Origin of the sequence: Siccirubricoccus sp. G192, assembly GCF_019084075.1 — a bacterium.
GTDB lineage: Bacteria > Pseudomonadota > Alphaproteobacteria > Acetobacterales > Acetobacteraceae > G192.
Genome location: NZ_JAHREN010000001.1, coordinates 4485093 through 4710451, shown reverse-complemented (window position 1 = coordinate 4710451; position 225359 = coordinate 4485093). Strand labels below are relative to the sequence as shown.

193 protein-coding genes, 2 tRNA genes and 24 pseudogenes (2 of these 219 cut by a window edge) are annotated in these 225359 nt (G+C 70.9%); 119 read left to right on the top strand and 100 right to left on the bottom strand.

Annotated elements, in window-relative coordinates; translation table 11 throughout:
• Positions 1-1125 carry the 3' portion of a PhoX family phosphatase gene (locus KSF81_RS22760; RefSeq protein ID WP_217380900.1) on the top strand. 450 nt of this gene lie to the left of the window's left edge, so 1125 of the gene's 1575 nt are visible here — the last part of the coding sequence; its start codon lies beyond the left edge, outside the window; its stop codon occupies positions 1123-1125.
• Positions 1126-1249: 124 nt separating this feature from the next.
• Here the strand turns inward: KSF81_RS22760 and KSF81_RS22755 are convergent, their stop codons facing one another.
• The 5 genes from KSF81_RS22755 to trxB all read right to left on the bottom strand — a co-directional run bounded on the left by KSF81_RS22755 (position 1250) and on the right by trxB (position 8800).
• Positions 1250-1672, bottom strand: coding sequence for a hypothetical protein (locus KSF81_RS22755; protein ID WP_217380899.1), 423 nt, complete (start codon positions 1670-1672; stop codon positions 1250-1252).
• 107 nt (positions 1673-1779) lie between these two features.
• Positions 1780-3438, bottom strand: coding sequence for a peptide ABC transporter substrate-binding protein (locus KSF81_RS22750; protein ID WP_254453701.1), 1659 nt, complete (start codon positions 3436-3438; stop codon positions 1780-1782).
• A gap of 447 nt (positions 3439-3885) precedes the next feature.
• Entirely contained in the window at positions 3886-5724 is a 1839-nt protein-coding gene (locus KSF81_RS22745; RefSeq protein ID WP_217380898.1) for an HWE histidine kinase domain-containing protein, read from the bottom strand.
• Positions 5725-6929: 1205 nt separating this feature from the next.
• Complete coding sequence (locus tag KSF81_RS22740) at positions 6930-7823, bottom strand: LysR family transcriptional regulator (RefSeq protein WP_217380897.1); 894 nt, start codon at positions 7821-7823, stop codon at positions 6930-6932.
• Positions 7823-8800, bottom strand: coding sequence for a thioredoxin-disulfide reductase (gene trxB / locus KSF81_RS22735; protein ID WP_309139652.1), 978 nt, complete (start codon positions 8798-8800; stop codon positions 7823-7825). Before trxB ends, KSF81_RS22740 begins: the two co-directional genes overlap by 1 nt.
• 137 nt (positions 8801-8937) lie before the next feature.
• Between trxB and KSF81_RS22730 the strand changes: the two genes are divergently transcribed.
• Positions 8938-9417 (top strand): Lrp/AsnC family transcriptional regulator, encoded by a 480-nt coding sequence (locus tag KSF81_RS22730; RefSeq protein ID WP_217380895.1) that lies wholly within the window; start codon positions 8938-8940, stop codon positions 9415-9417.
• Positions 9418-10091: 674 nt separating this feature from the next.
• Complete coding sequence (locus KSF81_RS22725; RefSeq protein WP_217380894.1) at positions 10092-11036, top strand: transglycosylase SLT domain-containing protein; 945 nt, start codon at positions 10092-10094, stop codon at positions 11034-11036.
• 201 nt (positions 11037-11237) lie between these two features.
• On the opposite strand, the gene KSF81_RS22720 is transcribed toward KSF81_RS22725, so the two are convergent.
• From KSF81_RS22720 to carA, 8 genes and pseudogenes are all read right to left on the bottom strand, one after another.
• Positions 11238-12488 (bottom strand): threonine ammonia-lyase, encoded by a 1251-nt coding sequence (locus tag KSF81_RS22720; protein ID WP_217380893.1) that lies wholly within the window; start codon positions 12486-12488, stop codon positions 11238-11240.
• Positions 12489-12501: 13 nt separating this feature from the next.
• The gene (greA, locus tag KSF81_RS22715) at positions 12502-12975 is read right to left on the bottom strand and encodes a transcription elongation factor GreA (RefSeq protein WP_217380892.1); all 474 of its coding nucleotides are present in this window, start codon (positions 12973-12975) and stop codon (positions 12502-12504) included.
• A gap of 120 nt (positions 12976-13095) precedes the next feature.
• The gene (gene carB / locus KSF81_RS22710) at positions 13096-16341 is read right to left on the bottom strand and encodes a carbamoyl-phosphate synthase large subunit (RefSeq protein ID WP_217380891.1); all 3246 of its coding nucleotides are present in this window, start codon (positions 16339-16341) and stop codon (positions 13096-13098) included.
• Positions 16342-16354: 13 nt separating this feature from the next.
• Positions 16355-16651 (bottom strand): hypothetical protein, encoded by a 297-nt coding sequence (locus KSF81_RS22705; RefSeq protein ID WP_217380890.1) that lies wholly within the window; start codon positions 16649-16651, stop codon positions 16355-16357.
• A complete protein-coding gene (locus KSF81_RS22700; RefSeq protein ID WP_217380889.1) occupies positions 16648-16911 on the bottom strand; it encodes a hypothetical protein in 264 nt (87 codons plus the stop codon). Before KSF81_RS22700 ends, KSF81_RS22705 begins: the two co-directional genes overlap by 4 nt.
• A 10-nt stretch (positions 16912-16921) precedes the next feature.
• On the bottom strand, positions 16922-17554 hold the full coding sequence (locus KSF81_RS22695) for a LysE family translocator (RefSeq protein WP_217380888.1): 633 nt from the start codon (positions 17552-17554) through the stop codon (positions 16922-16924).
• A gap of 578 nt (positions 17555-18132) precedes the next feature.
• A complete protein-coding gene (locus KSF81_RS22690) occupies positions 18133-18900 on the bottom strand; it encodes an SDR family NAD(P)-dependent oxidoreductase (protein ID WP_217380887.1) in 768 nt (255 codons plus the stop codon).
• Positions 18897-20310 (bottom strand): annotated as a pseudogene (carA, locus tag KSF81_RS22685) (glutamine-hydrolyzing carbamoyl-phosphate synthase small subunit). The gene KSF81_RS22690 and the pseudogene carA overlap by 4 nt, the downstream one beginning before the upstream one ends.
• A gap of 138 nt (positions 20311-20448) precedes the next feature.
• Here carA and KSF81_RS22680 point away from each other — a divergent pair.
• From KSF81_RS22680 to KSF81_RS22650, 7 genes and pseudogenes are all read left to right on the top strand, one after another.
• Positions 20449-20910: pseudogene (locus KSF81_RS22680) on the top strand (GatB/YqeY domain-containing protein); the annotation flags it as partial.
• A gap of 108 nt (positions 20911-21018) precedes the next feature.
• A pseudogene (dnaG, locus tag KSF81_RS22675) lies at positions 21019-22849 on the top strand (DNA primase).
• A gap of 77 nt (positions 22850-22926) precedes the next feature.
• Positions 22927-24849: an RNA polymerase sigma factor RpoD gene (rpoD, locus tag KSF81_RS22670; protein WP_217380886.1), complete on the top strand. Its 1923-nt coding sequence runs from the start codon at positions 22927-22929 to the stop codon at positions 24847-24849.
• A 27-nt stretch (positions 24850-24876) separates the two neighbouring features.
• Entirely contained in the window at positions 24877-25449 is a 573-nt protein-coding gene (locus KSF81_RS22665; protein WP_217380885.1) for a GNAT family N-acetyltransferase, read from the top strand.
• A 212-nt stretch (positions 25450-25661) separates the two neighbouring features.
• Entirely contained in the window at positions 25662-25868 is a 207-nt protein-coding gene (locus KSF81_RS22660) for a cold-shock protein (RefSeq protein ID WP_217380884.1), read from the top strand.
• 194 nt (positions 25869-26062) lie between these two features.
• Entirely contained in the window at positions 26063-26536 is a 474-nt protein-coding gene (locus KSF81_RS22655; RefSeq protein WP_217380883.1) for a hypothetical protein, read from the top strand.
• Positions 26537-26799: 263 nt separating this feature from the next.
• The gene (locus tag KSF81_RS22650) at positions 26800-27018 is read left to right on the top strand and encodes a hypothetical protein (protein WP_217380882.1); all 219 of its coding nucleotides are present in this window, start codon (positions 26800-26802) and stop codon (positions 27016-27018) included.
• An 82-nt stretch (positions 27019-27100) separates the two neighbouring features.
• On the opposite strand, the gene KSF81_RS22645 is transcribed toward KSF81_RS22650, so the two are convergent.
• A complete protein-coding gene (locus KSF81_RS22645) occupies positions 27101-29221 on the bottom strand; it encodes a sodium-translocating pyrophosphatase (RefSeq protein ID WP_217380881.1) in 2121 nt (706 codons plus the stop codon).
• Positions 29222-29524: 303 nt separating this feature from the next.
• On the opposite strand from KSF81_RS22645, the gene ppa reads away from it, so the two are divergent.
• A complete protein-coding gene (ppa, locus tag KSF81_RS22640) occupies positions 29525-30058 on the top strand; it encodes an inorganic diphosphatase (protein WP_217380880.1) in 534 nt (177 codons plus the stop codon).
• 54 nt (positions 30059-30112) lie between these two features.
• Complete coding sequence (locus tag KSF81_RS22635) at positions 30113-31303, top strand: homoserine O-acetyltransferase (protein ID WP_217380879.1); 1191 nt, start codon at positions 30113-30115, stop codon at positions 31301-31303.
• 24 nt (positions 31304-31327) lie between these two features.
• Here the strand turns inward: KSF81_RS22635 and KSF81_RS22630 are convergent, their stop codons facing one another.
• The 4 genes from KSF81_RS22630 to KSF81_RS22615 all read right to left on the bottom strand — a co-directional run bounded on the left by KSF81_RS22630 (position 31328) and on the right by KSF81_RS22615 (position 35308).
• A complete protein-coding gene (locus KSF81_RS22630) occupies positions 31328-31753 on the bottom strand; it encodes a response regulator (RefSeq protein ID WP_256444363.1) in 426 nt (141 codons plus the stop codon).
• 296 nt (positions 31754-32049) lie between these two features.
• Positions 32050-33243, bottom strand: a complete 1194-nt coding sequence (locus KSF81_RS31655) for a glycosyltransferase family 4 protein (RefSeq protein ID WP_217380877.1) — start codon at positions 33241-33243, stop codon at positions 32050-32052.
• Positions 33240-33923, bottom strand: a complete 684-nt coding sequence (locus tag KSF81_RS22620) for a DUF4214 domain-containing protein (RefSeq protein ID WP_217380876.1) — start codon at positions 33921-33923, stop codon at positions 33240-33242. Before KSF81_RS22620 ends, KSF81_RS31655 begins: the two co-directional genes overlap by 4 nt.
• Entirely contained in the window at positions 33920-35308 is a 1389-nt protein-coding gene (locus KSF81_RS22615) for a glycosyltransferase family 1 protein (protein WP_217380875.1), read from the bottom strand. Before KSF81_RS22615 ends, KSF81_RS22620 begins: the two co-directional genes overlap by 4 nt.
• A gap of 234 nt (positions 35309-35542) precedes the next feature.
• On the opposite strand from KSF81_RS22615, the gene KSF81_RS22610 reads away from it, so the two are divergent.
• The 3 genes and pseudogenes from KSF81_RS22610 (at position 35543) to bla (ending at position 39053) form a co-directional block, all read left to right on the top strand.
• Positions 35543-35701, top strand: coding sequence for a hypothetical protein (locus KSF81_RS22610; protein WP_217380874.1), 159 nt, complete (start codon positions 35543-35545; stop codon positions 35699-35701).
• A gap of 125 nt (positions 35702-35826) precedes the next feature.
• Positions 35827-38076 carry a glycosyltransferase family 1 protein gene (locus tag KSF81_RS31185; RefSeq protein WP_217380873.1) on the top strand — a complete coding sequence of 750 codons (2250 nt, stop codon included), beginning with the start codon at positions 35827-35829 and terminating at the stop codon, positions 38074-38076.
• A 148-nt stretch (positions 38077-38224) separates the two neighbouring features.
• A pseudogene (gene bla / locus KSF81_RS22600) lies at positions 38225-39053 on the top strand (class A beta-lactamase).
• Between the two features lie 55 nt (positions 39054-39108).
• Here bla and KSF81_RS22595 read toward each other — a convergent pair.
• The 5 genes from KSF81_RS22595 to KSF81_RS22575 form a co-directional block, all read right to left on the bottom strand.
• Entirely contained in the window at positions 39109-40608 is a 1500-nt protein-coding gene (locus KSF81_RS22595; protein WP_254453698.1) for a polysaccharide biosynthesis/export family protein, read from the bottom strand.
• A gap of 278 nt (positions 40609-40886) precedes the next feature.
• Positions 40887-42101, bottom strand: coding sequence for a capsule biosynthesis protein (locus tag KSF81_RS22590; protein ID WP_254453697.1), 1215 nt, complete (start codon positions 42099-42101; stop codon positions 40887-40889).
• The gene (locus KSF81_RS22585) at positions 42058-42705 is read right to left on the bottom strand and encodes an ABC transporter ATP-binding protein (RefSeq protein WP_217380872.1); all 648 of its coding nucleotides are present in this window, start codon (positions 42703-42705) and stop codon (positions 42058-42060) included. Before KSF81_RS22585 ends, KSF81_RS22590 begins: the two co-directional genes overlap by 44 nt.
• Positions 42706-42708: 3 nt before the next feature.
• Positions 42709-43464 carry an ABC transporter permease gene (locus tag KSF81_RS22580; RefSeq protein ID WP_217380871.1) on the bottom strand — a complete coding sequence of 252 codons (756 nt, stop codon included), beginning with the start codon at positions 43462-43464 and terminating at the stop codon, positions 42709-42711.
• Between the two features lie 69 nt (positions 43465-43533).
• Positions 43534-43977 carry a DVU3141 family protein gene (locus tag KSF81_RS22575; protein ID WP_217380870.1) on the bottom strand — a complete coding sequence of 148 codons (444 nt, stop codon included), beginning with the start codon at positions 43975-43977 and terminating at the stop codon, positions 43534-43536.
• A 1118-nt stretch (positions 43978-45095) separates the two neighbouring features.
• Here KSF81_RS22575 and KSF81_RS22570 point away from each other — a divergent pair.
• Positions 45096-46022 (top strand): hypothetical protein, encoded by a 927-nt coding sequence (locus KSF81_RS22570; RefSeq protein ID WP_217380869.1) that lies wholly within the window; start codon positions 45096-45098, stop codon positions 46020-46022.
• Complete coding sequence (locus KSF81_RS22565; RefSeq protein WP_217380868.1) at positions 46019-46822, top strand: SDR family oxidoreductase; 804 nt, start codon at positions 46019-46021, stop codon at positions 46820-46822. The genes KSF81_RS22570 and KSF81_RS22565 overlap by 4 nt, the downstream gene beginning before the upstream one ends.
• 87 nt (positions 46823-46909) lie before the next feature.
• Here KSF81_RS22565 and KSF81_RS22560 read toward each other — a convergent pair whose 3' ends face one another.
• The 3 genes from KSF81_RS22560 to KSF81_RS22550 form a co-directional block, all read right to left on the bottom strand.
• The gene (locus KSF81_RS22560; protein WP_309139651.1) at positions 46910-47743 is read right to left on the bottom strand and encodes a dihydrodipicolinate synthase family protein; all 834 of its coding nucleotides are present in this window, start codon (positions 47741-47743) and stop codon (positions 46910-46912) included.
• Between the two features lie 298 nt (positions 47744-48041).
• Positions 48042-49442: an amidase gene (locus KSF81_RS22555; RefSeq protein WP_217380867.1), complete on the bottom strand. Its 1401-nt coding sequence runs from the start codon at positions 49440-49442 to the stop codon at positions 48042-48044.
• Positions 49439-49645, bottom strand: a complete 207-nt coding sequence (locus tag KSF81_RS22550) for a hypothetical protein (RefSeq protein ID WP_217380866.1) — start codon at positions 49643-49645, stop codon at positions 49439-49441. Before KSF81_RS22550 ends, KSF81_RS22555 begins: the two co-directional genes overlap by 4 nt.
• A gap of 203 nt (positions 49646-49848) precedes the next feature.
• Here KSF81_RS22550 and KSF81_RS22545 point away from each other — a divergent pair, with 203 nt between their 5' ends.
• The 3 genes and pseudogenes from KSF81_RS22545 (at position 49849) to KSF81_RS22535 (ending at position 52375) form a co-directional block, all read left to right on the top strand.
• Positions 49849-50133, top strand: a complete 285-nt coding sequence (locus KSF81_RS22545) for a hypothetical protein (protein WP_217380865.1) — start codon at positions 49849-49851, stop codon at positions 50131-50133.
• Positions 50134-50242: 109 nt separating this feature from the next.
• Positions 50243-51479: pseudogene (locus KSF81_RS32420) on the top strand (CaiB/BaiF CoA transferase family protein).
• Positions 51476-52375: a hydroxymethylglutaryl-CoA lyase gene (locus KSF81_RS22535; RefSeq protein ID WP_217380864.1), complete on the top strand. Its 900-nt coding sequence runs from the start codon at positions 51476-51478 to the stop codon at positions 52373-52375. Before KSF81_RS32420 ends, KSF81_RS22535 begins: the two are co-directional and overlap by 4 nt.
• Before the next feature lie 96 nt (positions 52376-52471).
• On the opposite strand, the gene KSF81_RS22530 is transcribed toward KSF81_RS22535, so the two are convergent.
• On the bottom strand, positions 52472-53041 hold the full coding sequence (locus KSF81_RS22530; protein ID WP_217380863.1) for a hypothetical protein: 570 nt from the start codon (positions 53039-53041) through the stop codon (positions 52472-52474).
• A complete protein-coding gene (locus KSF81_RS22525; RefSeq protein ID WP_217380862.1) occupies positions 53038-53580 on the bottom strand; it encodes a hypothetical protein in 543 nt (180 codons plus the stop codon). Before KSF81_RS22525 ends, KSF81_RS22530 begins: the two co-directional genes overlap by 4 nt.
• 262 nt (positions 53581-53842) lie before the next feature.
• On the opposite strand from KSF81_RS22525, the gene KSF81_RS22520 reads away from it, so the two are divergent.
• Positions 53843-54382, top strand: a complete 540-nt coding sequence (locus tag KSF81_RS22520; RefSeq protein WP_217380861.1) for a CHAP domain-containing protein — start codon at positions 53843-53845, stop codon at positions 54380-54382.
• A gap of 85 nt (positions 54383-54467) precedes the next feature.
• Here KSF81_RS22520 and KSF81_RS22515 read toward each other — a convergent pair whose 3' ends face one another.
• Positions 54468-55070, bottom strand: coding sequence for an OmpA family protein (locus KSF81_RS22515; RefSeq protein WP_217380860.1), 603 nt, complete (start codon positions 55068-55070; stop codon positions 54468-54470).
• Positions 55071-55249: 179 nt separating this feature from the next.
• Between KSF81_RS22515 and KSF81_RS22510 the strand changes: the two genes are divergently transcribed.
• Positions 55250-57421, top strand: coding sequence for a DUF6600 domain-containing protein (locus KSF81_RS22510; RefSeq protein WP_217380859.1), 2172 nt, complete (start codon positions 55250-55252; stop codon positions 57419-57421).
• Between the two features lie 349 nt (positions 57422-57770).
• Here the strand turns inward: KSF81_RS22510 and KSF81_RS22505 are convergent, their stop codons facing one another.
• The 3 genes and pseudogenes from KSF81_RS22505 to phaR all read right to left on the bottom strand — a co-directional run bounded on the left by KSF81_RS22505 (position 57771) and on the right by phaR (position 59882).
• Entirely contained in the window at positions 57771-58526 is a 756-nt protein-coding gene (locus tag KSF81_RS22505; RefSeq protein ID WP_217380858.1) for a hypothetical protein, read from the bottom strand.
• Positions 58527-58683: 157 nt separating this feature from the next.
• Positions 58684-59139 carry a helix-turn-helix domain-containing protein gene (locus tag KSF81_RS22500; RefSeq protein WP_375293346.1) on the bottom strand — a complete coding sequence of 152 codons (456 nt, stop codon included), beginning with the start codon at positions 59137-59139 and terminating at the stop codon, positions 58684-58686.
• A gap of 112 nt (positions 59140-59251) precedes the next feature.
• Positions 59252-59882 (bottom strand): annotated as a pseudogene (phaR, locus tag KSF81_RS22495) (polyhydroxyalkanoate synthesis repressor PhaR).
• A 369-nt stretch (positions 59883-60251) separates the two neighbouring features.
• On the opposite strand from phaR, the gene KSF81_RS22490 reads away from it, so the two are divergent.
• Both KSF81_RS22490 and KSF81_RS22485 read left to right on the top strand, forming a co-directional pair.
• Positions 60252-61667 carry an alpha/beta fold hydrolase gene (locus KSF81_RS22490; protein ID WP_217380857.1) on the top strand — a complete coding sequence of 472 codons (1416 nt, stop codon included), beginning with the start codon at positions 60252-60254 and terminating at the stop codon, positions 61665-61667.
• Positions 61664-62836, top strand: a complete 1173-nt coding sequence (locus tag KSF81_RS22485) for an acetyl-CoA C-acetyltransferase (protein WP_217380856.1) — start codon at positions 61664-61666, stop codon at positions 62834-62836. Before KSF81_RS22490 ends, KSF81_RS22485 begins: the two co-directional genes overlap by 4 nt.
• Positions 62837-62912: 76 nt before the next feature.
• On the opposite strand, the gene KSF81_RS22480 is transcribed toward KSF81_RS22485, so the two are convergent.
• Entirely contained in the window at positions 62913-63128 is a 216-nt protein-coding gene (locus KSF81_RS22480; RefSeq protein WP_217380855.1) for a hypothetical protein, read from the bottom strand.
• 208 nt (positions 63129-63336) lie between these two features.
• Entirely contained in the window at positions 63337-63888 is a 552-nt protein-coding gene (locus KSF81_RS22475) for an NADPH-dependent FMN reductase (RefSeq protein ID WP_217380854.1), read from the bottom strand.
• A gap of 254 nt (positions 63889-64142) precedes the next feature.
• Here KSF81_RS22475 and KSF81_RS22470 point away from each other — a divergent pair, with 254 nt between their 5' ends.
• Positions 64143-64574 (top strand): low affinity iron permease family protein, encoded by a 432-nt coding sequence (locus KSF81_RS22470; RefSeq protein ID WP_217380853.1) that lies wholly within the window; start codon positions 64143-64145, stop codon positions 64572-64574.
• Positions 64575-64850: 276 nt separating this feature from the next.
• Here KSF81_RS22470 and KSF81_RS22465 read toward each other — a convergent pair.
• Both KSF81_RS22465 and KSF81_RS30375 read right to left on the bottom strand, forming a co-directional pair.
• Positions 64851-65632: pseudogene (locus tag KSF81_RS22465) on the bottom strand (IS5 family transposase).
• A 155-nt stretch (positions 65633-65787) separates the two neighbouring features.
• Positions 65788-66000, bottom strand: coding sequence for a hypothetical protein (locus KSF81_RS30375; protein WP_254454295.1), 213 nt, complete (start codon positions 65998-66000; stop codon positions 65788-65790).
• Between KSF81_RS30375 and KSF81_RS30370 the strand changes: the two are divergent.
• Positions 65906-66133, top strand: a pseudogene (locus KSF81_RS30370) (transposase); the annotation flags it as partial. The gene KSF81_RS30375 and the pseudogene KSF81_RS30370 overlap by 95 nt on opposite strands.
• Positions 66134-66311: 178 nt before the next feature.
• Here the strand turns inward: KSF81_RS30370 and KSF81_RS22455 are convergent.
• Positions 66312-68525, bottom strand: coding sequence for a molybdopterin cofactor-binding domain-containing protein (locus KSF81_RS22455; RefSeq protein ID WP_217381820.1), 2214 nt, complete (start codon positions 68523-68525; stop codon positions 66312-66314).
• Positions 68526-68542: 17 nt separating this feature from the next.
• The gene (locus KSF81_RS22450; protein WP_217380851.1) at positions 68543-69013 is read right to left on the bottom strand and encodes a (2Fe-2S)-binding protein; all 471 of its coding nucleotides are present in this window, start codon (positions 69011-69013) and stop codon (positions 68543-68545) included.
• 771 nt (positions 69014-69784) lie between these two features.
• Here KSF81_RS22450 and KSF81_RS22445 point away from each other — a divergent pair.
• The 5 genes from KSF81_RS22445 to KSF81_RS22425 all read left to right on the top strand — a co-directional run bounded on the left by KSF81_RS22445 (position 69785) and on the right by KSF81_RS22425 (position 74807).
• A complete protein-coding gene (locus tag KSF81_RS22445) occupies positions 69785-71284 on the top strand; it encodes an FAD-dependent oxidoreductase (RefSeq protein WP_217380850.1) in 1500 nt (499 codons plus the stop codon).
• Between the two features lie 188 nt (positions 71285-71472).
• The gene (locus KSF81_RS22440) at positions 71473-71886 is read left to right on the top strand and encodes a DUF5602 domain-containing protein (RefSeq protein WP_217380849.1); all 414 of its coding nucleotides are present in this window, start codon (positions 71473-71475) and stop codon (positions 71884-71886) included.
• 1 nt (position 71887) lies between these two features.
• Positions 71888-72433 carry a plastocyanin/azurin family copper-binding protein gene (locus KSF81_RS22435; protein ID WP_217380848.1) on the top strand — a complete coding sequence of 182 codons (546 nt, stop codon included), beginning with the start codon at positions 71888-71890 and terminating at the stop codon, positions 72431-72433.
• A gap of 149 nt (positions 72434-72582) precedes the next feature.
• A complete protein-coding gene (locus KSF81_RS22430) occupies positions 72583-73740 on the top strand; it encodes a patatin-like phospholipase family protein (RefSeq protein ID WP_254453696.1) in 1158 nt (385 codons plus the stop codon).
• Between the two features lie 236 nt (positions 73741-73976).
• Entirely contained in the window at positions 73977-74807 is an 831-nt protein-coding gene (locus KSF81_RS22425; protein ID WP_217380847.1) for an alpha/beta fold hydrolase, read from the top strand.
• Positions 74808-74902: 95 nt separating this feature from the next.
• Here the strand turns inward: KSF81_RS22425 and tnpC are convergent.
• Both tnpC and KSF81_RS22415 read right to left on the bottom strand, forming a co-directional pair.
• Positions 74903-75486: pseudogene (gene tnpC / locus KSF81_RS22420) on the bottom strand (IS66 family transposase); the annotation flags it as partial.
• A 132-nt stretch (positions 75487-75618) separates the two neighbouring features.
• Positions 75619-76332, bottom strand: a complete 714-nt coding sequence (locus KSF81_RS22415) for a class I SAM-dependent methyltransferase (protein WP_217380846.1) — start codon at positions 76330-76332, stop codon at positions 75619-75621.
• Between the two features lie 58 nt (positions 76333-76390).
• Here KSF81_RS22415 and gloB point away from each other — a divergent pair, with 58 nt between their 5' ends.
• The 4 genes from gloB (at position 76391) to KSF81_RS30365 (ending at position 79896) form a co-directional block, all read left to right on the top strand.
• A complete protein-coding gene (gloB, locus tag KSF81_RS22410) occupies positions 76391-77122 on the top strand; it encodes a hydroxyacylglutathione hydrolase (protein WP_217380845.1) in 732 nt (243 codons plus the stop codon).
• 19 nt (positions 77123-77141) lie between these two features.
• Positions 77142-77744 (top strand): glutathione S-transferase family protein, encoded by a 603-nt coding sequence (locus KSF81_RS22405; protein ID WP_217380844.1) that lies wholly within the window; start codon positions 77142-77144, stop codon positions 77742-77744.
• Positions 77745-77915: 171 nt separating this feature from the next.
• Positions 77916-78731 (top strand): adenylate/guanylate cyclase domain-containing protein, encoded by an 816-nt coding sequence (locus KSF81_RS22400; RefSeq protein ID WP_217380843.1) that lies wholly within the window; start codon positions 77916-77918, stop codon positions 78729-78731.
• The gene (locus KSF81_RS30365; RefSeq protein WP_254453695.1) at positions 78691-79896 is read left to right on the top strand and encodes a hypothetical protein; all 1206 of its coding nucleotides are present in this window, start codon (positions 78691-78693) and stop codon (positions 79894-79896) included. The genes KSF81_RS22400 and KSF81_RS30365 overlap by 41 nt, the downstream gene beginning before the upstream one ends.
• Positions 79897-80026: 130 nt before the next feature.
• Here KSF81_RS30365 and KSF81_RS30360 read toward each other — a convergent pair.
• Both KSF81_RS30360 and KSF81_RS30355 read right to left on the bottom strand, forming a co-directional pair.
• Positions 80027-80347 (bottom strand): annotated as a pseudogene (locus KSF81_RS30360) (EamA family transporter); the annotation flags it as partial.
• A 103-nt stretch (positions 80348-80450) separates the two neighbouring features.
• Positions 80451-80795 (bottom strand): annotated as a pseudogene (locus KSF81_RS30355) (EamA family transporter); the annotation flags it as partial.
• Positions 80796-80860: 65 nt separating this feature from the next.
• On the opposite strand from KSF81_RS30355, the gene KSF81_RS22390 reads away from it, so the two are divergent.
• Entirely contained in the window at positions 80861-81217 is a 357-nt protein-coding gene (locus KSF81_RS22390) for a phage holin family protein (RefSeq protein ID WP_217380842.1), read from the top strand.
• Between the two features lie 182 nt (positions 81218-81399).
• On the opposite strand, the gene KSF81_RS22385 is transcribed toward KSF81_RS22390, so the two are convergent.
• On the bottom strand, positions 81400-82134 hold the full coding sequence (locus KSF81_RS22385; protein WP_217380841.1) for a CHRD domain-containing protein: 735 nt from the start codon (positions 82132-82134) through the stop codon (positions 81400-81402).
• A 728-nt stretch (positions 82135-82862) separates the two neighbouring features.
• On the opposite strand from KSF81_RS22385, the gene KSF81_RS22380 reads away from it, so the two are divergent.
• Together KSF81_RS22380 and KSF81_RS22375 are read left to right on the top strand one after the other, a co-directional pair.
• Positions 82863-83510, top strand: coding sequence for a sigma-70 family RNA polymerase sigma factor (locus KSF81_RS22380; RefSeq protein ID WP_254453694.1), 648 nt, complete (start codon positions 82863-82865; stop codon positions 83508-83510).
• Complete coding sequence (locus tag KSF81_RS22375; protein ID WP_217380840.1) at positions 83507-84133, top strand: ChrR family anti-sigma-E factor; 627 nt, start codon at positions 83507-83509, stop codon at positions 84131-84133. The genes KSF81_RS22380 and KSF81_RS22375 overlap by 4 nt, the downstream gene beginning before the upstream one ends.
• Before the next feature lie 74 nt (positions 84134-84207).
• On the opposite strand, the gene KSF81_RS22370 is transcribed toward KSF81_RS22375, so the two are convergent.
• The 5 genes from KSF81_RS22370 to KSF81_RS22350 form a co-directional block, all read right to left on the bottom strand.
• The gene (locus KSF81_RS22370) at positions 84208-84453 is read right to left on the bottom strand and encodes a hypothetical protein (protein WP_217380839.1); all 246 of its coding nucleotides are present in this window, start codon (positions 84451-84453) and stop codon (positions 84208-84210) included.
• A 73-nt stretch (positions 84454-84526) separates the two neighbouring features.
• Positions 84527-85249 (bottom strand): acetoacetyl-CoA reductase, encoded by a 723-nt coding sequence (phbB, locus tag KSF81_RS22365; protein WP_217380838.1) that lies wholly within the window; start codon positions 85247-85249, stop codon positions 84527-84529.
• A 265-nt stretch (positions 85250-85514) separates the two neighbouring features.
• Positions 85515-85874, bottom strand: a complete 360-nt coding sequence (locus KSF81_RS22360; protein ID WP_217380837.1) for a c-type cytochrome — start codon at positions 85872-85874, stop codon at positions 85515-85517.
• A 54-nt stretch (positions 85875-85928) separates the two neighbouring features.
• Positions 85929-86282, bottom strand: coding sequence for a c-type cytochrome (locus KSF81_RS22355; protein ID WP_217380836.1), 354 nt, complete (start codon positions 86280-86282; stop codon positions 85929-85931).
• Positions 86279-87250, bottom strand: coding sequence for a hypothetical protein (locus KSF81_RS22350; protein ID WP_217380835.1), 972 nt, complete (start codon positions 87248-87250; stop codon positions 86279-86281). Before KSF81_RS22350 ends, KSF81_RS22355 begins: the two co-directional genes overlap by 4 nt.
• A gap of 272 nt (positions 87251-87522) precedes the next feature.
• Between KSF81_RS22350 and KSF81_RS22345 the strand changes: the two genes are divergently transcribed.
• Positions 87523-88506, top strand: a complete 984-nt coding sequence (locus KSF81_RS22345; protein WP_217380834.1) for a tripartite tricarboxylate transporter substrate binding protein — start codon at positions 87523-87525, stop codon at positions 88504-88506.
• Positions 88507-88532: 26 nt separating this feature from the next.
• On the opposite strand, the gene KSF81_RS22340 is transcribed toward KSF81_RS22345, so the two are convergent.
• Positions 88533-89243: a hypothetical protein gene (locus KSF81_RS22340; protein WP_217380833.1), complete on the bottom strand. Its 711-nt coding sequence runs from the start codon at positions 89241-89243 to the stop codon at positions 88533-88535.
• 169 nt (positions 89244-89412) lie between these two features.
• Positions 89413-90552 (bottom strand): M20/M25/M40 family metallo-hydrolase, encoded by a 1140-nt coding sequence (locus KSF81_RS22335; RefSeq protein ID WP_254453693.1) that lies wholly within the window; start codon positions 90550-90552, stop codon positions 89413-89415.
• A 57-nt stretch (positions 90553-90609) separates the two neighbouring features.
• On the opposite strand from KSF81_RS22335, the gene KSF81_RS22330 reads away from it, so the two are divergent.
• The 7 genes from KSF81_RS22330 (at position 90610) to KSF81_RS22300 (ending at position 96550) form a co-directional block, all read left to right on the top strand.
• Positions 90610-91737, top strand: coding sequence for a pyridoxal-phosphate dependent enzyme (locus tag KSF81_RS22330; protein ID WP_217380832.1), 1128 nt, complete (start codon positions 90610-90612; stop codon positions 91735-91737).
• Positions 91737-93260 carry a M81 family metallopeptidase gene (locus KSF81_RS22325; protein ID WP_217380831.1) on the top strand — a complete coding sequence of 508 codons (1524 nt, stop codon included), beginning with the start codon at positions 91737-91739 and terminating at the stop codon, positions 93258-93260. The genes KSF81_RS22330 and KSF81_RS22325 overlap by 1 nt, the downstream gene beginning before the upstream one ends.
• A gap of 36 nt (positions 93261-93296) precedes the next feature.
• Positions 93297-93680 carry a DUF427 domain-containing protein gene (locus KSF81_RS22320; protein WP_217380830.1) on the top strand — a complete coding sequence of 128 codons (384 nt, stop codon included), beginning with the start codon at positions 93297-93299 and terminating at the stop codon, positions 93678-93680.
• Positions 93681-93790: 110 nt separating this feature from the next.
• The gene (locus KSF81_RS22315) at positions 93791-94897 is read left to right on the top strand and encodes an alanine racemase (RefSeq protein ID WP_217380829.1); all 1107 of its coding nucleotides are present in this window, start codon (positions 93791-93793) and stop codon (positions 94895-94897) included.
• Positions 94898-94923: 26 nt separating this feature from the next.
• Entirely contained in the window at positions 94924-95307 is a 384-nt protein-coding gene (locus KSF81_RS22310; RefSeq protein ID WP_217380828.1) for a RidA family protein, read from the top strand.
• The gene (locus KSF81_RS22305; protein WP_217380827.1) at positions 95304-95711 is read left to right on the top strand and encodes a 4Fe-4S dicluster domain-containing protein; all 408 of its coding nucleotides are present in this window, start codon (positions 95304-95306) and stop codon (positions 95709-95711) included. The genes KSF81_RS22310 and KSF81_RS22305 overlap by 4 nt, the downstream gene beginning before the upstream one ends.
• Positions 95702-96550: a (Fe-S)-binding protein gene (locus KSF81_RS22300; protein ID WP_217380826.1), complete on the top strand. Its 849-nt coding sequence runs from the start codon at positions 95702-95704 to the stop codon at positions 96548-96550. Before KSF81_RS22305 ends, KSF81_RS22300 begins: the two co-directional genes overlap by 10 nt.
• A 107-nt stretch (positions 96551-96657) precedes the next feature.
• On the opposite strand, the gene KSF81_RS22295 is transcribed toward KSF81_RS22300, so the two are convergent.
• The 5 genes and pseudogenes from KSF81_RS22295 to KSF81_RS30340 all read right to left on the bottom strand — a co-directional run.
• Positions 96658-97236 carry an MFS transporter gene (locus KSF81_RS22295; protein WP_309139650.1) on the bottom strand — a complete coding sequence of 193 codons (579 nt, stop codon included), beginning with the start codon at positions 97234-97236 and terminating at the stop codon, positions 96658-96660.
• Positions 97164-97991, bottom strand: coding sequence for an MFS transporter (locus tag KSF81_RS31650; protein WP_217380824.1), 828 nt, complete (start codon positions 97989-97991; stop codon positions 97164-97166). The genes KSF81_RS22295 and KSF81_RS31650 overlap by 73 nt, the downstream gene beginning before the upstream one ends.
• Positions 97988-98791 (bottom strand): dienelactone hydrolase family protein, encoded by an 804-nt coding sequence (locus KSF81_RS22285; RefSeq protein ID WP_217380823.1) that lies wholly within the window; start codon positions 98789-98791, stop codon positions 97988-97990. The genes KSF81_RS31650 and KSF81_RS22285 overlap by 4 nt, the downstream gene beginning before the upstream one ends.
• Before the next feature lie 738 nt (positions 98792-99529).
• Positions 99530-99874, bottom strand: a complete 345-nt coding sequence (locus tag KSF81_RS30345; RefSeq protein WP_254453692.1) for a tripartite tricarboxylate transporter substrate binding protein — start codon at positions 99872-99874, stop codon at positions 99530-99532.
• Positions 99875-99902: 28 nt separating this feature from the next.
• A pseudogene (locus tag KSF81_RS30340) lies at positions 99903-100484 on the bottom strand (Bug family tripartite tricarboxylate transporter substrate binding protein); the annotation flags it as partial.
• A 511-nt stretch (positions 100485-100995) separates the two neighbouring features.
• Between KSF81_RS30340 and KSF81_RS22270 the strand changes: the two are divergent.
• A complete protein-coding gene (locus KSF81_RS22270; RefSeq protein ID WP_217380820.1) occupies positions 100996-101580 on the top strand; it encodes a hypothetical protein in 585 nt (194 codons plus the stop codon).
• A 10-nt stretch (positions 101581-101590) separates the two neighbouring features.
• Here the strand turns inward: KSF81_RS22270 and KSF81_RS22265 are convergent, their stop codons facing one another.
• The 6 genes from KSF81_RS22265 to KSF81_RS22240 form a co-directional block, all read right to left on the bottom strand.
• Positions 101591-102250 (bottom strand): trimeric intracellular cation channel family protein, encoded by a 660-nt coding sequence (locus tag KSF81_RS22265; protein ID WP_309139649.1) that lies wholly within the window; start codon positions 102248-102250, stop codon positions 101591-101593.
• Position 102251: 1 nt separating this feature from the next.
• On the bottom strand, positions 102252-103487 hold the full coding sequence (locus KSF81_RS22260) for an MFS transporter (RefSeq protein WP_217380819.1): 1236 nt from the start codon (positions 103485-103487) through the stop codon (positions 102252-102254).
• 110 nt (positions 103488-103597) lie between these two features.
• On the bottom strand, positions 103598-104095 hold the full coding sequence (locus KSF81_RS22255; RefSeq protein ID WP_217380818.1) for a DUF29 domain-containing protein: 498 nt from the start codon (positions 104093-104095) through the stop codon (positions 103598-103600).
• A 43-nt stretch (positions 104096-104138) separates the two neighbouring features.
• The gene (locus KSF81_RS22250; protein ID WP_254453691.1) at positions 104139-105026 is read right to left on the bottom strand and encodes a LysR family transcriptional regulator; all 888 of its coding nucleotides are present in this window, start codon (positions 105024-105026) and stop codon (positions 104139-104141) included.
• 80 nt (positions 105027-105106) lie between these two features.
• Positions 105107-105889: a DUF2076 domain-containing protein gene (locus KSF81_RS22245; protein WP_217380817.1), complete on the bottom strand. Its 783-nt coding sequence runs from the start codon at positions 105887-105889 to the stop codon at positions 105107-105109.
• A 141-nt stretch (positions 105890-106030) separates the two neighbouring features.
• Positions 106031-106450, bottom strand: a complete 420-nt coding sequence (locus tag KSF81_RS22240) for a CoA-binding protein (protein ID WP_217380816.1) — start codon at positions 106448-106450, stop codon at positions 106031-106033.
• A 108-nt stretch (positions 106451-106558) separates the two neighbouring features.
• Here KSF81_RS22240 and KSF81_RS22235 point away from each other — a divergent pair, with 108 nt between their 5' ends.
• The 4 genes and pseudogenes from KSF81_RS22235 (at position 106559) to KSF81_RS22220 (ending at position 110624) form a co-directional block, all read left to right on the top strand.
• Positions 106559-108235 carry a glycosyl hydrolase family 17 protein gene (locus tag KSF81_RS22235; RefSeq protein WP_217380815.1) on the top strand — a complete coding sequence of 559 codons (1677 nt, stop codon included), beginning with the start codon at positions 106559-106561 and terminating at the stop codon, positions 108233-108235.
• Positions 108226-108298, top strand: a tRNA-Ile gene (locus KSF81_RS22230). Before KSF81_RS22235 ends, KSF81_RS22230 begins: the two co-directional genes overlap by 10 nt.
• 109 nt (positions 108299-108407) lie before the next feature.
• Positions 108408-110088 (top strand): annotated as a pseudogene (gene ettA, locus KSF81_RS22225) (energy-dependent translational throttle protein EttA).
• A gap of 8 nt (positions 110089-110096) precedes the next feature.
• On the top strand, positions 110097-110624 hold the full coding sequence (locus tag KSF81_RS22220; protein WP_217380814.1) for a GNAT family N-acetyltransferase: 528 nt from the start codon (positions 110097-110099) through the stop codon (positions 110622-110624).
• Here the strand turns inward: KSF81_RS22220 and KSF81_RS22215 are convergent.
• On the bottom strand, positions 110600-111589 hold the full coding sequence (locus KSF81_RS22215; protein ID WP_217380813.1) for a hydroxyacid dehydrogenase: 990 nt from the start codon (positions 111587-111589) through the stop codon (positions 110600-110602). The genes KSF81_RS22220 and KSF81_RS22215 overlap by 25 nt on opposite strands.
• A gap of 294 nt (positions 111590-111883) precedes the next feature.
• Between KSF81_RS22215 and KSF81_RS22210 the strand changes: the two genes are divergently transcribed.
• The gene (locus KSF81_RS22210) at positions 111884-113476 is read left to right on the top strand and encodes a 2-isopropylmalate synthase (protein WP_217380812.1); all 1593 of its coding nucleotides are present in this window, start codon (positions 111884-111886) and stop codon (positions 113474-113476) included.
• Between the two features lie 368 nt (positions 113477-113844).
• Here KSF81_RS22210 and KSF81_RS30335 read toward each other — a convergent pair.
• Both KSF81_RS30335 and KSF81_RS22200 read right to left on the bottom strand, forming a co-directional pair.
• Positions 113845-114369, bottom strand: a pseudogene (locus KSF81_RS30335) (sigma-70 family RNA polymerase sigma factor); the annotation flags it as partial.
• 70 nt (positions 114370-114439) lie between these two features.
• On the bottom strand, positions 114440-114889 hold the full coding sequence (locus KSF81_RS22200; protein WP_254453690.1) for a sigma-70 family RNA polymerase sigma factor: 450 nt from the start codon (positions 114887-114889) through the stop codon (positions 114440-114442).
• Positions 114890-115010: 121 nt separating this feature from the next.
• Between KSF81_RS22200 and KSF81_RS22195 the strand changes: the two genes are divergently transcribed.
• From KSF81_RS22195 to KSF81_RS22180, 4 genes are all read left to right on the top strand, one after another.
• On the top strand, positions 115011-115778 hold the full coding sequence (locus KSF81_RS22195) for a PhyR family response regulator anti-anti-sigma factor (protein ID WP_217380810.1): 768 nt from the start codon (positions 115011-115013) through the stop codon (positions 115776-115778).
• 86 nt (positions 115779-115864) lie between these two features.
• A complete protein-coding gene (locus KSF81_RS22190) occupies positions 115865-116029 on the top strand; it encodes a DUF1328 domain-containing protein (RefSeq protein WP_217380809.1) in 165 nt (54 codons plus the stop codon).
• A gap of 24 nt (positions 116030-116053) precedes the next feature.
• On the top strand, positions 116054-116776 hold the full coding sequence (locus KSF81_RS22185; RefSeq protein ID WP_217380808.1) for a hypothetical protein: 723 nt from the start codon (positions 116054-116056) through the stop codon (positions 116774-116776).
• A gap of 8 nt (positions 116777-116784) precedes the next feature.
• Positions 116785-118653 carry an ABC transporter ATP-binding protein/permease gene (locus tag KSF81_RS22180; protein WP_217380807.1) on the top strand — a complete coding sequence of 623 codons (1869 nt, stop codon included), beginning with the start codon at positions 116785-116787 and terminating at the stop codon, positions 118651-118653.
• Positions 118654-118750: 97 nt separating this feature from the next.
• Here KSF81_RS22180 and KSF81_RS22175 read toward each other — a convergent pair whose 3' ends face one another.
• Entirely contained in the window at positions 118751-118993 is a 243-nt protein-coding gene (locus tag KSF81_RS22175) for a YMGG-like glycine zipper-containing protein (RefSeq protein ID WP_217380806.1), read from the bottom strand.
• A gap of 318 nt (positions 118994-119311) precedes the next feature.
• Here KSF81_RS22175 and KSF81_RS22170 point away from each other — a divergent pair.
• From KSF81_RS22170 to KSF81_RS22115, 11 genes and pseudogenes are all read left to right on the top strand, one after another.
• Positions 119312-119387 (top strand) — tRNA-Lys (locus KSF81_RS22170).
• 938 nt (positions 119388-120325) lie between these two features.
• Positions 120326-120466, top strand: coding sequence for a hypothetical protein (locus KSF81_RS22165; protein WP_217380805.1), 141 nt, complete (start codon positions 120326-120328; stop codon positions 120464-120466).
• Positions 120467-120649: 183 nt separating this feature from the next.
• Positions 120650-122055: pseudogene (locus tag KSF81_RS22155) on the top strand (amidase).
• Positions 122056-122113: 58 nt separating this feature from the next.
• The gene (locus KSF81_RS22150; protein ID WP_217380803.1) at positions 122114-122929 is read left to right on the top strand and encodes an IclR family transcriptional regulator; all 816 of its coding nucleotides are present in this window, start codon (positions 122114-122116) and stop codon (positions 122927-122929) included.
• A gap of 150 nt (positions 122930-123079) precedes the next feature.
• Positions 123080-124051 carry a tripartite tricarboxylate transporter substrate binding protein gene (locus tag KSF81_RS22145; protein ID WP_217380802.1) on the top strand — a complete coding sequence of 324 codons (972 nt, stop codon included), beginning with the start codon at positions 123080-123082 and terminating at the stop codon, positions 124049-124051.
• A gap of 53 nt (positions 124052-124104) precedes the next feature.
• Positions 124105-124860 carry an SDR family NAD(P)-dependent oxidoreductase gene (locus KSF81_RS22140; protein ID WP_217380801.1) on the top strand — a complete coding sequence of 252 codons (756 nt, stop codon included), beginning with the start codon at positions 124105-124107 and terminating at the stop codon, positions 124858-124860.
• 27 nt (positions 124861-124887) lie between these two features.
• A complete protein-coding gene (locus KSF81_RS22135; protein ID WP_217380800.1) occupies positions 124888-125646 on the top strand; it encodes an SDR family NAD(P)-dependent oxidoreductase in 759 nt (252 codons plus the stop codon).
• A 161-nt stretch (positions 125647-125807) separates the two neighbouring features.
• Entirely contained in the window at positions 125808-126641 is an 834-nt protein-coding gene (locus KSF81_RS22130) for a tripartite tricarboxylate transporter substrate binding protein (RefSeq protein ID WP_217380799.1), read from the top strand.
• Positions 126642-126681: 40 nt separating this feature from the next.
• Entirely contained in the window at positions 126682-128442 is a 1761-nt protein-coding gene (locus tag KSF81_RS31645; protein WP_217380798.1) for a M28 family peptidase, read from the top strand.
• Positions 128439-129395, top strand: a complete 957-nt coding sequence (locus KSF81_RS22120) for a tripartite tricarboxylate transporter substrate binding protein (protein WP_217380797.1) — start codon at positions 128439-128441, stop codon at positions 129393-129395. The genes KSF81_RS31645 and KSF81_RS22120 overlap by 4 nt, the downstream gene beginning before the upstream one ends.
• A 25-nt stretch (positions 129396-129420) precedes the next feature.
• On the top strand, positions 129421-130929 hold the full coding sequence (locus KSF81_RS22115; protein WP_217380796.1) for a M81 family metallopeptidase: 1509 nt from the start codon (positions 129421-129423) through the stop codon (positions 130927-130929).
• A 23-nt stretch (positions 130930-130952) separates the two neighbouring features.
• Here KSF81_RS22115 and KSF81_RS22110 read toward each other — a convergent pair whose 3' ends face one another.
• From KSF81_RS22110 to KSF81_RS22090, 5 genes are all read right to left on the bottom strand, one after another.
• A complete protein-coding gene (locus KSF81_RS22110; RefSeq protein WP_217380795.1) occupies positions 130953-131642 on the bottom strand; it encodes an alpha/beta fold hydrolase in 690 nt (229 codons plus the stop codon).
• 86 nt (positions 131643-131728) lie between these two features.
• A complete protein-coding gene (locus KSF81_RS22105) occupies positions 131729-132193 on the bottom strand; it encodes an NUDIX hydrolase (protein WP_217380794.1) in 465 nt (154 codons plus the stop codon).
• Positions 132194-132321: 128 nt separating this feature from the next.
• Positions 132322-134295: a PhoX family phosphatase gene (locus KSF81_RS22100; protein WP_217380793.1), complete on the bottom strand. Its 1974-nt coding sequence runs from the start codon at positions 134293-134295 to the stop codon at positions 132322-132324.
• Positions 134296-134411: 116 nt separating this feature from the next.
• The gene (locus KSF81_RS22095; RefSeq protein WP_217380792.1) at positions 134412-135212 is read right to left on the bottom strand and encodes a hypothetical protein; all 801 of its coding nucleotides are present in this window, start codon (positions 135210-135212) and stop codon (positions 134412-134414) included.
• A 29-nt stretch (positions 135213-135241) separates the two neighbouring features.
• Positions 135242-137086, bottom strand: a complete 1845-nt coding sequence (locus tag KSF81_RS22090; RefSeq protein WP_217380791.1) for an alpha/beta hydrolase — start codon at positions 137084-137086, stop codon at positions 135242-135244.
• Between the two features lie 547 nt (positions 137087-137633).
• Here KSF81_RS22090 and KSF81_RS22085 point away from each other — a divergent pair.
• On the top strand, positions 137634-138992 hold the full coding sequence (locus KSF81_RS22085) for an ABC transporter substrate-binding protein (RefSeq protein ID WP_217380790.1): 1359 nt from the start codon (positions 137634-137636) through the stop codon (positions 138990-138992).
• Between the two features lie 149 nt (positions 138993-139141).
• On the opposite strand, the gene KSF81_RS22080 is transcribed toward KSF81_RS22085, so the two are convergent.
• The 3 genes and pseudogenes from KSF81_RS22080 to KSF81_RS32415 form a co-directional block, all read right to left on the bottom strand.
• A complete protein-coding gene (locus KSF81_RS22080; protein ID WP_254453688.1) occupies positions 139142-139879 on the bottom strand; it encodes a GntR family transcriptional regulator in 738 nt (245 codons plus the stop codon).
• Positions 139880-139881: 2 nt separating this feature from the next.
• On the bottom strand, positions 139882-141243 hold the full coding sequence (locus KSF81_RS31640; RefSeq protein ID WP_217380788.1) for a thiamine pyrophosphate-dependent enzyme: 1362 nt from the start codon (positions 141241-141243) through the stop codon (positions 139882-139884).
• Between the two features lie 67 nt (positions 141244-141310).
• Positions 141311-141523 (bottom strand): annotated as a pseudogene (locus tag KSF81_RS32415) (thiamine pyrophosphate-binding protein); the annotation flags it as partial.
• Between the two features lie 93 nt (positions 141524-141616).
• Here KSF81_RS32415 and KSF81_RS22065 point away from each other — a divergent pair.
• From KSF81_RS22065 to KSF81_RS22035, 7 genes are read left to right on the top strand one after another with little or no spacing between them, the layout of a single operon-like run.
• On the top strand, positions 141617-142366 hold the full coding sequence (locus tag KSF81_RS22065; RefSeq protein WP_254453686.1) for a succinate dehydrogenase/fumarate reductase iron-sulfur subunit: 750 nt from the start codon (positions 141617-141619) through the stop codon (positions 142364-142366).
• Positions 142363-142710 (top strand): succinate dehydrogenase, encoded by a 348-nt coding sequence (locus tag KSF81_RS22060; protein WP_309139648.1) that lies wholly within the window; start codon positions 142363-142365, stop codon positions 142708-142710. The genes KSF81_RS22065 and KSF81_RS22060 overlap by 4 nt, the downstream gene beginning before the upstream one ends.
• Positions 142707-143051 (top strand): succinate dehydrogenase, encoded by a 345-nt coding sequence (locus KSF81_RS22055; RefSeq protein ID WP_254453685.1) that lies wholly within the window; start codon positions 142707-142709, stop codon positions 143049-143051. Before KSF81_RS22060 ends, KSF81_RS22055 begins: the two co-directional genes overlap by 4 nt.
• A gap of 15 nt (positions 143052-143066) precedes the next feature.
• A complete protein-coding gene (locus tag KSF81_RS22050; RefSeq protein ID WP_217380787.1) occupies positions 143067-143801 on the top strand; it encodes a sulfite exporter TauE/SafE family protein in 735 nt (244 codons plus the stop codon).
• A gap of 19 nt (positions 143802-143820) precedes the next feature.
• Entirely contained in the window at positions 143821-144729 is a 909-nt protein-coding gene (locus KSF81_RS22045; RefSeq protein WP_254453684.1) for a fumarate hydratase, read from the top strand.
• 3 nt (positions 144730-144732) lie between these two features.
• Positions 144733-145356: a fumarate hydratase C-terminal domain-containing protein gene (locus KSF81_RS22040; protein WP_217380786.1), complete on the top strand. Its 624-nt coding sequence runs from the start codon at positions 144733-144735 to the stop codon at positions 145354-145356.
• Complete coding sequence (locus KSF81_RS22035) at positions 145353-147083, top strand: L-aspartate oxidase (RefSeq protein ID WP_217380785.1); 1731 nt, start codon at positions 145353-145355, stop codon at positions 147081-147083. Before KSF81_RS22040 ends, KSF81_RS22035 begins: the two co-directional genes overlap by 4 nt.
• Before the next feature lie 43 nt (positions 147084-147126).
• On the opposite strand, the gene KSF81_RS22030 is transcribed toward KSF81_RS22035, so the two are convergent.
• The gene (locus KSF81_RS22030) at positions 147127-148074 is read right to left on the bottom strand and encodes an aldo/keto reductase (protein WP_217380784.1); all 948 of its coding nucleotides are present in this window, start codon (positions 148072-148074) and stop codon (positions 147127-147129) included.
• On the opposite strand from KSF81_RS22030, the pseudogene KSF81_RS32410 reads away from it, so the two are divergent.
• From KSF81_RS32410 to KSF81_RS22005, 5 genes and pseudogenes are all read left to right on the top strand, one after another.
• Positions 147983-149211, top strand: a pseudogene (locus tag KSF81_RS32410) (Bug family tripartite tricarboxylate transporter substrate binding protein). The gene KSF81_RS22030 and the pseudogene KSF81_RS32410 overlap by 92 nt on opposite strands.
• Before the next feature lie 39 nt (positions 149212-149250).
• Positions 149251-150252 (top strand): tripartite tricarboxylate transporter substrate binding protein, encoded by a 1002-nt coding sequence (locus KSF81_RS22020; protein ID WP_217380782.1) that lies wholly within the window; start codon positions 149251-149253, stop codon positions 150250-150252.
• A gap of 307 nt (positions 150253-150559) precedes the next feature.
• A complete protein-coding gene (locus tag KSF81_RS22015) occupies positions 150560-151711 on the top strand; it encodes a Re/Si-specific NAD(P)(+) transhydrogenase subunit alpha (protein WP_217380781.1) in 1152 nt (383 codons plus the stop codon).
• 73 nt (positions 151712-151784) lie between these two features.
• Positions 151785-152189: an NAD(P) transhydrogenase subunit alpha gene (locus KSF81_RS22010; protein WP_217380780.1), complete on the top strand. Its 405-nt coding sequence runs from the start codon at positions 151785-151787 to the stop codon at positions 152187-152189.
• Positions 152190-152193: 4 nt separating this feature from the next.
• A pseudogene (locus KSF81_RS22005) lies at positions 152194-153598 on the top strand (NAD(P)(+) transhydrogenase (Re/Si-specific) subunit beta).
• A 27-nt stretch (positions 153599-153625) separates the two neighbouring features.
• Here the strand turns inward: KSF81_RS22005 and KSF81_RS22000 are convergent.
• Positions 153626-154315 (bottom strand): glutathione S-transferase family protein, encoded by a 690-nt coding sequence (locus KSF81_RS22000; protein WP_217380779.1) that lies wholly within the window; start codon positions 154313-154315, stop codon positions 153626-153628.
• 141 nt (positions 154316-154456) lie between these two features.
• Here KSF81_RS22000 and mgtA point away from each other — a divergent pair.
• A pseudogene (gene mgtA / locus KSF81_RS21995) lies at positions 154457-156625 on the top strand (magnesium-translocating P-type ATPase); the annotation flags it as partial.
• Positions 156626-156755: 130 nt separating this feature from the next.
• Positions 156756-157076, top strand: a complete 321-nt coding sequence (locus KSF81_RS32405; RefSeq protein ID WP_375293345.1) for a hypothetical protein — start codon at positions 156756-156758, stop codon at positions 157074-157076.
• 11 nt (positions 157077-157087) lie between these two features.
• On the opposite strand, the gene KSF81_RS21990 is transcribed toward KSF81_RS32405, so the two are convergent.
• Together KSF81_RS21990 and KSF81_RS21985 are read right to left on the bottom strand one after the other, a co-directional pair.
• On the bottom strand, positions 157088-157873 hold the full coding sequence (locus tag KSF81_RS21990; protein ID WP_217380777.1) for an SDR family NAD(P)-dependent oxidoreductase: 786 nt from the start codon (positions 157871-157873) through the stop codon (positions 157088-157090).
• A gap of 78 nt (positions 157874-157951) precedes the next feature.
• The gene (locus KSF81_RS21985; RefSeq protein WP_217380776.1) at positions 157952-158173 is read right to left on the bottom strand and encodes a hypothetical protein; all 222 of its coding nucleotides are present in this window, start codon (positions 158171-158173) and stop codon (positions 157952-157954) included.
• Between the two features lie 401 nt (positions 158174-158574).
• Here KSF81_RS21985 and KSF81_RS21980 point away from each other — a divergent pair, with 401 nt between their 5' ends.
• Both KSF81_RS21980 and KSF81_RS21975 read left to right on the top strand, forming a co-directional pair.
• On the top strand, positions 158575-160536 hold the full coding sequence (locus KSF81_RS21980; protein ID WP_217380775.1) for an elongation factor G: 1962 nt from the start codon (positions 158575-158577) through the stop codon (positions 160534-160536).
• Positions 160537-160848: 312 nt separating this feature from the next.
• Positions 160849-161040 (top strand): KGG domain-containing protein, encoded by a 192-nt coding sequence (locus tag KSF81_RS21975; protein ID WP_254453681.1) that lies wholly within the window; start codon positions 160849-160851, stop codon positions 161038-161040.
• Between the two features lie 209 nt (positions 161041-161249).
• On the opposite strand, the gene KSF81_RS21970 is transcribed toward KSF81_RS21975, so the two are convergent.
• Positions 161250-162518 carry a tripartite tricarboxylate transporter substrate binding protein gene (locus KSF81_RS21970; protein ID WP_217380774.1) on the bottom strand — a complete coding sequence of 423 codons (1269 nt, stop codon included), beginning with the start codon at positions 162516-162518 and terminating at the stop codon, positions 161250-161252.
• A gap of 127 nt (positions 162519-162645) precedes the next feature.
• The gene (locus tag KSF81_RS21965) at positions 162646-163791 is read right to left on the bottom strand and encodes an ISAs1 family transposase (RefSeq protein ID WP_217380773.1); all 1146 of its coding nucleotides are present in this window, start codon (positions 163789-163791) and stop codon (positions 162646-162648) included.
• 180 nt (positions 163792-163971) lie between these two features.
• On the opposite strand from KSF81_RS21965, the gene KSF81_RS21960 reads away from it, so the two are divergent.
• The 3 genes from KSF81_RS21960 to KSF81_RS21950 all read left to right on the top strand — a co-directional run bounded on the left by KSF81_RS21960 (position 163972) and on the right by KSF81_RS21950 (position 167475).
• The gene (locus tag KSF81_RS21960; RefSeq protein WP_217380772.1) at positions 163972-165042 is read left to right on the top strand and encodes an amidohydrolase family protein; all 1071 of its coding nucleotides are present in this window, start codon (positions 163972-163974) and stop codon (positions 165040-165042) included.
• A complete protein-coding gene (locus KSF81_RS21955; protein WP_217380771.1) occupies positions 165039-166145 on the top strand; it encodes an amidohydrolase family protein in 1107 nt (368 codons plus the stop codon). Before KSF81_RS21960 ends, KSF81_RS21955 begins: the two co-directional genes overlap by 4 nt.
• Positions 166146-166272: 127 nt before the next feature.
• The gene (locus KSF81_RS21950) at positions 166273-167475 is read left to right on the top strand and encodes a CaiB/BaiF CoA-transferase family protein (RefSeq protein WP_217380770.1); all 1203 of its coding nucleotides are present in this window, start codon (positions 166273-166275) and stop codon (positions 167473-167475) included.
• Here the strand turns inward: KSF81_RS21950 and KSF81_RS21945 are convergent.
• Entirely contained in the window at positions 167472-168317 is an 846-nt protein-coding gene (locus tag KSF81_RS21945; RefSeq protein WP_217380769.1) for a TauD/TfdA family dioxygenase, read from the bottom strand. The genes KSF81_RS21950 and KSF81_RS21945 overlap by 4 nt on opposite strands.
• Before the next feature lie 213 nt (positions 168318-168530).
• Between KSF81_RS21945 and KSF81_RS21940 the strand changes: the two genes are divergently transcribed.
• The 3 genes from KSF81_RS21940 to pdxY are packed head-to-tail and all read left to right on the top strand — an operon-like array spanning position 168531 to position 172304.
• On the top strand, positions 168531-170237 hold the full coding sequence (locus KSF81_RS21940; RefSeq protein ID WP_217380768.1) for a tripartite tricarboxylate transporter substrate-binding protein: 1707 nt from the start codon (positions 168531-168533) through the stop codon (positions 170235-170237).
• A 2-nt stretch (positions 170238-170239) separates the two neighbouring features.
• Positions 170240-171433, top strand: coding sequence for an NAD(P)/FAD-dependent oxidoreductase (locus KSF81_RS21935; protein ID WP_217380767.1), 1194 nt, complete (start codon positions 170240-170242; stop codon positions 171431-171433).
• Between the two features lie 22 nt (positions 171434-171455).
• Positions 171456-172304 (top strand): pyridoxal kinase PdxY, encoded by an 849-nt coding sequence (pdxY, locus tag KSF81_RS21930; RefSeq protein ID WP_217380766.1) that lies wholly within the window; start codon positions 171456-171458, stop codon positions 172302-172304.
• A gap of 472 nt (positions 172305-172776) precedes the next feature.
• Here pdxY and KSF81_RS21925 read toward each other — a convergent pair whose 3' ends face one another.
• Positions 172777-173286 (bottom strand): hypothetical protein, encoded by a 510-nt coding sequence (locus KSF81_RS21925; RefSeq protein ID WP_217380765.1) that lies wholly within the window; start codon positions 173284-173286, stop codon positions 172777-172779.
• Positions 173287-173387: 101 nt separating this feature from the next.
• Here KSF81_RS21925 and KSF81_RS21920 point away from each other — a divergent pair, with 101 nt between their 5' ends.
• Both KSF81_RS21920 and KSF81_RS21915 read left to right on the top strand, forming a co-directional pair.
• Positions 173388-174437 carry an amino acid ABC transporter substrate-binding protein gene (locus KSF81_RS21920; protein ID WP_217380764.1) on the top strand — a complete coding sequence of 350 codons (1050 nt, stop codon included), beginning with the start codon at positions 173388-173390 and terminating at the stop codon, positions 174435-174437.
• A gap of 211 nt (positions 174438-174648) precedes the next feature.
• The gene (locus KSF81_RS21915) at positions 174649-174903 is read left to right on the top strand and encodes a hypothetical protein (RefSeq protein WP_217380763.1); all 255 of its coding nucleotides are present in this window, start codon (positions 174649-174651) and stop codon (positions 174901-174903) included.
• Between the two features lie 42 nt (positions 174904-174945).
• Here the strand turns inward: KSF81_RS21915 and KSF81_RS21910 are convergent, their stop codons facing one another.
• The 7 genes and pseudogenes from KSF81_RS21910 to aroQ all read right to left on the bottom strand — a co-directional run bounded on the left by KSF81_RS21910 (position 174946) and on the right by aroQ (position 180950).
• Entirely contained in the window at positions 174946-175638 is a 693-nt protein-coding gene (locus KSF81_RS21910) for a CBS domain-containing protein (RefSeq protein WP_217380762.1), read from the bottom strand.
• 118 nt (positions 175639-175756) lie between these two features.
• Positions 175757-177004: a phosphoglycerate dehydrogenase gene (serA, locus tag KSF81_RS21905; protein WP_217380761.1), complete on the bottom strand. Its 1248-nt coding sequence runs from the start codon at positions 177002-177004 to the stop codon at positions 175757-175759.
• Positions 177005-177033: 29 nt separating this feature from the next.
• A complete protein-coding gene (locus KSF81_RS21900) occupies positions 177034-177816 on the bottom strand; it encodes a hypothetical protein (RefSeq protein ID WP_217380760.1) in 783 nt (260 codons plus the stop codon).
• Positions 177813-178489, bottom strand: a pseudogene (gene aat / locus KSF81_RS21895) (leucyl/phenylalanyl-tRNA--protein transferase). Before aat ends, KSF81_RS21900 begins: the two are co-directional and overlap by 4 nt.
• 78 nt (positions 178490-178567) lie before the next feature.
• Positions 178568-179917: pseudogene (gene accC, locus KSF81_RS21890) on the bottom strand (acetyl-CoA carboxylase biotin carboxylase subunit); the annotation flags it as partial.
• A 9-nt stretch (positions 179918-179926) separates the two neighbouring features.
• Complete coding sequence (accB, locus tag KSF81_RS21885) at positions 179927-180451, bottom strand: acetyl-CoA carboxylase biotin carboxyl carrier protein (protein ID WP_217380759.1); 525 nt, start codon at positions 180449-180451, stop codon at positions 179927-179929.
• Positions 180452-180464: 13 nt separating this feature from the next.
• Positions 180465-180950, bottom strand: a complete 486-nt coding sequence (aroQ, locus tag KSF81_RS21880) for a type II 3-dehydroquinate dehydratase (RefSeq protein ID WP_217380758.1) — start codon at positions 180948-180950, stop codon at positions 180465-180467.
• A 133-nt stretch (positions 180951-181083) separates the two neighbouring features.
• Here aroQ and thiS point away from each other — a divergent pair, with 133 nt between their 5' ends.
• Together thiS and KSF81_RS21870 are read left to right on the top strand one after the other, a co-directional pair.
• Positions 181084-181287 carry a sulfur carrier protein ThiS gene (thiS, locus tag KSF81_RS21875; RefSeq protein WP_217380757.1) on the top strand — a complete coding sequence of 68 codons (204 nt, stop codon included), beginning with the start codon at positions 181084-181086 and terminating at the stop codon, positions 181285-181287.
• Between the two features lie 2 nt (positions 181288-181289).
• Positions 181290-182117, top strand: coding sequence for a thiazole synthase (locus KSF81_RS21870; protein ID WP_217380756.1), 828 nt, complete (start codon positions 181290-181292; stop codon positions 182115-182117).
• A gap of 79 nt (positions 182118-182196) precedes the next feature.
• Here the strand turns inward: KSF81_RS21870 and KSF81_RS21865 are convergent, their stop codons facing one another.
• Complete coding sequence (locus tag KSF81_RS21865; protein ID WP_217380755.1) at positions 182197-184350, bottom strand: PAS domain-containing protein; 2154 nt, start codon at positions 184348-184350, stop codon at positions 182197-182199.
• Positions 184351-184442: 92 nt separating this feature from the next.
• On the opposite strand from KSF81_RS21865, the gene KSF81_RS21860 reads away from it, so the two are divergent.
• A complete protein-coding gene (locus KSF81_RS21860) occupies positions 184443-184967 on the top strand; it encodes a hypothetical protein (protein WP_217380754.1) in 525 nt (174 codons plus the stop codon).
• A 293-nt stretch (positions 184968-185260) separates the two neighbouring features.
• Here the strand turns inward: KSF81_RS21860 and KSF81_RS21855 are convergent, their stop codons facing one another.
• Positions 185261-185587, bottom strand: a complete 327-nt coding sequence (locus KSF81_RS21855) for a hypothetical protein (RefSeq protein ID WP_217380753.1) — start codon at positions 185585-185587, stop codon at positions 185261-185263.
• A gap of 202 nt (positions 185588-185789) precedes the next feature.
• Positions 185790-187175 carry an aspartate aminotransferase family protein gene (locus tag KSF81_RS21850; RefSeq protein ID WP_217380752.1) on the bottom strand — a complete coding sequence of 462 codons (1386 nt, stop codon included), beginning with the start codon at positions 187173-187175 and terminating at the stop codon, positions 185790-185792.
• 130 nt (positions 187176-187305) lie between these two features.
• Between KSF81_RS21850 and KSF81_RS21845 the strand changes: the two genes are divergently transcribed.
• From KSF81_RS21845 to KSF81_RS21830, 4 genes are read left to right on the top strand one after another with little or no spacing between them, the layout of a single operon-like run.
• Positions 187306-188178 (top strand): MaoC family dehydratase N-terminal domain-containing protein, encoded by an 873-nt coding sequence (locus tag KSF81_RS21845; protein WP_217380751.1) that lies wholly within the window; start codon positions 187306-187308, stop codon positions 188176-188178.
• Between the two features lie 8 nt (positions 188179-188186).
• On the top strand, positions 188187-189389 hold the full coding sequence (locus KSF81_RS21840; RefSeq protein ID WP_217380750.1) for a CaiB/BaiF CoA-transferase family protein: 1203 nt from the start codon (positions 188187-188189) through the stop codon (positions 189387-189389).
• Between the two features lie 8 nt (positions 189390-189397).
• Positions 189398-189859, top strand: coding sequence for a tRNA (N6-threonylcarbamoyladenosine(37)-N6)-methyltransferase TrmO (gene tsaA, locus KSF81_RS21835; RefSeq protein ID WP_217380749.1), 462 nt, complete (start codon positions 189398-189400; stop codon positions 189857-189859).
• 57 nt (positions 189860-189916) lie between these two features.
• A complete protein-coding gene (locus tag KSF81_RS21830) occupies positions 189917-190195 on the top strand; it encodes a hypothetical protein (RefSeq protein WP_217380748.1) in 279 nt (92 codons plus the stop codon).
• A 24-nt stretch (positions 190196-190219) separates the two neighbouring features.
• On the opposite strand, the gene KSF81_RS21825 is transcribed toward KSF81_RS21830, so the two are convergent.
• Genes KSF81_RS21825 through KSF81_RS21815 form a run of 3 tightly spaced genes read right to left on the bottom strand, consistent with a single transcriptional unit; the run spans position 190220 to position 193123 of the window.
• Positions 190220-190894: an RraA family protein gene (locus KSF81_RS21825; protein WP_217380747.1), complete on the bottom strand. Its 675-nt coding sequence runs from the start codon at positions 190892-190894 to the stop codon at positions 190220-190222.
• A gap of 55 nt (positions 190895-190949) precedes the next feature.
• Positions 190950-191936: a tripartite tricarboxylate transporter substrate binding protein gene (locus tag KSF81_RS21820; RefSeq protein ID WP_217380746.1), complete on the bottom strand. Its 987-nt coding sequence runs from the start codon at positions 191934-191936 to the stop codon at positions 190950-190952.
• Positions 191933-193123: an ATP-grasp domain-containing protein gene (locus KSF81_RS21815; RefSeq protein WP_217380745.1), complete on the bottom strand. Its 1191-nt coding sequence runs from the start codon at positions 193121-193123 to the stop codon at positions 191933-191935. The genes KSF81_RS21820 and KSF81_RS21815 overlap by 4 nt, the downstream gene beginning before the upstream one ends.
• A 10-nt stretch (positions 193124-193133) precedes the next feature.
• Between KSF81_RS21815 and KSF81_RS21810 the strand changes: the two genes are divergently transcribed.
• Together KSF81_RS21810 and KSF81_RS21805 are read left to right on the top strand one after the other, a co-directional pair.
• On the top strand, positions 193134-194975 hold the full coding sequence (locus KSF81_RS21810) for a hydroxymethylglutaryl-CoA lyase (RefSeq protein ID WP_217380744.1): 1842 nt from the start codon (positions 193134-193136) through the stop codon (positions 194973-194975).
• 1 nt (position 194976) lies between these two features.
• Positions 194977-195717 carry an enoyl-CoA hydratase/isomerase family protein gene (locus tag KSF81_RS21805; RefSeq protein ID WP_217380743.1) on the top strand — a complete coding sequence of 247 codons (741 nt, stop codon included), beginning with the start codon at positions 194977-194979 and terminating at the stop codon, positions 195715-195717.
• A gap of 69 nt (positions 195718-195786) precedes the next feature.
• On the opposite strand, the gene KSF81_RS21800 is transcribed toward KSF81_RS21805, so the two are convergent.
• Complete coding sequence (locus KSF81_RS21800; protein ID WP_217380742.1) at positions 195787-196179, bottom strand: hypothetical protein; 393 nt, start codon at positions 196177-196179, stop codon at positions 195787-195789.
• A gap of 59 nt (positions 196180-196238) precedes the next feature.
• On the opposite strand from KSF81_RS21800, the gene KSF81_RS21795 reads away from it, so the two are divergent.
• The 5 genes from KSF81_RS21795 to KSF81_RS30305 all read left to right on the top strand — a co-directional run bounded on the left by KSF81_RS21795 (position 196239) and on the right by KSF81_RS30305 (position 200899).
• Entirely contained in the window at positions 196239-197576 is a 1338-nt protein-coding gene (locus KSF81_RS21795; RefSeq protein WP_217380741.1) for a sulfite oxidase, read from the top strand.
• 4 nt (positions 197577-197580) lie between these two features.
• Positions 197581-197967, top strand: coding sequence for a cytochrome C-552 (locus KSF81_RS21790; RefSeq protein ID WP_217380740.1), 387 nt, complete (start codon positions 197581-197583; stop codon positions 197965-197967).
• A gap of 134 nt (positions 197968-198101) precedes the next feature.
• The gene (locus tag KSF81_RS21785; protein ID WP_217380739.1) at positions 198102-199115 is read left to right on the top strand and encodes an extracellular solute-binding protein; all 1014 of its coding nucleotides are present in this window, start codon (positions 198102-198104) and stop codon (positions 199113-199115) included.
• 34 nt (positions 199116-199149) lie between these two features.
• The gene (locus KSF81_RS30310) at positions 199150-200079 is read left to right on the top strand and encodes an iron ABC transporter permease (RefSeq protein ID WP_254453678.1); all 930 of its coding nucleotides are present in this window, start codon (positions 199150-199152) and stop codon (positions 200077-200079) included.
• A 34-nt stretch (positions 200080-200113) separates the two neighbouring features.
• Positions 200114-200899, top strand: coding sequence for an iron ABC transporter permease (locus tag KSF81_RS30305; RefSeq protein WP_254453677.1), 786 nt, complete (start codon positions 200114-200116; stop codon positions 200897-200899).
• Positions 200900-200935: 36 nt separating this feature from the next.
• On the opposite strand, the gene KSF81_RS21775 is transcribed toward KSF81_RS30305, so the two are convergent.
• Both KSF81_RS21775 and KSF81_RS30300 read right to left on the bottom strand, forming a co-directional pair.
• On the bottom strand, positions 200936-202270 hold the full coding sequence (locus tag KSF81_RS21775; protein ID WP_254453676.1) for an LLM class flavin-dependent oxidoreductase: 1335 nt from the start codon (positions 202268-202270) through the stop codon (positions 200936-200938).
• Positions 202218-203792, bottom strand: coding sequence for an ABC transporter substrate-binding protein (locus KSF81_RS30300; RefSeq protein WP_254453675.1), 1575 nt, complete (start codon positions 203790-203792; stop codon positions 202218-202220). The genes KSF81_RS21775 and KSF81_RS30300 overlap by 53 nt, the downstream gene beginning before the upstream one ends.
• 178 nt (positions 203793-203970) lie before the next feature.
• Here KSF81_RS30300 and KSF81_RS21770 point away from each other — a divergent pair.
• The 5 genes and pseudogenes from KSF81_RS21770 (at position 203971) to KSF81_RS30290 (ending at position 208694) form a co-directional block, all read left to right on the top strand.
• A pseudogene (locus KSF81_RS21770) lies at positions 203971-204988 on the top strand (NAD(P)H-quinone oxidoreductase).
• Between the two features lie 6 nt (positions 204989-204994).
• Complete coding sequence (locus tag KSF81_RS21765) at positions 204995-205756, top strand: SDR family NAD(P)-dependent oxidoreductase (protein WP_217380737.1); 762 nt, start codon at positions 204995-204997, stop codon at positions 205754-205756.
• Between the two features lie 13 nt (positions 205757-205769).
• Positions 205770-206636, top strand: a complete 867-nt coding sequence (locus tag KSF81_RS21760; protein ID WP_217380736.1) for a DMT family transporter — start codon at positions 205770-205772, stop codon at positions 206634-206636.
• 107 nt (positions 206637-206743) lie between these two features.
• Positions 206744-207790: pseudogene (locus tag KSF81_RS32400) on the top strand (FUSC family protein); the annotation flags it as partial.
• A gap of 31 nt (positions 207791-207821) precedes the next feature.
• Entirely contained in the window at positions 207822-208694 is an 873-nt protein-coding gene (locus KSF81_RS30290; protein WP_254453673.1) for an FUSC family protein, read from the top strand.
• Between the two features lie 284 nt (positions 208695-208978).
• Here the strand turns inward: KSF81_RS30290 and KSF81_RS21745 are convergent, their stop codons facing one another.
• Entirely contained in the window at positions 208979-209395 is a 417-nt protein-coding gene (locus tag KSF81_RS21745) for a DoxX family protein (protein ID WP_217380733.1), read from the bottom strand.
• A gap of 389 nt (positions 209396-209784) precedes the next feature.
• Here KSF81_RS21745 and KSF81_RS21740 point away from each other — a divergent pair, with 389 nt between their 5' ends.
• Complete coding sequence (locus tag KSF81_RS21740; protein WP_217380732.1) at positions 209785-210771, top strand: tripartite tricarboxylate transporter substrate binding protein; 987 nt, start codon at positions 209785-209787, stop codon at positions 210769-210771.
• A 222-nt stretch (positions 210772-210993) separates the two neighbouring features.
• Here KSF81_RS21740 and dctP read toward each other — a convergent pair whose 3' ends face one another.
• Positions 210994-211980, bottom strand: coding sequence for a TRAP transporter substrate-binding protein DctP (dctP, locus tag KSF81_RS21735; RefSeq protein ID WP_217380731.1), 987 nt, complete (start codon positions 211978-211980; stop codon positions 210994-210996).
• 410 nt (positions 211981-212390) lie between these two features.
• Here dctP and KSF81_RS21730 point away from each other — a divergent pair, with 410 nt between their 5' ends.
• The 3 genes from KSF81_RS21730 (at position 212391) to KSF81_RS21720 (ending at position 217623) form a co-directional block, all read left to right on the top strand.
• Positions 212391-214133: a sensor histidine kinase gene (locus tag KSF81_RS21730; RefSeq protein ID WP_217380730.1), complete on the top strand. Its 1743-nt coding sequence runs from the start codon at positions 212391-212393 to the stop codon at positions 214131-214133.
• Between the two features lie 114 nt (positions 214134-214247).
• Positions 214248-215090 (top strand): response regulator, encoded by an 843-nt coding sequence (locus tag KSF81_RS21725; protein ID WP_217380729.1) that lies wholly within the window; start codon positions 214248-214250, stop codon positions 215088-215090.
• Positions 215091-215178: 88 nt separating this feature from the next.
• Positions 215179-217623 carry a hybrid sensor histidine kinase/response regulator gene (locus tag KSF81_RS21720; RefSeq protein ID WP_217380728.1) on the top strand — a complete coding sequence of 815 codons (2445 nt, stop codon included), beginning with the start codon at positions 215179-215181 and terminating at the stop codon, positions 217621-217623.
• A gap of 39 nt (positions 217624-217662) precedes the next feature.
• On the opposite strand, the pseudogene KSF81_RS21715 reads toward KSF81_RS21720, so the two are convergent.
• Positions 217663-218402 (bottom strand): annotated as a pseudogene (locus KSF81_RS21715) (crotonase/enoyl-CoA hydratase family protein).
• Positions 218403-219044: 642 nt separating this feature from the next.
• Between KSF81_RS21715 and KSF81_RS21710 the strand changes: the two are divergent.
• The 4 genes from KSF81_RS21710 to KSF81_RS21695 form a co-directional block, all read left to right on the top strand.
• Positions 219045-220298 (top strand): sodium:proton antiporter, encoded by a 1254-nt coding sequence (locus KSF81_RS21710; protein WP_217380727.1) that lies wholly within the window; start codon positions 219045-219047, stop codon positions 220296-220298.
• Between the two features lie 117 nt (positions 220299-220415).
• Positions 220416-221633 carry an efflux RND transporter periplasmic adaptor subunit gene (locus KSF81_RS21705; RefSeq protein ID WP_217380726.1) on the top strand — a complete coding sequence of 406 codons (1218 nt, stop codon included), beginning with the start codon at positions 220416-220418 and terminating at the stop codon, positions 221631-221633.
• On the top strand, positions 221630-224791 hold the full coding sequence (locus tag KSF81_RS21700; RefSeq protein WP_217380725.1) for an efflux RND transporter permease subunit: 3162 nt from the start codon (positions 221630-221632) through the stop codon (positions 224789-224791). Before KSF81_RS21705 ends, KSF81_RS21700 begins: the two co-directional genes overlap by 4 nt.
• A gap of 36 nt (positions 224792-224827) precedes the next feature.
• A protein-coding gene (locus KSF81_RS21695) for a DUF4410 domain-containing protein (protein WP_217380724.1) crosses the window boundary here: on the top strand, positions 224828-225359 show its 5' portion. Its footprint extends 227 nt past the window's final position; only the first 532 of its 759 coding nucleotides appear in the window; the start codon lies at positions 224828-224830; its stop codon lies off the right edge, out of view.

Here is a 225359-nt window from a genome sequence, read left to right as displayed (position 1 = left end):
GTGGTGGTGGATGGCGGCTTCCAGAGCCGCCGTCTCGGCGCCGACACGCTCTGCCGCATGGCCGGTCCGGTGGCGGCGGGCGGCAGCGTGATCGGCGTGCTGGGGCCGCAGGGTGGTTGCGTCACCCCCTGGGGCACGCTGCTGCTGGCCGAGGGCGACCCCAGGCCCTGGCAGGCCCGGCTGGCTGGCGTCGACCCGCGCTTCGCCGATGCCGGCGGCTTCGGCTGGATGGTGGAGTTGAACCCCTTCGACCCGCAATCCGTGCCGGTGAAGCGCACCGCGCTCGGCCGCTTCCCGCATGGCGACGCGGCGGCGACCCTGGCGCGGGATGGCCGCGCGGTGGTCTATATGACCGACCGGCGGGTGGGCGGCTGCCTCTATCGCTTCGTCTCCGCCGGGCCGGCGACGGGCGAGGAGGCGCTGGATGCCGGCAGCCTCGCGGTGGCGCGGCTGGAGGAGAACCGGCTGGCCTGGCTGCCGCTGCCGCAGGGCACCGCCGCCCTGCTCGACCTGGCCGGCGCGGCCCGGCAGGTGGGCGGCAGCCCGTTGGACACGCCGTCCGGCCTCGGCCTCGACCCCACCCGGCCGCGGCTGCTGCTGGCCTGCCATGGCAGTTCGGCCCGGCCCTCCGGCCATGTGATCGAGATTTCGGCGGCGGGCGGGGATGACGGCGCCGATACCGCCTCGGCCCTGCTGCTCTTCGCCGCCGGCGACCCGCGCGACCCGCTGGCGCATTACGGCCAGGGCGGGCTGCCGGCGGGCAGCGCCTGGCCGGAGAACCCGGATACGGTGGCGGTCGATGCGCGCGGCCGGGCCTGGATCGGCACCGATCGCGGCGGCCAGGTGGGGCAGCAGGCGGAGGGGCTCTATGGCTGCGACCTGGATGGGCCAAGCCGTGGCGTGCCGCTGCCGATCTATGGCGCGCCGCGCGCGGCCTCGGTCGGCGGCGCGGCGCTGACGCCGGATGGGGAGGTGCTCTTCGCCGCCATCCGCCACCCCGGCGCGGAACCGGGGGCACGCTTCGAGCGGCCGGGCACGCGCTGGCCCTCCTTCCAGCCGGGGGTGCCGCCGCGCAGCACCCTGATCGGGCTGCTGCGGCAGGCAGGCGGGCCGGTCGGCGGCTGAACCGGCCTTTGGCTGTTCGGGGCGCCGCTTCAGACTTCCGCGCCTGGCGGCGCTGCGGTCATCGGGGCCTTTGGGGCGCCGATTCAGGCCTCCGCGCCTGACGGCGCTATGGTCATCGGGGCCCTCAGCCTGCCCCGGGGATCGGGCGGGCGTGGGGTGCTTGCAGGACGGCACGCACCGCATCGGTCACCGCCGCACAGGCGCGGCTGGGGCGGCCATTCGCCATCTCCTCCCGCGCCCGGGCGATGCTGGCCAGTGCCGAGTCCAGGGCCTGGCTTGGGCCGTCACGGTTCACGGCCAGGCGGAGCCGCGTCTCTGCCAGTTCCAGGTTGATGCCGGCGGCCCTGCCATGGTCCACGCGCAGATCGTGGTCGGCGCCGACCAGCAGGTCGAGCAGGGCGCGGGTTTCCGGCGTGGCCGCGGTCAGCGGCAGCAGATGGTCCACCGGCGGCGGATCATTCGCATGCCCCGGGCCGCGCTGCATGGAGGGTACCAGGCTGGCGGTGAAGATATCGAGATAAGGGTGACGGCCGGATCGTGCAGGCATGGGGCGGTTCTGCCCTCCCGTTGCTGTCGGCGGAGCCTAGGCCGGGCGGGATCGCCAATGGCATGCACTTGGTCGTGACCGCGGCGCGGGAGCATCGGCCGGCCCGCCTACCGCACCCGCCACTCCTCCACCCAGAGCGAGGTGGGGTTCAGATGCCCGGTAGGCCGCACGCCTTGCAGCCAGGACGGCCAGACATGCGCATCGGCGCGGAACCACAGTGGCAGGGAGGGCAATTCCTCCGCATAGATCGCCTGCAGCCGTGACCAGAGGGCGCGGCGCTTTTCGCGGTCGAGCTCCTGCGGCAGCGCCTCCAGCAGCGCATCCATCTCGGCATTGTGCCAGCCGCCGTAATTCTGGCCGGACCAATTGCGCTCGGCACGCGGTATCTCCTCCGAATGCAGGCTGCTGCGCGGCACGCTTTCCGGCCCGCTGATCCAGGCGAACAGCGCCAGGCCCTGGAAGCGCCGGCGGGAGAGGGTTTCCGCGAAGAACACGCGCGGCGGCTCGTTCCTGATGCGCGTCTCGATGCCCACCGCGCGCCACATGCCCTGCAGCACCTGCTGCACCGCCTCCCGCGCGCGGTTGCCGGCGGTGGTCATCAGCTCGAAGCCCAGGCGCTCGCCGGCGGCGTTGCGGCGGATGCCATCGGGGCCGCGCCGCCAGCCGGCCTCCTCCAGCAGCGCATTGGCGCGGGCGGGGTCGAAGCCCCATTGCCGCACGCCCGGGTCATGCATGGGATCGAGCGGATTGACGCTGCCATGCGCCACCGTCTGCCGCCCCTCGAAGAGCCGGGCCACGATCTGCGCACGGTCGGCGGCCAGCAGCAGCGCCTGCCGGACCCGCAGATCGGCCAGCGCCGGGTTGTCGTGCTGCAGGTCGAGATGCTCATAGATCAGGCCGGGCTTGTAGGTGATGCGGAAGCGCTGGCCGGTGCGGCGTTCCAGCGCGGCGGCCTGCTCCACCGGCAGGCCCAGCTCGCCGCTGATCATGTCGAGCTGGCCGGCGAGCAATTGCGCCTCCAGCGCCGCAGTATTCTCGATGCTGCGGATCTGGATGCGGCGGAAGGCGGGGGCGGGGCCGGGCCAGGCCGGGTTCCGCTCCAGCGTCACGCCGGCACCGGGCTGCACCGCGGTGATGCGGTAGGGGCCGTTCCAGAGGCCGGGATTGGCGGTTTCGGTGTCATAGGCGGTGCGGTTGCGATAGGCGCGCGGCTCGGCCTCCCAGCGGGCGCGTTCGAGATGCGTGGGCAGGGGCTGGAAATCGCCGGCGCTGGCGAAATCGAAGGTTACGCGGTCGAAGCGGAGGGTGACGCTGCGCGCATCCTCCACGATCAGCTCATAGGCGGAACGGTAGAATTCGGCGGGGCCGAAGCCGGTGGCCGGGTCGCGCCCGGCCTCCCAGGCGAAGCGCAGGTCTTCCGCCGAAACCGGCGTGCCATCGCCCCAGCGGGCATCGGCGCGGAGGCGCCAGGTGACGCGGATGCCGGGCTTGCCCTCCGGCGTGGTCTCCAGCCGGGCACCGCCATTCTCCAGGCTCGGCACCTGCTCGCAGAGCAGGCAGGCGAGTTGCCAGTCCGGGTCATAGGCGGTGAGTGGCCGGCGGGCGAAGCCGAGCACATAGGACTTCGCCGCCATGTTCTCGATATTGGGGTGGAAGGTGGAGGGGAACTGCGTGATGCCGATGGTGAGGGTGTCACGCGGCGTCTGGGCCTTGGCGGGCGCGAAGACCGCAAGGCCCGCCAGCAGCAGCGAAGCCCGGCGCATCATCGCGGCGCGCCGGCGGGGGTGGCGCAGTCCATGTGTGGTGCGGTGCCTGATGGATCGGCCATGCCGGGTATGTTCGGGACTGGTCCTGATGCGGTGCAGGGGATCGCCCATGCCATCATCCTTTCCGCAGGCCCGCAAGCAATCCGATGGCCCATCCTGCAATACCGGCGAGGCCGAGGGCGATCCGCTCCGCATCCGTGAATCCGCCGGCGTCGGCAATTCCGGGGGGCGCAACCCCTGGTGGTGCAAATCCAACGGAAAGGACCGTTGGATTTGCACCACGAGCCTTGGTTTGGTGGGCCGATTCACCTGGCGCTTGGGGACCAAGCGTCAGGATCGGGCCACTAGAGCGTGATCGCTTGAGGTGCTCGCACCGAAAAGCGTGAATCACGCGATCAAACAAAGGCCTGGAGCATGATGCGTGAACGAAGGTGAACGCATCATGCTCTAGGCGGCAACCTCCTCGGGCATGCTGTTGTCGTGCCTGAAGGCGACATGGGCCCGCAATCCCTCCGGCGCGAAGACAAGGCGAACCTCGGTTCCCGAGCCGAGATCCGAGACCAGGGCCCGTTCCAGGAGGCGCGTTCCGAAGCCCCGCTTCTCGTGGGGCGGCTCGACCACGGCCGGTCCGCCGGTCTCGACCCATTCCATGATCGTCTGCCCGTCGGATTCCGTGCGCCACCGGAGGCTGGCGCATCCCGCCTCGCGGGAGAGCGCGCCATGCTTCGCCGCATTGGTTGCAAGCTCGTGCAGCGCCAGGACCACAGCCTGCGCCTGCCGGGGGCGCAGGAAAACGCCGGACGGTCCATCGATCATGAGCCGCGCCGGCATGCCGTCCAGCCAGGGCGCCAGGGCGGCGCGGGCGATCTCGGCAAGGTCGGCGGCCTCCCATGCATGGGTGGTGAGCAGGTCATGGGCGCGGGCCAGCGCCCGCAGCCTCGCCCCCAGGTCGGCGCTGAGGCGCTGGGGATTCGCGCCGGTGCGGCGGAGGGTGGCATTGGCGATGGACTGCACCGTGGCCAGGGTGTTCTTCACCCGGTGGTTCAGCTCCCGAACGAGGAGCTCGCGCCCCTTCTCCGCCCGGATGCGCTCCGTCACATCCTGCAGGACGATGCTGACGCCGGTATTGCGCCCTTCGCCGTCCTGGACGGGGTGGCAGCTCGCAAGGAAATGGCGGGTATTGCGCACCGTGCCCGGCGCCTCTCCGGACAAGGGGAGTTCCATGACCGGCCGCCCGGTGGCAAGGACCCGGCGATGCGCATCCTCGATCGGCTCCGCGATGCCTGGCGGGAGCACATCCGATGGGCAGCGTCCGATATGCTCGGCCCCGGAGATGCCGGCCACGGCGGCGAGCTTCGCATTGACCGAAAGGAAATGGCGGTCCCGGCCGAGCAGGGCGAGGCCGACGGGGATGGTGTCGTGCAATCGCTTCAGCTCGGAGAGCGTCCGCAGCGCCTCGGCCTCGCTGTCCTCCGCCGCGGCACGCGCCCTTTCCGCCACGAGAATTCCCTCGGCAACCCGCTCCCGAGGACGGCGGCGGCGTGCCGATCCGATCGCCAGCACCGCGATCGATGCGGCAAGACCCGCTCCGAGAAAGCTGGGCAGGGCCGCAGACCAGAGGGGTATCGCCCGCGCCGGCTCACTGGTGATGAGCGTCCAGCCAGGGACCGTCCGAAGAGGGCTGGTCGCGTAGAGGAAAGCGGTGCCGTCTGCGGCGCTTGCCCGGCCCGATCCGGTGGGGCGGGCTCCCTGGCCGGAGGTGGCGGGCAGCGCGCGATATGGCAACCGGGTATTCGAGGCGATGACGCGCCCATTCCGGTCGGCAAGGGCTGCTGCCCTTCCCTCGCGCGCCATGGTGCCGACAGCGCGTCCGAGTTGCGATGCCTCGATCCGGGTGGCCACCACCGCGACGTCTGCGCCATCGCGCCTGACGGGGGCGGCAACCACGGCCGCGGGAGGGGCCTGGTCCGCCCCGGCGGCAAGCTGCTCGCCATAGGCAACCGATCCGGATTCCAGCGCCCTCAGTGCAACGGCGGCGTCGCCAAGGCCGGGCAGCAAGGTTCCGAACGAGGCGGCCGTATTGACGAGTTGCGCAAGCGACGTATCGGCGACCGCGACCGGAACCCCGAGCACTCCCGCGGTCGCCCTGGCCTGGGCATCCAACTCCCGCAGGTTCGCCGCCGGACGGTCCAGCAGGGGAGAGGCGGCCAGGATCGCGAGGCTTTCGGCGTAGCGTGAGAGTTCGGCGTCAGCCGCCGCAGCCAGGCTCCGGGCGGACTCCGCCAAGGCCTCGAGGCGAGCAGTCCCGGCCTGATCCCCCTGGAATGCCGAAAGCCCGGCGACAACAGGCCCTATCCCGACCGCGACGGCCACTGCCAGGTATTTGGCTGCAAGCCGGGCTCCTGCGCCTCTTCCGGGCGCGGGCGGAAGATTGCCTTTGGGCCGCACTTCAGGCATGTCCCCCCATGTGCCGCTGCCGCATAGCTGTAGCATTCGCCGCTGTGGATGCCACTGCGGATTAGACATTTCGGATGCCTTCTGCAATCCATGGTTCCCATGCGCATCGCACTGCCGATGGCGGTTTCAGCCCTGCTGGCTGCCTGCACTGCCCAGCCCTTGCCGCAGGAGCGGGTGCGGCCGGCTGCGGTGCGGCAGCACAAGCCCGCCCCGCCCGCGCCGGCCTCCCCTCCTCGGGCGACGAGCGCCGAGCAGGCTGAAAGCGATACCCCTTCGGAGGCCGAGGCTTCAAAGACCCCCGAAGGGGCGGACCAGCCCATGCCGGGCCCCGAATCGGTCTATCGGGTCACCGCGGACGGCATCGTCGGCTGTGCGGATCCGCAGGCGCTCCTCATCCTGCGCAGGCTACGCGAGACAGGCGGGGCCAGCCCTCGATTGTTGGTGCAGGCGCATCAGGATGGCCGGTGCATGACGGTCTTCCGCGTCAGCCGATGGACTCCGGAAAGCGTGCAGGGGGGAGGTTATCAAGCTCCGCCTCACCGACGGGCCGGAACAGGACCGGCCCATCTCGCTCTACTTCCTGCGCGATGAGGTTGAGCGCATCTAGGCCCGCCCGCTTGGTGCGCCGATGCGGGGCGCCGGCGGGCCAGAGGCGGAGAGGCGGCTGCCCCCGGTTGCGGGTTGCCATCCGGGCGGTGCGCTTGCGCCGTCCTTGCGTGAGCATGCGAGCACTGCGGCCAATGCAGCCCATGGGCCATCGCCCGGCGGAGATTTTGCGGAATTGGCAATGAAGCCGCCAGGCCCGGGACTCGCCGCATCCGCGTCGGGCCGCCTTTCGCAATGCCATCGCCTGTGAAAAGAAAGCCCGCCAACCCATTGGATTGGCGGGCAAGTCAACAGGGAGGCTTCACGTCTGGGAGACGAAGGATCCGAAGACCCTATCCGGCGGAACCCGCCGGAACGACCATAGGCTACTCCTGGTGGTGTTATGTTGGCTTGGTGAAACCGGCCATCACCCATGCAGCCAGCGCATATCAGGCGGGGGGTGTCGCCAGCTCCGCCACCAGGAAGTCCCGGAACACCGATACCCGCTTGGAGTGCCGCATTTCCTCGGGATAGACGAAATAGGCGTCGAGGCGGGGGGCCTTCAGCTCCGGCAGCACCTGCAAAAGCCCATCCAGGTCCCGGCCCATGTAGTCCGGCAGGGCGGCCAAGCCGAGGCCGCTTTGCACCGCGCGCAGCATGCCGGTGAGGCTGTTCACCTCCACCGCGGTGCGGCGCGGCGCGCCGGGGCGACGGCCGGCTTCGGAAAGCCAGTTCACCTCGTCGATCGGCGGCCGATGGTCGCCCCAGACGATCAGCCGATGCGCGTCCAGATCCTCGGCGCGCTGCGGGATGCCGGCGGCTTTGAGATAGGTGGGGGCGCCGCAGACCCGCCAGCCGAAGCCGGCTAGGTGGCGCTGGATCAGGTCCGGCTGGCGCGGCGGGTGCATGCGGATCGCCACATCGGCCTCCCGCATCGCGAGATCGAGGTCGGAATCATCCAGCAGCAGCGTCACCGAGACATCTGGATAGAGCACCAGGAAGCGCTGCAGCCGCGGCGCCAGCCAGCAACTGCCGAAGCCGGTGGTGCTGGTGATCTTGAGGCGCCCGGCCGGGCGTTCCCGGCTTTCCGTCAGCAGCGCCTCGGTCATCGCCAGCTTGGCGAAGACCTCGCGGACCGTGCGGTTCAGCGTCTCGCCCGGCTCGGTCAGGATCAGGCCGCGGGCGTGCCGGTGGAACAGCGGCACCTGCAGCGATTCCTCCAGCGCCTGGATCTGCCGGGAGACGGCGGATTGGCTGAGGTTCAGCGTCTCCCCGGCATGGGTGAAGCTGCCGGCCTCGGCCACCGCGTGGAAGACGCGGAGCTTGTCCCAATCCAGCGGCATCAATCGTAGGCCGCCAGGGACGGCGCATCCGCCGGCATATGCGCCAGCCACTTCTCCGCCTCCAGCGCCGCCATGCAGCCGGTGCCGGCGGCGGTGACGGCCTGGCGGAAGATGCGGTCCTGCACATCGCCGGCGGCGAAGACGCCGGGCTGGCTGGTGCGGGTGCTGCCTGGTTCGGTCAGGATATAGCCCTCCGCATCCATGCCGAGCTGGCCGCGGAACAGCGCGGTGGCGGGGTCGTGGCCGATGGCCACGAAGACGCCATCGAAGGGCAGCTCGCTGCGCGCCCCGGTTCTGGCGTTGCGGAGCGCCAGCGCCCGCACGGCGCGGAACCGGCCCTCGGTGCCCAGCACCTCCTCCGCCACCAGGTCCCAGAGGACGGTAATGTTCGGTTTGGCGAAGAGGCGTTCCTGCAGGATGCGCTCGGCCCGCAGGCTGTCGCGGCGATGGATCAGCGTGACCTTGGCCGCCAGGTTGGAGAGATAGAGCGCCTCCTCCACCGCCGTATTGCCGCCGCCGATCACCGCGACCTCCTTGCCGCGGAAGAAGAAGCCGTCGCAGGTGGCGCAGGCGGAGACGCCGAAGCCCGACAATTCCTTCTCCCCGGGGATGCCGAGCCAGCGCGCCTGCGCGCCGGTGGCGATGACCAGCGAATCGCCCCGGTAGATGTCCCCCGAATCGCCCTCCGCCAGGAAGGGCCGGGCGGAGAGGTCCACCCGGGTGATCACGTCCTGGATGACGCCGGCGCCGACATGCTCGGCCTGGGCGCGGAACTGGTCCATCAGCCAGGGGCCCTGGATGGTCTCGGCGAAGCCCGGGTAGTTCTCGACATCGGTGGTGATGGTGAGCTGCCCGCCGGGCTGCAGTCCGGCCACGACCAGGGGCTTGAGCCCGGCGCGCGCGGCATAGATGGCCGCGGTATAACCGGCGGGGCCGGCGCCCAGGATCAGCAGGCGGGTGGCATGGGTGACGGACACTGGCGGATTCCCGGCGGAATGAACTGGAACAGCATATTTGGCAGATGGCGGCCTTCCACAAGCGGAAGCCTTGCGGCCGCGGCGCCGTGCAAGGATATTGCGCCAGAAGCCTGATCGCGGCAACGAAACACGAGCGCATGACCATCGACCACGACCCATCCCTCGACGAAGTCGACCTGCAGATCCTGGCGGAGCTGCAACAGGACGGCCGCATGACCAATGTGGAACTGGCCCGCCGGGTCGGCCTCTCCGCGCCGCCCTGCCTCCGCCGCGTGCGCCGGCTGGAGGAGGAGCGGATCATCCGCGGCTACCATGCCGATCTCGACCCCGTGGCGCTGGGCTATGAGATCACCTTCTTCGCCCTGGTCGGGCTGGAGAGCCAGAAGGAGGCGGTGCTCACCGCCTTCGAGGGCATGGTGCAGGACTGGCCGGAGGTGCGGGAATGCCACATGATCCGCGGCGGCGGCGATTTCCTGCTGCGCCTGGTGGCGCGCGACACGGCGCATGAGAATGCGCTGACCGCGAAGCTCACCGCAGCCGGGCCGGTGGCGCGGGTGCAGACATTGCAGACCATCCGCACGGCCAAGGACGAGGCGGGGGTGCCGGTGGCGGGCTGAGCGACCGATGACCACAGGGCCGCATGGCCCGGAGGTCTGAATCGGCCCGAGGGTGCAAGGCCCGTGCCGCATTCCAGGCCGCCGGCGAGGCCGAAATACCTGGCAGGGCGGGATAGCCCCAGGGGGCGTCCACTGGTTCCTGGAATCCTGCGGCCGGGGCGGGCCGGAAGCGCCCCTGCCTGCCGGCCCCGCTGCATGATTTCCGGCCAGGACGGGCGAAATCCGTCGCAGGGCCGGCGGAGCCAGTGGCGAAATGGGCTGAACGGCGAAGCGTAATGATCGGACGCGCCGATGCCGATGCCGGAAATTTTCCATTGGAACCGAAAGACATCCGATTGTAGGACCGCAGGAATACACGGAACATCAGCAGCAGAACGAAGGAGAGCATAAAGAAAACGCGGTATTTCCCGCTATTCCATAACGCTTTTCGGTAGAGGGGTCGCTCTGGATACGATCCCATCAGCCCCCCCCGGCCACCGATAAAGCTACGGGACGTTGAAATCCGGCCGGTTCTTCCGGCGTTCCTGCTCCCGCACACAGGCTTCGCCACCTCCCCAGCCCCCCAGGGAGACCACTGCTTTGCCCCTTCCGGACCTTCGCGCCGCCCCCCGCGGCGCGTTTCGAATTCCTGTGCTCCCGGCTTTCCGCGGCGGCGCGGTGCCCGCCTTGCCGGCGTGCTCGCCGTCGCCGCCTCCCTCCTGGCGGCCTCCTGGGCCGCCCCGGGCGTGGCAGCCGCGGGCAGCGCCGGCACACGCGCCGGTGAGGGCCATCATCGCCGGGCCGCGCCCGCACAGGCGGCGCGGGCACGGCCGGCGGCCCAGGCCAGGCAGGCGCCCCGCAGCGCCCCGCGCCGTGCCGTAACGGCACCCCGCGCCCCGGCGAGCCCGCCGCCCGCCCCGGCGGCCGATGGCGCGGCGGAGGTGGATCCCGCCATCCTCTCTGCCCTAGCTGGGGCGGCCCGTGCCACCGGGGCGGACCCGGCCCTCCTGCTGGCCCTGGCCTGGAAGGAAAGCCGGTTCGACCCGAAGGCCCGGAACTCACGGTCTTCCGCCCGCGGGCTGATGCAATTCACCCGCGCGACCTGGCTCGAGGTGGTGCGGGACTTCGGCCCCCGGCATGGGCTGGCGCGACATGCGGCGGCACTCTCGACCAACCCCCGGGATGGCTCCATCACCACCCGCGACAGGCGGCTGCTCGCCGAGATCCTGGCCTTGCGCGACGACCCGCGCCTGTCTGCGGTGATGGCGGCGGAGCGGATCACCCAGGAGCGGCCTGGCTTGGCGCAGGTTCTCGGCCGCCCGGCCGCGGCGGCCGATCTCTATGTCGTCCACCTGCTTGGCCCGGCTGGCGCGCGCAACTTCCTGACCACCTTGCGGCAGGCGCCCTCCCGTTCCGCCGCCGAGGTCGTCGGGCGCGACAGTGCCGGCCCGAACGGGGGCGTGTTCCTGGCGCGCGGCAGCGGCCGGGCCTTCAGCCTCCGTGAGGTCTATGCGGCGATCGAGGCTCTCCTGGCGGAGCAGCGCGAGACCCGCGCGACCGTGCTCGCGGCGCTGGACCCCGCCCTCACCGAGGATGCCGCCGGAAGCACCGAGCCGGTCGAGCTTGCGGAGGCCCGATGACACCCGCGGCGAGAGCCGCTGGCAGGCAGGTTTCCCGGGCCTTCGGGCCTGATTCCTACAGCGGCGTGCCGAATTGATGGTTCGGCACGCCGCTGTAGCCTGTTGTTTGTAGAGCAGATTCACGCCTCCGGGCGGTTCCGCCCTGCAGCGATCTGCTCTAGCCGGAACCGCTTCCGCGCTTCATGGCAGGGCAGGGCGGGGCTACCCCCGCCGCACCGCATATTGCGCCGCCTCCAGCGCGGCGACGATGGCATTGCCCTGGGCCGTGTCCCGCACCTCGATCATCAGCTCCAGCTCGGCGCTCTGCACCGAGGGGGCGGCGAAGAGGCGCTGGTGGCTGACCTCGATGACATTGCCGCCGGCCGCGGCGACCCGCATGGCGATATCCGCCAGCACCCCGGGCCGGTCCGGGATATCGAGGTGCAGGCGCAGGATGCGGCCGTCCCGCAGCAGGTTGCGCAGCAGCACATTGGCCAGGATGCGGGCATCGATATTGCCGCCGCAGACCACGGTGCCCACGGCATTGCCGGCGAAGCGTTCGGGGAAGGCGAGCAGGGCCGCGACCCCGGCCGCGCCGGCCCCCTCCGCCACCACCTTGGCGCCCTCAGCCAGCAGGGCGATGGCCTGTTCCACCGCGCGTTCCGGCACCACCAGCACCTCCAGGCCGAGGCGGCGGATCAGCGCCAGCGGCGCCTCCCCCACATCGCGCACGGCGATGCCCTCTGCGATGGTGGGGCCGCCGACCACGACGGGCTGGCCGGCCAGGCGCTGCGCCATGGCCGGATAGCCCTCCACCTCCACGCCGAAGATCGGCATGGCGGGGCGCAGCTCCCGCGCCGCGGCGGCGCAGCCGGCCAGCATGCCGCCGCCGCCCACCGGCAGGATCAGCGCCTCGATGCCGGGCGCGTCCTCCAGCATCTCCAGCGCCAGGGTGCCCTGGCCGGCGATCACCGCGGGGTCGTCATAGGGGTGGATGAAGGTGAGTCCGTCGCGAAGCGCGAGTTCATGCGCATGCGCGGCGGCCTCGGCCAGGGTCTCGCCATGCAGCACCACGCAGGCGCCCCAGCCCTCGGTGCGGACCACCTTGGTTGCCGGGGTGAATTTCGGCATGACGATGGTAGCGGCGATACCGGCCAGCGCGGCGTGGCGCGCCACCGCCTGGGCATGGTTGCCGGCCGACATGGCGATGACGCCGGCCGCCCGCTCCCGCGGCGAGAGCAGGGCGATGCGGTTGGCGGCGCCGCGTTCCTTGAAGGCGCCGGTGGCCTGGAGATTGTCGAGCTTCAGGAAGACCCGGGCCCCGGTGGCGCGGGAGACGGCATCCGCGGGCAGGGTCGGGGTCCGCAGCACGGCGCCCTGGATGCGCGCCGCCGCCGCCCGCACATCCGCCAGGGTGACGGCGGAGGGCACCGGGGGTTCCGGCGCCGCGGCCAGGCCACGCAGGGGCGTCATGCCAAATCTTCGGCTAGCGGAACTGGACGCCGGTGATCTCATAGGCGCGGGCGCCGCCGGGCGCCGGCACCTCGACGCTGTCGCCCACCTTCTTGCCGATCAGCGCCTTGGCGAGCGGCGAGGAGATGGAGATGGACCCCACCTTCATGTCGGCCTCATGCGCGCCGACGATGCGGTAGGTCTTCTGCTCCTCGGTTTCCTCGTCGAGGACGGTCACGCGGGCGCCGAATTTCACCTGGTCCCCGGAGAGCTTGGAGACATCGATCACCTCGACGGCCGGGATGACCGTCTCCAGCTCGGCGATGCGGCCCTCGACGAAGGACTGGCGCTCCCGCGCCGCGTGGTATTCGGCATTCTCGGAAAGATCGCCATGGGCGCGGGCCTCGGCGATCGCGCGGATCACCGCCGGGCGCTCCTCCGCCTTAAGCTGCTTCAGCTCCTCCTCAAGCTTCGCCAGACCTTCCGCGGTCATGGGGAACTTCTGCACGGCAAGCCCTTCCTTCGAACCTTCCCCGCCAGCGGCCGGCTGGCGGTTGCATCGGAGCCTTGATGGCGAGGAGAAACACGGGCGGCGGGAGGGCGGTTCCGCGCCGCTCCCCCGCCCCCATCAGAACGAGTGTTTAAAGTAGGATTGCAGCGGAGCGACATCAAGTGTTCCGGCCCTGAGCGCGGCGATGGCATGGACCGCCGCCCGGGCCCCGGCCGCCGTGGTGTAATGCGGCACGCCCTGGGTCAGGGCGGAGCGGCGGATGTCGAAACTGTCCGAAACGGACTGGCCACCGCCGGTGGTATTGATGACCAGCTGGATGTCGCCGGACTTGATGGCATCGACGCAATGCGGCCGGCCTTCCAGCACCTTGTTCACCACCTGGCAGGCCAGCCCGGCATCCCGGATGCGGGCGGCGGTGCCGCGGGTCGCGAGCAGGGTGAAGCCCATCTCCAGCAGCCGCCTGGCCAGCACCACGGCGGCCGGCTTGTCGCTGTCCTTCACCGAAATGAAGGCGGTGCCGGAGACCGGCAGCTTCACCCCGGCGCCAAGCTGGGATTTGGCGAAGGCACGCTCGAAACTGGCATCGAGGCCCATGACCTCGCCGGTGGATTTCATCTCCGGCCCCAGGATCACGTCCACATGGGGGAAGCGGTTGAAGGGGAAGACCGCCTCCTTCACCGCGACATGGCGATAGACCGCATCGTCATCGAGGCCGAATTCCGCCAGCTTCGCCCCGGCCATCACCCGCGCGCCGATCTTGGCCACCGCCACCCCGGTAGCCTTGGCCACGAAGGGCACGGTGCGCGAGGCCCGGGGATTGACCTCAAGGACGAAGATCTCCCCGTCCTTCACCGCGTATTGCACGTTCATCAGCCCGCGCACCTTGAGCGCCTTGGCCATCGCCTCCGTCTCCGCCTTGAGTTCGGTGACGATGGCGGGCGGCAGGGAATAGGGCGGCAGGGAACAGGCGCTGTCGCCGGAATGGATGCCGGCTTCCTCGATATGCTCCATCACGCCGGCGACATAGACACTGCCATCCTCGTCGGCGATGCAGTCCACATCCACCTCGATCGCATCGGCCAGGTACTGGTCGATCAGGATCGGGTTCTCGCCCGAGACCTTCACCGCCTCCGCCCCGAAGCGGAGCAGTTGTTCGCGGTTATAGGCGATCTCCATGGCGCGGCCGCCGAGCACGTAGCTCGGCCGCACCACCACGGGATAGCCGATCCGCTCGGCCTCGACCGCGGCCGCCTCCAGGCTGCGGGCGGTGCCGTTCTGCGGCTGCTGCAGGCCGAGGCCGCGCAGCAGGTGCTGGAAGCGCTCGCGGTCCTCGGCGATGTCGATGGCTTCCGCGCTGGTGCCGAGGATCGGGATGCCCGCCTTGTGCAGCGCCTGGCTGAGCTTCAGCGGCGTCTGCCCGCCATATTGCACGATGCAGCCGAGGAGCGTCCCCTTCTCCTGCTCCTTGCGGATGAGGGCGATGACGTCCTCATCGGTCAGCGGCTCGAAATACAGGCGGTCGGAGGTGTCGTAGTCGGTGGAGACGGTTTCCGGGTTGCAATTGACCATGATGGTCTCGAACCCCGCCTCCTTCAGCGCATAGGCGGCGTGGACGCAGCAATAGTCGAACTCGATCCCCTGGCCGATGCGGTTCGGGCCGCCGCCGAGGATGATGACTTTCTGCCGCTCGGTAGGGCGGGATTCGCAGGCGGGGGTGCCGTAGCCGCCCTCATAGGTGGAGTACATATAGGCGGTCTCGGAGGCGAATTCCGCGGCGCAGGTATCGATGCGCTTGTAGACGGGCAGCACGCCGAGGCGCTGCCGCAGCGCCTGCACCGCCGCCGGCGCCACGCCGCCAAGCTGCGCCAGCCGCGCATCCGAGAAGCCGAGCGCCTTCAGGCGGCGCAGCGCGGTCGCGCCCTGCGGCAGGCCGGCGGTACGGACCTCCTGCTCGGCCTGCACGATCTTCTCGACCTCGCGCAGGAACCAGGGGTCGAAGCGGGTGGCCTCGTGGATCCGCTCGACCGGAACGCCGGCGCGCATGGCCTGGGCCGCCATGACGATGCGGTCCGGCGTCGGCGTCGCCAGCGCGGCATGGAATGCCTGGGCGCTGCCATCGCCGGGCGCCGGGACCTCGTCCAGGCCGGAGAGGCCGGTCTCCAGGCTGCGGAGGCCCTTCTGCAGGGCTTCCGCGAAGCTGCGGCCGATCGCCATCGCCTCGCCGACCGACTTCATGCTGGTGGTGAGGGTGGCGGGGGTGCCGGGGAATTTCTCGAAGGTGAAGCGCGGGATCTTCACCACCACGTAATCGATCGTCGGCTCGAAGCTCGCCGGCGTGACGCGGGTGATGTCGTTCGCCAGCTCGTCCAGCGTGTAGCCGACCGCGAGCTTGGCGGCGATCTTGGCGATCGGGAAGCCGGTGGCCTTCGAGGCCAGGGCGGATGAGCGCGAGACGCGCGGGTTCATCTCGATGATGACCATGCGCCCATCGGCGGGGTTGACGCCGAACTGCACGTTGGAGCCGCCGGTATCGACGCCGATCTCGCGCAGGCAGGCGATGGAGGCATCGCGCATGCGCTGGTATTCGCGGTCGGTCAGGGTCAGCGCCGGGGCGACGGTGACGCTGTCCCCGGTATGCACGCCCATGGCGTCCAGGTTCTCGATGGAGCAGATGATGATGCAGTTGTCCGCGCTGTCGCGGACCACCTCCATCTCGTATTCCTTCCAGCCGAGCACGCTTTCCTCGACCAGCACCTCATTGGTCATGGAGGCGTCGAGGCCGGCGGCGACGATCTGCTCGAATTCCTCCTTGTTGTAGGCGATGCCGCCCCCGGTGCCGCCGAGGGTGAAGGAGGGGCGGATGACGCAGGGCAGCTTCACCTGCTCCAGCGCGGCGCGGGCTTCCTCCATGCTGTGGGCGATGGCGCTGCGCGGGCTCTCGATGCCGATCTTCGCCATGGCATCGCGAAGTTTCAGCCGGTCCTCGGCCTTGTCGATCACCTCGGCGCGGGCGCCGATCAGCTCGCAGCCGTAGTTGGTCAGGGTGCCGGCGGCATCCAGCCGCATCGCCGTGTTCAGCGCAGTCTGCCCGCCCATGGTGGGCAGGATGGCGTCGGGGCGTTCCTTGGCGATGATCTTCTCGACCATGTCAGGCGTGATGGGTTCTATATAGGTGGCATCCGCCAGGCCCGGATCGGTCATGATCGTGGCCGGGTTGGGATTCACCAGGATCACCCGGTAGCCCTCGGCGCGCAGCGCCTTGCAGGCCTGGGCGCCGGAATAGTCGAACTCGCAGGCCTGGCCGATGACGATCGGACCGGCGCCGATGATAAGGATGGACTTGATGTCGGTGCGCTTCGGCATGATGGGATTCCGGTCAGGCGCCAGGGCGTTTCGGGACGGCGATAAGGAGAACGAGCAGGAGAATCCCCTGCATGGTGGCGGAGAAAAGCAGTGCGAAGATCGCCGCTTCCTCCAGCGTCGGTTGCAGCGAGAAGGGCAGGGCGATCAGCCCGGCGAGGCCGAGGCAGGCAAGATTCGCCAGCAGTGCCCGCCGGCGGCGCACCAGCGGCACCGCCATGCGCCAGAGCAGCGGCGTGCCCAGCAACGCCACCGCCAGCGCAATGCCGGCGCCAAGGAACAACTCGGTGAAGTCGAGCGAGATATCGCTCATTGCCCACCTGCCTGCCGTCGGGCGGCGAGCAGCAGCAGCGGCAGGATCAGCAGATGCGGCACCAGCCAGAACAGGGTCAGCGGCACCCAGCGCTCCGGCTCCGCCAGGAAGACCGTGCCGCCATGCACCGCGGCGGAAAGGCCGAAGGCGCTCCAGGCGGCGCGCCGCGGCGGATAGGCCCGCTTCAGCGCATGCGCCAGCGCGAAGAGCACCAGCCCCGAATAGGCGAGCGCAAACAGGCCAAGCGCAGGCAATGGCAAGCCGCCCATCTCAGCCACGGCCTTCGCCGGCCAGCTTCACCGCCAGCAGCCCCAGCGCGCCGCCCAGCACCCAGCGCTGCGCCGCCATCCAGGCGGGGCGCGTGCCGAGGAAGCGGGCGGTGCCGGCGGCGCCCCAGACCAGCACCGCATCGCTCGCCGTGCAGACCGCGATCTGCACCAGGCCAAGCGTTGTGCCCTGGAGGAACAGGCTGCCACGCTCCGGGTCGAGGAAGGGCGGCAGCACCGCCATGTAGAAGAGCGCCACCTTGGGGTTCAGCGCCGCGGTGGCGAAGCCGACGCCAAGCAGCCGCGCTGCCGGCTCTCGCGGCATCGGCCGCGGCGCAAAGAGCGGCTGGCCGCCGGGGCGCAGGCATTGCCAGGCCAGGAACAGCAGATAGGCAGCGCCGCCGAGCCGCAGCACATCCCAGGCATAGGGCACCGCCAGCAGCGCCGCGGTGATGCCGGCCGCGGCGCAGAGCATGATCGCCAGCGAACCGCTCTGGCAGCCGATGAGCGAGACCATGCCGGCACCCGTGCCCTGCGCCAGCGAGCGCGAGACGAGGTAGAGCATGTTCGGCCCCGGCGTCAGCGCCAGGCCGAGCGAGAGCGCGGCGAAGGTCAGCAGGGTGGCGAGGTCGGGCATGACGTCATTAGGCTGTGCGGTATGGGACTGACGCAGACGTACCAAGAAGCTTCGCAGCGAGTGCAGTCATGTCTGAGAGACACAGACACTCTGATTTCGGCAATAAATATGTATTGGGACGAATTGGCTTTATTCCGAAAGCATTTGCCGTAGTGCGTTTAGCGGGCTTGAGTTTCTGGATGGCGGGGGGCAGATCGCCTAGCGGAGCGCCATACCAGAGGAATGGACCGAGCTTCAAAGTCTCAGGGTCATATTGGATCCAGACAACGCATCCTCCTACCTTGTCCTGCAACTTAGCGTTGACCGGCACATGACGAGTGGCTGAGTTCTGCTTGCTGGACTTAAGTTGGATATGCCGAAGCCCACTGCCTCGCGCGAGCACAAGGTCATACCCCCAAGCATCGACATTGGACCGTAAGACCTCGACATCGCGGACCCCCTGTACCCACAGCAGGCGTAAGAGATCACCGACGAAGGCAAGCTCGATAATGTTCTCAAGATAACTAGAGAGCTTGAAGAAGTCGTCGTCACCAGTGTCGGTAGGATCAGCCTCCGATGGCTGTGCGACCTTCATCTGCTTAACCGTGCACCGAGAACCCGCCATCCACGGGAATGGCCGTGCCGGTGATGAACCCCGCCGTGTCGCTCGCCAGGAAACCGGCGATGCCCTCGAAGTCGCGTGGGTCGCCCCAGCGGCCCGTGGGCGTGCGCGCCAGCACGTTGGCATTGAGCGTCTCCACCTGCTCGCGCGCGCGCTTCGTCAGGTCGGTGTCGATCCAGCCGGGCAGGATGACATTCACCGTAATGCCGTCCCGCGCCCAGGCCACGGCGAGGGATTTCGTCAACTGCACCACGCCGCCCTTGCTGGCGCCATAGGCCGCCGTGAAGGGCAGGCCGAAGATCGAGAGCATCGAGCCGTTGTTGATGATCCGCCCATGCCCTGACGCCTTCAGATGCGGATACGCCGCCTGGCTCGCCAGCATGGCGCTGGTGAGATTGGTGGCGATCACGCTCTGCCATTCGGCCAGGGTGTATTCCTCCGGGCGCTTGCGGATGTTGATCCCGGCATTGTTCACCAGGATGTCCAGCCGGCCGAACCGCGCCACCGTTGCCGCGACCATGGCGGCGATGGAATCGGGTTCCGTGACATCCGCCGCCACCGCCTCCGCCGCCACGCCCAGCGCGGCGAGTTCGGCCACGGCGGCCGCGTTCTTCTCCGCATTACGCCCGGCCACCATCACGCTGGCGCCGCAGCGGGCCAGGCCGCGCGCCAGGCCGAGGCCGATGCCGCCATTGCCGCCCGTCACCAGGGCGACGCGGCCGGCGAGGTCGAACAGCGCGGTCATGCCGCCTTCTCCTTCTCGATCATTGCGACGAAGCGGTGGAACAGGTGGTGGCTGTCGGTCGGGCCGGGCGAGGCTTCCGGGTGGTACTGCACGGAAAAGGCCGGGCGGTCGGTGCAGGCCAGCCCTTCATTCGAGCCGTCGAAGAGCGAGACATGCGTGACCTGCACGGAGGCGGGCAGAGTCTTCTCATCCACCGCGAAGCCGTGGTTCTGGCTCGTGATCTCCACCTTGCCGGTGGCCAAGTCCTTCACCGGCTGGTTGGCGCCGCGATGACCGCGATCCAGCTTGTAGGTGGAGGCGCCCAGCGCCAGGCCCAGCAATTGGTGGCCGAGGCAGATGCCGAAGACCGGCACCCTCTGCTCCAGCACCTCGCGAATCACAGGCACGGCGTATTCGCCCGTCGCTGCCGGGTCGCCGGGGCCGTTCGAGAGGAACACCCCATCCGGCTTGTGCCGCAGGATTTCCTCGGCCGTTGCGGTGGCGGGCACCACCGTTACGTCGCAGCCGGCGGCGGCGAGGCAGCGGAGGATGTTGCGCTTGGCGCCGTAATCCACCGCCACGACCTTGTGCTTCGGCGCCGCCTGGCGGCCGAAACCATCCGGCCAGGCCCATTCCGTCTCGTCCCAACCATAGGACTGGCGGCAGGAGACTTCCTTCGCCAGATCCATCCCCTCCAGCCCCGGCCAGCCCGCCGCCTGGGCTTGCAGCGCCGCAAGGTCGAAGCGGCCATCCGCAGGGAAGCAGAGCACGCCATTCGGCGCGCCGCCGTCGCGGATGCGGATGGTGAGCGCACGGGTATCGATGCCGGCGATGCCGGGCACGCCATGCGATTTCAGCCAGTCATCCAGGTGCCTCGTGGCGCGCCAATTGGCCGGCTCGGTCAGGTCCTGCTTCACCACCAACCCGCGGGCGGCGGGGGTGATGGCCTCGATATCCTCCGGGTTGGCTCCGACGATGCCGATATGCGGGAAGGTGAAGGTGATGATCTGCCCGGCATAGGAGGGGTCGGTCAGCGTCTCCTGGTAGCCGGTCATGCCGGTATTGAAGCAGACCTCGCCCACGCTGCCGGAGCCACCCGGGGTATGCGCCCCGAAGCCGCGGCCCCAGAAGACCGTGCCATCGGCCAGAACGAGCGCGGCGGTCGCGCCATCGGGCGCGGCGCCCCCCGGGGGCCTGGTCTTGGGCGGAAATGGGGCTCGGCATGGGGGTCTCCGTAGCGGGGGCACCGGCGGCGGGGGTGGCGAGGTCGGCCAGGGAAAGGGTCGTGGCCTCTAGGATGGCGGGCCAGTGCCTGGCCGGGATGGCCCGTGCCTGCCGCCATTTCCGCACGGCCTCGGTGCCGATGCCGCAACGTGCGGCGGCGGCCTCCGGGCCACCAAGCAGGGTGATGATGTCTTCGACCGTCCGCATGACGGGGTTATGTGGGAAAAGACTTCCCAGTTCAATGCAAACCGAACATCTGGGAAATTCTTTCCCAAGCCTCCCGGCCCGCCGGCGCCCATGCTACAGCCCCGCCACCAGCCCCGATAGCAACAGAGGAGTTCCGCCATGGCCGAGAGCCTGCGCAGCCGCTTCACCGCGGCGATGAAGGCCGCGATGCTCGCCAGGGATGCGGCGCGGACCTCCACCATCCGCATGATCCTGGCCCGGCTGAAGGAAGTGGACATCGCCGCCCGCCCCTCCGGCGTGGAGCAGGTGCCGGAGGAGCAGATCACCGCCATGCTGCGGAGCATGGTGAAGAGCCGGCGCGAGAGCGTGGAACTCTACCGCCAGGGCAACCGCCCCGAATTGGCGGCGAAGGAGGAGGCCGAGATCGCGGTGATCGAGGGCTTCCTGCCGCAGCAGATGGACCCGGCGGCGATGGAGGCGGCGGTGCGCGAGGCGGTGGCCGAGGCCGGCGCCACCAGCGTCAAGGACATGGGCAAGGTCATGGCGGTACTGCGGGCGAAGCACGCGGCGACCATGGACCTGTCCCGCGCCGGGCCGCTGGTGAAGGCGGCGCTGGGGGGGGCTGAGCCGTCCGGTCGTCCGGAGGCGCAGCCGGAGGGCGTGAACCGGCCGGCAGGATACAAGCCGGCTGGTGCCCAGGCCGCCGAGGTCCTTACAGTAGCGGCGCCGATGGCCCTCCCTCCCGCCTTCCTCGATGAGCTTCGCGCCCGCACGCCGCTGCCCTCGCTGATCGGGCGGCGCGCGAAGCTCGTCCGCAACGGCCGGCAATGGAAGGGCTGCTGCCCCTTCCACAACGAGAAGACGCCGAGCTTCTATGTCTATGACGACCATTTCCACTGCTTCGGCTGCGGCGCGCATGGGGATGCCATCACCTTCCTGATGCGGGCCGAGGGCGCCTCCTTCCCCGAGGCGGTGGAGCGCCTGGCCGGCGAGGCCGGGCTGGAGGTGCCGAAACCCACCCCCGAGGCCCGCGCTCGCGAGCAGCGCGCCCGCGACCTGCATGGCGTGCTCGCCGCCGCCGAGGCCGCCTTCCGCCGCCGCCTGCATCTGCCGGAGGGGCGGCCGGCGCTGGACTATCTCCGCCGTCGCGGCCTCACCGACGAGACCATCGCCCGTTTCGGCCTGGGCTGGTCCGGGGAGGGAAGGGGGGGCGTTGGCCGCCGACCTCCGCGCCGAGGGGATCGAGCCGGCGCAACTGGCCGAGGCCGGGCTGGTGCGGCCGCGGGAGGAGGGGGGATTCTCCGACTTCTTCTTCAACCGGGTGATGTTCCCGATCCGTGACCGCCGCGGCCGTACCATCAGCTTCGGCGGGAGGCTGCTCGGCGATGGCCAGCCGAAATACGTGAACGGGCCGGAAACCGCGCTGTTCCAGAAGCGGCGCGGCCTCTATGGCCTCGATCTCGCGCGCGAGGCCACCTTCCGCGGCGCTAGGCTGGTGGTGGTGGAGGGCTATATGGATGTCATCGCCCTGCACCAGGCCGGCTTCGGCGGCGCGGTGGCGCCGCTCGGCACGGCGCTGACCGCCGAGCAGATGGGCGCGCTCTGGCAGCTCTCGCCCGAGCCGGTGCTGTGTTTCGATGGCGATGCGGCCGGCGCCCGGGCCGCCGCGCGGGCCGCCGAACTCGCCCTGCCGCTGCTGGCGCCGGAACGCAGCCTGCGCCTGGCCTCGCTGCCCGGGGGTGAGGACCCGGATACCATGGTGGCCAAAGGCGGCCCGCGTGCCTTCCAATCCGTGCTGGAGGCCGCCCGCCCGCTCTCCGAGGCGCTCTATGGCCTGCTGGCGGAAGGGAGTGCGGCCACCCCGGAGGGCCGGGCCGGGCTGCGCGGTCGCCTGGAGGCGGCGGCCCGTGCCATCCCGGACCGGGCGCTGGCCGGTGAATACCGCCGGGTGCTGCTGGAACGGTTCTTTGCCGCCAGCCGCCGGCCCGGCCCCCCGGGTGGCGCCCCCTGGCGGCCCGGCGGGGGCGGCATCGGGCGGCCCGCCCCCGTGCTCCGGGTGCAACGGGTGCCGGTTGATCCGCCAGCGATCCGACTGGAACGCGCTCGCAACCTGCTGGCGATCCTGATCCGCCACCCCGCCATCCTGGCGGAGGTGGAGGAGTCCCTCGCCGGGCTCGACCTGCCGGAAGGGGACTGCTCGCGACTCAGGGGCGCGCTGCTGGCGTGGCTTGCTGACGCCGATGTGCTTGACTTCACGGGTTTGATGGACCAACTCGCAAGCTCCGGACTCGGGGATGCCGTGGCCTGGGCGACCCGCGGCGCGGGGCTCGCCGCGGCGGCGCATCCCGAGGCGCAGCCGAAGGAGGCGCTGGACGGCTGGTGGCACTTCTTCGGGCTGCTGCGTGGCGAGGCGGAACTGATCGAGGACCGGGCCGAGGCCCAGAGGATGCTGGTTGCGACGAACGACCCGGCCGCGGAGCAGCGCCTGCGCCGGCTGACGGAGGCCTTGCTGTTCCTTCGCAGCGGCGAGGCCGATCAGGGCGCCGACCAGGCGACATAATATAGAGGGTGTTTTTTTCGGATGTCCGGCCTCCCCGGGCACCTGGGAAGCCCCGTGAAGGCGATGTGGAGCAGGGCATGGCGAGCAAGGCGGCGGGCGGCACCGATACGGTCGAGAATCGTGACGAGGCGGTGGAGGGCGTGCTGCTCGATACCCTGACGGCCGGGGTGAAGAAGCTCATCGCCCGCGGCAAGGAGCGTGGCTACGTCACCTATGACGAGTTGAACGCGGCCCTGCCCCCTGAACAGGTTTCCTCCGAGATGATCGAGGACACCATGGCGATGCTGAGCGAGATCGGCATCAACATGGTGGAATCCGAGGAAAGCGAGGATGGCGAGGGCGCCGCCGCCGCCAAGCCCGCCGCCAAGGCCGAGGAGGAGGAGGAGGAGGAGGAATCCGGCGGCAACGTCAACGAGGAGACCCTCGGCCGCACCGACGACCCCGTGCGGATGTACCTGCGCGAGATGGGCTCGGTGGAGTTGCTCTCCCGTGAGGGCGAGATCGCCATCGCCAAGCGGATCGAGGCGGGGCGGGACATGATGATCGGCGGGCTCTGCGAGAGCCCGCAGACCTTCAAGGCGATCATCTCCTGGCATGATGCGGTCAAGGAAGGCCGCATGCTGCTGCGCGACGTGATCGACCTCGAAGCCACCGCCGCCGCCGAGAACCCCGATGCCGCCGCGCCCGACCCGGACGAGGAATTCGAGGAAGGCGAGGAGGGCGAGGGCATGGGCCTCTCCCTCTCCGCGCTGGAGGAGAAGCTGAAGCCGGAGGCGCTGGCCGCCTTCCAGGCGATCGAGGCCAATTACGGCAAGCTGCAGAAGATGCAGCTCAAGCGGATGGAGGCCTATACCGCCGGGGAGGAACTGCAGACCCGCTCCGAGAAGACCTATGAGAAGACCCGTGCCGAGCTGGTCGGCATGGTGCAGAAGGTGCACCTGCACAACAACCGGATCGAGGAACTGGTCGAGCAGTTGAAGGGCCTCAACCGCAAGCTCACCGCGCTGGAGGGCCAGGTGCTGCGCCTGGCCGAGGGCAGCAAGGTGAAGCGGGAGGAATTCCTCCAGCATTGGCGCGGCAGCGAGCTGGACCCGGCCTGGTTCGACCGGCTCTCCAAGCTGCCCGGCAAGGCCTGGAAGACTTTCGTCGCCAGGTCGCGCGAGGATGTCGAGGCGGTGCGGGCCCAGATGGCCACCATCGCCAACGAGACCAGCCTGCCGGTCGGCGAGTTCCGCCGCGTCTATGCCACGGTCAGCCGCGGCGAGCGCGACATGACCCAGGCGAAGAAGGAAATGATCGAGGCGAACCTTCGCCTGGTGATCTCCATCGCCAAGAAATACACCAATCGCGGCCTGCAATTCCTGGATCTGATCCAGGAGGGCAATATCGGCCTGATGAAGGCGGTCGATAAGTTTGAATACCGCCGCGGCTACAAGTTCAGCACCTATGCCACCTGGTGGATCCGCCAGGCAATCACCCGCAGCATCGCGGACCAGGCGCGGACCATCCGCATCCCGGTCCATATGATCGAGACGATCAACAAGCTGGTCCGCACCTCGCGCCAGATGCTGCACGAGATCGGCCGCGAGCCGACCCCGGAGGAATTGGCGGAAAAGCTCGGCATGCCGCTTGAGAAGGTGCGGAAGGTGCTGAAGATCGCCAAGGAGCCGATCAGCCTGGAGACGCCGATCGGCGACGAGGAGGACAGCCATCTCGGCGACTTCATCGAGGACAAGGCGGCGATCATCCCGCTCGATGCCGCCATCCAGTCCAACCTGCGCGAGGCCACCACGCGGGTGCTCTCCAGCCTGACGCCGCGCGAGGAGCGGGTGCTGCGGATGCGCTTCGGCATCGGCATGAACACCGACCATACGCTGGAGGAGGTCGGGCAGCAGTTCAACGTCACCCGCGAACGCATCCGGCAGATCGAGGCGAAGGCGCTGCGCAAGCTGAAGCACCCCTCGCGGTCGCGGAAGCTCCGCAGCTTCCTCGACAACTGAGGTGGGCATCGCGCGGGGGCGCGTGGGATGAGTATCGCGGCGGAACGGACGATCCCGGTCGCCGTCGACGTCACCTTCCTGCGCATGGACCGGCGGCCGGCGGTGCCCCCGCCGGCCCTGCCGCGGGATGCGCGGGTGGTGCGGGCGGCGCATTGCACCGGGCCCTTCTACCGCTACCTCTATGACACAGTCGGGCATGACTATGTCTGGTGGCTGCGGCGCACCCTGACCCCCGCGGAACTCGCCGGCATCCTGGCCGACCCCGGCAATGCCGTGCATGTGCTCTACCGCGGGGGCGAGCCAGCAGGGTTCTACGAGCTGGACCGGCGCAACTGGCCGCTGGTGAACCTTTCCTATTTCGGGCTGCTGCCGCATGCGGTGGGGCAGGGGCTCGGCCGCGCCTTCCTTGGCCAGGCGGTGGCGGAAGCCTGGGAAGGGGGCGCGCGGGTGCTCACCGTGAATACCTGCACCGCCGACCACCCGCGGGCGCTGCCGAACTACCTGGCGGCGGGCTTCCACCCGCTGCGGACGGTGCGGGAGGTCTGGCGCGTGCCGGCCAGGCTGGGGTTGCCGATCCCGGAGCGCCTGCGGATCAATTGAAGCGGCGGATCGAGCGCATCATCGTGAGGCCCGCCAATCCCGGTTGCGCATCGGCGGGGGAGCGCCCATATAGGCACTGTCAACTCGTCTGGTTCGGCCCGTCCCGTCAGCTCGTTACCGAGCCCCGAGCCTGGTTTCCGTCCCGCATAGGCAGATTGGCCCGTCCCGCGATGTCGTGGGGCGGAAACCCCGCATGTATGGGAAAACCAGCAATGTCCACCGGCACCGTGAAGTGGTTCAACGCAACCAAGGGCTACGGCTTCATTCAGCCTGAGGATGGCACCTCCGACGTGTTCGTCCACATCTCCGACGTCGAGCGTTCGGGGATCGGCAGCCTGAAGGAAGGCCAGAAGATCAGCTTCGACGTGCAGCGCGGCCAGCAGGGCAAGCTGTCCGCCTGCAACCTGAAGCAGGCCTGATCCAGTCCGGCAACCGGGGCGCCCGCGCGAGCGGGGGTTCCAGCCAGGATTGAGACTACCCCGGCGGGGCGGCAAACCCGCCCCGCCGGCCGGTCGTCCCGGGGCACCGCCCGGGGGCACCAGGCCCGGGACCGCGGCCGGGAGCGGGAACGCTTCGGCAGGCGAGGCCCAGGGCAACAATGCCGGGAGGCAGCATGTCACCGCATCGCTTCGCCGTGGGCCAGAACGTCGAGTTCGTGCCCCGCCAGTTCGACGGCAATGTGCCGCGCGGCGCCTATACCGTCGTGCGCCAATTGCCCGGGCCGCCGAATGACCGTGAATACCGCGTGAAGCATACCAAGGACGGGCATGAGCGCGTCGTGCTGGAAAGCCAGTTGCGAAGCGGCCCGCCCCCCCCTCCTCGGCTAGACAGACAAGGACCGAGGCCGGCCGCCGCGACCCGCCCTGGTGGTGGTGGTCCCGTGGCCGCAACCCCCAAGGACAGCGAGCGAAGCGTGGCGCGCAAACCGAATTATGGCCTGCAGCGGGCCGATGTGAACCGTTCCAAGCAAGCAAAGCAGGAAGCCAAGCAGCGGGAGCGCGAGGAGGCCGTCGCCCGCCGCAAGGCCGAGCGCGAGGGACCGCAAGCCGCAGCGTCCCCTCCGGCCGAGGAGCCGAAGCAGGACTAGGCGAACCCGCCCAGGCTGGACCCGTGCGAGCCGCCCCGGCCCGGGCGGCAAAGCCGGTTCTCGGCCTGGCGTCAGGCAGTGGCCTGAAACACCGATCCCGCCAGCGGAGTCGCGTTGCGCTTCCACGGCGGAGGAACGTCCCGGGGACAGGCCCTTGCCGGCCCGATCGCGCCGGGCTCTGCCGTGCAGGCCCGCCCCGGATTCCAGTCTGCATGCAAACCCGCGGGGGTTTGCCTTTGGCGCCGCTGGCGCAGGAGGTTCCCATGGCCAAGCGACGCGATGACGGCAAATTCGTGCTGTTCGACGTGCTCTATGAAGACGGCACCCGCACCTCCAACCGCAAGGTGCCGACCGAATTGCTCGGTGGCCTCGATGGCGACGAGCCGGCCCGCACCACGATCGAGGAGCAGGACCGGCGCATCGCCACGGCCTCCGGCCGGCCGCTCAAGGGCGTCGTCTCGGTGACGCGTTCGGGGCGGTAGGTTTCACTCCCCCAAAAGAATGGGGCCGGCGGATCGCTCCGCCGGCCCCTTTTTCATGCCCGATGCGTGATGCCGGGCGCGCTCAGCTATGCGCCAGCATCGCCAGCAGCAGCAGCGCCACGATATTGGTGATCTTGATCATCGGGTTCACCGCCGGGCCGGCGGTGTCCTTGTAGGGGTCGCCCACCGTGTCGCCGGTGACCGCGGCCTTGTGGGCCTCGCTCCCCTTGCCGCCGTGGTGGCCGTCCTCGATGTACTTCTTGGCGTTGTCCCAGGCGCCGCCGCCGGTGGTCATGCTGACCGCGACGAAGAAGCCGTTGACGATCACGCCGAGCAGCATCGCGCCCAGCGCCGAGAAGGCCGCGGCCTTGCCGGCGATGGCATTCACGACGAAGTAGATCACCAGCGGGCTCAGCACCGGCAGCAGGGAGGGGATGATCATCTCCCGGATCGCCGCCTTGGTGAGCAGGTCCACCGCGCGGGCATAGTCCGGTCGGTCGCGGCCTTCCATGATGCCAGGCTTCTCGCGGAACTGCCGCCGCACTTCCTCGACCACGCTCATCGCCGCGCGGCCCACCGCCGTCATCGCCATGCCGCCGAAGAGATAGGGCAGCAACCCGCCGAACAGCAACCCCACCACCACATAGGGGTCGGCCAGCGAGAAGGTCAGCGGGCCGATCCCGGTGAAGTAGGGATAGGTCGCCGCATTGGCGATGAAGTAGTTGAGGTCCTGGGTATAGGCCGCGAAGAGCACCAGCGCGCCGAGGCCCGCCGAGCCGATCGCATAGCCCTTGGTCACCGCCTTGGTGGTATTGCCGACCGCGTCCAGCGCATCCGTCGTGTGGCGGATCTCCTTCGGCAGCCCGGCCATCTCGGCGATGCCGCCGGCATTGTCCGTCACCGGGCCGAAGGCATCGAGCGCCACCACGAAGCCGGCCAGCGCCAGCATGGTGGTGACGGCGATGGCGATGCCGTAGAGCCCCGCCAGGTTGTAGCTGCTGAGCAGGCCGGCGATGATGATGAGCGCCGGCACCGCCGTGCTCTCCATGCTCACCGCCAGCCCGCGGATCACATTGGTGCCGTGGCCCGTGACGGAGCTTTCGGCGATGGCCCGCACCGGGCGGAAATTGGTGCCCGTGTAGTATTCAGTGATCCAGACGATGGCCCCGGTCACGGCCAGGCCGATCACGCCGCACCAGAACAGCGCCATCGGGCTGAAGGTGGCGCCCCCGGCGGTGATCGGCGCGGAGCCGAAGACCAGGTAGGTCAGCGGCAGCAGCACGATCAGGGACAGCACGCCGGTGGCGATGAAGCCCCGGTACATGGCGCCCATGATGGACTGGTTGGCCGGCAGCTTCACGAAATAGGTGCCGATGATGGAGGTGACGACGCAGACCGCGCCGATCGCCAGCGGGAAGAGCATGCCGGCCCAGCGCATGGCGGGGTCGGTGAAGGCGATGGCCGCCAGCACCATGGTGGCCACCATGGTCACCGCATAGGTCTCGAAGAGGTCGGCCGCCATGCCGGCGCAGTCGCCCACGTTGTCGCCCACGTTGTCGGCGATGGTGGCGGGGTTGCGGGGGTCATCCTCGGGGATGCCGGCCTCGACCTTGCCCACCATGTCGCCGCCGACATCGGCGCCCTTGGTGAAGATGCCGCCGCCGAGACGGGCGAAGATGGAGATCAGGGAGGCGCCGAAGCCCAGCGCCACCAGCGCGTCGATCACCACCCGGTCATTGATGGCATGGCCGCCGATCACCACCAGGATGAAGAAATAGATCGCGACGCCGAGCAGCGCGAGGCCGGCCACCAGCATCCCCGTGATGGCGCCCGACTTGAAGGCCACATCCAGCCCCGCGGCCAGGCTGTTCATGGAGGCCTGGGCGGTGCGGACATTGGCGCGGACCGAGACGTTCATGCCGATGAAGCCGGCCAGCCCCGACAGCACGGCGCCGAGGGCGAAGCCGATCGCCACCGTGATGCCGAGCCGCCAGGCCACCAGCAGGAACAGCACCACGCCGACCGCGCCGATGGTGGTGTACTGGCGCTTCAGATAGGCCGAGGCGCCTTCCTGGATGGCTTTCGAGATCTCCTGCATCCGGGCGCTGCCGGCATCCAGGCTCATCACCTGCTTCGCGGTGACCACGCCATAGGCGATCGACAGCGCCCCCAGCAGGATCACGAGCAATAATGCAATCGTCATAGAGACCCTGTTCCCCCCTTGTGTCCCCGCGGCCCGGAATTGCCGATCCGGCATCGCCCCTGGAGCCGCCGGCTACCCGATTCCAGTCAAACCGATGCAGCCTATGCGGCCGGCCCCAGGGGCGCAACGGTGGGCGCAACGGTGGGCGCAACGGTGGGCCGGCAGCCCGGGCCGGCACCGCCGCCGGTCCAGGAGGGCGCTTCCGCCACCTGCCTCTGCCGCGCTATAGCTGCACCGCCGCAGGGACCCGGCGGCATCCTTTTCCGCCGCCAGCCTCGGCCCCACCCGTTCCGGAGACGCCTGATGCGCCTCGATGCCATTCCCATCGGCAACAACCCGCCGGATGACGTCAATGTCGTCATCGAGGTCGGAATCGGCGGAGAGCCGATCAAATACGAGATGAACAAGGAGGCCGGGACGCTCTTCGTCGACCGCTTCCTGTACACGCCGATGCGCTACCCCGGCAATTACGGCTTCGTGCCGCATACCCTCTCGGAGGATGGCGACCCGATCGACGTGCTGGTGGCGAATACCAGGCCGATCGCGCCCGGCGCGGTCATCAATGTCCGGCCGGTCGGCGTGCTGAAGATGGAGGATGACGGCGGCGGCGACGAGAAGATCATCGCGGTGCCCTCGCCCAAGCTCACCAAGCGCTACGTCAATGTGACGAACCACACCGACCTGCCGCGCATCACGCTTGAGCAGATCCAGCATTTCTTCGAGCACTACAAGGATCTGGAACCCGGCAAATGGGTGAAGATGCTCGGCTGGGGCGATGCGGCGGAAGCGCGGCAGTTGATCCTTGCCGCGATCGAGCGGGCGAAGGGCGAGGCCTGAGGTCCAGGCCGGCCGCGCGGAACCAGGGCGGCAAGGGGCAGAGGGGGAATGCGGATGCTGCGGCGCGAAGTGCTGACGGCGGCCCTGGCGCTCGGCATGGCCGGCGCGGCGGCGGCCCAGGGGACGACCCCGGAGGCAACCCAGCCGACAGTGGAGAAGCGGGTCTTCGAGGCCGGCGCCTACCAGACCAGGGGCGGCGCCAGCCTCCCCGCCGTCCGGGTCGGCTACCAGACCATGGGTCGGCTGAACCCGGCCGGCGACAATGCCGTGCTGATCGCACATTTCTTCAGCGGCAACAGCCACGCCTTCGGGCGGCTCGCGGCCGGCGGCCCGCCCGGCTGGTGGGATGCGATCATCGGCCCGGGAAAGGCGATCGACACCGACCGGTTCTTCGTCGTGGCCTCCGACACGCTGGTCAATGTGAACGTGCCGGACCCGAATACCACCACCACCGGCCCGGCCAGCATCAACCCCGATACCGGCCGCCCCTACGGCATGAGCTTCCCGGTGGTCTCCATGCGGGACTTCGTGGAGGTGCAGAAGCGGCTGCTGGACAGCCTCGGCGTGAAGCGGCTGGCCCTGGTCGCCGGCCCCTCCAATGGCGGGTTGCAGGCCATCGAATGGGCCGCGGCCTATCCGGATTTCGTCGAGAGGGTGATGCCGGTCGTTGCCGCCGACATTGATGCCTGGATGCAGGGCTGGCTCGATATCTGGGAGGCGCCGATCCGCCTCGACCCCGCTTGGCGGGAGGGCGACTACTACGGCTTGGGCCGGGAGCCGCCGCTGCGCGGCCTGGCCGAAGCCTGGAAGATCGTGACCTTGCAGGCCCGCGACCGTGCCTGGGCCCGGCAATATGACCGCCGCGTGCCGGAGGGCCAGGACCCGGCCCGGCGCATCGGCGACCGCTTCGCGATCGAGCGCTGGCTGGACGACGCGGCCGCCGCCCGCGCCCGCACCTCGGATGCCAATGCCTTCCTCTACATGGTCCGTGCCAACCAGCTCTTCCTGAACGAATACCCGAGCTTCGAGGCGGCGCTCGGCCGCAGCCAAGCCCGCTGGCTGGTGGCCTCCGCCCCCACCGACCGGGTCTTCCTGGCCGAAGGCGTGCGGGAGATGGTGGAGATCCTGCGCCGCGCCGGCCGCCCGGTGGAGGTGGCGGAGATCACGGGGCCGCTCGGCCATCTGAACGGGGTGGTGGGCATGGCGCCGCTCACCGATCGGATCCGCGCCTTCCTGGCGCAATAGGCGCCAGGGGAGGGGGCGCGGCCGTCAGGTCGGCGCCTCGGTCTCCAGGGCGAGCGCTTGCGGCAGGGAGGGCAGCAACCCGGCCAGGGCGGCGACCAATTGGCCCATGGCGAAGGGCTTGTGCAGCAGGGCGAGCGGCCCGCGCTGGCCGGCGAAAAGAACCTCGGTGCCGCCGGGCGGCATGTAGCCGGTCATCACCACGACAGGCAGGTCCGGCCGCTGCGCCCTGAGGCGGGGAATCAGATCCCAGCCTGTCATCCGCGGCATGGCGAGATCGGTCACCAGCACGTCGAAGCGCGTATCGGCCGCGAGGTCGAGCGCGGCCTGGCCATCGCCGGCCAGCATCACCGAATAACCCTCCTCGGTGAGGACATCCTCGATGACCATCGCCGCCAGGGATTCGTCTTCTGCAACCAATACACGAAGTGCGGGTTCACTTTTTCCAGTCATGCTCATCGGAGCCACCTCTGATGGCCGCGGCAATGCAACGCTGCGGCAACGAGTTACCTCTTAACCTTAACGAAACATGTTAGTTCTCACGAACACGTGAGTCCCGCCGGGGTCGTTGGAACCGTTTCGGATAGTTGCAAAAAAGCCACGCCGCCCACGGCGATCCGCGACCGGCATCCTGCGGCTCAAAGGTTTCGGACCGGTTCATGCCCTGGCTACGACTCTGGACGACCGGGCCACTTGCATCTTGCGGGCCGGTTCACGCCCTCGGCTTCGCCTTCGGACGACCGGGCCACTCAGCCCCAGGCCCGGATCGCCTCCAGATAGGAGGTGCAGGAGGTCTCGACGCTGCAATGCCGCCGCATGAATTCCCGCGCCGCCTGGCCGCGCGCTGCCAGGCCGGCAGGGTCCGCGAGCAGCGCCGCGATCGTCGCCGCTACCGCCGGCACCCGCTCCGGGCCGAAGGGGAGCTTGGCCAGGATCGCGTCAGGGTATTCGGCCAGGGGGCCGCAGTCATAGACCAGCGCCGGCAGGCCCGTGCCGAGCGCCCGGGCCAGCGCCCCGGAACTCTCGCCCCCCGGCGGGAAGCGCAGGTTCAGCAGCAGGTCGGCGGCGCGGGCATGGGCGAAGAAATCCGCCTCCGTCAGCCAGCCGGTGAGCTGCACGCAATCCTCCAGCCCGGCCTGGCGGATGAGATGCGGCAGGTCCAGCCCCGCGCCCGGCTCGCCGCCGATCACGTAGCGGAACGCCTGGCCCTGCCGCCGCAGCAGGGCCAGCGCCTCCAGCACCACATCGATCTGCTTGGCCGGCGTCGCATGGCCGAGCGAGAGCAGCATCGGCACCCCCTCCGGCAGGCCGAGCCGCTGCCGCGCCGCCGCCCGGCTCAGCCCGTCGAATTCCGCGACCCGCGGCGAGAGGTGATGCGGCACCACCCGCACCGGCAGGCCCCGCGGCGCCTGCAACCGGGCCGCGGCGTAGCGGCTGTGCACCAGCACGCCGCGCGCCCGCTCCAGCACCTGGGCATGCAGCGGCAGCAGGAAGCGCTGCCCCGGCTGGAACAGCCCGAGCCGCCGGAGCCGCGCCAGCCGCCGCCCGGCCGGGCCGTGGTTCTCCGCCAGCACCGCCTCGTAGCCGGCCGCATCGCCGCGGCCGAGCGTCAGCGCCTCCACCAGATGGTGCAGCACCAGCTCATGCAGCACGACGATGCCGGGGGTCCGCAGCGCCGCGCGATAGACATGCGCGTGGTCAAGGTTGTTGCCGATCTGGAAGAGGTGCGGCAGCCCGGCCAGCGCGGCGCTGCGGCGGTATTCCGCCTCGCTGACCACCTCGGCGTCGGGCTGCGCCACCACGTCGCTCGCGCGCGCCACCACCGCCACGATCCGCAGCGCCTGGCCGAGATGCGGCAGCAGTTCCGCCACATAAGCCGCGATGCCGGAATGGCTGGGCGGCAGCGGCGTGAAGACCACCAGCTCCGGGCTGCGGGTGTTCACGTGCCGCCGCTGCCGCCCTGCGCCAATAGCCGCGCCTCGATGGCCCTGAGCCGGGCCTCGAACCGCGTCTCGGCGATGGCCAGCAGGTCGCCCACGTAATCGGCCACGAGGCGGGACACCGCCTGCGCGGCGCGTTCCTCGGGCGTTGCGACGGGCGCTTCCGGACCGGCCGCCGGGGCACCCAACACCACGCCCTGCTGCCGCAGCAGGTCGAGGATCGCCTCCAGCCGCTGCCCGGTCTCCCGCCGCAGCGCATTGATCTCCGAGCGCAGCGCCGCATCGCGCCCCTCGATCAGCTCGGCGCCGAGCCCGGCCAGTTCCGGCCCGCCGGGGCCGGAGAGCAGCTCCACCGCCTCGCGCAACTGCGCCACCTGCTCCTGCAGCCAGCCGGTGCGGAGTTCCAGCATCGCCGCCAGCGCCCTACGGGGGTCGGAGGGCAGCACCGGGTCCGGCCCGATGGCCACTGCCGCGCCGGCCCGCCGCGCCTCCTCGGAGCCGGCCATCAGGCGGATCGCCTCCACCCGGCGCTCCGGGCGGTTGGCAACCATGTCGAGGTGGTGGCGGTAGCCGCCGGGGTCGGGCCAGCGACGCAGCAGGGCGAGGTAGAGGTTGACCACGAAATCATGGTCCTCGCCATGCAGCAGGTCGCCGGCCTCGATGCTGCGGCCTGGCAGGGTCATTCCGCCGCCAGCCTTTCCGGCACTGGGGCAGGCGCGGCGGCGACGCCGAGCCTGGCATAGAGCGCCTCCAGCCGCGCCGCGTAGCGGTCCGGGCTGAAGAAGGCGGCCTGGCGCGGCCCCGCCTCGGCCAGCCGGGCGCGCAGATCGGCATCCCCGTCCATCGCCTGGATCGCCTGCACGAGCTGGCCGATATCATAGGGATCGACGGTGAGCGCGGCCTCTCCCACCACCTCCGGCATCGAGGCGGTATTGGAGGTGATGACCGGCGTGCCGAGCAGCATCGCCTCCAGCGCCGGCAGGCCGAAGCCCTCATAGAGCGAGGGAAACAGCACCGCGCGGGCGCCGCGGATCAGGTTCACCAGCAGCCGGAAGGGGGCATAGTCCAGCAGCACGATCTTGTGCCGGGTGCGGAGCGTGGCGCCGTCCTGCACGAGGTAGCGGATATGGTCGTCGAACAGGAGGCGCAGCTCCTCCTCCGACTTCCAGGCCTTCTTGCCGACGATCACCAGCGGCCCCTCGACGCCGCTGGCCAGGAAGGCCTGGATCATCCGGCCCACATTCTTCTTCGGCTCGATGGCGCCGAAGAACAGCCAGTATTTCCCGGCGGTGAGGCCGAAGCTGCCCTGCACCTCGTCCCGCACCGCCTGCATCGGCACATCGGTGAATTTGCGCGGGATGTCGACCGCCTGCCAGGTATTCGTCACCCGCTCCGGGTCGACGCCGAGCAGGCTGACGATGTCGCGCTTCGAGGCTTCCGAGACGGTGACGATATGGTCCGCCTGCTGCCCCAGCATCCGGTTCAGCCGGAAGTAGCGGCGCTTGTTATCGAGGGTGGTATAGGGCAGGCGCAGCGGCACCAGGTCATGCAGGGTGTAGATGTTGCGCGCACCGGGGATGTGCAGCGGCAGCGGATAGGTCCAGTGCATCAGTTCCGGCCTGGGGCCCTTGAGGCGGAGCGCCAGCCGGTTGCCGAAGATCCGGAAATGCGCGACCGACTGCTGGAACAGTTCCTGCGCGTTCCAGATCTCGTCGAAATGCGGCAGCCGGTCGCGGAAGGTGGTGGCGATCACCTGGCCGGTGATGGGCACCCGCACCCCCACCTCGCCCAGCGGCGCCCGCAGCATGCGGCGGGAGCGGCGCAGCGCCACCAGCCATTTCGGCGGGTCGCCCACCCTTTCGTCGAAGAAGGCGATTTCGCGGATCAGCGGGTTGAAGGAAGGCGCGGCGCGGGTGCCATAGACCACCCCCACTTCGAAGCCGAGCCGCGCCATGCCGAAGCTGAGGTTGCGGGCATAGGTGGCGACCCCGGTGCCCTGGTCGAGCGCCAGGTTGTAGCCATCCAGGAAAACTCGCGGCCGTCCCGTGGCGCTGCCGGACGGGGTCATCGGCGGATCATCCGGCCGGGCCGCCAAGGTTCGGCCCGGAACCGCGGCGTCGGCAGGCGGCGTTTCGATGCATCAACACAGGATACCGCAAGAGAAGGTCGGGGGGTCCGGGGCAATGTCGCCTTATCGTCACCGGGGCACTGAATTCGCTTGATGATGGAAGCAGCCCGGCGTCTTATCCCGTCCTGGATGCAGGAACCCGGCGTGGCACCGTCCTCGGAAGACATTCCCGGCATGGCCCAGAGCCTTACCCAAGGCCGGGCCGCGGCGGTGCCGCTGCACAAGGGCATGGCGCTCCGCCTTGCCGAATTCGCCGTGCTGCTGCTGCGGGCGGCCGCCATCGTCCTGCTCCTGTCACCGGTCGTGCTCCTGGCGTTCCTGCTGCTGCGCTGACCAGCGGCCGGCAGGGATTTCCCCCGCTGCCGGTTTTTCCTTTGGCCCCGCATGCGCTATCTCCCACCTGCCGGGATCGCCGGCCCTACTTCTACCGTTGATCTTCTACCCGCAGGAGCCCCTGGATGGACATGGCGTCGTCGGCCGACCCCGCGCCTTCCGACCCCGCCGAACTCCTCGCGGCGGCCGATGCGCTGCGCGACCGGCAGGACTGGTCGGAGGCGGCACAGGCCTATGCCGCCTATCTGCGGCTGCGCGGCGGCCACTGGCAGATCTGGGTGCAATACGGCCATTGCCTGAAGGAAAGCGGCGATCCCAAGGCCGCCCTGCTGCTCTACCGGGAAGCCGAGCGACTGCAACCGGGGGATGCGGATACGCATCTCCAGATCGGCCATGCGCTGAAGCTGCTGGGGCGGCATGAGGAGGCCTTCCAGGAATATGCCCGGGCGTTGACGCTCGACCCCGGCAATGCCGCGGCGCGGGTGGAACTGATGGCGGAGGGGGCCGGGGCATCGGAGCCCCCTGCCTCCAGCGAGGCGCCTGTTCCGCCCGGCCCCGTCACGGCAGCGGCTTCACCGGCGGCCGAGGCACCGGCGCCCGCCGCGCCGCCTGCCATGCCCGGCCCGGCGGCCAGCCTGGCCCTGGCCTTCGACGCCTCCGACCTGCTGGCCTATTTCCAGGGCGACCGGGCGCCCACCGGCATCCAGCGCGTGCAGATGAACATCATCGAGCAGGCGCTGGACCGCCCCGGCGGCGAGGACATGGCCGCGATCGTCGCCTTCGACGCGGCGGGCGGCACCTGGAAGCCGATCCCGGCCGTGCTGTTCCGCCGCCTGGTCGCTCTCTCCCGCAGCGGCGCCGAGGTGGCGGACCCCGCCTGGGCGGAGGCGGTCGCGGCGGCCCAGGAGGCGCTTCGGCAGGGGCCGGCCATGGAATTCGCCACCGGCGGCGTGCTGGTCAATCTCGGCACCTCCTGGTGGATCCCGGACTACCTGCGCCGGGTGCGGGAGGCCAAGGCCAGCCGCGGCCTGCGCTACGTGCCGCTGATCTACGACTGCATCCCGCTGGTGGTGCCGGAGCATTGCGCCGCCGGGCTGGTGGATGAATTCGCCTGCTGGTTCGCCAGCGTCTGCCTGCATGCCGATGCCATGCTGGCGATCTCCGACTGCACCCGCGACGACGTGCTGCGGCTGCAGCGCCGCCTGCTGCCCGATCTCGCCCTGCCGGTCGGCGTGCTGCCGCTGGACGCGGCGCCGCTGCTGCCGCCGGGCCTCCCCGGCACCGCCCTGCCGCCCCGCGCCCGCCCCTATGTGCTCTTCGTGGCGACGATCGAGAGCCGCAAGAACCACCTGCTGGTCTTCAATGCCTGGCTCAGCCTGATCCGCCGGCATGGCGCCGAGGCGGTGCCGGACCTGGTCTGCGTCGGCAAGCGCGGCTGGCTGGCCGAGGCGGCGCTGGCGCTGCACGCCAATTCCCCGGGATTGCGGGAGCGGGTGGCGCTGCTGCATGGCGTGCCCGATACGGAACTGGACGGGCTGTATCGCCACTGTCTCTGCACCGTCTTCAACAGCTTCTACGAGGGCTGGGGCCTGCCGGTCACGGAAAGCCTCAGCCATGGCAAGGTGCCTGTCGTGGCAGACAACTCCTCGCTGCGCCAGGCCGGCGGCGAGGCGGCGGTCTATTTCACGCCGCAGAGCGAGCCGGAGCTGGTGGCACGGCTGGAGGCGATGATCTTCGATCGTGCCTTCCGGGCCGGGCGGGAGGCACGGCTGCCGCGGGCGGCACGGCTGCGAAGCTGGGCGGAAGTGGCGGACCAGCTTCGCAGCGAGGTGGCGGCGTTGCTGCCGGCGGAGTCCCCGCCGCCACTGTCGCGCATCACCCTGCATCCCGGCACCGCCTACGAAACCCGGTTGCTGCCCGGGCCGGAGCCGCGGCTGGAGGCGGCGATCGCCGATGCGGTGCGGGAGGGCCCGGCCTGGGGCCGGCTGAAGCCCTGGGGCGTCCGCACCCTGCAAGGCCGCGCCCTGCTGCGTCTGCCCCTGGCCGAGCGCGGCGCCCTCCGCATCACGCTGGAGATGCAGGGCCAGCCCGGCGGCGGCCGCTTCGGCCTGCGGGCCGGGCGGTATGGGGCGCTGGAAGGGCCGTTCCGCTGGATCGAGGCCAGCGACCATGAACGGCTCTTCTGCGTGTTGCAGGTGCTGGATGGGGCGGGCGACCTCGCGGTGGAGATCGAGACGCCGGCCGGCACGCGGCTGGAGGATGGAAGGCTGGTCGGCCCCAACCTGCTCGGCTTCATGCTCTGCCGCGCCGACGACCTCGCCGCGCGGCTGGATTATCTGGAGCGCCGGGCCCTGGTGCGGATGGTCGCGGCGTAATAGCCGGAGTGGAGACTTGTCCGGCCCCCGGGTGCCGGTGCATCTGCTGCCGCGACCAAGGACGGGCGGAGCGGGACGGATGATCGACAGGCGACGACTGGCATGCAGCGCAGGTGCGGCCATGGCCGGACTCACGCTGGCAGGCAGGATGCGGGGCGCCAGGGCCGCCGGCGACGTTTTCGGCGCATTGCCGGCAACCCTCGCGCGGATCGAGGCGGCCAGCGGCGGCCGCCTCGGCGTCGCCGTGCTCGATACCCTGACGGATACCCGGTCGGGCCACCGGACCGACGAGCGCTTCCCGATGTGCAGCACCTTCAAGCTGCTGGCCGCCGGCGCCGTGCTGGCGCGCGCCGATGCGGGAAGGGAGCGCCTCGACCGGCGCATCCGGTTCGGGCGCGGCGACCTGGTGGTCTATTCACCCGTCACGCAGGAGCGCGTCGGCGGAGATGGGATGTCGCTCGCGGAGCTCTGCGCGGCGGCCATGACGCTGAGCGACAACACCGCGGGCAACCTGCTCCTCGCCAGCATGGGCGGTCCCGCGGGGCTGACCGCCTATCTGCGCTCGCTCGGCGATACGGTGACGCGGCTCGACCGCATCGAGCCCGAGCTGAACGAGGCGATCCCGGACGACCCGCGCGACACCACGACGCCGGCGGCCATGTTGGCGAACCTCCAGGCGCTCGCCCTGGGACCCGCCCTGTCCGCTGGATCGCGAGAGCAGTTGGTCGGATGGCTGCTCGGCAACCGGACCGGCGACACCCGCCTCCGGGCTGGCCTGCCGGATGGCTGGCGCACCGGCGACAAGACCGGCTCGGGGGGAGAGGGGCACGGCGAACGACGTCGGCATCCTCTGGCCGCCAGGGCGCGCACCAGTTCTCGTCGCCGCCTATCTCACCGGAACGCCTGCCACCGCGGAACAGCGCAATGCGACGATTGCCGCGGTCGGCCAGGCCGTGGCGGCCGCAATCGCCGGCTAGGACCATGCGCGGGGACCGAGTCCCGCGCACCCCGGGACCGGCAAGCCGCTCCGGCCTACAGGAAGATCCGCGTCGCCACCGCGATCTGGTAGATCACCGCCAGCAGGTCGCTGCCGATCTGGAAGGCCTTGGGGTCGAGATAGGGCAGCACGATCAGCTCGTCTCCCGGCCGCAGGGTCTCGCCGGGGTCGAGCACCAACTCGCCGCTGGCGCGGCGGATCATCAGCGAGCTCGACCTGCCGCGCGGGGTATAGCCGCCGGCGGCGCGCACGTATTCCTCAAGCCGCGTCTCCGGCCGCCAGACCACGGCGCGCGGCGCCACCACCTCGCCCGCCACCAGCACGGTGGAGGAGCGTTCGGGGATGACGATCACATCGCCATCCTCGATCCGCACCGGGGCGCAGCGCCCGTTGCGGTCGGCCACCACGACGCGGCCCTCTGGCTGGGTCCGCCGCGCCCGCTGGATGTAGGAGGAAACGAGCTGCGCCTCGCTGGCGCGGATGGCGGCGACGCCGGTGGTCGGGCTCACCGCCATGAAAAGCTGCCGCTCCAGCCGGTCCAGCGCCTCGTCGATGGCGCGGCGCTGCTGCTGCGCCACCGAGGGCCTGAGCAGGAAGACCGAGGCGGTATCGGCCAGCGCCGGGTCCACCGCCACATGGTCGAGCACCTGGCAGAGCTGCGCGTCGCGGTCGGCGACCAGCACCGAGGGGCCGATCCGGCTGCCCTCCACGCTGACCCGCACGGTGCGGGCGGGGCTGTCGGTGATGAAGGTGACGGTGTCCTGGTCGCCCAGCGTCAGCCCGCCCAATTCGGCCAGCGAGGCATAGCGCGAATAGGGCTGGCCGCCGCGCGTGCCCTTGACGATGGCATTGGTGGCGGAGGGCAGGGGGCGGGCATAGTCGATCAGCTCCCGCCCGGTCATCACCCGGCCCGGCACCTCGAAGAGGTAGTTGTTGCGCACCGCGCCATCGGCGCCGACCACGGCGCGCTGCCGCGCCACCACCAGGGTGTCGCCCTCCTGCAGCCGCAGCGGCGGCAGGCGCCCCTCCAGCAGGAAGCGGTAGAGATCGATATTGGCCACCGTGCGGCCGCCACGCTGCACCGTGATCTCCCGGTAGGAGCCGCGGCCGGGATCGACGCCACCGGCCCGCACCAGGAAGTCGATCACACTGTCCGCGGCGCTGCCGCCGAAGCGGCCGGGGGTGCGGACGAAGCCGGTGACGAAGACGCCGATGCGCTGGGTGGAGAGCAGCACGGCATAGACCTGCACCTGGTTGGTATAGACCTTGCGCACCTCGCTCTCGACCACCCGCTGGATGTCGCCGGCGCGGGTGCCGGCGACACGCAGCGGCCCGATATTCGGCAGGAAGAGCATGCCGGCGGGATCGACGACACCCACCCCCTCCGCCTCCACCGCGCCCCAGACCCTGACCGAGACGCGGTCGCCGGGGGTGATGACGTAATTCCGGGTTGGGCGCGTCGCTGACCGCCGTGGCTTCCCGGGTGAAGAGGCTGGCGCCGAAGACCGCCGTCGGGCCCTCGGCGCGGCTGCCATCGCCGAGCGGGCCCATGGCCACCGGCCCACCCTCGGCCTGCGTCACCTGGCCGGGCCGGGAGACCGCGAGGTCCGGCGCGACCAGGCTGGGCAGGCCCTGCACCGAGCGGCCGGCGGGCGAGAAGGGGAGGTTGGGCGAGCCGGGGGCGAGGCCGCCCGCCTGGACCTGCTGCAGCTGCTGCGCCTGCAACTGCTGGAGTGCCTGCATCGGCGTCTGCGCCAGGGCGGGGAGGGCGGCCAGCAACGCCGCCCCGGTCAGCGCCGCAAGGGGGCCAAGATCACGCCGCATGTTCACGCATCCCCGCAAGCAGAAGCCATGCCAGGCCATAGGCCACCGACAGGCACAGGAAGATATAGGCCACCGTCAGCACCGCCTTCGGGTAGCGGGCATATTCGGCGAGGTTCGGCTCCACCACGCGCAGCAGGAAGATCTGCTGCCGCTGCGCGTCCACCCGCGCCCGTTCCAGCGAGGCGGTGGCGGAACCGAGCTGGGTGCGGGCCAATTCCCGCTCCATCGAGAGCCGCTCGTATTCGCCGATCTGCTGCGAATTGCCGGCATCGGCGGTGCTCATGCGCTGGCGTTCCTCCAGGACCTGGGCATTCAGCCCCTCGATCCGGTTGCGCAGTTGCAGGATGCGCGGATTGTCGGCGCGGGCGAAGCGCTGCGCCTCGCCCATCTCGGCCCGCGCCTGGGCCAGCGCGCCCTCCAGCCGGCCAAGGTTCTCGAGCGCCACGCCGGCGGAGCGGGCGGGGTCCACGGCGCGCTCGCGCTCGCGGAAGAGGGTCATCTCGGCCTGGGTGGCGGTGAGCCGCGCCTCGGCCCGCGCCACTTCCTCGCGCGCGACGCGGAGCCCATCCTCCTGCAGCCGCTGGTTCAGGCGGTTCACCATGTCTTCCGAGAGGCGCAGCAATTCCAGCACCAGGGCGCGGGAATCCTCGGCCCGGAAGCTGCGGGCGCGGAGCGTGGTGATGCCGCTGGTGGTGTCGTATTCGGTGGCGACCATGCGCCGGAAGTAGTCGAGCAGCCGCTCGGCGCTCGGCGCCGCCCACCACAGCCGGGCCACCGGGTCGGCCTCCGGCCGGCGGAAGATCTCCACCAGGGCGAGGCGGGCGCGCAGCGCGGCGACGGCGTCATGGGATTGCAGGTAGTCCCGCACCCCCATCGCATCCTCCTGCGCCGGGCGGAAGCCGGCGGTCTGCAGCATCTCGCCGAGGCCGCTGCTGGGCGCCGCCTGGCGGCCGCGGATCAGGAAGCGCGCTTCCGAATCATATTGCGGCGCGGCCAGGGCGAAGAAATACAGCGCCGCCAGCAGGGTCGGCAGCAGCACCAGCAGCTTGAAGGGATGCCGCCGCGCCCGCCGGCGCAGCCGCGCGAGCACCCCGCCGGGCGTCGCCACCGGGCCGGACCAGCGCCCGCCGGGGACGGCGCCCTCGAAGCCGGGCGCGCCCTCAGGCAGCGCGATAGGCGGCGATTGCTTCGTCCAGATCTTCATATCGGGTGAGCCTGCCATCGGAGAGAAGGGCGGCGGAGGTGCAGAAGGCGCGCACCGTTTCCGGGATATGCGAGACCAGCAGCAGCGTGCTGCGCTCCCGCCGCTCGGCCAGCGCCTGCCGGCAGCGCTCGCCGAAGCGGGTGTCGCCGACGGCGATCACCTCGTCCACCAGGTAGCAGTCGAATTCCACGGCCAGCGACAGGGCAAAGCCCAGCCGCATCATCATGCCGGAGGAATAGGTGCGCACCGGCATCCGGTAGTATTCGCCGAGCTCGGCGAAGGATTCCACGTATTCCACCGTCTCGGCCAGCGGCTTGCCGTAGATCCGGGCGATGAAGCGGGCATTGTCGGCGCCGGTGATGCTGTAATGCATGGCGCCGGCGAAGCCGAGCGGCCAGGAGACGCTCATTCCCCGTTCCACATGGCCGCGATTGGGGTGCTCCACCCCGGCGATGAGCCGCAGCAGCGTGGTCTTGCCGGCGCCGTTGCGGCCGAGGATGCCCACCTTCTCGCCACGGTGGAAGGTGCAGTCCACGCCAGCCAGCACCTCGCGCTCGCCGAAATGGGTCCTGTAGCTCTTGTGGATGCCGTGGAGCCGGATCATCGCTCACACCACCAGGTCCCGCCGGGCGCGGCGCAGCCCGGCCATGCCGAGCAGGTTGAGGCAGGCGACCCAGCCGGCCACATAGGCCATGTCGTAATGCGTCGGCACCTGGGCGCCGTACTGGCCGGCGCGCACCATCTCGAAGAGATGCACGGTGGGGATCCAGAGCGCCGCGCGCTGCAATTCGGTCGGCAGCCAGAACACCATGAAGAAGGCGCCGGTGACCGGCAGCGCCAGGTAGGTGACGAGGTGCACCATGCGCTCGAAGAGTTCGGTATAGACGCTGCCCACCGCGATCAGCAGCGCCAGCCCATGCGCCAGGCCGAGCATCAGCCCCATGCCGAGCACCAGCAGCGCCGGGTCGCGCGGCCATTCCTCCGTGACGACGCCAAACAGCAGCAGGAAGGCCACCATGGCGCCGAAGGTCGCCGCGCCTTCCAGCAGGTTGCGGGCGATGATGATGTCGGGCAGCGTGACCTGGCGATGATAGAGCAGCGACTGGTTGGCGACGATGGCGCTGGGCGCCCGGTTCACCACCCCCCGCAACAGGTAGTAGGGGATATAGCCGATCACCCAGAAGGTCACGACATCCAGCCCGCCCGGCAGACCATGGCCGATCAGGTGATGGATCAGCCCGATCGAGCCGCCGAGCAGCGCCGGTTCCAGGAAGAGCCAGAGATAGCCGAGGTTGTCGCGGCCGAAGCGGGTGCCGAGCTCGCGCAGGGTCAGCGCGCCGATGACCCGAAGCTGCACCTGCATCCCGCGGACCGTCCGGCCGCGCGCTGCCCCGCCCGGGGCCGCGGCACCAGCCGGGGGGGACGCCACCCGTCACGGGCGCCGCGACCCGCCGCGGAGCAGCGGGCGCGCCGTCACCCAGGTGCCATCCTGCTGGCAGACCAGGCTGGAGCGCTCATCGAGCCCGCTGCCGATCAGCACCTCCCGGCATTCGCGGCCGCTGGCGGCGTTGTAGGCGCGGAGCAGCCGCAGCCGGGCGCTGCGGCCACCCTCCAGCACGACCTGGGCTTCCGCGCCGGGCGCGGCGGTGGCGGCGAAGGCGGCCACCGGGTCCGCCGGGATGGCCAGCGCCACCGGCCTCGCCGGGCCGGCGCCGGCCGGCTGGGTCTCGGCCGCGCCGAATCGGGGCATGGCCGGCATGGCGGAACAGCCGGCCAGGAGCGTTGCGGCCAGCATGAGCGCCGCCCCCGGCAACCGTCGCGGTTCCCCCACCGGCACGAGGCCAGGCCGCCCCAAGGCGCGGTATCGGTCATTCATGAAAAGCAGGCCCCCTGTGCTCCCTCTAGCAAAAAGCGAGGCCGCGGCAACCAACTTTACGATGGCAGGCGAAGCTTTCCCCGCCTATAGCTCAGTAACCCTGACCAATTTCTTTCGCTACGCGGAGGGCAAGTGCGTCTGCCGCCACTTTCCGGCATGGCGTCCGGTTCACCGCTGGCCGTGCCTGCCATGCTGTGGCGGGCCATTCCGCATCTTCAGGGCTTCTTCCCGGACCATCTGCTGGTGGCGCCCGGCACCGCCGGCGCGGTGCAACTGGTGCCGGAGGGGCATCCCGGCGCCGCCCCGCCGGCCACGGCCCTGCATGTCACGGAATCCCCCCTGGCGGGCACCCGCCTTCGGCCAGCACCGCGCACCGGTCGCCCTGGTTGTGGCGCCGGGGCCGGAGCCGCTGGCATTGAGTTTGCGGCAGGCGAAGGCAGCGCCGGATACGGCGGTGCATTCGGTGATGGCGCAATTGCGGGAGGCCCGGGTCGGCGGCACGCCCGGCCTGCCGGACCCCGGCCCGGCCGGGCTCGGCCTGCCGCGCGGCGAGGCCGTGCTGGTGATCGATCCCTGCGCGCCAAGCCAGGCCACCGCCGCCCGCGCCCTGCTGGAAGCCGCCCGTGCCACCGCCGCCGGAAGGCCGCTGCTGCTGGCGGCGAGCCCCGCCGCGCCGCCTGGCGCCCGCCCGGTGCTGCCGGAGGCGGGCGCCCGCCGCCTGCCAGGAAGGCTGGCACCCTGGACCCTGCTCGACCTCGCCCATGCGCTGCATGCGCTGGAGGATGAGCTGGGGCTGCTTGGCCTCGCCGCCGGCCTGCCGGTGCGGGGCCCCGCCTGGGCGGAGCAGCCGGCCGAGGCGGTCTTCTCCGCGCTGATCGCCGCGACCCGCTGCGCCGATCCCTTCCGCGCCCGGCCCTGGAGCCTGGAACAGGCGATCCGCCAGCTTGCCGACTGGCGGGTGGCGGAGGCGGCGAACCGCCGCATCATCGCCTGCACCGGCATGGAGTGGTTCAAGCACCGCCGCATCCGCGCGGCGCTGGCCAGCACCGCGGGCCCGCCCCGCATCCTGGCGCGCGGCTCCGCGGCGATCCGGGCGGCGCAGCGGGCAGGGGGGGGCGGTGGCGGTCTGGGCCTCGGTGATGCCGCCCGGCCTGCCGGCGCGGGCCGCCGCGGCGGGCGTGCCCCTCGTGCGGATGGAGGATGGCTTCATCCGCTCCGCCGGGCTCGGCGTGCTGCTGGCGCCGGCGGCCTCATTGGTCATGGATGGGCGCGGCATCCATTACGACCCCTCGGTGGAGAGCGACCTCGAACACCTGCTGGCCGGCACGGAATTCAGCCCGGCGCTGCTGGCCCGGGCGGCGCGGCTGCGCCAGGCGCTGGTCGCCGGCGCCGTCACCAAATACAATCTGGCCGGCGCCGCCCCGCCCCTTGCGCCGCCGCCCGGCCGCCGGGTGATCCTGGTGCCGGGCCAGGTGGAGGACGATGCGGCCATGCGCCAGGGCGGCGCCCGCATCCGCAGCAACCTCGACTTGCTGCGGGCGGTGCGGCGGGAGAACCCCGATGCCTTCCTCCTCTACAAGCCGCATCCCGATGTGGAGGCCGGCATGCGCGCCGGTGCCGTGCCCGCCGCCGCGGCCGCCGCCCTGGCCGACCAGGTGCTGGCCCGGGTGCCGATCGGCCCGCTCTATGCCATGGTGCAGGAGGTGCATTGCATCGCCTCCCTCACCGGCTTCGAGGCGCTGCTGCGTGGGTTGCGCGTCGTGACCCATGGCCGCCCCTTCTATACCGGCTGGGGCCTGACGACGGACCGCGACCCGCCGCCGCGCCGTGGCCGCCGCCTGGAACTCGATGCGCTGGTGGCTGGCGCGCTGATCCTCCACCCCCGCTACATCGACCCGGTGACCGGCCTGCCCTGCCCGCCGGAGGTGCTGCTGGACCGGCTGGCCGCGCCCGGCCCGGCCCGGCAGCCGCGCACGCCGGCGGCGCTGCGGGCGCTGATCGGCGGCGCCTCCCGCTTCCTCGCCGGTTGGTGGGCGGCGCGGTGAGGGCATTGGGGCATGTCGTCATCAGCGGTGCCTCCCGGGGCCTGGGCGCGGCGCTGGCGCGGCGGCTGGCGGCGCCGGGCGTGACGCTCGGCCTGGTGGCGCGCGGTGCGGCGGGGCTCGGCGCGGTGGCGGCGGAATGCGAGGCGCGTGGCGCCACGGTGCGGCTGGCGGCGCTGGATGTGCGGGACGGTGCGGCGCTGGCGGCGCTACTGCGGGACTGGGACGCGGCGCTGCCGGTGGACTGCATCATCGCCAATGCCGGGATTTCCGGCGGCACCAGGCCGGATGGCGCGGCGGAGGGCGGGGAGGCGGCGGCGGCGCAGGTTGCGGTGAACCTGCTCGGCGCGGTGCATCTGATCGAGCCGCTACTGCCCTCCATGCTGGCGCGCGGCCGCGGGCAGGTGGCGCTGGTCGGCTCGGTGGCGGGCTTCCGCGGCCTGCCGGACAGCCCGGCCTATTGCGCGGGCAAGGCCGGGCTCTGGGCCTATGGCGAGGCGCTGCGCGCGGCGCATGGCCCGGCGGGGATCGCGGTGACGGTGGTGGCGCCGGGGTTTTTTTCGTCGGCGATGGGCGCGCGCTATCTCGGCGCGAAGCCCTTCGAGATCAGCGCCGAGGCGGCGGCGGCGCGGCTGCACCGCGCGCTGCTGCGGCGGCAGGGGCGGCTGGTCTTTCCCTGGCCGCTGGGGGTGCTGCTGCGCGGGCTTGCGTTGCTGCCGGCGCCGCTCGGCGACGCGCTGCTGCGGCGGGCGCGGTTCCGCATTGCGCCGGAGGGGCCAAAGAGCGCGATCGCCTCAAGCTGAAACAGCGCGATGCCGGCGGCCCTGTTGCGTGACCGCTCTCGACCCAAAGCAGGCCTCGCAGCAGCGGGGCAGGTCATCCTTGCCACCCTATCGGGCATCCAGTGCGGTCAGCGCCATTTCGATGCGCCTCCGTTCAGCCACGCCAAGGGGCAGAATTGGCCGGGGGGGTTGTGCTTCGGTCAGCCCCAGCAGGTTCGCTGCCGCGTAGACCACCCGGAGGCTCCCGTGCTGCTTGAACAGATTCCAGAGCGGCTCGAAGGCCGCGTTGAGCCGCTGCACCTCTGCCACGTCGCCCGCTTGGGCGGCGCGCATAAGGGCGAGGGAGGGCTGCGGCAGGAGGCCGCCGATTACGCTGTACCAAGCCACACCGCCCGCAAGCACGGCCTCCGCTGAGTACCAGTCGCCGCTAAATCCGACGGCGAAATCGGCGGGCAGGAGCGCGCGAAGGGCGTCGACTTTCGCCTTCGCCTCGGTCGGCGCGGGGCCAGGGTTCTTCACGGCGACAATGCCGGGCACCTTGGCGAGGCGCGCCACGAGCTCGTCGCTGAACGTGAAGTGCGTCGTACTCGGGTTGTTGTAGATGCAGAGCGGCAGACCGGACGCCCCTGCCACGGCCGCGAAGTGCTGGAACACCTCCTCGTCGGTGAGCGGCGTGTAGGAGACAGGTGCCAGCAGCAGCCCGTCCGCCCCTGCCGCCTGGGCATCCCGCGCGAGATCCTGGGCATCGTCCGTGCGGAGGGCACCGACGCCTACGATGAGCGGCACGCGGCCGCCGACGCACTCGGCCGCCGCCTCGATGGCCCTCCGCCGCTCCGCCCGCGTCAAATAGGCGTAGGTGCCGGTGCTGCCGAGCAGCCCGACCGAATCCACCCCCGCCTCCTCCAGCCGCCGGAGCAGCGCGGCGAGGGCGTCGGTGTCCACACGTCCCCCCCTCGTCGGCGGGGGTGATGGGGAACGCTGAAAGTCCGTGGAAAATTGACATATCAAACCCGCCTAGGGACGAAAGGCTCCAGCTTTACCGGCCTCCTGCTGCCCCCTCCAGGTCCACTTTCGCCTCTATTACGCTGACCACCTTCGAAGCTTGAGCACGATCAGCCTTAGCCAGCTTGCTGGCCGGACAAACGGTTGGCAGTTGGCGCATCCGGGGCCAAGTCCACTTTTTCCATCCAAAGCGGTTGTTGGACAAGGCCATTGATATGAAGTCTGAATCGCCCTCTCCCTAAAACGGCGCCGGCGCCATCTCCCGCCACGGCGCCGCCCGCTCATAGCCAGCGGCGGCGCGGTAGAGCAGCGCCTCGGCGAAGGCGGGCGCCACCAGTTGCAGGCCCAGCGGCAGCCCCTCCGCGCGGCTGATGCCGCACATCACGCTGATCGCCGGATGGCCGGTGACATTGAAGGGGGTGCGGGCCTGGCGGGAATAGGTGCGGTCCACCTCCGCCGCGTCGTCGATGCGGCAGGCGGGGTCCATGGAACTGGCGGAGAGCAGCAGGTCCACTTCCGCGAAAGCCGCCTCCACCGCCGCGACCAACTGCGTGCGCCGGCGCTGCGCCTGCACGTAGTCGGCGCCGGAGACGAACATGCCGGGCAGCAGGCGCCGGCGCGTCAGATGTGCGTAGTCGCCGGGCCGCTCGCGCAGCCAGGTCTCATGCACCGCGGCCGCCTCGGCACCGAGGATGGCGCGGTTGACGGCGGCGAATTCGCCGAGCGGCGGCAGGGTGACGTCGCGGATCGTGGCGCCCTCCGCCGCCAGCAGCCGCGCCGCTGCCTCCAGCGCGGCGGCGACCTCCGGGCTGGCCGGCATGTCGGCCTCGTGGAAATGCCGGATGAAGCCGATCCTGAGCCCCTTGACGCCGCGATGCAGGTCGCGCGTGTAGTCCTCGGCTTCCCGCATGGCGCTTCCGGGGTCCTCCGCATCCGGCCCGGCCATCACGCCGAGCAGCAGCGCATTGTCGCGCACCGTGCGGGTCATCGGCCCGACATGGTCCAGGGTGAAGGCCAGCGGAAAGACGCCGCGGCGGGAGACCAGCCCATAGGTGGGTTTCAGCCCGACCAACCCGCAATGCGTGGCGGGGTGCCGCACCGAGCCGCCGGTATCGGTGCCGAGCGCCGCCGGCAGCATCCGCGCCGCCACCGCCGCGCCGGAGCCGGAGGAGGAGCCGCCGGGATGATGCGCCGGATTCCACGGGTTCCGCGCCGGCGGGAAGGGCAGGTCGAAACAGGGGCCGCCGATGGCGAATTCATGCGTCGCCAGCTTGCCCGGGAAGACCGCGCCCGCCTCGCGCAGCCGCGCCACCACCGCGGCATCCGCTTCCGCCACATGGTCGAGCCGCAGCCGCGAATGGCAGGTGCTGGGGTGGCCGGCAAGGTCGATGATGTCCTTCAGCCCGACCGGGATGCCGTGCAGGGCGGAACGCGGGCCGCCGCGCGCGATCTCCGCCTCCGCCGCGCGGGCCTCGGCCATCGCCTCCTGCTCCAGCAGGCGGATGAAGGCATTGAGGCGGGGCTCCAGCGCCGCGATCCGCGCCAGGCAATCGCTCAGCAGCTCGACCGGCGAGAGCCGCCGCGCGGCGATCAGCGCCGCGGCCTCGGCCAGCGGCAGCATGCAGGGCGCGGCGCTCATGGCCGGGCCGCCGGGGCGCGGTGGGCGGGGGTGGGTTCCACGGCCGGGTCGGCGGGGCGGGCGAAGCCGGTGCGCAGGCGGGCGGCCACGGCCACCGCCTCCTCGACATCCGCGCGGTGCCCGGCCCAGGCCCTGTCGAGGCCGGCGGCGCGGGCCAGCACCGCGGCCTGTTCATCCTGCGGGGTCACCGGTTGCGCCGCCATGCCCGAATCCTCCATCGTTGCGCCGCACTGTGCCAAAGCCGCGGCCGGCAGGGAACCGCCGCTGGCGGTGTGGCCTGGCGGAGATGCGGCGGCCGGATCGCGCCACGCGCGGCCACATTGCCGTGAGCACGTATTACGCGACGCATGGCAGAGGGCATCATTGCATGGCTGGGGCCGTGATCGCCCCGCCAAAGGAGATGCCCATGTTCCGCTCCAGCCTGATGCTTTGCACGAGTGCGCTGGCCCTTGGCCTGGTGACCACCCTCCCGGCCGATGCCGCCTCGCAGCGGCGCGGTTCCGCCCACCAGGGCCAGACCGCCCAGTCCAGCGAAACCGACCGGCTCAATGAGATGAGCCTGCAGCGGGCCCGCCAGGGCACCGATGCGCCCACGCCCGGCGCCGACACCACCTCCAACCTGAACCGCATGAGCGACCAGGACGCCCGGCAGGGCCGCGCCATGCCACAGCCCCCGATGCCCTACCGCTGAGGCGGGCCGGGGGGGCGGGACGGGCGAAGGCTGGTCCCGCCGCTCCGATTCCCCTGCCTCGGGGCGCGCTTTCCGCCGCCCGGCCCGGCTGCTATGCCTCGGCGCAGCCATGCCAGACCCCGATCCCGCTACCAGCGCCACCACCGATGCCAGCCCGGGCGCGCCCAGGCTGCCCCTGCGCGGCCTCAGGATCCTCGAACTCGGCCATTACATCGCCGCGCCCTTCGCCACCCGCCTGCTCGCCGATCTCGGCGCCGAGGTCATCAAGGTGGAGCCGCCGGAGGGCGACCCGGTGCGCGGCTGGGGCAGCCAGGTGGCGGGCAATGCCGTCTGGTTCAGCGTGCATGGCCGCAACAAGCTCTCCGTCACGCTCGACCTGAAAGCCGCGGAGGGGAAGGCACGGCTGCTCAAGCTGGCGGCGCGGGCGGATGCGCTGGTCGAGAATTTCCGCCCCGGCCAGTTGGAGCGGCTCGGCCTTGGCCCGGCGGCGCTGCACCAGGCGAATCCGCGGCTCGTCATCGCCCGGATTAGCGGCTATGGCCAGGACGGCCCCTATCGCGACAAGCCGGCCTTCGGCGCCATCGGCGAGGCGATGGGGGGGCTTGCGCCACCTCACCGCCAATCCCGGCCAGAGCGAGCACCCGCCGCCGCGCTGCGGGGTCTCCATCAGCGACGACCTGGCGGGGATGTATGCCGCCATGGCGGTGGCCGCCGCCTGTTGGGGCCGCGACCATCCCGGCGGCGACGGGCGGGGCCGGATCATCGATGTGGACCTGGTGTCGAGCGTCTTCAGCCTGATGGAGGGGATGCTGCCGGAATACGGGCTGTTTGGCCGCATCCGGCAGCCGGCCGGCGCCGCCATCCCGACCGCCGCGCCGACCAATACCTATCCCTGCGCCGACGGACGCTGGCTTTGCGTCGCCGGCAATTCCGACCTGATCTTCCGCCGGCTGATGACGGCGATCGGCCGGCCGGAATTGGCCGAGGAGCCGCGCTTCGCCAGCAATATCGCCCGCTGCGAGAATGTCGCCGAACTGGACGCCGCCATCGCCGCCTGGACCCGCACCCTGCCGGCGGCCGAGGCGGAGCGCATCCTGGAGGCGGCGGAGGTGCCGTGCTCGCGCCTCTACGACATCCGCGACTGCGCCGAGGACCCGCATTTCCAGGCCCGCGACCTGGTGATGCAGGTGCAGGACCCGCTGATCGGCCCCATCCTGCACCCCGCCGCGCCCTTCCGCATCGACGGCATCGCGCCGCGCGGGATGGTCCGCTGGACGGGCCCCGCCGCCGGGGCGCACAACGCGCAGGTGTTCAAGGAATTGCTGGGCGAGGAGACCGCGTCATGACCGAACGGGTGGAACTCAGCGAGGTGGCGCCGCGCGACGGGCTGCAATCCATCGCCGCATTCGTGCCGACCGAGACCAAGATCGCCATCGTCCGCGCCTGCTGGGAGGCCGGGCTCCGGCGCATGGAGATCGGCAGCTTCGTCTCGCCGCGCGCGGTGCCGCAGATGGCGGATACCGGCGCGGTGCTGAAGGCGGCGAAGCAGCTCGAAGGGCTGGAATGCACCGTGCTGGTGCCGAACCGCCGGGGCTTCGACCTGGCGGTGCAGGCCGGCGCCGACCGGCTCGGCCTCTTCATGTCGGTGACCGAGAGCCACAACAAGGCGAACCTCAACCGAACCCGCGAGGAGAGCTTCGCCGACCTCGCCGCCATCGTGCGGGACGCGCCGGCCGGCACGAAGATCCGCTTCAACCTCTCCTGCGTCTTCCACTGCCCCTTCGAGGGCGTGGTGCCGGAGGCCGAGGCGCTGGATTGGATCGAGCGCGTGGTGGCGCTCGACCCGGAGATGGAGATCGCGCTGGCCGATACCACCGGCAATGCCGCGCCGGACCAGGTGCGGCGCCTCTTCGAGGCGGCGCACCGCGCCTGGGGCAAGCGCTTCGCCTTCCATGGGCATGACACCTACGGCATGGGCGTCGCCAATGTGGTGGCGGCCTGGGAGGCCGGCTGCCGCATCTTCGACGCCGCCTCGGGCGGCATCGGCGGCTGCCCCTTCGCCCCCGGCGCCACCGGCAATGTGGCGATGGAGGATGTGGTCTGGATGTTCGGCCGCATGGGCGTGGAGACCGGCGTCGACTGGCCGAAGCTGCTGGTCGCCGCCGACCTCGCCGCGGCGGTGCCGGGCGCCACGCCGGGCGGGGCGATGCGGCGGGTCACGGCGGCGCGCCAAGCGGCCTGACGCGGCGGGCTGGCCCCGGGGGTGCTTCGGCCGGTCCCTGCTGCCTGCCGGTGGCGCAGGACGTCGCGGGCGACGTCCTGCCTTGCCGGGTTTTTCCTACCGGTTGCTGCGGCTGGCGGGCTTGGCCGGGGCAGCGCGGGCGGGGGCCGGCCGGGTCGGGGCCGCGGCCGGTGCGGCAGCAGCCGGCGCGGCGGTGGGCGTTGCCGCCGCGGTGCCGGGCTCCACCATCACCGCCACCTGCATGGCGGCATTGCCGGGCAGCATCCGCACCGCGAAGGCATCCGTGCCGGTGAAGCCGCGATCCGGGATGTAGTCCACCCGCGTCCGGTCGCCGACCGTGCGGACATGCACCCGGCCATGCTCCGGCCGGTTGGCGACGAGGCCGGCGGTATAGGGCCGCGGCCCCGGCTGGGCCAGGGTGATGCCGCACCAGCCGCCATCATTGCCCATCACCATCCTGGCCTCCGCCGGGCGATCCGCCGAGAGGTTCACCTGGTCCGGCACGGTGCAGAGCTTGGCGCCGCCCTGCAGGTCCACCGCATAGACCCGGGCGGTGGAGGCGGTCTGGGCCGGCCGGTCCTGGGCGCAGCCGGCCAGGGCCAGCAGCCCTGCCGCCAGTGCCAGGCTCGGCCGGGGCAGGCTGGCCATGATCCTGCTGCGGCTCATCGGCCACGTGCCCGCGTGGTGCGGGTGGGCGCCGCGGCCGGGGCGGCGGTCACGCCGTCGCAGGCCGCGAGGCTGGCCGGGAACAGGTCCTTGCCGGCGGCATAGGCGGGCAGTTCCGCCGCGCTCGGCAGGGCCATCACCTCATTGAAGAGGCCGGTGTTGCGCGGGCAGAAATCCGAGCCCAGCGCCTGCGCCTCGGTGGAGCGGGCATTGGCCAGGTTGGTGATGTAGGCATCGGTCGCCCGCTGGCCGGTGCGGCCCTTGGTGCGGACGAAGAATTGGCCGAAGGCGCGGCCATTCGCCGCCAATTGCGGCTGGTAGCGCTGGATGAAGGCGTTGTAGCGCTCCTCCAGGCGGCAGGTGGTGGCGACGACCATGAGTTCGGTCTTCAGCGCCTCGACCTCGAACACCGCCTGGTCCTGTTCCGTGCCGCAGCGCGTGGCGCTGAAGGCGGGCGATGTGAGCAGCAGGCTGGCTGCCAGCAGCATCGCGCCGCGCGCGCGCAACCGCGCCCCCGTCTTCTGCGGCCGCTGTTGCATTGGATGGGTCCTACCCATGGGTCCTCGCTTCCTGGCCAATTCCGATGTGGTCCGGCGAACCGGCGGCCGGTCCCGTGATGCCGCGGGGCCGGCCGTCTGCCGCCCCCCACGGACGGTCGCCGTGCCTCGGCCAATACGCAAGACCGGAGGCCACGGCAACACTCCTGTGACCTGTCGGGGGGCAATGTTTCGGTGCCGGCCTCATCGCGGCAGACGCGCGGGGAGGCGGAAGCGATTCCACTTCGGGGCGATAGGGTCTAGGATGGCCCGGGATCGGGGAATCCTGGGGGGGACATGCGCAGGGGGGGACATCCGATGGGGGGCGCTTCTCGCGCTGCTGCTGCTGGCGGCCTGCGGCACCTCGCGCCTGCCACCCGGCCGCGAGCCCGGCGGGCAGGCGGGAGGCTGGTCCTGCGTTCCCTATGCCCGGGCCCGCGCCGGGATCGAGCTGCGCGGCGATGCCTGGCAATGGTGGGAGGCCGCGGCCGGCCGCTACAGCCGCAGCCAGGCGCCGCGGGCCGGCAGCGTGCTGGTGCTGATGCGCAATTCCCGCCTGCCGCAAGGGCATGTGGCGGTGGTCTCGCGCGTGGTCTCGGCGCGGGAGATCCGGGTCGACCACGCCAATTGGGCCTCGGGCGCCGCCAAGGGACGGGTGGCGCGGGACCAGGCGGTGCGGGATGTCTCGCCGGGGAATGACTGGTCGCTGGTGCGGGTCTGGTATGCGCGGGTGAACGACTATGGCGCCACCAATTTCCCGAGCTACGGCTTCATCCATGCCGGCACGGTGACGGCGGCGCGGTAGCCGTGTGGCCCCGGGCCGGGGACTGCGGCGCTTTCCGCGGCCATCCCCCGCATATCCGCTTCCGACCGGGGTGGCGGCCCGCCGCTCAGCGTTCCAGCAGCACCTCCACCCGGCGATTCTTCTGCCGCCCCTCCGGGTTGTCGCGGCCATCCACGGTATTGGGCGCCACCGGCTCGCGCTCGCCGCGGCCCTCCACCTGCAGCGGCGGCAGGCCGCCGCCATTGCTGGCCAGCCACTGCTCCACCGCTTGGGCGCGGCGGCGGGAGAGGGCCTCGTTGTAGTCGTCCGTACCGATGCTGTCGGTATGGCCGATGATGCGCACCGCGCGCGGCCGCCGGTCGCGGATGATCTCGGCGACGCGGCCGAGCGCGGTCGCGGCATCCGGCCGCAGCTCGGACTTGTCGAAGTCGAAGAGCACGTCGTTCTGCACGGTGAGCTGGGTGCCGCGCGGGGTTTCCTGGATCACCACCACATTGGCGCCGCGCACATCCACGGCGCCGCCGCGCGGCACCGCCACGCCCGCGCCGGGCTGGGCGGGCTCCACCACCGCGCCGCGCGGCTCGGGCGGCGGCTGCGGGATGGTCACGGTGCCGGTCGCGCGCTCCTGCGCGGCAGCGGCGAGGGGAAGCAGCAGCGCCAAGGCCAAAGTAACGGCGGGGCTGGTGGCATGGCGGAGCGGGTGCGGCATCGGTGCGACCTTCCTGCGGGGCTGATCCATTGCGCGCACAACGCGGCACCGGCCGTTCCGTCCCTGTGGCGATGGCGCTGCTCGCGCCGGCTTGCACGGCAGCGCCGCTTTTCCGCCAAACTGGCGGCGTTGATTGGGGCGGTCGGAACCCTGGCCGGTTCCACGGAGGTTGATCCCCCATGCCCCGCCACCCCGCCGCCCTGGCCCTTGCCGCGCTGCTGCTGGCGCCGCAGCCGCTGCCGGCGCAGAAATTCGAGGGCGCCCCGTGGCAGGACCTGGGCGGCATCAAATCCGGTGCGCCCCCGCTTGCGCCGCACTTGGCCCGGCAGGCGCCCCCGGCCGCCATGGCCCCCGCCGCTCCCCTGCCGGCCGGGTTGCAGACCGAGCCGGAGGACCCGCCCGCCCGGGTCGGCCGCATCGCCCGCCTCTCCGGCACCGTCTCCTTCCGCCTGCCGGGCGAGGAGGAGTGGCAGCCGGCGCGGCTGAACGAGGCGGTGATCGCCGGCCATGGCCTCTGGACCGAACCCGGCGCGCGGGCGGCGCTGGAATTCGGCCGGAATCGCCTGGTCCTGGACGGCGGCACGGATCTCAGGATCACCACGCTCGATGAGCGCAGCCTGCGCGCCACCCTGCCGCGCGGCGCGGTCTTCCTGCGGCTGCGCGGCTTGGCGGAGGCGGCGGAGGTGGTGGAGATCGTCACCCCGCAGGCGGTGGTCGCCAGCGCGCTGGATGGCCGCATCCTGATCGAGGTCGGCAGTATCGGCGTCGGCGATCCGGGCGAGGCCGCCACCCGCGTCGCGGTCTTCGAGGGCTCGGCCGTGGTGCGGTTGGGCGGCGAGGAAATCCCGCTCGGCCCCGGCGAGGCGGTGCGCCTGGCGGAAGGCGCGGCGCCGGCACTGGAGCCGGCCGGCGCCGGCACCCCGCTGGTGGCCTGGGCCGCGACGCTGGAGGCGCGCCGGCCACCGCCACTGGCAGCGCGCGGCATGACTGGGGCGGAGGAACTCGGCTTCCATGGCCGCTGGGAAACCAGCCCGGACTACGGCGATGTCTGGTACCCGCAGGGCCTGCCGGCCGATTGGGTGCCCTATGGCGACGGGGCTTGGCGCTGGCAGGAGCCCTGGGGCTGGACCTGGGTGGATGCGGCGCCCTGGGGCTTCGCCACCTCGCATTACGGGCGCTGGGTGCGGCTCGGCCCGCGCTGGGGCTGGGCGCCCGCGCCGGTGCTGGCCGCCGGGCCGCGGCTGAGGCCGGTCTGGGCGCCGGCGCTGGTGGCCTTCCTCGGCGCCGCCCGGGGCCCCGGGGCGGGGCCCCCGGTCGGCTGGGTGCCGCTGGCGCCGCGCGAGCCCTGGTATCCCTGGTACCGCGCCTCGCCGGCCTATGTGGCAAGGGCCAACCTGTACCAGGTGCGCGACCTGCCGGCGGTGCGGCAAGGCTGGGCGGAGCGCGGTCGCGATGGCCCGCGGCGGGAGACGGTGGGGGAGGCGGCGGTGCCGCTGCCGGGCGCTCGGCTCGAGGCTTTCGCGAACCGGCGGGCGGCGACGTTGGTCCCGGCCGAGGCCATGCGCGACTCCCGCCTCATCCGGCGCGAGGCGCAGCGCCTGCCGCCGGAAGTCGGCGCTGCGGTGCTGGCGGGACCGCCCCTGCGGCCGGGCCCCGGCACGGCGGGAGTCACGCCGCGGATGGCGGAGCGGCTGGGACTGCGCCCGGAGGAGAGGCGCCCTGAAGGGCGCCGGCCCGAAGCCCCGCCTGGCCCCCCGCCCGCCAGCCATGCCGCCCTGCCGGAGGGACGGCGGGACCCCGGCCGCCCTGGCCCGGCAGCGGGCTGGGACCGCCCACCCGAGATGCGCGCCCCGGCCGAGGGCTTCGCCCGGCAGCAGCAGGAAATGCTGCTGCGCCGCCAGCAGGAGATGCAAGGCCGGCAACAGCAGGACATGCAGCAGCGCCAGCAATTCGACCAGATGCGCCGTCAGCAGGAGGCGCAGCAGCGGCAACAGGCGGACCAGATGCGACGGCAGCAGCAGGAGATGCAGCAGCGTCAGCAGTTCGACCAGATGCGCCGCCAGCAGGAGATGCAGCATCGGCAGCAGGCAGACCAAATGCGGCAGCGCCAGGAGATGCAGCAGCGCCAGCAATTCGACCAGATGCGCCGTCAGCAGGAGGCGCAGCAGCGGCAACAATCCGAACAGATGCGGCGGCAGCAGGACATGCAGGCCCGCCAGCATCAGGAAATGCAGCAGCGCCAGCAGGCGGCGCAGGCCCGCCAGCATCAGGAAATGCAGCAGCGCCAGCAGGCGGCGCAGGCCCAACGGCAGCAGGAACGCGGGCAGCGCCAGCACGACCGCCAGCGGTGATGCCGCGGGCCGGCGCACCTCCTCCGGCACCGGCCGATCCAGGCTTCAGGCCATGCCGGTTTCGGGCGCGGGCCGCCTCGGAGGCTGCCCGATTCAGCCCGCAGTGGTCATGCTCCATGCCTGCCGCGGGGAGGGCGATCACGCCTTTGGAGCCGTCCGAGGCGCCGGAGGGCACAAACGCGCCGAGCGACGCGGCGCCAGGCAAGCCGGAGGCTCGCGCATCATGCCGGGGCCGTATCTGCGGCGCGTCATGCCGCAGGCTTATCGCCCCGGCTCGCGGGATGCATCGAGCCGGTCGCTTGTGAGCATATTGACTGCGGCAAGTCTGCAAGTCCGGCCGGAAAACGCTTCAGCGCTCCGGCAGCCAGACCTCCAGCGTGCCCGGCTGCGGCAGCGGCTCATAGGCCCGGAAGTCCTGGATCGCCCAGCCGCGGCCCAGCCGTCCGGCCAGCCGGGCCGCCGTCGGCGCATCCTCGGCATGGAAGTAGCGGACCACCCGTTGCGAGGGCGCCGCCGCGACCGTCCGCACATCCGCAACCTCGAAGCCGGCCTCCCGCACTTGCGCGGCCATGGTGGCGGCGGCCTCGGTGGCGGCGGGGCCGGGGCGGTGATGCAGCACGATCCGTGGCTGGGCGGAGGTGGCGGCCGGTTCGGCCCGGGGCAGCCGCAGCACCGTGGGCGGCGCACCCAGTTGCGCCTGTGCCGGCGCTGGCGGGGCCGCCTCGCGGCGGGTGGCGCGCGCGGCCAGGTCCCGTTGCAGCGCGGCGAGCTGCGCCTCGGCCGCCAGGCGAGCCGCTGTCGCGGCCTCCAGCCGGGCCTGCTCCTCCATGCGGGCCCGCCGCAGCGCCTCGGTCTCGGTACGGAGGGTGGCATCCTGGGCCGGTGGCGCCGAATCCGGCGGTCCCATCGAGACGCCGGCCTGTGGCGTCCCGGCGCCCAGCGTGGCGTCGGGCGGCACGATGCCGGGCACCGACCCGGGCCGCAGGCTCAGCCCGAGCACCAGCCCGACGGCCAGGCTGGCCAATACCAGCCCGGACCTGGCCAGCAACCGGCGGCCGGAGCGGCGCGGCGGACGCAACAACGAGGCGGGGGGAGGACGGCTCAACACGACATGACCGGAAAAGGGACTCGAACCAGTGGAAACGCAATGCGGCGCCGCACGGCTGCACCGGCGGCGCATAAACCACGGATGGGGGCGGGGCGCGACCCCGCACCGCAATTCAGAAGGCGCTTATCAGCAGGAACCGGCCGGCGCGGACCGGTCAGTGCGTCTCTTCGCCCTCGGTCCTAGGCTGCCCGGCCTGGCTTTGCGCGGCCAGGGCGCGGGCCATCTGGCTCAGCGCCTCCTGGTGCTTCTCGTTGTCGATCATCGCGAAGTTGCGCGCGAGTTCCAGGCACATGCGCTGCCGCGGCGAGGCTTCCGCCGGCTCGGCCGCCGCCACCAGCCCCTCGAAGAAGAAGGAGACGGGCACGCCGAGAACCTGTGCGATCTCGAACAGCCGGCCGGCGGAGATGCGGTTCAACCCGCGCTCGTACTTATGCGCCTGCTGATAGGTCACGCCGATCATGCGCGCGAGTTGCTGCTGCGACAGTCCCATCATCACGCGCCGTTCGCGGATCCTGGAGCCGACATGCCGGTCCGCCGCATTCGCTCGCTGGCCCGGCTTGGCCGGCATATCGGTGTCGCGCCGTGCTTCGGTCTGGGTGGTCGTTACCATGCCGGTACCCTTCAGTCCCAATGTGTCTCTTACCGGGGGAATGCCGGACTACCCGAGAGGTTCCACCATAGCGCGCATGACAAACTCGTGATGGAATACGGCGAGGCGGAAATCAGCCGCGGCGCGAGGAATTCTCCTGGCTCTGCCGCAACTCCGCGAGTTGCCGCTTCAGCGATTCAACTTCGGACTTCAGCGCCTCGACAGTCTGCGGCTGCGCCGGATCATTGGGACGGAAGGGCGCGAAGAGGCTCATGGCACGTTCCAGCATCGCCATGTTCTGCTTGCCCATCTCCTCCAGGCTGCCGAAGGCGCCGGGGAAGGGCATCAGCCCGCCGATGCCCATGGTCTGCTCCATGGAGCGGCGCATCTGGTCCTGCTGCCGGGCGAATCCGGCCATCGCAGATTCCCAGGTAGCGCGGCAGCACCGTCTGCAGGCTGTCGCCATAGAAGCCGATGAGCTGGCGGAGGAATTTCTCGGGCAGCAGGCTGCGCCCCTTGGATTCCTCCTCGACGATGATCTGGGTCAGCACGGAACGGGTGATGTCCTCGCCCGATTTCGCGTCATAGACCACGAAATCCCGGCCAAGGCGGACCATGCCGGCCAGATCCTCAAGCGTGACATAGGTGGAGGCTTCGGTGTTGTAGAGGCGCCGGTTCGCGTATTTCTTCACGACCACCGGCGCGGCCGAGGCCTCGGTCCCCGGTTCGGCCCCCGGTTTGGCTTGGGCGTTGCTTTCGGCCATGCTGGGCGAGTCCGTCACTGCTGCTGTCGCGTCCAGCCTAGCATGCCGCCGGGGCCGCCACGAAAGCCGCTTTTTGCGCCGCACCAAAGCCGTGTTCCCGCCACCCGGACGGGGGTATGGTCGATGCGGATTCCGGGAGACCCGTTGGGGGTGACATGGACGGGCCGAAGGACAGTGGATGCGACCTCGACCAGTTGGCGGAGGACTGGATCGCCCTGTGGCAGAACGAGTTGACCGGCCTGGCCGAGGACCCGGAATGGGCCGGGCCGTGGCGCCAGGCCCTGGCCATGGGCGCGGCCTGGCTGCGCGCCGCGCAAAGCGCTGCCCCCTGGCCCCCCGCCGGCATGGCCGGCTGGCCGGGCGGCGGGCATGACCCGGCCACTCCTGGGGGACGATCCGGCGAACCGGCAGGCCAGCGGCATCCCGCACAGCCGCCGCGGCCCGCGCCCGCTGCCGCTGCATCTGGGGCTGGCGGCACTGCGGGGCTGGACGGCGCTGGCCTCGCCGATGCCGCCCGGCCTGGACCCGGCCCCGACCTTGCCCCCGACCTTGCATTCGACCCTGGCCGGCTCGCCGCCCGGCTGGCCGAGCTGGAAGGGCGGCTGGCCGCGCTCGAAGCCGGGGCAGCGGGAGGCGGCGCGGATCGCGGCCGGCCTCGCCGCCGGCGGCCACCGGCCTGAGGCCTTCCGCGCCGCCGTCCTGCGCGCCCTGCTGCGTCAGGACGCGGCGCTGCTGGCCGGCATCCTGGCCTATCGCCGCCACCCCTGGCGCCGCGACCTGCCGGAGCCGCCGGTGCTCTGGGCCGAGGGCGGCAGCCGGCTGCTGGACTACGCCCCGGGCCGTGGCGGCACCACGCTGCTCTTCGTGCCCTCCCTCATCAACCGGGCCACGGTGCTGGACCTGCTGCCGGAAGCCTCCATGCTGCGCTTCCTGGCGGCGCAGCCCGGGCTGCGGCCGCTGCTGCTGGACTGGGGCACGCCGGCCGGGGCGGAGCGCGGCTTCACCCTTACGGACTACATCGCCGGCCGGCTGGAACGCGCCCTCGCCGCTGCCGCCGCGCGTGGCCCGGTGGTGCTGGTGGGCTATTGCATGGGCGGGCTGCTCTCGCTCGCCGTGGTGCTGCGCCGGCCCGATCATGTCCGCGCCCTGGCGCTGCTCGCCACCCCCTGGGACTTCTGGGCGGAGGGCGAGACGCGGCCGCGGGCGCTCGCCGGGCTGCTGCCGGGGCTGGAGCCGCTGCTGGAGGCCACGGGGACCCTGCCGGTCGATGCCATCCAGATGCTCTTCGCTGGGCTCGACCCCTTTGCCATCGCCGCCAAATTCCGCGCCTTCGCCCGGCTGGACCCGGAGGCGCCGCTGGCCCGCCGCTTCGTGGCGCTGGAGGACTGGCTGAACGACGGCGTGCCGCTCGCCGCCCCAGTGGCGCGGGAAGGCCTGGCCGGCTGGTACGGGGCCAATACCCCGGCCCGCGGCGCTTGGCGCGTGGCCGGCGAGGTGGTGGACCCGGCGCGGCTCGACCTTCCGGCCTTCCTGGCGGTGCCCTCCCGCGACCGCATCGTGCCGCCGGCCTCGGCCACGGCGCTGGCGGGGCGGTTGCGGCGCGCCACTGTGCATCCCACTTCCGCGGGGCATATCGGCATGGTGGCCGGTGGCGGGGCCAAGGCCGCGCTCTGGCGGCCGTTCCTGGCCTGGGTCAGGGCGCTGGAGGCCGGCACGCTTGTCGGCCAGGGCGCCACGGGTCCAGACTGCACCGCAGCAATTGAGGGTGGGAGAACCCAGTCATGACCGAGATCGTCATCGCCTCCGCGGCCCGCACCCCGGTGGGCAGCTTCAACGGCGCCTTCGCCGGGCTTTCCGCGCATGCGCTCGGCACCGTCGCCATCAAGGCCGCCATGGAGCGCGCCGGGGTGAAGCCGGAGGAGGTGGACGAGGTCATCATGGGCCAGATCCTCACCGCCGGCGCCGGGCAGAACCCGGCCCGCCAAGCCGCCATGGCGGCCGGCATCCCGGCGGAGCGCACCGCCTTCGGCATCAACCAGCTCTGCGGCTCGGGCCTGCGCGCCGTGGCGCTGGCGGCGCAGCAGATCGCCACCGGCGATGCCGCCATCGTGGTGGCCGGCGGCCAGGAGAGCATGACCCAGGCGCCGCATGCCGCGCAGCTCCGCGCCGGGCAGAAGATGGGCGACCTGGCCCTGGTCGACACCATGATAAAGGACGGGCTCTGGGACGCCTTCCACGGCTACCACATGGGCAATACCGCCGAGAACGTGGCGCAGAAATACCAACTGACGCGCGAGGAGCAGGACCGCTTCGCCGCCGCCAGCCAGCGCAAGGCCGGCGAGGCGATGAAGGCCGGCCGCTTCAAGGACGAGATCGTCCCGGTGACGGTGAAGACCCGCAAGGGCGAGGTGGTCGTCGAGAACGACGAATACCCGAAGCCCGAGACCACCTTCGAGGTGCTGCAGAAGCTGCGCGCCGCCTTCAGCAAGGACGGCACCGTCACCGCCGGCAATGCCAGCGGCATCAATGACGGCGCTGCGGTGGCGGTGGTGATGAGCGCCGAGGAAGCCCGCAAGCGTGGCATCACGCCGATGGCGCGGATCGTGAGCTGGGCGACGGCCGGCGTCGATCCCGCCATCATGGGCACCGGGCCGATCCCGGCCAGCCGCAAGGCGCTGCAGAAGGCGGGCTGGGACATCGGCACGCTCGACCTGATCGAGGCGAACGAGGCTTTCGCGGCGCAGGCCTGCGCGGTGAACAAGGACCTCGGCTGGGACCCGGACCGGGTGAACGTGAATGGCGGCGCCATCGCGCTCGGCCATCCGATCGGCGCCAGCGGCGCGCGGGTGCTGAACACGCTGCTGTTTGAGATGCAGCGGCGCGGGGTGAAGCGCGGCCTGGCGACGCTCTGCATCGGCGGCGGCATGGGCGTGGCGATGTGTGTCGAACGCTGAGCGTTCGCGGAGAGGTTGCGCGGGCGCAGTAGCGAGCGCACCCGCCGGGCTTGAGGCGCCGGCACGTTTCGGCGCCTCAGGCGAGGTCCAGGCAGCGCGGCAGCCGCTTGCGGCCGCCGGCGACCCGCAGCACGCGGTGGCAGGTCGCCACCAGTTCCGGGCTCGGCAGTGAATCCGCGAAGCGGAACAGGATGCGATGCAGGATTCCGGACAAATCCGGGTCTGGCAGCATCCAAAGCGGGGCCGGCAGGCCATTGAGCAGCCCGAGCCGGCGGGCCAGCCTGATCCCCATCAGCCCGAGTGGCCGGGGCTGTGGCGCGCTGAAGCGGCCCGGCGGATGGTGCGGAAGCCGGGGGCACCCGTCGCACAAAGCGTCTTCCACTCGCCCCGGTTGGCGGAGGGCGCTCCAGCCTTGGCGCTTCCGAGCATCCTCACCCACCCAGACGCTCCGCCGCTTCCGCGATGCGGCTCCGTCCGCGGCGGGCCGGAGGCAGGCCAGGTCACCCCGCGTGCTGCTTCACCCAAGCCACATATCGGTCCATCCAGTTCTGCAGAAATCCCCGGCTGGCGGGGCCGATGCCTCCCGCCTCGTCGAACAGCCCCTCCTTCGCATGGACGAAGGCTTCGGGCTGGCCGAGCGTCGGCACGTCCAGGTAGGCGAGGATGTTGCGCAGGTGCTGCTGGGCGAGGGCCGTGCCGATGACGCCGATCGAGCACCCGATGACGCCAGCCGGCTTGCCCTGCCAGGCATTCTGGCCATAGGGGCGCGAAGCATGGTCGATGGCGTTCTTCAGCACGCCGGGGACCGAACGGTTGTATTCCGGCGTGACGAACAGAAGCCCCTTCGCCGCCGCGACCTTGCCCTTGAGGCGCTTGACGGGTTCCGCCTGGTTCGCGTCGTCGTCCTGGTTGTAGAGCGGCAGGTCGCCGATCTCCAGTTGCTCGAAGGAGAACTCCGGCGGCGCCAGCCTGACGATCGCATCGGCCAGCTTGCGGTTGAAGGACTCGCGCCGGAGGCTGCCTACGACAACGGCAATCCCGTATTGGCTCATGCCGATCTCCCATCCTGAAAGCGATCAGACCCCGCATCATAACCCCCGCAGGCCGCATGGTTCCGCGCAAGTCATGGAACAGCCGCAGACAGGGAAGCCCAGGCCAGGCCGCATCGGCATCTCCGCCCCGGGGCGGCCCGGGTTCGCCTGCGCGCCGCCTGCCGGCAACCATCGGCTCAAGCGCGCGTTTGCCGGGATGGTTGCGCCAAGCAATCGAAAATTACAGCGGGTCCATCTGGCCCAGATCGGCAGGCATGGCATCGGCATCGCGCAGCTTCGGTGAGATCGCAACTCGGGTCGCCCATGCGACCGGGCGGCCGCTGACCTTCGCCCTCTGTGTCCTGGTGGTGGTGGTCTGGGCCGTCTCGGGGCCCTTCTTCGGCTTCTCCGATACCTGGCAACTGGTCATCAATACCGGCACCACCATCGTGACCTTCCTGATGGTCTTCCTGATCCAGAACACGCAGAACCGCGATGGCGCCGCCATCCAGGCCAAGCTCGACGAGCTGATCCGCACCAGCGCCGCGCAGAACGCCTTCATCGGCATCGAGCGCCTGACCGAGGAGGAGCTCGACGAGATCCGCGAGAAATGCGAATCCCGCGCCCGGGCCGCGGCCGCCGCCGATGAGGCCGAGGGTGCTGCGAACCGGAAAGCTGCGAGGGCGGCGGAGCGCGCCACGGGGTAGAGTGGGTCGCGGACGAAGGTGGACGTCCGGGAGGGTGGAGCCGCTTGTGTCGAACACCACTCCGATGACCTTGGCTGTCGAGCGTGCAGGGTCGCCTGACCACCAACACCACGGCCCATGGAAAGGTGCGGCCTGCATGCCGCGCCCCCTGACCGTTTCAAGGTTGCATCCAGCGACCAGTGGCACGGCAACAAATCGGAAGGCGCAGATGACCTGACCTCGTAGAAGCGGTCCGCCGGTAATGTAGTCCGGCGGCTGCTCAGAGTCTGTCCGGGATCATTTGCTGGCCTGACATAATCTTCGAAGCATGATGCGGACCGAGGCCCAGCGCAGGAAGGCGAGCGCGGAGCGGTTCAGGCATTCCCAATCCTTGGCCAATCGTCGGCACCGGTTGAGCCAACCGATGGTGCGCTCGACGATCCAGCGCTTCGGCAGCACGACGACTTTGTGGAGGTCGGAACGCTTGACGATCTCCAGGTTCACCTGACCGCAAACGGCACGCAACCCGGCCTGGAACTTGGGACCCTGGTAGCCGCTGTCGGCGCAGAGCTTCAGCAGGAACGGGTAGAGGCCGAACAGCGCCCCCCAGGAGCAGCACGCCGCCATCGCGGTCCTGGATGTCGGCGGCGTGGATGATGGGCTGCATCAGCAGGCCCTGGGTGTTGACCAGGACGTGGCGCTTCTTGCCCTTGATCTTCTTGCCCGCGTCGTAGCCCGACGGGTCGACGCAGGTCCCCCCTTTTCTGCCCCTTTGACGCTCTGGCTGTCGATGATCGCTGCCGTCGGACTGGCCTCGCGTCCTGCCTGCTCGCGGCACAGCACGTAAAGCGCGTGGTGGATGCGATCGAGCGTCTGGTCCGCGTCCCAGCGCCGCAGGTAGTCGTTCACCGTGCTGCGCGGCGGCAGGTCCTTCGGCAGCGCCGCCCACTGACAGCCGGTGCTCAGGATGTACATGACCCCGTTGACCACCGCGCGCTCAGCGATCGTTCGCTTGTTGCCACCGCGCTTCGCCGACGGGATCAGGGGGGGGCGATGATCGACCACTCCTCATCCGTCACGCCGCTCGGCTAGCGCAGCTTGCTGCGGTCGTACTGCGGCCGGTTCTCGGGCGTCCACATGAACGCCTTTCCCGCCTGTCACCCAAACCCGCCACTCACAACCGATTCAGATAACTCACCTTGTTCCCGGACTGATGCAGTGGACGGCCCCTGCTTCACGGCATCGATGTGCCAAAATCGCGGTCGTCGAATGAACGCCACGGACAGGCGCTCAGCGGGCTGGTGGCGGAGTTGGAAGCGCTGGGCAATCGGGTAGGGGCGATCGAGGCGGCGATCCTGGCTTGGCACAAAGACAACGAGGCCAGCCGTCGGCTTGCTATCATCTCCGGCGTTGGACCGATCACCGCCTCAGCGATCGTGGCATCCATCACCGATCCCACCCAGTTCCGTTCCGCCCGACATCTCGCCGCCTGGATAGGGTTGGTGCAAAAGCAGAGCTCCAGCGGTGGCAAGGAACGGCAGGGTGGCATCTCCAAGCAAGGAGACCGCACTCTGCGTCGGCAGGCCGAACACATGACCGCACCCGACCGCGGCGCCACAACGTCACATCGCCCTTGCGTCGGAGGGGTCATCCACACAGGACACTCAGGGATCCCGATATTCCGGTCCTGGCGCCAAGCTAGGGCCAAGTGGCGCCCCCAGCCCGGGGCGGTCGCACGATGAGCAGGGCCCCCGCCTTTCAACTCGATCCCATCGCCGCCTTCACCCGTGCTGGCCTGTAGGGCGCCCCGCGTAGGCGTACACCAGTGGCATCGAACACCGCGTTGGAGATCGCTGCCGGAATGACAGCACCTGAGGGTTCACCGGCACCCCAGGGCGCTTCCTGCGGCCGGTCGATCAGCTCGATCACCACCTCCGGCACGTCCGGGAAGGTGATGATTGGATAGCTCGCCCAGTCGAGGCTGGTGACCATGGAACGGTCGAAGGCCAACTCCTCTATCAGGGTGCGGCTCACGACCTGGACGACATTGCCCTCGATCTGGTTGCGCAAACCGTCCGGATTGATGACTTGGCCGCAGTCATGCACCACGAAGAAGCGCGGCACGCGGATCCGGCCGCTGTCGCGGTCGACCTCGACCTCGGCAACCGCGCCGACATAGGTGCGGTTCATCTCATACTTCACATAGCTGAGCCCACGCCCGCGGACGGTCCCGCCGCCAGCATCCCGCCGCGGCGAAGGGCGCCGCTCCCATCGGGCCAGGGTCGCCAGCCGCTGTAGCAGTTCCTCACCGCGCGGGTCCTTCAGGTGCCTCAGGCGGAAGTCCAGCGGATCGGCACCTGCCGCCGCCGCCAGCTCGTCCATGAAGGCTTCGTTGGCATAGGTGTTCTGCAGTCGCCCCGGCGTTCGGATCCAAGAGGGCTTGAAGGGCGTCTCCGCCAGCCGACGGCAGACGGTGCGGATATTGGGGATGGTGTAGGGGATCTCCGAGTTCCGGATGATGTTGCCCGGCGACATGGCGGTCTCGTGCGGCAGCGCAGCCAGCTCGGCCGCAACCAGCGCCACATTGCCGCCAGCGCCCTCCGGGATGAAGAACTCCGATTCCCAGGCAACCACCGCACCCTTCTCGTCCAGCGCCGCGCGCAGGTCGACCAGTGTCGGCGGCCCCTTCGGGTCCCAGCCATGCTCATCCTGCCGCGACCATTGCACGCGCACCGGCTGGCCATCCACCGCGCGGGAGAGCAGCGCAGCGTCTGCCGCCGCGTCCTCATGCCCGTTGCGACCGTAGCAGCCGGAGCCCTCGACATAGATGCAGCGCACATCCTCGGCCGGCATGGACAGCATGGCGGCAAGCTGCTTGCGCAGATTATGGGTCGCCTGCGATGCGCTCCAGCAGGTCAGCTTCCCGTCCCGGATTTCAGCGATAGCGCAAGAGGGGCCGATGGAGCCATGCGTTTGGATCGGAAATTCATAGGTGGCGGAGAGCCGCTTTGCCCCTTGGGACTGCGCCTCCTGCGGGTTGCCGACGTTGCTGGTCACGTCGTCCTTGGTAACCCGTGTGTTGCGGACATGCTCCCACAGCTTGGCCTGTTCGGGCAGGCCATGCCATTCCGACCATCTGGCCTTGAGCGATCGGGCGGCCTTGATCGCGGCCCATTCGCTGCGGGCGACGACACCAAGGAAATTGCCCTCGCGCACTACCTTGACCAAGCCGGGGATGTCCCGCACCGAGTTCTCGTCCACGTCCTGGAGCGTCGCGCCGAGCGCCGGCGGCCGCACCACGCGCCCCTGCAGCATGCCATCCAGCCGGACATCCTGCATGTAGGTGAAGCGGCCCGTGCATTTGTCCGGAATGTCGAGGCGGGGCACCGGCTGGCCGACGATGCGGAAGGCAGCTGGTTCCTTTGTCGTCACATCCTTGTCGACTTTCAGCGTGAAGTCCTGGCCGCCGATCAGATCGCCGTAGCCGATGCCGTTGCCGCCCGATTTCGGCCGCACCACTCCGGCCTCGACGCTGAGATCGCCAGCCGGCACGCCGAGCCTGCGCGAAGCGAGGTCCAGCAGATGCTTCCGTGCTGTCGCTGCCGCCTGTCGGATCTGGACCCCGCCATTCTGGATAGAGAGGCTGCCATAGCTCGGCCCCTGATCCGGGGTCAGTGCGGTATCACCCTGGATGACCGTCACATGGTCAAGCGGAACGTCGAGCTCCTCCGCGGCCATCTGGGTCAGCGCAGTGCGCACTCCTGTCCCCAGATCGACCTTGCCGGAATACACCGTGGCGCGCCCATCCGCGCCAATCGCCACGAACCCATCCACCTCGTCGGTGGCGACAGTCTTTGGCCGCGCTACGGGGGCCCGAGCAAGGGCCGATGGCAAGGATTCGGCCAGGGCGAAACCGACAATGAGCGAACCACCGGTCCTCAGGAACGTGCGGCGGGTTGTGTCCACGAACATGTCATGCCCCCCCCTGCTCAGATATTCGCGGCCGCGCGTTTTACCGCGCGGAGGATGCGGACATGGGTGCCGCAGCGGCAGAGATTGTTGGCCAGCGCCTGTCGGATCTCGGCCTCGCTTGGGTTGCGGTTCGCCGCCAAGAGCGCGGCGGGCTGCATGATCATGCCGTTGATACAATAGCCGCACTGCACCGCCTGCTCGTCCATGAATGCCTTCTGCACCGGATGCGGCTGCTCGGAGGAGCCAAGCCCTTCGAGCGTGACCACCTGCTGGCCGGGCGAGAGCGTGGAGAGCGGCGTTACGCAGGAGCGGACCGCCTTGCCATCCACATGGACGGTGCAGGCGCCGCACTGGCCGAGGCCGCAACCGAAGCGCGGGCCATGCAGACCGAGATTGTCTCGGAGCGCATAGAGCAGTGGCATGTCGGGGTCATCGACCTCGACCATGGTCGTCCGCCCGTTGACATGGATGGACACAGGTTTTGACATTTGTTCCTCTGGCGCTTCGGGGGACGTAGTCCAGACTCCCAGCGCAACCCGTGGCGGTTTGCGGGCTGCCCAATTTGACAGTCTGCATAGCCGCCCCGGGAAAAGGGGCGCCCAGGGAGCCAGCCTGATCTGCCTGTGTTACGCAGGCAAACCCGATTTATTGGCACTTGAGCGCAGAATTTCTGCTGGATAAGCCAGAATAGGCGTGGCCCCCAATCGATGCTGCAGGAAATATGCACTCAACGGCCAATAAATCTGGTTTGCCTGTTTGATTCCAGCGGACCAAGCTGACCCCCAGGCACCCCTTTACGTGGAGCGGCACGGCGCGACAGTGGAGGAGCGGGAATTGGGCGATGTCCGGCCAGACGAGCTTGCTCAGCCGCATGACAGGGTCGCGGGCGTGGCGCGCTGAAGCGCCGGGCGAGGCTCGCGGAGGCGAAGCTGCAACTGCCGCTCCCGGCGGGACGATGCTGCTGCGCCGCGGCGGCTCTGGCCGCTCCTGGTGCCCGATTGCCGGCCATCTCGCTTCTGCGCGCCGCGCCGGGGAACGGGTGCCGGCACCTGAGCCTGCAGAAGCACGGCAATGGTCAGTTCGGCCGGACATCCTGCAGGTCCCGGGAGTGCTCCGCCGCGCCCCGAAGCAAGTCCGCCGGACCTGTTGGCCAGCCATGGCCTGGGCGGCGGCCCTGCCCTGGGAACATCCCCGGACGCGATGCATCGAAGCTGTTGCGGACCGTCACCGGCGGCACCGCAAACATGAAGGAGGCTTCCATGGGTGGAGACCACGCGACAGCGGACAGCCCGGACCTGACCGGGGGCGTGGCCCTCTCCGAACTGCCCGATGGGGGCATGCTCGCCGGCCATGTCGGCGAGGAGGCCGTGCTGCTGGCGCGCCGCGGCGAGGAAGTCTTCGCCATCGGCGCCAGCTGCACCCATTACGGTGGTCCGCTCGCGGAGGGCCTGCTGGTGGACGAGACGGTGCGTTGCCCCTGGCACCACGCCTGCTTCAGCCTGCGGACCGGCGAGGCGCTGCGGGCGCCGGCCTTCGACCCCGTCCCGTGCTGGCGCGTGGAGCAGCGCGACGGCAGGCTCTTCGTGCGCGAAAAGCTTGCGCCGCCTGCCCGCCGCCCCGCATCCGCGCAGCCCGCGGCAGGCGTAGAGCCCGGGCGGATCGTCATCGTCGGCGGCGGTGCGGCCGGCTTCGCCGCGGCCGAGATGCTGCGGCGCGAGGGCTATGCGGGGAGCCTCACGCTGCTCAGCGCGGAGGATGCCGCGCCCTACGACCGGCCGAACCTCTCCAAGGACTACCTCGCGGGCACTGCGTCGGAGGACTGGATCCCACTCCGCCCCGAAAGCTTCTACGCGGAGCAGGCGATCGACCTGCGCCTGGGCGCGACGGTGGCCGGGATCGACCCCGCGGGGCGGCGCGTCGTGCTCGCGGGCAGCGGCGGGGAGCTTCCGTTCGACCGCCTCCTGTTGGCCACCGGCGCCGAACCCGTGCGACCGCCGATCCCCGGCGCCGACGGGCCGCAGGTGCGCATGCTGCGCTCCCTGCGGGACAGCCGCGCCCTGATCGAGGCGGCGAAGGCGGCGCAGCGCGCGGTGCTGATCGGGGCCGGCTTCATCGGGCTGGAGGTCGCGGCCTCGCTCCGGGCGCGCGGACTCGTGGTGCATGTCGTCGCGCCTGAACGCCTGCCGCTTGAGCGCGTGCTCGGCCCTGAACTCGGTGCTCTGGTGCGCCGGCTCCATGAGGAGCAGGGCGTGGTCTTCCACCTGGAGGAGGGGGTCGCGGCGATCGAGCCGGGCCGGGTGCGCCTCAAGGGCGGCGGGAGCCTCGACGCCGAACTGGTGGTCCTCGGCACCGGCGTCCGGCCGCGGACGGAACTCGCCGAGCGCGCCGGGCTCGCGGTGGACCATGGCGTTCTGGTGGACGAGTACCTGGAGACGAGCGCGCCGGGAATCTTCGCCGCCGGCGACATCGCCCGATGGCCCGATCCGCATACCGGCGAGCGGCTCCGCATCGAGCACTGGGTGGTGGCGGAACGCCAGGGCCAGACGGCGGCGCTGAACATGCTCGGCGGCGGCGGGCGCGCGCGCTTCACCGCAGCGCCGTTCTTCTGGAGCCGGCACTACGACACCTCGATCGGCTATGTCGGGCATGCGCAGCGATGGGACGCGACCGAGATCGAGGGCGACATCGGCGCAAGGGACGCCGTGGTGCGCTACCGGCAGGGGGGGCAAGCTCCTCGCGGTCGCGACGGTCGGACGTGACATCGAGAGCCTCCGGGCGGAGGCGGCCATGGAGCGCGACGGCATCGGGGCCGGGGCCGCGACGCCACCCCAATGACGCTGCAGCACCGCAACCAGGCGCCATGGCGGACCGCCCACGATGTTCCGGCGGTCCTCGTCAGCGCCTTGTTCGCGGAAGATCGCTGTACACCACGAGAAGGAGACATGACATGTTGCGCAGCGCCCTGGCGGCCACGGCCGCCCTCTGCCTGATGGCCATCCCGGCGAAGGCCGCCGAACCCGACCACGCGCCACCGCCCGCGCCCTACCAGAAGGTCAGCGAGCTTGTTCGGCTGCCCGATTTCCTGCCCGGGATGGGCCAACTCTTCGTCGACCCGAAGACGCTCCCGGCGGGCCCGTTCCTTGCCTACGACCACAATGGCCGGCTTGTCAGCACCATCTACATGATCCCGCTCAGCGAGATGAACGAGCACAAGAGGCTCAATGATCTTGCCGCCCCCGGGGGGCGGGTCGACCATGTCGACATGTACTACAACGCGGGCCATCCGGGTGTTGAGGTGCCCCACTACCATGTCGTGCTCTGGCATGTGTCGAAGGCCGACGAGGCCTCCGTCGCGCGGTGAGATGATGTTGACGCGGCGGCATTTCACCGGGGCCAGCGGCCTGCTGCTCGCTGGTCTCGGCATCCGGCGACCCAGGGCCGAGGCCGGTGTGGTCGAGATCCGCATGCGCAGCGACGAGGACGGCGGGCATGTCGGCTTTGACCCGATTGGCCTCCTTCTGCAGCCGGGCCAGACTGTCCGATGGCGGTGCGAGGCGAACTACCACACAACCACCGCCTATCATCCTGCCAATGGCGGCCGATCGCTCCGCATCCCGCGTGGTGCGAGGCCCTGGGCATCTGACGTGCTGCTGCCGGGAGAGACCTTCCAGGTCACCTTCACCGCGGAGGGTGTCTATGATTACCTTTGCGAACCGCACGAGCAGGCGGGCATGGTGGGCCGCCTGATCGTCGGCAAGCCCACCGGGCCCGGCAGCATGCCATTCGATTGGTTCAAGGGCAGCGCGGAGAGCAGCGACTGGCTCGAAGTGCCACCGGGGGCACGTTCCGCCTTGCCCTCGGTCGCGGACATCATGGACCGGAAGGTCGTCCCGGCGATGGGCTTCTGACTTCATCGGGAGCCCGACGCAGGGTCGGGGCACGCGTCGTCCGGGATGGCGAGGGCGTGCTGCGCCCACCCTGCATGTCGCCCTTTTCGGCGTATCGGCTGCAGCGCCCTTCGTTGGCCATCTCCTCCGGACCTTTGGAGGCCTCGCAGATGAACACCCCGGCGGCACCACCCCGGCCTGCCTCCTACGACAAGAATGTCGCGCTCGTGCTGCAGGGCGGCGGTGCCCTCGGCAGTTACCAGGCCGGCGTCTACGAGGCGCTCTCGACCTCCGACTACCTGCCGGACTGGATCGCCGGAATCTCCATCGGAGCCCTGAATGCCGCGATCATCGCCGGCAATGCCCCGGAACGGCGTGTCGACCGGCTGCGGCAATTCTGGGATGGCATCACCGCCCCGCCCCTGTGCTGGCCGCCTTGGCTCGACGATGCGCCTGGCACCGGCTGGGGTGACCACCGGCAGGCTGCCGCCGCCGCCGCGCTGCTGTTCGGCCAGCCCGGCTTCTTCCTGCCCCGGCCGCCAGCCGAATGGCTCTTCGGCACCGCGCCGACCAGCCTCTACGACACCACCGCGCTGAAGGGCACGCTGGAAGCCCTGGTCGATTTCGACCGGATCAACGCCCGCGAGATCCGCTTCAGTGTCGGCGCGGTGAATGTCCGCACCGGCGATTTCGCCTATTTCGACAATGCCGAAATCGCCATCCGGCCGGAACATGTCATGGCGAGCAGCGCCTTGCCGCCCGGTTTCCCGGCGATCGAGATCGACGGCGAGCACTATTGGGACGGCGGCCTCGTCTCCAATACGCCGCTGCAATACGTGCTGACCTATGTGCCGCGCCGCAGCCGCCTGATCTTCCAGGTGGACCTCTTCCCTGCGCGCGGCCCGCTGCCCACCACGCTCATCGACGCATACGAGCGGGAGAAGGACATCCGCTATTCCAGCCGCACCCGCGTCACCACCGACACGCTGCGCCAGGTGCACGACGTGCGGCACAACATCAACACGCTCTGGGACAAGCTGCCGGAGGCGCTGCGGGCCACGCCGGCAGCGCAATTCCTGTACGCGTTCGGCTGCGTCACCACCATGGATATCGTCGAGTTGATTGACCGGCCAAGGGAGATCCAGGGCTATGCCAAGGACTATGAATTCAGCCGGCGCACCATGGAAGCGCGCTGGGCGCGCGGGCGGGCGGATGCTGAAGCGGCGCTGCGTGCTTCACCCTGGCTCGCGCCCATGCCGCCCGAACTCGGCGCTCGCACCTTCGAATTGGCCGAAGCGGGGCGGACCGCCGCCGCCGACCCGGCATGACCGGACAAGATGGCGGATGGGTTCGTGAGTAGGTTCCGCATGGTCACCACCAGGGGCAGTTGAAGATGATCGGAAACCCCGAGACGCGGCAACAATCGGCTTCTACGGTTTGCATTCGGCTCCGATGGCCCGCAGCACGGGCGGGCATATGGCTGCCTGCGACCTCGTGGCGGATGTGAATGGCTGAAATCCAGATGGGTGGATCGAAGCATTGCGAAGCGGCGACGCCGGCGGAGGTGGTCGCGCGGATCGACGGGATCGGCACGGCACGGGCAACGACTTATGGTTCAGCGGGCCGCCGCGTGACCTGGCGCCTCTGGGGCGGTGAGGATCTGCCTCTCCTGGTGCTGCTGCACGGTGATTTCGGGTCCTGGACGCATTGGATCCGATGCGTCCTGCCGCTGTCGGAACGCTTCCGGGTGATCGCGCCGGACATGCCGGGCTATGGTGACTCCGATATGCCTCCCGAACCCTGGGGGCCGGAGGACCTGGCCGTGATCCTCGCCGCCGGGCTCGGCCAGCTCCTGCCTGGGCCGCGGCGATACTGCCTTGCAGGCTTCTCCTTCGGCGGGATCATCGCCGGCCACCTCGCCGCGCTGGATGGGGAGCGGGTCGAGAAGTTGGTGCTCCTCGGGCCCGGCGGCCTCGGGCTGCCACGCGGGCCACTGCCGCCACTGCGCCGCCTCGACAGAGGAATGGGCGCGGAGGAGGCGTTCTCGATCCACCGGCATAACCTCGCGGCACTGATGCTCGCGGACCCAGCCCGGGTGGACGCGCTGGCGGTTCACCTGCAGCTCGAGAATGCGCACCGCGCCCGGGTGCGGGCCGGCGGCATCCCCGCATCCGATACGCTGCTGCGGGCGTTGCCCCGGGTGCACGCGCGGATAGCGGGTATCTGGGGGGAAAGAGACGCCATGGCCCAGCCGGTCCACGAGCGCGAGGAGATTCTGCGCCGCCTTCAGTCCGGCCTCGACTTCCGCATCATTCCGGGTGCCGGTCACTGGACCCCCTACGAGGCGGCCGAGGCCGTTCACGCTGCCCTGCTGGAACTGCTCCTGGTGGATTGAGCCAGCACTGGCGGCGTTACACTCGCCGCCTCGGGCTACGAGATGTGCAGCCCGCAGACATTCCCTGGCCTGTCTCCGGACCTGACCGATGAAGGCCCTCGATCACTGCCGGCGAACAGCCATGGCTTTCTTTCGAGAGCGATACCACGCAGCGCCCGCTCGGCGGCGTTGTTGCTGAGGCAGATCCGGCCGTCATGCAGGAACCGGGTGAAGGCTTCCCAGCGCGTCAGCATGCAGTCCATGTCCTTGGCGACCGGGTTGTGCCGGGACAGCTTGCCACACTCTCGCACATCCAGGCCTCGAGCCCGGCAACGAGCGGCGCGGTGTGCTGGCGGCGGGCGGCCAGGCGCTTCTCGGCTGGCAGCCCGTTGATGGCGCGCTCGGCGTCAAAGATGGTGTCGATCCGCCGCACTGCCTCGATGGCGAGTGGCGCGCGCGACAACTCGGCCAGCTCGAATAGCCTGCGCCTACCGTGCGCCCAACACGCCGCCTTGGTGATCGGCCCGGGCTTTCGATCGGCCTCGTAGAAGCCGTTGTAGCCCGCATAGGCGTCGGCCTGCAGGATGCCGGCATAGCCGACCAAGTGCCGGTTCGGGTGCTCGGCCGTCCGGTCCCGCGAGGTGCGGAACATCGCGGCCGCGGGCGCCCGCCCACCAAAGGGCCGGTCGTCGCGGACCCATGCTCCGCGCAGGCGGGGTCAACCAGCCCCAGGACCCGCTGAGCACCAAGCTTCTCAGCACGTTCACCTGTTCGGCGAAAGCGGGTATGGGAGCGTGAATCCGTCCTGCAAACAAGGAGCCGCGGCGCGGGCCTATACCCCCTCCGGCACCACCACCCGCCGCCCCGGCTTCCGCGCCGTGATCGGCAGGCCCGCAAACAGGTCCTTCTCCGCCTCCACCAGGATCAGCCCGGCGAAGCGGGGGTAGAGCATCGGTCCCGCCCTTTCCCAGGCCCTGGCGCCGCGCAGCAGCAGCCGGGTGCGGAAGGGTGGCACGAAGAGTGCGGCGCTGCGGCGTTCCACCCGGAACATCTGCCGCCGCAGCAGCTCCTCCAACTGGCCGGGGGAATAGGGCTGGCCCTGGCCGAAGGGGGTGCGTTCCAGATGCGCCCAGAGGCCGAGCCGGTTCGGCGCCACCACCAGCAGCCTGCCGTCATCCTTCAGCACCCGCCAGGCCTCGCGCAGCAGGCGGCGGGCATTCTCGGCGGTCTCCAGCCCGTGCACCAGCAGGATGCGGTCGAAGCTGAGGTCGGGGAAGGGCAGCGCCTCCTCCTCGCCGACCGCGGTGCAGGAAGGGGCGCTGCGCGGCCAGCGCCAGCGCGGCAGATTGGGCGGCACCAATGCCACGCAGCGCGCCGCCTCGCCCCGCCAGAGCCGCAGGAAGGGGCTGGCATAGCCGAGGCCCAGCACCGCCTGGCCAGGCAGCCGCGGCCAGAGCCCGCGCAGCCGGTCCCGCAGCAGTCGGGCGGTGACCAGCCCCGCCGGCGAGGCGTAGAAATTGCCCAGACCGTGGACCTCCTGGCTCATGGCGCCGATATAGGCCGGAGAGGGCCCGGATTTCACGGGCCGAGAGGAGGCTCCACCGATGCCGCTCACCGTCACGCCCCTGCCGTGTCTTTCCGACAACTATATCTGGATGCTGCGGGATCAGGCATCGGGCGCCGTCGCGATCTGCGACCCGGGCGAGGCCGGCCCGGCCGCGGCGGCGCTGGAGGCGGCGGGCGGGCGGCTCGACCTCATCCTGCTGACGCACCACCATGGCGACCATGTGGGCGGCGTGGCCGAGCTGAAGGCGCGGTTCGGCGGCAAGGTGGTGGGCGCGGCAGCGGATTCGCACCGGCTGCCGCCGCTCGACCTGGCGGTGCGGCCCGGCGACCGGATCGCGCTGGGCGAGAGCGGGGCCGTGGTGATCGACACGCCCGGCCATACCCGCGGCCATATCGCCTATCATTTCGACACGGCGCATGTGCTGCTCTGCGGGGATACGCTGTTCTCGCTCGGCTGCGGCCGGCTGCTGGAGGGCACGGCGGCAGAGATGTTCGGCTCGCTCCAGGCACTGGCCGCCCTGCCGGCGGTGACGCTGGTCTGCTGCGGCCATGAATACACGGAAAGCAATGCCCGCTTCGCGCTGACGGTGGAGCCGGGCAATGCGGCGCTGCGCGGGATGGCGGCCGCGGCCAGCGCGCGCCGCGCCGCGGGGCAGCCCACGGTGCCGACCACGCTCGACCAGGAACTGGCCGCCAACCCCTTCCTGCGCGCGCCCGACGTGGCCCGGCTTGCGGAGATCCGCACCGCGAAGGACAACTTCCGGGGATAAGCCAGGGAGGAACCGGCCCATGAAGCTGCACCATTCGCCCACCAGCCCCTATGTCCGCAAGGTGATGGCCTGCGCCATCCTGCGCGGGCTGGAGGGGCGGATCGAGACCATCGCCACCAACCCGCACCAGTCGCCGGCGCATCTCCTGGCCGACAACCCGCTCTCCCGGGTGCCGGCGCTGGTGACGGATGAGGGCCTCGCGCTCTTCGACAGCCCGGTGATCTGCGAATACCTGGACAGCCTGGGCGAGGCGCCGCGGCTGTTCCCGCCCGCCGGCCCGGCGCGCTGGGTGGCGCTGAAGCAGCAGGCGCTGGCGGATGGCATGCTGGATGCGGCGGTCGGCCGGCGGCTGCAGATGGGCCTGCCGCAGGACGAGGGCCGCCAGGCTTCCGACGCGCGGCAGAAGGCAGCGGTGGAGCGCAGCCTGGACCTGCTGGAGGCGGAGGCGGCGAAGCTGGCGGGGCCGCTGACCATCGGCTCGGTGGCGGTGGTCTGCGCGCTGGGCTACCTCGATTTCCGCTTTGGCGCGGAGGACTGGCGGGCGGCGCATTCGAAGCTGGCGGCCTGGCTCGCGGGGGTGGCGGAGACGCCGGCCTTCGCGCGGACGGTGCCGGTGGGGTAGGGGCGGCACCGGCCGTAAGGAACGAGAGCGCCGGCCCCGGAATGCCTCCGATTGCCTGGCATCCGCATTGGCTTCGGTGAGGCCAGGACGGCCGTAGTCTTCGTGGCGCCAGCCCGGGAACATAGTATACGTTCCAGGCACCCCGGCATGAGGGCCGGAGGAGGTGCCAGCATGACCGGCGGGCGCCGCCAGGGGCAGCGCAGGCTGGCGGCCATCCTGTTTGCTGACGTGGTCGGCTACTCGCGCATGGTGGCCGAGGACGAGGCGGCCGCGCTCGCACGGGTGAGCGCGCTGCGTCGCCGCGTGGTCGAGCCGCGCATCGCCGCGCATGGCGGCCGTCCCTTCGCGGCGCTGGGCGACGGCTTCGTCTCCGCCTTCCCGAGCGCCGTCGAGGCGGTGGCCTGCGCGGTCGAGGTGCAGGGTGAACTGCTCGCCGCGGTGGAGGGTGCTACCGCCCGGCCCTGGCAGGGCCTCGCGCTGCGGATCGGGGTCAGCCTCGGCGATGTGGTGGTCGAGCCCGATGGCGCTGTCTATGGCGACGGCGTGAACATCGCGGCGCGGCTGCAGGCATTGGCCGAGCCGGGCGGCGTCCTGGCCTCGGGGGAGGTGCATGGCCAGCTCGCCGGGCGGCTGACGCTGCCCTTCGAGGATATTGGTGAGCGCGAGCTCAAGAACATTCCCCACGCCGTGCGGCTGTTTGCCCTGCCCGCGGCGGCCGTCGCTGCCCTACCAGCGCCGGGGGGCACTGGCGGGGCCACGGGGCGGGGCGTCCCGGTGGCGCGGGCGGCGCGCGGCTCTGGCAGGGGGCGCGATGCTCGCCGCGGCCGTGGCGGGGGGAATGGGATGGTGGGCTTCCGCCCAGCGCCCGGCGCCAGCCATCTCGCCCGCGGCGCAAGGACCACCGCTGCAAGCGGCCGCGGGGATGCCGGAGCGCCCGGCCCCACGCATGTCCATGGTGGTGCTGCCCTTCGCCAACCTCGGCGGTGACCCCGGGCAGGACTACATCGCCGATGCGGTCACGGACGACCTGACCGCCGCCCTCGCCCTGTCCCGGGAAGTCCTGGTCATCGGCCGCGGCACCGCCTTCACCTATAAGGGCCGCGCCATGGACGCACGCCAGGTCGGCCGCGAGCTCGGGGTGCGCTACGTGGTCGAGGGCAGCGCGCGGCGGCTCGGGGACCGCCTGCGGGTCAATGCCCAGCTCCTCGACGCCGCGACCGGGGCCCACCTCTGGGTCCACGGCTTCGACGAGCCATTCGCCGAGATCGCCGGGCTTACCCATATGGTCGCGGTGCAGATCGCGTCGGCCCTTGGCAACAGGCTGCTCGACGCCGAGATCGCCCGCGCCGGCGCGGAGCGCCCGCACAACCCGGACGCAGTGGACCTGGTGCTGCGCGGCCGTGCCCTCCTGTTCGGGGTGCCGTCGCCCGAGGCATACAACGAGGCGCGGCTCCTGTTCGAGCGCGCCATCGCGCTTGGCGCGACCTCCGCCGGCACGCACGCGCTCCTCGCGCATGTCCTCATGGGCCTGTGGACGAACGGCTGGTCCGAGGACCAGGAGGGCCTGCTGCGGCGCGCCGAGGAGCACATCGCCCTCGCCCTTGCACGCGATCCGCGCCTCGCCCGGGCCCACTACGTGTCGGGCATGGTCAACGAGGGCAGGCAGCGGTTCGACCTGGCCCTCGCCGAGTTCGATGTGGCCTTGAGCCTCGCCCCCAACTTCGCGGCGATCTATTCGCGCCGTGGCCGGGTGATGACCTTCACCGACCGGCCGGCGGAGGCCATGGCGGAGTTCCGCCAGGCGATCCGGATCAGCCCGCGCGAGCCCAATATCGGCATCCCGTACAACGGCCTGGCCTTCGCCAGCCTCATGCTCGACCGTGTCGAGGATGCGGTCGCCTACTCGGTGCGCGCCGTCGCCAGCAACCCGGATTACGCCGGCGGCCGCTTTGGCCTCGCCAGGGACCTCGCGCTGGCGGGCCGCAGGGAGGAGGCGCGCACTGCCCTCGGCGAGTATCTCAGGCTTCGTCCGGGCACGACGATCGCCGGCCTGCGCCGCTTGTCCCAGGGGCAGTCCGGGTATCCGCTTTACTCGGCGACATGGGAGAGGGGGGCGGAGGCGCTGCGCGCGATCGGGATGCCCGAGGAGTGACGCCGCTGGCCCTAAATCGCCCACCCCGCCTCACCCCCTCCGCCCCGCCAGCGCCGCCAGCAACCCGCCCCCCCGCCACCAGCGCCACCGCCGCCAGCACCTGCCAGGTGAGGCTTCCCTCCCCCATCGCCGCCAGCAGCAGCGTCGAGGCCACCGGCGTGGCATAGCCGAGCGTGCCCAGCAGCCGCGGATCGCCCCGCTTCATGCCGCGGTCCCAGAGGAAGAAGGCCGCGCCCATCGGCCCGAGGCCGAGCAGCAGCACTGCGGCCCAGTGCCGCGGCGCCAGCGCCGCCGCCGGCTCCAGCGCCAGATGCGCCAGCCCGGCCAGCAGCGCCGAGGCGAGGCAGAACCCCGCCACCGCCTCGCTTGGTACCCCGGCGAAGCGCACGGCCAGCACGGAATAGAGCGCCCAGGTGAGGGCGGCGCCGAGCGCGCAGGCGAAGCCCGCCATGGCTCCGGCCGGAAAGCTGGCGCCAATGCTTGTGCCCCCCGGCCAGCAGCAGCGCCGCCCCCGCCGCGCCCATCGCCACCCCCGCCAACCGCCACGGGCCGAGCCGCAACCCGCGCAAGGGCGCCGAGAGCAGCACGATCAGCAGCGGCCAGGTGTAGTTCAGCAGATTGGCCTCGACCGGCGGCGCCAGGGCCAGGGCGGCGAAATAGAGCGCGTGGAACCCGGCCAGCCCGCCCACCCCATGCACCCAGGCCAGCGGCGGCTGCCGCAGCGCCGCCAGCCGGCCGCGCGCCGCCACGACAGCCAGCCCGAGCAGCCCGCCCGCGGCGAAGCCCAGCGCCGTCAGCAGCAGCGGCGGCAAGGGCTGCGCCAGTCGCGCCAGCGGCGCGAGGAAGGCCCAGAGCGCCAGGGCAGCGCAGCCGGCCAGGGTGGCAGGGTTGGTGGACAAGTGAGCGGCATCCGGCAGGGGCGCGCACCATATCCCGCCGCAATGGATTCTGTGGAGGCAGGGGCATGGGGTTCTGGGCGCGTCTCTTCATCACGGCCTTCGCCCTCTGGGCGGCGACGGAACTCGTGCCGGGCCTGGAGGTGCGGGGCCTCTTCAGCCTGCTGCTGGCGGCGCTGGGCTTCGGCCTGGTGAATGCCTTCGTGCGGCCGCTGGCGGTGCTGATCTCCCTGCCGCTGACGGTGCTGACGCTCGGCCTCTTCCTGCTGGTGGTGAATGCGGCGATGCTGGGGCTCACCGCGCTGCTGGTGCCGGGCTTCCATGTGGCGGGGTTCTGGCCGGCCTTCTGGGGCGCGGTGGTGGTTTCCTTCACCAGTTGGGCGGCGACGCGGGTATTTGCGGGCGGACCCTCGCCGGCGCGGTGAGCGGGGCGTGATCGGCCCGGACCGAATTGCCGGTCACGCCTTGCCGGCGGCCCTTGCGGCCCAGTGTCGCTCCGGCTGCCCTGGCCGACCATGGCGTGACCGCATCCGGCCGAGCGATCACGCCCTGGCGTCCTGCCCCCGACCCTCAACGCCCATCGGAAGGGGCCAGCGGTATCAGGTGCTCAAAGGAACCAATGTCCCGTGGCCTCGAAGTTTGCCGTGACCTCCGCGGCGACCGCGTTCCAGTCCACCACCGCATTGGTATCGACGCCGAGATCGGCCACCGCCTGCAGCAGGTCGGCCGCGGAGGCAACTCCCGCCAGTTCGCCGGAGGCGACCGGCAGGGCCAGCTTGTAGCCGGCCGTGCCGTCCACCTCGCCCGGACTGCCCTGGCCCTGCTGGGCAGTGGTGGTCAGCCCGTGCAGCACGATCTCCTTGGCCTCGAGCGGCGTGATGCCGTCGAAGATCGCCTGCGCGTTCGGGTCGGCCGGGTCGAACTGGAAGACCTCGTGGTAGTGCAGCATCCCGTCGGCGCCGACGGTCGGGAACACCGCCTCGCCGGTGTGGTCGTGGCCGGCCGTGCCATGGTCATGGGCTGCGTTCTCGGGGTTCAGCGTCAGGTTCAACTGGATCGGCCCATAGGTCGCCAGCCCCTCCGCCAGTTCCACGAAGCCGTCGCCATCGGTGTCCTGGACGATGGTCGGCATCCTGGAATCGGTGTCGTCGTTGAAGCCATGGATGTGCTGGATGTGCACCTGGCCCGGCTCCAGGCCGCTCGCCTGGATGTCGACCGTCACGGTCTGGGCGTCCTGGTCCAGCAGCAGGACGACATGCCCGGCGACGCCGGAATTGTTCAGCGCCGTGAAGTCGGTCGCGTAGACGAGTTTGCCATCCTGGACGAAAGTGTCGTGTGCCATGCCGATTGATCTCCCGGGACCGGTCTGGACCCGCGGAGGGATACGGGCGCCGCTTCGCGCTGGATGTTCGGATCACGGAGTCGTTGGCGATAAATCCGCCCCTGGAAGGTTTCGGTTTCGCCGGCATGGCGAATTCGATACCGCTCCGTACGGGCAGGAACGGACCGCCATGCGGCCGCGCTTCAGGTTGCGACAAGCCAAGCCAGGAGCGCCGCGATCTCGGCTGCGGCCACGCAACCGACCATCAGGAGGTAGGGGCCGTCACCCCAATGCGCGGCCCGTTGCCCATCGCCGCCCTGCGCTGCCGTGGCCTCGCCTGGCAGCGCGGCAGCCCTTCCATTCCCATCGCGCGGCCTGCCGATGGCGGGATTCCCGTCCGCCTGGTTGCCATCCATCGCCCGCCCTTGCTCCTGCGATGCGGAGGATTACGGACCGCGGCGGCCTGTGGACCTCATCCTCGCGCCAAGGTGTGGGAGGGCCGTGCCTTGCGGCGGGGAAATGCGCGTCCTCGGCCCGGACCACCGGGTGCTCCGGGCGCGGGCCCGGACCCGGATGAACCGCAGCGCGTTGTCGGGCACAGGTTCCGGTGGTCGCGCCCCGGGAATGCGGGCCCTTCGGCGTGATCCAATCCGGTGGTGCCGGCGTAGAGTGGTGGGATGCATGCGTGGATGCGCCGGTGAGCCGAGGACGTGGTGCCAGGAGAGGAGCGGCGCGGAGCGTGACGCACGATGCGCCGGGTTGCGTTTCGCCGCGCGGGCGGCGCCCTGATGCCGGGCGCGCCGGAGGATGCAGAGGCGCCACGCATGCCGCGATGCGGGACGGACTTCTCGGACCATGTCGTGGCGGTGGCGCAAGGCCGCGACCGCGCGGCTTTCGTCGCCTTGTTCGGGCATTTCGCGCCACGGCTGAAGACCTATTTCCTCCGTTCGGGGGCAGGAAACGCGGAGGCCGAGGAGATGGCGCAGGAAGCCATGCTCCTTGTCTGGAGGAAGGCCGGCCTCTTCGACCCCGGAAGGGCGGCGGCGGCAACCTGGATCTTCACGATCGCGCGGAACCTGCGCGCCGACGCCCGCCGCCGCGGCCGGCTTCCGGTGCCGGTTGCCGGCACCGGCCCGGAGGCCATGGCACGGCTGCCGGACCCGGTGCCCGGCGCCGAGGAGATGGTCGCCGCGGCCCAGCGCGAGGCCAGGCTGCGCCAGGCCCTGCGCACCCTGCCGCGGGAGCAGGCGCGGGTGCTTGACCTGGCCTATTTCGAGGATCGGTCGCATGCCGAAATCGCGCGCGGGCTGAGCATACCGCTCGGCACGGTCAAGGCTCGCCTGAGGCTGGCGCTGGCGCGGCTGCGGGCGGCGCTCGGACGGGGGGAGGCGTCATGAGCGGCGGGGCGGCAGCGACGGCGATCCGGCACCACCCGAGCGACGCGACGCTGGTGGCGCATGCCGCGGGTACTCTCTGGGAGGCCGCGGCGCTCGTCGTCGGGGCCCATCTCGACCGCTGCGCGCAATGCTCCGCCACGGTCCGGCTGGCCGAGGCCGCGGGCGGCGCGCTGCTCGAGGGCCTGCCGCCGGCACCGCTAGCCTCGGACGCCCTGCAGCGGGCAATGGGCCGGTTGGACGAAGCCGCCGGCCGCCAGGAGCATCCGATGGCGCTGCCCGGAGCAGGCGAGCCGCGGCTGCGCTGGCTCGCGCCCGGCCTGCGGCATTCCGTGCTGCTGCGCGCGCCGGAGGAAGGGACGCTGCGGCTGCTGCGGGTGGCGCCCGGCACCGCGCTGCCGCGCCATTCGCACCGCGGCACGGAGCTGACCCTGGTGCTTGCGGGCGCCTTCGCGGAAGAGACGGGCCGCTACGGCCCGGGCGACCTCGCCGAGGTCGGGGAGGCGGTGAGCCACCGGCCGATGGCGGAGGGGCCGGAGGGTTGCGTCTGCCTGGTCGCAACCCAGGGGCGGCTACGCTTCGGGGCCTTGCTCGGCCGCATCTTCGGGGCTCTGGCGCGCATCTGAAGCCTGCTCCGCTCCGCCACAAGCCCAGGCGTCGACCGCCGCTGGCGCTTCGGGCGCAAGCCCCAAAAGGCATGCTACCGGTTGGTGCGGCCCTGCTGGTCGGGATCGACCCCGCCCTGCGGCGTGGTGTCGTTCATCACGTCGCCTTCGGCGGTATTCCCGCCTTCCAGCTTCTCGGGATCGACGCCGGTGCGGGTATGCACGCCCTTGGAGGTGCCGATGCCGGGATTGCGGTCCAGGTCATCCGGCGGCCGTGGCGTGCTGCCGCCAAGCCCGGCCTTGCGGTCCTCCGGCCCCTTCGGATGCTTGCTGCTGGTCATCGCGGCCTCCCTTGCCTGAGAGGCGAAGAACGGGGTGTGGCGACGGATGTTCCCGCCGCCACACCCCGCGCCATCAATACATGTGCTGCCCGCCATTGATGGAGAGGGTGGAGCCGGTGATGAAATCGGCATCGTCGGCGGTGAGGAAGACGACGCCGCGGGCGATGTCCTCGGCACGGCCGAGCCTGCCCATCGGGATGCGGGCGATGATCTTCTCCAGCACGTCGGGCGGCACCGCGCGCACCATCTCGGTATCGACATAGCCGGGGGCGATGGCGTTCACCGTGATCTGCGCCCGCGCGCCTTCCTGGGCCAGGGCCTTGGTGAAGCCATGGATGCCGGATTTGGCGGCGGCGTAGTTCACCTGGCCATATTGCCCGGCTTGGCCGTTGATCGAGCCGATATTGACGATGCGCCCGAATTTGCGCGCCGTCATGCCGTCCCAGGTGAGCTTGCACATGTTGTAGCAGGAGCCGAGATTGGTATCGATCACGCTGTCCCACATCTCGCGCGACATGCGCTTCATGGTGCCGTCGCGGGTGATGCCGGCATTGTTCACCAGGATCTCGACGACGCCGACCTCCTGCTCGATGCGCTTCAGCGCCTCGGCGCACTGGTCGAAATCGCCGACGTCGAATTTGTAGCAGGGGATGCCGGTGCGGTCCGTGAAGGCCTTGGCCGCCGCGTCATTGCCGGCATAGCTCGCCACCACCTTGCGGCCGGCGGCCTTGAGCCCCTCGCTGATCGCGGCGCCGATGCCCCGCTGGCCGCCAGTCACCAATGCAACACGTGTCATTGTTCCCTGCCTCCTCCGTTGGATCGCGTCTCCGGGGCACACTTGCCGGCGCCCCGCCCGTCTGCGCGACCATCCTGGCCTCGACGGATCAGTCTCAACACCGTCAGGGCCGGATGGCTACACCCGGCCCTCCGGGCGGCCCCGCCCTGTCGGGGCCGATCCCAGGTCAGCCCGGATCGCCGGGCAGGATCAAGCGCCAATACCGCCCGGTGTCATTGCGCCGGATCAAGCCGCCGCGCTTCGCGCGCCGGCTTCGCCCCGGGCCTCAGCGGCGCCGCAGGCTCAGGATATAGGCCACCACCCCATCCAGCTCGGCATTGCTCAGCCGGAAGTCCGGCATCTGCGCATGCGGAGTCTGCAGGAAGGCTCGAAGTGACATTTGCGTGGTGGAGGGCATGCCGGCGATGGCGGCGAAGGGCGGCGCCGCGTCGCCGGCCGGGCCGCGCGCCGCCGGGCCGACCAGATGGCAATTGGCGCACCAGGTCTCGGCCACCACGCGCCCATAGGCGAGTTGCTCGGCCTGCACGCCGGAAGGCGCGAGATTCTGGGCCGTGGATTGGGCCAGGGTGGGCAGTGGCGCGGCGAGCAGCGCGAGGATGGCGAGGCGCAGGCTGTTGCATTGCATGGATGGGCTCCTTCCGGCACAGCCTGGACCGCAACCATCGCAGCGGTCCAGGCTTCAGCCCTGGCGCGCCAGGTAGTCGATGATCCGCTGCCGCAGCGCGGCATCGCGGAGCGGCGGCAGCCCCATCAGCGTGCCGGGGACCAGCGCCTCGGGATCGGCCAGGAAGCGGTCCAGCGTCGTCCGGTCCCAGACCAGGCCGGAGCGGCGCAGCGGTTCGGAATAGGCGAAGCCCTGCTGGCTGGCGGCGCGGCGGCCGAACACGCCGCGCAGCCCCGGGCCGGGCAGCCCCTCCTCCAGGGGATCGGCGACCGAATGGCAGGAGATGCAGCGCTGGAAGTCGCGCTCGCCGGGGTCCTGCGCCCGCGCCGCGCCGGCCGCCAGCAGCGCCAGCGGCAGCAGCCATCTCACCGGGTCGGGGCCATGGCCAAGTGGTCGGTGCTGCTTTCCGGCAGCCAGACCTCGCCCGGCCGGCCGAGGATCTGCCGCACCCGGGCGCCAGGCCGGGGAAGGGTGGCGCTGTCCCAGCGCTCGGTCGCGGGGTCGAAGCGCAGCACGGCATTGCTGCCCCAGTCGCTCACCCAGACCCGGTCCGCCTCGTCCACATAGACCGCATAAGCCTGCGGCTTCTCACCCGGCAGGCGCCAGCTCCGCCAGGACCCGTCCTTCGGGTCGTGCACCGAGAGATTGCCGCTGTTCCATTCACTCACCCAGATGCGGCCGCGGCTGTCCGACCAGACCCGGCGGGCGCCCTGGCGCGGCGTCGGCGGCTCGATCACCCGGCTCTCCCCGGTGGCGAGGTCGATCTCGGCGATGAAGCTGCCGGCGAGGGAGCAGTAGAAGACCCGGCCCTCCGGCGTCGTGGTGATGCCATAGGGGCCGCGGCCGCGCGGCGCGCGATAAACCCGCATCTGCCCGGATTGCGGCTCCAGCACGCCGTAGAAGCCGGCCTGGCCGGTCCACCAGATGCGGCCCTGGCGGTCGAAGGCGGCGGTGTTCAGGTTGGTGTAGCCGGTCTCCTCCGGCAGCCGCCAGGTCCGGACCTGCTCGGTCACCGGGTCCACCCGGACGATGGCGTTCAGCCCGCCATCGGTGATCCAGGCCGCGCCGTCCGGGCCGATGATGACGCCATGCGGCGCCGAGCCCTCGCCCAGCGGGATCTGCCGCGCCTGGCCGGTGCGCGGGTCGAACCGGCCGAGCTGGCCGCTGCGCTGCGCCGTGTACCAGACCGTGCCATCGGCCGAGACGGCGACATCATGCGGATAGGCGCCCGGCGGCAGGGTGAAGGAGCGCAGCGCGATCTCGCCCGCGAAGGCCGGGAAGGGGGCCGGGGCGGCCAGCACCAGCAGCAGTGCGAGGGCAGGCAGGAAGCGTCGCATGGTGGTCCTCCCTTGGTGCCGTCCAGGGGCCGGCGGCCCGGTGGAAGATTAGGCCGGGGTCGCCTCGAAGACGATGGCCTGCGGCCGCATCCCGCCGGGATCGGGGCCGAATTCCTGGCGCAGCGGCACCGTCAGGGCGCCCGGCGCCCGCCCCGCCGGCATCGCCTTTGCGCGAGCAGCCGCTTCCCTGCTCCGCCAGGCGCCGGCCGGCTTGCGCCCGGCCCGGGAGAGGCTGTAACGCCGGCGTCGCAGAGCCAGATGGAGCGCCCGCCATGCCGACGATCCCCCGCATCCCCCGCCGCGCGGCGCTGGCCGGGCTCGGCGGCCTGGCGCTGGCCGCCCGCGCCGGGGCGCAGCCGGTGCGGCCGCTGACCCTGGTGGTGCCCTATGCGGCGGGCGGCGGCACCGACATCACCGGGCGGGAATTCGCCCAGGTCTTCGCGCCCGAGATCGGCCAGACCGTGGTGGTGGACAACCGCGGCGGCGCCGCCGGGCATGTCGGCTCGGTCAGCGTGGCGCGGGCGCGGCCGGATGGCAGCACGCTGCTCTTCGCCGTCTCCACCAACATCACGGTCAACCCGCATATGCAGCGTGGCGACCGCATCGACCTCGCCACCGCGCTGGCGCCGGTGGCGCAGGTCTCCACCTACCAGTACGTGCTGGTGGTGCATCCGGACGTGCCGGCGCAGAACCTGGCGGAGCTGATCGCCTATGCCCGCACCCGGCCGCGGGGCGAGCTCACCTATTCCTCGGGCGGCGTCGGCAATGCCAACCACCTGGCGGGGGTGCTGTTCTCGGAAGCCACGGGGCTCTCGATGGAGCACGTGCCCTATCGCGGCACCGCGCCGGCGCTGATGGATGTGGTGGCGGGGCGGGTGACGATGAATTTCAGCTCGCCGCCCCCCGCCATCCCGCTGGTGCGGGAGGGCAGGCTGCGGGCGCTCGCCGTTACCGGGGACAGCCGCATCGCCGCCCTGCCGGAGGTGCCGACCCTGGCTGAGGCCGGGCTGCCGGGCGTGGTCATCAAGGGCTGGCATGGCGTCTTCGCGCCCGCCGGCGTGCCGGCGGAGCAGATGGACCGGCTGGAGCAAGCCGCCCGCCGCGCCGTCGCCACGCCGAAATCCCAGGAGCGGCTGGAAACCGACGGGCTGGAGCCGGCACCGGTGCGGCCGCGCGCGGAATTCGCCGCGGCGGTGCGGGAGGAGAGCGCCTTCTGGGCCGCCAAGCTCCGGGAGCTCGACATCAAGCTGGAATAGGGGGCGGCCGAGGCGTGGCGGGCGGCCTATCGGCGCCCGCCGTGCCAGCCGCCGCCGTGCCAGCCACCACCCCGCCAGCCGCCGCCATGCCAGCCCCCGTGCCATCCGCCATAATACGGCCGGCGAAAGGCACCGATGCCGAAGCCCAGCGAGACGCTGGGGCCGTAATAGGGATAGGCGCCATAATAGGGGTAGGCGCCGTAATAGGGGTAGGCGCCGTAATAGGGATAGGCCCCGTAATAGGGATTGGCATAGGGGGTCCCATAGCCCACCGCCGGTGCCATCGCGGCCTGCACCTGGTTGCCGGTGCTGGCCATGCATTGGGCATAGGCCATGTCGTAGCGCTGCTGCAGCCCGTAGCTGGAGGTCTGCGCGTTGTTGGCGCCGATGGCTGAGCCGGCCAGCAGCCCCGCCCCGGCGCCCACCGCTGCCCCGGCCCCCGCCGCGCCGCCCGCCGAGCCGATCAGCGCCCCCGCCGCGGCGCCGAGCGCGGTGCCGGCCACCGCACTGCCCACCGCCGCTTGGTTGGCCGCCTGCTGCGGGCTGCCATAGCCGATCTGGCTGCTGGCATAGTTGCGGCACCCCACATCCTCCTGCTGGAAGCGGCCGAGGTCCTTGCCCTGCTGCGGCATGGCGAAGACCGTGGGGCCGGTGGGCGGCACGACGGCGCAGGCGCCAAGCGCCAGGGTGCCGAGAAGGGCGCCGGTCAGGGCGGGGATCGATCGGGCGGTGGACATGGTGCGCTTCCCTGGGGGTGCGGCTTCGATGCGGGCCGCCCCTGGATATGGGGTGGCGCCCGGGCCATTGCCCGTGCCGTTACATGACAGGCTGTTGCGCGGCGTGAGGGGTTTGACTCTTGTGGGCCGGGTCACGCCCTCCGGCTTCGCCTTCGGGCGACCGGGCCACTCACCCGGCGCCGCGTTCCAGCAGCCGCGCGAAGATCGGCACCGCCGCCGCGAGATCCGCCACCGCCACGCATTCGCGCGGGGTATGCGCCGTCCCGATCCCGCCGGGGCCGAGCACCAGGCAAGGGGCCAGCGCCTGCAATTCCGAGGCATCGGTGCCGAAGGGCACGGTGGTGGCGGCGCGGCCGGTCAACTCGCAGGCCAGGCGGACCAGCGGATGGTCGGGGGCGAGTTCGGGCGGGTTGCCCTCCACCGTCTTCTCCAGTTCGAGCCCGGCGCGTTCCGCCGCGTCGCGCACCGCGGCCAGGACCGGCGCCGGATCGAGGCTGCGGCTATAGCGGAACTTTATGCGGCAGGTGGCCAGCGGCACGGTCACGTTCACCGCCGTGCCGTGGTTGTCCAGCACCAGGTTGAAGTCGGGGGCGGGCGGGTCATAGGCCGCATCATGCAGCGCGGGGTCCTGCCGCAGCCGCGCGGCGAGCGCCTGCATCTCGACCAGGAAGGGGATCAGCGCCCAATTGGCGTTCCGCCCCTGGCCGGTGGAGGAATGCGCCTGCACCCCATGCGCGCGGATGATGAAGTTGATGGAGGCGCGATGACCGCGCACCGGCACCATCCCCGTCGGCTCCGCCACCACGATGCCGCGGAGGCCGAGCCGCCGGGCCAGCGCGCTGCCCGCCACGGCGCGGGCGCCCGCCTTGGTGGTTTCCTCATCCGTGGTGATGAGCAGGGTCGCCGGCACATGCGCCGGCACGGCGCGGGCGGCCAGGATACAGGCGGCCAGCGGCCCCTTCATGTCGACGCTGCCGAGCCCGTGCAGCACTCCCTCGGCATCGAGGCGCGGCTCCCAGGGATTGGCCTGCCAGCCGGTATCGGGGACGGTATCCATATGGCCGGAGAGCGCCAGGCCGCCGGGCGGGCCGCGATGCGCCACCAGGGCGCGCTTGGCCACGCCATTCGCATCCGCATAGTCCAGCCGCTCCAGCTCGAACCCCGCGAGTTCCGCCTCGATCCGCTCCGCGATGGGAAGGTTCGAGAGGCTGCTACGGCTGTCGATGGCGACGAGGTCGCTGGTGAGGCGGGTGATCGCCGCTCGATCGTCGGAGGGCGAAGCCTGGAGACGTGAATCGGCCGGCATCATGGTTCCTCCATGCCGGGGAGACTTGCCCTTTCGCCGCGTCCCGGCAAGGCTCCACCCATGGAAACCCTCGCCTATCTCGACCCCCGCAGCGGCCGGACCTGGCCGCTCGACCCGCCGCGCTGGTGCGGGCCCGCGCAGGAGCCGCTGCTGCTGACCGACCTGCCCGGCATCGGCCCCGCCGATATCGACCGGGAGCGGCGCAGCCTCTGGCGCTACCGCGCCGCCCTGCCGGCGCTGCCGGATGCCGCCCTCATCAGCATGGGGGAGGGCTGCACGCCGCTGGTGCCGCGCCGCATCGCCGGGGCCGAGGTGCTGCTGAAATGCGAATGGTTCATGCCGACCGGCAGCTTCAAGGACCGCGGCGCCAGCGTGATGCTCTCGCTGCTGCGGGCGCAGGGCATCACCGAGGTGCTGGAGGACAGTTCCGGCAATGGCGGCGCCGCCATCGCTGCCTATGCGGCAGCGGGCGGGATGCGGGCCAGGATCATGGTCCCGGCCGCGACCTCCCCGGCCAAGACCGTGCAGTCCCGCGCAGCCGGCGCCGGGATCGAGTTGGTGCCCGGCAGCCGGCAGGACTGCGCCGATGCGGCGCTGCGGGAGGCGGAGAACATCTTCTATGCCAGCCACAACTGGCACCCCTTCTTCCTGCAGGGCACCAAGACCCTGGCCTATGAGCTATGGGAGGATCTCGGCTTCCGGGCGCCGGACAATGTCATCATCCCCTGCGGCGCCGGGTCGAACGTGCTGGGCTGCGGCATCGGCTTCGGGGAGCTGCTGCGCGCCGGGCAGATCGCCCGGCTGCCGCGCCTCTTCGCGGCGCAGCCGGCGCATTGCGCGCCGATCGCCCGCGCCTTCCTCGGCGCGCCCGATGCCGAGCCGGAGCCGACCATCGCGGAGGGCACCGCCATCGCGCAGCCGATCCGCCTGCCCGAATGCCTGGAGGCGCTGCGCGAGAGCGGGGGCGGCGCGGTGATGCTGAGCGAGAAGGAGATCGGCGCCGCCACGCTCGAACTGGCGCGCGGCGGCGTCTATGTGGAGCCTACCTCCGCCCAGGCCGCCGCCGCCTTCGGTCGGCTGCTGCGGGCGGGCAGCATCAACCCGGCGGAGACGACGGTGGTGGTGCTGACCGGCTCCGGGCTGAAGTCCACGCCGCGCATCGCGGAACTTCTGGGAGTGACATTGTGATGCGCGTCGCGCTGCTGGGCTTCTCGATCGAGTGCAACCGCTTCGCCCCGCCGGCGACGCAGCAGGATTTCACCACGCGCTGCTGGCTGGAGGGGCCGGCGATCCTCGCCGATGCCCGCAGCGACTCCTCCGCCGCGCTGGGCGAGATGCCGGGCTTCGTCACCGACATGGACGCCGCCGGCCCCTGGCATCCCTGTCCGATCCTGCTGGCCATGGCGGAGCCGAACGGCCCGGTGGAACATGCGGTCTTCGAGGCCATGATGCGGAACTGGCGGCGCGGGCTGGAGGCGCTGCGCGGCCATGTCGATGCGGTCTATTGCGTGCTGCACGGCGCCGGCCTCACCACCGAGCTGGACGACCCGGAAGGCGCCGTGCAGGCGCTGGTGCGGGAGGTGCTGGGGCCGGAGGTGCCGCTGGTGTGCAGCTACGACCTGCATGCCAATGTCTCCGACGCCATGGTGCGGGATTGCGATGCCTTCGTGGGCTACCGCACCAACCCGCATCTCGACATGCGCGAGCGCGGCGCGGAGAGCGCGCAGCTCCTGCGGCGCCTGGTGGGCGGCCTGAAGACCCATCTGGCCCTGCGCCGCCTGCCGATCGTGCCGCCCACCGTCTCCATGCTGACGGCGGCGGGGCCCTATGCGGAGGTGATCGACCTCGGCCAGGAACTGGCCGCGAAGGACCAGCGCATCCTGAACGTCTCGGTCATGGGCGGCTTCGCCTATGGCGACACGCCCTTCAACGGCCTGGCGGTGGTGGTGACGGCCACCGAGGCGGAGGCCGCCGAGGCGCTGGCCGATACCCTGGCCGAAGCCGCCTGGGAGCGCCGCGCCCGCTTCACCGCCAGCCTCACGCCGCTGCCGGAGGCGGTGCGGCTGGCCCGCGAGAGCCCGGTGCCGCTGGCCTTTGCCGATGTCGCGGACAACCCCGGCGGCGGCGGAAGGGGCAATACCATGTTCATCCTGGAAGCCTTCCACGCCGCCGGGGTGGAGGGCTGCCTGGTCGGCGTGATCCACGACCCGCTGCTGGCTGCCGAGGCGCATGAGCGGGGCCTTGGCGCCCGCTTCACCGCGCGCTTCAACCGGCCGCAGGGGACGCTTGCCGCCGATGACCCCTTCAGCCACCCCTTCGCCGCCGAGGCGGAGGTGGTGGCGCTCTCCGATGGCCAGGTCACCGGGCGGCGCGGCATCTTCGCCGGCACGGCGATGCAGCTTGGGCCGACGGCGGCGCTGCGCCTGGGCGGGATCACGGTGGTGGTGATCTCCATCCGCACGCAATGCGCTGACCCGGCCTTCCTGGAGCATCTCGGCCTCGATATCGGCGCGGCGCGTTCGGTGGTGGTAAAGTCGCGCGGGCATTTCCGCGGCGGCTTCGACGAGTTCTTCAGCCATGAGCGGATCGTGGAGGTGGATGCGCCGGGCCTGACAACGCCGGTGCTGGCGCGCATTCCCTTCACGCGGCTGCCGCGGCCGGTGCTGCCGCTGGATGCGGAGACGCGGTGGGCCTTGCCGCGAAGAGGGTGAGGCCGGTCCAAACCGTCGATGAAGGAAGCCAAAGCCATGCCTGCCAGGCAGGTCAAAATTCCCGCCCCCGATCATCCGATTGCGATCGAGCCGAACCCGGCGCGGGTCGTCGTCTCCATCGCGGGCCGCGTCATCGCCGATACCCGGGCGGCGCTGACGCTGCGGGAAGCCTCCTATCCGCCGGTGCAGTACATCCCGCGCCAGGATGTCGACATGGATCTGCTGAAGCGGACGGACCACGCGACCTACTGCCCCTACAAGGGCGACTGCGCCTATTTCAGCATCCCGCTGGGCGGTGAGCGGTCCGCGAATGCCGTCTGGACCTACGAAGCCCCCTTCGCACCAGTCGCCGCGATCAAGGACCATGTCGCCTTCTACCCTGATCGCGTCGATGCGATCGAGGAGCGGCACGGAGGTTGAGTGCCTTGCCTGGCACCGGATGCCGTGAATTCCCCGCTGCGGATCGGGCGCGATGAGCCGGCAGGGCCGCTTCCTGGCGCCGCCGCCGTAGCGGCGCTAGGCTCCCCCGCATGACGCTCGACGATCTTACCACCCCCTGCCTGGTCCTCGACCTCGGCATCCTGAAGCGCAACCTGGCCGCCATGGCGGCGGCGGTGGCGCGGCACCCCGGCCTGACGCTGCGGCCACACCTGAAAACCGCGAAAAGCCGCGAGGTGGCGCGGCTCGCCGCCCCGGATTGCGGCCCCATCACGGTCAGCACCCTGGCCGAGGCGCGCTACTTCGCGGAAGGCGGCTGGCGCGACCAGATCTATGCCGTGGGCATCACGCCGCGGAAGCTGGATGCCGTGGCCGCGCTGAACGCAGCCGGCGCGGAGGTGAAGGTCATCACCGATGATCCCGAGTCCGCCCGCGCCATCGCCGCGCATCCCGGGCCGCTGCGGGCGCTGATCGAGGTGGATATCGGCGAGGGCCGCGGCGGCGTCACGCCGGAAAGCGACGCGTTGCTCGCCATCGCCGCCGCGCTCGGCCCGCGCCTGGCGGGCGTGCTTACCCATGCCGGCCACAGCTATCTCGGCCGCAGCGCCGAGGACATGGTGGCGGTGGCGGAGACGGAGCGCGCCGGCGTGGTGCGCGCGGCGGAACGGCTGCGCGCGGCGGGGCATCGGGTGGAGATCGTCTCGCTCGGCTCCTCGCCGACCGCGCTGCATGGGCGCAGCATGGCCGGCGTCACCGAGGTGCGGGCCGGGGTCTATATGTTCGGCGACCTGTTCCAGGCGCAGCTCGGCACCCATGCGGCCCAGGACATCGCGGTGACGGTGCTGGCCAGCGTCATCGGCCGCAAGCCGGAGCGCAACGCGGTGCTGCTGGATGCAGGCGCGCTGGCGCTCTCCAAGGACCGCAGCACGGAAAAGGCGCCGAAGGACTACGGCTTCGGCCTGATGCTGGACCGCGAGGGCAGGCGCAGCTTCGGCGAGGCCATCCTGACGCGCACGCATCAGGAGCATGGCGAGGTGCAGGGCGACGGTCCCTTGCCCTTCGAGCGCCTGCCCATCGGCGCCCTGGTGCGGGTGGCGCCCAATCATACCTGCCTCACCGCCGCGGCGCATGACCGCTACCATGTGGTGGAGGGCGGGCAGGAGGTCATCGCGGTCTGGGACCGGGTGAACGGCTGGTAGCCAGCAGGTCAAACAGGAGACGTCGCATGAATGACACGCCCAGCAAGCCCGCCTTCTCCCCCGCCCGCGTGGTGCCGCTGCCGGGCGGCGCGAAGCTGATCTTCTGCTCCGGCGTCACTGCCCGCGGCAGCGCCGCGGAAGCGGAGGGCGTGGAGGCGCAGGCGGCGGAGTGCTTCGCGCGGCTCGGCCGGGCGCTGGCCGCCGAGGGCGCCTCGCTGCAGGACCTGCTGAAGGTGAATACCTGGCTCGCCGACATGCGCGACTATGCCGGCTTCGACGCGGCGCGCCGCCACGCCTTCGCCGAGCTTGCCACGCCGCCCGCCAGCACCTGCGTCGGCGGCGCGCAATCCACCACCACGGCAAGCCGCATCGAGATCGAGGGTGTCGCGGTCTGGAGCCCGAAGACATGAGTCTCGCCGAGCATATCCGCGGCGAATCCGCGCGGCTGGCGGCGCTCTGCTCCGCCTGCGGCGAATGCGTCCGCGCCTGCCCGATGACGCCCTATGCCGCCGGCGTGGATGCCGCGGCGCCGGGCGCGGTGGCGGCGGGCATGCGGGATGTGCTGCGGGACGGGCCGGGCACGCCGGAGGCGCTGGCCTGGATCGGCGCCTGCACGAAAAGCGGCCTCTGCACCGCCGCCTGCCCGGAGCGCATCGACGCCGCGCTCATGCTGCGCCTGGCCGGCATGCGCGTGCGCGGCGCGCTGGGCGAGGCGCCGCGCATCCCGGTGCGCGAGGACACGCAATTCTCGCCCCGGGTGAAGGCCTTCGCACGCCTCACCATGACCGAGGAGGAGCAGGCGCAATGGCTGTGACGATGCACCCCGCGCCTGCGACATTCTGGTACGGCTGCAACATGGCGCGGCATGGCGAGATCATCCGCCTCACCACGCGGCTGCTGGAGGTGGCGGGCGTGCAGGCCGCGCCGGCCGGCGGCCCCGCGCATTGCTGCGGCTCGCCCAAGGAGTCCAATGCCCGGATCAATGAGGGCATGGGCCGCCGCACCGTGGAGAAGTTCAACGCCGCCGGCCATGGCCAGGTGATTACCTGGTGCCCCTCCTGCCACATGAACATGCAGGATGTCATGGCGCCGGTGACGCCGACCGCCTTCACCACCACCCATGTCTCCGAGGTGCTGCATGCGGCGCGGGAGCGGCTGCGACCGCTGCTGGTGCATCCGGTGCGGGCCCGGGTGCTGCTGCATGCGCATCACGGCTTCGATGCGCGGGTGCCGGTGAATACTCTGGCGCCGGATCTGCTGCGCCTCATCCCCGGCCTCACGGTGCTGGAGCATCCCTGCCGGGCGCCGGGCCATATGTGTTCCGGCCTGGTCGGCGTGCCCGGCGCGCTGGCGGATGCGCAGCGGGCGGCGCTGGCGGCCATGGCGGAGTGCGGCGCCGATACGCTCTGCACCCTCTTCCATTCCTGCCACCGGGAGGCGGTGGCGCTGGAGCAGACTCACCCGATCCGCGTGGTGAACTGGGTGCACCTGCTGGCCGAGGCCGCGGGCTGGCCCTATAAGGACGACTACAAGGCCTGGCGCAACGCCCCCGACCCGCGGGCCGCCGTGGGCGCGGCAGGGATCGAGGCGGCGGGAGAGGTGGTCTTCACCCGCCTGGTGGAGCCGGAACTGCGGAAGCCGCCCTCGGCGTGAGGCGGGCCGATGACCGCAGGGCCGCATGGCCCGGAGGTCTGAATCGGGCCGAAGATACGAGGCGGGCCGATGCGTCTCGGAACCGGACAGGGGATCACCCGACCAGGTCAGCCGGTGGCCTCGCCAGGCGAAGGCCGCACCCTGCTCATCAGCAGCGCGCCGGCTACGCCCGCGCAGGCGCAGACGCCAATGGGCAGGGCAGAGGTCCGGCCCAGCGCGGCGAGGACCGCGACAAGAGGCGGCCCGACGAGCAATGCGAGGCCACGGCTGGTATAGAGGGCCCCCAGCACCGCCCCCGCGGCGCGACGGCCGAAGATGTCCACGGCGAAGGCCGGAAGCAGCGCCACGAAGCCGCCATAGAGCACGCCGAACGCCAGGGCGAAGACCGCCATGCCAAGCCCCGTTCCGCTCACCGCCCACCAGAGGGTGGCGGCCGCCACGCCCCAGCAGCAGCCGAGGAAGGTTTGCCGCCGCCCCACCTCGTCCGCCAGCGCCCCGAGGACGAAGCGGCCGCCGATGGAGCCGAGGCCGATCAGGCCGAGGAGCGACAGCGCCTCGCCGCGTGGCACCCCTTGCGCCTCCGCGAAAGCGGCGAGATGCGCGAAGGGCACGCCTACCGGCACCGATACCAGGAAGCAGGCGCCATAGAGGCGGGCGAAGCCCGGGCTGCGCAGCACCTCGCGCACCGGGGCGCAATCCCGCGGCGGCACGGGGGCGGGGCTCGCGCGCCATCCGGATGCAGGCCCCGGCTTTCCGGCGAGCGGGCCAGGAGCAGCGCGCCGCCGAGGCCAACCAGCCCCGCCAGCACGCCGGAGATCACGAAGGCGGTGCGCCAGTCTCCGATGCGCGCCAATAGCGCGGCCGCCGGCGGCACCAGCGCCGTGCCGACGCCGATGCCGCAGGCGGCGATGCCGGAGGCTAGTCCGCGCCGGACAACGAACCACCGCTGCACCGCCGCGATCGCCGGCACATAGGCGAAGCCGATGCCGATGCCGATCAGCAGGCCATAGCACAGCAGCACCTCGGCGAAGCTGGTGGCGCCGCCGGCCGAGACGAGGCCGGTCCCGACCATGAGCATGCCCATGGCCGCGAGCAGGCGCGGGCCGATGCGGTCCGCGATCGGGCCGCTGATGGCGCTGACCGTGAAGGCGGTGAAGCCGCAGAGCGAGTAGACTAGGCTGACGGAGGCGTGGGAGGCGCCGAAAGCCTGCTCCAGATCCGGCGCGAAGGCGGCGAAGGAATAGGCGGCACCGTAGCCCACCATCGTCACCAGGAATGCGCCGGCCACCACGGCCCAGCCCTGGAACAGCGCGCGCGGGCGCTGCCTTGGCCAGGCGATGGCGCGCGGCAGGCGGCGGCGAACCGCCGGAATGGCCTGCACCACGGCCGCCGCGGCTGTCACCCTGCGCGGGGCGCCTTGCGGCGCGGCGTCATCGCTCATCGCCCCGCCGGCCGCAGCGCCAGGGCAAAGAAGCCGGCGACCTGCGCCGCCGAGAATTCAGCCAGTTCGGGCCAGGGGACGGCCGGAATGCGTTCCGTGCTGCCCGGTGCCGGCAGCAGCGACCGCCCCTCCTGCCCGTAGGCCGGGCGATCCCAGGCAAATCCGGCCCCCGCATATTCGACCCGCCGCACCGCCGCGCCACCCCGCGCGAGGGCCACGGCCGCCGCGGCGCAGGCCGCGGGAGGGTTGGCCGGGTCGGCGCCGCCATGCAGCAGCAGCAGGGGTGTCCTGGCCGGGGCCGGGAGCTGGGCCGGCAGGGTGGCGCAGCCGGGATACAGCAGCGCCCGCGCCGCGAAGGGCACCCGCACCGCCGCTGCCGCGGCGGCGCCCGCCCCGAATCCCAGCACGCCGATCCTGGAGCCATCGATCCGCGGGTCGGCGGCCAGGGCTTCGGCGGCCAGGGGCAGAGCCGGCAGAACCTCATCCGACAGCAATTCGAGCACGGCGATGCCGGCGCCGCCGAGCTGCGCGATGTAGCCCTCGCTGCGCGGGTCGGGTCCGAGCGCGTCATGGACCAGCACCACCGCGGGCAGGCGGCGTCCGTCGCCGGCCAGGGGCAGGGTGAGCGTGCCGATGACCGATGGCGCGACGAAGGTGACGGTCTGCGTGGCGGGGTTCGCCTGCGGCTCGGCTGCGTCGGCGCTGCGGAGCAAGCCGCCGGGCAGCATGGTGGCGATGACCATGGCCATGGCCAGGACGCAGCGGCATGGCCCGGGCCGGAATGGCAAGCTCTGCGGCATCGACGCTCTCCCCCAAGGGCCTGATCGGAGGCTGGTTCTGGAGACTGCATCCGGCGCGGTCTGTGACCGCGCGCACATCCTGGAATCGTCAGGAAGGCCGCGCGGAGCATCCATGCCAGGCCGCCGGCCCGGGGCCGGCCGGCGGGGCCGCTGTCCCGGTCACGCCATGGAAAGCGACCGTGCGGTCCCCGGGGGTGGCCGCGCCGCGGCGGGATGCAGCCGGAGGGGTGAGGGAGAGCAGGTTGGATGGGCGCGGAGCATCGGCTGTCCTACCGCGGAGACTGGTTGCGCCGGCGGGCAGCTCCACGCCGAACCGGGATTGCATACGAGACTACAGAGCGCGGCCTCCTGCATCGGAAGGAAACTACTGTGGTGACGGCCATGCTCGCCTACTCGTGATTCCAGCGCGTGGTGCGGGTCCTGCGGAACAGGCCCGAGAGATGCGTCCTCACCGTCGTCGCGGCGAGCCCGACCACCACCTCCTGCCAGCGGGCGGATTCGAGCACGCAGTCATGGATCGGCGCGAGGATGACGCTGAGGAAGCCGGACTCGCGGAGCAGACGCCTGCCATGGTTTCCGGAAGGGCGCGGAACCTGACATGGCGCCTTGGCTGCAGATACAACGAAACCTCGCGCGAAATCCGCCGACATGGGCAACCGGGCGGCTCCCGGGCTTCGCCGGGTCCAGCCTCGGTGCTAAATGACGCGTGCCTGCCTGGAATGCGGGCGGCGGGTGGTCTCAGCTATCGACCGTCAGGTTGAGCTGCGTGACGATCTCCGTCCATTCCTTGAGGTTGCGCTCGATCTGGGCGCGGAAGGCGGCGGGGTCCCGGTAGCTCGGGACGGTATCCAGCGCCAGCAGGCGCTCATGCGTCTCCGGCTTCTGCGCGGAGATGCGGAAGGCTGCCGCCAGCTTGTCCAGGATCGGCTGCGGCACCCGCGCCGGGGCCAGCAGGCCGGAGAAGCCGCCGAAGACGAAGCGATCGGAGAAGCCCAGATCCTTCAGCAGCGGCGTGTCCGGCAGCGCCGGGCTGCGCCGGTCGCCCGAGGTTGCCAGCGGCCGGAACCGCCCCACCTTCACCATCTCCCCCCGCCGTGGCCATGCTGAGGAAGCCGCCATCGATCTGCCCGGCCAGCAGGTCCTGCACCATCGGCGCCTCGCCGCGGTAGGAGACGGTTTCCGCCTTCAGCCCGGCTTCCTTGGCCAGCAGCAGGCCGAAGGCATGGCCCGTCGAGCCCGGCGCATAGGCGCCGAAGGAGAGGTCGCGGCCCTTCCCCCAGGCGATGAACTCCTGCAGCGTCCGGATCCCGGCCGGCACCTTGGGTCCGATCATGAAGGTGATGGAGGTGGAGCCGAGCTGCCCGATCGGGGCGAAATCCTTCACGAAATCATAGGGATGGCGGCGCAGCACCACCGGGGACTGGATGGAGGTGGTGATGGTGAAGAGCAGCGTGTAGCCATCCGGCACCGCCTTCGCCGCGGCTTCCGTGCCAATCATGCTGCCGGCGCCGCCGCGGTTGTCGATGACGATGGTCTGGCCGAGTTCGGGCTGCATGCCCTCGGCAGCGATGCGCGCCCAGGTATCGGTGGCGCCGCCGGCGGGGAAGGGCACGATGAAGCGGATCGGCCGGTCGGGGTAGGCGCCGGCCGTGCCCTGGGCTCCCCCTTGGGCACGCGCCAGCACGGCGGGCATGGCGAGGGTGCCGGCCGCCAGGCCGAGCAGTGGACGACGCCGCATGGTGTGCTCTCCCGAGACAGGTTCTGTGGCCGCTGCCGCGGCTCTCGGCCCCAGGCTATGGGCGGGCGCGGTGGGCGGCAAGCCGGGGTGGCCCATTCTTCCGCGCCCGGTTGCGCGGCGGGCGCCTCGGCCATCTCGGTCCATTGCTGCAGGCTGCGCTCGAGCGAGGCGCGGAAGGTGGCCGGCTCCTCATAGCCCGGGATGGTCTGGATGGCGCGGAGTCGGCGCAGCGTTTCCGGATTGGCCGGCACCGCGCGGGAGACATCGGTGAGGCGCTCCAGGACAGGCTGCGGCACCCGCGCCGACGCAAAGAGCCCGTTGACGCCGCTGAAGTCGAAGCGCCGGAGGCGCTGCGGCAACCGGAACCGGCATCGCCGCCGCGGATGCGGCCGGCCCGCTCGCGCCGGGCTTGCCGCGCCCTGCGCCTGCATATACTCTGCAATCTATTGAAATTGCTAGGGAAAATATGTCGATCTCTTCAACTGAAGACCTGTTCAGCCTTGCGGGCGACGGGCATGGGATGCTGGGCACGAACAAGGGTGGCGTCTTTGGGCGGCGGGGCATGGCGGGCTTCGGCCTGGCGGGGGCGGTGGGCCTCGTTTCGGGGCCGGCAGCCGGGCAGGGCGGTGCCGTGCCCGGCGGCGACCTCTCGCGGCAGCCGCCTGTCGAGATGGTGGTGGAACTCGGCAATGCCGATGGCGGGCATGTCTTCGGGCCGATGCGGCTGCGCTTCAGCACCGGGCGGCTCTACCGGCTGGTGCTGCGCAACCCCAGCCCGGAGCCGCACTACTTCACCTCGGAGGGCTTCGCCGCCAGCATCTGGACCCGCAAGGTGCAGGTGATGCGCCCGGACGCGGCGGGGCAACCCCGCGTCATGGCCGAGTTCAAGGGCGCCATCCGCGAGATCGAGGTCTATCCCGGCTGCGCCGCCGAATGGTGGTTCGTGCCGGTGCAGGCGGGCCGCTTCACCGACCTCCGCTGCGAGGTCAAGGCGGCGGATGGCCGCAGCCATGCCGAGCACGGCATGCGCGGCGAGATCATCATCGAATAGGCGCCCCGCCCTATCCGCGGTCCGGGTAGTCCCGCCCGGGCCGCGCCCGATAGGCCGGCAGCGACCAGCCGCGCAGCAGCGCCACGGCGCGCAGCCCGAAGGCCGCCAGGAAGCCGGCCGCCAGGGCCGGCTCCCGCCACACCCCCTCGATCCGCAGCGCGACGAAGGTGGTGGCGCCCACTGCCGCGGCGGTGAGGTAGATCTCGCGGCGGAGGATCAGCGGCAGCTCGTCGCAGATCACGTCGCGCAGGATGCCGCCGGTGGTGGCGGTGACGACGCCGAGCAGCACCGCCGCCCAAGGGTCCGCCCCGGCCAGCAGGGCGATCTCCGCACCCACCACCGCATAGAGGGCCAGCCCCAGCGCATCGACCCAGAGCAGCAGGCGGAAACGGCTTTCCACCAGATGCGCGGTGAAGAAGACCAGCACCGCGGCGGCGGCGCACACCCCCAGCAATTCCGGCGCCCGCAGCCAGAAGACCGGGGTGCGGCCGAGCAGCAGGTCGCGCAGCGTGCCGCCACCGAAACCGGTGACGATGGCGATCAGCACGAAGCCCACGATGTCGAGCTGCTTGCGCGACGCCACCAGCGCCCCCGAGGCGGCGAAGGCGGCGATGCCCAGGAGGTCGAGCGCCCGCAGCAGTTGCTCGAAGGCGGCCAGGCCACTGGGCACGCTATTCGGCGGCCACCGTCTCCGCCCGCCGGCCCGCCACGCTCGCCGTGCGCGCCCCGCCGGCGCAGAACAGCGACAGGCCGAGCAGGCCCGCCACGACAGGCAGCACCAGCCCCGGATGGCCCATGTCGATGAGGATCCCCATCGGCACCGGGGTGATGGCGGAGCCAAGCGGCAGCCCGGCCGAGACGAAGCCGAAGACCTTGCCGACCTGCCCCGGCGGCGCCGCGTCCCGCAGCATGACGTCCCGCGGGGTGCGGGAGGTGCCGAGCGCCAGCCCGGCCACCACCGTCACCGCCGGCAGCACCAATTCCGGCAGCGGCACCAGGCCCGGCACCAGCAGCAGCGCCATCGCCACCAGGGTCAGCACCACGACCATGCCGAGCAGGCTGCGGCGCGTCTTGTCGGCGATCCAGCCGCCGACCAGGGTGCCGCAGGTGGCGCCCACCAGGTAGCCGGTGAGCGCCGAGGAGGCGACCAGCACCGGCGTGCCCCAGAGCTCGCCCAGCACCGTCACCAGCCAGGCCTGCACGCCGGAGCCGGCCATGGAGGTCAGCAGGAAGAAGGCGAAGAACAGCAGCATCGGCCGGCTCAGCAGCACCTCCCGGCCGGAGGGCTCGTCCTGCCCCTTCGCCGGCCTGGCCTGGTCCTGCAGGATGCGGCTTTGCAACAGGATCGCGCCGACCACCGGCAGGCCGAGCAGCCCGACCGTCAGCAGCGCGCCGCGCCAGTCCATCACGCTGAGCAGCAGCGCCACCACCGGCGGGGCCAGGGCAAAGCCGAGATTGCCGGTGAAGGTGTGCAGCGCGAAGGCCCGGCCCATGAAGGACTTGTTCACGCTGCCGGCCAGGATGGCATAGTCGGCCGGATGGATGACGCTGTTGCCGATGCCGGAGAGCACCGCCAGCGGCAGGATCATCCAGAAGGCCGGCGCCAGCGACATGGCGGCGACCGACAACGCCATCAGCAGGGTGCCGCCGACGAGGAATGGCCGCGCGCCCCAGCGGTCCACCCAGAATCCCACCGGGGTCTGCAGCACCGCCGTGGTGCCGCTCATCAGCGCCACCGCCAGGCCGAGCGTGGCGAAGGAGACGCCGAATTCCTCGCGCCACAGCAGAAACAGCGGCGGCAGGGTCAGCATGTAGAAATGCGAGAGGAAATGCCCGGTGCCGATCAGCGCCACGATGCGCGCATCGTGGCCATGGCTGGGGGCGGGGGCCGGGCTGGCGGCGGTCATGGGCGGGCCTCGTGCAGTCCGGCGCAAGCCTGCGGCCGTGGGGGGCGCGCCGTCAACGAGCGGATGGGGAGGGGCTGGTCCGCGGCAGGGGCGGGGCAGCGGCGGGCGGGTCAGCCGGCGGGCGGGGGCGGGAACCAGTCGGCGTTCAGGACTTCGGCGTCGAGATCGAAGTAGGACGCATCACTGGCCGAAAGCCAGGCCCGAACTGCTTCGGCATCGTGCCCGTCCCTGGCGAACTGGCGGGTGAACAGCCTGGCTGCCCGCGCCCAAACCGGGCCGGCGAGTTCCGCCCGGCGCGCCCGCAGCGAGGGACTGTCCTCGAACACGGCCTCGATGGCGGCCCGGAATTCATCGGTCTCGGTCTGCCAATGCCGCCGGCTTTGCTGATCCGGATGGAAGCGCAGCTTGAGGAGATGCACCAGGATCTGCTGTAGCCGGCTTTTCACCTCATTCCGTTGCGCACTGCCCAAATCCTCGATCTCCTCGGCGAGGTGCTCGATATCGAGCGCATTGGGCCGCAGCTTCTCCGGCCAGGCGCGGAGCATCGCCGCCTGGTCCTCGGTCCAGGCATGGAAGTCCCGTTCATAGAGGGCGGCCGGATCGCTCATGGCCCTATCTTGGGGCTCCGGCCGATGCGCTTCCAGCCCCGTCTCACGCGGCCGCAGCCAGCTCCGCCCCGCCCAGGCTCTCCCGGATGAAGCCCACCAGCGGTTCCACCAATTGGCTGCGCCCGGCGGTGTCGCCGAAGACGCACATCTCCGCGGTGCCGAGCGGCGGCAGGCTGGCCACCTCCACCAGCCTCGGCGGCAGGCCGGAACGGCCGAGCACGGTCAGCGCGAAACCCGCCTGCGCCGCTGCCGCCACGCCGAGCAGGCTGGCCGAGGTGTAGACCACCTCGAAGCCGAGCCCCGCCCGGGCCAGCGCCGCCAGCGCCCGGTCGCGGAACATGCAGCCGGGCGGCAGCATGGCGAGCGGCAGCGGCCGGCCCTCGGGCGCCACCCAATCCGGGGCGGCGACCCAGACAATAACCTCGGTCCAGATCGGCCGCCCCGCCGTCTCGCCGTCGCGCCGCTTGCCGAGCACCAAGTCCAGCGCGCCGGCTTCCTGCGCGGCCCGAAGCTCGTGGCTGCGGCCGACTTCCACCTCCAGGCGCAATTCCGGATAGGTGCGGGCGAAGCGGGCCAGCAGCGGGGCCAGGTTGCGCGGCACGAAATGGTCGGCGACGCCGAGACGCAGCCGCCCGGCGACCGGCGGCGCCACCATCCGCCGCACCGCCTCGTCGTTGAGCGCCAGGATGCGCCGGGCATAGGCGAGCAGCGTCTCGCCATCCCGCGTCAGGGCGATGGCCCGGCTGGTGCGCTCGAAGACCCGGCGGCGCACCACCTCCTCCAGCCGCTTGATCTTCAGGCTGACGGCGGATTGGGTCAGGCCGAGGGCCTGGCCGGCGGCGGTGAAGCCGCCGCGCTCCGCCACGGTGACGAAGCAGCGCAGCAGGTCGAGGTCGAGGTCGGGGACGCGCATGCCATGAAGATCGCTCATGGCATGCGCGGTTTCAATGAGGCCGGCTCATGGTTTGGCCGGAAGCCGGTCAGACCTCCTCGTCGAAGCCCCCGGCATCGTCATAGCCGGCATCGTCGTAGCTGGCCTGGGTGGCATCGTCCGGGGCCGCGGCCCAGGCATCCTGGCCCGCATCCGGGGCCGCGCCCTTGTCCCCGCCCCAGCCCTGCTCCGCGGCGGCGGCGCCCGGGTCGGTCCAGGGGGGAGGAGGCGGGGACCGCTTCCTGGCCGAAGCCGCCAGCGGCCGCGCCGGTATCCGCGGCCGGGGCCGCATCCGCGCCCGGCGTGGCGGCATGCGCCGCGCCGCCATGGCCGGAGAGGGAGTTCATCAGCATGTTGCCGAGCACCATGCCGCCGGCCACGCCCGCCGCGGTGGTCAGCGCCGTGCCGAGGAAGCCCGAGCCCGCACGGCCCTGCTGCAGCATCGCCGGGTTGTGGCCGGGCGGATAGACCGGCTGCGGCGGCGGCGGCATCGGCCGGGCAGGGCGGCTGTTGCTGCCGCCGCCGAACATGCCGAAGAGCCCGCCCCGCTGCGGTTCCGCCTGGGCCCGGGACTGCGCGTTCTGCACCTCCCATTCCAACTGGCGGATGCGGTTCTGCGCCTCCACCAGCGCGGCTTCCTGCACGAAGGCGGTCTGGGTCAGGCGGTAGCGCGCCTCCGGGTAGCGGGCGAAGAGGTCGGCGATCAGCGCATCGGCTTCCCGGTCCACCGGCGGCAGGGCAGGGCGCTGGCCGGTGGCGGGCACGCTGCCGCCCCATGGGCCGGGGGCCGCCGCGGCGGCGGGTGCCGCGCCGGCGACCCGCTCGACATACTGGGTGATGATGCGGCGCTCTTCGTCGTTCATGGTCCCTCGTCTCCTTGGTCCGCCCCGGCGGCGCGGCCGCCCTTTGGCGGGCGGTCCGGCCATGCGGGCCACGCCGCGAAGTGGCCCGGCGCGCCGGCGCTTTCAAGCCGCATCCGGTTCGGTGCGGGGTTGTTCCGCCGGCTAGCTCACCCGCGCCGGCAGCGACAGCCGCCGCCACTCGATCACCGGGCAACGGTCCTGCACGAAGCGCAGCCCGGCGGCCCGCGCCCGCTCCCCCGCCGCATGGTCGATGACGCCGAGTTGCAGCCAGACGCTGCGGGCGCCGAGCCGGATCGCCTCGTCCACCACCGCCCCGGCCTCCTCACTGCGGCGGAAGACATCCACCATGTCGAGCGGCCCCGCCTCCTCCAGCCGCGCCGCCACGGTGGCGCCATGCAACTCGCGCCCGGCGATGCCGGGGTTGACCGGCACCACCTGGTAGCCGCGGTCCACCAGGAAGCGGCTGACTCCGTAGCTCGGCCGCGCCGGGCGGTCGGAAGCGCCGACCACGGCGATGCGCCGGGTGGTGAGCAGGATGTCGCGGATCTCGTCATCGGTCATGGGATGGTTCCTGGCTGGCTTCGGGCCGGGCCGCAAGCGCGGCACACCGATACCGCGCTTCCGCCGCAATGCAGGAGCAGAAGCGGTGGCCGCAACCCTGGTTCCCTGATGTCCCGTCTCCCTCCCGCCTTGCTGGCCCTGTTCCTCCTGCTGCTGACCGGGTTGCTCTGGTGGCTGCCCAACCGGCCGCAGGCGGAGGCGCTGGCGATGCCGGCAGCGCGGTTCAATTCCGTCTCCTTCGCCCCCTTCCGCCCCGGCCAATCGCCGCTGCGCGAGCGGTTCCCGACCACGCAGGAGGTGGAGGAGGACATCGCCCTGCTGGCCCCCAGCATCCGCGGCATCCGCACCTATGCCTCGCTGGAAGGCGATTACGACATCGCCGCCATCGCCGCGCGGCACGGGTTGAAGCTCTGGAACGGCGCCTGGCTCGGCCCCGATGCCCGGCGCAACGAACGCGAATTGGCCCAGGCGATCGAGATCGCCAACCACCACCCGGAGACGGTGGAGCGGGTGGTGGTCGGCAATGAGGTGCTGCTGCGCCGCGACCTGCCGGTGGCCGATCTCGCCGCCGCGCTGGACCAGGTGCGGGCGGCGGTGCGCCAGCCCGTCACCTATGCCGATGTCTGGGAATTCTGGGAGCAATTCCCGGAACTGGCGCGGCATGTCGATATCATTACCATCCATATCCTGCCCTATTGGGAGGACCAGCCCACCGCCATCGACGCCGCCATGGCGCATGCGGAGCGGGTGATCCACCGCATGCGGGCGCTGTTTCCGGGCAAGCCCATCGCCATCGGCGAGATCGGCTGGCCGAGCCGCGGCCGCTGGCGGGAGGATGCGGCGCCCTCCCGCGTCAACCAGGCGGTGTTCCTGCGGCGCTTCATTGCCTTGGCGCAGCGGGAGGGGCTCGACTACAACCTGATCGAGGCTTTCGACCAGGAGTGGAAATACAAGTCCGAGGGCACGGTCGGTGCCGCCTGGGGCCTCTTCACCGCCGACCGGGCGCCGAAATTCCCGCTGCACGGGGCGGTGGTGGAGAATCCCACCTGGCCGCTCCATGCGGGTGCGGCGGCGCTGCTGGGCCTGGGGTTCTGGCTCGGCACCTTGCGGGCCGTGCCGGGGTTGCCGGGCATGGCGCGGGCGGGGCTGGCGGTGCTGGGCTTCACCCTGGGCAATGCGCTGGCCTTCGCCTGGGCCGGCACCATGCCCTATGCCTTCGATGAGCATCTGTTGCTGGCAGCCTGGGTGAACCTGGCCGGGCAGGCGCTGCTGGCCGGTTTGCTGCTGCGCCGGGCCGCGCTGCTGCTGGCCGGCCAGCCGCCGGAGCCGGTGCGGAGCGGCGCGCAGGCGACGGCGACGCTGCGGGACCTGCTGCGCTTCCGGCTCGCCTGGCGGGGCTGGCGGCAACTCGCCTTCCAGGACCTGTCCTTCCTCTTCCTCTGGACCGCCATGGTCCTGCAATTGCTGCTGCTGATCGACCCGCGCTACCGCGACTTCCCGCTGGCAAGCTTCGCCGTGCCGCTGGTGGCGGTGGCGGCGCGGGCGCTGCTGCGCGACCTGCCGCGCGGCGGCGGCGGGCGGGAGGAAGCCTGGGCGGGCGGGGTGCTGGCCCTGGCCGCCATGGCCTCGGCGGGGCAGGAGGGCGCGGGTAATTGGCAGGCGATGGGCTGGAGCCTCGGCGCCCTGGCGCTGGCGGCGCCGGCCCTGCTGCGCTGCCTTTCGCCTCGGCGCTTGCCAGCGGCGGCCGCGCCCGGCATTCAGGGGGGAGCCCAGCGGGGCCTGTAGCTCAATGGTCAGAGCGGGCCGCTCATAACGGCTTGGTTGGGGGTTCGAGTCCCTCCGGGCCCATACCCGCTGCCGGCCCCATGCCGGGGACGCGGCCCGGCGATGCCTTGGCCCGGCGCCCCCCCGAACGCTACATAGCGCCCGAACCCCCGCCCCCAGGAATCCGGAAATTATGGCCGCCCATCAGTACATCTACGTCATGAAAGACCTGACCAAGTCCTATCCGGGCGGGCGCGAGGTCTTCAAGGGCATCACCCTCTCCTTCCTGCCGGATGCCAAGATCGGCGTGCTCGGCCCGAATGGCGCCGGTAAGTCCACGCTGATGCGCATCATGGCCGGGCAGGACACGGAATTCGGCGGCGAGGCCTGGGTCGCGCCGGGCGCCACCGTCGGCTACCTCTCGCAGGAGCCGCATCTCGACCCCGACAAGACGGTGGGCGAGAACGTCATGGAAGCCTTCGCCGAATTGCAGGGCCACCTCGCGCGCTTCAACGAGATCTCCGGCCTCTTCGCCGAGCCGATGTCGGATGAGGAGATGAACACCCTGCTCGCCGAACAGGCCGAATTGCAGGAGAAGATCGACGCCGCCAATGGCTGGGATCTCGACCGCACGGTGGATATCGCGCTCGACGCGCTCCGCTGCCCGCCGGCCGAGAGCCCCGTCACCACCCTGTCCGGCGGCGAGCGGCGGCGCGTGGCGCTCTGCAAGCTGCTGCTGGAGAAGCCCGACCTGCTGCTGCTCGACGAGCCGACCAACCACCTCGATGCCGAGAGCGTCGCCTGGTTGGAACGCACCTTGCGCGACTATGCCGGCGCGGTGCTGGTCGTGACCCATGACCGCTACTTCCTGGACAATGTCACCAACTGGATCCTGGAGGTCGATCGCGGCCGCGGCTTCCCCTATCAGGGCAACTACTCCGCCTATCTGGAGCAGAAGCGCAAGCGCCTGGCGCAGGAGGAGCGCGAGGAGAGCACGCGGCAGCGGCAATTGGCCGAGGAGCAGGAGTGGATCGGCCGCTCCCCCCGCCGCCCGCATGTCCAAAAGCAAGGCGCGCATCGCCGCCTATGAGGATCTGCTGGCGAAAAGCCAGGAGCGCGCGCCCGACCCCACCGAGATCACCATCCCGCCGGCGCCGCGCCTCGGCAACCTGGTCATCGAGGCGGAGGGGCTGCGCAAGGGCTATGGCAACCGGCTGCTGATCGACGACCTCTCCTTCAAGCTGCCGCCCGGCGGCATCGTCGGCGTCATCGGCCCGAACGGCGCCGGCAAGACCACGCTCTTCCGCATGATCACCGGCAAGGAGGAGCCGGATGGCGGCACGCTCCGCATCGGCGATTCCGTGGAACTCGGCTATGTCGACCAGAGCCGCGACACCCTGGATGACGACCGCACCGTCTGGCAGGAGATCTCCGACGGGATGGACATCATCACCATCGGCAAGCGCGGCGTGCCCTCGCGCGCCTATTGCGCCGCCTTCAACTTCAAGGGCGCGGACCAGCAGAAGCGCGTCGGCATCCTCTCGGGCGGCGAGCGCAACCGGGTGCACCTGGCGAAGATGCTGAAGCGGCCGCACAACGTGCTGCTGCTCGACGAGCCGACCAACGACCTCGACGTGGACACGCTGCGGGCGCTGGAAGAGTCGCTGATGGATTTCGCCGGCTGCGCCGTCATCATCAGCCATGACCGCTGGTTCCTCGACCGCCTGGCCACGCATATCCTGGCCTTCGAGGGCGACAGCCATGTCGAGTGGTTCGAGGGCAACTACCAGGCCTATGAAGCCGACAAGCACCGCCGCCTCGGCACCGCGGCCGACCAGCCGCACCGGATCAAGTACCGGCCGCTGACCCGCTAGGGCCGGGGATGGGCGCGGCCTCCCTGCCGCTGCCGGGGCGCATCGTCCGCACTGAGCGGCTGATGCTGCTGCCGGTCGGGCTCGAGAACCTGCCGGAGCTGGTGCGGCTGAAGGCCGACCCACGGGTCTTCAGCTTCATGCTGCATGGCGTCCGCAGCCCCGAACGCACGCGGGAGGAGCTGGAGGACGACATCGACTTCTGGGAGGCGCGCGGCTACGGAACCTGGGCCGTGCACCTGATGCGGGACGAGAGCTTCCTCGGCATCACCGGGCTGATGGAACGGCCGGATGGCCGCGGCATCGCGCTCCGCTACGCGCTCTGGCCGGAGGTGCGCGGCCAGGGCTATGCGCGAGAGGCGGCGCGGGCGGCGCTGGAATTCGGCCATCGCGCCGGCCTCCGCCGCATCATCGCGGTGGCGCGGGAGACCAACCACCCCTCCCGCGCGGTGCTCGGCGAACTCGGCATGCGGGAAGCCGGCGAGTTCCTGAACCACGGCCACCGCATGCTGGTCTATGAGAGCGTGAAGCCGACCTGACGCAGCACCTCGGCATTCACCATCATCGCCGGATCGGGCTTGCCATCCAGCGCATCCAGGATGTTCCGCGCCGCCTGCCGCGCCATGCGCGCCAGCCCTTCCTCGGTGCTCGCCGCGTTGTGTGGGCTGACCACCACATTGGGTAATTCGAAGAGCGGATTGGCGGCCTCCGAGGGCTCGGCCTCCAGCACATCGAGCCCGGCGCCGAACAGCCGGCCGCTCCGCAGCGCCTCGGCCAGCGCCGCCTGGCTCACCAGCGGGCCGCGGGCGGTATTCACCAGGATGGCGCCGGGCTTCAGCGCGGCGAAGGCGGCGGCATCCATCAGGTGCCGCGTCTGCGGGCTCAACGGGCAATGCAGCGTCACCACATCCGCTTCCGCCAGCGCCGCATGGAAGTCGCGCACGGGTTGGTAGCCATCGGCGGCGATGCGGGCGGGGTGGTAGAGCGGGTCGAAGACCAGCACGCGCATGTCGAAGGCGCGGCAATAGCGCGCGACGCGGCTGCCGATGCGGCCATGGCCCACCACCAGCACGCTGCGGCCGGCGAGGTCCACCATGTCCGGGCCGCCCGGGAACCACCAGCCGCCGGTCTTCACATGGCGGTCCGCATCCACTGCCCGGCGCGCCACGGCGAGCATCAGCATCATGGCGTGTTCCGCCACGCTGAGGTCGTTGGTGCCGTTCACCACCATGACCGGGATGCCGCGCGCGGTGCAGGCCGCGATATCGACCGTGTCGAAGCCGACCCCATAGCGGGACACCACGCGCAGCCGCGGCGCCGTCGCCAGCGCCGCCTGGTCCAGCCGCTCCAGCCAGCAGAGCACCGCTTCGGCGGAGGAGAGGTGCTGGTGGGATTCCTCCACCGGCGGGTCATGCAGCGCAACGATGTCAAGGTCGGCCCGCGCCTCCAGCAGCGCCATGCCGGCAGGGTGGAGGCGGCGGCAGAGCAGGACACGGTGCGTCATCGCGGTGGATTCCTCCCGGATTGCCGGCAGCTTGCCGCCCGGCAGGGCAGGCCGCAACTTCGGTCCTTGCCGTTCGCCGGCCCCGCCGCTAGGGTGGCCCGGCAATGACCCCGCGCGCGCCCCTTTCCAGCCTGACCGGTGGGCTTCCCGCCGCGGGCGGCGCGTGCCTGGCGCTCGGCCTCCTCCTTCGACTTAGCCGCCCCTGGGCGTGACGCCCGGCTGCTTTCGGCCGGCACCGCTCAGGGGAACCTGAGGAGACTCTTGCGCAGTCACGGCATCGAAGGAACGCCACCCATGGCCATCGAGCATCCCAGCTTCGGCAAGCTGGACGACAACCGAATCATCATCTTCGACACCACCTTGCGCGATGGCGAGCAGTCGCCAGGCTTCTCCATGAACATCGAGGAGAAGCTGCGGATGGCGGAGGCGCTGGCGGAGCTCGGCGTCGACGTGATGGAGGCCGGCTTCCCGATCGCCAGCGTCGGCGATTTCGACAGCGTGCTCTCCATCGCCAAGCATTTCTCGAAGGATGGCCCGGTGGTCTGCGGTCTGGCCCGCACCGCGCCGGCCGATATCCTGCGCGCCGCGAAGGCGGTGCGCCCGGCGGCGCGCAAGCGCATCCACAGCTTCGTCTCCACCAGCCCGCTGCATATGCGCGTGAAGCTGCGGCTGGAGCCGGAGGAGGTGCTGGAACTGGTCACCAGCAGCGTCAGCCTGGCTCGCCAGCACACGGATGACGTGGAATGGTCGGCCGAGGACGGCACCCGCACCGATCCCGACTTCCTCTGCCGCTGCGTCGAGGCTGCGATCAAGGCCGGCGCCACCACCATCAACATCCCGGACACGGTGGGCTATGCGGTGCCGGAGGACATGCACCGCATCTTCACCATGGTGCGGGAACGGGTGCCGGGCGCCGACCGGATCGTGCTCTCCACCCACAACCACAACGACCTCGGCCTGGCGGTGGCGAATACGCTGGCCGCCATCCAGGCCGGGGTGCGGCAGGTGGAGGCCACCATCAACGGCATCGGCGAGCGTGCCGGCAATGCCAGCCTGGAGGAAGTCGCGATGGCGCTGCGCACCCGCAGCGACGCGATCCCGGTGCGGAACGGCGTGGTTTCGGAGAACATCCTCCGCACCAGCAAGCTGCTGGCCACCATCACCGGCTTCGACGTGCAGCCGAACAAGGCGATCGTCGGCCGCAACGCCTTCGCGCATGAATCCGGCATCCATCAGGACGGCGTGCTGAAGGACGCCTCCACCTACGAGATCATGACGCCGGAGAGCGTTGGCTGGACCACGAACAGCCTGGTGCTCGGCAAGCATTCCGGCCGCGCTGCCTTCCGCGACAAGCTGAAGGCGCTGGGCTATGGGGATGTCGGCGACAACCAGTTGAACGACGCCTTCCGCCGTTTCAAGGACCTCGCCGACCGCAAGAAGGTGGTCTATGACGAGGACGTGGTGGCGCTGGTCGATGATGAGGTGGTGCGCGGCCACGACCGGGTGAAGCTCACGGCGCTGACCGTGGCGACCGGCCTCAACACGAAGCCCATGGCGACCCTGGCGCTGGAGGTGGATGGCGATCGGCGGGATGGCATGGCCACCGGCGACGGTGCCGTCGACGCGACCTTCGCCGCCATCCGCAACGCCTTCCCGCATGAGGTCGCGCTGAAGCTCTATGCCGTGCAGAGCGTGACCGGCGGCACCGATGCCCAGGCCCGGGTGACGGTGCGGCTGGAGGAGAACGGCAAGCTGGTGGACGGGCAGGGGGCGGACACGGACACCATCGTGGCCTCAGCCCGTGCCTATGTGCATGCGCTGAACAAGCTGCTGGTGAAGCGCGAGCGCACGGCGCCGGCGGAGCAATTCGCGGCGCGTTCCGCGTAACAGGACAGGGCCGCGCCTCACTCCTCGCGTGAGGTGCGGTCCTCCTCGATCATGCGCAGGAGATCCTCGGGAATCGGCTCCTTCGCCACCGTATCGTAGAGCTGGTGCAGGCCGCGGCGAAGCCAGAGGTCGAAGGCGTTATCCACCCCCCCCGGTTCCGGTTCCCTGGGCGCCTTGCCCGGCTCGCCTGGTTGCTTCTCGTCCGTATCGCCCATGGCCCCTGCCGCCGAGGCCGGGATGGCGGCGATCCGTTCCAGGACCGCCGCCTCGCTCCGCATCATTGCACCTTGGACTCCCGCACGGACTTCGCCAATACCGATCACCTCAGACCGCTCGGACCGCGGCGTCGGCTGCGGCCCGTGCCGCTCCTCGCCCATCAGCCAGGTCTGCAACTGCCGCCGGGCGCGGAAGACGCGGCTCTTGGCCGTGCCGACGGCGCAGCCGGTCGCCTGCGCCACTTCCTCATAGGAAAGCCCCTGCAGCACCACCATGAACAGCGCCTCGCGCTGATCGGAGGGCAGCCGGTTCAGGGCGACACCCAGCTCCTTCAGCACCATCCGGTCCTCATGCGCGGCGCTCACCGCGAAGGCGGACATCGGCAGGTCCTCGATATCGGTGGTCTCGCGCTGCTTGCGGAGCGTGCTGATGAAGCGGTTGCGCAGGATGCGGTGCATCCAGGCGGCGAAATTGGTGCCCGGCGTGAAGCTGTCCTGCGCGGCCAGCGCATTCGCCACCGCATCCTGCACCAGGTCCTCGGCCGCGGCGCGGTTGCGCGTCAAGGCCAGGGCCTGCACCCGCAGCTTCGGCAGCAGCGCGACCAGTTGTCCGTGGAATTCCTTGCGGCCGCCACGGGCTTCGGTCGGCTGCGGCGTCGTCGCTGTCATTCCATCCATCAGGCTGGTCCCCTCTTGATCCACTGCAGACCAATGATCGGCAGCGGCGGAGGGTTGCATCGCGCTGGCGTTATCCCGTCACACGGTCGAGAGCGACAGCGAGCTGGCGGCGGGCGCGCGAGACGCGGGCCTTCATGGTGCCGACCGGGACGCCGCAGACCTTGGCCGCCTCCTCATGGGAGAGCCCCTGCGCGCCGACCAGCACCAGCGCCTCCCGCAGCAATGGCGGCAGGCCGGCGATGCCGCGCGCCAGGTCGCGCATCTGGCCGGGCACCTCCTGCATGGCCGGGCTCGGCTCCGGCTCGCCCGCCGCCTGCAACCGCGCCGCCTCGCGCCGGCGTGACCGCAATTGCTCATGGAAGACGTTGCGGATCACCGCGAGGCACCATGCCTTGAGATCGACGTCGTCCGAACGCCCATCCAGGGCGCGCAGGGTCCGCGCCAGCGCCTCCTGCACCAGGTCATCCGCTTCGGCGCGCGATCCCGCGAGGAACCGCGCGAAGGCGCGAAGCTCCGGCAACAATCCCGCGAGCGAGACGCGTAGCCCCCCTATCCATGGCTTGCTGGTTCACCCGGCGCTCAATATCAACCTGATCGGACCACGGCGAGGATGTCCGACGCCTGTGAAGGATGACAAGGCGATGAGCGCCATCGACCGGGCCGCACTGATCCGCGCCCTTCCCTATGCCCGGCGCTATGCCCGGGCCCTGACCGGCAGCCAGAGCCAGGGCGATTCGGTGGTGGCCGATGCCCTGCGGCGCGTGCTCGCCGAACCCGGCACCGACCTCACCGCCGATGCGGCGGCGCGCACGGCTCTCTATGGCGCGATCGGCGACGAGGTCCGCGCCACGGCGCCGGAGCGGGAGGGCACCGCGGCCAGCCTCACGGACGGCATGTCGCTGCTGCAACGGATGCTGCTGCTGCTGACCGCGCTCGAGGAGCAGCCGCTGGTGGCCGCCGCCGCCGCCTGCCGGATCGGCACCGAGGCGGCGGAGCTGGAACTGCACCTGGCGCGGGACGGGCTGCGGACCGGCGCCGCCACGCGGGTGCTCATCATCGAGGATGAGCCGATCATCGCCCTCGACATCCAGGAACTCGTGGAACGCTGCGGCCACAGCGTGGTCGGCATCGCCGCCACCGAGGCGGAGGCGGTGGAGATCGCCCGGGCGGAGCGGCCCGGCCTGGTGCTGGCCGATATCAACCTCGGCGCCGGCGGCGACGGGGCGAGCGCGGTGGCGCGGATCCTGCGGCATGTGACGGCGCCGGTGATCTTCGTCACCGCCTATCCGGAGCGGCTGCTGACCGGCGAGGCGGTGGAGCCGGCCTTCGTCATCACCAAGCCCTTCGACCCCACCACCCTCGCGGTGGCCACCTACCAGGCGGTGACGCGCGGGGTGCGGCCGGTCTGACAGGCCGGCCCGGCGGGTCGTTGAGCATCGGCAACCGCGGCAGGGGCGTGGCGTTGACGCTCGGACCCTGATCGGAGGCTGCTGCCATGCTCTATTGGACGCTGATATTCCTGGTGATCGCGCTGGTCGCCGGCCTGTTCGGCTTCGGCGGCATCGCCTCGGCCTCGGCCGGCATCGCCAAGATCCTCTTCGCCATCTTCCTGGTGCTGTTCCTGATCTCGCTGGTCTTCGGCGTCATCCGCGGCGCCTAGCGGCCGGCGCAGGGGGGAAGGCGGATGCTGCGGATGCTGCTCGCGCTGCTGGCGCTGGTCATCATGGTGCCGGTGGGCGCCGCGGCCCAGGCTGCCAGCGGCAGCAATGTCACGCCGGCACCACGGCGCCCGAGCGATCTCTGGTTCGACCCGACGCAGCTTCCCTCCTTCACCGGCACGGTCGAGCGGTATCTGAGCAATCCGCGCGGCGAGGTCGATGCGCTGCTGTTCCGGGAAGGCCCGCAGGTGGTGTTTCCGCCCGATGTCGCGGAAGCGGTACGGCAGGTGGCGCCGGCCGGCCGGCCGATCATCGTCTGGGGCATCCGCGCGCGGACCGCGCCCGTCATCACCATGCTGGCCTTCGCCCCCAATGGCGATGCGACGCCCGTGGTGGTCGACCGCTTCTACTGGCGGCTCGCCGGCCGCCAGCCGGTGGAGCAGGCGGTGCGGCTGGCGGTCGCGGGCACGGTGAAGCAGCCCTACTACTCGCCGCAGGGCGAGGTGGCAGGCGCGATCCTGGAGGATGGCACGGTGGTGCTGCTGCCGCAGGGGGCGGCCGAGGGGTTCCGGGACCTGCTGAAGCCCGGCGCCAAGCTGGCCGCCGAGGGCCTGGGCCAGGCGAGCGAGACGGGCCGCGCACTGCTGGCGGAACGGCTGGGTGAGACTGCCGAGGCGCTGCGGCCGGTGCCCGCCACGCCGGCTGGGCCCGCGGCCGCCCCTCCCGCCGCGCCCGGTCCGCAGCGCTGATCCAGGCCATGACCACGCAGCAGGATCGGGAGCCCGAGGCGGACACCGCCCCACGGGAAGGTTTCATCCGCCGCTTCTGGCGCCTGGCACGCGGCTATTTCACGGGCGACGAGCGCTGGCGGGCGCGCGGCTTGGCGGCGGGCGTGCTGGTGCTGACCATCCTCCAGATCGGCATCCAGGTGCGGTTCAACATCTGGAACCGCGACTTCTTCAACGCGCTCGAGACCCGCGACCGCTCCGCCTTCTTCGGCCAGATGTGGTTCTTCCTGGTGCTGGCGGCAGCCAGCATGGTGACGGCGGTGGGCCAGCTCTATGTCCGGCAGATGCTGCAGCTGGACTGGCGGCGCTGGCTGGTCTTCCAGCTGCAGCACCGCTGGCTGGAGAACGGGCTGCATTACCAGCTCAACTTCCTGCCCGACGCCGCCGACAACCCGGATCAGCGCATGAGCGAGAACACGCGCTGGGCCACGGCCATGGCGGTGGACATGGCGGTCGGGCTCATCACCTCGGTGCTGATGCTGGTCTCCTTCGTCGGCATCCTCTGGACCCTGTCGGGGCCGCTGCATGTGGCCTTCGGCGCCAATGAGTTCGACATCCCGGGCTACATGGTCTGGGCGGCGCTGCTCTATGCCGGCATCGGCTCGGGCTTCACCTGGCTGATCGGCCGGCCGATGGTGGAGTACAACATCCGCCGCAACCAGGCCGAGAGCGACCACCGCTTCGCCCTGGTCCGGCTGCGCGAGAGCAGCGAGGGCGTGGCCCTGATCCGCGGCGAGGCGGATGAGGAGCGTGGCTTGCAGCGCGCCTTCAACCATGTCGTCACGGTGATGAAGGACCTGATGCGCAGCGAGCGCCACCTGATGTGGCTGACCTCCGCCTATGGCATGCTGCTCACGGTCTTCCCGGCGCTGGTGGCGAGCCCGCGCTTTTTCGCCGGCGCCATCACCCTCGGCGTGTTGATGCAGATCTCCTCGGCTTTCTATCAGGTCACCTCCAGCCTCAACTGGTTCGTGGACAATTTTCCGCGCCTCGCCGATTGGCGCAGCCATGTCGAGCGGGTGGTGGAGCTGGAGGAGACGCTGGAATCGGCCCAGCACATCGAATCCGACAGCGTGATCTCGGTGGTGGAGGGGCCGCTGCCGGATGGGCGGGACGTGCTGGCCTTCCGCGACCTGCAGATCGCGCATGCCGATGGCAACGTGGTGATCGACGAGGCCACGGCCGAGATCCAGCAGGGCGAGAAGGTGCTGATCGTCGGCGAGAGCGGCTCCGGCAAGTCCACCCTGTTCCGCGCCATCGCTGGGCTTTGGCCCTGGGGCTCTGGCGAGATCCGCATCCCGCCGCGGGCGCAGATGATGTTCATGCCGCAGCGGCCCTACCTGCCGCTCGGCACCCTGCATGCCGCCATCACCTATCCGGCCCCGGCGCGCAAGTTCTCGGAAACGGCTGTCATCGCCGCGCTGGAACGCTGCGGGTTGCCGCATCTTGCTTCCCGCCTGCAGGAGGAGGAGCGCTGGGACCGCATCCTGTCGCTCGGCGAGCAGCAGCGCCTGGCCTTCACCCGGCTGCTGCTGCACAAGCCGCGCTGGGTCTTCATGGACGAGGCGACGGCGGCGCTCGACGAGGAGAACCAGGATGTGATGATGCGGCTCTTCCCGGAGGAACTGCCAGAGAGCGCCCTGCTCTCCATCGGCCATCGCCCCGGCCTCGATGCCTATCACGACCGGACGCTGACCCTGGTGCGTTCGGCCGAAGGGGCCAGGCTGACCACGCGGCGGCGCCGGCCGCCGCCGCGCCGGCCACCCTCCGGGCCGCTGGTGGCGGTGGGGCAGGGGACGCTGCGCCGGCTGCTGCGGGGGCGCTCGGCACGGGCGTAATGGTGGGGCCGGACCGCGGACATGGAACGGGGCCATCCTTGCGGATGGCCCCGGTATCATAACGGGAGGCCGGGACGGTCCCGGCCAGGCAGGACGCTCAGCGCCAGACCGGGCGGCCCAGATTCACGTCCCGGCCGCTGGTCAGGGCACCACCAGCCGCGCCCGCGGCGCCGCCGATCAACGCCCCGGTGCCAGCGTTGCCGCCGGTGAGCGCCCCGATACCCGCGCCAGCCCCGGCGCCCAGCAATCCGCCCGAGACAGCACGGTCGCCGGTGGAATAGCCGCAGGCGCCAAGGCTGAGGGCGGCGAGGGTAAGCAGGCTGAGGGTGGTTTTCCGCATCGGGACCGTCTCCTGGCTGTTGTGCCGGTGCAAACGCCCGGCATTTCGGATTGGTTGCGGTCCGGCCGTTGCCACTTCGGCGAGGTGCCGGTCAGGGAAGCGGGAGAGGCGCGGACAGAGGGGGTATAGGCGGAGAGCGGGGATCAGGCCGGGATTCGGCCTGCTGCTCCCGGTTTCGCCCATGGGGCGGCGGAATTCGGCCCGGCGCGGGACTGAAAGCGCCGCGATCGGCCGGCGGCGGTGGGTTTTGGGCTGGACAAACCCGCAGCGGACGCTAAGAAGCGCCTCCCGGAGCCGGACGGTCTGGCGGCGCCCGGCGGGCGCATAGCTCAGTTGGTAGAGCAGCTGACTCTTAATCAGCGGGTCCAAGGTTCGAGTCCTTGTGCGCCCACCATATCAAGACCTTAGCCTCTGGATAAAGCCGGGAATTCCGGCGTTCCGCTGGCTGTTCCGCCATTCGTTCCCAGCGTTGTCCGCGGTGCCGCGCCACCGCTGCCGCCTTGGCCTGCGCCGCGCCCGAGCGCGCAGGGCGGGCGGCCATCTGGGTTGTGGTCCAGCCATGCATCGTGCGGAGTTGCAGCGCGTCCGCGCCGCCGTCCGCCGCCTCAATCGCCGCGGCGGCCCGCAGGTCCCGGAATTGCAGCCTGGCCGGAATCCCTGCCGCGTTCGCCGCGTCGCGGAACCCATGCGGAAATAATCGACCTGCCACGGCGGGGCGTGTCGGCCATGGACATGTCCCGGGCCGGGGAGGCATGCGGCCGAGGATGCGTCTCGCTCCGGCCTTTCAACAGCCCCTCAACGTCCACCCCGCTGCAACCACCCAGGCATTGCCTCATTATGTCAAAACTTTGGCAAATCAGGCGAAACTATGGCACCCTTCCTTGTGGTGCCTCCCAAGAGGGTCCGTCGACTGCAGCCCTCCGGCAGGTTGCGACGGGCAGCGGGACGGCCAGACAGGGGGAGTGCCACCATGAGAATGGTCGCGGACACGGCTTACCGGGCCCGTGCGGGTTATCCCGGATCGGGCCGGGGCTGCCAGGGTGTCCGCATGCGCGGGGGCGTGCTCCTGCCCGAGATCCTGGAGCAGCGTCGCCGGCCCGGGCCGCAATCCCTGGGGGCGCGCTACTACGGCGGAGGCTGGAGGGCAGGCACGGCGCCGCATTCCCCGCCGCGCGACAGGATCGCCGGTCGCTCGGCGCCCGGCGTGCCGCCGTGCCAGGCCGGCCCCCCGCCGCAATCGCGGCCCCTCTTCCGCCGCCCCGCGAAGGCCGGGCGGGCGCGGGTGGGGGCGGCAGGCGGCGCCCCGCCGCTCCCCGGCACAGGACCGTGCGCATGACGCCGCAGCGCCTCCTGCTGGCCGCGGCGGCGGCGGCGTTCCTCTGGGCGGCGGGCCTCGACTACCTGTCCCAGCCGGCGGCCACCGCCGCGGCCAAGGTGCAGGAAGTGGCGCGAACCTCCGCCCCCGCCGCGTGACGCGGCCACCGGCCTGCCCGGCGCCTGCCCGCTCCAGGACCCCACCCGGCCGCATGAGGCGGTGGCCGCATCACGCCGCCTCTGCCGCCTGGTGCCCGCGCCGCTCCCGCCTTGCGCGGCCGGGGCAAGGGGTTCAGCCTCCGCTCTGGTCGGCTATCCAGCCACTTGCTTGAGGAACATCGGATGAGCGGGACAGCGTCCTCTCCGGCCGGGCTTCCGGTCCATGTCATCGCCCGCCGGATCGCCGCCGGCCGGCTTTCGCCGGTCGAACTCGTCGAGGATTGCCTCGCGCGCATCGAAAGGCTGGAGCCGAAGCTGCAAGCCTTCGTCGATGTCAATGCCGCGGATGCCCACCTGGCGGCCGAGGCCGCCGACAAGGCCATCCGCTCCGGCCATGCGGTCGGGCCGCTGCACGGCATCCCCATCGCGCTGAAGGACCTGGTGGAGATCGAAGGCAAGGTCGCCACCGGCGGCAGCGCGGTCTGGCGGAACCGCCGGGCGGAACGGACGGCCACGCTGGCGCGGCGCCTGATTGCCGCCGGCATGATCGTGATCGGCAAGACGCATACGGTGGAATCGCCTATGGCGGCTGGGGCACCAACCAGCACATGGGCACGCCGCGCAACCCGTGGGATGCCGCCGAGGCGCGCACGCCGGGCGGGTCGAGCAGCGGCTCGGCCGTGGCGGTGGCGGCAAGGCTGGTGCCCTGCGCCATCGGCACCGATACCGGCGGTTCGGTGCGGCTGCCTGCCGGGTGGTGCGGCATCACGGGGCTGAAGACCACGATCGGGCGCATCAGCACCTATGGTGTGCTGCCGCTCAGCCCGACCCTCGACACGCCAGGTCCCATGACCCGCAGCGTGGAGGATGCCGCCATCCTGCTGCAGGTCCTGCAGGGGGCCGATCCGCTGGACCCGAAAACCCTGGGCCATCGCGATGCCGAGCCGATGCCCGGGCTGCGGCGCGGCGTGACGGGCCTGCGCCTGGCACGGCTGCCGGAAGCCGAGCGCCGGGGCATCGATCCCGAGGTGCTGGCCACCTATGACCTTTCCGTCGAGGCATTGCGCAATCTCGGCGCCGAGATCGTCGAGCTGTCCTTGCCGCGCGGCTTCCGCGACCTCGGCGCATTGAACGGGCGGATCATGTCGGCCGAGGCCTATGCCCTGGTCGGAGACATCGCCGACAACGGCGATCTGCCGGTCGACGAGGCGGTGCGGCCGCGCATCCGCGCCGGCGCCGCCATCTCCGCGCGCGACTACCTGCATGCGCTCGCGGAGCGAGAACGGCTCAAGCTGGGATTCTCCGCCGCCATGGAGGGCGTGGATGCGCTGCTGACGCCGGTTGCAATGACGGCTGCGGTCAGGCTCGGCGAGGTCGATCAGGAGACGACACCGGCCTTCCTGACCCGCTGGGTGAACCTTCTCGATCTCTGCGGCCTTGCCGTCCCGAACGGCTTCACGGCGAAGGGCCTGCCGACATCCTTGCAGGTCGTGTGCCGGGGCGGCGACGAGGCGACGGCACTCAGGATCGGCTGGGCCTATCAGGACGCGACCGACTGGCATGAGCGCATGCCGCCAATGGCCGGCTAGACGGTCCTGGGTGGGGCGGCCCGATGCGGTGGTGGGTTGGTTCGCGAACAGGCCACGGATGACCGAAATCCCGAAGCAATTCGGCCGGGACCCTGGAGTGAAGACCCCCGCGGCAGGGGAATCGCCCTCCACCTACCAGGTCCAGGTCGTCGAACGGGCATTGCAATTGCTGACGCTGGTTGCCGACAAGCAGGGCCTGACCCTCACGGAACTTGCGCGTCGGTCCGGCAACAGCAAGGCGCGCACCTTCCGCCTGCTGCACACGCTGGAAGCTGCCGGCTTCATCCTGCGCAAGGGCAGCGAACCCGGCTTCCGGCTTGGCTACCAGGCCTTGCGGCTCGGCGTGCGCGCGGCCGAGCAGATCGATCTGGTGCGCGTCGCGCAACCGGTCGTCGAGGCCATCGGGCATCGCTGCGACGAGACCGTGCAGCTTCGCGTGCGCGACGGCCGTGACAGCATGTGCATCTGCCGCTGGGAAACCGACAAGATCGTCCGCTACCACACGGAGGTCGGGCGCCGTGTCCCGCTGCATGCCGGATCGGGCAGGCTGCTGCTGGCCTTCGCGCCGGCCGAGCTGCAACGCGAGGTGCTTGCCGCGCCGCTCATGGGCTTCACGCCGAATACCCCTGTCACCACGGAGCAATTGGCGCGGGAGCTGGCTGGGATCCGCAAGGAGGACCTGTGCGTGAGCCAGGGCGAGCTGGAAGCCGGGGCGATCTCCGCCGGGGCGTCGGTCCGGGACGCGACGGGAGAGGTCGTCGCCGTCTTCATCGTGGCGGCACCGATCGCCCGCGTGCCTGAGGCGAGGCTTGCCGAACTCGTTGCGCTGGCACGGGAGGGCGCGGCCGCCATCACCCGCGGCCTTGGCGGCTGACGCGATGCCGCCCGCCTTGCCGCCGCAAGATCGGTCTTGAACAGCGGCGGAGTTCCGTGGCTAGATCAATGAAACAGAGTTTCACTGAGTGAAACCACGCCTGCTTCCGGGGCAGAGGATCCCGCGGCAGGCTGCCGGGGAGGGTGACGGATGGCGGGCGCTTTCCTGACGCGGCGTGGAATGCTTGGCACGGGGCTCGCCATGGGGGCCGCGCCCGCGGCCGCGCAGGTCTTCCCTGACCGGCCGCTGCGCCTCGTCGTGCCCTACAGCGCCGGCGGCGGCACCGATGTCGCCGCGCGTGAGATTGCGCGGCACATGAGCGCGGTGCTCGATCAGCCGGTGATCGTGGAGAATCGCAGCGGCGCCAATACCGCGGTCGGCGCCGAATTCGTCGCGCGCTCGCGGCCCGATGGCTACACCCTCTATTTCGCCGGCGCGTCCAGCCTGGTGGTGCCGCCGTTGATCTGGAATCGGCTGCCCTACAAGCCTGCCGATTTCGCGCCGGTCTCGCTGGTGCTGAAGCAGCCCTATGGGCTGGGCGTCAATCCGCAGGCGGCGGCGACGCTGCAACAATTGGTGGAGCGCATGCGCGCGAAGCCGGACACCTATGCCTTCGGCCATACCGGCACGGGCGGTATCGGCCATCTGCTCGGTGAAAGGCTGATGGCAGCAACCGGAACCAGGATGATCTCGGTCTCCTATCGCGGCTTCCAGCAGACGGTGCTCGATGTCATCACCGGGCGCATCGCCATGACCTTCGAATCGGCGAACAACTTCCTGCCCTTCTACCGCGACGGCAGGGTGAGCATCCTCGCCGTCTCCAGCGATCGGCGGCTGCCGCTGCTGCCGGAGGTCCCGACCTTCGCCGAGGCCGGCTATCCCGACATGGTGGTGGTCTCCTGGCTCGCCGTCTATGCGCCCGCCGGCACGCCGGATCAGGTGATCGCGTGCCTCAACCAGGCCGTCGTGGCGGCGGTGGAAAGCCCCGAATTCCGCCGCCAGGCCGAAGGCCAGATGCAGGTCCCCGAGAGCAGCACGCCGGAGGGCCTTGCGGCGCTGACCGCGCAGGACATCGCGGCCTGGCGGCGCGTGATCGAACCATTGAACCTGCGGGTCGACTGAAGGCGCAGCTGCCGATCGCATCGGCGCATGACCCGGCATGACGGAGGCAGGCGATGAACGGCCAGCAAGGCAAGACGGCGATCGTCACCGGCGGCGCGCGCGGCATCGGACGGGCGATCGCGATGGCGCTGGCAAGGCACGGCTTCTCGGTCGCGGTCGTCGACCTGCTGCGGGAGCAATTGGCGGCAACCGCCGGGGAGCTTCGCGCGCTCGGCATCGAGGTGCTGCCGATCGTGGCCGACACGGCCGATTACCAGGCCGCGCGCGGCCATGTGGCGGCCATCATGGAACGCTGGCGCCGCATCGACGTGCTGGTGAACAATGCCGCCGTATTGCAGCCCAAGCGCATCCTCGAGATCACCGAGGCGGAATGGGACCTCGGCGTTGCCGTTAATCTGAAGGGCTACTTCAACTGGTGCCAGGCCGTGGCGCCGCATATGCTGGCGGCGGGTGCTGGCCGCATCATCAACATGTCCTCCGTCTCGGCCCATACCGGCCCCTCGGCCCATGCCGCCAGCCGCTTCGCCTATAGCGCCACCAAGGCCGGCGTGCTCGGCCTGACCCGCGGCCTGGCCCGCGAGCTGGCGCCGCAGGTCTGCGTCAACGCGATCTGTCCCGGTCCCATCCTCACCGAGCGGACGGCCGAAAGCTTCGCCACGCATCTCGACCGGCTGCCGCAGATCATTCCCCTTGGCCGGGTCGGCACGCCGGAGGACATCGCCGTGGTCGCCGCCTTCCTCGCCACCGCCGAGCCGATGTTCATGACCGGCGAGGTCATCGACGTGGATGGCGGCGCGAACATCAACTGAGCGGCACGCCGAGCGGAGGAGCAGGGCATGGATCTCGGGTTGCAGGGCCAGGTCGTCGCGGTGACGGGCGCCGGCGGCGGCATCGGCGGCGCCATCGCGCGGTTCTTCCACGGGCTCGGTGCGCGGATCTACGCTGCCGACCGCGCCGCCGAGGCATTGGCCTCCATCGGCGCGCTGCCCGGGGTCGCGACAGAGGTCGTCGATCTCACCGATCGCGCGGCGGCCGCCGCCTGGATCCGCGCGGTCGAGCAGGAGGCGGGCCAGGCGATCGACGTGCTGGTGAACAATGCCGGCGGCTCGCTCGGCCAGACACCGCGGGCCTTCGAGGAGGTCGCCGATGCCGACTGGGACAGCATCCTCGGCATCAATCTCGACGCCGTCTTCGTGCTGTGCCGCGCGGCGGTTCCGCGCATGAAGCAGGCAGGGCGGGGTCGGATCATCAATATCAGCTCGCGCGCCGGCCTGCAGGCATCGCTGCATGGCGTGCAGGCCTATACCGCCGCGAAGCATGCGGTGGTCGGGCTGACCCGGCAATTGGCGTCCGATCTCGGCCCCTATGGCATCACCGTGAACAGCGTCGCGCCGAGCCTGGTCCGCACCAATGCCGCGCGCGACCGGCAATGGGCCAGCTATGGCGAGGAAGGCCAGCGGGCGATCCTCAACCGCATCGGGTTGCGGCGGCTCGGCACCGCGGAGGAGATCGCCAAGGTCGTGGCCTTCCTGGCCTCCGACCTCGCAAGTTTCGTCAATGGCGTCGTGATTCCGGTGGATGGTGGATATGCCTGACAGGACCCTTTCCATGCGAAGCCTTCCCATCTCCCGCCGGGCGGGGCTGCTCGGCCTCGGCCTGCTTGCAGCGGCGCCGTTGCAGGCGGCGGCGCAGGAATTCCCCGAACCGACCGATCCGGCTGATCGTGCCCTTCTCGGCGGGCGGGAATACCGATGCGGTGGCCCGGATTATCGCGCCGCGTGCCGCCGAGCGGCTCGGCCAACCCATCGTGGTCGAGAACCGGCCCAGCGCGAGCACCGTGGTCGGGGTCGAGGCGGTCGCCCGGGCCCGGCCGGACGGCTACACGCTGCTCATCATCGACACCACCCTGCCCGTGCTGCCCACGCTGAACCGGCAACTGCCCTTCGATATCTTCAAGGACCTCATGCCGATCAGCTTCGCCGTCTCCGGCCCGACGACGCTGATCGTGCGCAATTCCCTGCCTGCGCATTCGCTCCAGGATGTCATCGCGCTGGCCCGTGCCAGCCCGGGGCGCCTGACCTATGCGACGGGGAGCGTTGGCGGCACCGCCCACCTCGCCGGCCTGCTGTTGCAGGAGGCCGCCGGCATCAAGCTGACGCATGTGCCCTATGCCGGCGCCGGGCAGGCGGCCAATGACCTGGTCGGAGGCCATATCGACATCACCTTCTCCGCGATCAGCGCCATCCAGGGCCTCATTGAGGCCGGCTCGGTGCGCGCCATCGCCACCACCGCGGAGCAGCGCCTGCCCTCCATGCCTGACCTGCCGACCTTCCGCGAATCCGGCCTGCCCGAGGTGGTCGTCGCGGCCCATTGGGGCTTCTACGCGCCGGGCGGAACGCCACCGCAGATCATCCAGCAACTCAGTGCCGCCTTCGTCGCGGCGGTGCGCGAGCCTGCGGTCAGCAGCGACCTGGAGCACCGCGGCTATGTCGCGCTCGGCACCACACCGGAGGAACAGGCGAGGATCCTGCGGGAGGAATTCGAGAAATGGGGCGGTGTCATGCGGCGGGCCGGTGCGCAGGGTGGATGACCGCCTGCGCCGAAGCATTTCACTGACCAGGGAGGCTTGAGTGTCCGAGCAGATCATTGCCGCCGTCTCCGCCGCGAATGTCCGCGCCCATGTGGAGCGGATCACCACGGCGATTCCCTCGCGCCTGGCCGGCTCGGCCAATGCGAAGCGCATGGCGGAGTATAGCCGCGACGCACTCCGGGCCGCCGGCGTCAGCGCCGAGGTCCACGAAATGCCCGGCCTGGTCAGCTTCCCGGGGAAGGGGGAGTTGCAGGTGCTGGCACCCGTCGAACTGGCGATCGAGGCCAATACCCTCGGCCACAGCCTGCCGACCCTGCCGGAGGGCATCGCGGGGGAGGTGATCGACGTCCGCTCCGGCGACTTCAAGGAATATGAGGGCCAGGATGCGGTCGGGAAGATCACGCTTTCCGAACTGTCCTACCATCCGGCGCGGCATGAGAAGCAGCGCATCGCCGGGCTGATGGGCTCCACCGGCTGCATCATGATGAATTGGGGGCATGACGGGAATACCGCCGTGCCCTTCGGCAGCGTCAAGCCGGCCTGGGGCAATCCGACCCCGGAAGGCTTCCGGACCGAGATGCCGACCCTGCCCTGCATCGGCATCGCCCGCACCGCCGGGCTCAAGCTGCGGGAGATGATCGGCCAGGGCCCGGTGCGCGTCCGCATGCGGGCGAATGTCGAGAATGGCTGGCGGCCGGTGCAGATCACGACCGGCGAGATCAAGGCGCCCGGCAGCGACGACTTCGTCGTGGTCGGCGGCCACCAGGATTCCTGGCCGGGCCCGCAGGCCACCGACAATGCCGCCGGCAATGCCTGCATCCTGGAACTGGCGCGGGTCTTCCAGCAGCACCGCGACAAGCTGCGCCGCGGCCTGGTGCTCGGCTTCTGGACCGCGCATGAGACCGGCACGATGATCGGCTCCTCCTGGTATGTGGACCGGAATTGGGACCGGCTGCGGGACCATGCCGTCGCCTACCTGCAGATCGACCAGCCCGGCTGCATCGGCACCACGCGCTGGGGCACCGCCTCCAATGCCGAGCTCAAGGGCTTCCACCAGGCGGTGGAGAAGCGCGTGCTGGGCACCCGCCCGGCCTCCTGGCGGCGGGCGGTGAAGACCGGCGATTCCTCCTTCTTCGGCCTCGGGGTGCCCATGCTGGCGGGGCAGGGCGCCTTCACGGAGGAGGAGCTGAAGCGGACCGCGCTGGCGACCCTCGGCTGGTGGCACCACTCCATCGAGAACACCATCGACAAGCTGGACTGGGACGAGATGCAGCTGCATCTGCGGGTCTATGCCGGCTGGCTCTGGGAATTGTGCACCGCGCCGGTGCTGCCCTTCGAATTCGTCCATGTCGCCGACCAGTTCATCGAGCGGCTGACGGCCCTGGCGCCGGCCGGCGGGACGATCGGCTTGCCGGGCGCCCTCGCCCGGGCCGAGGCATTCAAGGCTGCGGCGCAGCGGCTGGAGGCGGCAGCAGGCGAATGGCGGGCGCGCTATGCGAAGGGCAGCGTCACCGATGACGGGCCGGCCGAGGTGCTGAATGCCTGCCTCAAGCGCCTCTCGCGCATGCTGGTGCCGCTGGCCAGCACCGCCAAGGGCACCTATGGGCACGACCCTTATGGCTACACGCCGCAGGGCAGCATGATCCCCTCCCTCTACGACGTGCCGCGGCTTGGCCGGCTGCCGGATGGCGAGGAGCGGTGGATGCTGGAGGTGCAGCTCGTCCGCGACCGCAACCGCATCGCCGACGTGCTCGGTGATTGCTGCGGGCTGGTCGAGGATACGCTGCGGCGGTTGCCATGACGGCGTTCCCGAGGCGCGCGCTCCTGGCAGGGGCCGCGGCCTGGCCGATCGCGGCGCGGGGGCAGCCGGCGGACCGGCCGGTCCGGCTGGTCTGCCCCTGGACGCCGGGCGGCACGATCGACCTCTACCTGCGCGGCGCCGCGCAGATCGCCTCGCGGCACCTGGAGCGCAGCTTCGTCGTGGAGAATCGCGGCGGCGCCTCCGGCTCGGTCGGCACCGCCTATCTGCGCAACCAGCGGCCGGATGGCGGCGTGATCGGCGGCGTGACCGAGGCGGTGTTCCGCATCGCCATGGTGCAGCCCGTCGCCTACGACCCGCTGGCGGACTTCACCTATCTCGCCGGCACCAATGCCCTGGTCTGGGGCTGGTCGGTGCGCGCCGACAGCCCGATCCGCAGCCTGGCCGACCTGGTCGGGCGGGCCCGGGCGAAGCCGGAGGGCCTCTCCTATGCCGCCGGCGGCACCGCCGCCAACCCGCCGGTCGGCATGAAGGTGCTGGAGCACCGCAGCGGCACGCGGCTGCTCTTCGTGCCCTTCGCCGGGGGCGCCGAGATGATCAATGCCGCCATGGCCGGCACGGTCGACCTGGTCTTCGACTCGCTCGGCGCCGTGGCTGGCATGGTGGAGGGCGGGCAGATGCGCGTCCTTGCCGTCGCGGCGGAGGAACGCTTCCCGCGCTGGCCCGAGGTGCCGACCGCGCGCGAGCAGGGCTTCGACGTGCTGCATGCCCTGCCCACCGGCTTCATCGCCCCGCGCGGCCTGCCACCCGGGATCGCCGCCGTCTACGAGCGCGCCTTCCTGGCGATGGCCGACGACCCGGAACATGCGCAGCTCCTTGCCCGCCTGAACCTGGCGCCCTGGCGGCGCGATGCCCGCGGCTACCGTGCGCATGTGGAGGAGCTGTTCCGCACCATGCCGCCGCTGCTGCGCGAGATCGGCATGTTGCCGGGCTGAGGACATCACCAGGGGGGATACGAGCATGGCCAGGATCGCCGTCGGCGGCTTCCATCACGAGACCAATTGCTTCGTGAAACCGGATACCGACTACGCCTATTTCGCCAGCCACCGCGACCGTCCGCCGTTGGTGCGGGGCGAGGCGGTCTTCGAATGGCTCGGCGGCTCCTCCTTCGCGCTGGCCGGCTTCATGCAGGAGATGCAGCCCGGGCATGAGCTGGTGCCGCTGCTCTGGACCAGCGGCGGTGCCGGCGGCCTGGTGACCGCCGATGCCTTTGAGCGCATCACGGGCGAGCTGATCGGCCGCCTCTCGGAAGCCATGCCGGTGGATGCCGTCTATCTCGACCTGCACGGCGCCATGGTCAGCGCGCCCTTCGAGGATGGCGAGGGCGAGCTGCTGCGCCGGGTGCGCGCCGTGGTGGGCGAGACGGTGCCGGTCGTCATCAGCCTGGACTACCATTCCAATGTCACGCCCGGGATGGTGGCGAATACCGATGGGCTGGTGGCCTATCTCACCTATCCGCATGTGGACCGGGCCGAGACCGGCCAGCGTGCCGCGAAGGCGATGCAGCTTCTGTTGCAGCGCGGCCGGCCCGCGGGCCGGGCGCTGCGGAAGACGCCCTTCCTGATTCCGCTGAACGACCAATGCACCCTGGTCGAGCCTTCGAAAACCATCGTCTCACGCTCCAGGGTGGCGGAGGGCGATCTCGTCAACCTCTCCTACCTTGCCGGCTTTCCGCCGAGCGACCTCTATTGGTGCGGCCCTGCGGTGATCGCGCATGCCTGGACGCAGGAGGCCGCCGACCGCGCCGCCGACGGCCTGCTGCGGGAGATCGCCATGCAGGAGCCGAATTTCGCCGTGGAGATGGTCTCGCCGGAGGAGGGCGTGGCACGGGCCATGCGGCTGGCGAAGACCGCCTCTAGGCCCGTGGTCATCGCCGATACCCAGGACAACCCGGGCTGCGGCGGCAATGCCGATACGACGGGGCTGATCCGGGCCCTTGTCGCCGCGGGGGCCGAGGACGCCGTGGTCGGCTTCCTCTGCGATCCCGAGGCGGCCAGGGCCGCGCATGCGGCCGGCGAGGGAGCGGAGATCGCGCTGGCCCTCGGCGGCCGCACCGGCCCGGAGGGGGTGACGTCGCTGGAGGGCACCTTCCGCGTCACGCGCCTGGGCAGCGGCAGGTTCAACACCACCGGCAGCGTCTCCGGCAACCGGCCGGTCGATCTCGGCCCCATGGCCTTGCTGACCACCGGTGGCGTCTCCGTTGCCGTCACCACCAAGCGCATGCAGGCGCTGGACCAGGCGCCCTTCCAGCACCTTGGCATCGAGCCGCGGCAGCAGAAGATCCTCGGCCTCAAATCCACCTGCCACTTCCGGGGCGAATTCGAGCCGATTGCCGAGGCCGTCATCGTGGTGCTGGCGCCGGGCTATTACCGCGCCGACCCGGCGGTCTATCCCTATCGGCGGCTGCGCCCGGGCATCCGCCTGCGCCCGCTGGGGCCGGACCACCTGCCATCCCCGGGCAGCCCGTGACCGGTCCGGGCTTCGCGCCCGGGCTACCCCGCCAGGATCAGCCGCGCGAGGTCCTCCGGCCTGGTCAGCATCGGGTAATGCCCGGTGTCGAGTTCATGCCAGGCCGCCCCCAGCGCCGCCGCCGTGCGGCGCTGATGCACCTCCGGCGGATTGGCGCTCTGGCGGCACCAGATGACGCTGGCCTGCCAGCGTTGCTGCCAGAATTGCGGAAGCCGCACCGGCGCCTCCATGGCGGCGATCGGGTGCTGGGTATAGCGCGCCAGCACCCAGTCCCGCCGCGCCGGCTCCAACTCGGCGAAGAGCCGGGTCTCGGCATCCTGGCGCGACGGCCCGCTGGTCAGCGCGGTATTCACCGCCGTCGGGCGCTGCACGATGTCGGACAGCCGCTCCCCGTCGCGCAGCGCCAGCGCATCGGCGAAGACCAGCCGGCCCACGCGGTCGCGTGCCTGTTCCGCGACGCGGGCCAGCACCATGCCGCCGGTGCTGGTGCCGACCAGCACGGCATCGCGCAGGTCGTGGTTGAACAGCAGGCCGGCGAGCTCCTCGGCCTGGCTCTCGGTGGTGATGCCGGGCCGGAGCTGGCCCTGCCGCTCGGCGCAGCCATCGAGCGTGGGCGTCAGCACGAGATGCCCCGCCGCCCGCAGCCGCGCCGCCACCTGGTTCCAGATCCAGCCGCCCTGATAGGCGCCATGGATCAGCACGATGGGTGCCATTGTCGCGTTTCCCTCCCCCGCCGTCCCTGTAACCCGGGCTGCGGCATCGCCAGTCTTTCCCCGCGCGGCGCATGGGTCCAGCGGGATCAGGCCAAGGGGGCCGCCAGCCGCAGCAGCAGGGTGACGAGGTCGCCCTCATCCACCGCCATCGCCGCCTCGGCCATGGCGAACCAGCGGCGCTCGCGCTCCGATTTTTCCGGCCAGTCCTCCAGCAGCCGCTCCACCTTCAGCGGGAAGACCTCGACCTCGCAGGTCACGGTGCGGCCGTGTTCCACGCGCTTCAGATAGGCATAGCTGCCGATCGCCTCCGGCATGACCTGGCCGAGGATGCCCGCCTCCTCGAAGGCTTCCTTGGCGGCCAGTTCATGCGGCGCCAGGCGCTTCTCGGCCCAGCCCTTGGGCAGCACCCAGCGGCGCGTCTCGCGGCTCGTCACCAGCAGCACCATGGTCTGCCCCTCGCGCTCGGCGAAGGGCAGGGCCGCGTATTGCCGGCCAGGGGAGGGCGATTCGCGGGGCGGTTTCCGCTTGCTGGGCGGAGCTTTGCGGGGCATGGACCGTTCGGGTTCCCGGACATCGCGTGTGACCTGAGCCACTACTGCGCTGCCGCTACCCGGACGTCCAGACGATTTGGCCCGCCGTGCCGGGAAGCCATGGATGACCTGCGAAGGTCATCCATGCCTCAGCCGATCCGGCCGCCGCCCTGCCGGGTGATGGCGATCACGCTCGGCCGCGGCGGCGTGCCGGGCTGGAAATCGGGCCAGCGGGTGGAGGGATTGTCGAAGGTGCTGCCGGGGTCCTCGCCGGGATGCTGGATCGCCAGGAAGAGCGTGGTGTCGTCAGGCGTGAAGCGGGGGCCGCAGACCTCGGCCCCGGTCGGGGCCTGGTAGAAGAGCCGGGTCAGCGCCCGGCCGCGCCCCACCGTGTCGGCGGCATAGAGCCCATCCGCCACGCCGGCATTCTCCGCCGCACCATCGGTCGAGATCCAGATGCGGCCGCGGCTGTCGAAGGCGCAATTGTCGGGGCAGGAGAGCCAGCCCTCGTCGCTGGTGGCGCGGTGGTACTGCGCGCCGGGATCGACCCCGGGCTTGCCGGCGGCGAGGAAGATCTCCCAACGCGCCTCCATGGCCGCGTGATCCACCTCCGGCGTACCGGCGCCGGGCGGGATGATCTCCACCACATGGCCATGGATGTTGCGCGGGCGCGGATTGGCCGGGTTTACCTGCTCCGCGGTGCGGCGGCCATTGTTGGTGAGCATGACATAGACGCGGCCATTGGCGGGGTTGGTCTCGACATCCTCCGGCCGGTCCATCGGCGTGGCGCCGAGCAGGCCGGCGGCGCGGCGCGCCTCGATCACCACATCGGCCTGGCTGGCGAAGCCGTTCGCCGCGGTGAGCGGCCCCTCGCCATGCACCAGCGGCAGCCAGCGCATGGTGCCATCCGCCTCGAAGCGCGCCGCGTGCAGCGTGCCCTCGTCCAGCAGGTCGCGGTTGGCGGCGGGGTCGGCGGGGTTCCAAGGGCAAGCGGTGACGAATTTGTAGACATGGTCGAAGCGCTCGTCGTCGCCGCCGTAGAAGGCCACGCGCCCGTCCTTCGAGACCGCATGGGTGCAGCACTCATGCTTGAAGCGGCCGAGCGCGGTGCGCTTCACCGGCATGCTCTCCGGGTCGTAGGGATCGAATTCCACGACCCAGCCGAAGCGGTTCGGCTCGTTCGGCTCCCGGTCCAGGTCGAAGCGCGGCTCGTGCCGGCCCCAGGAATAGCTCGCCTGCTTCTGGATGCCGTAGCGCCGGCGGGCGGCAGCCTCCGGCCCCGTCTCGGCGCTCTCGCCACCGAAATAGAGGTTGAAATTCTCCTCGCAGGTCAGGACCGTGCCCCAGGGCGTATTGCCGCCGGCGCAATTGTTCAGCATGCCGAGCACGGTCAGGCCCTCCGGGTCGGCGCCGGTCCGCAGCCGCGGGTGGCCGGCGGCGGGGCCGGAGAGGCGCATCGGCGTCTCGGCGGTGATGCGGCGGTTCAGGTGGCTTTCGCGCACCACGGACCAGGCCCCGGCCTCGCGCCGGACCTCCACCACCGAGCCGCCATGCGCCATCATCTCGATCCGCGCCTGCTGCTCGCTGACGTGGCGCCTGGCCTGGGACCCGGCGCCAAGGCCCGGGAACATCAGCCCGGGGCTGGCATATTCATGGTTCACCACCAGCAGCCCGTGGTCGCTGCCGCCCGCGCCGCGCGGCAGCGGGAAGAAATCCAGGTAGTCGCAATTATAGCCGAATTGCCGCGCCTGGGCCTCCGGGGTCTGGGCCGCCGGGTCGAGTTCCGGGGCATCCGCCAGGATCGGGTCGCCCCAGCGGATGAGGGTCTGGATACTGTGCCCCTCCGCCACCGCATCGCCTTCGGCAAGCTGGTGGCGCAGTTCCGGGAAGCGCAGCGAGGAGGGGCCGGCCTCCGGCGAATTGCCGGTGCTATGCGCCGGCCGCGCCGGAACCTCCGCCGCGGCCGGGCCGGTCAGCACCGCCGCCGCGCCCGCCGCGAAGAGCCCACGCAGGGCCGTGCGCCGCGAGAGCCGTTCCTCGATCAGCTCGCCGATCGCCCGGCGGGGATCGGGGTTGCTGCCGATATCCTCGATCTCCACCGGCTCGATTTCGTGGTCCGCCATGGTCCCCGCTCCCCAGGACCGCAAGGCGCGGACCCGGGCGCAGGGTAGGGCGGTGCCCGCAACGGCTCCAGCGGGGCAATGTTAGGGTTTGGTTAAGTTCGGCGGCGGCGAATTCCCTAGCCGCTTCCGCGCGGCCGCCACACGGCGGTATGCAGCACCCGCGCCAGCACCCGCTCCCCACCGGCCATCACCAGCACGTCGAGATCCACCAGCCGGTGCCCCTTGGCCTCGTAATTCGCCACCACCCGGGCCCGCGCGGAGAGCGTCTCGCCAAGCCGGGCAGCCGAGAAATTCTGCACCTTGCTGCCGACATGGATCCAGGGCCCGAGCACCACATTCTGCGTCAGCGCCTGGTTGCACTGCCGCAGGATCATCCCCGGATGCGCCAGCCCCTCATCGCCATAGAGCGTCTCCGTCTCGCCCACCCCTTGCAGGTAGTCCGCGGCGACCTCCGGGGTCAGCGGCAGCGGCCTGGTGCCGAGCCAGGTGCCCGGCGCCAGGCTGGCCTCATCCGCCGGCGGGCGGGTCTCCGGCGGTGCCTGCCAGCGCCAATCCGCGATTGCCGGCGGCGGCGCGGCAGCATCGAGCCCAGCGCGGCCGGTGGCGCAGAGCACGCCCTCGCTCTCCACCCGCAGCGCCAGCCCGCCCTCCGCCTCCTCCGCCGCCGTCACCTCGACCAGCTTCCCGTCATAGACCGGCTTCAGGAAGCGGCATTCCAGCCGGCCCCGCTCCAGCCAGGCGCGGCCCCAGCGCTGCACCGCGGGGTGGCAGGCATAGGCATAGACCTCCACCCCCGGCACCAGCGCCCCGGTGAAGCCGAAGCGGCGCGCCACCGCATCGTCATGGATCTTGTTCTCCGAAGCGCGCGAGAGGTTGTTGGCGCTGACCCGGTAGCGAAGCCCATCCGTCACGCTCATCGGCGATCCCCCCCATTCCGGCGCATGGCCTATTTCTCCAGCACGTAGAGGCCCGGCGCATCCTCCAGCGGCGGATGCGCGGTGCTGCCCAGGCCGGGCGGCTTCCGCCGTGGGCCGGAGCGCTCCGCCAGCCAGGCGGTCCAGTCCGTCCACCAGCTTCCGTCATGCCTAGTGGCGGCGGCGCGCCAAGCCTCGGCACTCTCGGCCTTGTCCTCGTTGGTCCAGTAGATGCCCTTGCCGCCCGGCGGGTTGATGATGCCGGCGATATGCCCGGACGAGGCCAGTACGTAGCGCGCCTTGCCGCCGACCAACTGGGTGATCCGCCAGGCCGCATCCCAGGGCACGATGTGGTCCTTTTCGGCCCCCACCGCATAGACATCCAGCGCGATGCGGCCGAGGTCGATCGCCTCGCCCTTCAACTGGATCCTGCCGGGGACCATCAGGTTGTTCTCGACATAGGTGTTGCGCAGGTACCAGCTATGCGCGGTGCGGGCCATGCGGGTGCCGTCGCTGTTCCAGTAGAGCAGGTCGAAGGCCGGCGGCTTCTCGCCGAGCAGGTAGTTGTTGACCACATTCGCCCAGATCAGGTCGTTCGAGCGCAGCAGGTTGAACATGTTGGACATCTCGCGGCTGTCGAGATAGCCGCGGTCCATCATCTGCTGCTCCACGAAGTCGATGCCGGGCTCGCCCAGGAACACCGCCGTATCGCCGACCCGGGAGAAATCCTGCAGCGAGACCATGAAGGTGGCGGAGGCGAAGCGGTTGTCGCCCTTGGCCGCCAGCACCGACAGCAGCATCGCCAGCAGGGTGCCGCCGATGCAGTAGCCCATCACGTTCACCTGCTTGGCGCCGGTGATGTCGCGGATCACGTCGCTCGCCTCCAGCGGGCCGAGATCCATGTAGTCCTCGATGGTGGTGTCCTCCATCGAGGCGTCGGGATTCTTCCAGGACACCACGAAGACGGTGAAGCCCTGCGCCACCAGGTACCGCACCATGCTGTTCTTCGGCTGCATATCGAGGATGTAGTATTTGTTGATCCAGGGCGGCAGGATCAGCAGCGGCGTGGCATGCACGTTGGGCGTGCTCGGCTCGTACTGGATCAGCTCGATCAGCCGGTTGCGGTGCACCACCTTGCCCGGGGTGAGCGCCAGGTTCCGCCCCGGCGCGAAGGCCGTCTCGTCCACCATGGAAAGCCGGCCGGCCTTGAGGTCGGCCAGCAGGTTGCGCACGCCCTCCGCCACGCTGGCGCCGCCGGTTTCGACGGCCCGCTTCAGCGCCACCGGGTTCGAGGCCAGCAGCAGGTTCGGGCTCATCGCATCGACGAATTGCCGGAGGTGGGATTGTAGCCGCTCCCGCTCGGCCGGGTCGAGGTCGGTATCCGCCTCGTTCTGCCGCAGCAGCCAGTCGGAGGCGAGCAGATAGGCATCGCGGAGGCTGCGATAGACCGGGTTGGCCTGCCATTCCGGGGCCGCGAAACGCTTGTCGCCCGCCGCCGGCGCGCTGCCAGTGGCGGCTTCACCGGTCCAGCGCCGGGCCGCATCCTGCCAAGCCTCCATCGCCGCGCCCCAGAGCGAGGCGTTGAGCGAGGCCGCTGCGGCCAGGGTCGTCGCTGGCCGGCTGAGCGAGCGCAGCCAGACGGTGCGCAGCGCCCGCGCCACCTCCGCCCAGTCCACCGGCACCACCTCGCGCAGCGGATTGGCGTTCCAGGCCCGGTCGATCGCCTTCAGCATCGGGTCCCGGGTGAGCATGGCGGTGGCCTGCTTGGCGCCGGCGGCGAGGATCGCATCGCCGAATTCACTGGGCGGCACCGTCCACCACGGGGTGCCCTGGCCTGGTGCTCCCTGGCCGGCCTCGCCACCGGCCGGGCGCGGCATGGCCTTCGCCGCCGCCTCCATCCAGGCCGCCCAGAGCCCGAAAATGGCCTCCGGTGCGGCACTTGCCTCCGGCGTCGCGCTTGCCTCCGGCGTCGCGCTTGCCTCCGGTGCCGTGCCTGCCGATGCGGCCGCGCTCTCCGGCGGGGCCCTGCCTCCCGCGTCCCGACCCGATTCCCGCCGCCGCTCGGGAGTGTCCTTGCCTGTCCGGCCAGCCATGCTGCCTGCCTCCCATTCTCCGGCCGTCCGGACGCTGCCGCCCGGGCGCCTCGCCATTCCTGCCGGACTGTCGCATAGGCGGCCGGCCCGGCGATAACTTCCCTGAAGCCCCTCCGGCCGCATGCAGGCGGCCAGGACGCCAGGGCCAATGGGTCCTCAACGCCGCCACCGGAGCCGGTTCCGGACCGACCGCACCGGACCGTGATTCGGCGGCAGCGGCCGGTGGGGCCAAGTCTGTCGCCGCTGCGCGAAGGGCAACAATGCCCCGCGGGCTTCTCCTGGCCTCTCCCGTGCGAGAGGAGCCCGCCGTGGCGGAGGGAGACCAGGTCTGATGACGAAGATCACCGGAACGACCCGGCGCGCCGTGCTGCGCGCCGGAGGGCTGGGCGTGGCGGCCGGCGCGCTGCCGCTGTTCAACGTGCATGGCCAGACTTCGGCGGGCCGCGTCGCGGTCGGCTTCTGGGACCATTGGGTGCCGACCGGCAACGAGGCGATGCGCCAGATCGTCGGCGAATGGGCGGAGAAAAACCGGGTGGAGGTCCAGATGGACTTCATCACCTCGGTCGGCATGAAGAACCTGCTGACCATCGCCGCCGAGGCGCAGGCCCGCCAGGGCCACGACATCCTGGCCTTCCCGAGTTGGCAGGTGCACGACCAGGCGCGCAACCTGGAGCCGGTGGATGACATCGTCGGCCGCCTGATCCAGAAGAACGGCCCGGCCAATCCGGCCACCGAGTATCTCGGCAAGGTGGACGGCAGTTGGCGGGCGGTGCCGGCGACCGCGGGCAGCCAGTACAAGGGCTCGGCGGCGCGCATCGACCTGATGAAGCAGCATGCCGGCATCGATGTGCGGGCGATGTATCCGGCCGAGACCCGGCTCGGCCCCGGCGTCGACCAGTGGACCTGGGAGAATTTCCTGGTCGCGGCGCAGAAATGCAATGCGGCGGGGGTGCCCTTCGCCCTGCCGGCCGGCACCTTCAGCGACGCCACCGACTGGATCGGCGCCATGTTCCGCTGCCATGGCGCGGAGATGGTGGATGCCAAGGGCGACATCACCATCCGCAACAACGACAAGGTCAGGCAGGTGCTGGACTATGCCGCGCGGCTGTTCCAGCACATCCCCGGCGAGATGTTCGCGGCGGATGACGCCACCAACAACCGGGCGCTGATCTCCGGCCGCTCCGCCTTCATCTTCAACCCGCCCTCCGCCTGGGCGGTGGCCAAGCGCGACGCGATCCATGTGGCGGAGCAGACCTGGCACTTCCCGAGCCCCATCGGGCCGGCCGGCCAGTACGTGCCGCATCTGCCCTATTTCTGGGGCATCTGGAACTTCAGCAACAACAAGCCGACGGCCAAGGCGCTGCTGGAGCACCTGTCGCAGCGGGAGCAGGTGGCGAAGATGGTCGCCGCCTCGGATGGCTACGACATCCCGCCCTTCGCCACCCTGACCGACCTCGATACCTGGTCCACGGTCGGGCCGCCGCGCGGGACGGTGTTCAACTACCCGGTCAAGGAGCACCACCATGCGCATCCCTCGATCGCCTGCTCCCCGGCGCCGGCCAGCATCGCGGTGCAGATGTACACCCAGGGCATCCAGGCGAAGATGATCGCCCGCCTGGTGCAGAGCAAGGAGCCGATGGACCGCGTGCTGGGCTGGGCCGAGCGCGAGGTGGAGGGCTTCATGCGCTGAGACGGCCCGATGACCGCAGGGCCGCATGGCCCGGAGGTCTGAATCGGGCCGCAGCGACGACCCGATGACCGCAGGGCCGCATGGCCCGGAGGTCTGAATCGGGCCGAGGAAATCAAGCGGCCCTCTCCCGCCCGATTGGGGGAGGGCCGCTATTCCAATTCCAGCCGGTAGCGCCAGTCGGTGGTGTCGAGCCAGGTGAGGCGCCGTTCCACCCGCTGGCCGGAGACGTCGAAGGCGACGCGGTCGATCTCCAGCAGCACCTGACCGGCGGCGCCGGCCAGGGCCTCGGCGATCCAGGCATCGGCGGCGATGGCGCGCAGCTCCTCCTCCGCCCGCATCACCGTGACGCCGTGGCGGCGCTGGTAGAGCACGTACATCTCGTCCGTCAGCTCGCGGTCGAGCGGCAGGGTGAAATGCGGGAAGAGCGCGGCGGGGAGCGAGATCTGCTCCAGGATGCAGGGCCTGCCCTCCAGCAGCCTGAGCCGCAGCAGCCGCATCATCGGGGTTTCAAGCGGCAGGTGCAGGCGCCGCGCCTCGTCGTTGTTGGCCGGGCCGGTGCCCATGCGCAGCAGCCGGCTGGTCGGCACCGGCTTCCGCCCCCAGGGATCGGCGACGCGGAAGAAGTGGAACAGCGCGCGTTCGCTGGTGTGCTCGGCGACGAAGGTGCCGCGGCCCTGGCGGCGCTCGATGAGCCGGCGCCGCTCCAGCGCCTGCAAGGCCTTGCGCACCGTGCCCTGGGAAACGCCGAGGTCGCGGCCGATCTCCACCTCGCTCGGCAGCGGCGTGCCGGGGGGCCAGAGGCCCTCGGCGATGCGGCCCATCAGCAGCGCCTCCACCTGGAGGTAGAGCGGCTGCGCGGCGGGCCGCGATTCCTCCGGCAGCAGCATGGTCATTTGCGGCGGACGACCGGCGCCGGCTGCCCCTCGATCAGCACATTGACGCAGGCCGGGCGCTTGCTGGCGAAGGCGCGGTCCAGCGCGACGGGCAATTCGGCGGCGTCCTGCACGAATTCGCCATGCCCGCCCAGCGCCGTGGCCACCAGGTCGTAGCGGGTGGCCGGCGCCAGGCTGCAGCCATGCGCGCGGTCCGCGCCATAGTCGCGGAGCTGGATCTGGTGCTCGGCGTTCCAGCGGCCGTCATTGCCGACCACGGCGACGAAGGGCAGGCCGTGGCGGACCGCGGTGTCGAATTCCGCCATGTGGAAGCCGAAGGTGCCATCGCCCAGCACGGCGAGGATGCTGGCCTCCGGCCGCGCCCGCCGCGCCGCCATGGCGAAGGGGATGGAGGGGCCGATGGCGCCGGCCACGCCATTGATGACGCGGGCGGGCGCGGTGAGCAGCGCCTGCGCCCATTGCCCGATCTCGCCGCCATCGCTCACCAGCACGGCCTGCGGGTCGCGCAGATGCGGCGCGAGGGCGTGGCAGAGGGTGACGGGATGGATCGGGCCGGCGCTGCGGCCGCGATAGGCGTCCCAGGCGGCGGGGCGATGGGCGATGGCGTCAGACACTTTATCCATCCAGCCCGGTGCCGGTCGATTGCCTGCATCGGGGAGCATGATGAAGGCCCGCGCCGCTTCCGCGGCGCCGCAGAGGGCGGCCAGTGCCAGGCGCCCGCCGAGCAGATGCGCCGCGCGGGCGAGCAGCGCGGGCTCGGGGTCCAGCACGATCCAGCGGCAGCCGGGCGCGATGGCCGGCGCCCGGCCGAAGCGCAGGGTGAAGTCGAGCGGCTTGCCGAGCAGCAGGATCAGGTCGGCCTCCGCCAGCACCTCCGCGAAGGCGCCGAGCGAGGGGTCGGCCACCCCGCGCGGGCTTTCCATGGCCAGCACCGGCGCGCCGAGCACGCCGCTGAGCGGGGCCAGCAACCCGCGTCCTTCCGGCGTGCAGAGCGCGGGCGGGGCGATGACCAGCGGCCGGCTGGCGCTGGCGATTTCCGCCATGACGGCGGCCACCATGCCGGGCGAGAGCGGCATCGGCTCCGGCTGGAACGCCGCCGGCTCCGGCCAGGCGATGCCGGAGGGGTCGAGCCGCGCTTCCAGCACATCGGTGGGCAGGCTGAGATGCACCGGGCCGGGTCGGCCGGAACGGGCGATGCGGATGGCGCGGGCCAGGTCCTGCGCCAGGGTGGCGGTCGATTGCGCCACCCAGGCCGCCTTGGTCACGGGCGCGGCGAGATCGGCATTGCGCAATTCCTGGAAGGCGCCGAGACCGAGTTCGCCGAGCGGCGCATGGCCGGAGAGCAGCACCAGCGGCACCTCCCCCCGCCATGGCGGTGCTGAGCGCGGCCACCGCGTTGGTATGGCCCTGCCCACCCGTCACCAGGGCGATCCCGGCCTCGCCGGTGAGGCGGGCATAGGCATCGGCCATATGCACGGCGGCGGCTTCCTGGCGGGTGTGGATCAGCTCGATTCCTCGCCCCAGCAGGGCGTCGAAGACCGGCATGATGTGGTTGCCCGAGAGGGTGAAGACCGTTCCCACCCCGGCCCGCGCCAACCCCTCGACCAGCGCATCCGCCCCCCGGATCGGCTTGCCCATTTTTTCACCTTCGAAATATTTCGCGATTAAGGCTAGGCAAGTCTTGTGTCTTATACAAGACTGGCTCGGGAAATTACGGCGGAATAAGGCAGAATGCCGATGGTGGAAGCGGCGGGGACGCTTGAGGTCAGCATCTGGCGCGGCGGTGCCGAGGGCGCGATGCAGCGCTACCAGGTGCCGGCGCGCGGCAACCAGACCGTGCTCGATATCGTCACCCATATCCAGCGGGAGCTGGACCCCTCGCTTGCCTATCGCTTCGCCTGCCGGGTCGGCATGTGCGGCAGTTGCGCCATGATGGTGAATGGCCGCGCCCGCTGGACCTGCCGCACCCATGCGAGCCGCGTCATCGGCGCCGATGGCAGGCTGGGATTGCGGCCGCTGGCCAATCTGCCTGTTATCCGCGACCTCGCCACCGACATGGCGCCCTTCTTCGACAAATGGGCCCGGGCGCGCGGCCGCTTCCAGCCGAAGGATGCACCGGATGGCGCGGTGCCCCAGGAATTCCACGTGGTCCCCCCTGCCTCCAAGCAGCGGCGGGAGGCCGATGCGGGCATCGAATGCATCGGCTGCGGCGTCTGCCATGCAAGCTGCGACGTGGTGGCCTGGAACCCCGACTATCTCGGCCCCGCCGCGCTGAACCGCGCCTGGACCCTGGTGAACGACGTGCGCGACGGCGCCCGGCAGGAACGCATGGAGGCAGTGGCGGGCGATGCCGGCTGCCATTCCTGCCACTCCACGCAAAGCTGCACCGAGCGCTGCCCGAAGCAGCTCGATCCTTCCGCGGCCATCGCCGGGCTGAAGCGCAGCCTGTTCTGGGACACGCTGCTCGGGCGGCGCGCGTGAACCGCGTGGCGCAAGGCCAGATGCATCTCTGGATCGCCCAGCGCGTCACCGCCATGGTGCTGGCGCTGGCGGTGACGGTGCACCTCGTCACCATCATCCTGGCGGTGCGCGGCGGGCTGACGGCGGCGGAGATCCTGGGGCGGCTGCGGGGCGACGCGCTATGGCTCGGCTTCTATGCGGTCTTCGCGCTCTGCGCCGGGCTGCATGGGGCGATCGGGCTGCGCAACATCGCGGGCGAGACGCTGGGCTGGCGCGGCCGCGGCTTCGACCTGGCCTGGCTCGGCATCGGGCTGGCCACCGCGGGCTTCGGCATCCGTGCCGCCTGGGGGCTCTACGCAGCATGATGGACCTCCGGCCCCGCTCCCACCCGACCTACCTTGCCTTCCTCGTGCACCGCATCTCCGGCCTGCTGCTGGCGCTGTTCCTGCCACTGCATTTCTGGGCGCTCGGCGGCGCCATCCAGGGCGAGGCGGCGCTGGAGGGCTTCCTGCGCTGGACCGACCGCCCGCTGGTGAAGGCCGCGGAATTCGGCCTGGTGCTGCTGCTGGCGGCGCATCTCGCCGGCGGGCTGCGAGTGCTGGCGCTGGAATTCCTTGGCTGGCGGCGTCGGCAGAAGGATCTGGTGGCGGCCTCGGCCGGGATCTCCCTTGCCGCCGGCCTGCTGTTCCTCCTGGCTGTTTTTTGAACGCGCATCCGCACGATGTCCTCTGACCTCCTCTGGCTGCTGGCGGGCGGCTTCTTCGCCGCCTTCGCCGCGGGGCTGGCGGGCTTCGCCTTCGCGCTGATCGCCTCGGGCGTCTGGTATCACCTGCTGCCGCCCACCGAGGCGGCGCCGCTGGTGATCGCCGCCAGCACCCTGATGCAGGTGGGCACCCTGCTCTCGCTGCGCCGGGTCGTGCAGTGGCGCGCGGCGGCGCCCTTCCTGGTCGGCGGCGTCTTCGGCGTGCCGCTGGGCACCCTGGCGCTGGCGCATATCGATGCCCGCACGCTCGGCTTCGCGGTGGGGGTGCTGCTGATCCTCTATGCCGGCTGGATGCTGGCCCGGCTGGCGCTGCGCCGGGCGCCCGCGCCGATGACGGCCGGCGGCCGCGGCGCCGATGCGGCAGTGGGTTTCGCCGGCGGCGTGCTGGGCGGGGTCGGCGGCTTCTCCGGCGCGCTGCCGACCATCTGGTGCGACTTGCGCGGCTGGCGCAAGGATACGGCGCGCGGCGTCTACCAGCCCTTCATCCTGGTGATGCAGTCGCTGGCCCTGGCCTGGGCCTTCGGCGCCGGGCTCTTCGGCGGCGGCACCGGGGAGCGGCTGCTGCTGCTGCTGCCGGTCCTGGCCCTGGGCGGCTGGCTCGGCGTGCGGGCCTTCCATGCCGCGACGGCGGAGCGCTACCGCCTGGTGCTGCTGGCGCTGCTTCTGGCCTCCGGCCTCTCGCTGGTGGCCTGATGGACGGGAGGAGAACGCGATGACCCATGTTTCCAGGCCCAATGCCGAGCCGTTGCGGATCGACCCCGGCGCCGTCGAGGAGGCGGCGAAGCTGCTCTATATCCGGGCCTGCAAGATCCTGCCGGACGACATCAAGCAGGGCTTCGCCCGGCTCGATGCCGATGAGACGGACGGCACCGCCAAGGCCATCCTCGCCACCATGATCGAGAATATCGGCGTGGCGGAACGCATGGACAACCTGCTCTGCCAGGATACCGGCATCCCGATCTTCAACGTGCTGATCGGCCGCAACATCGCGCTGGATGGCTGGGACCTGAAGGCGGCGATCGCCCGCGGCACGGCGCGCGCGACGCGGGAGGCGCCGCTGCGCTCCTCGGTCGTGCATCCCATCACCCGGAAGAACGAGCATACCAGCTGCGGCGAGCGGGTGCCGGTCATCAATATCGACTTCACCGATCGCGACCGGGAACTCCGCCTGGAGATGATCCCGAAGGGATCGGGCAGCGAGAATGGCAGCTTCCTGCAGATGCTGATCCCGGCGGATGGGCTCGCCGCGGTGAAGCGCTTCGTGGTGGACCGGGTGATGCAGGCCGGCGGCAAGGTCTGCCCTCCCACCATCGTCGGCGTCGGCATCGGCGGCACCTCCGACCTCTGCATGCATCTGGCGAAGATGGCGGCGACCCGGCCGCTCGGCTCGCGCTGCGCCGATGCCGAGGGTGCGAAGCTGGAGGCGGAATTGTCTGACGCGGTGAACGGCCTTGGCATCGGGCCGCAGGGCCTGGGCGGCGATGGCACCAGCTTCGCCGTGCATGTGGAGACGGCGGCGACGCATATCACCATGAACCCGGTGGCGGTGAACATCCAGTGCCACAGCGCGCGGCGCGCCAGCGCGACCTTCACGCCCGATGGCATCGTGGTGGGGTTCTGAACCATGGCCGATCATGTGCTGAACACCCCGGTTTCCGAGGCGGATATCCGCGCCCTGCGCGTTGGCGACCGCGTGACCCTGCAATCCACCCTCTTCGGCATCCGCGACGCCACGCAGATCCACATGTTCGACCATGGCCGCCGCACGAAATTCGACCTGCGCGGCCATGCCGTGATCCATACCGCGCCCAATCTCCGCAAGGTGGAGCCCTCGCCGGAGCATCCCGCCGGCTATGCCCCGGTCTGCGTCGGCACCACCACCTCGGACCGCATGGAGCGCTTCACCCGGCCGCTAATGGAGCGGGAAGGCGTGCGGATCATCATCGGCAAGGGCGGGCTGCGCGAGGAGAGCCTGCGCGCCTTCGCCGAGCTTGGCGGCTGCTACCTGGCCGTGGTGGGCGGCGCGGCGGCGCTGGAGACCACCTGGATCGAGCAGTTGGAGGATGTCGATCTCGACGACCTCAACCCGGAAAGCCTCTACAAATTCCGCATCCGCGATTTCGGCCCGCTGCTGGTCGCCATGGATAGCCATGGCGGCAGCCTCTACACGGAGGTGAACGCCAAGGTGGCGGCGCGGCGGCAGGCGGTGCTGGAGAAGCTCGGCGCGGCCGAAGGCGCCCGGCCATGACCGCGCCGCGCCGCATCCGCACGGATATCCTGGTGCTCGGCTCCGGCGGCGCCGGGCTGCTGGCGGCGCTGCATGCCAAGGATGCGGCGCCGGAATTGCAGGTGACGGTGGCGGTGAAGGGGCTGCTCGGCAAGTCCGGCTGCACCCGCATGGTGCAGGGCGGCTACAATGTCGCCATTGCCGAGGGCGATTCCGCCGAGCGGCATTTCATGGACACGCTCGATGGCGGGAAATGGCTGAACGACCAGGACCTCGCCTGGACCCTGGTGACGGTGGCGCAGGACCGCATCCGCGAGCTTGAGAACCGCTGGGGCTGCTTCTTCGATCGCAACCCGGACGGCACCATCCACCAGAAGGCTTTCGCCGGCCAGACCTTCGACCGCACGGTGCACAAGGGCGACCTGACCGGCATCGAGATCATCAACCGCCTGGCCGAACAGGTCTGGGCGCGCGGCATCGAGCGGCTGGAGGAGCACCGCGCCGTCGCGCTGATCCGCACGGCGGATGGCTCGCGGCTTTCGGGCGTACTGCTGGTCGATGTGCGCAGCGGCGAGCTGGTCTTCTGCCAGGCGCGCGCGGTGCTGCTCGGCACCGGCGGCGGGCCGACCATGTACACCTACCACACCCCCTCCGGCGACAAGTCCTGCGACGGCATGGCGATGGCGCTGCAAGCGGGGCTGCCGCTGCGCGACATGGAGATGGTGCAGTTCCACCCGACCGGCGTGCTCGCCGGCCCGGGCACGCGCATGACCGGCACCATCATCGAGGAGGGGCTGCGCGGCGCCGGCGGCTATCTGCTCGGCGGCGATGGCGAGCGCTTCATGCACAAATACGATCCGCGGCTGGAGCGGGCGACGCGCGACATCGTCAGCCGCTCCATGTACCGGGAGATGCTGGCGGGCAATGTGAATGCCGAGGGCGGGCTCTGGATCGAGATGCGGCATCTCGGCGCCGAGAAGGTCCGCCGGATGTTCAAGGGCATGGTGGAACGCTGCGCCGATTGCGGCTTCGACCTGGCCGGCGGTCGCGTGCCGGTGGTGCCGACCGCGCATTACATGATGGGCGGGCTGGTCTTCGCCCCCGATGGCAGCACCGAACTGCCCGGACTTTTCGCGGCCGGCGAGGATACCGGCGGCGTGCATGGCGCGAACCGGCTGGGCGGCAATGGCGTGGCGAATTCCACCGTCTTCGGCGGCATCGCCGGCGACAGCATGGGGCGCTGGGTGCCGCGGCATGGCGCCTTCGAGGAACCGGACCGTGCGGCGCTGGAGGCCGCCATCGCCGCCACCCTGGCGCCCTTCGGGCGGCCCGCCGCGCCGCTCTCGCCGATCCGCGACGGGCTGCATGCGCTGATGTGGGAGAAGGCCGGCATCCTGCGGGATGCGGCCGGGCTGGCCGAGGCGGCGCGCGGCCTGGATGCGCTGGAGGCCGAGCTGGACGCAGCCGGGCTGGACGGCCAGGACCGCGCCTTCAACCTCACCTGGCACGACTGGCTGAACCTGAAATCCCTGGTCCTGGTCAGCCGCAGCATCGTGGCCGCCGCCGAGGCGCGGCGGGAAAGCCGCGGCGCCCATTGGCGCGAGGATTTCCCTGAGACCGATGCGGGGCGGGACGGGCTTTCCCATACCGTCGCCACCCTGGCGGCGGGCCGGATCGCGCTGGACTGGCGGCCGGTGCATTTCACCCGGTTGCAGCCTGGCGAAAGCCTGCTGGCGGCAGCCGAATAGCCGCGCGGGGCGGCCGGACCCGGCCGCCGCCCCGGCCCCTGCGTTACCCGCTCGCCGCGTCCAGCGCCGCCATGGCGTCCCGGTCCAGGGTCAGGGCGGTAGCCCTCACCAGGTCCTGCAACTGCTCAGGCCTGGTGATGCTGGCGATGGGGGCGGTGATGCCGGGGCGGGCGATCTGCCATGCCAGCGCCACCTGCGTCGGCGTGGCGCCGAGGCGGGCCGCCGCCGCGTCGAGGGCGGCGAGCACCCGCATCCCGCGCTCGTTCAGGTACTGCGCCGCGCTGCGGGCGCCGCGCACGCTTTTCGAGAGATCGGCTTCGGAGCGGTATTTGCCCGTGAGGAAGCCGGCCGCCAGGGCGTAGTAGGGAATGACCCCGATGCCCTGCTCCCGGCACAGCGGCAGCAGATCGGCCTCGATCCCGCGCTCCATCAGGTTGTACAGCGGCTGCATGCTTTCAAAGCGCGGCAGGCCGAGCCTCGCGCTGGTCTCCAGCGCCGCCTTCAGGCGCGGCGCGCTGTAGTTGGAGGCGCCGATGGCCCGGACCTTGCCCTGCTCGACCAGCCGGGCGAAGGCGCCGAGCGTCTCCTCGAGCGGGGTGGCCTCGTCGTCCTTGTGGGCCTGGTAGAGGTCGATGACATCGGTGTTCAGGCGCTTGAGGCTCTCCTCGGCGGATTGCATGATCCAGGCGGCGGAGAGCCCCTTGCCGCGGCCCGGCATCTCCATGCCGACCTTGGTCAGGATCAGCACGTCCCGCCGCCGTCCGCGGGCCTGCAGCCATTCGCCGATGACGGTTTCGGACTCGCCCCCGGCATGGCCGGGCGCCCAGGCGGAGTAGACATCGGCCGTGTCGATCGCGTTCAGCCCGGCCTCCGCCAGGGCATCGAGCAGGCGGAAGGACATGTCCCTGTCCGCCGTCCAGCCGAAGACATTGCCGCCGACGATGATGGGCGGCACCTCGATCCCCGACCGGCCCAAGCTGCGCTTCTGCATGGTTCGTTCCTCCTGCCCAATGCGCCAGTCCGGCACGGCGGCAGGATGCCGCATGGGCATTCCCCCGTCGACCGGGCGCGGATGGCCGCTCCGGCTTGCCAGCCCGGCCCTGCCATGCGGTGATCCCCGCAAAGACCTGGAGGATCGCCGATGCTGCGCCGGAGCCTCGCCCCCCCTGCTTGCTCTCGCCCTGGCCGCCGCGCCCTGGGCGGCTGCCCGGGCCCAGATGCCGCAGGATGCGGAGTTCCCGCAGCGCCCGGTGCGGCTCATCGTGCCCTTCGCGGCGGGCGGGTCGGCCGATGTGCTGGCGCGCATCACGGGCCAGGCGCTGTCCACGCGCTGGCGGCAACAGGTGGTGGTGGACAACCGGCCGGGCGCCGGCGGGCATATCGGCGCCGAGCAGGCGGCGCGCAGCCCGGGCGATGGGCACACGCTGGTGCTCGGCACCATCGGCATCCATGCGGCGAGCGCGATCTATCGCTCGCTTTCCTACAACCCGGTCACCGACCTCGCCCCCGTCGTGGTGCTGGCGGAATTCCCCAATGCCATCATCACCCACCCGGCACTTCCCGCGCGCAACCTGCGCGAGCTGATCGAACTGGCGCGGCGGAAGCCGGGGAGCTCACCTTCGGCTCCGCCGGCAACGGCACCTCCACGCATATGGCGGGCGAGCTGTTCATGCTCGTGGCCGGCGTGCGGCTGACGCATGTGCCCTATCGCGGCAGTTCCCAGGCCCTGAACGACCTGGTGGCGGGCAGCATCCAGGTGATGTTCGAGAACCTGCCCACCGTGCCGCCGCTGGCCCGCGAGGGGCGCGTGCGCGTCCTGGCGCTGACCAGCGCCGGCCGCTCGGAGAGCCTGCCGGAAGCCCCGACCGCGGCCGAGGCCGGGCTGGAAGGCTATGTCGCCACGGCCTGGTTCACCATCGCCGCGCCCGCCTCCACCCCGGCACCGCTGCTGGAGCGGCTGAATGCCGATCTCCGCGCCGCCCTGGCGGACCCCGAGTTGCGTGGCCGCTTCGCCCAGGGCGGCGCGACGCCCATCGGCGGCACCGTGGAGGAGGCGCGGCGCTTCTTCGCCGCCGAGACCGCGAAGTGGTCGCATGTCATCAGCACCGCCGGCATCAGGGTCGATTGACCCCGCCGCGGAACCCGCAACCACCGAGAGGAGCCTGCCTTGACGGAGCATGTTTTCCCGCCGCATCAGCGCCTTCCGCGCCGCAATCTCCTGGCCGCGGCGGCGGGGCTCGTCGCGGCGCCCGCCGCCACGGCCCGGGCCCAGGATGCGGAATGGCCGGCACGGCCGGTGCGGGTGGTCGTGGGGTGGCCGCCCGGGGGCACCGCGGATACGGTCGCCCGCGTGCTGTTCACCGAGACCTCGCAGCGCACCGGCCAGCAATTCGTGGTGGACAACCGCACCGGCGCCACCGGCATGATCGGCAGCGGCTTCGTCGCCGCCGCGGCGCCGGACGGCTATACGGTCCTGTATGGAACCACCCCTCTCTCGACCGCGATCCTGTTTCCGCAACTGAGCTTCGACCCGGTGCGCGACCTCGTCCCGGTGTTCCAGTCCATCACCGTGCCGCAATTGCTGCTGACGCATCCGTCGGCCACGGCCAGGTCCGTCGCCGAGCTCATCGCGGAGGCGAAGGCCAATCCCGGGCGGATGAACTGGGCCTCCGCCGGAAGCGGCGGCGTGCAGCACCTCGCGCTCGAGCTCTTCGCGCGGCGGGCGGGTATCGAGGTCAACCACGTTCCGTACCGTGGCGGCGGGCCGGCGACCAATGACCTCCTGGGCGGGCAGGTGAAATACTATTTCGGCAATGCCGATACCGCGATCGCCTTCGTGAAGAGCGGCCGCCTCCGGGCCCTCTGCCATACGGGCAAGGACCGGCTTGCGGCACTGCCCGACCTGCCGCCCCTGTCCGATACCCTGCCTGGCTTCGAGACCTATGAATGGAACGGGGTCTTCGTGCCGGCCGGAACGCCGAGGCCCATCGTGGAGAAGCTCAACAGGAGCCTGAACGAGACCATCGCGACACCGGCTGTGGCCGAGAGGCTGCGGAGCACCGATCTGCAGGCGAAGGCCAATACGCCCGAGGAGTTTGCCCGGTTTTTCCAGGAGCAGAGCACAAGATGGCATGCCTTCATCCGGGAAGCGAATATCCGGCTGGAGTAGTCGTGTTGGCGGCACTCCGGAGCAGGTGCCGGGCCTTCCACCCGGCTCCTGCCCGGCATCGGCCTCGTGGGGTCGGGCATGGCGCGCTGGAAGCGGCAGCCGCGACAGAATCGGGAAGCCTGTTCCGGTTGCCGGAATCGGGCGAGGCCGGGGCCTGGAATTCGGGGATGCGGCGCCTTTGCCCCCAAGGGGCGCCCGGCGGGGACAAATTCAACCGTAACGGCTGAATGGGGCCTGCCCGGCGCCGAGGCGGCTTGCGGCCATCCCGCACCTTCGCGCATGTTGCGGCCGCGAAGAGGGCCCCTTGATGCGATTGGCAGTCCTGAAGGAGCGGCGCCCGGCTGAAACCCGGGTCGCGGCGACGCCGGAGACGGTGAAGAAATATCTCGGCCTCGGCCTGACCGTGGCGGTGGAAACGGGGGCCGGCCTCGCCGCCGGCATCCCCGATGCCGCCTTCGCCGAGGCGGGGGCGGAGATCGCGCCGGATGCCGCCGCGGCCCTGGCCGGGGCGGGCATCGTGCTGAAGGTCCGGGCGCCGCTCGGCGCGGGCGAGGGGGCGATGGACGAGCTTGCCCTGATCCCGCGCGGCGCGCTGCTGATCGGCCAGCTCGGCACCGAGGGCGCGGAAGCCTATGCGGCGCAGGGCATCGAGGCCTGCGCCATGGAGCTGCTGCCGCGCATCACCCGGGCGCAGAGCATGGATATCCTCTCCTCCCAGGCGAACCTGGCCGGCTACCGGGCGGTGGTGGAGGCGGCGGCCGCCTTTGACAAGGGCTTCCCCATGCTGATGACCGCGGCCGGCACCATTCCGGCGGCGAATGTCTTCGTCATGGGCGCCGGCGTCGCCGGGTTGCAGGCCATCGCCACGGCGCGCCGCCTCGGCGGCCGGGTCGCCGCCACCGATGTGCGGCCGGCCGCCAAGGAGGAGATCAAGTCGCTCGGCGCCAGCTTCATCGGCCATGAGGACGAGGAAAGCCGCGCCGCCCAAACCGCCGGCGGCTATGCCAAGGCGATGAGCGCCGAGTTCATGCAGAAGCAGGCCGCGGTGGTGGCCGAGGCCATCCGCAAGATGGATATCGTCATCACCACCGCCCTTGTGCAGGGACGGAAGGCGCCGACGCTGGTGACCGCGCCGATGGTCGAGAGCATGAAGCCCGGCAGCGTCATCGTCGACCTCGCCGCGGATGCCGGCGGCAATTGCGCGCTGACCGTGCCGGGGGAGGGGGTGGTGACGCCGGGGGGGGTGAAGATCCTCGGCTTCTCCAACTGGCCCGGCCGGATTCCGGCCGCTTCCTCCGCGCTCTATGCCCGCAACCTGCTGACCTTCCTCACCACCTTCTGGGACAAGGAGGCCAAGGCGCCGAAGCTGCCGGCCGAGGACGAGATCGTCCGCGGCGTCACGCTGACCCGCGCCGGCCAGGTGGTGCATCCGATGCTGACCGCGGCGAAGGCGGCCTGATGCCATCGGATGACTGGAGCGCCGAAGGGCGCGGAAGGCTGAGGCGGATGGCCCGGAACAAGGGAACCACAGCATGAACCCGACCGACCTGGCCAACCAGGCCAGCCTGATGGCCGAGCGCGCCCTGATCGTCGCGCAGCAGGCACGCGACCTGGCCGCGGCGCAGATGCCCATGGTGGAGCAGGCCGCCGGTGCCGCCGAGCCCTTCCTCTACCTGCTGACCATCTTCCTGCTGGCCTGTTTCGTCGGCTATTACGTGGTCTGGAACGTCACCCCGGCGCTGCACAGCCCGCTGATGGGCGTGACCAATGCCATTTCCTCCGTCATCGTCGTCGGCGCCATCCTGGCCACCGGCCTGGGCGAGAGCCTGGCGGCGCAGGTCTTCGGCTTCCTCGCCGCGATGCTGGCGGCGGTGAACATCTTCGGGGGCTTCATCGTCACCCGCCGGATGCTCGCCATGTTCAAGCGGAAGGGCTGACCCGATGGCCGCCACCCTCTCGACGCTGGCCTATCTGGTCGCCGCCGTCCTCTTCATCCTGGCGCTGCGGGGCCTCTCGCATCCCGAGACCAGCCGGCGGGGCAACCTCTTCGGCATGGTCGGCATGGGCATCGCCATCGTCGCCACGCTGCTGCGCCCGGGCATGTCGGGCGGCGGCATCGGCCTGATCCTGGTGGCCCTGGCCATCGGCGGTTCGGCCGGCGCCTTCATCGCCACCCGCATCCAGATGACGGCCTTGCCGCAACTGGTCGCCGCCTTCCATTCGCTGGTCGGCATGGCGGCGGTCTTCGTGGCGGCGGCCGCCTTCTACGCGCCGGAGAGCTTCGGCATCGGCCATGCCGGCAATATCCATGGCGGCAGCCTGGTGGAGATGTCGCTCGGCCTGGCGATCGGCGCCATCACCTTCTCCGGCTCGGTGATCGCCTTCGCCAATGCAGGCGCTGATGAGCGGGGCGCCCATCACCTTCAAGGGGCAGCATTGGCTGAACCTGGCGCTCGGCATCCTGCTGCTGGTGCTGGTGGTGGCTTTCGTCGCCACCGGCCATGCGCTGCTGTTCTGGCTGATCGCGCTGCTCTCCTTCGCGCTGGGCTTCCTGCTCATCATCCCGATCGGCGGCGCCGACATGCCGGTGGTGGTCTCCATGCTGAACAGCTATTCCGGCTGGGCGGCGGCGGGCATCGGCTTCACCCTGGGCAACCTGCTGCTGATCGTCACCGGCGCGCTGGTCGGCGCCTCGGGCGCGATCCTGTCCTACATCATGTGCAAAGGCATGAACCGCAGCATCATCAACGTGCTGCTGGGCGGCTTCGGCACGGATAGCGGCGGCGCGGCGGCGGGGCCGGGGGAGGCGGACCGCGCCCCGGTGAAGGCCGGCAGCCCGGAGGACGCCGCCTATATCATGAAGAACGCCGGGAAGATCATCATCGTCCCCGGCTATGGCATGGCGGTGGCGCAGGCGCAGCAGGTGCTGCGGGAGATGGGTGACCTGCTGAAGAAGGAGGGCGCCACGGTGGAATACGCCATCCACCCGGTCGCCGGCCGCATGCCGGGCCATATGAACGTGCTGCTGGCCGAGGCCAATGTGCCCTATGACGACGTCAAGGAACTCGAGGAGATCAACCCCGAATTCGCCGATGCCGATGTGGCCTATGTGATCGGCGCCAATGACGTGACCAACCCGGCCGCCAAGACCGACAAGAGCAGCGCCATCTACGGCATGCCGATCCTGGATGTGGAGAAGGCGAAGACCGTCTTCTTCGTCAAGCGCGGCATGTCCTCGGGCTATGCCGGGGTGGACAACGAGCTGTTCTTCCGGCCGAACACCATGATGCTCTTCGGCGATGCGAAGAAGGTGACGCAGGAGATCGTGCAGGCGCTGCAGAAGTAGCGCCAGCACCCTGCCGGCGCGGCCGGATCAGCCCACCGCCGCATGGACCGAGCGGCAATGCCGGACGAGGTTCGGATGGGCGGAGACGAATTGCTTCAGGGGCGTGTCGATCTCGAAGAACAGGATATTGGCCAGGAACCCGTAGAGGCCGGCGTCCATGCTGCTCGGCGCCGGGCCGGACAGATACCCGCTCTCCCCGACCAGTGCCGCCAGGGCCTGGAGGTCGGCCAGGCCCCGGCGATAGACCCCCGCCGCGTCGTAGCGGCCGATGCCCTGGTAGTAGTAGCGCTTGGCATTGAATTCCCGGGCCGCCTCCATCTGGTCCGGCGTCACGTTGGGATGGGTCCCGAGGATCCGGTCGCGGAACAGCGGCCAGAAGCGGTCGTCGCTCCAGCGTGAATAGGACATGACCCAGTAGAGGTCGTCGAGCGTCCTGCGGAGCAGGAGGTCCGTGACCCTTTGCGCGGCGGTCAGGTGGTTGTCGATCGCGAGCCCATGCCTGCCGATCAGATGGGCGATGATCGCGTCGCTGTCGCCGATGATCTCGCCGTCATCCTCGATATAGGGAAGCTGGCCGCGCGGCGCGGCTTTCGCGTCGAAGACATGCTCATGCCGGAAGTCCAGCCGGCACAGCCGCAGGAAGGCGTAGACCTTCAGGCCATAGGGGTTGTTGTCCGCGACACCGAACAACTCTGGGTAGGAGAAGAGTGTGATCATGGGGCATGTCTCCGGGGGCGCGGCGGGGCCGGCGATCCAGGCTGCACAACCATGCTCCATTCCAGGGCTGTTGTAACGAGGACGATCCGGGCTTGATTTGCCGCATTGCGGCGGAGCGGGCGCGGCGCGCAGGCTGTGCCGATGTCGACCGCATTGCCCGCCCGCTTCTGGGCGCAGCCCGTCCCCGGCCTGGTGCGGGATCTCGGCACCGCCGCATCGGGCCTGGGCGCCGAGGAGGCAGCGCGCCGCCTCCGCATCCATGGCCGCAACAGCGTCGCCGACACCCCGCGCCGGCATCTCGCCATGCGGCTCCTGCGCCGTCTGGCGGAGCCGCTGGTCGCCATCCTGCTGGTCGCGGCGCTGGTTTCCGGCCTCACCGGCGACTGGCCGGGCTTCGCCATCATCCTGGCTATCGTCACCTTCTCCGTCGTCATGGACGTGGTCCAGGAGCATCGGGCGGAAGTGGCGGCGGGCAAGCTGCGGGACAGTGTCGCGCTGCGGGCCATGGTTCGCCGCGACGGTCAGGTCCGGCCCCTGCCGGTGGAGGAACTGGTCCCCGGCGATGTGGTGGAACTGGCTGCGGGCAGCCTGGTCCCCGCCGATGGCGTGGTGCTGGAAAGCCACGGCGCCCAGGCGCAGGAGGCGCTGCTGACCGGCGAGCCCTATCCGGTCCCGAAGCGCCCGGGCCCGAGCGACGGCGCCGGCCCGGCGGAGGCCTTCGATGCGCTGTTCGCCGGCACCGCGCTGGTGGCCGGCACCGCGGCCATGCTGGTGGTGGCCACCGGCCATGCCACCCAGCTCGGCGGCATCGCCACGGCGCTCTCGGCCCGCCGCCCGCCCACGGCCTTCGAGCGGGGGCTGCATGGCCTCGGCCTGCTGATCCTGCGGCTGACCGCCTTCCTGGTGCTGTTCGTCCTGCTGGCGCATCTGGTCTTCCACCGCCCGACCCTGGAGAGCTTCCTCTTCGCGGTGGCCCTGGCGGTCGGGCTGACGCCGGAATTGCTGCCGATGGTCACCACGGTGACGCTGTCGCGCGGCGCCCTGCGCATGGCGGCGAAGCGGGTAGTGGTGAAGCGGCTGGCGGCGATCCACGACCTCGGCGCCATGGATGTGCTCTGCACCGACAAGACCGGCACCCTGACCGAGGCGCGGATCGCCCTGGCCGATGCGACGGCGCCGGATGGCGCGGCCTCGGCGCGCGTGCTGCAGCTTGCGGCGCTGAATGCCGGGCTGGCCAGCGGCGCCCGCACCACTCTGGACGATGCCATCCTCGCCGCGGCGCCGCCGGATGCGATGCAGGGCTGGAGCCTGCTGGCGGAGGCGCCTTTCGGCTTCGAGCGCCGCCGTTCCTCCGTGCTCTGCCGCAGCGAGGGCGGGCAGCGCCTGCTGGTGGTGAAGGGGGCACCGGAGGCGGTGCTCGCCGCCTGCATATCGGCCGAGGGCCCCGATGGCGTCCCCCGGCCGCTCGACCAGGCCAGCCGCGCCGCGCTGCTGGCTCGGGCCGAGGCGCGCGGCGCCGAGGGGCTCCGCCTGCTCGGCGTGGCCTGGCGTGCCGTGCCGGACGGCGAGGCGCCCGGGGAGGCGGCCCTCGGGCCGGAGGCCGAGCGGGACCTGGTGCTGGCCGGCTTCTGCGCCTTCCTCGACCCGCCGAAGCAGTCGGCCGGCGCCGCGGTGGCGCGGCTGGCTGCGGCCGGGGTGCGGGTGAAGGTGGTCTCCGGCGATGCCGCGCCGGTGGTGCTGCACCTGGTGCAGACGCTCGGCCTGCCGGCGCGCGGGCTGCTGACCGGGGAGGAGGTGGCCCGGCTCGACGCCCCGGCGCTGGCCGCGAGGGTGGGGAGGGTGGACCTTTTCGCCCGGCTCTCGCCGGACCAGAAGCGGCGGGTCATCCTCGCCCTGAAGGCGCGTGGCCACACCGTCGGCTTCATCGGCGACGGCATCAACGACGCCCCCGCCATCCATGCCGCCGATGCCGGAATCTCGGTGGAGGGCGCGACCGAGGTGGCGCGCGCCGCCGCCGACCTGATCCTATTGGCGCCCGATCTCGGCGTGCTGGCGGACGGAGTGGTGGAGGGGCGACGGACCTATACCAATGTCATGAAATACGTCCGCATGGGCACCTCCTCGAATTTCGGGAACATGCTGTCCATGGCGGTGGCGTCGCTGGCACTGCCCTTCCTGCCGCTGCTGCCGGCGCAGATCCTGCTGAACAACCTCCTCTACGACCTGTCGGAAATCGGCATCCCCTTCGACGCGGTGGACCCGGCCGACCTGGCCCGGCCGCATGGCTGGGACATGGCGGCGGTGCTGCGCTTCACCCTGGTGATGGGGCCGCTCTCCTCGCTCTTCGACCTGGCGATCTTCGGCCTGCTGCTGGCGGCTCCCCCCCTGGGGTTTCGGCGCCACGCCGGAGCAGTTCCGCACCGCCTGGTTCGTGGAGAGCATGGCGACGCAGATCCTGGTGATCTTCCTGATCCGCAGTGCCGGCCCGGTCTGGCGCAGGGCGCCGCCGCATCCCGTGCTGGTGGCGACCTCGCTCGGTGCCCTGGCCCTGGCGCTCGGCCTGGCGCTGGGGCCGCTCGGCCCGGCCCTGGGCTTCGCACCGCTCCCGGCTGCCCTGCTCGGTGCCATCGGCGCCCTGGTCCTGGCCTATCTGGTGCTGGCGGAATCCCTCAAGGGCGTGGCGCTGCGGGCTGAAGGGCGGCCGGCAAGGCGCCGCCACAGGCGGCCCGCGGCGGCGCGGGGCGGCTCCGGCACGGCCTGACGACGCCGGGCCTACAGGTGCTTGCCGCCATCCACCAGGATGACGCTGCCGGTGGTGAGGCGGAGATGCGTCACCGCCCCCATGATGGCCAGCGCCACGTCATCCGCCTCCGTCACGGTGGCGAGCGGCGAGGCCGCGGCCTGCCGCTCCACCGCCGCGCGGGAGCGGCCCGGCACAAAATCCGTCGCGACGGCCGAGGGCGAGATCGAGAGCACCCGGATCTCCGGCCCTAGCACCCGCGCCAGCGACATCCCCATGGTGTCGAGCGCCGCCTTGGAGGCGCCATAGATGATGCTGCTGCCGGTGCCGGTGATGGCCGCCAGCGAGGAGATATTGACGATCACCGCATCGCCGCCCCGCTTCAGCAGGGGTGCGAAGGCGCGGATGGTAGCGAAGGGGCCACGGATATTGGTGACGAGCACGCGGTCGATCAGCGCGTCGTCCAGCGCCTCCAGATCCGCATGCGGCACGGCGCGGGTGGTGGCGGCGGAGTTCACCAGCAGGTCGCAGCGGCCGAACCGCGCCTCCACCTCCGCCGCGGCGGCGCGCAGCGCGGCGCTGTCCTCCATGGGGGTGCGGAGCGCGAGATGGGACTGGCCGGGCTGGCTCGTGGGCAGGCTCGCGGCCAGGGCGGCGGCGCGTTCGGCCCCCTGGTTGTAGCCGACCGCCACGCTGGCGCCGGCGGCGGCCAGGCGCCGGGCGGTGGCGGCGCCGATGCCGCTGCTGCCGCCGGTGATGACGGCAACACGGCCCTTCAGGTCATATTCGCCGAGATTGCCGGCCCTGACCTCGCTCATCTGGTGCCCTCCCGCTGGTCCGATCCCTCGTTACCGGATCGGACCGCGGGCGGACACCCTTTCCCGCAGGGGTGCGGGTCAGCCCTCGTGGGCGAAGGGCAGGGCCGGCAGGTCCGACCCGCCATGCCGCCGCCGCCCCGCCACCGTGATACCGGCGGTGATGGCAAGGGCCACACCGAGGCTGAAGGCGATCGGGGAGGGCAGGGTCAGGCCCAGGGCGAGAATAACAAGGGCTGTGAGGCCCAGCACCGGCAGCAGATGGAACTGGGACCGGTCAAGAAGTTGGGGTCCGATGGTCACGTCGAAACTCGCTTTCTGCGATGTTGCAACGCAGCATATTGCTGCGCCGCATCAGGTTGCAAGCGTGACATCCACAGCCCAGCAATGCGTATTACGCGCGGCATGATTAAGAAACTCGCCCCCAGGTTGTTGTAGCGCCCCCTGCGCGCCCTGCCGGCGGCGACCACGGCTTGGTGAGGCGGCGTTTCCGGCCCCCCCTTGAAAGCCGATGTCGGCTAGGCTCGCGCCCAAGTACGGCGCCGCCGCATGTCGCCCGGGCAAATCCCGGGCCCCGGACGCCGGCGCAACCAGGGGGGCCGCGGCAGGCCTGTCCGATGACCGGAGCGCCCGCGGGCGCGAAGGCTCCATTCGGCCGGCCGGGATGCGTGCCCAGGGGAGGGCAGCATCCAATGGCGGAGTCCATGGGTTCCAATTCGGCGGCCAGTTCCGCGGGCAGAGAACCGGGCGGGGCCAAGCCCCGCGCCATCGCCCTGGTGGGGCCGCAGGGCAGCGGCAAATCCACCCTCTTCGACGCGCTGCTGGCGACCGCCGGCGCGCCGCCCCGCCGTGCCCCGGCGCGGGGCATGAGCACCGAAATCCGGCTCGGCCATTGCACCTGGATGGGCGACCCCTGGGCCATCCTGGATTGCCCGGGCTCCGTGGAATCCGCCCATGACGCCGCCTGCGCGCTTGCGGTGGTGGATCTCGCGGTGGTGGTCTGCGAGGCCGCGCCCGCCCGTGCCGCCACGCTCGGCCCGCTGTTCCGCCTGCTGGAGGACCAGGGCATCCCCGCCCTCGTCTGGATCAACAAGATCGACGGGCTTTCGGGCAGCATCCGCGACAGCCTGGCCGCGCTGCAGGCGCAGAGCCGGCGGAAGCTGGTGCTGCGCCAGGTGCCGATCCGTGAGGGCGAGGCGGTGGTCGGCTATGTCGATGTGGCGAGCGAGCGCGCCTATCGCTACCGCCGCGGCGAGGCTTCCGAGCAGATCGCCCTGCCCGAGCCGATGCGCGAGCGCGAGGCCGAGGCCCGTGGCGAATTGCTGGAGGCGCTGGCCGACCATGACGACGCGCTGATGGAGAAGGTGCTGGAAGACCTCGTGCCGGAACCCGCCGAGATCTACCGCCCGCTGCATCAGGCCGAGGCCAGCGGTGCGGTGGTGAGCGTGCTGCTCGGCGCCGCCGAGCAGGGCAATGGGCTGCGCCGGCTGTGGAAGGCGCTGCGGCACGACGTGCCCTGGCCGGCGGAGACCGCCATGCGCCTGGGCATCGAGGCCGAGGGCGAGCCCATGGCGCAGGTCTTCCGCACCCTGCATGCCGGCCATGCCGGGCGGCTTTCCTTCGCCCGGCTCTGGCGCGGCCCGGTGCGGGAGGGCGGCAGCCTGGGCGGGCTGCGCATCGGCGGGCTGCACCGCTTCCCCGGCGGCGAGGCGCAGAAGGTGCCGGAGGCCGAGACGGGGGAGGTGGTGGCGCTCGGCCGCATGGAGGGGCTGGCCACCGGCGACTGCCCCGGCGCCGCCGAAGCCCTGGCCTTTCCGGCGCCGCCGCCGCCGGTGCATGCGCTGGCCATCAGCATCGAGGATCGCAAGGACGAGGTGCGGCTCTCCGGCGCGCTGCAACGCCTGGCCGAGGAGGACCCGGCGCTGACCGTGACCATGGACCCGGAATCCAGCCAGACCGTGGTGGCCGGCCAGGGCGAAATCCATCTCCGCGCGGCGCTGGAACGCCTCGCCGCGGCGTCCGGCGTGAAGGTGAAGTCGGTGCGGCCGCAGGTGGCCTATCGCGAGACCATCCGCCAGGCCGTGACCCAGCATTCCCGGCTGAAGCGGCAGACCGGCGGGCACGGGCAATTCGCCGATGTGAAGCTGGAGATCGAGCCGCGCCCGCGCGGCGCCGGCTTCACCTTCGCGGAGCGCGTGGTGGGCGGCGCCGTGCCGAAACGCTTCATCCCGGCGGTGGGCGAGGCGGCGGAGCTGGCGACGAAGAAGGGGCCGCTCGGCCACCCCGTGGTGGATATCGCGGTGACGCTGCTGGATGGCAGCTTCCATTCCGTGGACAGTTCCGACATGGCCTTCGGCACCGCGACGCGCATGGCGATGCAGGATGGGCTGGCCAAGGCCGACCCGGTGCTGCTGGAGCCGGTGGACCAGGTGACGATCAGCGTGCCGGCCGAGTACACTCCCAATGCGCAGCGCCTGCTGAGCGCCCGCCGCGGCCAGATCCTGGGCTATGAGGCGAAGCCGGGCTGGGAGGGCTGGGACGAGGTGCAGGCGCTGGTGCCGGCGGCGGAATTGCAGGACCTGATCATAGAGCTGCGGTCGCAGAGCCTGGGGTTGGGGAGCTATGTCAGGCGGTTCGACCATCTGGCGGAGGCGCGGGGGCGGTAGGCAGCAGGGTCAGGGTTCCGGCACCCGCCGCTGCAACTCCGCCCGGCCCGGCGTGTTACCCCGCGACCGCGACCGGAAGGCGCGCCAATCCTTTCGGCACCGCAGGCGTGCAGCCTGCCGCTTGGCGGGGGCGTATCCCTCGCCCGGCCGGAAGCCGGGCCGATACGTCGAGGTGTGGCGCCGCCCGTCAGGTCCTGCCTGGCGGGCGGTTTGTCATTCGCACGGGCCCGGGCCCAGGGCCACCGCATCGAACCGGCGGCCATCGGCGGCGTTTTCAGCCTTCGACCCATGCCAGCAGCGCAGGAGGCGAAAATGGCCAAGGCGCAGGGACGAAGGAACGAGGCCGGAAAGTCCGGCGGCCAGCACGCGACGGCCGAGGGCAAGAAAGGCGTCCCGCAGGAGACGGTCGGCAGCGGCAAGGAGCACGACCCGAACAACTTCGCCAATAACCCCGAGCGTGCCGCGGAGGCGGGACGCAAGGGCGGTCACGACAGCCGGAAATAACAAGACCAGGCCGGCCTCGCCCTGACGGGGCACCTCGCCCTGTCCGGGCAGGCGGAAGCGCCGCCCGGACAGGGTTGCACAGGAGGCTTGTCATGCGCTGCCTGCACGTCCTGCTCGCCGCGGGCTTGGCCGCGGGTGGATCGCTGCTCTCCCCTACGCCTGCGGCCGCGCGCGTTGCCTTCGGCTTCGGCTTCGGGTTTCCGCTGATCTCACCCTATCCGGCCTATCCGGCTTACCCGTACTATCCTCCACCGGCCTACTACTACTACCCGCCGCCGGCCTATTATTATCCGCCGGCCCCGCCGCCCGCCTATACGCCCTATGCCTATGCGCCGCCGGCCGCGGCGCAGCAGTGCCACGCAGGGTCGGTTTCCTGCCCATTGGTCCAACCGGCGCAGCTTGGCGATGCCTGCACCTGCGCGACGCCGCGCGGGCAGGCCTGGGGAAGGGCCGGCGAGTAGCGGCCCGCCCTCCGCTCCAGCCGATGGCGGCGCCCTGCGCCGCCGCATCAGCCCGCCGTAATCCCCCCGGGCCTTGATGACCGCCGCCAGCGCCGCCGTCTCGCGCTGGATATTCTCGGTGAAGACCTCCGGGCTGGTGATGTCCGGCACCATGTCCGGCGTCATCCGCGCCCGCACCGGCTCGCTCATGATGGCCGCGCTGAATACCCGGTGCAGCCGGTCCACGATCATCCGCGGCGTGCCGGCCGGCACTGCCAGGCCGTGGCAATACATGAACTCCATCCCCGGCAGCCCAAGCTCCCGCACCGTCGGCACGCCGGGCAGCACCTCGATCCGCTGTGGCGAGGTGAGCGCCAGGATGCGCACCTCGCCCGCCAGGTGCTGCTGCAGCACCGGCAGCAGGCTGCCCATGAAGACGGGGATGGCGCCGCCGATCATGTCCTGCACCACCGTCGCCTCGGTGCGGTAGACCGCGTTCTCGAAGCGGCCGCCGGTCTCGCCCGCCAGCATTTCCATCAGGATATGCCCGGGCCCGCCGCGGCCCACCGTGCCATAGGCCAGCGGCCGCTGCTTCGACAACGCCACCAGCTCCGCCACGTCGCGCACCGGCAGGTTGCGCGCCACCGCCAGCACCTGGGCAGCGCGGAAGATGGCGGTGATGAGCTGGAAATCCTCCATCCGGTAGTTCAGCGGCTGGCCCAGCGCCGGCCCCGTCACCATGGAGCCATAGGCCATGTAGCCGATCGTGTAGCCATCCCTGGCCGAGCGCGCGACATGCTCGGTGGCGATGACGCCGTTGGAGCCCGGCCGCGGGTCCAGCACCACTGTCTGGCCGAGGGCTTGCCGCGCCTGCTCGGCGATCAGCCGCGCCAGGGTGTCCGAGACGCCGCCGGGGCCGAAGGGCAGCACCAAGCGGAGCGGGCGGTTGGGATAGCTCTCCTGCGCGCGCAATAGTCGCGGCGCTGCGAGGGCGAGCGGGGCCGCGAGCGCGGCCCGGCGGGTGATCCGCTGCGGCATGTCTGGCCAAGCCTCCTCGAACCTTCCTCGGGCGCGCCCTGGCGGCGCTTGTGCTGATCGGGCCGGAAGGGCGGGGGCGGCGTCAAGCGGAATTCCGGCCGCCCCTCAGGGCAATCGGGTGAGTTTGTTACGCGGTGCCGCGGAGGAGTTGCTGGAGGTAGTCGGTGCTCCAGCCGGCGAGCTTGCGACGGTTCTTGAGGCTGGTGGTTGGCCTGGCCTGGTGCAGCAGGTTGAGCGCCATATGCTTGACCACGGCCATGTTCTCCGGCCCGTAGCCGGAACGCAGGCGGGCGAGGTCGTCGCGGAAGACGACGTCGAGTGTCCAATGCAGCCGGTTCTCGATGCCCCAATGCGCCCGCACCGCGCGGGCGAAGGTCTCGGCATCCAGCCTGGCTGAGCCGAGGTAGCAGCGGCGCTCGCGCTCGACCCGGCCGTTCCGTTCGGTTTCGCTCTCGACCATGCCGATCATGGCGAGGGCCGGGAAGGCGGGCTCGTCGGGGTAGCGGCGGTCGGAGAACAGCCAGTCCACGACATGGCAGACGCTGTGGCGCCGGACCTCGATGCGGCCGTGCTCGCCATCGGCGGTCTGGTGGGTCTGCACCGGCATCCCCGGAGGTGGGGCGGCAAAGAAGGCGGCGACCTCGGCATGGGTGAGTGGCCGGTTGGCCTTGAGCGCCAGCAGGTAGTTGCCACCGCGTGCCTGGATGGCCTCGGCGATGGCCCGCTGGGTCCCGATGGCGTCGATCGTGACCAGGGCACCGGCCAGTTCCAGCCGCTCCAGCAGCGCCGGGATGGCGGTGATCTCGTTTGACTTGCCGTCCACCACCTCCTGCCCCAGCACCAGCCGCCGCCCGCTGGCCCAGGCCGAGAGCAGGTGCAACGGCTCGCGCCCCTTGCCCCGGGCGTGGCTGCGCCGTGCGGTTTTGCCGTCGATGGCAATCACCTCCGGCCCGCCCAGGTCCGGGGCCGTGGCGCGCAGCCCGGCGACCCAGGCGGTGAAGCAGTCCCTGAACATTTCGGGGTCCAGCCGGGCCACTAGCGCTCCCAGCGTGTCATGGCTCGGGATGCCATGGGCGAAGGGCAGGAACCGGCGCAGGAAGCCAAGGTTCTGATTGCCCCAGACCTCGGCCTCGACAAAGTCGTCCGCCCCGGCCAGCGTCGCGCAGAGCAGCAACAGCAGGATTTCCGGCAAGGGATACAGCACCTTCGCCACCTGCCGCGGGTCCGACAGCGCCGCAAACCGCTCCACCAGCGACCCACCATCCCCAACCATGACGTGCCCCCCACCAGAGGCACCCCACGAACCACTCCCACCAGCAAGGGGAAAGGCCACCCCGCATTCACCCGATTGCCCTGGGCCGCCCGGCGCTGCGGGTTGACCGGGCGCGGCCCGGCGCGCAGGCTTGCGGCAAAACAGGTGCCCGCGGCCGCGTCGCGGGCGCAAGGAGGATGCGTGGCCCCCTTCGACCTGGCGCCGATCGACTGCGACCTGCACCCCGCTTTGCCTGGCTGCCAGGCGCTGCTGCCCTATCTGGAGCCGCATTGGCGGGAGGTCATCACCGGCCGCGGCCTGGACGACCTCGACCTCGCCCTCTATCCGCGCGGCGCGCCACTCACCGCGCGGCCGGACTGGCGGCCGGAGAAGGGCCTCGCCGGCGGCACGCTGGAGGCGCTGCGGGCGCAGGCGCTGGAGCCCTTCGGCACCGGCATCGCCATCTGCAACCCGCTGTTCGGCGCGCCGGCGCTGCACAATGCGGATATGGCGGCGGCGCTCTGCCGCGCCGCCAATGACTGGATGGCGGCGGAATGGCTTGACCGCGAGCCGCGGCTCCGCGCCGGCATCCTGGTGCCGGTGGAGGCTCCGGACCTCGCGGTGGAGGAGATCGAGCGCCGTGCCGGCGACCGCCGCTTCGTGCAGGTGCTGCTCTTCGGCGCGGCCGAGACTCTGTTCGGCCGCAGGGTGAACTGGCCGATCTATGCGGCGGCGGAGCGGCACGGCATGCCCATCGCCATCCATGCCGGCAGCGCCGGGCGGCACGCACCCACCGCGCTGGGCTGGCCCACCTACCTCATCGAGGACCACGTCACCTTCGCCCAGACCTTCCAGAGCCAGTTGCTCTCCATGATCGGCGAGGGGGTCTTCACCAAGTACCCGGGCCTGCGCGTGGTGCTGCTGGAGAGCGGCTTCGGCTGGGTGCCGAATTTCCTCTGGCGCGGCGTGAAGATGTGGCGCGCCATGCGGAAGGAGATCCCCTGGGTGGACCGCAGCCCGGCAGCGATCTTCCGCGAGCATGTCCGCATCTCCGTCCAGCCCGGCGACGCGCCGGAGGATCCGGCGGAGCTGGAGGCGCTGCTGGAGATGATCGGCTGCGACGACCTGCTGCTCTTTGCGACGGATTGGCCGCATTGGCGTTTCGACGGCACCGATGCGCTGCCGCCCGGCCTGCCCGCCCGACTGCATCCGCGCGTGCTGCGGGAGAATGCGCTGGCCACCTATCCGCGCCTGAGGGAGAGCCTGCAATGAGCGCGACCACCCTTCCGAAAGCCGATACGTCCGCCCGCGACCGGCTGCGGGTCATCGATTGCGACATTCATCCGGCGCTGCGCTCCATGGCCGAGCTGGACCGCTGGCTGCCGGAGCGCTGGCGGCAGCATCGCCGCGAATATGGGCTGCGGCTGCGCCAGCCCTTCACCACCACCTATCCCTATCCGAAGGCGACGCCGGCGCTCTCCCGCTACGATTCCTGGCCGCCCAATGGCGGGCCGCCGGGCAGCGACCTCGATTTCATGCGGAGCCAGCACCTCGACCCGCATGGCATCGAGTACGGCATGCTGCAGCCGCTGGCGGCGCGCGGCATGGATGAGCGCAACCCGGGCTATGCCGAGGCGGTGAGCCGCGCGGTGAACGAATGGCTGCGCGAGGACTGGACCGCGCGCGAGCCGCGCCTCAAGGCCACCATCGCCATCCCCGGCGAGGATGCCGCGGCCTCGGTGCGGGAGATCGAGCGCTGGGCCGGGCAGGGCGACTTCGTGCAGATCGCCATGGTGACGCGGGCGCTGGAGCCGCTCGGCCGCCAGCGCTACTGGCCGATCTACGAGGCGGCGGAGCATCACGGCCTGCCGCTCGGCCTGCACAGCCTCGGCACCTCAGGCCATGCGGTGACGGGCGGCGGCTGGCCCTCCTTCTATTTCGAGGAACACCAGGCGGTGGGGATGAGCCTGGCCGCCATGTGCGCCAGCTTCATCCTGGAAGGCGTGGTCGAGCGTTTCCCGCGCCTGAAGATCGTGGTGATCGAGGGTGGTTTCGGCTGGGTGCCGCAGCTTGGCTGGCGGATGGACGGCACCTGGAAGAACCTGAAATCGGAGGTGCCGCATCTCCGCCGCAAGCCCTCCGAATACCTGAAATCGAATTTCTGGTTCACCACCCAGCCGGTGGAGGAGCCGGAACAGCCGGAGCACCTGCGCAAGCTCATCGACTGGATCGGCTGGGACCGCTTGCTGTTCGCCACGGACTACCCGCACTGGGATTCCGACGACCCGCGCTATGCCTTCAAGTTCCAGATGAGCGAGGCGGAGCGGCGGGCGATCTTTGCCGGGAATGCGCGGGCGGTGTACGGGCTGGGCTAGCCTGCGGTCGTCCCGGGTGGAAACACCCAGGGCGTGAATCGCTGGCTCAACAAAGGCCAGGCTCATATCGCCCTGACCACAGTCAGGACGATATGGGCTTGGCATTGCCGACAGGGATTGCGCTGACATGCCGGGACCGCTGGCCGGAATAAGGGTGCTCGACCTCACCACCGTGCTGGTCGGGCCCTATTGCACCCAGGTGCTCGCCGAGATGGGCGCCGAGGTGACGAAGGTGGAGGCGCCGGAGGGCGATGTGGTGCGCCTCATCGGCCCTGGCCGCAGCCCGGGCATGGGCTGCATGTTCCTCACCGTCAACCGCGGCAAGCGCAGCATCGTGCTGGACCTGAAGCGGCCGGAGGCGCGGCAGGTGCTGCTGCGCCTGGCCCGCAATGCCGATGTGCTGGTGACCAATATCCGGCCCCAGGCCATGGCGCGGCTCGGCCTGGACTATCCGGCGCTGCGGGCGGAGAACCCGCGCCTGGTCTATGCCAGCGTGCTCGGCTATGGCCAGGACGGCCCCTATGCGCCCCGCCCCGCCTATGACGACCTGATGCAGGGGGCGACGACGGTGGCCGCGCTGAATGCGCGCGTGGGCGACGGCAGGCCGGGCTATGTGCCGCTGGCCATGGTGGACCGCATCACCGGCCTGGCCGCGGTTGGTGCCATCAACGCGGCGCTGCTGGCGCGCGAGCGTGGCGGCGAGGGGCAGCTCGTCGAGGTGCCGATGTTCGAGACGATGTTGACCTTCGTGCTCGGCGACCATCTCGGCGGCAAGGTCTTCGACCCGCCGCTGGATGCGGGCGGCTATGGCAGACTGCTCTCGCCCGATCGCCGGCCCTACCGGACCCGCGACGGGCATGTCTGCACCATGATCTACAACGACCGGCAATGGCGCAGCTTCTGCGCTGCCGTGGGCTGGCAGGACCTGGTCGCCACCGACCCGCGCTTCGCCAGCCATGCGACGCGCACCGAGCATATCGACGAGATCCTGGCCATGCTGTCCGAAATCTTCCGGGAGCGGACCACCGCGGAATGGCTGAAGCTGCTGGCCGAGGCCGACCTGCCGGTGACGCCGGTGCATGACCTGGAATCCATCTTCGAGGATGTACATCTCCAGGCCACCGGCTTCTTCGACACCGAGGAGCATCCGAGCGAGGGCAGGCTTACGCGCATGGCCGTGCCGCTCCGCTTCTCCGGCACGCCGACCGGCGAGCGCGCCCCGGCGCCGCGGCTCGGCGAACAGAGCGAGGCGATCCTGGCCGAGGCCGGCTATGGCGAGGCGGAGATCGCCGCGCTGCTGCAAGGCGGGGCGGTGCGGCAGGCAGACTAGAACGGCGCCTCCCCGGCGATCTGCACGCGCCGCATGATGCGGCGATGCGGGCCGGTGTCGTTGAGCGCGATATGCTTCACGGCGCGATTGTCCCAGAAGGCGATGGCGCCGGTGCTCCAGCGGAAGCGGCAGGTGAATTCCGGGCGGTGGCCATGCGCCAGCAGGAAGTCCAGCAGCCGCCTGCTTTCCGCCTCCGTCATGCCCTCGAACCCCACCGTGTAGGAGTGGTTGACGAACAGCATCTTCCGCCCGGTTTCCGGATGGGTGCGGATCACCGGATGCAGGCTGATGGTCTCCCGCCACTCCGCATCCTCGCGCACCTTGGTGGCGCGTTTCGCGTTCAGCGCAGCCTGCGGCCCGGCCACCTTGCGGTCGGAATGCACGGCGCGCAGCCCTTCCAGCATCCGCTTCATCCCATCGGACAGCGCGTCATAGGCAGCGCCCTGGCTGGCGAAGAGGGTATCGCCGCCATAGGGCGGAACCTCGACGCCATAGAGGATGGCGCCCATCGGCGGCGCCGCGCACATGGTGGTATCGGCATGCCATTCCTCGCCCACCACGGAGGAATCGCCGGGTTCGCGCCGGATCACCACGATCTCGGGGTCGGCGCCGGAGCCCTTGAAATTCGGGTGGATGAAGATCTCGCCGAAGCGGCGGGCCAGGGCCTTGTGCGCCTCCACATCAAGCTCCTGGTCGCGGAAGAAGATCACGCCATGCGCATTCAGTGCGGCGCGGATCTCCGCGATCGTGCCATCATCCGGCGGCTCGGCCAGATGCACGCCGGCGATCTCGGCGCCGACCGCGCCCGCGACCGGCAGCACCTCGATCCGGCTGTTCCGCATGGCATCCTCCCGCGCTGGCCTGCTTGCCGGAATGCTCGGCCCGTCATCCAGCCCTGTCAACGAGACCGCGCGGAATCCCCTTCCGTATTCGCCGGGAAGGCAGCAAAAGGGATGGCGTCAGGACTGGCCAGGAGGGTTGCGGCAGCATGCCAGTGGTGCGGCGGGATGGGTGCGACCTGCATTACGATGTGCAGGGGGGAGGGACCAGCACTGGTGCTCGCCGCCGGGCTGGGCGGCGCGGCCAGTTGGTGGGCGGGGCAGATCCCGCGTTACGCCAGGGAGTTCACCGTCCTCAGCTTCGACCAGCGCGGCACCGGGCGGTCCTCCCGCGTCCCGGTCGCCTCGGTGGAGCAGATGGCCGGGGATGTCGTCGCCATCCTCGACCATGCCGGCATCGCGCGGGCGCATTGCCTCGGGCATTCCACCGGCGGGGCGATCGGCCTGGCCATCGCGCTGGACCATCCGGGGCGGCTGGCATCCTTGGTCGTTTATGCCAGCACCACCTGCGGCGATGCCTATCGCCGTCGCGTCTTCGCGCTGCGCCGGCTGCTGCTCGATCTCGGCGGACCCACGGCCTATGCGCGCTACACCTCCCTGCTGCTCTATCCGCCCTATTGGATCAACGCCCATGCCGAGCGGCTGGAGGCGGAGGAGGCCGCCGCCGCCGCCGCGCTCGGCGAACCCGCGGTGCAGGGCAGCCGGCTGGAGGCGATCCTGGCCTTCGACCGCCGCGCCGATTACGGCCGCATCGCCATTCCGGTGCGCATCCTCTGCGCCGATGACGATATCCTGACGCCGCGCTATTTCTCCGAGGAGATGGCCCGGCTGATCCCCGGCGCCGAGGCGGTCTTCGTGCCGCAGGGGGGGGCATGCCCTGTCCCGCACCGAACCGGAATTGTTCGACCGGCACGTCCTGCCCTTCCTTCGGGAGCAAGCCAAGCGATGACACGCCTTCCGCGCCGCCTGATCCTCGCCGCACCGCTGCTGGGCGCCTTCCCCGCGAATGCCCAGGCATCCAACTGGGCGCCGGACCATCCCGTGCGGATCGTCGTGCCCTTCCCGGCAGGCGGCAGTTTCGACGTGCAGGCGCGGCTCATCGCCGAGCGCCTGGCGCCTGCCCTCGGCCAGCCCGTGGTGGTGGAGAACCGGCCCGGTGCCGGCGGCACCATCGGCGCGGCGGAAGTGGCGCGAGCGGCCCCGGATGCACATAGCCTGCTGCTCGGCAGCAACGGCACCCAGGCGGCGAATGTCTCGCTTTTTGCCAGGCTGCCCTATGACCCCGTGCGGGATTTCGCGCCCATCACCCTGGTGACCAACTACCCGCAGGCGGTGGTGGTGGCGGACTGGCCGGCGGAGCGGAAATTCGCCGCGCTGGTGGCCGGGCTCAAGGCACGGCGGGAGCCGGCCACCTATGGCTCCTCCGGCCAGGGCTCGCCGACGCATCTGGCGGGCGAGCAATTCGCCCGCGCCATCGGCGTGACCCTGGTGCATGTGCCCTATCGCGGCCAGGGGCCGGCGCTGAACGACCTGATCGCCGGGCAGACCCAATTGATGTTCCCCTCGGTGGCGGATGTGCTGGGCCAGTTGCGCGCCGGCCGGGTCACGGCGCTGGCGGCAATGAGCCCGCGGCGGCTGGCGCTGCTGCCTGATGTGCCGACCACGGCGGAACTTGGCCTGCCTGGGTTGGAAAGCTCGATCTGGGCCGGGCTCTATGCCCGCGCCGGCTCGCCGCCCGCCGCGATCGCGCGGCTGAATGCCGAGGTCACGCGCATCCTGGCGCAGCCCGAACTGCGGGCGCGGCTGGAGGAGGCGGGGTTCGAGGTCCGCCCCGGCACGCCGCAGGCGCTGGCCAGCCTGCAGGCCGAGGATACGGAGCGGCTCGGCGCCATCATCCGCGTCTCCGGCGCCCGCCTGGAGTAGCCGTGGCCGGCGACCGCACCGGGCAATTCGATGTCGCGATCATCGGCGCCGGCGCCGCCGGGTTGCTCTGCGCCATCAGCGCGGGCCGGCGCGGGCGGCGGGTGCTGCTGCTCGACCATGCGGAGTCGGCGGGGAAGAAGATCCTGATCTCGGGCGGCGGGCGGTGCAATTTCACCAACCTGCATTGCGCGCCGGACCGGTTCATCTCCGCCAATCCGCATTTCTGCAAGTCGGCGCTGGCGCGCTACACGCAGCACGACTTCATCGCCCTGGTGCAGCGGCACCGCATCGCCTGGCATGAAAAGACGCTGGGCCAGTTGTTCTGCGACGGCTCGGCCCGCGCCATCCTGGCCATGCTGCTGGAGGAATGCGCGGCGGTCGGCGTCGAGCTGCGGCTGGGCCAGCGCATCGGCGACATTAGCCGCGCCGAGCGTTTCCGCCTGGCGACGGAGACGGGCGATGTCACCGCCGAGGCGCTGGTGCTGGCCACCGGCGGGCTCTCCATCCCGAAGATGGGCGCCACCGGCTTCGCGCATGATGTGGCGCGCCGCTTCGCCCTGCCGCTGGCCGAGCCGCGCCCCGGCCTGGTGCCGCTGACCTTCGGCGGCGCTGACCTGGCGCTGATGCAGCCCTTGAGCGGCGTGGCGCTGGAAGTCGTGGCAAGCTGCGGCCGCCGCGCCTTCCGCGAGGCGATGCTCTTCACCCATCGCGGCCTCTCCGGCCCGGCGATCCTGCAGATCTCCTCCTATTGGCGGGAGGGGCAGGAGATCCTGCTCGACCTGCTGCCCGGCACGGATGCCGCCGGCTTCCTGCTCGACCGCAAGCGCAGCCGGCCCAGGGCGGAGCCGAGGACCATCCTGGCCGAACTCCTGCCGCAGCGCCTGGCGCAGAGCCTGGCCGAGACGCAGTTGCCGGCGCAACAGCCGATCGGCGGCCTGCCGGACCGCGCGCTGCACCGCCTGGCCGCCCTGCTCAAGGGCTGGCGGCTGCGGCCCAGCGGCTCGGAGGGCTATGCCAAGGCGGAGGTGACGCTGGGCGGCGTGGATACCGCCGCGCTCTCCTCCCGCACCATGCAGGCGCATTCGGTGCCGGGCCTGTTTGTCATCGGCGAGGCGGTGGATGTGACGGGCTGGCTCGGCGGCTATAATTTCCAATGGGCCTGGTCGAGCGGCTGGGTGGCCGGCGAGGCGGCATGACGCCCGGCGCGCGGAGAAGCTGATGAATATCCTGTCGATCCAGTCCTGGGTGGCCTATGGCCATGTCGGCAATGCCAGCGCAGTCTTCCCCTTGCAGCGGCTGGGCGCCGAGGTCTGGGCGGTCAATACCGTGCAATTCTCCAACCACACCGGCTATGGCGCCTGGCGTGGCCAGGTGTTCTCGGAGGCGCTGATCCGCGATTGCGTCACCGGCATCGCCGAACGCGGCGTGCTGGGGCGCTGCGACGCGGTGCTCTCGGGCTATATGGGCGATGCCGGGATCGGCGAGGCGATCCTCGATGCCGTTGGCCGGGTGAAGGTGGCCAATCCGGCCGCGCTCTGGTGCTGCGACCCGGTGATCGGCGATGTCGGGCGCGGCATCTTCGTCCGCCCCGGCATTCCCGAATTCTTCCGCGACCGGGCGCTGCCCGCCTCCGACATCACCACGCCCAACCAGTTCGAGCTGGAATGGCTGACCGGCGCCCCGATCACCACCCTGGCGGCGGCCAAGGCGGCGGTCGCCGGGGTGCAGGCGCGCGGCCCGCGCTGCGTTCTGCTGACCTCGCTCCGCATCGAGGACACGCCGGCGGATGCCATCGAGCTGCTGGCGGCCGAGGGCGGGCGCTTCTGGCGGCTGCGGACGCCGCTGCTGCCGATCTCCGTCAATGGCGCCGGTGATGCCATCGCCGCGCTGTTCCTGTTCCACCGGCTGCGTTCGGGCGAGGCGGCGGCGGCGCTCTCGGCCGCCGCCTCCTCGGTGCATGGGCTGCTGCGGCAGACCGTGGCGGCGGGATCGCGGGAGATCCTGACCGTAGCGGCGCAGGAGGAATTCGTGGCGCCGAGCCAGGTGTTCCGGGCGGAGGTCTGCTGAAGCGTTTTCCGTTCGCCTTGACTTGCAGGGAGCGCTCTAGCGGTTCGCTTCGAGAATGATGAATTTGTGCCGCAAGTCCCAAAGCACGTCGTCCCTTCGGACCCCGCGCTCGAGACATTGCCTGATGGTGTCGCCATCTCGATACAGGGAGAACCTCTTGTGAGCAGCCGACCCAGGCATCTTTGGGTTGCTCTGTCCGAGCGGGGTTAACCTCACACGGTCAGAATCGTCGTAAAGGCTCGACCGATCAGGCATCGCTGGCTCTCCTGCGCAAACGTAGCTGGGGAACTCTTAAACGGCCGGAAGAATCGTTACAACTAACGTAAGCGCTAGGGCTAACGTAACCAGGAGAGATGCGATGGGCTACGTAGTTCTCCTACGCGGTCTTCCGACTGGCTGGGTTAGGATGAGTGCAGACGATGTTCCTGAAATCAGGCAAAGGTGCCGCCTCACCTAATGGCAGCAATCTGGATCACCGCCGCCCGCCCGTGGGATGGGAAGAGGCGAGCGCCCGCACCAGGGCTTCGCGCAGCGCCGGCCACTCCGCACTGGGCGCGGCGGCGATGAGCAGGAAGCTGCGCTCCGGCGCATAGACTGCCATGGCCCGCACCATCAGCGCCGCGCCGGTGCCGGCACTGAAGCCCGAGGTTTCCAGCACTGCGGCGGGCAGGCCGCCATGGCGGATGCGCTCGGCCTTCGGCAGCGCGCCGAAGCGGAAGGGGCGGAGGTGCCGGAGCGTGGCGCCGAGATGCCCGGCCCGCGCAGCCGGTGGCACCGGGCGCTGCACCCGCAGCAGCAGCAGCCCGTAATCCTCCGCCTCGGCCGGCGCGTGCGTATCGCGCAGCAGGGTCCAGCCATTCACCACCCCGGCCGGGCGCAGCCTGTCGCCGGGATCGATCCGCCAGCCGGGTCCGGCGAGTTCCGCGGCGGTGGCGCCGCCAATGAGCAGGACCAGACCAAGGGCCAGAAGCGCCAGTCGCATCCGCATCTCTCCGGCGCCGGGGTTGAACCGCATGCCAGTAGCGCGCCACCATGGCGCAGGCCAGGCCGCAGATGGTCACGCCGCACTGGGAGAAGAAGTGCATGAAACGGGTTCTGGTCACCGCGGTCCTCGCCGCGTGCCTCGGCGTATCCTGGTCCCTTGGATGGTCCTCGGCTGCATCGGCGCAGGCCCAGGCGCCGGGGCCGACGCTGGCCGCGGTGCTGCAGCGCGACATCCTGGTCTGCGGCACCTCCACCGGCGCCGCCGGATTCAGCCTGCCGGACAGCCGGGGCGAGTATCGTGGCATCGATTCCGACCTCTGCCGCGCCGTGGCGGGTGCCGTGCTGGGCGACCGCACGAAGATCCGCTGGGTGCCGCTCACCACCCAGGCGCGGCTGCCGGCGCTGCAATCCGGCCAGATCGACGTGCTGATCCGCACCGTCACCTGGACCCAGGGGCGGGACACCGCGAACGGGCTGAACTTCACCGCCATCAGCTTCTTCGACGGCCAGGGCTTCATGCTGCGGAAATCGCTGAACGTGACCAAGGCCACCGAGCTGGAGGGCGCCTCCATCTGCGTGGTGGCCGGCAGCACCAACGAGCTGAACCTGTCGGACTGGGCCCGGACCAACAACATCCACTACAACCCGGTGGTCTTCGAACAGAATGACGAGGCCAGGCGCAGCTACTTCAATGGCCGCTGCGACGCCTATTCCACCGATGCCAGCCAGCTTGCCGGGCTGCGTGCCTCCTTCCCCCACCCGGAGGAGCACGTCATCCTGCCGGACATCATCAGCAAGGAGCCGCATGCGCCGGTGGTGCGCCACGGCGACGACCAGTGGTTCGACATCATCCGCTGGACCTTCTTCGCCCTGATCACGGCGGAGGAACTCGGCATCACCAGCGCCAATATCGACAGCCACCTGAACAGCCAGAACCCGGAGATCCGCCGGCTGCTGGGGCTTTCCGGCGACCATGGCCCGCTGATGGGACTCGACCGGCGCTGGGCCTACAACGCCATCAAGGCGGCCGGGAATTACGGCGAGATCTTCGAGCGCAACCTCGGCCGCGGCAGCCCGATCGGCCTGCCGCGCGGGCTGAACGATCTCTGGACCCGGGGCGGGCTGATGTACGCGCCGCCGATCCGCTAGAGCAGATCGCGGAAGGACGTGAACGTCCGGGAGCGTGAATCTGCTCTGCAAACAAAGAGCTACGGCGGATTGGCGTTCAGGAATGAACGCAATCCACCGTAGCGCAAGCAGTCCAGGGGCGACGGGGTGGGCGACGCGGCGGGTTGAACCCGGCCCGGCCGCGTGGTGTTAGTGGCTCCGTCGGGACACCAATTCGAGCGGAGCGTACTCAATGGCATTGCGAGCTTACCGGGCGGCAGGCAGTCATATCAGGGACAATCTGTGGCTCTGGATCGCAGTCTTCGCCGTAATCACGGCGGTTACGGGATTCCTGCGCTGGAATGTCGGGCATTCCAGTACCTGGGGCGACCTGATGGCCTTCGCCGGAATGGTCACCGGCATCCTGGTCATCATGCAGAGCCAGGTCGGCTTCGTTTCGCAGCACGTCGAGCAGGACGACGAGGAGGAGCTTCCCGCGGCGGGGTGACGGCGCGGGGCGGCGGGAGAGCCCGCCGCCCCATCCACCCCGTTACAGCATGGCGCGGACCACCAGCGGCATCGGGTCCATGTGGTCCTCCACCGCCTTCACGCCCGGAATTCCCTGCACCAGCACCCGCAGCCCCTCGCGCATCGCGTCCGAGCGGGCGAAGCCGTAGAGCGTCACCACGCCCTGCTGCACATTCGGATAGATCCAGAAGGTATCGGTCCAGGGCTGTTCGCGCATGGCACCGATCACCGCGCGCAGGATCTCGCGGTCGTCCTGCAGCGCCGCGGCCGGGGCCTCCGGCCGCAGGATGGCGCGCAGCAGGTCGGCGCGGCTGACCAGCCCGACCATCCTGCCCTCGCGCACCACCAGCACGCGGCGGATGCCGTGCTTCTCCATCAGATGGGAGATCTGCTCGGCCGTGGCCTCCTCGTCCACGCTCACCAGCTCGGCCGTCATCACGTCCCGTGCGGTGGCGCCATGCGCCTTGGCGAAACGCTGGATCAGCGGCTTCGGGTTGCGGAACAGGTTCAGGAACCAGCCGAGCGGGCCGGGCGGCTGGTCGGCCAGGCGGCGGATCAGGTCGCCCTCGGTGACGATGCCGAGCGGCTTGCCGCCGGCATCCAGCACCGGCACGGCCGAGATGCCGCGCGAGGCCAGCAGTTCCGCCACCGCGTCCACCGGGGTTTCCGGCGGCACGACGACGAGGTTGGTGGACATCAGGTCGCGGGCCTGCATGGCATCCTCCGTCTGGCGATGCCGGGCGGCGTGGCGCCGGCCGGCAGGTAAAGAACAGTTAACCCACCTGGGGACGCCGCCGGCCATGATCCAGATCAAGTGCGGCGCGGTTCAACGTCTATCCCCGCTCATAGATCAGCCGGGCGCGGACCGTTCCCGGCAGGGCGCGTAGCTCGGCCAGGATCGACTGCGCCTCGGCCCGGCCGCCGACGCTGTCCACCACGACATAGCCAAGCTCGGCATGGGCCTGGTAGTGCTGCGCCGCGATGTTCAGGCCACGTCGCCCGAAAGCCTCGTTGATGCGGGAGAGCAGGCCGGGCGCGTCGCGGTGCAGGTGCATCCAGCGGGTGCCGGTGGGCCGCGCCGGCAATTGCACCTGGGGGAAGCCCACCGCGCCGAAGGTGGCGCCGATGTCGCTGTAGTCGACCAGCTTGCGCGCCACCTCCTGGCCGATGCGCGACTGCGCCTCCGCCGTGCTACCGCCGATATGCGGCGTCAGGATGACGTTGCGGAGGCCCTGCAGCGGGCTCTCGAAGCGTTCGCCATTGCGGGCCGGTTCCACCGGGAAGACATCCACCGCGCCACCCGCCAGGTGCCCGGCGCGCAGCGCCGCCGCCATGGCGCCGAGGTCGAGCAGCGTGCCGCGGGCATTGTTGATGAGCAGCGCGCCGGGCTTCATGGCGGCGATCTCGGCGGCGCCGATCATGCCGATGGTCTCCGGCGTCTCCGGCACATGCAGGCTGACCACATCGGCCTCCGCCAGCAATTCGCCGAGGGTGGCGCAGGGGCGGGCATTGCCATGCGGCAGCTTGGTGGTGTGGTCGAAATAGATCACCCGCATGCCGAAGGCTTCCGCCAGCACGGAGAGCTGGCTGCCGATATTGCCGTAGCCGACGAGGCCGAGGGTGCGGCCGCGCACCTCGTAGCTGCCCTCGGCCGATTTCTCCCAGCCGCCCTGATGCGCCGAGCGCGACTTGTCCGGGATGCTGCGCAGCAGCATGACGATCTCGCCCATGGTCAGTTCCGCCACGCTGCGGGTATTGCTGAAGGGGGCGTTGAAGACCGGGATGCCCTGCCCCCTGGCGGCGTCCAGATCCACCTGGTTGGTGCCGATGCAGAAGCAGCCCACCGCCATCAGCCGGTCCGCCGCCGCCAGCGCCGCGGCATCGAGCTGGGTGCGGGAGCGGATGCCGAGGATATGCACCCCGGCCAGCGCCTCGGCCAGCGCCGCGCCCTCCAACGCCTTCGGCACCCGCGTGACATTGCCGTAGCCGGCGGCGCCCAGCAGCGCCACCGCGCTGTCGGAGATGCCTTCCAGCAGCAGGATGCGGATGCGGTCCTTGGGCAGCGAGATCAGGTCGGACATGGACGCTCCAGGGGCGGCAGGGCGCGCTTCTAGGCCCGATCCGCCCCTGCCGCCAGGGCCGCGGGGCGCGGCGGCAGCGCGCGGGTGCGGTAGCGGGCCACCGGCTGGCCCTCCGGCACCTTCTGGAACACCAGGAAGTAGCTGTGGTTCTTCCGCGCATGCACCTGCTTCAGCAGCCGCGCCACACCCGGCCGGTTGGCCCGCACCAGCACGAAGAGGTCGCGGGCATAGAAGCCGAGCCCGGCCAGGCCGGTGATGATCTGCACATGGGTCAGCTCCTGGCGGTTGGCGCTGACCTCGTCCTGGCATTTGACGATGAGGATGCCATGGTCGCGCAGCACCCGCCGCGCCTCCGCCGCCGCATCCAGGTAGAGGTCCAGCACCGCCTGGTGCCAGCGGCCGGCCGGCTTGCCCTCCTGGCCGCTGGAATAATAGCCGCGCAGCGCCGCATGGCTGCCCTGGCCGCCGCGGGTCTCGGCCTTGCCGCGCAGCAGCCCCTCCATATAGGGCGGGTCGAGCACCAGGGCGTCGATCGCGCCATCGGCATGGGGCAGGGCGCGGCAATCGGTGCCGGTGGCGAGGTCGCTCGGCAGCAGCCGGTAGCGGCCGGGCGGCACCTGCTGCCAGAAGACGCCGCCGCCGAAGGTGACATCCGCCACCACCGCGCCATCCGGCACATGCAGCGCCAGGATCTGCGGGAACAGCGCCGCATTGCCGCCGGCATGGGCGGAATGCACCACATCCGCGGTGGCGGCGCCGGACTGGGTGCGGCGCGGCCGGGCGGCGGGGGCGGTGGCCTCGGCCTCGCTCACGCCGCCTCGCCGCCGGCGGGGCGCAGCGCGCGGATTTCCGCCAGAAGCGCCGCCGGGTCCGGGGCCGGCAGCCAATGCGCCTCGGCGGCCATGGCCGCGGCGAGGCGGCGCTTGTAGTCGGCGCGGGGGATTTCCCGGGCCCCGAATTGCGCGAGGTGCTCGGTCAGGAATTGCGCGTCCAGCAGGGTGAAGCCGCCGAGCCGGAGCCGCGCCACCAGATGCACCAGGGCGAGCTTGGAGGCGTCGCGGGCGCGGCTGAACATGCTCTCGCCGAAGAAGGCGCCGCCCAGCACCACGCCATAGAGCCCACCCACCAGCGCCGCATCCTGCCAGACCTCGACCGAATGGGCATGGCCCTGCTGGTGCAGCGCCAGGAACAGGAACTCGATCTCCGGATTGATCCAGGTATCCTGCCGCTCCGGCGTCGGCGCGGCGCAGCCGGCGATGACGCGCTGGAATCGGCATCGGCGGTGACGCGATAGGGGCCGGCGAGGGCGGTCCGCAGCAGCCGGCGCGGCAGGTGGAAGCCGTGATCCAGCGGGATCACCCCGCGCCGCTCCGGGTCGAGCCAATAGAGCCGGTTGCCGCGGCGGCTTTCCGCCATCGGAAACAGCCCGGCCCGATAGGCCCGCAGCATCAGCTCGGGCGTGATGTCGATATGGCGGCGACTCACCGGCCGAGTATGCCCTGCCTCAGCGCCGGCGGCGAGCGGCACGATCCTGTTGCCCGCCCGGGAATACGCCGCGCCGCTCCGCCGCGCGACGAAGCGTTCCAGCCAATGGATGGTATAGTCGCCGCGCTGGAATTCCGGGTCCTCGACGATGGCGCGGTGCAGCGGCAGCGTGGTCTTGATGCCGTCCACCACCATCTCGTCCAGGCTGCGCCGCAGCCGGGCGATGGCCTCGGCCCGATTGGCGCCATGCACGACCAGCTTGGCCACCAGGCTGTCGTAATGCGGCGGCACGGCATAGCCGCTGTAGAGTGCCGAATCGACCCGCACGCCAAGCCCGCCCGGCGCGTGATAGGTGCCGATGCGGCCGGGGGAGGGGGCGAAGGTATCCGGGTCCTCGGCGGTGATGCGGCATTCGATGGCATGGCCGTGGAAGCGGATATCCTGCTGGCCATAGCCAAGCCGCTCGCCCGCGGCGATGCGGAGCTGTTCCTTCACCAGGTCGATGCCGCAGACCATCTCCGTGACGGGATGCTCCACCTGGAGGCGGGTATTCATTTCGATGAAGGCGAACTGGTCGTCCTGCCAGAGGAATTCCAGCGTGCCGGCATTGCGGTAGCCCAGCTCGCGCAATGCCTGCGTGACATTGGCGCCCAGCGCGTCGCGCGCGGCGGCGTCCAGCACCGGCGAGCCGGCCTCCTCCACCAGCTTCTGGTGGCGGCGTTGCAGCGAGCAGTCGCGCTCGCCGAAATGCACGACATTGCCGTGCGAATCCGCCAGCACCTGCAATTCGATATGGCGCGGCCGGTCGAGGTATTTCTCCAGGTAGACGCTGTCATTGCCGAAGGCGGCCTTGGCCTCGGTGCGGGCGACGCGCCAGGCCTCCTCGATCTCGGCCTCGGAATGCGCGACCTTCATGCCGCGGCCGCCGCCGCCCGCCGCCGCCTTGATGAGCACGGGGTATTTCACTTCCGCCGCGACGCTCCGCGCCTCCTCCAGCGAGGCGAGCGCGCCGGGGCTGCCGGGCACCAGCGGCACGCCGAGCCGGCGCATCGCGTCCTTGGCGGCGATCTTGTCGCCCATCATGCGGATATGCGCGGGCGAGGGGCCGATGAAGGCCAGGCCATGCGCCTCCACCATTTCCGCGAAATCGGCGTTCTCGGAGAGGAAGCCATAGCCGGGATGCACCGCATCCGCCCCGGTGATGGCGGCGGCGGAGAGGATGGCGGTGACGTTCAGGTAGCTGTCCCGCGCCGCGGGCGGGCCGATGCAGACGCTCTCATCCGCCAGCCGGACATGCATGGCGGAGGCATCGGCGGTGGAATGCACCGCGACCGTCCTGATGCCCATTTCCTGGCAGGCACGGTGGATGCGCAGCGCGATCTCGCCGCGATTGGCGATCAGGACCTTGCCGAATTTGGGGCCGACCATGGCTGCCGGCTATTCCACGATCATCAGCGGTTCGCCGTATTCCACCGGCGTGCCCGGCTCGACCAGGATACGGGTGACGGTGCCGGCGCGCGGCGCCTTGATCTGGTTGAAGGTCTTCATCGCCTCGATCAGCAGCAGGGTCTGGCCCTGCACCACCTTGGCGCCGACCGTCACGAAGGGCGCGGCGCCGGGTTCCGGCGCCAGATAGGCCACGCCGACCATCGGCGAGGCGATGAGGCCGGGATGCTTGGCATCCGGCACCTCGGCGGGCGCCGCCTCCGCCGCCGCCGCCGGGGCGGCGGGCATGCCCGCCGGCAGCGCCCCCGCGGACATGCCGTTCGGCATCACGCCGCCCATCATCGCCTGGGGCCAGGCCATGGAGACGGCCGGCGCCGCCGCGGCGGCCGGCGGGGTGCGGGCCACCCGGATGCGGCTGTCCTTCTCCACCAGTTCGATTTCCGTGAGGTCGGTGTCCTTCAGGATCTGCGCCAGCGCGCGAATCGCCTCGGGGTCGAACTGGATGCCGCCGCTCATTCTGTCCTGCCGTTCAACTGTCGCGATCGGAGTCGAGGTCCCGGTCATCCGCGCCTTCCGGTGCGACCAGGTCGGCCATCGCCTGCAGCGCCAGCGCATAGCCCTGGACGCCGAGCCCCGCAATGACGCCGGTGGCGGCCTTGGAGACGTAGCTATCGTGCCGGAAGGCCTCCCGGCGATGGATATTGGTGATATGGACCTCGATGACCGGCAGGTCCACCGCGAGAAGCGCATCCATCAGGCCGATCGAGGTGGTGGTATAGCCGGCCGGGTTGATGATGATGCCGGCGGCCCGGCCGCGGCATTCCTGCACCCAGGTGATCAACTCGCCCTCGCCATTCGTCTGGCGGAAATCGATGGCCAGGCCCAGATCCTCCGCCGCCTCGGCGCAGAGCGCCTCCAGGTCGTCGAGGGTGGCGGTGCCGTATTTCTCCGGCTCGCGGATGCCGAGCAGGTTGATATTGGGTCCGTTCAGCACGGCAATGAGGGGCGGGGTCACGGCGGTATCCGTTCCTGGCAGCGCCCGCCGCGCCTAGCACGGCGGCTTTTGGCGCCGCAAGCGATCCGCAACGGCGTGGCCCCCACCTTGCCCCATGGCGCCCGCTTCGCCACATTCCCCCCCCATGGGACCGATGATTCCGATCATGGTGAATGGCGAGGCGCGGGAGGTTCCGGCGCCGGCCACGGTGGCCGACCTGCTGGCGCGGATCGGGCTCGATACGCGCAAGGTGGCGGTCGAGCGCAACCTTGAGATCGTCCCCCGCTCCACCTATGCCGCCACCGCGCTCGCGGCCGGCGACCGGCTGGAGATCGTGCATTTCATCGGCGGAGGCTAGGCATGGACGGCATCCAGACAACGGCGCCCGGCAGCGGGGCGCCGGGCGATGCGGCGCTGGAGGATAGCTGGGAGGTCGCCGGCCGCCGCTTCCGCTCCCGCCTGATCGTCGGCACCGGGCGCTACAAGGACCTGGAGGAGACGGGACGGGCAATCGAGGCCAGCGGGGCGGAGATCGTCACCGTTGCGGTGCGCCGGGTGAACCTGTCGGACCCGGGGGCGCCGATGCTCCAGGACCATGTGGACCCCAGGCGCTATACCTATCTGCCCAATACCGCCGGCTGCTTCACCGCCCAGGACGCGGTCCGCACGCTCCGCCTGGCCCGGGAGGCCGGCGGCTGGAACCTGGTGAAGCTGGAGGTACTGGGCCCGCCGCCCTTCCTCTACCCCGACATGCGCGCCACCTTCGAGGCGGCCGAGGCGCTGCTGCGGGACGGCTTCCAGGTCATGGTCTATTGCAGCGACGACCCGATCGCCGCGAAGCGGCTGGAGGAGATGGGCTGTGTCGCGATCATGCCGCTCGGTGCGCCGATCGGCTCGGGGCTCGGCATCCAGAACCCGGTGATGCTCCGCGCCATCATCGAGAACGCGAAGGTGCCGGTGCTGGTGGATGCCGGGGTCGGCACCGCCAGCGACGCCGCCATCGCCATGGAACTCGGCTGCGACGCGGTGCTGATGAACAGCGCCATCGCCCATGCCCGGGACCCCGTGCTGATGGCGCGGGCGATGAAGGCGGCGGTGGAGGCCGGGCGGCTCGCCTGGCGGGCCGGGCGGATGCCGCGCCAATATGTCGCCGATCCCTCGAGCCCGACGGGCGGCTTGATCCGGTAGGGCGCCTGCTGCCCGGCCTCAGGCCGCGGCGGCGTTCTCCGGCGGCTGGCCATCGAGAGCCGGCTCCTCTGGCTGCCTGTCATGGCCGAGCGGCACCGCCATCTCGCAGACCAAGCCCCCCCGGCAGCCAGCGGCGGGACAGCGTGCCGCCAAGCTGCAGTTGCAACGTCTGCTCGATGACGCGGGAGCCGAAGCCGCGCCGGGCGGGCGGCGCGGCAAGGTCCGGGCCGCCGCTCTCGCGCCAGACCAGGTGCAGCATCCGCTCCGCCGGATCAAGCCGCCAGGTCACCGCCAGCATGCCCTCCGGCACCGACAGGGCGCCGTATTTCACCGCATTGGTGGCCAGCTCGTGCAGCGCCATGCAGAGCGGCTGGGCGGCGCGGGCGCCGACCGTGACCGGCGGGCCGGAGAGCTGGATGCGGGGGCCGCCCGGATGCGCCTCGTCCAGGAAGGGGGCCAGTTCACCTTCGACCAGGGCGCGAAGCTCTGCCCCCTCCCAGCGGCGCTGCGCCAGCACGGTCTGCGCCCGGGCCAGGGCCGCGACCCGGCCCTCCACGCTGCGGACGAATTCCGCCGGGTTGTCGGCACGGGTCAGGCGCAGCGCCGCCTGCACCACGGCCAGCGCATTCTTGGCGCGGTGGTCCACCTCCCGCATCAGCAGGGCATTCCGCTGCTCGGTCCGCTTGCGTTCGGTAATGTCGTGCACGGTGCCGACCAGCCGCACCGGGCGGTTCCCGGCAAAGCGCACCTGGCCGGTGGCCGCCACCCAGCGCTCCACCCCGTCGCCGAGGCCGATGATGCGGTACTCCACGCGGTAGAGGCCGGTGCCCTGCGGGTCCATGGCTCGCCGCACCGCCTCCCGCCGCAGCGGCCGGTCCTCCGGGTGCAGCCCCTCGATGAACAGCCGGTTGGTGATCGGCATGTTTTCGGGCACCGCCCAGAGGGCGCGCAGCCTGGCATCCCAGGTGATGTCGCCGGTCAGGAAGTCGTAGTCATAGATGCCGATCCCGGCGGCCTGCTGGGCCAGGCGCAGGCGCTCCTCGCTCTCCGCCAGGGCCGCCTCGGCCAGGCGGCGCTCGGTGATGTCGAGGGCGACGCCGGCGATGCGGCGCGGCCGGTCGCGCGCCGGATCCGCCTCGGCCTCGCCGCGCAGCAGCAGCCAGTGCAGCGTGCCGTCCGGCCAGACCACCCGGAATTCGCCGCCGAAGCTGCCACCCTCCCGCGCCAGCCGGGCATGACCGGCGCGCAGCATCGCGTGGTCCTCCGGATGGATGCGGGGCAGCAGCCGGGCGACATCCAGGCGCATGCCGGGCGGCAGGCCGAACAAGGCCAGGAAGGCATCGCTCGCCGCCACCATGCCCTCCGGCCCGACCTCGAAGCCGATCACCCCGCTCGCTTCCTGCGCCCGGCGGAGCCGCGCCTCGCTTTCATGCAGGGCGCGTTCGGTCTCGCGCAGCGGCGTCAGGTCGGCGCGGGTGCTGACGATCGCCAGGGGTGCGCCGGTCGCCGGGTCGTTGCGCAGGATCCAATGGCAGGCAACGATCATCGGTGCGCCGTCGCGCCGCCGCTGCCGCAGTTCGCCATACCATTCGCCGTCGCGGCGCAGCGCCTCCAGGGCGGCTTCCCGGCCGCCGGGTGGGTATTCGGTGTGCAGCAGGTCGGAGGCCCATTGGCCATGGGCCTCGGCCCGGCTGTAGCCATAGAGCCTTTCGCAGCCGGCCGACCAATAGCGGATGATGCCCTTGAGATCGACCACCAGGCTTGGTGCCAGGTCCAGCGCCTCGTAGAGCTCCTCCAATTCGGCGGTGCGTTCGGTCACGCGCGCCTCCAGCGTGGAATTGGCCGCCAGAAGCTGCCGCTGGCCGCGCCGGACCAGCAGCGCCAGGCCGAGCAGCGCCAGGGTCGCCGGCACGCCGATTGCCACCTGGGTCAGCACTGCCGCGCGCCAATGGGCCAGGATGGCACTGCGCGGCCGGTTCGCGGAGGCATAGATCGGGAAGCCCTCGATCCGGCGGATGGCGGTGAGCTGCGGTTGGCCATTCACCGCCGAAGTGCTGGTGAAGACCGTATCCCGCAGGCCCTCGGCGACGGCCATGTGGAAGGGCGTGCCATCCCGGACGCGCGGCAGGGGCCGGTCCTGGCCGGTGCTGCGGACCAGGATGTGGCCGTCCTCCCGGACCAGGGCGAGCACATCGCGGGGGCCGGCCCGCAGGCGCCGCAGCCCCTCCGCCACTTGGTTGGGGGGGAACCGATAGGCTCACGATTCCATCGAAAGTCCCGGGCGGCAGCCCGTTGCCGGTGCCCGAGCGGCGACGGCTGACAGCGATGAACAGCCCGCTGCGGAGACGGCCCTGGAGTACCTGGCTTACATATATCGGAAGGGCGGCATCCGCCCGCAATGCCAGAAAGAACTCGCGATCCGCGGCCACCGGCTGGTGCGGCGCCGGGAAGGCGCTGGCGGAAACCAGGGGGGAAGCCCTCACGGTCGATCACATGGCTCGCTCCAGCCTGCGGCAGGTCGGCGACCAGCGCCTTCAAGGCCGCGTGCAGTTCCGGCTCGCGCGCCCGGATCTCGGCATCCGTCAGGTCGTGCAGCAGGTCGTTCAGCCGGTTGGCGGCGATGCGATAGCCGGCCAGCACGCGCAGCCCGTATTCCGCCCCGGCATCGGCCGTCCGGGTCAATTCGGTGGCGGCGTCGCGCCAGGCCGCCTGCCAGGACAGCCAGGCGCCGACCCCGAGGATCGCCAGTGGCAGGGCGACGGCACCGGCCAGCAGCCAGGCCGTCGAGCGGTGCAGGATGCCAAGCCGCATCGGTCTGATCGCCGGCCGGCCCGCCCCGCCTCGTCTTGACCCCGCGTCTTGACCCCGCGACTCCAGGCGCATGCCGGTCCTTCTCTCCTGTTGCCGGCAGGGGATCTTCTGATCCCAATCTCGCGAGCACCAATGCGTCACTTTGGCATCGGAGCTTCGCATGATCCGGCATGAACAACCGGCTGCGCCGCAGGACGTGATCCGGAAAACTGTAGCAGGCTGGCCGGGGCAGGGGAACCGATATGGACTTCCTCTTCCCTCGGGCTGCCTCGCCGCCCCGTGCTGCGGCGCTCCGGCACGCGACCGGCCATACCGGGCTGCATGGGGCGCTATCAGCGCGGCACGCAGCGGGTCGCGTCCTGCCGGGCCAGCGCGGCAACTGCGACGGTGCCTTCGGGGCAGGGCGCTTGGCGGCGCGCCGGTGGCGGCAGGCCGGCATCCCAGCCCGACACCATACCCTCCCCACCCGCCCCGCCCCGGCAACGGCCGCGGAGCCCGCGCACCGGCGTGCCGCCATGCGGGCAGAGGAAGCGCCGCGCCGCCTCGATCGCCGCCGCATCGGGGCCGCGCGACCGCGACCCGGCCCGGGACTCGGCGGCAGCGGCGGGCGCCAGCGCAAGCAGGCCGAGCAGCAGCAGGGCGCGGGGCAGGGGCCGCATCACTGGGCTGGCGGGGCAACGCGTTCCTCCCGCGCGGAACGATGGGTCAGCGAAATGGCCCTGCATGACCGGGAACACCCTCCCACCATCCGCGAGCCGGGCGCCGCTGCCGCGAGTCAGCCAGGGTCGCAGGGGCCATTCCGGATCGGCCAAGGTGCCGTCCTGACCGGATTTGGGTGTTTCCGGCCAGGGCGACGCCCGGCTAATGCCGCAACTCGCCCTCCTCCTTCAGCATCCGCAATGCCTGCCGCCAGGCACCGGTCGCGGCGGCGATCTCGGCCTCGCCATGGGTGGCCGAGACGATGGCACCGCGCGGGCCCTTGGGGTCGATGCCGCCCACCACCAGCGCCAGATAGAGCTTGGCGAGCATGGCCTTGCGCGGGTCCGGCCTGAAGACCGAGGCGGGCTGCGCCAGCGCATCCCAGGCCAGGGGGTCGATCCGCAGCCCCTCCGGGTTGGTGAAGAAATGCAGCACGGAATGCTCGCCATAGACGGCCCAGGGAATGTCCTCCTCGGCCAGCACGCGGTTGAAGGCATCGCGCAGCGCCGCGGCGGCGGCGGTGGCGCGGGCGCAGGCATCGCCCGCCTGGATCTGCCGCAAGGTCTCGATGCCGGCGGCGGCGGAGACGGGGTTGGCGTTGTAGGTGCCCTGGTGGCGGATCTTCTCGCGGCCCCTGGCGGCCGAGACCTCGAAATCGATCCAGTCGAGAATTTCCTTGCGGCCGCAGACCGCGCCGCCCGGCAGCCCGCCGGCCAAGATTTTTGCGAGGGTCGTCAGGTCGGGTGTCACGCCCAAGGCTGCCTGGGCACCACCGGGGGCGACGCGGAAGCCCGTCACTACCTCGTCGAAGATCAGCACCGCGCCGTGCTCCTGCGTCACCTGGCGGAGGCCGCGCAGGAATTCCGCGCCGGTCGGGATCATGCCGGTGGAGGCGCCGGTCGGCTCCAGGATCACCGCGGCGATGTCCTCATCCCCGGCGAAGGCGCGCCGCACCGCCTCGATGTCGTTCGGCGGCAGCAGCACCACCTCCCGCGCCACCTGGTCCAGCACGCCGGGGGTGGGCGTGCCGTCGAGGTGGTTCTCCACGCCGAAGGCCATATGGTCGTGCCAGCCATGGAAATGCCGCTGGAAGCGGATGACCTTCGCCCGCCCGGTGAAGGCCCGCGCCAGGCGGAGCGCCATATGCGTGGCCTCGGTGCCCGATGAGGTGAAGCGCACCCGCTCGGCGCAGGGGACCATCTGCGTCACCAGCCGGCTCCACTCCACCTCCAGCGCATGGCAACTGCCGAATTGCGTGCCGAGCGCCAATTGCGCCTGCGCCGCCGCGGTGGCCGCCGGGTTGCAGTGGCCGAGCAGCAGCGCGCCATGGCCGCCGTAGAAATCCACCAGCTCATTGCCATCCACATCCCATTTGCGCGGGCCGGCGGCGCGGTGGGTATAGAGGGGATAGGGGTCGGTGTGCCGGCTGTCATGCGCAATGCCGCTCGGCAGGAATTCCAGCGCCTGCGCGTGCAGCGCGGCGGAGCCCGGCGTGCGCGCCATATAGGCCGCGACGATCGGGGAGTTGCTGGGCGTCAGGCTCGGCATCGGCGGTTTCCCCCTCGGGCGGCTTTGGGCGGCAGCATTGCGCCGGGCCGGGCGGCGGGCAAGCCTGGACGCCGCAATTGACAGGCCCGGCGCGGCTCCGGAGATTGCCGGAACCGAGGAGAGACGCATCATGGACGATGCCGCGCTGCGCGAATGGATCGGCCGGTCGGAGACGGTGGAGGATGAGGCATCGCTCGGGCTGATCCGCCGCCTGGCCGTGCTGCTCGACCGCGACCCGATGACCATCGGCGCCGGCATGCCGCTGCCGGAGGGCTGGCACAGCGTGCTGTTCGGCCCGCTGGCGCCGCAATCCAGCCTCGGCGCGGATGGGCATCCGCCGAAGGGTGATTTCCTGCCGCCGATCAGGCTGCCGCGCCGCATGTTCGCCGGACGGCGCACCCGGTTCCTGGCCCCCATCCGCATCGGCGAGACGGTGCGCCGCACCTCCAGCATCGCCAGCATCACGCCGAAGGAGGGGCGGAGCGGGCGCATGGTCTTCGTCACCATCCGCCATGGCATCACCCCCGCCAACCTGGATGTCGAAGCGGTGGTGGAGGAGCAGGACCTGGTCTTCCGCCCGATGCCGGAAGCGGCTTCCGGCGGGGAGGCCGCCTCCGCACCCGCCGCCGCCGAGCCCGTGCCGATTCCCGCGGAGGCGCATCGCGTCGCCTTCCGGCCCGATCCCGTGCTGCTGTTCCGCTATTCCGCCGTGACCTTCAACGGCCACCGCATCCACTACGACGCCGACTATACCCGTGGCATCGAGGGCTATCCGGCGCTGGTGGTGAATGGCGGGCTGACCGCGCTCTTCCTGATGGAACTGGCGAAAAGCCGGCTGCGCCGCCGCATGACCACCTTCACCACGCGCAACGGCCGACCGCTTTTCGTGGGCCGCCCGGCCAGCCTGGTCTGCCATGCGGAAACCGCGAACCGGCTGCGGCTCTGGGCGCTGGGCGACCGCGAGCGCGTTGCGGTGGAAGCGACGGCGGAGTCGGTATCGTGAGTGGGGGCATGAGCGCGAAGGGCCCGCTCTCCGGCGTGAAGGTGCTGGACCTGACGGCGGTCGTGGTGGGGCCGAGCTGCACGCTCACCCTCGCCGAACAGGGTGCCGATGTCGTCAAGCTGGAGCCGCCGGAGGGCGACCTGCTGCGGAAGCTGGGCGGGCCGGCGCCCTCGCCGGACATGTCGCCGAAATTCATCCATTTCAACCGCGGCAAGCGGAGCATCGCGGTGGACCTGAAATCCGCGGCGGGGCTGGCGGTGCTGGCGCGGCTGGTGGATCAGGCCGATGTGCTGGTGACGAACATGCGGAGCGGCGCGCTGGAGCGGCTCGGCATCACCTGGGAGGCGCTTTCGGCCAGGAACCCGCGCCTGGTCTTCTGCATCATCGCCGGCTTCGGCAAGCGCGGCCGCTACCATGACAGCCCGGCCTATGACACCATCGTCCAGGGCGCCTCCGGCTTCGCCGCCGCGCTGGGGCGGGTATTGGGGGAGCCGCGCTTCGCGCCCTTCGTGCTGTGTGACCACATCACCGGCATCATCGCCTCCCAGGCCATCACCGCCGCGCTTTATGCCCGCGAGAGGAGCGGCGAGGGCCAGGCGATCGAGGTGCCGATGTTCGAGAGCATGGCGCATTTTGTGCTGACCGAGCACATGTTCCGCCGCACCTTCGACCCGGAGGGCCCGACCGGCGACCCGCGCGTGATGAACCCGGATGCCAAGCCGATCCCGACGAGCGATGGCTATATCGCCGTATCGGCCAATACCGATGCCCAGGCTTTCGCCTTCTTCGATGCCATCGGCCGCCCAGAACTGCGCGACGACCCGCGCTTCAACTCGGTGGGCGCGCGCTTCCGCAACGTGGATGCCTATTTCAAGCTGCGCGCGGAGGCGCTCTCCACGCGCAGCACGGCGGAATGGGCGGCGGAATTCCGTCGGCGCGAGATTCCCGCCATGCCCTACAACACCATCGAGGGGCTGCTGGAGGACCCGCATCTCTGGGAGGCCGGCTTCCTCCGGCGGGAGAACCACCCAACCGAAGGGCCGATGATCGGGCTCGGCCGTCCTGTGACCTTCTCCGCCGCCGGGCCGGACGAGCTGCCCCTGGCGCCACGCCTCGGCGCCGATGCGCGGAGCGTGCTGGCGGATGCGGGCTATACCGAGGCCGAGATCGCGGCGCTGATCGGCGGCGCGGTTCTGGCGCCGCCAGGATAACCTGCGGCATGGCCTTCACCCTCAGCCCCATCGGCCGCATCGAAACCCCCTGGGCGACACCGGCCGAGTGCCCGCGCAATGGCCGCCAGGCGCAGCCGGCGCCGCTCTGCCGCGTGGTGATGGAGGCGGAATACCTGCCCGGGCTGGAGGGGGTGGAGGGATTCTCGCACCTCCTCCTGCTCTATTGGATGCATCGCGCCGGCGTGGCGCGGCTGAACTTCACCCCGCCCTTCGATACGCGGCGGCGCGGCGTCTTCGCCACCCGCGCGCCCTTCCGCCCGAACCCGATCGGGCTTTCCGTGGTGGCTTTCGAAGGGTTCGAGGCGCCGGGCGTGCTGCGGGTGCGCTACCTGGACTGCGTGGACGGCACGCCGCTGCTCGACATCAAGCCCTATCTGCCGAGCACGGATGCGGAGCCCGGGGCCAGCATGGGCTGGCTCGCCCCGCATGCGACACCCCGCCAGGACTGATCCCGGCCAGGACTGATCCCGGAAGGAACCCGGCGGCCGCGCCTGCGCTCTGCGGACATGCCGAATTCGATCCGCAACCTGCCGCTCCGCTTCCTGGCGCTGCACAGCGCCATCGGCTTCGGACTGGCCGCACTGTTCATGGCCGCGCTGCTGCTGGGTGATCCCGGCGGCATCGGCACCTTGCTGCGGCAGGCGTCGCAGCCGGCGGGGCCGATCCTGCTGCTCTGGGTCTTCACCGGCCTCACCTTCGCCAGCGCCCAATTCGGCGCGGCGGTGATGCTGCTGCAGCCGGTGGAACCACAGCGGCCGCGCCGACGTGCCGGGCGGCGGCGGTAGGGCCGCGCCGCCCGACCCTCCGGCTCAGGCCCCGTCGCAGCCCTTGGACCTGAGCAGGTCCAGCACCCAGCCGCGTTCACTGGTGCCTGCCTCGATCGCCGCCTGGGCCTTGATTTCCTTGGCATTATGCGCCTCGGCCGCGACCAGCACCTCGGCGGCATCGGCGGCCGGGACCACCACCACGCCATCCTCATCGGCCATGACGAGGTCTCCCGGCATCACCACCTGGCCGCCGCAGGAGACGGGATAGCCGATCTCGCCCGGCCCGTCCTTGTAGGGGCCGGAGGGCGTCACGCCACAGGCCCAGATGCCGAGATCGAGCATCGCCAGCGCCGCGATGTCGCGCACCGCGCCATCGATGATGACCGCCGCAATGCCGCGCTTTGCGGCATGGCCCATCATCAGCTCGCCGGTCTGGGCGATGGCGAGTTCGCCGCCGCCATCGCAGACGATGACATCGCCGGGCTCCGCCAGGTCGATGGCGCGGTGCAGCATGAGGTTGTCGCCGGACCGGGCGCGGATGGTGAAGGCCGGCCCGGCCACCACCTTGCGGCCGCCGAAGGGGCGAAAGCCGCCGCGCATGGTCTGCATGCGGCTCATCACATCGCCGATATTGGCCGCCGGCAGTTTGGCGGCCCGGGCGCAGAGCGCGGCATCGACGCGGGCGGTGACGAGGCGGATGCGGAAGCCGACGGTCATGCTGCTTGGTCCCTGGAATGCCTCGCGCCATCATGCCGGGGCCGGCGCGGCTGATCTAGTCGGCCCGGGCGCCGGACGCGGCCACCACCTGCCGCCACTTCTCCCGCTCCGCCGCGACGAAACCGGCAAAGCCGGCAGCGTCCAGCCCGCCGGGCTCGGCCCCCGCCTCGGCGAAGCGGGCGCGCAAGGCGGGGGAGGCCAGGGCCTGCAGCACCGCGGCATTGAGCCGCGCGACCAGCGCCGGCGGCGTGCCGCCCGGCGCGGCCAGGCCGAACCAGGCCGCCGCCTCGAAGCCGGGCAGGCCGCTTTCCGCGACCGTCGGCAATTCCGGCAGCACCGCGGCGCGGCTGGCCCCGGCCAGGGCCAGCGCCCGCACCCGGCCCTCGCGGAGCTGCGGCAGGGAGCCCGGCATGTTGTCGAACATGAACTGCACCTGGCCGGCGATGAGATCCGTCATGGCCGGCGCGGCGCCGCGATAGGGCACATGCACCACCTCGATCCCGGCCATGCTCTTCAGCAGCTCGCCGGCCAGGTGGTTGGTGCTGGCATTGCCGGAGGAGCCGAAGGCAAGCCGCCCCGGCTCCCGCTTCGCCAGGGCGATCAGCTCGGCCAAGTTGCGCACCGGCAGCGCATTGGTTGCCATCAGCACGATCGGCACGCTGGCCACCAGCGCCACCGGCACCAGGTCGTGCTCCGGGCTGAAGGGCATGCCGCGGTAGAGATGCTCGTTGATCGCCAGCGGGCCGGGGGCGGTGAGCAGCAGGCTGTGCCCATCGGGCGGCGATTTGGCCACCGCATCGGTGCCAATATTGCCGCCGGCGCCGGCCCGGTTCTCCACCAGCACGGGCTGACCCAGGATCTCGCGCAGCGGCTCGGCCAGGATGCGGGCCAGGATGTCGTTCGAGCCGCCGGGCGGATAGGGTACGACGATTCGCAGCGGCCGGTCGGGCCAATGCGGCTGGGCATGCGCGGCGCAGGGCAGCAGCGCGCCCGTGGGCAGCAGGGCGCCCGTGGCCAGCAGGTGGCGGCGTCGCAGGGTCATTCCGGTGCATCCTCCCGCCGGCAAGTCTGGGCCGGGGCGGCGGGGCACGCCAGAGGCCATGCGGCGCGCAGCCCCGCCGCCACCGCCCGCACCAGGTCATGCGGGTTGTCATGCAGCGCCGCGACGCCCACCGCCGCCAGCTCGGCCCGTGCCTGGTCCAGCGAATAGCCGTGCAGTGCCGCATGCCCCGCGGCGATGCCGACGAAGAGCGGCTTCGGCGGCGGGCTGGCCCGCAGCGCCGCGGCCAGCGCATCGACCCGCGCCTTCAGTGGCCGCGAGGCCAGGGTGGTGAAGAACATCACGCCCCGCACCGCTGGCCGCCGGGCGATCTCGAAGGCTGCGTCCAGGCGTTCCGCCGTGCTGTCCAGCGGCCCGCCCTGGAGGTTGTCCATGAAGCAGGCGGCGGGGCAGCCGGCATCGCCGAGCAGGTCCAGCATCAACATACCGAGCCCGGCGCCGGCCGTCACCATCGCCACCGTGCCGCCCGGCAGTTCCACCAATTGGAAGCCCTGGTCGCGGGCGCGGCGTTCCAGCGGCGTCAGCGCCGCATCCTCCAGCGCCGCGGAAAGCGGCGGCGGCGCGTGCCGGAAGGCGCTTGCATCGTCGCGCACCAGCCTGGCGTCGCAGGCCATCAGCCCGCCATCCGGCAGCACCGCCAGCGGGTTGATCTCCAGCAATTCGAGGTCCTCCGCCCGCATCACCCGCGCCAACCGCAGCGCCAGCCGCGCCAGGCGGGCCGCGAGATCGGGCGGGAAGGCGGGGCGCAGCGTGGCGAAGACCATCTCCAGTGCGAGGCCAGCATCGGGATCAAGGGGGCAGCGGAGCAGGGCATCGGCGGCTTCCACCTCGACGCCGCCGGCCGGGGAGCAGAGCAGTTCGATGGCCTGGGCGGTGCCGTCGATGCGGAGGGCCAGATAGACCTCCCGCACCATCGCAACGGCCTCCTCCAGCAGCAGCGGCGCGGTTGCATCGCCGAGGGCGGCGCGAATGGCAGCGGCGGCTACCGGCGCCTCGCCGGCCGCGACCCGCCGCACCAGCCCGCGCTTGCCGCGGCTGCCTTCCAGCGTCTGCGCCTTCAGCATGCCGGCCGCCTCCGGCCCCGGCGGGCCGGCCAGCAGCGTGCCGCGCGGCACCGCCAGGCCGTGGCGGCGCAGCAGCGTCTTGCCATCATGCTCGGTCAGCCGCACCGTATCCTCCGTGACCCGGGCCCCGTTCCTCTCCAGCTTCCCCCGCCGCGTCGTGGTGTTCAACCCGACCGGCCGCTATGCCGCCGCGCAGGTGGCGGCGATGCGGGAGGCGGGGACGCGGATCCTGGCCGGCATCGCACTCGGCCGCGGGTGCGGCGCGCAGGATGGCATCCCTCTGCTGGACGACCTGCGCGAATTGCCGGAGCCCGCCGATGCCGCGGTGATCTATACCCCGCCCGAGGGCGTGCTGGACGCGGTGCGCGCCTGTGCCGCGGCCCGGGTGCCGAGCATCGTCGTCGCCGCCGAATACGTGCCCGTGCATGATGCGCTGGCGGCGGCGAAGCTGGCGCGGGAGGCCGGGTGCTGGCTGGTTGGGCCGAATACGCTCGGCGTCTGCGTGCCCGGGGAGGGGCTGCTCGGCTCCATCGCGCCGGCCTTCTGCGCGCCCGGGCGGCTTGCGGTGATCTGCCGCAGCGGCACGCTGACGCTCACCATGGCGCGGCTGCTGACGGCTTCCGGCATCGGGCAGCGGGCGGTGATGCATCTCGGCGGCGACACGGTCTGCGGCCGCAACCCGGCGGAGTATCTGGCGGCGCTGGCGGAGGATGCCGGCACCGCGGCCGTGCTCTATTGCGGCGAGATCGGCGGCGACAAGGAATATGCCCTGGCCGATTGCATCCCCCCGCTGCGGCAAGCCGGTGGTGGCCATGCTGGTCGGCCGCCACGCGCCGGAGGGCCGCCGCATGGGCCATGCCGGCGCCCTGGTCGGCGGCGCGCGGGAAGCCGCCGCCGCCAAGCTCGCCGCCCTTGCCGATGCCGGGGCGCGCACGGCGCGCGACCCGGACGGTGTCATCGCCATCCTGAAGGAACTTGGCCTGTGAGCGACCCGACCCCCGCCGAAGACATGCTCGACCCCGCCGAGATCGCGCTGACCGCGGCGCCGGCCGGGCATGGCATCGTGCTCTGCGAATGCTTCGCCCGCGACGGGTTGCAGCATGAGACGGCGATCCTGCCCACCGAGGCGAAGATCGCGATGATCGAACGCATCGCCGATTGCGGTTTCCGCCGGATCGAGATCACCTCCTTCGCGCATCCCGGCCAGGTGCCGCAATTCGCCGATGCGGAGGCCGTGCTGCGCGGCGTGCGGCGGCGCCCCGGCCTGCTGTTCAAGGCCACCTGCCCGAACCCGCAGGCGGTGCGTCGGGCGCTGGAGGCGAAGGCGGGCGGTTTCGGGCCGGAGGAGCTTTCGCTGCTGGTCTCCGCCAGCGAGGGCCACAGCCAGCGGAACCTGCACCGCTCGCGCGAGGAGCAATGGGCGAATGTGGCCGAGATGGCGGCGCAGGCCGGCGACGCCTTCACCCTGGTCGGCACCATCTCCGTCGCCTTCGACTGCCCCTTCGACGGCCCGACCGACCAGAGCCGCGTGCTGGAGGATGCGCAGCGTTTCGCCGATCTCGGCGTGACCCGCATCGCGATCGGCGACACCATCGGCAGCGCGACGCCGCCGCGCGTGCGCGACCTGATCGGCTGGCTGCATGGCGCCCTGCCGACCGCGACCTTCATCGCGCATTTCCACGACAGCCGCGGCACCGGCATGGCCAATACGCTGGCCGCCATCGAGGCCGGGCTGACCCATGCGGATAGCGCGCTCGGCGGCACCGGCGGGCATCCGGCCGGGATCGCCTATGGCGAGGGCTTCACCGGCAATACCTGCACCGAGGACCTGGCAACCGCACTTCAGGCCATGGGTTACGCCACCGGCCTCGACCTGGCGAAGCTGCGCGAAGCGGGGCTGGAGGCGGAGCGGCTGCTCGGCCGCCCCCTGCACAGCCGCACCCTGCACCTCGGCTGAGATGAACGACACGGTGCTCTATGCTGCCTCACCCGAGGGCGTGGCGACCATCACGCTGAACCGGCCCGCGGCGCGCAATGCGCTGAACCTGGCGATGGCCGAGGCGCTGGCCGCCGCAGCGCGGCGAGCGGCGGCGGAAGCGGTGCGGCTGGTGCTGCTGCGCGCCGCCGGCCCGGTCTTCTGCGCCGGCGCCGACATCAAGGAACGCCAGGGGATGGGCGATGACCAGGTGCGCGCCCGCCGGGTGAAGGGCTTCGCCTCCTATCATGCGATCGAGGCGCTGCCGATGCCGGCCATCGCCGTGGTCGAGGGGCCGGCGGTCGGTTCCGGCTGCGAGATCGCCGGCGCCTGCGACTTTATCATCGCCACTCCCGCCGCCAGCTTCCGCACGCCGGAGGCGCTCTGGGGCACGGTCGGCGCGACGCAGAGGCTGCCGCGGGTGCTGGGCAAGCGCCTGGCCAAGGACATGATGTTCACGGGCCGCACGCTTTCCGCCGGGGAGGCGCTGGCGCACGGGCTGGTCACGCGGCTGGTCGAGGCGGAGGCGCTGGAGGCGGCGCTGGCCGAGCTTGCGGCCGTCATCGCCGGGGCGCCGCCCGCGGCGCTCCGCATGGCCAAGCGCTGCATCGAGGAGGGGCTGGACCGCGACCCACGCGGCGCGCTGGCGACCGAGCTGATGGCCATCGAGGAAAGCCTCGCCGCGGCGGAATGGCGGCAGGCCATGGCGGGTTTCGGCGGCTGACAGGCCCAACGCCCGGCGGGTGTTTCCACCATGCCGGGCGCTGGTTGAATGGCCCGCGGCGCGTCATCCTCAGGCGAGGATGAAGTCGGCCGCGGTGGTGATGGCCCCGTTGTCGATGTCAACGAGGGTGATCGTGCCGCCGACGATGGCACCGGAGTTGGTGATGGTGACCAGGGTATCGGCACCGATATCCGTGATCAGCACCCGCGTGGCGAAGTTGGCCGCCGTCACGCCCAGCCCGGAGAGTTCCAGGAAGTCGCTGCCGTTGGCGTCGGGATTGGCGTCGAAGCCATTGACCCGATCGTTGCCGAAGCCGCTGCCGAGGACGAAGACATCGCCGCCGATGAGGCTGTCGGTACCATTGCCACCCAGCAGCGGCATGTCGATGCAGGGCACCTGCCATGTGCCACCGCGCTCACCTATCATTGCGCAGCCGAATGCCGTATTGGCATCGCTCCGCATCGCCGGCCTCGGCTATGAGCAACGGCAGGCACAAGAACACTCAGGGAGATGCAGCGTCCATGCCTTCAATCGGGAAGCCCGAGCGCGGCCTCGAAGAGGTCTATCGCGATGATCCTGAGCGGGCCGATGCGCTGGTCTGGGGTCGGCGCGGTGCGCTGAAGGGCGCGGCGCTCGCCTCGATGGGCGCCGCACTCGGCGCCGCCATCCCCTTCGCCGGACGCCTGCCTGGGGGGCTCCTGCCTGCCGCCCTGGCGCAGCCTGCCGCCCCTGCTGCGGGCGGTGCCCAGGGCGGGCCGCGCATGATCCAGCTCGAAGGCAAGGCGCCGCTGATCCTGCAGGGCGAGCGGCCGCTGAACGCCGAGGCGCCGGAGACGCTGCTCGACGACGAGATCACGCCGGCGGCGAAGATGTTCGTCCGCAACAACGGCCAGGTGCCCGAGGCGCCATCCGATCCGCGGGCCTGGAAGATCCGCATCGATGGCGAGGTGAATGCGCCGCTGGAACTGACGCAGGGTGAACTCGAAGGCGGCCGCTTCCCACTGGTGACGCGCCGGTTGCAACTGGAATGCGGCGGCAATGGCCGCGCCTCCTTCTCCCCCGAAACCCGCGGCAACCAATGGGGCAATGGCGCCATCTCCTGCGCCGAATGGACCGGGGTGCGGCTGCGCGACCTGCTCCAGGCGGCGGGGTTGAAGGACAGCGCGAAATTCACCGGCCATTTCGGTGCGGACCCGCATCTCTCCGGCGATCCGGACCGCCAGGCGATCAGCCGCGGCATGCGGATCGAGAAGGCGCTGGACGAGGATACGCTGGTCGCCATCCGCATGAACGGGCAGCCCATCCCGTTGCTGCACGGCGCGCCGGTGCGGCTCGTCACGCCCGGCTGGCCTGGCTCGTTGAGCCAGAAATGGCTGCGGCGGATCTGGATCCGCGACCGCCCGCATGACGGCCAGGGCATGGGCGGGACGAGCTATCGCGTGCCCGTGCAGCCGATCGTGCCGGGCAGCCGCAATGACGGGCGCGATTTCCGCGACCTGGAATCGATGCCGGTGCGTTCGGTGCTGACGAATCTCGCGCATGGCACGCGGCTTGCGGCCGGGACCCGGCAGGTGGATCTGCGCGGCCATGCCTGGGCTGGCGACAGGACGGTGCGGGCGGTGCATGCCTCCGTCGATTTCGGTGCCACCTGGCAGGAGATGCGGGTGGAACAGCCGGCCAACCGCCATGCCTGGCAGCGCTGGTCCGGGCAGGTGGCGCTGCCTTCGGATGGTTATTTCGAGGTCTGGTACCGGGCCACCGACAGCGAGGGTCTGATGCAGCCGCATCTCGCGGCGAACTGGAATCCGCAGGGCTATGGCGGCAACCCGATCAGCCGCGCGGCGGTCCTGGTCGGGTAGCGCCGTGCCGCGCCTTTTCTGCCTGTTGCTGGGTGCCGTGGCGCTGCTGTGCCTCGGCCGGCCCGGCGCCTGGATCGGCCATGCCGCCGCCCAGGCGGAAGCGCCCGCGCGTCCCGGCTCAATGGAGGAAACCCCGGAAGCCCTGCCCGAGGGCGAGGGCCGGGAGGAGACCTTCTACCGTTGCACTGCCTGCCACGGCACCGCCGTCATCCGCCGCTCGCGCCTGTCGCGGGAGCGCTGGGACGAGTTGATGGACTGGATGACCGAGCGCCAGGGCATGCCGCCGCTCGAAGGCGAGGAACGGCGGCTGATCGTCGACTACCTGGCGGGCGCCTTCCCGCCGCAGCAGCAACGGCGGCGCGGCGGCGCGAATCCCTTCCTGCCCGACTGACGAAGGGCGGGCCGGTTGACGGTCGCGATCCCGGGGTGCCAACCTCCCCTGCAAGAAAATGACGGGAGGAGGCGATGCCGACAGGCCGGCCATTCAGCAGACGTGCCCTTGCATCCCTCGCTGCGCTTGGTCTGGTGCGGCCGGGTCCGGGCCGCGCCCAGGCGCAACCGGCCGGCGACATCAGCGCCAATGAGCGGACGCTCTACGAAGCCGGCAAGTCCGGGAACGAGCAGGCCACCTGGTATGTCTCGCACTACAACAGCGAGACGGCCGAGGCGATCGGCCGCGCCTTCAACGAGACCTATCCGGGCGTGAAGGTGAATGTGGTCCGTACCACGGCCCAGGTCGCCTTCCAGCGCCTGTCGCAGGACATGCGTGCGCGCGTGCGCAATTGCGATGTGTTCAGCTCGACCGACATGGGGCATTTCACCGCGCTGAAGGAGGCCGGGCAGCTCGAGAAATACGTGCCGCGGAACGCAGTGCATCTCTTCGAGGCCTACCGCGACATCGACCCGGACGGCTACTACCACACGACGGCGGCCGGAACGGTGCTGATTACCTATAATACCTCGAAGGTGAAGCCCGAGGAGGCGCCGCGGAAATGGACCGACCTGCTCGACCCGAAGTGGCGGGACCACGTCGCGGTGGGGCATCCGGGCTTCTCCGGCTATGTCGGCACCTGGGTGGTGGCCATGCGGAAGCTCTATGGCTGGGATTATTTCCGCAACCTCGAGAAGAACAAGCCGCAGATCGGCCGCTCGATCAACGATACGGTGACCATGCTCAATTCCGGCGAGCGCCTGGTCGCCGCCGGGCCGGGCGCGACCACCTTGCGTAGCGCGGCCCGCGGCAACCCGCTCGATGTCATCTATCCCGAGGACGGCACGCTGCTCATGATCTCGCCGAGCGCGATCATGAAGGGCACGCGCAATCCGAACGCATCGCGCCTCTTCGTCGAATTCCTGCTCGGCAAGCGGGCGAACGAGATCCATGCCGAGAATTTCAGCGATGTCACCCGCCCCGACGTGCCCTCCTATCCCGGCGCGCAGCCGCTTGATCGGGTCAAGGTCATCCGGCCAACGACGGAGGAGATCGAAGAGGGCATCCCGGAGGTGAAGGAGGCATGGCGCGACACCTTCGGGGTCTAGGCCCGGTGCGCGTGCCACCAGCGGGAGCCTGGCCATGAGTTCCACCACCGCCGCCCCGAAGACGGCCACCGGCGTGGCGGCGCCCGCCAACGCCTTCATGCGCCGCCTGCGCCATGCGGAGCCGGCGACGCTGCTCTGGATCCTGCTGATCGGCGCGCTGTTCTTCCTGGTCGTCTGGCCGGTGGCGGAGTTGCTGATCACCAGCTTCCAGGCCCGCCGCACCGGCGCCTTCACACTGGGGAACTACGCCGCGGCCTATGGGCGGCAGCGCTATGTCGATGCAGTGCTGAACTCCCTGGCGCTCGGCGCCGCCAGCGCCGCGATATGCGCCGTCCTCGCCGTGCCGATGGCCTGGGCCTGCTCGCGCACCGACATGCCGGGCCGGGGTTTCGCCTGGTTCACGGTGCTGGCCGCCTTCATCATTCCGCCCTATCTCGGCGCGGTGGGCTGGATCCTGCTGGCGGGGCCCAATTCGGGGTGGATCAACCAGATCTGGGGCTGGCTCACGGGCAGCGAGAGCAGCCTCGTCAATGTCTATACCTTCTTCGGCCTCGCCCTTGTCATTGCGCTGCACTCCTTTCCCTTCATCTTCATTTTCCTCAAATCGGCGCTCGACCTCGTCGCCTCGGAAATGGAGGATGCGGCGAATATCCTCGGCGCCGGCACCTGGCGCACGACGCTGCGGATCACGCTGCCGCTGGTCTGGCCGACGATCCTGGCGAGCATCGTCCTGGTCTTCCTGGAGACCATCGCGCTCTTCGGCACGCCGGCCATCATCGGCATCCCGGCCCGCATCAACGTGGTGACCACCCAGCTCTGGCAGTTCTTCGAAGCCCCGGTCCGCGCCGAGGTCGCGGCTGCCTATGCCATGCCGCTGCTGCTGATCACGGCGGTGCTGATCGGCGTCCAGAAGCTGCTGCTGGCCCGCAAGGGCTATGTCTCGCAGACCGGCAAGGGGGGGTGAGCGGCGGCTCATCAGGCTGGGACCCTGGCGCTGGGTGCTTCTCGCCTGGTGCGGCTTCGTGTGCCTGCTCTCCGTGGTGGCGCCGATGGTCGCGCTGCTGCAGGCCTCCTTCGCCAAGGCCTGGGGCCGGGGCTTCTCCTTCGACAACCTGACGCTGGGCAACTACCACTACCTGCTGTTCCAGCATGATGCCGCCTGGCCGGCGGTGGTGAACACCTTCGTCTTCTCCGCGGTATCCGCCACCGCCGCCATGGGCCTTGCGCTGGCCATCGCCTATATCGTCAAGCGGCAGCTCATGCCCTTCGGCATGGCGCTGGCCTTCCTCTGCATGGCACCCTTCGTCATTCCCGGCATCGTCATGGCGATTGGGTTCTACTCCGCCTATGCCGGGCCGCCGCTCACGCTCTATGGCACGGCGGCGATCATGATCCTGGCCTTCATCACCCGGTTCCTGCCGATCGCCTATGCCAATGGCGCCGCGGGGATGCAGATGATCCACCCGGAAATGGAGGAGGCGGTGCGCATCCTCGGCGGCGGGCGCCTGACCGCCATCGGCACCGTGGTGGTGCCGCTGCTCAAGAAGGCGCTGCTGGGCGGCTGGCTCCTGGTATTCATCCTGGCCACGCGCGAACTCAGCGCCGCGATCTTCCTCGTGGGGCCGGAGACGCGGACCATTTCCGTGCTGCTCTACGACCTGAGCGAGGAGGGCAACCTCGAGGTGCTGTCGGCCCTTGGCGGCATCCTGCTGGTCATCACCCTGGCCTTCGTCGGGATCGGCATGAAGCTGATCGGCCGGGACTTCATGCTGCGGAGGGGCTGACCGCCTTCAGGGACCTGGCGGCACAGGGCAAGACCTCTATCCCGCATGGTCGAAGAATCGGCTGCCCGGCCGCGCGAGCCCATAATGCGACCGCAGCATATGCCCCTCATATTCGTATCGGAACAAGCCGCGCCGCTGCAGGATGGGGATGACCTCCGCGACGAAGACATCGAGCAGCGCGGGCAGGATGGGCGGCATGACATTGAAGCCATCCGCCGCGCCGGAGCGGAACCAGTCCTCGATGAGGTCGGCGACCTGCTCCGGCGTGCCGGCCATGGTGAAATGGCCGCGCGCCCCGGCAAGGCTGTGCAGGAGCGCGCGCAGCGTGGGGCGCTCGCGCGCCACCAGGGAGGTGATCACCTGCGCCCGGCTGCGGGCCGCCTGCACCTGCCCGGGGTCCGGGAAGTCATCGACCGAGAGGGGCCGGTCGAGTTCGAGATGCGAGAAGTCATGGCCGCCGAACCGGCTGGAGAGGCGCGCCAGGCCGACCCTCGGGTCCGCCAACTCGTTCAATTCCCGCCAGAGCCTCCGCGCCTCCTCCTCGGTCGAGCCGATTACCGCGCTCAGGCCCGGGAGGATCAGGATCTGGTCGCTCGGGCGGCCCAGCGCGGCGGCCTGGGATTTCAGGTCGGCGTAGAACTCAGCCGCCGTGAATTTCTCGAGATGCGCGGTGAAGACCGCCTCAGCGTGCCGCGCGGCGAATTGCCGGCCCGTCTCCGAGGAACCGGCCTGCACGAAGACCGGGCGCCCCTGCGGCGACCGCGGCAGGTTCAGCGGCCCCTCGACACGGTAATGCGCGCCCATGTGGTTGATGCTGCGGATCCGGGCCGGATCGGCGAAGCGGCCGGACCGGCGGTCGTCCAGGATGGCGTCATCGGCCCAACTGTCCCAGAGGCCGGTTGCGACTTCGAGGAATTCCTCCGCCCGCGCATAGCGCTCGGCATGGCCCATCTGCTGGTCCTGCCCGTAGTTCCGGCCGGCGCCGGCGATCCAGGAGGTGACGATGTTCCAGCCGATGCGGCCGCCGCTGATATGGTCGAGCGAGGCGAATTGGCGCGCGAGGTTGAACGGCTCCGTATAGGTCGTCGAGGCGGTGGCGATCAGCCCGATCCGGCTCGTCGCGCCGGCAAGCGCGGCCAGGGTGGTGATGGGCTCCAGCCCGCCCCTGGCGGAATGCTCGATCTCGTCGCCGAGGGTGAGGGTATCCGCGAGGAAGATGGAATCGAAAAGCCCCGCCTCCGCGGTCCGCGCCAATTGCCGGAAATACTCGATATCCGTGAGGGCGAGAGGGGTCGCGGAGGCATGGCGCCAGGCCGATTCATGATGGCCGCGCCCATGGATGAACAGGTTGAGGTGCAATTTCCGCGACATCGTTCTTCCCCCGGATGGCGCCTCGCCTTGGGGCACGCTGAGATTGGCGAGCCCTGGGCATGATCGTCCCATGCCGGCGCGGTTGGGAAGCCATTTCCTGACGCCGCGAGCGCATGCGAAGACCCGGCTCCGGTTGCATCGCCGGCCGGTGCTGGCTTGGCGGGCTCAATGTTGCATGCCTGGTCGCGGCTCGCGCCGGCCGCCAGGGCGTGGCAGTGCAGTCCCCGCCAATTACGGCGAAGCGGGGGAGTGCCGTGTCAGCCCGGCTTGCCGAAACCGGGTCGCAGCGGCGCCACCGCGGCCTCCGCCGGGGCCACCGTGACCAGCCGGCCCCCCCCTGCCATTGCATCAGGAAGGGCCGGGCGCGCTGGTTCTGGCCGGTTTCGTCGAATCTGGCGCCCCAGCCGGTGGGTGTCGTGCCTTCCGCGACATCGCTGGCCAGCATGGCGGCGCGGATGCGGTCCTTGTCGGTGCCGCCGGCGCGCTGCACCGCGTCGAAGCAGAGGCGGGCGCCGGCGTAATTCGCCAGGCTGTGGCCGGAACGCGGTTCGCTGCCATAGGTCCGCCGGTAGATTTCGACGAATTGCCGAACGCCCGGCGCGATGCGTTCATTCACCTCGAACTGGGTGAAGTCCACATCCAGCGTGCCCTCGAAAGCCGGGCCGATGGCGCGGGCGGTGTCCACCAGGCTGTAGCCGCCGCCGGAGCCGATCACCATGCGCGGCCGCCATCCCGCCTCCCGCATGCCGCGATAGAGCAGCGCGATGTCGCCGGGCTGGCCGGTATGCAGCACCACCTCGGCGGCGATGCTCCGCAGCCGCTGGACGGCGGCGGAGAGGTCCACGCTGCGCGCCGGATAGGCCAGCCGGTCCAGTTGCAGCAGGCCACGCGCCTTGATCTGTGCCTCCTGGGAATTGGCCACGCTCTGCCCGACCAACGCATCCTCATGCAGGATCGCCAGCCGCAGCCCGGCGGGCGGCAGGTTCCACAGCGGCGCCAGGACATCGGGGACGACGTTCACCGTCTCCCGGCCGAAATCGCTGGCGCGCGGGCAGGTGCGGAAGACATAGCGGAAGCCGCGTTCGGTGATGCGGTCGCTGATCGCGCCCAATTCGAAATAGGGCAGGCCCTGCAATTCCGTCACCCTGGTGGCGGCGGAGGCGAGGGCGGAATCATAGGTGCCGAAGATCGCCGCCACGCGCTCGGTGCCCATCAACCGGCGGGCTTCAGCGGCGGCCTGGTCCGGCTCGGTCGCATCGCCCTTCACCAGCCGGATCGGCCGGCCGAGCAGCCCGCCGGCGGCATTGCGCTCCTCGGCGGCGGTCTCCAACCCGCGGAAGCTTTCATCGCCCAGCAGCGCCAGGCTGCCGGAGAAGGGATAGAGGGCACCGAGGCGCAACTCGCCGGCCTGGCCATTCCCCTGGGCACCCCCTTGGGCGCCCGCGCGGCGGGGCAATAGCGCAGCCAGGGCGGTAGCGACCGCCAGTCCGCCGAGCAGGGGGCGGCGGGCGAAGTCGGACATGTCGATCCTTGCCGGGCGAGAGGCCTGTCGGCGGGATAGTCGTGGCCGGCGGCCCGGCTTGCAACCCCGGGCGGCGGCAACGGCTTCGTGCCCGATTCCTGCCCCGTGCCGCGCCGGCCTTGACGCGGGCCGGCCCGGCGCGGAACCTCCGCCGCCGCAACCCGGGAAGGACTCACCCATGGCCACCCAGACCGCCGTCCCGCAAAGCATGACCCATATCACCTACGGCAAGGGCGGCGGGCCGGAAGTGCTGGTGCCCACCACCGGCCCGGTGCCGCAGCCGAAAGCCGATGAGGTGCTGATCCGGGTGCTGGCCGCCGGGGTGAACCGGCCGGATGTCTCGCAGCGCAAGGGCGAATATCCGCCGCCCCCCCGGCGCCAGCCAGATCATCGGCCTCGAAGTGGCCGGCGAGGTCGTGGCGGTGGGGGCCGAGGCGGGGGCCTGGAAGCCCGGCGACCGGGTCTGCGCGCTCACCAATGGCGGCGCCTATGCGGAATACTGCGCCGCGCCGGCAAGCCAATGCCTGCCCTGGCCGCAGGGCTATGACGCCATCCGCGCCGCGGCGCTCTGCGAGACCTTCTTCACCGTCTGGGCCAATCTCTTCGGCCATGGCAGGCTGGCGGCGGGCGAGACGGTGCTGATCCATGGCGGCAGTTCCGGCATCGGCGTCACCGCCATCCAATTGGCCAAGGCGATGGGCGCGCGGGTCTTCGCCACCGCGGGCAGCGCGGAGAAGTGCCAGGCCTGCCTCGATCTCGGCGCCGATGCGGCGATCAACTACCGCGAGCAGGATTTCGTCGAGGAGGTGAAGCGCCTCACGGACGGCAAGCTGGTGGATGTGGTGCTCGACATGGTGGGCGGCGACTACTTCCAGCGCAACCTGCGCTGCCTCGCCATGGACGGGCGGCTGGTCATCATCGCCTTCCTCGGCGGCGCGGAGGCGGCGAAGGTCGATCTCCGGCCGATCATGGTGCGGCGGCTCACCGTGACGGGCAGCACCATGCGGCCGCGCACCACGGCGCAGAAGGCCGCGATCGCCGAGGCGCTGCGCGCGAAGGTCTGGCCGTTGCTGGATGCCGGCCGCTGCGCCCCGCCGATCTTCAAGGTCTTCCCGCTCGCCGAGGCGGCGGCGGCGCATGCGCTGATGGAAAGCAGCCAGCATATCGGCAAGATCGTGCTGAAAGTGGCGGAGTAGCGGGCGATGCCGGAGCAGATCCAGACCCATGCCGGCCGCGTCGCGCTGGTGACCGGTGGCGGCCGCGGCATCGGCGCCGCCATCGCCGCGATGCTGGCGGCGCGCGGCGCCCGCGTGGCGGTGCTCGATGCCGATGCCGCCCTGGCGCGCGAGGCAGCCGCGGCCTGCGGCGGCCTGGCGGAGCGCTGCGACGTCACCGACCGCGCCTCGGTGGATTCGGCCTGCGCGGCGGTGGAGGCGGCGCTCGGCCCGGTCGATATCCTGGTGAACAATGCCGGCATCAGCCCGAAGCCGGGCGGCCGGGCCTCGCCCATCTGGGAGATGCCGGCGGAGGAATGGGACCAGGTGATCGCGGTGAACCTCACCGGCTGCTGGAACCTGGCGCGGCGCCTGACCCCGGGGATGGTCGCCCGGAAGCGCGGCTGGATCGTCAACATGGCCTCGGTCTCCGGCAAGGCCTGGACGCCGCTGGTCGGCAGCCACTACAGCGCCACCAAATCGGCGCTGATCGGCCTGACCCGCCACTGGGCCGGGGAGCTGGGGCCGCATGGCGTGCTGGTTAATGCCATCTGCCCCGGCCGCATCATGACGCCGATGGCGAGGCTGGTGGCGCCCGCGGTGAACGAGGCGATCATCGCCAATACGCCCCTCGGCCGCGGCGGCGAGCCGGAGGAGGTGGCCCGCGCCGCCTGCTTCCTGACCGGGCCGGATGCCGGCTTCGTCACCGGCACCACGCTTGATGTCGCCGGCGGCTGGATGATGACGTGAACCCACGCAGGGCATGACGGCCTGGCAGGGGCTGCGCTACCTCCTCATTTCCGTGCTGCTCTTCGGCGGCATCTGGCCGATCACCAAATCGGCGCTGGAGGATGCGACGCCGCTCTGGTTCGCGCTGAACCGGGCGGCGATGGCCTCGCTGGTGGCGGCGCTGCTGCTGGCGCTGCTCGGCCGGCTGCGGCTGCCGGCGCGCGGCGACCTGCCCTGTGTGGCGGCGATCGGCCTGCTGCAACTCGGCAGCTTCTTCGCGCTGACGCATCTGGCGCTGGATTTCGTGCCGGCGGGCCGCACCGCGATCCTCTGCAATGTCACGGTCTTCTGGCTGATCCCGCTCTCCGTGCTGTTCCTGGGGGAGCGGGTCTCGCCGCGGCAATGGCTGGCGGCCGGCATCGGGCTGCTCGGCGTGCTGGCCCTGATGGCGCCCTGGAACCTGACGGGCGGTGGCTCCGCCGGGCTGCTTGCCGGCTATGCGCTGCTGCTGGCGGCGAGCCTGGCCTGGAGCCTGGCGATCCTGGTCACCCGCCGCTTCCCGCCGCAGCGGTCCGTGCTGGGATTGCTGCCCTGGTGCTTCGGCCTCGGCGCCGCCCTGATCCTGCCGCTGGCGCTGCTGCGGGAGCCGGGCGGCGGGATCAGCGGCGGCGCCTGGCCGCATGCGGTCTTCGTTGGCGCGGTGGCGGCGCCGATCGGCACCTGGGCGACCATCGAGGCGGGTCGGCGGCTCTCCGGCACGCTGGCCTCGCTCGGCTTCCTCGCCATCCCGGCGGTGGGGGTGCTGCTGTCGAATCTCTGGCTGGGGGAGCCGCTGGGCTGGGACGTGGCGCTGGGCGGCGGGCTGATCCTGGCCAGCGTGGTGCTGGCGGCGAAGGGGTAGGGGGCCTCTGGCGGCGGCGCGATGCGGCGGAGGCCCCGGCGGGCAGGCTCGGCAAGGCAGCCCGAACCGGTGTATGAGGCTACCGGCGTCATCCTGGTGCAGGGTTCATGGCCGCTTCGATCGGGCAATTCCTCGGCCTGGACCGCGCCGGTGTCGCCCATGGCCTGAGACTGGCCTTCGCCGCCTGGCTGGCCTTCGCGATCGCCTCCCTCCTGCATCTGGGAAATGCCTATTGGGCGGCGATGCCGATCTGGGTGGTCTCCCAGTCCTCACGGGGCCTGCTGCTCGAACGTGGCTTCTTCCGCATCATCGGGACGGCGCTGGGCGCCGGCGCCGGCTTCGGCATCCTTCAGGTCACGGGCAATCCCTATCTCGAACTCGCCATGCTGAGTGCCTGGGTGGCGGCCAATGCGGGTCTCGTCCATGTCCTGCGCGGCGTGCATGGCTATGGGGCCCTGATGAGCGGCATGACGGCGGCGATCGTCGTGCTCCCCTCGGTGCTGATGCCCGGGGCTTCCGGGGCGATCGCCCTGGCGCGCGTGGAATGCACGCTGATCGGCGTTGTGGTGGTCACGCTGGTGACCGGGTTCTGGACCCCGGACGCGCCGCGCCAGGACTTCTATAAAAGGGTCAGGCGCCTCTCCAGCGATGCCGTCGCCTTCGTCGCCGCCGTGCTGAAGGACCTGCCGCAGGAGGAAGGCGCGGCGCTCGAGCAGCGGATCCTGCGCGAGATGGGCGAGGTGCAGGCGGCCGCGAGCCTGGTCACGGCCGGTTCCATCGAGGGCTACCGCCGGCTGCACCATGTGCATGCACTCGTCACGGTCTCGCTCGCCGTCATTGCGGCGGGGCGCGCGCTCGACCAGCGCCTGCGCCGCGAGGGAATGCCCTCCGGAAGCCTGCCGGACGACATCGCCTGGCTGGCCGGCAGCCTGCTCGCGGCACCGCAAGCGGCGGCCGAGCGGCGGATGCGCCTCGCGCGGATCGCGGCGATCGACCCCCGGCTGGCCGACACCCTCGGCCGCCTCATCCGGGCCGAGGCGGTCTTTGGGACGGAGCCGCGGGGCGCGGATGCCCGGTCCTTCGGCAGCAAGGCGACCTATCTCGCCCCCTTTTATGACGGGCGCTGGGCGGTCGAATCCGGCCTGGTGGCCGGCGGGGCCACCTTCCTCGCGGCGGTCCTCGCCCATGTGTCGGGGTGGCCGGCGGGGGGAACTGGCCGCCCTCGGCGTCTGCATCTTCTCGCTGGTGCTGGGCTCGCTGCCGGCGCCGCAGGTGGTGGCGCCCATGATGCTGCAGGGCATCAGCGTCGGGGTCGCCACGGCGATCCTCTACCGCTTGGCCATCCAGCCGCATGTCGCGACGGTCCCCGGCCTGCTTCTGTCCGTCGCGCCCTTCATCCTGGTCGGCGGCCTGGCGAGGGCGAGCCGGAAGGCCGCGGGGCCGGCGCTCGATGCCAATATGTCCTTCCTGCTCGCCAGCCAGGCGGTGCTGCCGGCGGTCACCGACAAGGTCGTCATCCTGAACGAGGCGGCGGCCCTGATGCTGGCGGTGGGGCTCGTCGCCCCGGGCTTCATGCTGATGCCGCGGCGTGCCGGCAAGCGGGCCGAAAGGGCGGCGGCGGCCATCCGCCACGACCTGCTGCGCCTGGCGATGCAGCGGGAGCCGGTCGATGCCATCCGGCAGGCGGCGGTGGCGGCTCGCCAGGTGCTCCGCCTCAGCCTGCATCTCGGGCAGATGGCCGGCCTGCCGATGCGGCCAGGCTTCAGCCTGCTGGCGGTGCTCAATCTCGGTGAGGCGATCGCCCGACTGCAGGGATTCGTCGCCCGTCGGGACGGGGACAGCGCCTTGCGGCAGGTGCTCTCGGATGCGCTGCTCAGGCTCCGCCAGATGCGGGAGGATCCGGCCGGCATCGCGAAGGATCTCGAAGGCCAGGCGCATGCCCTCGCCGATGCGGAGGCGGCGGCAATATTGCGGGACCTGGCCGCTGGCCTGCGCGCGAGCCGCAGGCTTCTGACATTCGTGGCCTATCCGTCCGAGGGCGAGCCGCCGGCAAGATGACCGGCGGCATTGCGGAAGCTGGGGAGTCCGGCCGCCTGATTCGGTCCGATCCCGGCTTCCACCGCCGGGCAGCCTGCATCCGCCAGCCGCGGATGGCGGCACGGCCCCGGTCCAGGCGGTGCCTGCACCGCATCGGGCGCAGCGCAGGCGAAGGCGGATTGGAAGGCCGGGCACTTCTGCAAGGTGCCCGGCGACGAGCGCGAGTTCATCCCCTTGCCCGGGAGCCGGGTGCGGGTCGATACGCGGCTGGGCGAGGGGGCGCCGGCGAGGAGGCGCCAATCCTCCTAGGCGAGCCGCGGAGCAGCCTTTGCCCTTGCGCCGTCGATGCTCCAGGCGCCCGGGCCCGAGAAGACGAGCAGCAGGAACACGAAGCAGTAGAGGATACTGGCATCGCCGCCGTTCAACGCCGGATAAAGGTTCCGGGGGGCGTGGAACATCCAGTACGCCACGGCCATCTCGCCCGCGAGCAGGAAGGCCACGGGCCGGGTGAACAGGCCAATGAGGATCAGGAAGCCACCGGCGAATTCCAGGATGGCGCCGAACCAGAACAGCGAGAAGTCCGGTGGCAGCCCGCCCCCGGGCGGGGCCGGAAAGCCGAACAGCTTCTGCGTGCCGTGCAGTATAAAAGTCAGGGCCGCCGCGATCCGCAATGCGGCCAGGGCGTAGGGAGCATAGCGGTCGAGGGTATCCGTGTATCGCATGATGATCCTTGCCTGTTCAGTTCAACCCACGTGAAACTCACCCTAGCACGCCGACCTGAATAAGTGTTCCGGCGCCGCTCTGCCAGGGATCAAGGCTGCCCTCGACCGCGGTTCCCAAGGCATGGAGATCTTCCCGGAAGATCGGTTCATCGGCTTCGATGCATGCCGACAGTCCGGCTCAATCCGGTTGCGCCATCGTGCAATGCCTGCCGCCTGGTGCGCCTGCGCGCCGCGCGGCGCATGTGCCGGCCCTCGCCCCGTGACAGCGGTCAGGATCGCGGACATCCTGCCCGCAGCAGAAGGGCAGCAGCATGAGGGGGGGCGTGCAGGCTCTCCCCGCGCAGGGCCGCGATGCCGCAGCCATGCGGCAGACAAGGGAGAACAGCCGCATGACCCGCCACGACAGCCGCATCCAGCGCCGCCTCATCCTGCTGTCCCCGGTGCTGGCGGCATCGGGTGCCCGGGCGCAGCCGGGCGCCTATCCCACGAATCCCATCCGCATCACCGTGCCCTATCCCGCGGGCGGCACCACGGATGTCGTCGCCCGCGTCGTGGCCGAGGCGCTGTCGCCCCGCCTGGGCCAGCCCATCGTGATCGACAACCGGCCCGGTGCCGGTGTCACGGTCGGCACCAGCTTCGTCGCTAAGGCGCCGCCGGATGGTTACAGCCTGCTGGTCACGACCCTCGCGCATGCGATCAATCCCAGCCTGTTCCGGTCGCTGCCCTATGATTCCGAACAGGATTTCATCCCGGTCGGCATGATCGGGCTGACGCCCTTGGTGCTGGTGGTGAACCCAAGGCTGGAGGCCCGCGACCTGGTGGGCTTCATCGCGCTGCTGCGCGCCGAACCGGGGCGCCACACCTTCGGCTCCGCCGGGGTCGGCAGCCCGATGCATGTGGCGCCGGAGCTGTTCCGGCAGATGACCGGCACCGAGCTGCGCCACGTGCCCTATCGTGGCGAGGCGCCGGCGCTGAACGACCTGGTGGCGGGCCACATCACATTCGCCATCGACCCGGTGACCGCCGCCTCCGGCCTGGTGCGCTCCGGGATGCTGCGGGCGATCGCAGTGGCCTCGGCGCAACGCGCGGAGATCATGCCCGATGTGCCGACCATGGCGGAGGCGGGGCTGCCTGGCTTCGAGGCCTATACCTGGACTGCGCTGATGGCGCCGCGGGCCACGCCACCGGCGGTGATCGAGCGGCTGAACCGCGATCTCAACGCCACCCTGGCGCTGCCGCAGGTCCGCGGCCGGCTCACCGAACTCGGCGTGGAACTGGGGCGGGCCTTCTCGCCCGCTGAGGCGCGCGACTTCATCCGCGCCGAGACGGTGAAATGGGCGCCGATCGTCCGCGCATCGGGCGCCGTGCTGGACTGAGTGGCCCGATCGTCCGCAGGCGAAGCCGGAGGGCGTGAATCGGTCCGCAAGATACAAGTGGCCCGATCGTCCGCAGGCGAAGCCGGAGGGCGTGAATCGGTCCGCAAGATACAAGCGGCCCGATCGTCCGCAGGCGAAGCCGGAGGGCGTGAATCGGTCCGCAAGATACAAGCGGCGAGCCTCCTGCGGTACCGGGCGGCAGCCGGCCCCGCTCCCCAGGCGCTATCCCCGGCGATAGGCTGCCAGGATGGCTTCCCCCTCCGCTCCCGCGCGGCTTGCCCAGTCCGCCACCACGGGGGCCGCGGCCTGTGCCAGTGCGGCCCTGAGCGCCGGCGACGTGGCGATGGCCACGCCGTTCGCGCGCATGCGGGCCTCATTCTCCGCCAGGCGGCTGGTGATCGCCTGGAACTGCCGCGCCTCGGTCTCGCCCGCGGCCTGCGCCACCGCCGCCCGGGCGGCTTCCGGCAGCGCGGCCAGGCGATCCGCGCCGCAGAAGGCCAGGCTGAGCGGCGAGGCATAATCGAGCACGCTGAAATCCGGCAGCACTTCCCAGAGCCGCGCGCCCGCGCCGCCATCGCCGGAGGACAGCACCGCATCCAGCTCCCCCGCCCGCAGCCGGGGCAGCGCATCGGCGAAGGAGATCTGCACGGGCGCGGCGCCCGCCGCCCGCAGCACCGCCGTCCCCGCGGCGTCATAGGTCCGCACCCGCAGCCCCTGCAACGCCTCCGGCCCCGGCAAAGGCTGGCGCGACCAGAGGCCCGTCGCCGGCCAGGGGGTGGCATAGAGCAGCGACAGCCCGCGCCCGGCCAGTGCCGCGCGATAGGCCGGGCGCGCGGCCTGCAGCAACCGCGCCGTATCGGCAGTCGAGGCCGTGAGGAAGGGCAGGGCGGAGATCCCGAAGACCGGCGCTTCGCCGGCCAGGGCGCCGGTGAAGGCATCCGCCGCCTCCACCCTGCCTTCGGCGACCGCGCGCAGCATGCCCGCCGAGCGCAGCCCCTCCGACGCGTCGAAGCCCGGCCGCACTGCCAATGCCCCTGCCGAGAGGCGCGACATGGTGCTGGCGAAATGGGCAAGGCCCTCGCCGGGCATGGCGGTGGCGGGATATTCCGTCACCATGCGCCAGGCCGCCTGGGCCCTTGCCGGGCGCCGCACCGCAGCGCCGGCGCCCAGCGCCAGGAAGAGGGTAAGGGCAGGACGGCGTGTCAGCATGGCATGGGAACTCCCTGGATGCGTCCGAAGCGCCAGATTGTACCGCCATGCTCCCGGCGCATGGGCCGCTCCGAAGCCGCGCGTGGCGGGGATTGAAGGCCGTCGGCACTTGGTTGTGAAGGCGGATCGCCGCAGGATAAATTACGCTTCGATACGAAATACCCCGGCAAATCGGCCTGTTTGGCCTCTGATGAACGTATATTCAATTCTTCGGGATAACATGGAACCGATTGCCTCCTGCTGTGCGGTGCGCGATGATAGGGGCGGGGTTCTTTCCGTGGTTGCAGGGTTCCAATGGATTGCGCCAAATGCGTGCCGAGATGGGTGATGGCTCTCCTCGTCCCACGGCGCCGCATGGCCAGGCAGGCAGGCGTGGCGCCTGGTCCGCGCCGCAACCTCCGGAAGGGCTGATGTCCTCGCATTGGCGCATCGGCGGGACGCTGCCTAATCCGCGCTCCGGTCCCGGTCTGTCGAATCCCGCCCGAGCCGGCGTGGCCGGCCGGTCGGGTGCCGCCCATCCCTGGCGCGAGGGCGCGCTCTGGCTCGGGCTGTTCTGCTGCGCCGGCGGCATGGCGGCCGCCATGGCCATCGCTGGCTGGCTGCCCGTGCTGCCGGTGCATTTCCGGCTCCCGGTACAGGAGGTCTCCGCGGTGCTCGGGCAGGTGCTGGTCTGGCTTGCCCTGGCCGCCGCCGGGATGGTCGCCTTCGGTGGCGCCCTCTACCTGAACGGCCGCCGCCGGGAAGCATCGCTGCGGCAGGCCAATGCCGCGCTGGAGGCCAGGCTGCTCGCCCTGACCGACCGGGCGGAGGCGCTCGACCTGACCGCCGTCATCCTGCGCGCGCCGGATGGCACCATCCGGCACTGGTCGGTGGGCTGCGAGCGCCTGTTCGGATTCTCCGCCGCCGAGGCGCTGGGGCGGGCCTCGCACGAGCTGCTCGGCACCCGGTTCCCGGATGGCGGCCGCCGGACGGTGCAGGACGAGTTGCTGCGCAGCGGCGAATGGCAGGGCGAGCTGCGCCACAGGCGGCGGAACGGGCAGCCCGTGGTGGTCGCCGCGCATTGGATCCTGCGCCGTGATGCCGCCGACCGCCAGCCGAGCGCGGTCGTCGAGGTGCATGCGGATGCCACGGCGCTGAAGGCCGCCGAAGCCGCCCTCAGCGCCGGCGAGGCCAGGCTCCGGCTGGCGCAGGAAGTCGCCGGCGTCGGCACCTGGGAATGGGAGGTGGAGGCCGACAGCTTCGTGTGGTCGCCGGAGCAGCATGCCCTGTTCGGCACCTCGCCCGCGGCCGGGGCGCCGCAATCCTATGACGCCTTCCTCGCCCTGGTGCATCCCGAGGACCGGGAGCAACTGCGCATGGCGGCCTGCCGGGCCCTGGAATCCGGCGAGTACGAGGCCGAGTTCCGCATCCTTCGCCCTGGCCGCAACGGCTCCGAGGATATCCGCTGGCTGATCGGCCGCGGCCGCCGCATGCCGGGGCTGACCGGGCGGATGGGGCCGATCCTCGGCGTCAATGTCGATATCACCGCCCGCAAGGAAGCCGAGGAACGGCAGGCGTTGCTGATGCGGGAGGTGGACCACCGGGCGAAGAACGCCCTGGCCGTGGTGCAGGCCGTTCTCCGCCTGACCCGCGCCGACAGTCCGGACAGCTTCGCCCGCGCGGTGGAAGGCCGCGTCGCCGCGCTCGCCCGGGCGCAGACACTGCTCACCGAATCGCGCTGGATGGGGGCCGATCTGCTGGCCATGCTGCGCGGCGAATTGGCGCCTTTCATGGACATGTCCGGCGACGCGCGGGTGACGCTCGAAGGCCCGCCGGTGACGGTGGCACCGGTGACGGCGCAGCCGCTTTCCATGACATTGCATGAACTCGCGACCAATGCGGCGAAATACGGCAGCCTGTCGGTCCCCGAGGGCCGGCTGGCACTGACCTGGTGGATCGATGCGGAGGCCGGCCGGCTCATGCTGCGCTGGGTGGAGACCGGAGGACCGGCCGTCGCCGCGGCGCCGGCGCGTAGCGGCTTCGGCTCCCGCCTCATCCAGGCCACGGTGCGCGAACAGTTGGGGGGCGAGGTGGTCCTGCAATGGGAACCATCCGGCCTGGTGTGCGACATTGGATTGCCGCTGCACCGCGCCGTCGCGCGGGATATGGTGTAGCGAGGTGACGGCCGCCCATCCGCTGTCCGGCCACTCCGCGGCCATTGCCGGGGCATCCTTCGTCGGGGCGCCTTTCGTTGGAACCGGCGCGATCCACCCTCACCGAGGGCCTGCATGGCTATCATTCTGATCCTGGACGACCGGGCCACCAACCGGAACATCTATGCGAGGCTGGCCACGGCGATCGAGGACGGAGTCTCGGTGGAGGTCTTCGCCGATCCCCTCGATGCCCTGGAATGGCTGGAGGACAACCGGGTCGACCTGGTCATCACCGACTACAAGATGCCGGGCATGGACGGGGCGGAGTTCACCCGGAAATTCCGCGCCATGCCGGGTGGCCTGCATGTCCCCATCGTCGTCATCACCGCCTATGACGACCGCAGCTTCAAGCTGCGGGCCCTTGATGCCGGCGCCACCGATTTCCTGCAAAGCCCGGTCGACCATTTCGAGCTGGTCACCCGGGCACGCAACCTGCTGGCGCTCGGCCGCCAGGCCCCCGCCGGGGAGGAGGGGCCGCCGCCCGAGGCGCCGGCCGGCCGCGACGCCCTGCCGGAGCCGGCGGGTCCGGCGCCGAAGGATCTGGCCGACCCGGAGGGCCGGGGCCGCATCCTGGAGGCGATCCCGGCCCTCATCAGCCTGGCCGACCGCGACGGGCGCTGCCTCTATGCCAACAGGGCCTTCGCCGCCGAATCCGGCGCCTCGCCCGCGGCATTGCCCGGCAGCAGCATCGCCCAGCTCCTGGGCCCGGAGCGCGGCGAGCGCAGCCGGCTGGGCGACCTTGCGGTATTCGGGTCCGGCGAGGCCCTGCCGGCCTACCAGGAGGAGGTTGCCGGCCGCCGTGGCGAGCGCCGCCGCTGGCTGACCACCAAGGTGCCGCTGCGCGACGCGGGCGGCGCCGTCGCCGCCGTGCTCACGACCTCCTTCGAGATGACCGGCACTGCGCCGGGTGACGGATGAGGTAGCGCGGATGGCCGACCAGCAGCGGGAAAGGCGCTCCCGGCCGGGTCTCGGAAGCCTGCGGGGGGAGGCAGGCAGCGAGGAGGAGATGAGCTTCAACCGGCTCGGCTTCGCGCTGGTCATCTTCGTCTATCTCCTGACGGCCGGGGCATCGGTCGCGGATGAGCAGCTCCCGAACCTCTTCTACTGGAGCTGCCTCGCCGTCGGGGTCTTCGTCCATATCCGCCTCCGCCCCGGGCATAGCCGGTTGCGGCGGGGCTTCGCGCTGCTGCTCGACATGGGGTTCCTCACCTGGTTCCTGCATGAGGCCGGCGAGGTCGCGGCGCCCTTCTTCCTGGTCTATATCTGGGTCGCGCTCGGCAATGGCTTCCGCTTCGGCACGGCCTGGCTGCTGGCGGCCATGGCGGTCTTCGTCGCCGGCTTCGGCTGGGTGGTGCTGACGACGCCCTACTGGCGGGAGCAGCCATATCTCTCGGCCGGCCTGCTGATCGGGCCCTGCGTGCTCGGCCTCTACGCCGCGACCCTGATCCGCAAGCTGTCGCAGGCGAAGCGCCAGGCGGAGCAGGCCAGCGAGGCGAAGAGCCTCTTCCTGGCCAGCGTCAGCCACGAGCTCCGCACGCCGCTCAATGCCATCATCGGCATGGGCAGCCTGCTGCGCAGTTCCACGCTCGACCGCGAACAGCAGGAAATGGCGCGGACCATCGACGGTGGGGCCAGGTCCCTGCTGTCGCTCATCAACCGGATCCTGAACTTCTCCCGCATCGAGGCAGGGGGCACGACGACCCGGACCGAAGCCTTCGACCTCACCGTCCTGCTCGAGGAGGTGCGGCAGATGCTGCTGGCCCAGGCGCGGGAGAAGGGTCTCAGGCTGTCGCTCCATGTCACGCCCCGCACGCCGGCCCGGATCCTCTGCGACCGGACGCATCTCAGGGACATCCTGCTCAACCTGGCCGGCAATGCGGTGAAATTCACCGAGTCCGGCGGCGTCACCATCGGCGTGGATGCGACCGAGCCCGCATCCGGCCAGCTTCGGCTGCGCTTCGAGGTCGCCGATACCGGCATCGGCATCAGGCCGCAGGCGCTCGGCCGGATCTTCGAACGCTTCACCCAGGCGGATGAGAGCATCGCCAGCCGCTTCGGCGGCACCGGGCTGGGCCTGTCGATCTGCAAGGGGCTGGTGCGGCTGCTGGGCGGCGAGATCGGCGTCGCCAGCGAGCCGGGCCAGGGCAGCACCTTCTGGTTCACCGCCCAGGCGGCGCGGCAGGCCGAGCAGCCCGCGGCGGCGGAGCGGTCCTTCGCCGGCATCGCCGCCTTCATCCTGACCTCGGACCCCGCGGGCGCCGCCGGCATCGGCACCCGGCTCGCGGCCCGCGGGGCTGCCGTCCGAAGCTACGGCATGAGCCGGGCCGCGCTGGCCGAAATCCGGGGAGCCGAGCCGGACGGCGGCGTCCCGGCGCATCTGGTGCTGTGCCTGCCGCAGGGCCGCGACCTCGGGCCAGGGGAGGTCATGGAGGTGCTGCGCGGGCAGGACGACCATCCGCTTTTCGCGTTCGGCGAAGCGCCGGCGGAGGGTCTGCCTTCGCCCGGGATCCGCCGCCGCGTCACGACTTGGCTGCGGGCGGAACCCACCGAGGCCGAGCTGCGGACGTTGATGGCGATCATCGCCGCCCGGCTCCTGCCCGAGCTGGATGCGGCGGCCGCCCGGCCGCTGCCTGCCTCCGGCGGCGCGCGGCGCCTGCGGGTGCTGGTGGCCGATGACAACCGGGTGAACCGGCGCGTGGTGCAGAAGATCCTGGAGCGGTCGGGCCACGAGGCGCTGCTGGTCAGCGATGGCGAAGAGGCGCTCGATGCGCTGGAGGAGGGCCAGTTCGACGCGGTGCTGATGGACGTGAACATGCCGGTGCTCGGCGGGATCGAAGCGACCAAGCTCTACCGCTTCGCCGCCCTTGGCCGGCCGCATGTGCCGATCATCGGCTTCACCGCCGATGCGACGCCCGAAGCGGCGCAGCGGTGCCGCGAGGCGGGGATGGATGCCTGCCTCACCAAGCCGGTCGAGCCCGCGCAATTGATCGAGGCCCTGGCGGCAGTCGCACCGCAGCCGGGCGACACCGCCCCCGCCGCGAAGGGCCAGGAGGTGGCGTCCATCGCCTCGCATCCCCGCTTCCGCCCGGCGCCGCTGCCGCCGCTCGACCCGCAGGTCCTGGCGGATCTGGAGGCGCTTGGTGGCAGCGAATTCGTCGCGGGCCTGGCCGAGGATTTCCTGCGCGAGGCGGCGCAGGTGCTGCAGGCCCTGCAGGCCGCGGCCGGCAAGGGGGATGTGCGGCGGTTCCGGGCAGAGGCGCATGCGCTGCGCAGCAGTGCGGCCAATATGGGCGCCAAGCTCGTCTATGAATTATGCGGCGCCGCCGAGGCCATCGCCCCGGCGGAGGTCGCAACAGCCGGCGCGCGGCAGGTGGTCCTGCTGGCCGCGGAGCTGGAGCGCGTGCGCGAGGCACGGCCAGGCCTGGAGCCCCGGCCCGGCCGCATCCATTGAGCCGGGCGCGGTGGAGGCCCGGGGTCTTGTGGCCCAGGGTCATCCTGCCACCGCGACCGGGCCGGGCTGCGCCGCCAAGCGGCGGTCCTGGGCGGCGGTGAGGCGGGACATCCGGCGGAGATCCTGGTCGCTGAGCCGCATGGCGGCCTCGGCCCAGACCTCCACGACGTCCTGCAGCTCCGCCAGCGTGACCGGGTCCACCCGGCGGCGGGCGCGATAGGTGGCGCTATGCGCATTGTGCCAGCGCGAATTCCTGTCGATGTAGTCCTGCACGGCCTCCTCGCCCTGGCCATCCGGCGCGACCACATCCACCAGGCCCATCGCGTGCAGTTCCTCGGCCGTGTAGATGCGGCCGCTCATGATCATGCGCTCGGCCTCCACGCGGCCCAGGCGGCGCGACAGGAAGCTGTAGGCGCCCATGCCGGGGAAGAGGTTGAACAGGACTTCCGGCAGGCCGAATTGGCGCTGCGCTCGGCCACGATCAGGTCATGCGCCAGCGCGCATTCGAAGCCGCCGCCGAGCGCGTCGCCCTGCACGAGGGCGATCGTCACCATCGGCAGGTCGCAGGCGACGTGGTTGCGGTGGATGGCCTCCACCGCGGCCTTGCCATAGTGCCGGAGGCCATCGAGATTGCCCGCGGCGATCATCTGCCGGAACAGTCCCAGGTCCCCGCCGAGGTTGAAGATGCCGGGGATGGCGGAGGCGCAGACGAAGTAGCGGATCCCCGGATCGGCGCCGCGCGGGCCGGCCTGCGCCAGGGACCCGATGGAACGCTGCATGGCGGCGACGTCCCGCAGCAGTTCCGGGCTGAAGCAGGGCCGGCCAAGCGGCTTCAGGCGGCACCAGAAAACCTGCCGTTCGGTATCGAGATCGATATCCAGCGTCTCATAGGCATTGGAACGCAGGGTCGCCTGGGCGAGCGGAATTGGGTTGGGAAAGCTGGCACCGATCTCGGTGAAGCCGGCGGCGGGCAGCGTGCGGATGAAGGTCATGCGGCGGGATCCTCGACGGGTCGCCCCGGCGAGGCCTCTGCCGGGCCGCCAGGCTACCGGGGGCGGGATGAAGGAAAGCGGCGCCGGCCCGTCATCTAACCGCACACGTTAATGTTATACAATAATATTTGACCTGGGGTTCATTGCCAGCGGGTGCCGAACCGCCATTCCCTCCGCGCATCGGGACTTGGCGCCTCGGGCAAGCGGTTTGCAAGGCCCCAAACCGGGTCGAGGGCCGGCGGCGTGGAAGGCCATGCACAGCGGCGGCTGCTCCTGGCCGGATGGCTGCGGCCACCCGGCCGCGCCACGGGGATGGCGCCGGCACTGTTGCAAAAACGTCGCTCAGGCGCCGATTCGAGTGTCTGCGCACCACAGGGCATGGCAGCCTCAGGCGCCTCGGGCCAACCGACGGCGACCGGAGCAGAACAGATGCTGCCCTTCGACTTCGCCGCGCTCCTCCTGTTCCTCGCCGCCGCGCTGGGCCTGGTGAATCACCGCTGGATCGGAATGCCGCAGCCGATCAGCCTGCTGATCGGGGCGCTGGTGCTTTCCCTGGGGATCGCCGCGGTCGATCAGTTCCTGCCCGGCCTGGGGCTGCCGGAGCTTGCGCGCGGGACCCTCAAGGCCGCCGACCTGTCGCATGTCCTGCTCGACGGCATGCTGGCCTTTCTCCTCTTCGCCGCCAGCCTCGAAGTGGACCTTGAGGAATTGCGGACCAGCAAATGGGCCATCCTTGGCCTGGCGACCGTCGGCGTCATCCTCTCGACGCTGATCTTCGGCCTGCTGATCTGGCTGGCCTTCGTCGCGGCCGGCGCGCCGGTGCCGATCCTGTGGTGCTTCGTGCTGGGCGCGGTCCTGGCGCCGACCGATGCGGTCGCCGTGCATGGGCTGCTCCGCCGCGTCCCTCTGCCGCCCGCCTTGAAGGCGGCCATCACCGGTGAAAGCCTGTTCAATGATGGCGTGGGCGTCGTGATATTCCTCATCGCTCTGGCCGGCGCGCAGGGTGCCAGGGGCCTCGTCGGCCATGGCGCGGTCGCCGCGGCCCTGGTGTCGCAGGGCGTCGGCGGGGCATTGCTCGGCCTGGCGACCGGCTACCTGGCGGCGCTCGCGCTGCGGCGGGTCGACAACCACAACCTCGAACTCATCATGTCGCTCGCGCTGGTCCTGGTGACCTTCCGCCTCGCCGATGCGGTGGGCACCTCCGGCCCCATCGCCGTCGTCACGGCGGGCCTGGTGATCGGGCAGGAGATCCGGCGGATGGCCAGCAACGCGGCGCCCCGGGACCACATCACGACCTTCTGGTCCATGATGGACGAGTTGCTGAATGCGTTGCTCTTCCTGCTGATCGGCTTCGAGATCCTGGTTATCGAGCCCGACCGCATCCACCTCCTGCCGATCCTCGCCTCCTTCCTCTTCGCGCTCTGCGCGCGCTCCGTCAGCGTCGCGATCCCGCTGGCCTTCCTCTATCCGCGCATGCAGGAGATGCGCCGGGACGTCGCCATGCTCACCTGGACAGGGCTGCGCGGCGGGGTTTCGGTGGCCTTCGCGCTGATGCTGCCGGAGTCGCCCTATCGCAGCGAGTTGCTGGCCGTCTGCTATGCGGTTGTCGTTTTCACCGTAATTGTCCAGGGTCTGACAGTGCCAATGGTTGCGCGCGCGCTGCTGCGCACCGGTCCGCGCTAGCGGCTTTCCCCCTGGAAGTATCGATTCCTGTTGCAGGAACGTGCCGGGAGGATCAAATTTCCCCACAGGAAACTTCCCCCCAATCGTTCTGAACCGATGTTCCGGGGTGAGAGGCGAATGGTGCGCGACACCGCGGGCTCCGAGCAACATGGCGCCGCCGGTGCGGTCGCTACCCTGCCATGGATCAGGCCGCTGACCGCGGCGCTGTTGTGTCTCTGCGGCCTCAATGGCTGCAAGGAAGAGAACCAGCTCGTCACCCCGCCGCCGCCCCAGGTTTCCGTCGCGCAGCCCTTGCAGCGCCCCGTCACGCCCTATCTCGAGGCCACCGGCAGCGCCCAGGCCCATCTGACCGCCGATATCGTCGCGCGCGTCGGCGGCGTGTTGAATTCCATCGAATATGCGGACGGGGCCGAGGCGAAACGCGGCGACCTGCTGTTCGTCATCGACCCGGTCGAGTACCAGGCGAGGCTCCAGCAGGCGCAGTCGGCGGTGGATGCGACCCAGGCGCAGCTCATCCAGTCCGATTCGGGATTGCGCCGGCAGTCCACTCTGGCCCGCCAGGACTGGGCCTCGCAATCCACCATCGAGCAGGCGCGGGCGCAGAGGGACGGGCTGCGCGCGAACCTGGTCAACCAGCAGGCCGGCGTGACCCTCGCCAATATCAGCCTTGGCTATACCCGGGTGACGGCGCCATTCGACGGCCTGGTGACCGCGCATCTCGTCTCGACCGGCAACCTGGTGGGCGTCAGCGGCCCGACCAAGCTGGCGACGATCGTGCAACTCGACCCGATCTACGTGAACTTCAACATCAGCGAGCAGGATGCGCTGCGCATCCGCGCGAACCTGGCCCGCCGCGGAGCGACCGTGCGCGATCTCGGGACCATACCGGTCGAGGTCGGGCTGATGAACGAGGAGGGCTACCCGCATCAGGGCAGCCTGGATTACGCGGCCCCGGCAGTCGATACCGCGAGCGGCACCCTGGCGGTGCGCGGCATCCTGCCGAATCCCGGCCGGCGCCTGCTGCCCGGCAATTTCCTCCGCATCCGCATCCCCATGGGCCAGCCGCAGACCGCGTTGCTGATCCCGGACCAGGCCCTCGGCACCGACCAGGGCGGGCGCTACGCGCTTGTCGTGAACGGCGACAATGCGGTGGAGCAGCGGAGCGTCCGCACGGGGCCGCTCATCGGCAGCCTGCGGGTGATCGAGTCCGGGCTTGGCGCGGAGGATCGCGTCGTGGTGGGGCGCCTGCAGCGCGCCATTCCCGGCAGCAAGGTCGCGCCCAAGCCTGTCCAGATCTCGCCCGGCACCGCCAGCGCCGCCCTGGCCTCGCCATGATATCGAAATTCTTCATCGACCGGCCGGTGCTCGCCAATGTGCTGGCGGCCATCATGGTCGTGATCGGTGCCGTGGCGCTGTACCAATTGCCGGTCGCGCAATACCCGAACGTCGTGCCGCCAACGGTCAGCGTCACCACGCGCTACCCCGGCGCCAGCGCCAGCACCGTCATGGAGACCGTGGCGCTGCCGATCGAGCAGCAGGTCAATGGCGTGGACCGCATGCTCTACATGCAATCCACCAGCACGAATGACGGCACCTATACCCTGACGGTGACCTTCGAGATCGGCACGGACCTGAACCTCGCCCAGATTCTGGTGCAGAACCGGGTGTCCAGCGCCCTCGCCGCGCTGCCGCAGCCGGTGCAGGCGCAGGGTGTCACGGTGCAGCAGAAATCCACCGCGATCCTGCTGATCGCCACGCTCACCTCCCGGGATGCGCGGCATGACAGCCTCTATCTCAGCAATTATGCCACCATCAACCTGCTTGGCGAGCTCGCCCGCGTGCCGGGCGTGGCCAATGTCAACATCTTCGGCGCCGGCCAGTATGCGATGCGGATCTGGATGGACCCGGAGAAGCTGCAGGCGCGCGGGCTGACGCCGAATGACGTGATCCAGTCCATCCAGCAGCAGAGCCAGCAGGTCGCCGCGGGACAGGTGGGCACGCCGCCGGTGCAGCAGTACCAGGGCTTCCAGTACACCGTGAACCTGGAAGGGCGGCTGGACGACCAGGCGCAATTCGCCGACATCATCATCAAGACCGATGGCGCCCAGGCCGGCCGCATCACCCGGCTCCGGGACATCGCGCGGGTGGAACTGGGGGCCCAGACCTATTCCCAGGTCTTCCAGCTCGATGGCCGCCCGGCGGCCGGCATCGCGGTGTTCCAGACCCCCTCGGCCAATGCGCTCGATGTCGCCGACCGCGTGCGGGCGAGGCTGGCGGAACTCTCCCGCGACTTCCCGCAGGGCGTGGAGTACGGCATCCCCTTCGACACCACCCGCTTCGTCAGGACCTCCATCCACGAGGTCTATGCCACCCTGATCCAGGCGGCGGTGCTGGTGCTGGTCGTCATCCTGGTCTTCCTGCAGGACTGGCGGGCGACCCTGGTGCCGGCGACCACCGTGCCGGTGACCATCATCGGCACCTTCGCGGCGATCGCGGCGCTGGGCTTCACCGTGAACCTCTCCACCCTCTTCGCGATCGTGCTGGCCATCGGCATCGTCGTGGACGACGCCATCGTGGTGGTCGAGGGTGCCGCGCGCCACATGGAGCGCGGCCTGTCCAGCCACGATGCCGCCGTCACCGCCATGCGCGAGCTGACCGGACCGATCGCCGGCATCACGCTGGTGCTGATCGCGGTCTTCGTCCCGGCGGCCTTCCTGCCCGGCCTCACCGGCAGGATCTATGCCCAGTTCGCCCTGGTGATGGCGGCGACGGCGCTCATCAGCGCGATCAACGCGGCGACCTTGAAGCCCACGCAATGCGCGCTCTGGCTGCGCCGCCCGGTGCCGCAGGACCAGCGCAACCGCCTGCTGCGCGGCTTCAACCGCGGCTATGACGCGCTGGAGCGGGGCTACGCCAGGCTCATCGGCTGGATGGCCGGGCGCAGCCTGGGCATGGGCGCGGTCGCGCTGATCCTCGCCGGCCTCGGCATCTGGGGCATCGCCCGGCTGCCCACCGCCTTTATCCCGATCGAGGATCAGGGCTATGTGGTGGTCGGCGTGCAATTGCCGGATGGCGCCTCGCTGGAACGGACCCGGGAGGCGCTGTCGGAAGCCAGCCGGATCGCCCGCGCCACCCCCGGCGTCGAGCAGGTGATCGAGATCGCCGGCCTCTCCGTGCTGGACAACAACGCCTCGCTGTCCAGCAGCGGCGTGGCCTATGTGATGCTGAAGGACTGGAGCGAGCGGGGGCGGGGCAGCGGCCAGGATCTCCGGTCGCTCTACTTCCGCCTCCAGACGGCGCTCGATGCGATGACGGAGGCCGAGGCCTTCGTCATCGTGCCGCCGCCGATCCAGGGCATCGGCAATGCCAGCGGCTTCACCATGCAGGTCGAGCTGCGCGACGGCAGCTTCGACTATGGGAAGCTGCAGCGCATCACCCAGGGGATCATCGCGGATGGGCAGACGCAGTCCGGGCTGCAACGGCTGGTCAGCAGCTTCCGCGCCGGCACGCCGCAGCTCCGGGTGGTGCTCGACCGTGCCAAGGCGGAGACGCTGGGTGTCGCGGTGGGCGACGTCTTCGCCGCGCTCGGCTCCTATCTCGGATCGAGCTATGTCAACCAGTTCAATAAATTCGGCCGGACCTTCCAGGTCTATGTGCAGGCGGATTCGCGGTTCCGCCGGCAGCCGGAGGATATCCTCCGGCTCAACCTGCGGAGCCAGGACGGGCAGATGGTGCCGCTCGGGGCCTTCGCGCAGGTCAGCCTGGATATCGGGCCTTCGCTGATCGGCCTCTACAACCTGCATCTGAGCGCGAGCATCGTCGGCGCGCCGGCGCCCGGCTTCAGCTCGGGCCAGGCGCTGGACCTCATGGAACGGATCGCCGAGAGGTCGCTGCCGCCAGGGGCGGGCTATGAATGGACTGCCATGTCCTTCCAGGAGAAGGCGCTCGGCAACCAGGTCTACTTGCTGTTCGGCCTGGCGGTATTGCTGGTCTACCTGTGCCTCGCCGGGCTCTATGAAAGCTGGATCGCGCCCTTGCCGGTCATCCTCGCGGTGCCCTTGGCGCTGATCGGGCCGGCCCTCGCGCTGGCCTCGTTGGGCCTGGCGAACAACCTCTATACCCAGATCGGCCTGGTGCTGCTGATCGCGCTGGCCTCGAAGAACGCCATCCTGATCGTCGAGGTCGCCCGCGAAAGGCGGATCGCCGGGGGCGAGGAGATCGTCCAGGCGGCGGTGGCCGCCGCACGCGCCCGGCTCCGGCCGATCGTGATGACCTCCCTGGCCTTCATCCTCGGCGTCCTGCCGCTGGTCCTGGCGAGCGGCGCCGGCGCCAGTGCACGCGCCTCGCTCGGCCTCAGCGTCTTCAGCGGCATGCTCGCCTCCACGGGGCTGGCGGTGCTCTTCGTGCCCTCGCTCTTCGTCCTGGCGCAGCGGCTGGAGGAAGGGTGGAAGGCCAGGCGGCGGCCAGGGGAACTCGCAGGCACGGCGCACTGACGCAAGACTGCGGAAACAGAACAGGGAGGGTGGAACATGAACTGGTTGGCGCCGACAGGCAGGGGCTTCCCGGCCCGCTCCCTCGCTGTCCTGGCGATCCTCGGTTGCGTCTCCTGCTCCCAGCCTCGGGTCGATGAGGTGCGCAGCTATGCCGGCGCGCCATTGCCGCAGCCGGAGCGTATCCTGGTGCTGGATTTCGCCGTCACGCCGCAGGATGTGCGGCTGGACCAGGGCATCGGGGCGCGGCTGATGCGCGCCGCCTCGGGCGGCAGCAGCACGGGGCAGCAACTCGCCGCCGCGCGGGCGACCTCCTCCGGCCTGGCGGAGGAGCTTGTCGCGCATTTCCGCTCCCTCGGACTCCGGGCGGAGCGGGTGAGCAGCCTGCAAGGGATCGGTCCCGGCAGGGTCGCCGTGGTGGAGGGGCAGCTCGTCTCGGTCGATGAGGGCAACCGCACCCGGCGCACGCTGATAGGCCTCGGCGCGGGCCGGAGCAGCGTGACCGCGGATGCGCAGCTCTACTATGTCGAGCGCGGGGCGCAGCCGCGGCTGCTGGAGTCCTTCGAGGCCA

Coding starts and splice junctions, on each gene's coding strand:
- KSF81_RS22755 (WP_217380899.1), bottom strand. CDS start 1,672: ATGCCTGCACGATCCGGCCGTCACCCTTATCTCGATATCTTCACCGCC.
- KSF81_RS22750 (WP_254453701.1), bottom strand. CDS start 3,438: ATGATGCGCCGGGCTTCGCTGCTGCTGGCGGGCCTTGCGGTCTTCGCG.
- KSF81_RS22740 (WP_217380897.1), bottom strand. CDS start 7,823: ATGCCGCTGGATTGGGACAAGCTCCGCGTCTTCCACGCGGTGGCCGAG.
- KSF81_RS22730 (WP_217380895.1), top strand. CDS start 8,938: ATGACCATCGACCACGACCCATCCCTCGACGAAGTCGACCTGCAGATC.
- KSF81_RS22720 (WP_217380893.1), bottom strand. CDS start 12,488: ATGACGCCCCTGCGTGGCCTGGCCGCGGCGCCGGAACCCCCGGTGCCC.
- carB (WP_217380891.1), bottom strand. CDS start 16,341: ATGCCGAAGCGCACCGACATCAAGTCCATCCTTATCATCGGCGCCGGT.
- KSF81_RS22705 (WP_217380890.1), bottom strand. CDS start 16,651: ATGAGCGATATCTCGCTCGACTTCACCGAGTTGTTCCTTGGCGCCGGC.
- KSF81_RS22695 (WP_217380888.1), bottom strand. CDS start 17,554: ATGCCCGACCTCGCCACCCTGCTGACCTTCGCCGCGCTCTCGCTCGGC.
- KSF81_RS22690 (WP_217380887.1), bottom strand. CDS start 18,900: ATGACCGCGCTGTTCGACCTCGCCGGCCGCGTCGCCCTGGTGACGGGC.
- rpoD (WP_217380886.1), top strand. CDS start 22,927: ATGGCGAGCAAGGCGGCGGGCGGCACCGATACGGTCGAGAATCGTGAC.
- KSF81_RS22665 (WP_217380885.1), top strand. CDS start 24,877: ATGAGTATCGCGGCGGAACGGACGATCCCGGTCGCCGTCGACGTCACC.
- KSF81_RS22660 (WP_217380884.1), top strand. CDS start 25,662: ATGTCCACCGGCACCGTGAAGTGGTTCAACGCAACCAAGGGCTACGGC.
- KSF81_RS22655 (WP_217380883.1), top strand. CDS start 26,063: ATGTCACCGCATCGCTTCGCCGTGGGCCAGAACGTCGAGTTCGTGCCC.
- KSF81_RS22650 (WP_217380882.1), top strand. CDS start 26,800: ATGGCCAAGCGACGCGATGACGGCAAATTCGTGCTGTTCGACGTGCTC.
- KSF81_RS22645 (WP_217380881.1), bottom strand. CDS start 29,221: ATGACGATTGCATTATTGCTCGTGATCCTGCTGGGGGCGCTGTCGATC.
- ppa (WP_217380880.1), top strand. CDS start 29,525: ATGCGCCTCGATGCCATTCCCATCGGCAACAACCCGCCGGATGACGTC.
- KSF81_RS22635 (WP_217380879.1), top strand. CDS start 30,113: ATGCTGCGGCGCGAAGTGCTGACGGCGGCCCTGGCGCTCGGCATGGCC.
- KSF81_RS22630 (WP_256444363.1), bottom strand. CDS start 31,753: ATGACTGGAAAAAGTGAACCCGCACTTCGTGTATTGGTTGCAGAAGAC.
- KSF81_RS22620 (WP_217380876.1), bottom strand. CDS start 33,923: ATGACCCTGCCAGGCCGCAGCATCGAGGCCGGCGACCTGCTGCATGGC.
- KSF81_RS22615 (WP_217380875.1), bottom strand. CDS start 35,308: ATGACCCCGTCCGGCAGCGCCACGGGACGGCCGCGAGTTTTCCTGGAT.
- KSF81_RS22610 (WP_217380874.1), top strand. CDS start 35,543: ATGGCCCAGAGCCTTACCCAAGGCCGGGCCGCGGCGGTGCCGCTGCAC.
- KSF81_RS31185 (WP_217380873.1), top strand. CDS start 35,827: ATGGACATGGCGTCGTCGGCCGACCCCGCGCCTTCCGACCCCGCCGAA.
- KSF81_RS22595 (WP_254453698.1), bottom strand. CDS start 40,608: ATGGCAGCCGCGCCGAGGGCCCGACGGCGGTCTTCGGCGCCAGCCTCT.
- KSF81_RS22590 (WP_254453697.1), bottom strand. CDS start 42,101: ATGAAGATCTGGACGAAGCAATCGCCGCCTATCGCGCTGCCTGAGGGC.
- KSF81_RS22585 (WP_217380872.1), bottom strand. CDS start 42,705: ATGATCCGGCTCCACGGCATCCACAAGAGCTACAGGACCCATTTCGGC.
- KSF81_RS22580 (WP_217380871.1), bottom strand. CDS start 43,464: ATGCAGGTGCAGCTTCGGGTCATCGGCGCGCTGACCCTGCGCGAGCTC.
- KSF81_RS22575 (WP_217380870.1), bottom strand. CDS start 43,977: ATGAATGACCGATACCGCGCCTTGGGGCGGCCTGGCCTCGTGCCGGTG.
- KSF81_RS22555 (WP_217380867.1), bottom strand. CDS start 49,442: ATGAGCGCCGCGCCCTGCATGCTGCCGCTGGCCGAGGCCGCGGCGCTG.
- KSF81_RS22550 (WP_217380866.1), bottom strand. CDS start 49,645: ATGGCGGCGCAACCGGTGACCCCGCAGGATGAACAGGCCGCGGTGCTG.
- KSF81_RS22545 (WP_217380865.1), top strand. CDS start 49,849: ATGTTCCGCTCCAGCCTGATGCTTTGCACGAGTGCGCTGGCCCTTGGC.
- KSF81_RS22535 (WP_217380864.1), top strand. CDS start 51,476: ATGACCGAACGGGTGGAACTCAGCGAGGTGGCGCCGCGCGACGGGCTG.
- KSF81_RS22530 (WP_217380863.1), bottom strand. CDS start 53,041: ATGAGCCGCAGCAGGATCATGGCCAGCCTGCCCCGGCCGAGCCTGGCA.
- KSF81_RS22525 (WP_217380862.1), bottom strand. CDS start 53,580: ATGCAACAGCGGCCGCAGAAGACGGGGGCGCGGTTGCGCGCGCGCGGC.
- KSF81_RS22520 (WP_217380861.1), top strand. CDS start 53,843: ATGGCCCGGGATCGGGGAATCCTGGGGGGGACATGCGCAGGGGGGGAC.
- KSF81_RS22515 (WP_217380860.1), bottom strand. CDS start 55,070: ATGCCGCACCCGCTCCGCCATGCCACCAGCCCCGCCGTTACTTTGGCC.
- KSF81_RS22510 (WP_217380859.1), top strand. CDS start 55,250: ATGCCCCGCCACCCCGCCGCCCTGGCCCTTGCCGCGCTGCTGCTGGCG.
- KSF81_RS22500 (WP_375293346.1), bottom strand. CDS start 59,139: ATGGTAACGACCACCCAGACCGAAGCACGGCGCGACACCGATATGCCG.
- KSF81_RS22490 (WP_217380857.1), top strand. CDS start 60,252: ATGACCCGGCCACTCCTGGGGGACGATCCGGCGAACCGGCAGGCCAGC.
- KSF81_RS22485 (WP_217380856.1), top strand. CDS start 61,664: ATGACCGAGATCGTCATCGCCTCCGCGGCCCGCACCCCGGTGGGCAGC.
- KSF81_RS22480 (WP_217380855.1), bottom strand. CDS start 63,128: ATGGGGATCAGGCTGGCCCGCCGGCTCGGGCTGCTCAATGGCCTGCCG.
- KSF81_RS22475 (WP_217380854.1), bottom strand. CDS start 63,888: ATGAGCCAATACGGGATTGCCGTTGTCGTAGGCAGCCTCCGGCGCGAG.
- KSF81_RS22470 (WP_217380853.1), top strand. CDS start 64,143: ATGGCATCGGCATCGCGCAGCTTCGGTGAGATCGCAACTCGGGTCGCC.
- KSF81_RS30375 (WP_254454295.1), bottom strand. CDS start 66,000: ATGGATGCCACGATCGCTGAGGCGGTGATCGGTCCAACGCCGGAGATG.
- KSF81_RS22455 (WP_217381820.1), bottom strand. CDS start 68,525: ATGTTCGTGGACACAACCCGCCGCACGTTCCTGAGGACCGGTGGTTCG.
- KSF81_RS22450 (WP_217380851.1), bottom strand. CDS start 69,013: ATGTCAAAACCTGTGTCCATCCATGTCAACGGGCGGACGACCATGGTC.
- KSF81_RS22445 (WP_217380850.1), top strand. CDS start 69,785: ATGGGTGGAGACCACGCGACAGCGGACAGCCCGGACCTGACCGGGGGC.
- KSF81_RS22440 (WP_217380849.1), top strand. CDS start 71,473: ATGTTGCGCAGCGCCCTGGCGGCCACGGCCGCCCTCTGCCTGATGGCC.
- KSF81_RS22435 (WP_217380848.1), top strand. CDS start 71,888: ATGATGTTGACGCGGCGGCATTTCACCGGGGCCAGCGGCCTGCTGCTC.
- KSF81_RS22430 (WP_254453696.1), top strand. CDS start 72,583: ATGAACACCCCGGCGGCACCACCCCGGCCTGCCTCCTACGACAAGAAT.
- KSF81_RS22415 (WP_217380846.1), bottom strand. CDS start 76,332: ATGAGCCAGGAGGTCCACGGTCTGGGCAATTTCTACGCCTCGCCGGCG.
- gloB (WP_217380845.1), top strand. CDS start 76,391: ATGCCGCTCACCGTCACGCCCCTGCCGTGTCTTTCCGACAACTATATC.
- KSF81_RS22405 (WP_217380844.1), top strand. CDS start 77,142: ATGAAGCTGCACCATTCGCCCACCAGCCCCTATGTCCGCAAGGTGATG.
- KSF81_RS22400 (WP_217380843.1), top strand. CDS start 77,916: ATGACCGGCGGGCGCCGCCAGGGGCAGCGCAGGCTGGCGGCCATCCTG.
- KSF81_RS30365 (WP_254453695.1), top strand. CDS start 78,691: ATGTCCATGGTGGTGCTGCCCTTCGCCAACCTCGGCGGTGACCCCGGG.
- KSF81_RS22390 (WP_217380842.1), top strand. CDS start 80,861: ATGGGGTTCTGGGCGCGTCTCTTCATCACGGCCTTCGCCCTCTGGGCG.
- KSF81_RS22385 (WP_217380841.1), bottom strand. CDS start 82,134: ATGGCACACGACACTTTCGTCCAGGATGGCAAACTCGTCTACGCGACC.
- KSF81_RS22380 (WP_254453694.1), top strand. CDS start 82,863: ATGCGCCGGGTTGCGTTTCGCCGCGCGGGCGGCGCCCTGATGCCGGGC.
- KSF81_RS22375 (WP_217380840.1), top strand. CDS start 83,507: ATGAGCGGCGGGGCGGCAGCGACGGCGATCCGGCACCACCCGAGCGAC.
- KSF81_RS22370 (WP_217380839.1), bottom strand. CDS start 84,453: ATGACCAGCAGCAAGCATCCGAAGGGGCCGGAGGACCGCAAGGCCGGG.
- phbB (WP_217380838.1), bottom strand. CDS start 85,249: ATGACACGTGTTGCATTGGTGACTGGCGGCCAGCGGGGCATCGGCGCC.
- KSF81_RS22360 (WP_217380837.1), bottom strand. CDS start 85,874: ATGCAATGCAACAGCCTGCGCCTCGCCATCCTCGCGCTGCTCGCCGCG.
- KSF81_RS22350 (WP_217380835.1), bottom strand. CDS start 87,250: ATGCGACGCTTCCTGCCTGCCCTCGCACTGCTGCTGGTGCTGGCCGCC.
- KSF81_RS22345 (WP_217380834.1), top strand. CDS start 87,523: ATGCCGACGATCCCCCGCATCCCCCGCCGCGCGGCGCTGGCCGGGCTC.
- KSF81_RS22340 (WP_217380833.1), bottom strand. CDS start 89,243: ATGTCCACCGCCCGATCGATCCCCGCCCTGACCGGCGCCCTTCTCGGC.
- KSF81_RS22335 (WP_254453693.1), bottom strand. CDS start 90,552: ATGATGCCGGCCGATTCACGTCTCCAGGCTTCGCCCTCCGACGATCGA.
- KSF81_RS22330 (WP_217380832.1), top strand. CDS start 90,610: ATGGAAACCCTCGCCTATCTCGACCCCCGCAGCGGCCGGACCTGGCCG.
- KSF81_RS22325 (WP_217380831.1), top strand. CDS start 91,737: ATGCGCGTCGCGCTGCTGGGCTTCTCGATCGAGTGCAACCGCTTCGCC.
- KSF81_RS22320 (WP_217380830.1), top strand. CDS start 93,297: ATGCCTGCCAGGCAGGTCAAAATTCCCGCCCCCGATCATCCGATTGCG.
- KSF81_RS22315 (WP_217380829.1), top strand. CDS start 93,791: ATGACGCTCGACGATCTTACCACCCCCTGCCTGGTCCTCGACCTCGGC.
- KSF81_RS22310 (WP_217380828.1), top strand. CDS start 94,924: ATGAATGACACGCCCAGCAAGCCCGCCTTCTCCCCCGCCCGCGTGGTG.
- KSF81_RS22305 (WP_217380827.1), top strand. CDS start 95,304: ATGAGTCTCGCCGAGCATATCCGCGGCGAATCCGCGCGGCTGGCGGCG.
- KSF81_RS22300 (WP_217380826.1), top strand. CDS start 95,702: ATGGCTGTGACGATGCACCCCGCGCCTGCGACATTCTGGTACGGCTGC.
- KSF81_RS31650 (WP_217380824.1), bottom strand. CDS start 97,991: ATGAGCGATGACGCCGCGCCGCAAGGCGCCCCGCGCAGGGTGACAGCC.
- KSF81_RS22285 (WP_217380823.1), bottom strand. CDS start 98,791: ATGCCGCAGAGCTTGCCATTCCGGCCCGGGCCATGCCGCTGCGTCCTG.
- KSF81_RS30345 (WP_254453692.1), bottom strand. CDS start 99,874: ATGGTGAAGGTGGGGCGGTTCCGGCCGCTGGCAACCTCGGGCGACCGG.
- KSF81_RS22270 (WP_217380820.1), top strand. CDS start 100,996: ATGTCGATCTCTTCAACTGAAGACCTGTTCAGCCTTGCGGGCGACGGG.
- KSF81_RS22260 (WP_217380819.1), bottom strand. CDS start 103,487: ATGACCGCCGCCAGCCCGGCCCCCGCCCCCAGCCATGGCCACGATGCG.
- KSF81_RS22255 (WP_217380818.1), bottom strand. CDS start 104,095: ATGAGCGATCCGGCCGCCCTCTATGAACGGGACTTCCATGCCTGGACC.
- KSF81_RS22250 (WP_254453691.1), bottom strand. CDS start 105,026: ATGAGCGATCTTCATGGCATGCGCGTCCCCGACCTCGACCTCGACCTG.
- KSF81_RS22245 (WP_217380817.1), bottom strand. CDS start 105,889: ATGAACGACGAAGAGCGCCGCATCATCACCCAGTATGTCGAGCGGGTC.
- KSF81_RS22240 (WP_217380816.1), bottom strand. CDS start 106,450: ATGACCGATGACGAGATCCGCGACATCCTGCTCACCACCCGGCGCATC.
- KSF81_RS22235 (WP_217380815.1), top strand. CDS start 106,559: ATGTCCCGTCTCCCTCCCGCCTTGCTGGCCCTGTTCCTCCTGCTGCTG.
- KSF81_RS22220 (WP_217380814.1), top strand. CDS start 110,097: ATGGGCGCGGCCTCCCTGCCGCTGCCGGGGCGCATCGTCCGCACTGAG.
- KSF81_RS22215 (WP_217380813.1), bottom strand. CDS start 111,589: ATGACGCACCGTGTCCTGCTCTGCCGCCGCCTCCACCCTGCCGGCATG.
- KSF81_RS22210 (WP_217380812.1), top strand. CDS start 111,884: ATGGCCATCGAGCATCCCAGCTTCGGCAAGCTGGACGACAACCGAATC.
- KSF81_RS22195 (WP_217380810.1), top strand. CDS start 115,011: ATGAGCGCCATCGACCGGGCCGCACTGATCCGCGCCCTTCCCTATGCC.
- KSF81_RS22190 (WP_217380809.1), top strand. CDS start 115,865: ATGCTCTATTGGACGCTGATATTCCTGGTGATCGCGCTGGTCGCCGGC.
- KSF81_RS22185 (WP_217380808.1), top strand. CDS start 116,054: ATGCTGCGGATGCTGCTCGCGCTGCTGGCGCTGGTCATCATGGTGCCG.
- KSF81_RS22180 (WP_217380807.1), top strand. CDS start 116,785: ATGACCACGCAGCAGGATCGGGAGCCCGAGGCGGACACCGCCCCACGG.
- KSF81_RS22175 (WP_217380806.1), bottom strand. CDS start 118,993: ATGCGGAAAACCACCCTCAGCCTGCTTACCCTCGCCGCCCTCAGCCTT.
- KSF81_RS22165 (WP_217380805.1), top strand. CDS start 120,326: ATGACGCCGCAGCGCCTCCTGCTGGCCGCGGCGGCGGCGGCGTTCCTC.
- KSF81_RS22150 (WP_217380803.1), top strand. CDS start 122,114: ATGACCGAAATCCCGAAGCAATTCGGCCGGGACCCTGGAGTGAAGACC.
- KSF81_RS22145 (WP_217380802.1), top strand. CDS start 123,080: ATGGCGGGCGCTTTCCTGACGCGGCGTGGAATGCTTGGCACGGGGCTC.
- KSF81_RS22140 (WP_217380801.1), top strand. CDS start 124,105: ATGAACGGCCAGCAAGGCAAGACGGCGATCGTCACCGGCGGCGCGCGC.
- KSF81_RS22135 (WP_217380800.1), top strand. CDS start 124,888: ATGGATCTCGGGTTGCAGGGCCAGGTCGTCGCGGTGACGGGCGCCGGC.
- KSF81_RS22120 (WP_217380797.1), top strand. CDS start 128,439: ATGACGGCGTTCCCGAGGCGCGCGCTCCTGGCAGGGGCCGCGGCCTGG.
- KSF81_RS22115 (WP_217380796.1), top strand. CDS start 129,421: ATGGCCAGGATCGCCGTCGGCGGCTTCCATCACGAGACCAATTGCTTC.
- KSF81_RS22110 (WP_217380795.1), bottom strand. CDS start 131,642: ATGGCACCCATCGTGCTGATCCATGGCGCCTATCAGGGCGGCTGGATC.
- KSF81_RS22105 (WP_217380794.1), bottom strand. CDS start 132,193: ATGCCCCGCAAAGCTCCGCCCAGCAAGCGGAAACCGCCCCGCGAATCG.
- KSF81_RS22100 (WP_217380793.1), bottom strand. CDS start 134,295: ATGGCGGACCACGAAATCGAGCCGGTGGAGATCGAGGATATCGGCAGC.
- KSF81_RS22095 (WP_217380792.1), bottom strand. CDS start 135,212: ATGAGCGTGACGGATGGGCTTCGCTACCGGGTCAGCGCCAACAACCTC.
- KSF81_RS22090 (WP_217380791.1), bottom strand. CDS start 137,086: ATGCCGCGCCCGGCCGGTGGCGAGGCCGGCCAGGGAGCACCAGGCCAG.
- KSF81_RS22085 (WP_217380790.1), top strand. CDS start 137,634: ATGACGAAGATCACCGGAACGACCCGGCGCGCCGTGCTGCGCGCCGGA.
- KSF81_RS22080 (WP_254453688.1), bottom strand. CDS start 139,879: ATGCTGCTGCCGGAGGAATCGCGGCCCGCCGCGCAGCCGCTCTACCTC.
- KSF81_RS22065 (WP_254453686.1), top strand. CDS start 141,617: ATGCCGATGGTGGAAGCGGCGGGGACGCTTGAGGTCAGCATCTGGCGC.
- KSF81_RS22055 (WP_254453685.1), top strand. CDS start 142,707: ATGATGGACCTCCGGCCCCGCTCCCACCCGACCTACCTTGCCTTCCTC.
- KSF81_RS22050 (WP_217380787.1), top strand. CDS start 143,067: ATGTCCTCTGACCTCCTCTGGCTGCTGGCGGGCGGCTTCTTCGCCGCC.
- KSF81_RS22045 (WP_254453684.1), top strand. CDS start 143,821: ATGACCCATGTTTCCAGGCCCAATGCCGAGCCGTTGCGGATCGACCCC.
- KSF81_RS22040 (WP_217380786.1), top strand. CDS start 144,733: ATGGCCGATCATGTGCTGAACACCCCGGTTTCCGAGGCGGATATCCGC.
- KSF81_RS22035 (WP_217380785.1), top strand. CDS start 145,353: ATGACCGCGCCGCGCCGCATCCGCACGGATATCCTGGTGCTCGGCTCC.
- KSF81_RS22030 (WP_217380784.1), bottom strand. CDS start 148,074: ATGCAGAAGCGCAGCTTGGGCCGGTCGGGGATCGAGGTGCCGCCCATC.
- KSF81_RS22015 (WP_217380781.1), top strand. CDS start 150,560: ATGCGATTGGCAGTCCTGAAGGAGCGGCGCCCGGCTGAAACCCGGGTC.
- KSF81_RS22010 (WP_217380780.1), top strand. CDS start 151,785: ATGAACCCGACCGACCTGGCCAACCAGGCCAGCCTGATGGCCGAGCGC.
- KSF81_RS22000 (WP_217380779.1), bottom strand. CDS start 154,315: ATGATCACACTCTTCTCCTACCCAGAGTTGTTCGGTGTCGCGGACAAC.
- KSF81_RS32405 (WP_375293345.1), top strand. CDS start 156,756: ATGGCGACGCAGATCCTGGTGATCTTCCTGATCCGCAGTGCCGGCCCG.
- KSF81_RS21990 (WP_217380777.1), bottom strand. CDS start 157,873: ATGAGCGAGGTCAGGGCCGGCAATCTCGGCGAATATGACCTGAAGGGC.
- KSF81_RS21980 (WP_217380775.1), top strand. CDS start 158,575: ATGGGTTCCAATTCGGCGGCCAGTTCCGCGGGCAGAGAACCGGGCGGG.
- KSF81_RS21975 (WP_254453681.1), top strand. CDS start 160,849: ATGGCCAAGGCGCAGGGACGAAGGAACGAGGCCGGAAAGTCCGGCGGC.
- KSF81_RS21970 (WP_217380774.1), bottom strand. CDS start 162,518: ATGCCGCAGCGGATCACCCGCCGGGCCGCGCTCGCGGCCCCGCTCGCC.
- KSF81_RS21965 (WP_217380773.1), bottom strand. CDS start 163,791: ATGGTTGGGGATGGTGGGTCGCTGGTGGAGCGGTTTGCGGCGCTGTCG.
- KSF81_RS21955 (WP_217380771.1), top strand. CDS start 165,039: ATGAGCGCGACCACCCTTCCGAAAGCCGATACGTCCGCCCGCGACCGG.
- KSF81_RS21950 (WP_217380770.1), top strand. CDS start 166,273: ATGCCGGGACCGCTGGCCGGAATAAGGGTGCTCGACCTCACCACCGTG.
- KSF81_RS21945 (WP_217380769.1), bottom strand. CDS start 168,317: ATGCGGAACAGCCGGATCGAGGTGCTGCCGGTCGCGGGCGCGGTCGGC.
- pdxY (WP_217380766.1), top strand. CDS start 171,456: ATGAATATCCTGTCGATCCAGTCCTGGGTGGCCTATGGCCATGTCGGC.
- KSF81_RS21925 (WP_217380765.1), bottom strand. CDS start 173,286: ATGCGACTGGCGCTTCTGGCCCTTGGTCTGGTCCTGCTCATTGGCGGC.
- KSF81_RS21920 (WP_217380764.1), top strand. CDS start 173,388: ATGAAACGGGTTCTGGTCACCGCGGTCCTCGCCGCGTGCCTCGGCGTA.
- KSF81_RS21915 (WP_217380763.1), top strand. CDS start 174,649: ATGGCATTGCGAGCTTACCGGGCGGCAGGCAGTCATATCAGGGACAAT.
- KSF81_RS21910 (WP_217380762.1), bottom strand. CDS start 175,638: ATGCAGGCCCGCGACCTGATGTCCACCAACCTCGTCGTCGTGCCGCCG.
- serA (WP_217380761.1), bottom strand. CDS start 177,004: ATGTCCGACCTGATCTCGCTGCCCAAGGACCGCATCCGCATCCTGCTG.
- accB (WP_217380759.1), bottom strand. CDS start 180,451: ATGAGCGGCGGCATCCAGTTCGACCCCGAGGCGATTCGCGCGCTGGCG.
- thiS (WP_217380757.1), top strand. CDS start 181,084: ATGATTCCGATCATGGTGAATGGCGAGGCGCGGGAGGTTCCGGCGCCG.
- KSF81_RS21870 (WP_217380756.1), top strand. CDS start 181,290: ATGGACGGCATCCAGACAACGGCGCCCGGCAGCGGGGCGCCGGGCGAT.
- KSF81_RS21860 (WP_217380754.1), top strand. CDS start 184,443: ATGAACAGCCCGCTGCGGAGACGGCCCTGGAGTACCTGGCTTACATAT.
- KSF81_RS21855 (WP_217380753.1), bottom strand. CDS start 185,587: ATGCGGCCCCTGCCCCGCGCCCTGCTGCTGCTCGGCCTGCTTGCGCTG.
- KSF81_RS21850 (WP_217380752.1), bottom strand. CDS start 187,175: ATGCCGAGCCTGACGCCCAGCAACTCCCCGATCGTCGCGGCCTATATG.
- KSF81_RS21845 (WP_217380751.1), top strand. CDS start 187,306: ATGGACGATGCCGCGCTGCGCGAATGGATCGGCCGGTCGGAGACGGTG.
- KSF81_RS21840 (WP_217380750.1), top strand. CDS start 188,187: ATGAGCGCGAAGGGCCCGCTCTCCGGCGTGAAGGTGCTGGACCTGACG.
- tsaA (WP_217380749.1), top strand. CDS start 189,398: ATGGCCTTCACCCTCAGCCCCATCGGCCGCATCGAAACCCCCTGGGCG.
- KSF81_RS21830 (WP_217380748.1), top strand. CDS start 189,917: ATGCCGAATTCGATCCGCAACCTGCCGCTCCGCTTCCTGGCGCTGCAC.
- KSF81_RS21825 (WP_217380747.1), bottom strand. CDS start 190,894: ATGACCGTCGGCTTCCGCATCCGCCTCGTCACCGCCCGCGTCGATGCC.
- KSF81_RS21820 (WP_217380746.1), bottom strand. CDS start 191,936: ATGACCCTGCGACGCCGCCACCTGCTGGCCACGGGCGCCCTGCTGCCC.
- KSF81_RS21805 (WP_217380743.1), top strand. CDS start 194,977: ATGAACGACACGGTGCTCTATGCTGCCTCACCCGAGGGCGTGGCGACC.
- KSF81_RS21800 (WP_217380742.1), bottom strand. CDS start 196,179: ATGCGGAGCGATGCCAATACGGCATTCGGCTGCGCAATGATAGGTGAG.
- KSF81_RS21795 (WP_217380741.1), top strand. CDS start 196,239: ATGCCTTCAATCGGGAAGCCCGAGCGCGGCCTCGAAGAGGTCTATCGC.
- KSF81_RS30310 (WP_254453678.1), top strand. CDS start 199,150: ATGAGTTCCACCACCGCCGCCCCGAAGACGGCCACCGGCGTGGCGGCG.
- KSF81_RS21775 (WP_254453676.1), bottom strand. CDS start 202,270: ATGTCGCGGAAATTGCACCTCAACCTGTTCATCCATGGGCGCGGCCAT.
- KSF81_RS30300 (WP_254453675.1), bottom strand. CDS start 203,792: ATGTCCGACTTCGCCCGCCGCCCCCTGCTCGGCGGACTGGCGGTCGCT.
- KSF81_RS21765 (WP_217380737.1), top strand. CDS start 204,995: ATGCCGGAGCAGATCCAGACCCATGCCGGCCGCGTCGCGCTGGTGACC.
- KSF81_RS21760 (WP_217380736.1), top strand. CDS start 205,770: ATGACGGCCTGGCAGGGGCTGCGCTACCTCCTCATTTCCGTGCTGCTC.
- KSF81_RS30290 (WP_254453673.1), top strand. CDS start 207,822: ATGTGTCGGGGTGGCCGGCGGGGGGAACTGGCCGCCCTCGGCGTCTGC.
- KSF81_RS21745 (WP_217380733.1), bottom strand. CDS start 209,395: ATGCGATACACGGATACCCTCGACCGCTATGCTCCCTACGCCCTGGCC.
- KSF81_RS21740 (WP_217380732.1), top strand. CDS start 209,785: ATGACCCGCCACGACAGCCGCATCCAGCGCCGCCTCATCCTGCTGTCC.
- dctP (WP_217380731.1), bottom strand. CDS start 211,980: ATGCTGACACGCCGTCCTGCCCTTACCCTCTTCCTGGCGCTGGGCGCC.
- KSF81_RS21730 (WP_217380730.1), top strand. CDS start 212,391: ATGTCCTCGCATTGGCGCATCGGCGGGACGCTGCCTAATCCGCGCTCC.
- KSF81_RS21725 (WP_217380729.1), top strand. CDS start 214,248: ATGGCTATCATTCTGATCCTGGACGACCGGGCCACCAACCGGAACATC.
- KSF81_RS21720 (WP_217380728.1), top strand. CDS start 215,179: ATGAGCTTCAACCGGCTCGGCTTCGCGCTGGTCATCTTCGTCTATCTC.
- KSF81_RS21710 (WP_217380727.1), top strand. CDS start 219,045: ATGCTGCCCTTCGACTTCGCCGCGCTCCTCCTGTTCCTCGCCGCCGCG.
- KSF81_RS21705 (WP_217380726.1), top strand. CDS start 220,416: ATGGTGCGCGACACCGCGGGCTCCGAGCAACATGGCGCCGCCGGTGCG.
- KSF81_RS21700 (WP_217380725.1), top strand. CDS start 221,630: ATGATATCGAAATTCTTCATCGACCGGCCGGTGCTCGCCAATGTGCTG.